Annotated in this window: 224 protein-coding genes, 3 tRNA genes and 1 pseudogene (2 of these 228 only partly in view); 150 read left to right on the top strand and 78 right to left on the bottom strand. The window is 70.8% G+C overall.

Annotated features, from left to right (window positions below):
* The 10 genes from uvrA to N8K70_RS10145 all read left to right on the top strand — a co-directional run.
* A protein-coding gene (gene uvrA / locus N8K70_RS10190) for an excinuclease ABC subunit UvrA (protein WP_317138234.1) crosses the window boundary here: on the top strand, positions 1-102 show its final stretch. Its footprint begins 2787 nt before the window's first position; only the last 102 of its 2889 coding nucleotides appear in the window; its start codon lies beyond the left edge, outside the window; its stop codon occupies positions 100-102.
* Position 103: 1 nt separating this feature from the next.
* Positions 104-2062, top strand: a complete 1959-nt coding sequence (uvrC, locus tag N8K70_RS10185) for an excinuclease ABC subunit UvrC (RefSeq protein ID WP_317138233.1) — start codon at positions 104-106, stop codon at positions 2060-2062.
* A gap of 10 nt (positions 2063-2072) precedes the next feature.
* On the top strand, positions 2073-2942 hold the full coding sequence (rapZ, locus tag N8K70_RS10180; protein ID WP_317138232.1) for an RNase adapter RapZ: 870 nt from the start codon (positions 2073-2075) through the stop codon (positions 2940-2942).
* 129 nt (positions 2943-3071) lie between these two features.
* A complete protein-coding gene (whiA, locus tag N8K70_RS10175) occupies positions 3072-4046 on the top strand; it encodes a DNA-binding protein WhiA (RefSeq protein ID WP_317138231.1) in 975 nt (324 codons plus the stop codon).
* 178 nt (positions 4047-4224) lie between these two features.
* Entirely contained in the window at positions 4225-4851 is a 627-nt protein-coding gene (locus N8K70_RS10170; protein ID WP_317138230.1) for a superoxide dismutase, read from the top strand.
* 99 nt (positions 4852-4950) lie between these two features.
* The gene (gene gap, locus N8K70_RS10165) at positions 4951-5955 is read left to right on the top strand and encodes a type I glyceraldehyde-3-phosphate dehydrogenase (RefSeq protein ID WP_317138229.1); all 1005 of its coding nucleotides are present in this window, start codon (positions 4951-4953) and stop codon (positions 5953-5955) included.
* Between the two features lie 85 nt (positions 5956-6040).
* Positions 6041-7255 (top strand): phosphoglycerate kinase, encoded by a 1215-nt coding sequence (locus N8K70_RS10160; protein WP_317138228.1) that lies wholly within the window; start codon positions 6041-6043, stop codon positions 7253-7255.
* Positions 7246-8037 (top strand): triose-phosphate isomerase, encoded by a 792-nt coding sequence (gene tpiA / locus N8K70_RS10155; RefSeq protein WP_317138227.1) that lies wholly within the window; start codon positions 7246-7248, stop codon positions 8035-8037. The genes N8K70_RS10160 and tpiA overlap by 10 nt, the downstream gene beginning before the upstream one ends.
* 103 nt (positions 8038-8140) lie before the next feature.
* The gene (secG, locus tag N8K70_RS10150) at positions 8141-8389 is read left to right on the top strand and encodes a preprotein translocase subunit SecG (protein WP_317138226.1); all 249 of its coding nucleotides are present in this window, start codon (positions 8141-8143) and stop codon (positions 8387-8389) included.
* Positions 8389-8742 (top strand): RNA polymerase-binding protein RbpA, encoded by a 354-nt coding sequence (locus tag N8K70_RS10145; RefSeq protein WP_317138225.1) that lies wholly within the window; start codon positions 8389-8391, stop codon positions 8740-8742. Before secG ends, N8K70_RS10145 begins: the two co-directional genes overlap by 1 nt.
* A 62-nt stretch (positions 8743-8804) precedes the next feature.
* On the opposite strand, the gene pgl is transcribed toward N8K70_RS10145, so the two are convergent.
* The 6 genes from pgl to tkt are packed head-to-tail and all read right to left on the bottom strand — an operon-like array spanning position 8805 to position 16881.
* A complete protein-coding gene (pgl, locus tag N8K70_RS10140; RefSeq protein WP_317138224.1) occupies positions 8805-9578 on the bottom strand; it encodes a 6-phosphogluconolactonase in 774 nt (257 codons plus the stop codon).
* Entirely contained in the window at positions 9575-10519 is a 945-nt protein-coding gene (locus N8K70_RS10135) for a glucose-6-phosphate dehydrogenase assembly protein OpcA (RefSeq protein WP_317138223.1), read from the bottom strand. Before N8K70_RS10135 ends, pgl begins: the two co-directional genes overlap by 4 nt.
* Positions 10516-12063 (bottom strand): glucose-6-phosphate dehydrogenase, encoded by a 1548-nt coding sequence (gene zwf / locus N8K70_RS10130; RefSeq protein ID WP_317138222.1) that lies wholly within the window; start codon positions 12061-12063, stop codon positions 10516-10518. Before zwf ends, N8K70_RS10135 begins: the two co-directional genes overlap by 4 nt.
* Positions 12064-12086: 23 nt before the next feature.
* Complete coding sequence (locus tag N8K70_RS10125) at positions 12087-13685, bottom strand: glucose-6-phosphate isomerase (protein ID WP_317138221.1); 1599 nt, start codon at positions 13683-13685, stop codon at positions 12087-12089.
* The gene (gene tal, locus N8K70_RS10120; RefSeq protein ID WP_317138220.1) at positions 13682-14788 is read right to left on the bottom strand and encodes a transaldolase; all 1107 of its coding nucleotides are present in this window, start codon (positions 14786-14788) and stop codon (positions 13682-13684) included. Before tal ends, N8K70_RS10125 begins: the two co-directional genes overlap by 4 nt.
* A complete protein-coding gene (gene tkt, locus N8K70_RS10115; RefSeq protein WP_317138219.1) occupies positions 14785-16881 on the bottom strand; it encodes a transketolase in 2097 nt (698 codons plus the stop codon). The genes tal and tkt overlap by 4 nt, the downstream gene beginning before the upstream one ends.
* Before the next feature lie 220 nt (positions 16882-17101).
* Here tkt and N8K70_RS10110 point away from each other — a divergent pair, with 220 nt between their 5' ends.
* Both N8K70_RS10110 and N8K70_RS10105 read left to right on the top strand, forming a co-directional pair.
* Complete coding sequence (locus N8K70_RS10110) at positions 17102-18034, top strand: heme o synthase (protein ID WP_317138218.1); 933 nt, start codon at positions 17102-17104, stop codon at positions 18032-18034.
* Between the two features lie 38 nt (positions 18035-18072).
* Positions 18073-19578 (top strand): MFS transporter, encoded by a 1506-nt coding sequence (locus N8K70_RS10105; protein WP_317138217.1) that lies wholly within the window; start codon positions 18073-18075, stop codon positions 19576-19578.
* Positions 19579-19684: 106 nt separating this feature from the next.
* Here the strand turns inward: N8K70_RS10105 and N8K70_RS10100 are convergent, their stop codons facing one another.
* Positions 19685-20125 (bottom strand): hypothetical protein, encoded by a 441-nt coding sequence (locus N8K70_RS10100; RefSeq protein ID WP_317138216.1) that lies wholly within the window; start codon positions 20123-20125, stop codon positions 19685-19687.
* Positions 20126-20269: 144 nt separating this feature from the next.
* On the opposite strand from N8K70_RS10100, the gene N8K70_RS10095 reads away from it, so the two are divergent.
* Complete coding sequence (locus tag N8K70_RS10095) at positions 20270-20788, top strand: YbhB/YbcL family Raf kinase inhibitor-like protein (protein ID WP_317138215.1); 519 nt, start codon at positions 20270-20272, stop codon at positions 20786-20788.
* A 6-nt stretch (positions 20789-20794) separates the two neighbouring features.
* Here the strand turns inward: N8K70_RS10095 and N8K70_RS10090 are convergent, their stop codons facing one another.
* Positions 20795-21769 (bottom strand): COX15/CtaA family protein, encoded by a 975-nt coding sequence (locus N8K70_RS10090; RefSeq protein ID WP_394357777.1) that lies wholly within the window; start codon positions 21767-21769, stop codon positions 20795-20797.
* Positions 21770-22002: 233 nt separating this feature from the next.
* On the opposite strand from N8K70_RS10090, the gene sufB reads away from it, so the two are divergent.
* The 7 genes from sufB (at position 22003) to N8K70_RS10055 (ending at position 28730) form a co-directional block, all read left to right on the top strand.
* On the top strand, positions 22003-23421 hold the full coding sequence (sufB, locus tag N8K70_RS10085) for a Fe-S cluster assembly protein SufB (protein ID WP_317138214.1): 1419 nt from the start codon (positions 22003-22005) through the stop codon (positions 23419-23421).
* Positions 23422-24633, top strand: coding sequence for a Fe-S cluster assembly protein SufD (sufD, locus tag N8K70_RS10080; protein WP_317138213.1), 1212 nt, complete (start codon positions 23422-23424; stop codon positions 24631-24633).
* Positions 24630-24956 carry a non-heme iron oxygenase ferredoxin subunit gene (locus tag N8K70_RS10075; RefSeq protein ID WP_317138212.1) on the top strand — a complete coding sequence of 109 codons (327 nt, stop codon included), beginning with the start codon at positions 24630-24632 and terminating at the stop codon, positions 24954-24956. Before sufD ends, N8K70_RS10075 begins: the two co-directional genes overlap by 4 nt.
* A 1-nt stretch (position 24957) precedes the next feature.
* Positions 24958-25728 carry a Fe-S cluster assembly ATPase SufC gene (sufC, locus tag N8K70_RS10070; protein ID WP_317138211.1) on the top strand — a complete coding sequence of 257 codons (771 nt, stop codon included), beginning with the start codon at positions 24958-24960 and terminating at the stop codon, positions 25726-25728.
* Between the two features lie 9 nt (positions 25729-25737).
* Positions 25738-26067: a metal-sulfur cluster assembly factor gene (locus N8K70_RS10065; protein ID WP_317138210.1), complete on the top strand. Its 330-nt coding sequence runs from the start codon at positions 25738-25740 to the stop codon at positions 26065-26067.
* A 99-nt stretch (positions 26068-26166) separates the two neighbouring features.
* A complete protein-coding gene (locus tag N8K70_RS10060) occupies positions 26167-27321 on the top strand; it encodes a MalY/PatB family protein (protein WP_317138209.1) in 1155 nt (384 codons plus the stop codon).
* On the top strand, positions 27318-28730 hold the full coding sequence (locus tag N8K70_RS10055; RefSeq protein WP_317138208.1) for an MFS transporter: 1413 nt from the start codon (positions 27318-27320) through the stop codon (positions 28728-28730). The genes N8K70_RS10060 and N8K70_RS10055 overlap by 4 nt, the downstream gene beginning before the upstream one ends.
* Here N8K70_RS10055 and N8K70_RS10050 read toward each other — a convergent pair.
* On the bottom strand, positions 28727-29296 hold the full coding sequence (locus N8K70_RS10050; RefSeq protein ID WP_317138207.1) for a TetR family transcriptional regulator: 570 nt from the start codon (positions 29294-29296) through the stop codon (positions 28727-28729). The two genes, N8K70_RS10055 and N8K70_RS10050, sit on opposite strands and share 4 nt — an antisense overlap.
* Positions 29297-29368: 72 nt before the next feature.
* Between N8K70_RS10050 and N8K70_RS10045 the strand changes: the two genes are divergently transcribed.
* The 6 genes from N8K70_RS10045 to N8K70_RS10020 all read left to right on the top strand — a co-directional run bounded on the left by N8K70_RS10045 (position 29369) and on the right by N8K70_RS10020 (position 33971).
* On the top strand, positions 29369-29989 hold the full coding sequence (locus N8K70_RS10045; protein ID WP_317138206.1) for a biotin transporter BioY: 621 nt from the start codon (positions 29369-29371) through the stop codon (positions 29987-29989).
* A complete protein-coding gene (locus N8K70_RS10040) occupies positions 29982-30686 on the top strand; it encodes an energy-coupling factor ABC transporter ATP-binding protein (protein ID WP_317138205.1) in 705 nt (234 codons plus the stop codon). The genes N8K70_RS10045 and N8K70_RS10040 overlap by 8 nt, the downstream gene beginning before the upstream one ends.
* Positions 30687-30699: 13 nt before the next feature.
* Positions 30700-31293 carry an energy-coupling factor transporter transmembrane component T family protein gene (locus N8K70_RS10035; protein WP_317138204.1) on the top strand — a complete coding sequence of 198 codons (594 nt, stop codon included), beginning with the start codon at positions 30700-30702 and terminating at the stop codon, positions 31291-31293.
* Positions 31290-31628, top strand: coding sequence for a CHY zinc finger protein (locus N8K70_RS10030; protein ID WP_317138203.1), 339 nt, complete (start codon positions 31290-31292; stop codon positions 31626-31628). Before N8K70_RS10035 ends, N8K70_RS10030 begins: the two co-directional genes overlap by 4 nt.
* A gap of 92 nt (positions 31629-31720) precedes the next feature.
* Complete coding sequence (abc-f, locus tag N8K70_RS10025) at positions 31721-33319, top strand: ribosomal protection-like ABC-F family protein (RefSeq protein ID WP_317138202.1); 1599 nt, start codon at positions 31721-31723, stop codon at positions 33317-33319.
* A 118-nt stretch (positions 33320-33437) separates the two neighbouring features.
* A complete protein-coding gene (locus N8K70_RS10020) occupies positions 33438-33971 on the top strand; it encodes a type 1 glutamine amidotransferase domain-containing protein (RefSeq protein ID WP_317138201.1) in 534 nt (177 codons plus the stop codon).
* Positions 33972-33981: 10 nt separating this feature from the next.
* On the opposite strand, the gene N8K70_RS10015 is transcribed toward N8K70_RS10020, so the two are convergent.
* From N8K70_RS10015 to N8K70_RS10005, 3 genes are read right to left on the bottom strand one after another with little or no spacing between them, the layout of a single operon-like run.
* Positions 33982-34851 (bottom strand): SURF1 family cytochrome oxidase biogenesis protein, encoded by an 870-nt coding sequence (locus N8K70_RS10015; RefSeq protein WP_317141212.1) that lies wholly within the window; start codon positions 34849-34851, stop codon positions 33982-33984.
* The gene (locus N8K70_RS10010; RefSeq protein WP_394357776.1) at positions 34851-35108 is read right to left on the bottom strand and encodes a hypothetical protein; all 258 of its coding nucleotides are present in this window, start codon (positions 35106-35108) and stop codon (positions 34851-34853) included. The genes N8K70_RS10015 and N8K70_RS10010 overlap by 1 nt, the downstream gene beginning before the upstream one ends.
* On the bottom strand, positions 35105-35473 hold the full coding sequence (locus tag N8K70_RS10005; protein ID WP_317138200.1) for a DUF3099 domain-containing protein: 369 nt from the start codon (positions 35471-35473) through the stop codon (positions 35105-35107). The genes N8K70_RS10010 and N8K70_RS10005 overlap by 4 nt, the downstream gene beginning before the upstream one ends.
* Before the next feature lie 127 nt (positions 35474-35600).
* On the opposite strand from N8K70_RS10005, the gene fabG reads away from it, so the two are divergent.
* Positions 35601-36311, top strand: a complete 711-nt coding sequence (gene fabG, locus N8K70_RS10000) for a 3-oxoacyl-ACP reductase FabG (protein WP_317138199.1) — start codon at positions 35601-35603, stop codon at positions 36309-36311.
* Between the two features lie 6 nt (positions 36312-36317).
* Here the strand turns inward: fabG and serB are convergent, their stop codons facing one another.
* Complete coding sequence (gene serB, locus N8K70_RS09995) at positions 36318-36953, bottom strand: phosphoserine phosphatase SerB (RefSeq protein ID WP_317141210.1); 636 nt, start codon at positions 36951-36953, stop codon at positions 36318-36320.
* Between the two features lie 58 nt (positions 36954-37011).
* On the opposite strand from serB, the gene N8K70_RS09990 reads away from it, so the two are divergent.
* The gene (locus tag N8K70_RS09990) at positions 37012-37803 is read left to right on the top strand and encodes an ABC transporter ATP-binding protein (RefSeq protein ID WP_317138198.1); all 792 of its coding nucleotides are present in this window, start codon (positions 37012-37014) and stop codon (positions 37801-37803) included.
* 78 nt (positions 37804-37881) lie between these two features.
* Positions 37882-38136 carry a type B 50S ribosomal protein L31 gene (locus N8K70_RS09985; RefSeq protein ID WP_317138197.1) on the top strand — a complete coding sequence of 85 codons (255 nt, stop codon included), beginning with the start codon at positions 37882-37884 and terminating at the stop codon, positions 38134-38136.
* A 110-nt stretch (positions 38137-38246) separates the two neighbouring features.
* Here the strand turns inward: N8K70_RS09985 and N8K70_RS09980 are convergent, their stop codons facing one another.
* The gene (locus N8K70_RS09980) at positions 38247-38462 is read right to left on the bottom strand and encodes an SCO4848 family membrane protein (protein ID WP_317138196.1); all 216 of its coding nucleotides are present in this window, start codon (positions 38460-38462) and stop codon (positions 38247-38249) included.
* 114 nt (positions 38463-38576) lie between these two features.
* Between N8K70_RS09980 and N8K70_RS09975 the strand changes: the two genes are divergently transcribed.
* A complete protein-coding gene (locus N8K70_RS09975) occupies positions 38577-38888 on the top strand; it encodes a helix-turn-helix domain-containing protein (protein ID WP_317138195.1) in 312 nt (103 codons plus the stop codon).
* A gap of 5 nt (positions 38889-38893) precedes the next feature.
* On the opposite strand, the gene N8K70_RS09970 is transcribed toward N8K70_RS09975, so the two are convergent.
* From N8K70_RS09970 to N8K70_RS09960, 3 genes are all read right to left on the bottom strand, one after another.
* Positions 38894-39193, bottom strand: a complete 300-nt coding sequence (locus N8K70_RS09970; protein ID WP_317138194.1) for a hypothetical protein — start codon at positions 39191-39193, stop codon at positions 38894-38896.
* A 134-nt stretch (positions 39194-39327) separates the two neighbouring features.
* Complete coding sequence (locus N8K70_RS09965) at positions 39328-40341, bottom strand: hypothetical protein (protein ID WP_317138193.1); 1014 nt, start codon at positions 40339-40341, stop codon at positions 39328-39330.
* Between the two features lie 34 nt (positions 40342-40375).
* Positions 40376-41071 carry a phosphocholine cytidylyltransferase family protein gene (locus N8K70_RS09960; RefSeq protein ID WP_317138192.1) on the bottom strand — a complete coding sequence of 232 codons (696 nt, stop codon included), beginning with the start codon at positions 41069-41071 and terminating at the stop codon, positions 40376-40378.
* 198 nt (positions 41072-41269) lie between these two features.
* Here N8K70_RS09960 and N8K70_RS09955 point away from each other — a divergent pair, with 198 nt between their 5' ends.
* From N8K70_RS09955 to N8K70_RS09945, 3 genes are read left to right on the top strand one after another with little or no spacing between them, the layout of a single operon-like run.
* Positions 41270-42064, top strand: a complete 795-nt coding sequence (locus N8K70_RS09955) for an ABC transporter ATP-binding protein (protein ID WP_317138191.1) — start codon at positions 41270-41272, stop codon at positions 42062-42064.
* A complete protein-coding gene (locus N8K70_RS09950; protein ID WP_317138190.1) occupies positions 42040-43611 on the top strand; it encodes a hypothetical protein in 1572 nt (523 codons plus the stop codon). The genes N8K70_RS09955 and N8K70_RS09950 overlap by 25 nt, the downstream gene beginning before the upstream one ends.
* Positions 43612-43659: 48 nt before the next feature.
* Positions 43660-43926 carry a DUF3039 domain-containing protein gene (locus N8K70_RS09945; protein WP_317138189.1) on the top strand — a complete coding sequence of 89 codons (267 nt, stop codon included), beginning with the start codon at positions 43660-43662 and terminating at the stop codon, positions 43924-43926.
* A gap of 33 nt (positions 43927-43959) precedes the next feature.
* On the opposite strand, the gene N8K70_RS09940 is transcribed toward N8K70_RS09945, so the two are convergent.
* Entirely contained in the window at positions 43960-45291 is a 1332-nt protein-coding gene (locus N8K70_RS09940) for a nicotinate phosphoribosyltransferase (protein ID WP_317138188.1), read from the bottom strand.
* A 59-nt stretch (positions 45292-45350) separates the two neighbouring features.
* Between N8K70_RS09940 and murI the strand changes: the two genes are divergently transcribed.
* Genes murI through rdgB form a run of 3 tightly spaced genes read left to right on the top strand, consistent with a single transcriptional unit; the run spans position 45351 to position 47516 of the window.
* The gene (murI, locus tag N8K70_RS09935) at positions 45351-46169 is read left to right on the top strand and encodes a glutamate racemase (RefSeq protein WP_317138187.1); all 819 of its coding nucleotides are present in this window, start codon (positions 45351-45353) and stop codon (positions 46167-46169) included.
* Positions 46170-46182: 13 nt separating this feature from the next.
* A complete protein-coding gene (rph, locus tag N8K70_RS09930; protein ID WP_317138186.1) occupies positions 46183-46917 on the top strand; it encodes a ribonuclease PH in 735 nt (244 codons plus the stop codon).
* A 2-nt stretch (positions 46918-46919) separates the two neighbouring features.
* Entirely contained in the window at positions 46920-47516 is a 597-nt protein-coding gene (rdgB, locus tag N8K70_RS09925; protein ID WP_317138185.1) for an RdgB/HAM1 family non-canonical purine NTP pyrophosphatase, read from the top strand.
* A gap of 200 nt (positions 47517-47716) precedes the next feature.
* Here rdgB and N8K70_RS09920 read toward each other — a convergent pair whose 3' ends face one another.
* Positions 47717-50089 carry an ATP-dependent DNA ligase gene (locus N8K70_RS09920; protein ID WP_317138184.1) on the bottom strand — a complete coding sequence of 791 codons (2373 nt, stop codon included), beginning with the start codon at positions 50087-50089 and terminating at the stop codon, positions 47717-47719.
* A gap of 76 nt (positions 50090-50165) precedes the next feature.
* On the opposite strand from N8K70_RS09920, the gene ku reads away from it, so the two are divergent.
* A complete protein-coding gene (ku, locus tag N8K70_RS09915; protein WP_317138183.1) occupies positions 50166-51020 on the top strand; it encodes a non-homologous end joining protein Ku in 855 nt (284 codons plus the stop codon).
* 10 nt (positions 51021-51030) lie between these two features.
* Here ku and N8K70_RS09910 read toward each other — a convergent pair whose 3' ends face one another.
* From N8K70_RS09910 to N8K70_RS09900, 3 genes are all read right to left on the bottom strand, one after another.
* Positions 51031-51765, bottom strand: a complete 735-nt coding sequence (locus tag N8K70_RS09910; RefSeq protein WP_317138182.1) for a DedA family protein — start codon at positions 51763-51765, stop codon at positions 51031-51033.
* A gap of 107 nt (positions 51766-51872) precedes the next feature.
* Positions 51873-51954, bottom strand: a tRNA-Leu gene (locus N8K70_RS09905).
* A 48-nt stretch (positions 51955-52002) separates the two neighbouring features.
* A complete protein-coding gene (locus N8K70_RS09900; protein ID WP_317138181.1) occupies positions 52003-52380 on the bottom strand; it encodes a TIGR03618 family F420-dependent PPOX class oxidoreductase in 378 nt (125 codons plus the stop codon).
* A gap of 82 nt (positions 52381-52462) precedes the next feature.
* Here N8K70_RS09900 and N8K70_RS09895 point away from each other — a divergent pair, with 82 nt between their 5' ends.
* The 7 genes and pseudogenes from N8K70_RS09895 to N8K70_RS09865 form a co-directional block, all read left to right on the top strand.
* Positions 52463-53608: a CpaF family protein gene (locus N8K70_RS09895; RefSeq protein WP_317138180.1), complete on the top strand. Its 1146-nt coding sequence runs from the start codon at positions 52463-52465 to the stop codon at positions 53606-53608.
* Positions 53605-54459 carry a type II secretion system F family protein gene (locus N8K70_RS09890; protein WP_394357834.1) on the top strand — a complete coding sequence of 285 codons (855 nt, stop codon included), beginning with the start codon at positions 53605-53607 and terminating at the stop codon, positions 54457-54459. The genes N8K70_RS09895 and N8K70_RS09890 overlap by 4 nt, the downstream gene beginning before the upstream one ends.
* Positions 54456-55400 carry a type II secretion system F family protein gene (locus tag N8K70_RS09885; protein ID WP_317138178.1) on the top strand — a complete coding sequence of 315 codons (945 nt, stop codon included), beginning with the start codon at positions 54456-54458 and terminating at the stop codon, positions 55398-55400. The genes N8K70_RS09890 and N8K70_RS09885 overlap by 4 nt, the downstream gene beginning before the upstream one ends.
* Positions 55401-55440: 40 nt before the next feature.
* Positions 55441-55656 (top strand): hypothetical protein, encoded by a 216-nt coding sequence (locus N8K70_RS09880; RefSeq protein WP_317138177.1) that lies wholly within the window; start codon positions 55441-55443, stop codon positions 55654-55656.
* Between the two features lie 2 nt (positions 55657-55658).
* Positions 55659-56051 carry a TadE/TadG family type IV pilus assembly protein gene (locus N8K70_RS09875; RefSeq protein WP_317138176.1) on the top strand — a complete coding sequence of 131 codons (393 nt, stop codon included), beginning with the start codon at positions 55659-55661 and terminating at the stop codon, positions 56049-56051.
* A 19-nt stretch (positions 56052-56070) separates the two neighbouring features.
* The gene (locus N8K70_RS09870) at positions 56071-56508 is read left to right on the top strand and encodes a TadE family protein (RefSeq protein WP_317138175.1); all 438 of its coding nucleotides are present in this window, start codon (positions 56071-56073) and stop codon (positions 56506-56508) included.
* A pseudogene (locus N8K70_RS09865) lies at positions 56505-56654 on the top strand (pilus assembly protein TadG-related protein); the annotation flags it as partial. The gene N8K70_RS09870 and the pseudogene N8K70_RS09865, both read left to right, overlap by 4 nt.
* Positions 56655-56941: 287 nt before the next feature.
* Here the strand turns inward: N8K70_RS09865 and N8K70_RS09860 are convergent.
* The gene (locus N8K70_RS09860) at positions 56942-58237 is read right to left on the bottom strand and encodes an MFS transporter (RefSeq protein WP_317138174.1); all 1296 of its coding nucleotides are present in this window, start codon (positions 58235-58237) and stop codon (positions 56942-56944) included.
* Positions 58238-58320: 83 nt separating this feature from the next.
* Here N8K70_RS09860 and prfB point away from each other — a divergent pair, with 83 nt between their 5' ends.
* The 4 genes from prfB (at position 58321) to serA (ending at position 62056) form a co-directional block, all read left to right on the top strand.
* Positions 58321-59430, top strand: a complete 1110-nt coding sequence (prfB, locus tag N8K70_RS09855) for a peptide chain release factor 2 (protein WP_317138173.1) — start codon at positions 58321-58323, stop codon at positions 59428-59430.
* Between the two features lie 16 nt (positions 59431-59446).
* A complete protein-coding gene (locus N8K70_RS09850; protein ID WP_317138172.1) occupies positions 59447-59998 on the top strand; it encodes a DNA polymerase III subunit gamma/tau in 552 nt (183 codons plus the stop codon).
* A complete protein-coding gene (locus N8K70_RS09845; protein ID WP_317138171.1) occupies positions 59995-60336 on the top strand; it encodes a hypothetical protein in 342 nt (113 codons plus the stop codon). Before N8K70_RS09850 ends, N8K70_RS09845 begins: the two co-directional genes overlap by 4 nt.
* Positions 60337-60463: 127 nt before the next feature.
* Positions 60464-62056 carry a phosphoglycerate dehydrogenase gene (gene serA / locus N8K70_RS09840; protein ID WP_317138170.1) on the top strand — a complete coding sequence of 531 codons (1593 nt, stop codon included), beginning with the start codon at positions 60464-60466 and terminating at the stop codon, positions 62054-62056.
* 20 nt (positions 62057-62076) lie between these two features.
* Here the strand turns inward: serA and N8K70_RS09835 are convergent, their stop codons facing one another.
* Positions 62077-62619 carry a TetR/AcrR family transcriptional regulator gene (locus tag N8K70_RS09835; RefSeq protein WP_317138169.1) on the bottom strand — a complete coding sequence of 181 codons (543 nt, stop codon included), beginning with the start codon at positions 62617-62619 and terminating at the stop codon, positions 62077-62079.
* A gap of 113 nt (positions 62620-62732) precedes the next feature.
* Here N8K70_RS09835 and N8K70_RS09830 point away from each other — a divergent pair, with 113 nt between their 5' ends.
* The 8 genes from N8K70_RS09830 to N8K70_RS09795 all read left to right on the top strand — a co-directional run bounded on the left by N8K70_RS09830 (position 62733) and on the right by N8K70_RS09795 (position 70608).
* Complete coding sequence (locus N8K70_RS09830) at positions 62733-64259, top strand: MFS transporter (protein WP_317138168.1); 1527 nt, start codon at positions 62733-62735, stop codon at positions 64257-64259.
* Positions 64260-64299: 40 nt separating this feature from the next.
* The gene (locus tag N8K70_RS09825; protein WP_317138167.1) at positions 64300-65358 is read left to right on the top strand and encodes a 3-isopropylmalate dehydrogenase; all 1059 of its coding nucleotides are present in this window, start codon (positions 64300-64302) and stop codon (positions 65356-65358) included.
* Between the two features lie 31 nt (positions 65359-65389).
* The gene (locus N8K70_RS09820) at positions 65390-66484 is read left to right on the top strand and encodes a branched-chain amino acid aminotransferase (protein ID WP_317138166.1); all 1095 of its coding nucleotides are present in this window, start codon (positions 65390-65392) and stop codon (positions 66482-66484) included.
* Positions 66485-66507: 23 nt separating this feature from the next.
* Complete coding sequence (locus N8K70_RS09815) at positions 66508-67278, top strand: fumarylacetoacetate hydrolase family protein (protein WP_317138165.1); 771 nt, start codon at positions 66508-66510, stop codon at positions 67276-67278.
* Positions 67279-67340: 62 nt separating this feature from the next.
* A complete protein-coding gene (gene gltX, locus N8K70_RS09810; protein ID WP_317138164.1) occupies positions 67341-68849 on the top strand; it encodes a glutamate--tRNA ligase in 1509 nt (502 codons plus the stop codon).
* A 98-nt stretch (positions 68850-68947) separates the two neighbouring features.
* A tRNA-Gln gene (locus N8K70_RS09805) sits at positions 68948-69019 on the top strand.
* A 190-nt stretch (positions 69020-69209) separates the two neighbouring features.
* Positions 69210-69410, top strand: a complete 201-nt coding sequence (locus N8K70_RS09800; protein ID WP_016465007.1) for a helix-turn-helix domain-containing protein — start codon at positions 69210-69212, stop codon at positions 69408-69410.
* Entirely contained in the window at positions 69403-70608 is a 1206-nt protein-coding gene (locus N8K70_RS09795; RefSeq protein WP_317138163.1) for a tyrosine-type recombinase/integrase, read from the top strand. The genes N8K70_RS09800 and N8K70_RS09795 overlap by 8 nt, the downstream gene beginning before the upstream one ends.
* Positions 70609-71094: 486 nt before the next feature.
* Here N8K70_RS09795 and N8K70_RS09790 read toward each other — a convergent pair whose 3' ends face one another.
* From N8K70_RS09790 to N8K70_RS09770, 5 genes are read right to left on the bottom strand one after another with little or no spacing between them, the layout of a single operon-like run.
* The gene (locus N8K70_RS09790) at positions 71095-71550 is read right to left on the bottom strand and encodes a hypothetical protein (RefSeq protein ID WP_317138162.1); all 456 of its coding nucleotides are present in this window, start codon (positions 71548-71550) and stop codon (positions 71095-71097) included.
* Complete coding sequence (locus tag N8K70_RS09785) at positions 71540-71959, bottom strand: hypothetical protein (protein ID WP_317138161.1); 420 nt, start codon at positions 71957-71959, stop codon at positions 71540-71542. Before N8K70_RS09785 ends, N8K70_RS09790 begins: the two co-directional genes overlap by 11 nt.
* A gap of 45 nt (positions 71960-72004) precedes the next feature.
* Positions 72005-72934 (bottom strand): integrase core domain-containing protein, encoded by a 930-nt coding sequence (locus tag N8K70_RS09780; protein WP_317138160.1) that lies wholly within the window; start codon positions 72932-72934, stop codon positions 72005-72007.
* A 17-nt stretch (positions 72935-72951) separates the two neighbouring features.
* The gene (locus N8K70_RS09775; RefSeq protein ID WP_317138159.1) at positions 72952-73269 is read right to left on the bottom strand and encodes a transposase; all 318 of its coding nucleotides are present in this window, start codon (positions 73267-73269) and stop codon (positions 72952-72954) included.
* 22 nt (positions 73270-73291) lie between these two features.
* Entirely contained in the window at positions 73292-73870 is a 579-nt protein-coding gene (locus N8K70_RS09770) for a hypothetical protein (protein WP_317138158.1), read from the bottom strand.
* Between the two features lie 302 nt (positions 73871-74172).
* Here N8K70_RS09770 and mobF point away from each other — a divergent pair, with 302 nt between their 5' ends.
* A complete protein-coding gene (gene mobF, locus N8K70_RS09765) occupies positions 74173-77601 on the top strand; it encodes a MobF family relaxase (protein ID WP_317138157.1) in 3429 nt (1142 codons plus the stop codon).
* A 65-nt stretch (positions 77602-77666) separates the two neighbouring features.
* Here mobF and N8K70_RS09760 read toward each other — a convergent pair whose 3' ends face one another.
* From N8K70_RS09760 to N8K70_RS09750, 3 genes are read right to left on the bottom strand one after another with little or no spacing between them, the layout of a single operon-like run.
* Positions 77667-78824, bottom strand: coding sequence for a DUF4238 domain-containing protein (locus tag N8K70_RS09760; protein WP_317138156.1), 1158 nt, complete (start codon positions 78822-78824; stop codon positions 77667-77669).
* Entirely contained in the window at positions 78821-79975 is a 1155-nt protein-coding gene (locus N8K70_RS09755) for a hypothetical protein (RefSeq protein ID WP_317138155.1), read from the bottom strand. The genes N8K70_RS09760 and N8K70_RS09755 overlap by 4 nt, the downstream gene beginning before the upstream one ends.
* Positions 79976-79978: 3 nt before the next feature.
* Positions 79979-80503 (bottom strand): DUF4365 domain-containing protein, encoded by a 525-nt coding sequence (locus N8K70_RS09750; RefSeq protein ID WP_317138154.1) that lies wholly within the window; start codon positions 80501-80503, stop codon positions 79979-79981.
* Positions 80504-80640: 137 nt separating this feature from the next.
* On the opposite strand from N8K70_RS09750, the gene N8K70_RS09745 reads away from it, so the two are divergent.
* The 8 genes from N8K70_RS09745 to N8K70_RS09710 all read left to right on the top strand — a co-directional run bounded on the left by N8K70_RS09745 (position 80641) and on the right by N8K70_RS09710 (position 90364).
* Positions 80641-80829: a helix-turn-helix domain-containing protein gene (locus tag N8K70_RS09745; protein ID WP_317138153.1), complete on the top strand. Its 189-nt coding sequence runs from the start codon at positions 80641-80643 to the stop codon at positions 80827-80829.
* A 55-nt stretch (positions 80830-80884) separates the two neighbouring features.
* Complete coding sequence (locus N8K70_RS09740; RefSeq protein WP_317138152.1) at positions 80885-83563, top strand: class I SAM-dependent DNA methyltransferase; 2679 nt, start codon at positions 80885-80887, stop codon at positions 83561-83563.
* A complete protein-coding gene (locus N8K70_RS09735) occupies positions 83560-85533 on the top strand; it encodes a DEAD/DEAH box helicase (RefSeq protein WP_317138151.1) in 1974 nt (657 codons plus the stop codon). Before N8K70_RS09740 ends, N8K70_RS09735 begins: the two co-directional genes overlap by 4 nt.
* Positions 85530-86690, top strand: coding sequence for a GIY-YIG nuclease family protein (locus N8K70_RS09730; RefSeq protein WP_317138150.1), 1161 nt, complete (start codon positions 85530-85532; stop codon positions 86688-86690). The genes N8K70_RS09735 and N8K70_RS09730 overlap by 4 nt, the downstream gene beginning before the upstream one ends.
* Positions 86687-88174, top strand: a complete 1488-nt coding sequence (locus tag N8K70_RS09725; protein WP_317138149.1) for a reverse transcriptase domain-containing protein — start codon at positions 86687-86689, stop codon at positions 88172-88174. Before N8K70_RS09730 ends, N8K70_RS09725 begins: the two co-directional genes overlap by 4 nt.
* 4 nt (positions 88175-88178) lie before the next feature.
* Positions 88179-88709 carry a hypothetical protein gene (locus tag N8K70_RS09720; protein ID WP_317138148.1) on the top strand — a complete coding sequence of 177 codons (531 nt, stop codon included), beginning with the start codon at positions 88179-88181 and terminating at the stop codon, positions 88707-88709.
* Between the two features lie 183 nt (positions 88710-88892).
* Positions 88893-89426, top strand: coding sequence for a type IV toxin-antitoxin system AbiEi family antitoxin domain-containing protein (locus N8K70_RS09715; RefSeq protein WP_317141209.1), 534 nt, complete (start codon positions 88893-88895; stop codon positions 89424-89426).
* The gene (locus N8K70_RS09710) at positions 89423-90364 is read left to right on the top strand and encodes a nucleotidyl transferase AbiEii/AbiGii toxin family protein (protein ID WP_317138147.1); all 942 of its coding nucleotides are present in this window, start codon (positions 89423-89425) and stop codon (positions 90362-90364) included. Before N8K70_RS09715 ends, N8K70_RS09710 begins: the two co-directional genes overlap by 4 nt.
* Before the next feature lie 365 nt (positions 90365-90729).
* Here N8K70_RS09710 and N8K70_RS09705 read toward each other — a convergent pair whose 3' ends face one another.
* Complete coding sequence (locus N8K70_RS09705; protein WP_317138146.1) at positions 90730-92517, bottom strand: ABC transporter ATP-binding protein; 1788 nt, start codon at positions 92515-92517, stop codon at positions 90730-90732.
* A gap of 43 nt (positions 92518-92560) precedes the next feature.
* Between N8K70_RS09705 and N8K70_RS09700 the strand changes: the two genes are divergently transcribed.
* The 6 genes from N8K70_RS09700 to N8K70_RS09675 all read left to right on the top strand — a co-directional run bounded on the left by N8K70_RS09700 (position 92561) and on the right by N8K70_RS09675 (position 99337).
* A complete protein-coding gene (locus N8K70_RS09700; RefSeq protein ID WP_317138145.1) occupies positions 92561-93769 on the top strand; it encodes a dipeptidase in 1209 nt (402 codons plus the stop codon).
* Positions 93769-95388 carry an ABC transporter substrate-binding protein gene (locus N8K70_RS09695; RefSeq protein WP_317138144.1) on the top strand — a complete coding sequence of 540 codons (1620 nt, stop codon included), beginning with the start codon at positions 93769-93771 and terminating at the stop codon, positions 95386-95388. Before N8K70_RS09700 ends, N8K70_RS09695 begins: the two co-directional genes overlap by 1 nt.
* Positions 95389-95420: 32 nt before the next feature.
* The gene (locus N8K70_RS09690) at positions 95421-96383 is read left to right on the top strand and encodes an ABC transporter permease (protein WP_317138143.1); all 963 of its coding nucleotides are present in this window, start codon (positions 95421-95423) and stop codon (positions 96381-96383) included.
* A complete protein-coding gene (locus N8K70_RS09685; RefSeq protein WP_317138142.1) occupies positions 96380-97300 on the top strand; it encodes an ABC transporter permease in 921 nt (306 codons plus the stop codon). The genes N8K70_RS09690 and N8K70_RS09685 overlap by 4 nt, the downstream gene beginning before the upstream one ends.
* 91 nt (positions 97301-97391) lie before the next feature.
* Positions 97392-98291: an alpha/beta fold hydrolase gene (locus tag N8K70_RS09680; protein WP_317138141.1), complete on the top strand. Its 900-nt coding sequence runs from the start codon at positions 97392-97394 to the stop codon at positions 98289-98291.
* A complete protein-coding gene (locus N8K70_RS09675) occupies positions 98288-99337 on the top strand; it encodes an Lrp/AsnC family transcriptional regulator (protein ID WP_317138140.1) in 1050 nt (349 codons plus the stop codon). Before N8K70_RS09680 ends, N8K70_RS09675 begins: the two co-directional genes overlap by 4 nt.
* A gap of 48 nt (positions 99338-99385) precedes the next feature.
* Here the strand turns inward: N8K70_RS09675 and N8K70_RS09670 are convergent, their stop codons facing one another.
* The 3 genes from N8K70_RS09670 to N8K70_RS09660 form a co-directional block, all read right to left on the bottom strand.
* On the bottom strand, positions 99386-100012 hold the full coding sequence (locus N8K70_RS09670; RefSeq protein WP_317138139.1) for an Atu4866 domain-containing protein: 627 nt from the start codon (positions 100010-100012) through the stop codon (positions 99386-99388).
* Positions 100013-100335: 323 nt separating this feature from the next.
* Entirely contained in the window at positions 100336-101241 is a 906-nt protein-coding gene (locus tag N8K70_RS09665) for an SDR family oxidoreductase (RefSeq protein WP_317138138.1), read from the bottom strand.
* Positions 101238-102011 (bottom strand): SDR family oxidoreductase, encoded by a 774-nt coding sequence (locus N8K70_RS09660; protein ID WP_317138137.1) that lies wholly within the window; start codon positions 102009-102011, stop codon positions 101238-101240. Before N8K70_RS09660 ends, N8K70_RS09665 begins: the two co-directional genes overlap by 4 nt.
* A gap of 86 nt (positions 102012-102097) precedes the next feature.
* Here N8K70_RS09660 and N8K70_RS09655 point away from each other — a divergent pair, with 86 nt between their 5' ends.
* On the top strand, positions 102098-102958 hold the full coding sequence (locus N8K70_RS09655) for a helix-turn-helix transcriptional regulator (RefSeq protein WP_317138136.1): 861 nt from the start codon (positions 102098-102100) through the stop codon (positions 102956-102958).
* A gap of 71 nt (positions 102959-103029) precedes the next feature.
* On the opposite strand, the gene N8K70_RS09650 is transcribed toward N8K70_RS09655, so the two are convergent.
* Positions 103030-104427, bottom strand: coding sequence for an MFS transporter (locus N8K70_RS09650; protein ID WP_317138135.1), 1398 nt, complete (start codon positions 104425-104427; stop codon positions 103030-103032).
* Positions 104428-104553: 126 nt separating this feature from the next.
* A complete protein-coding gene (locus tag N8K70_RS09645) occupies positions 104554-105855 on the bottom strand; it encodes an MFS transporter (RefSeq protein WP_317138134.1) in 1302 nt (433 codons plus the stop codon).
* Positions 105856-105982: 127 nt separating this feature from the next.
* On the opposite strand from N8K70_RS09645, the gene N8K70_RS09640 reads away from it, so the two are divergent.
* The gene (locus N8K70_RS09640; RefSeq protein WP_317138133.1) at positions 105983-106675 is read left to right on the top strand and encodes an RraA family protein; all 693 of its coding nucleotides are present in this window, start codon (positions 105983-105985) and stop codon (positions 106673-106675) included.
* A 37-nt stretch (positions 106676-106712) separates the two neighbouring features.
* Here the strand turns inward: N8K70_RS09640 and N8K70_RS09635 are convergent, their stop codons facing one another.
* The gene (locus tag N8K70_RS09635; protein ID WP_317138132.1) at positions 106713-107378 is read right to left on the bottom strand and encodes a GntR family transcriptional regulator; all 666 of its coding nucleotides are present in this window, start codon (positions 107376-107378) and stop codon (positions 106713-106715) included.
* A 124-nt stretch (positions 107379-107502) separates the two neighbouring features.
* Here N8K70_RS09635 and N8K70_RS09630 point away from each other — a divergent pair, with 124 nt between their 5' ends.
* The 4 genes from N8K70_RS09630 (at position 107503) to N8K70_RS09615 (ending at position 112388) form a co-directional block, all read left to right on the top strand.
* Entirely contained in the window at positions 107503-108918 is a 1416-nt protein-coding gene (locus N8K70_RS09630; protein ID WP_317138131.1) for an acyclic terpene utilization AtuA family protein, read from the top strand.
* Positions 108911-109252, top strand: coding sequence for a DUF4387 domain-containing protein (locus tag N8K70_RS09625; RefSeq protein WP_317138130.1), 342 nt, complete (start codon positions 108911-108913; stop codon positions 109250-109252). The genes N8K70_RS09630 and N8K70_RS09625 overlap by 8 nt, the downstream gene beginning before the upstream one ends.
* A complete protein-coding gene (locus N8K70_RS09620; protein WP_317138129.1) occupies positions 109249-110916 on the top strand; it encodes an FAD-binding dehydrogenase in 1668 nt (555 codons plus the stop codon). The genes N8K70_RS09625 and N8K70_RS09620 overlap by 4 nt, the downstream gene beginning before the upstream one ends.
* Before the next feature lie 95 nt (positions 110917-111011).
* Positions 111012-112388 carry an MmgE/PrpD family protein gene (locus tag N8K70_RS09615; RefSeq protein WP_317138128.1) on the top strand — a complete coding sequence of 459 codons (1377 nt, stop codon included), beginning with the start codon at positions 111012-111014 and terminating at the stop codon, positions 112386-112388.
* Between the two features lie 71 nt (positions 112389-112459).
* Here N8K70_RS09615 and N8K70_RS09610 read toward each other — a convergent pair whose 3' ends face one another.
* A complete protein-coding gene (locus tag N8K70_RS09610; protein WP_317138127.1) occupies positions 112460-112870 on the bottom strand; it encodes a RidA family protein in 411 nt (136 codons plus the stop codon).
* 82 nt (positions 112871-112952) lie between these two features.
* Here N8K70_RS09610 and N8K70_RS09605 point away from each other — a divergent pair, with 82 nt between their 5' ends.
* The 3 genes from N8K70_RS09605 to N8K70_RS09595 all read left to right on the top strand — a co-directional run bounded on the left by N8K70_RS09605 (position 112953) and on the right by N8K70_RS09595 (position 115463).
* Positions 112953-113342 (top strand): winged helix-turn-helix transcriptional regulator, encoded by a 390-nt coding sequence (locus tag N8K70_RS09605; RefSeq protein WP_317138126.1) that lies wholly within the window; start codon positions 112953-112955, stop codon positions 113340-113342.
* A gap of 116 nt (positions 113343-113458) precedes the next feature.
* On the top strand, positions 113459-113947 hold the full coding sequence (locus tag N8K70_RS09600) for an MmyB family transcriptional regulator (RefSeq protein WP_317138125.1): 489 nt from the start codon (positions 113459-113461) through the stop codon (positions 113945-113947).
* Positions 113937-115463 carry a carboxylesterase/lipase family protein gene (locus N8K70_RS09595; protein WP_317138124.1) on the top strand — a complete coding sequence of 509 codons (1527 nt, stop codon included), beginning with the start codon at positions 113937-113939 and terminating at the stop codon, positions 115461-115463. Before N8K70_RS09600 ends, N8K70_RS09595 begins: the two co-directional genes overlap by 11 nt.
* 220 nt (positions 115464-115683) lie before the next feature.
* Here the strand turns inward: N8K70_RS09595 and N8K70_RS09590 are convergent, their stop codons facing one another.
* Positions 115684-116109 (bottom strand): SRPBCC family protein, encoded by a 426-nt coding sequence (locus N8K70_RS09590; protein ID WP_317138123.1) that lies wholly within the window; start codon positions 116107-116109, stop codon positions 115684-115686.
* A gap of 344 nt (positions 116110-116453) precedes the next feature.
* On the opposite strand from N8K70_RS09590, the gene adhE reads away from it, so the two are divergent.
* The gene (adhE, locus tag N8K70_RS09585) at positions 116454-119216 is read left to right on the top strand and encodes a bifunctional acetaldehyde-CoA/alcohol dehydrogenase (RefSeq protein WP_317138122.1); all 2763 of its coding nucleotides are present in this window, start codon (positions 116454-116456) and stop codon (positions 119214-119216) included.
* Between the two features lie 71 nt (positions 119217-119287).
* Here adhE and N8K70_RS09580 read toward each other — a convergent pair whose 3' ends face one another.
* Positions 119288-120241, bottom strand: a complete 954-nt coding sequence (locus N8K70_RS09580; RefSeq protein WP_317138121.1) for a DMT family transporter — start codon at positions 120239-120241, stop codon at positions 119288-119290.
* 82 nt (positions 120242-120323) lie between these two features.
* On the opposite strand from N8K70_RS09580, the gene N8K70_RS09575 reads away from it, so the two are divergent.
* On the top strand, positions 120324-121265 hold the full coding sequence (locus N8K70_RS09575) for a LysR substrate-binding domain-containing protein (RefSeq protein ID WP_317138120.1): 942 nt from the start codon (positions 120324-120326) through the stop codon (positions 121263-121265).
* A 25-nt stretch (positions 121266-121290) separates the two neighbouring features.
* Here the strand turns inward: N8K70_RS09575 and N8K70_RS09570 are convergent, their stop codons facing one another.
* From N8K70_RS09570 to N8K70_RS09560, 3 genes are all read right to left on the bottom strand, one after another.
* Positions 121291-121572 (bottom strand): DUF3072 domain-containing protein, encoded by a 282-nt coding sequence (locus N8K70_RS09570; RefSeq protein ID WP_317141208.1) that lies wholly within the window; start codon positions 121570-121572, stop codon positions 121291-121293.
* A 127-nt stretch (positions 121573-121699) separates the two neighbouring features.
* On the bottom strand, positions 121700-122671 hold the full coding sequence (locus N8K70_RS09565) for a TIGR03557 family F420-dependent LLM class oxidoreductase (protein WP_317138119.1): 972 nt from the start codon (positions 122669-122671) through the stop codon (positions 121700-121702).
* Positions 122668-123618, bottom strand: coding sequence for a manganese catalase family protein (locus tag N8K70_RS09560; RefSeq protein ID WP_317138118.1), 951 nt, complete (start codon positions 123616-123618; stop codon positions 122668-122670). The genes N8K70_RS09565 and N8K70_RS09560 overlap by 4 nt, the downstream gene beginning before the upstream one ends.
* 190 nt (positions 123619-123808) lie before the next feature.
* On the opposite strand from N8K70_RS09560, the gene N8K70_RS09555 reads away from it, so the two are divergent.
* The 3 genes from N8K70_RS09555 (at position 123809) to N8K70_RS09545 (ending at position 126793) form a co-directional block, all read left to right on the top strand.
* Positions 123809-124987, top strand: coding sequence for an alcohol dehydrogenase catalytic domain-containing protein (locus N8K70_RS09555; protein ID WP_317138117.1), 1179 nt, complete (start codon positions 123809-123811; stop codon positions 124985-124987).
* Between the two features lie 142 nt (positions 124988-125129).
* Entirely contained in the window at positions 125130-126194 is a 1065-nt protein-coding gene (locus N8K70_RS09550) for a YihY/virulence factor BrkB family protein (RefSeq protein WP_317138116.1), read from the top strand.
* 146 nt (positions 126195-126340) lie between these two features.
* Positions 126341-126793 carry an SRPBCC family protein gene (locus N8K70_RS09545; RefSeq protein WP_317138115.1) on the top strand — a complete coding sequence of 151 codons (453 nt, stop codon included), beginning with the start codon at positions 126341-126343 and terminating at the stop codon, positions 126791-126793.
* 33 nt (positions 126794-126826) lie between these two features.
* On the opposite strand, the gene N8K70_RS09540 is transcribed toward N8K70_RS09545, so the two are convergent.
* Entirely contained in the window at positions 126827-127144 is a 318-nt protein-coding gene (locus N8K70_RS09540) for a DUF7882 family protein (protein WP_317138114.1), read from the bottom strand.
* A 257-nt stretch (positions 127145-127401) separates the two neighbouring features.
* Here N8K70_RS09540 and N8K70_RS09535 point away from each other — a divergent pair, with 257 nt between their 5' ends.
* Positions 127402-128352 (top strand): helix-turn-helix domain-containing protein, encoded by a 951-nt coding sequence (locus N8K70_RS09535; RefSeq protein WP_317138113.1) that lies wholly within the window; start codon positions 127402-127404, stop codon positions 128350-128352.
* Here N8K70_RS09535 and N8K70_RS09530 read toward each other — a convergent pair.
* The 6 genes from N8K70_RS09530 to N8K70_RS09505 all read right to left on the bottom strand — a co-directional run bounded on the left by N8K70_RS09530 (position 128288) and on the right by N8K70_RS09505 (position 132364).
* Positions 128288-129046 (bottom strand): helix-turn-helix domain-containing protein, encoded by a 759-nt coding sequence (locus N8K70_RS09530; protein ID WP_317138112.1) that lies wholly within the window; start codon positions 129044-129046, stop codon positions 128288-128290. The two genes, N8K70_RS09535 and N8K70_RS09530, sit on opposite strands and share 65 nt — an antisense overlap.
* A gap of 152 nt (positions 129047-129198) precedes the next feature.
* Positions 129199-129774 (bottom strand): flavin reductase family protein, encoded by a 576-nt coding sequence (locus N8K70_RS09525; RefSeq protein ID WP_317138111.1) that lies wholly within the window; start codon positions 129772-129774, stop codon positions 129199-129201.
* Positions 129775-129859: 85 nt separating this feature from the next.
* Positions 129860-130498, bottom strand: a complete 639-nt coding sequence (locus N8K70_RS09520) for an MBL fold metallo-hydrolase (RefSeq protein ID WP_317138110.1) — start codon at positions 130496-130498, stop codon at positions 129860-129862.
* 65 nt (positions 130499-130563) lie between these two features.
* Positions 130564-130636, bottom strand: a tRNA-Glu gene (locus N8K70_RS09515).
* A gap of 124 nt (positions 130637-130760) precedes the next feature.
* Complete coding sequence (locus tag N8K70_RS09510) at positions 130761-131825, bottom strand: DUF4349 domain-containing protein (protein WP_317138109.1); 1065 nt, start codon at positions 131823-131825, stop codon at positions 130761-130763.
* Positions 131822-132364 (bottom strand): RNA polymerase sigma factor, encoded by a 543-nt coding sequence (locus tag N8K70_RS09505; RefSeq protein ID WP_317138108.1) that lies wholly within the window; start codon positions 132362-132364, stop codon positions 131822-131824. Before N8K70_RS09505 ends, N8K70_RS09510 begins: the two co-directional genes overlap by 4 nt.
* Positions 132365-132560: 196 nt before the next feature.
* On the opposite strand from N8K70_RS09505, the gene N8K70_RS09500 reads away from it, so the two are divergent.
* From N8K70_RS09500 to N8K70_RS09470, 7 genes are all read left to right on the top strand, one after another.
* Positions 132561-133571, top strand: coding sequence for a TerC family protein (locus tag N8K70_RS09500; protein ID WP_317138107.1), 1011 nt, complete (start codon positions 132561-132563; stop codon positions 133569-133571).
* Positions 133572-133800: 229 nt separating this feature from the next.
* A complete protein-coding gene (leuC, locus tag N8K70_RS09495; protein WP_317138106.1) occupies positions 133801-135270 on the top strand; it encodes a 3-isopropylmalate dehydratase large subunit in 1470 nt (489 codons plus the stop codon).
* A 10-nt stretch (positions 135271-135280) separates the two neighbouring features.
* Positions 135281-135877: a 3-isopropylmalate dehydratase small subunit gene (gene leuD / locus N8K70_RS09490; protein WP_317138105.1), complete on the top strand. Its 597-nt coding sequence runs from the start codon at positions 135281-135283 to the stop codon at positions 135875-135877.
* A gap of 67 nt (positions 135878-135944) precedes the next feature.
* On the top strand, positions 135945-137312 hold the full coding sequence (gene murA / locus N8K70_RS09485; protein ID WP_317138104.1) for a UDP-N-acetylglucosamine 1-carboxyvinyltransferase: 1368 nt from the start codon (positions 135945-135947) through the stop codon (positions 137310-137312).
* Positions 137309-138055 carry a lysophospholipid acyltransferase family protein gene (locus N8K70_RS09480; protein ID WP_317138103.1) on the top strand — a complete coding sequence of 249 codons (747 nt, stop codon included), beginning with the start codon at positions 137309-137311 and terminating at the stop codon, positions 138053-138055. The genes murA and N8K70_RS09480 overlap by 4 nt, the downstream gene beginning before the upstream one ends.
* Positions 138052-139170, top strand: a complete 1119-nt coding sequence (locus tag N8K70_RS09475; RefSeq protein WP_317138102.1) for an NAD(P)H-dependent glycerol-3-phosphate dehydrogenase — start codon at positions 138052-138054, stop codon at positions 139168-139170. The genes N8K70_RS09480 and N8K70_RS09475 overlap by 4 nt, the downstream gene beginning before the upstream one ends.
* Positions 139070-140164 carry a D-alanine--D-alanine ligase family protein gene (locus tag N8K70_RS09470; protein ID WP_317138101.1) on the top strand — a complete coding sequence of 365 codons (1095 nt, stop codon included), beginning with the start codon at positions 139070-139072 and terminating at the stop codon, positions 140162-140164. Before N8K70_RS09475 ends, N8K70_RS09470 begins: the two co-directional genes overlap by 101 nt.
* A gap of 9 nt (positions 140165-140173) precedes the next feature.
* On the opposite strand, the gene N8K70_RS09465 is transcribed toward N8K70_RS09470, so the two are convergent.
* Entirely contained in the window at positions 140174-140689 is a 516-nt protein-coding gene (locus N8K70_RS09465) for a DUF3515 family protein (RefSeq protein WP_317138100.1), read from the bottom strand.
* Between the two features lie 49 nt (positions 140690-140738).
* Here N8K70_RS09465 and thiL point away from each other — a divergent pair, with 49 nt between their 5' ends.
* Positions 140739-141725, top strand: a complete 987-nt coding sequence (thiL, locus tag N8K70_RS09460; protein ID WP_317138099.1) for a thiamine-phosphate kinase — start codon at positions 140739-140741, stop codon at positions 141723-141725.
* Between the two features lie 61 nt (positions 141726-141786).
* Here the strand turns inward: thiL and N8K70_RS09455 are convergent, their stop codons facing one another.
* Entirely contained in the window at positions 141787-142356 is a 570-nt protein-coding gene (locus N8K70_RS09455) for an RsmD family RNA methyltransferase (protein WP_317138098.1), read from the bottom strand.
* A gap of 50 nt (positions 142357-142406) precedes the next feature.
* Between N8K70_RS09455 and N8K70_RS09450 the strand changes: the two genes are divergently transcribed.
* The 7 genes from N8K70_RS09450 (at position 142407) to N8K70_RS09420 (ending at position 148356) form a co-directional block, all read left to right on the top strand.
* Positions 142407-144575: an ATP-dependent DNA helicase RecG gene (locus N8K70_RS09450; RefSeq protein WP_317138097.1), complete on the top strand. Its 2169-nt coding sequence runs from the start codon at positions 142407-142409 to the stop codon at positions 144573-144575.
* A gap of 71 nt (positions 144576-144646) precedes the next feature.
* A complete protein-coding gene (gene coaD / locus N8K70_RS09445) occupies positions 144647-145147 on the top strand; it encodes a pantetheine-phosphate adenylyltransferase (protein WP_317138096.1) in 501 nt (166 codons plus the stop codon).
* A 129-nt stretch (positions 145148-145276) separates the two neighbouring features.
* Positions 145277-145771 (top strand): YceD family protein, encoded by a 495-nt coding sequence (locus N8K70_RS09440; RefSeq protein WP_317141207.1) that lies wholly within the window; start codon positions 145277-145279, stop codon positions 145769-145771.
* Between the two features lie 2 nt (positions 145772-145773).
* Complete coding sequence (gene rpmF / locus N8K70_RS09435) at positions 145774-145983, top strand: 50S ribosomal protein L32 (RefSeq protein ID WP_127818873.1); 210 nt, start codon at positions 145774-145776, stop codon at positions 145981-145983.
* Between the two features lie 17 nt (positions 145984-146000).
* Positions 146001-146693 (top strand): ribonuclease III, encoded by a 693-nt coding sequence (gene rnc, locus N8K70_RS09430; RefSeq protein WP_317138095.1) that lies wholly within the window; start codon positions 146001-146003, stop codon positions 146691-146693.
* Entirely contained in the window at positions 146686-147618 is a 933-nt protein-coding gene (gene mutM / locus N8K70_RS09425) for a bifunctional DNA-formamidopyrimidine glycosylase/DNA-(apurinic or apyrimidinic site) lyase (RefSeq protein WP_317138094.1), read from the top strand. Before rnc ends, mutM begins: the two co-directional genes overlap by 8 nt.
* Positions 147619-147660: 42 nt before the next feature.
* Positions 147661-148356, top strand: coding sequence for a SatD family protein (locus tag N8K70_RS09420; protein WP_317138093.1), 696 nt, complete (start codon positions 147661-147663; stop codon positions 148354-148356).
* On the opposite strand, the gene cofD is transcribed toward N8K70_RS09420, so the two are convergent.
* From cofD to N8K70_RS09395, 5 genes are all read right to left on the bottom strand, one after another.
* The gene (gene cofD, locus N8K70_RS09415) at positions 148340-149329 is read right to left on the bottom strand and encodes a 2-phospho-L-lactate transferase (protein WP_317138092.1); all 990 of its coding nucleotides are present in this window, start codon (positions 149327-149329) and stop codon (positions 148340-148342) included. The genes N8K70_RS09420 and cofD overlap by 17 nt on opposite strands.
* Before the next feature lie 190 nt (positions 149330-149519).
* Positions 149520-150593, bottom strand: a complete 1074-nt coding sequence (locus N8K70_RS09410) for a GNAT family N-acetyltransferase (protein ID WP_317138091.1) — start codon at positions 150591-150593, stop codon at positions 149520-149522.
* Positions 150590-151663: a GNAT family N-acetyltransferase gene (locus N8K70_RS09405; RefSeq protein ID WP_317138090.1), complete on the bottom strand. Its 1074-nt coding sequence runs from the start codon at positions 151661-151663 to the stop codon at positions 150590-150592. The genes N8K70_RS09410 and N8K70_RS09405 overlap by 4 nt, the downstream gene beginning before the upstream one ends.
* Positions 151664-151743: 80 nt before the next feature.
* Positions 151744-152043 carry a hypothetical protein gene (locus N8K70_RS09400; RefSeq protein ID WP_317138089.1) on the bottom strand — a complete coding sequence of 100 codons (300 nt, stop codon included), beginning with the start codon at positions 152041-152043 and terminating at the stop codon, positions 151744-151746.
* A gap of 189 nt (positions 152044-152232) precedes the next feature.
* Entirely contained in the window at positions 152233-152361 is a 129-nt protein-coding gene (locus N8K70_RS09395) for a hypothetical protein (RefSeq protein ID WP_317138088.1), read from the bottom strand.
* A 223-nt stretch (positions 152362-152584) separates the two neighbouring features.
* Between N8K70_RS09395 and smc the strand changes: the two genes are divergently transcribed.
* The 4 genes from smc to N8K70_RS09375 are packed head-to-tail and all read left to right on the top strand — an operon-like array spanning position 152585 to position 158677.
* Positions 152585-156106 (top strand): chromosome segregation protein SMC, encoded by a 3522-nt coding sequence (smc, locus tag N8K70_RS09390; protein ID WP_317138087.1) that lies wholly within the window; start codon positions 152585-152587, stop codon positions 156104-156106.
* A gap of 8 nt (positions 156107-156114) precedes the next feature.
* Entirely contained in the window at positions 156115-157245 is a 1131-nt protein-coding gene (locus tag N8K70_RS09385) for a class I SAM-dependent methyltransferase (protein ID WP_317141206.1), read from the top strand.
* Between the two features lie 36 nt (positions 157246-157281).
* Entirely contained in the window at positions 157282-158151 is an 870-nt protein-coding gene (ftsY, locus tag N8K70_RS09380) for a signal recognition particle-docking protein FtsY (RefSeq protein ID WP_317138086.1), read from the top strand.
* 25 nt (positions 158152-158176) lie between these two features.
* The gene (locus N8K70_RS09375; protein ID WP_317138085.1) at positions 158177-158677 is read left to right on the top strand and encodes a DUF2004 domain-containing protein; all 501 of its coding nucleotides are present in this window, start codon (positions 158177-158179) and stop codon (positions 158675-158677) included.
* On the opposite strand, the gene N8K70_RS09370 is transcribed toward N8K70_RS09375, so the two are convergent.
* From N8K70_RS09370 to N8K70_RS09355, 4 genes are read right to left on the bottom strand one after another with little or no spacing between them, the layout of a single operon-like run.
* A complete protein-coding gene (locus N8K70_RS09370) occupies positions 158661-160181 on the bottom strand; it encodes an ABC transporter ATP-binding protein (RefSeq protein ID WP_317138084.1) in 1521 nt (506 codons plus the stop codon). The two genes, N8K70_RS09375 and N8K70_RS09370, sit on opposite strands and share 17 nt — an antisense overlap.
* On the bottom strand, positions 160178-161014 hold the full coding sequence (locus tag N8K70_RS09365) for an ABC transporter permease (RefSeq protein WP_317138083.1): 837 nt from the start codon (positions 161012-161014) through the stop codon (positions 160178-160180). Before N8K70_RS09365 ends, N8K70_RS09370 begins: the two co-directional genes overlap by 4 nt.
* Positions 161011-161997 (bottom strand): ABC transporter permease, encoded by a 987-nt coding sequence (locus N8K70_RS09360; RefSeq protein WP_317138082.1) that lies wholly within the window; start codon positions 161995-161997, stop codon positions 161011-161013. Before N8K70_RS09360 ends, N8K70_RS09365 begins: the two co-directional genes overlap by 4 nt.
* 7 nt (positions 161998-162004) lie before the next feature.
* On the bottom strand, positions 162005-163633 hold the full coding sequence (locus N8K70_RS09355; protein WP_317138081.1) for an ABC transporter substrate-binding protein: 1629 nt from the start codon (positions 163631-163633) through the stop codon (positions 162005-162007).
* A 114-nt stretch (positions 163634-163747) separates the two neighbouring features.
* Between N8K70_RS09355 and lipB the strand changes: the two genes are divergently transcribed.
* The 6 genes from lipB to N8K70_RS09325 all read left to right on the top strand — a co-directional run bounded on the left by lipB (position 163748) and on the right by N8K70_RS09325 (position 170583).
* Positions 163748-164386: a lipoyl(octanoyl) transferase LipB gene (lipB, locus tag N8K70_RS09350; RefSeq protein WP_394357833.1), complete on the top strand. Its 639-nt coding sequence runs from the start codon at positions 163748-163750 to the stop codon at positions 164384-164386.
* Positions 164383-165372 carry a lipoyl synthase gene (gene lipA / locus N8K70_RS09345; protein WP_317138079.1) on the top strand — a complete coding sequence of 330 codons (990 nt, stop codon included), beginning with the start codon at positions 164383-164385 and terminating at the stop codon, positions 165370-165372. The genes lipB and lipA overlap by 4 nt, the downstream gene beginning before the upstream one ends.
* 25 nt (positions 165373-165397) lie before the next feature.
* On the top strand, positions 165398-165982 hold the full coding sequence (locus N8K70_RS09340; protein WP_317138078.1) for a TetR/AcrR family transcriptional regulator: 585 nt from the start codon (positions 165398-165400) through the stop codon (positions 165980-165982).
* Between the two features lie 92 nt (positions 165983-166074).
* Positions 166075-167628 carry a signal recognition particle protein gene (ffh, locus tag N8K70_RS09335; protein WP_317138077.1) on the top strand — a complete coding sequence of 518 codons (1554 nt, stop codon included), beginning with the start codon at positions 166075-166077 and terminating at the stop codon, positions 167626-167628.
* Between the two features lie 121 nt (positions 167629-167749).
* A complete protein-coding gene (locus N8K70_RS09330) occupies positions 167750-168910 on the top strand; it encodes a hypothetical protein (RefSeq protein ID WP_317138076.1) in 1161 nt (386 codons plus the stop codon).
* Positions 168907-170583 carry a glycosyltransferase gene (locus N8K70_RS09325; protein ID WP_317138075.1) on the top strand — a complete coding sequence of 559 codons (1677 nt, stop codon included), beginning with the start codon at positions 168907-168909 and terminating at the stop codon, positions 170581-170583. The genes N8K70_RS09330 and N8K70_RS09325 overlap by 4 nt, the downstream gene beginning before the upstream one ends.
* 51 nt (positions 170584-170634) lie before the next feature.
* Here the strand turns inward: N8K70_RS09325 and glpK are convergent, their stop codons facing one another.
* The 3 genes from glpK to N8K70_RS09310 form a co-directional block, all read right to left on the bottom strand.
* On the bottom strand, positions 170635-172149 hold the full coding sequence (gene glpK, locus N8K70_RS09320) for a glycerol kinase GlpK (protein WP_317138074.1): 1515 nt from the start codon (positions 172147-172149) through the stop codon (positions 170635-170637).
* Between the two features lie 38 nt (positions 172150-172187).
* Positions 172188-172943 carry an MIP/aquaporin family protein gene (locus N8K70_RS09315; RefSeq protein WP_317138073.1) on the bottom strand — a complete coding sequence of 252 codons (756 nt, stop codon included), beginning with the start codon at positions 172941-172943 and terminating at the stop codon, positions 172188-172190.
* An 84-nt stretch (positions 172944-173027) separates the two neighbouring features.
* Complete coding sequence (locus N8K70_RS09310) at positions 173028-174734, bottom strand: glycerol-3-phosphate dehydrogenase/oxidase (RefSeq protein WP_317138072.1); 1707 nt, start codon at positions 174732-174734, stop codon at positions 173028-173030.
* Positions 174735-174838: 104 nt separating this feature from the next.
* On the opposite strand from N8K70_RS09310, the gene N8K70_RS09305 reads away from it, so the two are divergent.
* On the top strand, positions 174839-175813 hold the full coding sequence (locus tag N8K70_RS09305) for a sugar-binding transcriptional regulator (protein ID WP_317138071.1): 975 nt from the start codon (positions 174839-174841) through the stop codon (positions 175811-175813).
* 10 nt (positions 175814-175823) lie between these two features.
* Here the strand turns inward: N8K70_RS09305 and N8K70_RS09300 are convergent, their stop codons facing one another.
* The 6 genes from N8K70_RS09300 to N8K70_RS09275 form a co-directional block, all read right to left on the bottom strand.
* Positions 175824-176723, bottom strand: coding sequence for a siderophore-interacting protein (locus tag N8K70_RS09300; protein WP_317138070.1), 900 nt, complete (start codon positions 176721-176723; stop codon positions 175824-175826).
* 1 nt (position 176724) lies between these two features.
* Positions 176725-177576, bottom strand: coding sequence for an ABC transporter ATP-binding protein (locus N8K70_RS09295; protein ID WP_317138069.1), 852 nt, complete (start codon positions 177574-177576; stop codon positions 176725-176727).
* On the bottom strand, positions 177573-178637 hold the full coding sequence (locus N8K70_RS09290) for a FecCD family ABC transporter permease (RefSeq protein ID WP_317138068.1): 1065 nt from the start codon (positions 178635-178637) through the stop codon (positions 177573-177575). Before N8K70_RS09290 ends, N8K70_RS09295 begins: the two co-directional genes overlap by 4 nt.
* Positions 178634-179692: a FecCD family ABC transporter permease gene (locus N8K70_RS09285; RefSeq protein ID WP_317138067.1), complete on the bottom strand. Its 1059-nt coding sequence runs from the start codon at positions 179690-179692 to the stop codon at positions 178634-178636. The genes N8K70_RS09290 and N8K70_RS09285 overlap by 4 nt, the downstream gene beginning before the upstream one ends.
* A gap of 19 nt (positions 179693-179711) precedes the next feature.
* Positions 179712-180755: an iron-siderophore ABC transporter substrate-binding protein gene (locus tag N8K70_RS09280; protein WP_317138066.1), complete on the bottom strand. Its 1044-nt coding sequence runs from the start codon at positions 180753-180755 to the stop codon at positions 179712-179714.
* An 80-nt stretch (positions 180756-180835) separates the two neighbouring features.
* Positions 180836-181993 carry a glutamate--cysteine ligase gene (locus tag N8K70_RS09275; protein ID WP_317141205.1) on the bottom strand — a complete coding sequence of 386 codons (1158 nt, stop codon included), beginning with the start codon at positions 181991-181993 and terminating at the stop codon, positions 180836-180838.
* Between the two features lie 189 nt (positions 181994-182182).
* On the opposite strand from N8K70_RS09275, the gene rpsP reads away from it, so the two are divergent.
* Genes rpsP through trmD form a run of 4 tightly spaced genes read left to right on the top strand, consistent with a single transcriptional unit; the run spans position 182183 to position 184144 of the window.
* Positions 182183-182596, top strand: a complete 414-nt coding sequence (gene rpsP / locus N8K70_RS09270) for a 30S ribosomal protein S16 (RefSeq protein WP_317138065.1) — start codon at positions 182183-182185, stop codon at positions 182594-182596.
* A 5-nt stretch (positions 182597-182601) separates the two neighbouring features.
* On the top strand, positions 182602-182829 hold the full coding sequence (locus tag N8K70_RS09265; protein ID WP_317138064.1) for a KH domain-containing protein: 228 nt from the start codon (positions 182602-182604) through the stop codon (positions 182827-182829).
* On the top strand, positions 182829-183416 hold the full coding sequence (gene rimM / locus N8K70_RS09260) for a ribosome maturation factor RimM (RefSeq protein WP_317138063.1): 588 nt from the start codon (positions 182829-182831) through the stop codon (positions 183414-183416). Before N8K70_RS09265 ends, rimM begins: the two co-directional genes overlap by 1 nt.
* A 32-nt stretch (positions 183417-183448) precedes the next feature.
* Complete coding sequence (gene trmD / locus N8K70_RS09255) at positions 183449-184144, top strand: tRNA (guanosine(37)-N1)-methyltransferase TrmD (RefSeq protein WP_317138062.1); 696 nt, start codon at positions 183449-183451, stop codon at positions 184142-184144.
* 16 nt (positions 184145-184160) lie between these two features.
* Here the strand turns inward: trmD and map are convergent, their stop codons facing one another.
* The gene (gene map, locus N8K70_RS09250; RefSeq protein WP_317138061.1) at positions 184161-184937 is read right to left on the bottom strand and encodes a type I methionyl aminopeptidase; all 777 of its coding nucleotides are present in this window, start codon (positions 184935-184937) and stop codon (positions 184161-184163) included.
* A gap of 243 nt (positions 184938-185180) precedes the next feature.
* Here map and rplS point away from each other — a divergent pair, with 243 nt between their 5' ends.
* From rplS to N8K70_RS09210, 8 genes are all read left to right on the top strand, one after another.
* Positions 185181-185531, top strand: a complete 351-nt coding sequence (gene rplS, locus N8K70_RS09245; RefSeq protein WP_317138060.1) for a 50S ribosomal protein L19 — start codon at positions 185181-185183, stop codon at positions 185529-185531.
* A gap of 111 nt (positions 185532-185642) precedes the next feature.
* Positions 185643-186410 (top strand): signal peptidase I, encoded by a 768-nt coding sequence (gene lepB, locus N8K70_RS09240; protein WP_317138059.1) that lies wholly within the window; start codon positions 185643-185645, stop codon positions 186408-186410.
* Entirely contained in the window at positions 186407-187066 is a 660-nt protein-coding gene (locus tag N8K70_RS09235) for a ribonuclease HII (RefSeq protein WP_317138058.1), read from the top strand. The genes lepB and N8K70_RS09235 overlap by 4 nt, the downstream gene beginning before the upstream one ends.
* Positions 187067-187118: 52 nt before the next feature.
* A complete protein-coding gene (locus tag N8K70_RS09230; RefSeq protein WP_317138057.1) occupies positions 187119-187445 on the top strand; it encodes a DUF2469 family protein in 327 nt (108 codons plus the stop codon).
* A 109-nt stretch (positions 187446-187554) separates the two neighbouring features.
* Positions 187555-187917 (top strand): YraN family protein, encoded by a 363-nt coding sequence (locus N8K70_RS09225; protein ID WP_317138056.1) that lies wholly within the window; start codon positions 187555-187557, stop codon positions 187915-187917.
* Positions 187914-189446 (top strand): YifB family Mg chelatase-like AAA ATPase, encoded by a 1533-nt coding sequence (locus N8K70_RS09220; protein WP_317138055.1) that lies wholly within the window; start codon positions 187914-187916, stop codon positions 189444-189446. The genes N8K70_RS09225 and N8K70_RS09220 overlap by 4 nt, the downstream gene beginning before the upstream one ends.
* A complete protein-coding gene (gene dprA / locus N8K70_RS09215) occupies positions 189443-190621 on the top strand; it encodes a DNA-processing protein DprA (protein ID WP_317138054.1) in 1179 nt (392 codons plus the stop codon). Before N8K70_RS09220 ends, dprA begins: the two co-directional genes overlap by 4 nt.
* Before the next feature lie 72 nt (positions 190622-190693).
* Positions 190694-191596, top strand: a complete 903-nt coding sequence (locus N8K70_RS09210) for a tyrosine recombinase XerC (RefSeq protein ID WP_317138053.1) — start codon at positions 190694-190696, stop codon at positions 191594-191596.
* Between the two features lie 10 nt (positions 191597-191606).
* On the opposite strand, the gene N8K70_RS09205 is transcribed toward N8K70_RS09210, so the two are convergent.
* Complete coding sequence (locus N8K70_RS09205; protein ID WP_317138052.1) at positions 191607-192137, bottom strand: murein hydrolase activator EnvC family protein; 531 nt, start codon at positions 192135-192137, stop codon at positions 191607-191609.
* 371 nt (positions 192138-192508) lie between these two features.
* On the opposite strand from N8K70_RS09205, the gene rpsB reads away from it, so the two are divergent.
* From rpsB to N8K70_RS09160, 9 genes are all read left to right on the top strand, one after another.
* Positions 192509-193429: a 30S ribosomal protein S2 gene (gene rpsB, locus N8K70_RS09200; protein WP_317138051.1), complete on the top strand. Its 921-nt coding sequence runs from the start codon at positions 192509-192511 to the stop codon at positions 193427-193429.
* Positions 193430-193510: 81 nt separating this feature from the next.
* Positions 193511-194338, top strand: coding sequence for a translation elongation factor Ts (gene tsf / locus N8K70_RS09195; RefSeq protein ID WP_317138050.1), 828 nt, complete (start codon positions 193511-193513; stop codon positions 194336-194338).
* A 139-nt stretch (positions 194339-194477) separates the two neighbouring features.
* Entirely contained in the window at positions 194478-195191 is a 714-nt protein-coding gene (gene pyrH / locus N8K70_RS09190) for a UMP kinase (protein ID WP_317138049.1), read from the top strand.
* 66 nt (positions 195192-195257) lie between these two features.
* Complete coding sequence (gene frr / locus N8K70_RS09185; protein ID WP_317138048.1) at positions 195258-195812, top strand: ribosome recycling factor; 555 nt, start codon at positions 195258-195260, stop codon at positions 195810-195812.
* 10 nt (positions 195813-195822) lie between these two features.
* The gene (locus tag N8K70_RS09180) at positions 195823-196818 is read left to right on the top strand and encodes a phosphatidate cytidylyltransferase (RefSeq protein ID WP_317138047.1); all 996 of its coding nucleotides are present in this window, start codon (positions 195823-195825) and stop codon (positions 196816-196818) included.
* Positions 196815-197381, top strand: a complete 567-nt coding sequence (locus N8K70_RS09175) for a DivIVA domain-containing protein (RefSeq protein ID WP_317138046.1) — start codon at positions 196815-196817, stop codon at positions 197379-197381. The genes N8K70_RS09180 and N8K70_RS09175 overlap by 4 nt, the downstream gene beginning before the upstream one ends.
* A gap of 57 nt (positions 197382-197438) precedes the next feature.
* Positions 197439-198167: an aggregation-promoting factor C-terminal-like domain-containing protein gene (locus tag N8K70_RS09170; RefSeq protein WP_317138045.1), complete on the top strand. Its 729-nt coding sequence runs from the start codon at positions 197439-197441 to the stop codon at positions 198165-198167.
* 3 nt (positions 198168-198170) lie between these two features.
* A complete protein-coding gene (locus tag N8K70_RS09165; RefSeq protein ID WP_317138044.1) occupies positions 198171-198455 on the top strand; it encodes a hypothetical protein in 285 nt (94 codons plus the stop codon).
* An 11-nt stretch (positions 198456-198466) separates the two neighbouring features.
* On the top strand, positions 198467-199189 hold the full coding sequence (locus tag N8K70_RS09160) for an alpha/beta hydrolase (protein WP_317138043.1): 723 nt from the start codon (positions 198467-198469) through the stop codon (positions 199187-199189).
* Here the strand turns inward: N8K70_RS09160 and N8K70_RS09155 are convergent, their stop codons facing one another.
* The gene (locus tag N8K70_RS09155) at positions 199190-200239 is read right to left on the bottom strand and encodes an AI-2E family transporter (protein ID WP_317138042.1); all 1050 of its coding nucleotides are present in this window, start codon (positions 200237-200239) and stop codon (positions 199190-199192) included.
* A gap of 180 nt (positions 200240-200419) precedes the next feature.
* Here N8K70_RS09155 and N8K70_RS09150 point away from each other — a divergent pair, with 180 nt between their 5' ends.
* The 8 genes from N8K70_RS09150 (at position 200420) to N8K70_RS09115 (ending at position 212265) form a co-directional block, all read left to right on the top strand.
* On the top strand, positions 200420-202240 hold the full coding sequence (locus N8K70_RS09150) for a glycosyl transferase (RefSeq protein WP_317138041.1): 1821 nt from the start codon (positions 200420-200422) through the stop codon (positions 202238-202240).
* 45 nt (positions 202241-202285) lie between these two features.
* Positions 202286-203224 carry a tetratricopeptide repeat protein gene (locus tag N8K70_RS09145; RefSeq protein ID WP_317138040.1) on the top strand — a complete coding sequence of 313 codons (939 nt, stop codon included), beginning with the start codon at positions 202286-202288 and terminating at the stop codon, positions 203222-203224.
* A 3-nt stretch (positions 203225-203227) separates the two neighbouring features.
* The gene (locus tag N8K70_RS09140) at positions 203228-204436 is read left to right on the top strand and encodes a cysteine desulfurase family protein (RefSeq protein ID WP_317138039.1); all 1209 of its coding nucleotides are present in this window, start codon (positions 203228-203230) and stop codon (positions 204434-204436) included.
* 9 nt (positions 204437-204445) lie between these two features.
* A complete protein-coding gene (mnmA, locus tag N8K70_RS09135; RefSeq protein WP_317138038.1) occupies positions 204446-205549 on the top strand; it encodes a tRNA 2-thiouridine(34) synthase MnmA in 1104 nt (367 codons plus the stop codon).
* Between the two features lie 101 nt (positions 205550-205650).
* The gene (gene ligA / locus N8K70_RS09130) at positions 205651-208011 is read left to right on the top strand and encodes an NAD-dependent DNA ligase LigA (protein ID WP_317138037.1); all 2361 of its coding nucleotides are present in this window, start codon (positions 205651-205653) and stop codon (positions 208009-208011) included.
* A 65-nt stretch (positions 208012-208076) separates the two neighbouring features.
* A complete protein-coding gene (locus N8K70_RS09125) occupies positions 208077-209306 on the top strand; it encodes an ROK family transcriptional regulator (RefSeq protein WP_317138036.1) in 1230 nt (409 codons plus the stop codon).
* Positions 209307-209539: 233 nt separating this feature from the next.
* Entirely contained in the window at positions 209540-210733 is a 1194-nt protein-coding gene (locus N8K70_RS09120; protein WP_317138035.1) for an MFS transporter, read from the top strand.
* Positions 210734-210744: 11 nt separating this feature from the next.
* Positions 210745-212265 carry a carboxylesterase/lipase family protein gene (locus N8K70_RS09115; protein WP_317138034.1) on the top strand — a complete coding sequence of 507 codons (1521 nt, stop codon included), beginning with the start codon at positions 210745-210747 and terminating at the stop codon, positions 212263-212265.
* Between the two features lie 40 nt (positions 212266-212305).
* Here N8K70_RS09115 and N8K70_RS09110 read toward each other — a convergent pair whose 3' ends face one another.
* The gene (locus N8K70_RS09110; protein WP_317138033.1) at positions 212306-212950 is read right to left on the bottom strand and encodes a TetR/AcrR family transcriptional regulator; all 645 of its coding nucleotides are present in this window, start codon (positions 212948-212950) and stop codon (positions 212306-212308) included.
* 195 nt (positions 212951-213145) lie between these two features.
* Here N8K70_RS09110 and N8K70_RS09105 point away from each other — a divergent pair, with 195 nt between their 5' ends.
* Positions 213146-214435: an MFS transporter gene (locus tag N8K70_RS09105; RefSeq protein ID WP_317138032.1), complete on the top strand. Its 1290-nt coding sequence runs from the start codon at positions 213146-213148 to the stop codon at positions 214433-214435.
* A gap of 26 nt (positions 214436-214461) precedes the next feature.
* On the top strand, positions 214462-215805 hold the full coding sequence (locus N8K70_RS09100; RefSeq protein WP_317138031.1) for a glycoside hydrolase family 30 protein: 1344 nt from the start codon (positions 214462-214464) through the stop codon (positions 215803-215805).
* A gap of 61 nt (positions 215806-215866) precedes the next feature.
* Here the strand turns inward: N8K70_RS09100 and N8K70_RS09095 are convergent, their stop codons facing one another.
* Both N8K70_RS09095 and N8K70_RS09090 read right to left on the bottom strand, forming a co-directional pair.
* Positions 215867-217882 carry a beta-galactosidase gene (locus tag N8K70_RS09095; protein ID WP_317138030.1) on the bottom strand — a complete coding sequence of 672 codons (2016 nt, stop codon included), beginning with the start codon at positions 217880-217882 and terminating at the stop codon, positions 215867-215869.
* 35 nt (positions 217883-217917) lie between these two features.
* Positions 217918-219624, bottom strand: a complete 1707-nt coding sequence (locus N8K70_RS09090; RefSeq protein WP_317138029.1) for a long-chain-fatty-acid--CoA ligase — start codon at positions 219622-219624, stop codon at positions 217918-217920.
* A gap of 58 nt (positions 219625-219682) precedes the next feature.
* Between N8K70_RS09090 and gatC the strand changes: the two genes are divergently transcribed.
* The 7 genes from gatC to N8K70_RS09055 form a co-directional block, all read left to right on the top strand.
* Positions 219683-219982, top strand: coding sequence for an Asp-tRNA(Asn)/Glu-tRNA(Gln) amidotransferase subunit GatC (gene gatC, locus N8K70_RS09085; protein WP_317138028.1), 300 nt, complete (start codon positions 219683-219685; stop codon positions 219980-219982).
* The gene (gene gatA, locus N8K70_RS09080) at positions 219982-221496 is read left to right on the top strand and encodes an Asp-tRNA(Asn)/Glu-tRNA(Gln) amidotransferase subunit GatA (RefSeq protein ID WP_317138027.1); all 1515 of its coding nucleotides are present in this window, start codon (positions 219982-219984) and stop codon (positions 221494-221496) included. Before gatC ends, gatA begins: the two co-directional genes overlap by 1 nt.
* On the top strand, positions 221496-223007 hold the full coding sequence (gene gatB / locus N8K70_RS09075; RefSeq protein ID WP_317138026.1) for an Asp-tRNA(Asn)/Glu-tRNA(Gln) amidotransferase subunit GatB: 1512 nt from the start codon (positions 221496-221498) through the stop codon (positions 223005-223007). Before gatA ends, gatB begins: the two co-directional genes overlap by 1 nt.
* A gap of 96 nt (positions 223008-223103) precedes the next feature.
* On the top strand, positions 223104-223673 hold the full coding sequence (gene ruvC, locus N8K70_RS09070; protein ID WP_317138025.1) for a crossover junction endodeoxyribonuclease RuvC: 570 nt from the start codon (positions 223104-223106) through the stop codon (positions 223671-223673).
* 46 nt (positions 223674-223719) lie between these two features.
* Complete coding sequence (ruvA, locus tag N8K70_RS09065) at positions 223720-224340, top strand: Holliday junction branch migration protein RuvA (RefSeq protein ID WP_317138024.1); 621 nt, start codon at positions 223720-223722, stop codon at positions 224338-224340.
* The gene (gene ruvB, locus N8K70_RS09060) at positions 224333-225373 is read left to right on the top strand and encodes a Holliday junction branch migration DNA helicase RuvB (protein WP_317138023.1); all 1041 of its coding nucleotides are present in this window, start codon (positions 224333-224335) and stop codon (positions 225371-225373) included. The genes ruvA and ruvB overlap by 8 nt, the downstream gene beginning before the upstream one ends.
* An 85-nt stretch (positions 225374-225458) precedes the next feature.
* Positions 225459-225528: the 5' end (the start) of a preprotein translocase subunit YajC gene (locus N8K70_RS09055; RefSeq protein ID WP_317138022.1), read on the top strand. 368 nt of this gene lie beyond the right edge of the window; only the first 70 of its 438 coding nucleotides appear in the window; its start codon is at positions 225459-225461; the stop codon falls past the right edge of the window.

Here is a 225528-nt window from a genome sequence, read left to right as displayed (position 1 = left end):
GCGGGCACGCCCGAGCAGGTCGCGAAGGTCGAGGAGAGCCACACCGGCGCGTTCCTCGCCGAGGTCCTCGGGACGGCCGAACGGCGTCGCAAGGCCAGCTGAGATGGCCGACCAGCTTCCCTACAAGCCGAAGGCGGGGGAGATCCCCACCAATCCGGGGGTCTACCGTTTCCGCGACGCCCGAGGGCGGGTGCTCTACGTCGGCAAGGCGAAGAACCTCCGCCAGCGACTGTCGAACTACTTCGCTCCGCTGCACACGCTGCACGAGCGGACGAGGCGGATGGTGACGACGGCCTCGTCGGTCGAGTGGACGGTCGTGCCGACCGACGTCGACTCGCTGCAGCTCGAGTACCAGTGGATCAAGGAGTTCGATCCGCCGTTCAACGTCCGCTACAAGGACGACAAGTCGTACCCGTTCCTCGCGATCACGCTGGCGGACGAGGCGCCGCGCGTCATGGTGACGCGCAACCGCCGCATCCCGGGGGCGAAGTACTTCGGGCCGTACCCGAAGGTGTGGGCGGTGCGCGACACGATCGACCTCATGATCAAGGTGTTCCCCATCCGCACCTGCAGCGACGCCTCCTACAAGCGGGCCATGCAGACGGGCAGACCGTGCTTCCCCGGCCAGATCGGCAAATGCGGCGGGCCCTGCTCGCACCGGGTGACGATCGCCGAGCACCGCGCGATCGTCGACGACTTCATCGCGTTCATGAACGGCGGCGACGAGCGCTTCACGCGCGAGCTCACGGCGCGGATGAGGGAGGCGGCCGCGGCGATGGACTACGAGCAGGCCGCGCTCTACCGAGACCGGCTCGCGTCGATCGACGCCGTGCTGAGCAAGAGCGCGCTCGTGCTGCCGGACGACGTCGACGCCGACCTCTTCGGCGTCGCCGAGGACGAGCTCTCCGCCGCCGTGCACCAGTTCGTCATCCGCGGAGGACGGGTGCGCGGCGTGCACTCGACGACCATCGACAAGGAGCTCGACATCTCCGGGCCCGACCTCGTCGACCGGATCCTGCAACGCGCCTACGGCGACGCGACGGCCGCGGACGTGCCGCTCCGGGTGCTCGTGCCGGTCCTGCCTCCCGATGCGTCCCAGGTCGAGGAGTGGCTCGCCGCGAAGCGCGGAAGGCGCGTCGAGGTGCTCGTCGCGCAGCGCGGCCAGCGGGCGGAGCTCATGCGCAACGCCACGCTCAACGCGCAGCAGGCGCTCCTGCGGCACAAGACCCGCCGTACGAGCGATTACGCCGCCCGGTCGCAGGCGCTCGGCGACCTCCAGGAGGCGCTGGGGATGGAAGAGGCGCCGCTGCGGATCGAGTGCTACGACATCTCCCACCTGCAGGGCACGAACGTGGTCGCGTCGATGGTGGTCTTCGAGGACGGGCTCCCTCGCAAGGACCAGTATCGCTCGTTCTCGATCGCCGAGACGACGGACGACACCGACTCGATGCATCAGGTGCTGACGCGGCGCCTCGCGCACCTCGACCGGCCCGAGGAGACCGAGCCCGATGCGGCCGACGTCGCCACGAGCGACGCCGACGGCGTCGTGACGGCACCTGCCAGGCGGCGCCGCTTCGCCTACCCGCCTCAGCTGCTCGTCGTCGACGGCGGTCAGCCGCAGGTCGCCGCGGCCGCGCGCGCGCTGCGCGAGTCGGGACACGACGAGATCGCCCTGTGCGGCATCGCGAAGCGCCTCGAGGAGCTGTGGCTGCCGGGGGAGGACTATCCGGTCATCCTCCCGCGGGCGTCGGAGGCCCTCTATCTCGTGCAGCGGCTGCGCGACGAGGCGCATCGCTTCGCCATCACCCACCAGCGCCGCCGCCGGGGCCGCGACATCCGCACCGTGCTCAGCGAGGTCCCCGGCCTGGGCGACGCGCGCATCCGTGCCCTGCTGCGTCACTTCGGCTCCGTCGCCGCGCTCCGCGAGGGCACGATCGCGCAGATCGAGGAGCTCCCCGGCATCGGCCCCAAGCTCGCGGCGACGGTCTTCGAGCACCTGCACCGCGACGATCCGGTGTCACGGGAGCCCGCCGTCGGCACGGCGGGAGCGGATGATCGGTAGGCTGACCGCGATGGCTGACACAGCGGGCGAGGTCCTGATCGTCACGGGGATGAGCGGCGCCGGCCGCTCGACGGTCGCGAACGCCCTCGAGGACCTCGACTGGTACGTCGTCGACAACCTTCCGCCGCAGATGCTGCGGCCCCTGCTCGATCTGTCGTCCCGGCTCGGCGACCAGCTGCCGCGCGTCGCCGCCGTCGTCGACGTGCGCGGCCGCGACCTCTTCTCCGAGCTGCCGGCCGCGACGCGGGCGCTGCGCGAGCGCAACAACCTGCGGGTGATCTTCCTCGACGCCTCCGACGAGGTGCTCGTGAGGCGTTTCGAGGCGGTGCGGCGGCCCCACCCGCTCCAGGGCGACGGGACCCTCCTGGACGGCATCCGGCGCGAACGCGACGTCCTCGCTCCCGTGAAGGAGAACGCGGACATCATCATCGACACGTCCGTCTACAACATCCATCAGCTCGCGACGCACGTGAACGACCTGCTGCACGAGGAGGGCGCGCCGCGCCACCGCGTCACGGTCATGAGCTTCGGGTTCAAGTACGGGGTCCCTCCCGACGCCGATCTCGTCGCGGACATGCGGTTCCTGCCGAACCCCTACTGGAACGACGAGCTGCGCCACCTCACGGGGCAGGACGCCGCGGTGAGCGAGGAGGTCCTGGGGCAGGAGGGCGCGCAGGAGTTCCTCGACGCCTACGTCGCGGCGCTCGCACCCGTGCTGTCGGGCTACCAGCGCGAGAACAAGAGCCATTCGACCGTCGCCGTCGGGTGCACCGGGGGGAAGCACCGTTCGGTCGCCATGGCACTGGCGCTGGCCGATCGTCTGAAGGACGTCCCGGGGGTCGCGGTTCGCGTCCGCCACCGCGATCTCGGACGGGAGTGACCACCGTGCCGCCCGCGCCATAACCCGGCCTGCTGGGAGTTCGCACCCGGAGGAACGGGGAGTGCGGTCGCTAAGCTTGGTCCTCGCGCCAAAAGAGGCGAGTCGCCGTTTTCGAGAGTGGGGAAATCCGTGTCACTGACCGCCGATGTCAAGGCAGAGCTGATCACCGTCAGGGACCCTCGTCCTTCGGTTCGGATCGCCGAGACGACGGCGCTGCTGCGGTTCTCCGGCGGTCTGCACTCCATCGCGGGGCGGGTCGCCGTCGAGGCGGAGCTCGACTCGCCGCACCTCGCCCGTCGCGTCGCGCGCGACATCGCCGAGATCTACGGCGTGCGCCCCGAGATCGCGCACATCCAGGGCTCCGGGTCTCGCGACGGGGAGCACTTCGCCGTGCGCGTCGTGGACGGCGGCGAGACGCTGGCCCGTCAGACGGGCCTGCTCGACCAGCGCCGCCGGCCCGTGCGCGGGCTGCCGAACCGGCTCACCACCGGGACGCGCGACGATCTCGCGGCGATCTGGCGCGGCGCCTTCCTCGGAGCGGGCAGCCTCTCCGAGCCCGGCCGGTCCGCGTCGCTCGACATCGTGTGCCCCACGAACGAGGCGGGCATGGCCATCGTCGGCGCGGCGGGCCGCATCGGCATCTCCGCCAAGGCGCGCGACGTGCGCGGCGTCCCGCGCGTCGTCATCCGCGAGGCCGACGGCATCCGCGGCATGCTCCAGGCGATCGGCGCCGTGAGGGTCGCGGCCGACTGGGACCAGATGCGTCAGCGCCGCGAGGTGCGCGCGGGCGTCAACCGGCTCGTGAACTTCGACGACGCGAACCTCCGCCGGTCCGCCCAGGCGGCCGTGGCGGCCTGCGCGCGCGTCGAGCGCGCGCTGGAGATCCTCGGCGACGACGTCCCCGACCACCTTCGCGAAGCGGGCGACCTGCGCCTCGCCCATCGTGAGGCGAGCCTCGACGAGCTCGGCCACTACGCCGACCCGCCGCTGACCAAGGACGCCGTCGCCGGCCGCATCCGCCGGCTCCTCGCGATGGCCGACAAGCGCGCGGAGCAGGACGGCGTGCCGGGCACGCAGGCCGCGGTGCCCGCCGGCGCGGAATAGCGGCGGCCGCGGACGGCCGGCGGTCGCCGGGCCGGGTGTGTGTCGGCAGACGACGTCCCGCCCGCCCGCGGGCCGGCGTGCGTCGTTAGGATTGCGCCAGAGCTCCTCTCGCCGACGCGGGGGGACGACCCGCAACACGCGTCGCGTCGCGACGCACGACAGATGGGAAGAACGACGCATGGCGAAGTACACGCTCCCTGAGCTCCCGTACGACTACGCAGCCCTCGAGCCGCACATCAGTGCGACGATCACCGAGCTGCACCACGACAAGCATCACGCGACCTACGTCGCGGGTGCCAACACGGCGCTCGAGCAGCTCGCCGCTGCCCGCGAGTCGGGTGATTTCGGCACCATCAACAAGCTCGAGAAGGACCTCGCGTTCAACCTCGGCGGTCACACGAACCACTCCATCTGGTGGACGAACCTCTCGCCGGACGGCGGCGACAAGCCCACGGGCGAGCTCGAGTCGGCCGTGACCGACCACTTCGGCTCCTTCGACAAGTTCCAGGCGCAGTTCACCGCGGCGGCGCTCGGCGTCCAGGGCTCCGGCTGGGCCGGTCTGTTCTGGGACTCGATCGGCGAGAACCTCATCATCCAGCAGTTCTTCGACCAGCAGTCGCAGTTCGCGGCGGGCACGGTGCCGCTCCTGCTCCTCGACGTCTGGGAGCACGCGTACTACCTCGACTACAAGAACGTCCGCGCCGACTACGTCAAGGCGTTCTGGAACATCGTGAACTGGGCGAACGTGCAGGAGCGATTCTCCACCGCCCGCGAGAAGACCTCCGGTCTCCTGGTAGCGTCGTAGGTGACAGGATCGTCCGCGGCGGGGTGCGAGCCCGCTGCGGACGGTCGTCACCCGACAGCGCCTGTGCGGGCGCGCAATCGAATCTCAGGAGAAGACCAAGTGTCTGTTCGGATCGGAATCAACGGCTTCGGTCGCATCGGCCGCAACTACCTCCGCGCGGCTCTCGCGCAGGGCGCAGACCTCGAGATCGTGGCGGTCAACGACCTCACGGACAACAAGACCCTCGCCCACCTGCTGAAGTACGACTCGATCCTCGGCGTCCTCGACGAGGACGTCACGTACGACGAGTCGTCGATCACGGTCGGCGGTCGCAAGATCGCCGCGCTGGCGGAGCGCGACCCCGCCGCCCTCCCGTGGGGCGAGCTGGGCGTCGACATCGTCATCGAGTCGACCGGTCGCTTCACCAAGGCCGACGACGCCCGCAAGCACATCGAGGGCGGCGCGAAGAAGGTCCTCATCTCGGCTCCGGCCAAGGGCGAGGACGCGACCTTCGTCATCGGTGCCAACGAGCACCTGTACGACCCCGAGAACCACCACATCATCTCGAACGCCTCGTGCACCACGAACTGCCTCGCACCCCTGGCCAAGGTGTTCAACGACACCTTCGGCATCGTCCGCGGCCTCATGACGACGGTGCACGCGTACACCGCCGACCAGAACCTGCAGGACGGCCCGCACTCCGACCTGCGTCGCGCCCGAGCCGCCGCGCTGAACATCGTCCCGACCTCGACGGGCGCCGCGAAGGCCATCGGCCTCGTGCTGCCGGAGCTCAAGGGCAAGCTCGACGGGTTCGCGCTGCGCGTGCCCGTTCCCACCGGTTCGATCACCGACCTCACGGTGGAGACCGAGCGCGAGCTGACGATCGACGAGATCAACGCCGCCTACAAGGAGGCCGCAGAGGGTCCGCTCAAGGGCATCCTCAAGTACACCGAGGACGAGATCGTCTCGAGCGACATCACCCACGACCCGCACTCGTCGATCTTCGACTCGGGTCTGCTCCGCGTGAACGGCACCCAGGTCAAGCTGTCGGCCTGGTACGACAACGAGTGGGGCTACTCGAACCGCCTCGTGGACCTCACCGAGCTCGTCGCCTCGAAGCTCTGATCCGACGAAACGTTCCTTGGAAGCCCGTCGGCGTGTGGTGGTCTCCACCCGTGCCGGCGGGCTTCCGCCGGTAGATTGAGAAAAGATGTCTCTGCGAACACTTGATACCCTCGGCCCTCTGGCCGGGAAGCGCGTCATCATCCGATGCGACTTCAACGTCCCCCTGAAAGACGGCGTCATCACGGATGACGGCCGCCTCCGCGCGTCGCTTCCGACGCTGAACGCCCTGCTCGACGCGGGCGCACGCGTCGTCGCGGTGTCGCACCTGGGCCGCCCCAAGGGCGAGCCCGATCCCCAGTACAGCCTGAAGCCGGTCGCCGGCCGTCTCTCCGAGCTGCTCGGCAGGCCCGTCGCCTTCGCCTCCGACACCGTGGGTGACTCGGCGCACGAGACCGCCGACGCGCTCGAGGACGGGCAGCTCGCGGTGCTGGAGAACCTGCGCTTCAACGCGGGGGAGACCGCGAAGGACGACGCCGAGCGCCGGTCCTTCGCCGCCAGCCTGGCGGAGCTGGGCGACGTGCTCGTCTCCGACGGCTTCGGCGTCGTGCACCGCAAGCAGGCGAGCGTCTACGACCTCGCGAAGCTGCTTCCGAGCGCTGCCGGCCTCCTCATCGCGGCCGAGCTCGACGTGCTCGACACGCTGACGGAGAACCCCGTACGGCCCTACACGGTCGTGCTCGGCGGCTCGAAGGTCTCCGACAAGCTGGGCGTCATCGACCACCTCCTGCCGCGCGTCGACCGCATCCTGATCGGCGGCGGCATGCTCTTCACCTTCCTCGCCGCCCAGGGGCACAAGGTGGCCGCGAGCCTGCTCGAGGCGGATCAGATCGAGACGGCCAAGGGCTACATCGAGGCGGCGAAGGAGAAGGGCGTCGAGCTCATCCTGCCGACCGACGTCGTGGTGGCCTCGGCCTTCGGCGCCGACGCGGAGCATGTCGTGACGTCCGCCGACGCGATCGAGGAGACGCCGTTCGGCGCATCCGGGCTCGGTCTCGACATCGGGCCCGAGACGGCGGCCGCCTTCGCCGCCGCGATCCGTGCGTCCAAGACCGTCTTCTGGAACGGCCCCATGGGCGTGTTCGAGCTCGCGCCCTTCGCCGCGGGCACGAAGGCGATCGCGCAGGCGCTCACAGAGGTCGACGGGCTGAGCGTCGTCGGTGGCGGCGATTCGGCCGCCGCCGTTCGCCAGCTCGGCTTCGCCGACTCCGCCTTCGGTCACATCTCGACCGGCGGCGGCGCCAGCCTCGAGTTCCTCGAGGGCAAGAAACTCCCCGGCCTGGAGGTGCTCGGATGGGCGTGAACGCACGAACCCCGCTGATCGCGGGCAACTGGAAGCTGAACCTCGACCACCTGCAGGCGGTCGCGCTCGTGCAGAAGCTGCACTGGGCGCTCAAGGATGCGGGGCACGAGGAGGGCAGCGTGGACGTCGCGGTGTTCCCGCCGTTCACCGACCTGCGCAGCGTGCAGACGCTGCTCGACGCCGACAAGATCCCCTTCCTGCTCGGCGCGCAGGACCTCTCCACTCACGACGACGGCGCCTACACGGGCGAGATCTCCGGCGCGTTCCTCAAGAGGCTGAACGTGGCGCAGGTCATCATCGGGCACTCCGAGCGTCGTGAGTACCACGCCGAGACGGATGAGGTCGTCGCCGCGAAGGTGCAGGCGGCGCTGCGACACGGTCTCGTCCCGGTGATCTGCGTGGGCGAGACGAGCGAGGACCTCGAGAAGCACGGTGCGAGCGCCGTGCCCGTGGGGCAGCTCGAGAAGGCGCTGGCGGACGTGCCGGCCGGCGCCGACGTCGTCGTCGCCTACGAGCCCGTCTGGGCGATCGGCTCGGGCCAGGCCGCGACCCCGCAGCAGGCTCAGGAGGTCGCCGCGAAGCTCCGCGAGGTGGTCGCGGCGACGCTCGGCGCCGACACGGCGGCGAAGACGCGGGTGCTGTACGGCGGGTCGGTGAAGTCGTCGAACATCGCCAGCTTCATGCGCGAGCCCGATGTCGACGGCGCCCTCGTCGGAGGTGCGAGCCTCAAGGTCGACGAGTTCGCCGCGATCATCCGCTTCCAGAAGCACGTCGGCGTCTGACGCGTGACGGCCCGGACGCGCTCGCGTCCGGGCCGCATGCCGTCCGCCGTATAATGAACTCCTGTGCGGGGCCCTCCTCTCCCGCACTCACGAAAGGCTCTCCGTGGAAGTTCTCGAGTTCGTCCTCCAGGTGCTCCTGGGGATCACCAGCCTCCTGCTGACGCTGCTCATCCTGTTGCACAAGGGACGCGGCGGCGGCCTGTCCGACATGTTCGGCGGCGGGATGTCGCAGGCGGTCGGGTCGTCGGGCCTCGCCGAGCGCAATCTCAACTACCTCACGATCGTCCTCGCACTGGTCTGGTTCCTCGCGATCGTCGGCCTCGGCCTCATCACGAAGTTCCAGGTCATCTGATGGCCGTCGGAGGCAACGCGATCCGCGGAACCCGCGTCGGCTCCGGGCCCATGGGCGAGCAGGACCACGGGCATCAGGCCGACCGTCTCGCCGTCTCCTATTGGGATGCGCTCGGCAACGAGACGGTGCGCCACTACGCCGCCGATGTCGCCGAGGACGAGATCCCCGACATGATCGACCACCCCCATTCGGGGCTGCCCGCGGGGCGCGACAAGGACAACCCGCCGGAGATGTCCCGGAACGAGCCGTACAAGACGCACCTGGCCTACGTGAAGGAGCGCCGCACCGACGAGGAGGCGGAGGAGCTCCTCGGCGAGGCGCTGCAGAAGGTGCGCGAGCGCCGCGGTCAATAGCACGCGACAGACAGGAGGGCCCCGGGACATCGTGCCGGGGCCCTCCTGCGTCGCGACCCGGGTCAGTCGGGATCGATGAGGTCCTCTGGCACCTCGGCGGCTGCCGCCGCATCCGTGAAGACGAGCGTCTGCTCCGTGCCGTACGCGCCCGCGGCGGGCACGGACGAGTAGCTCGCCCCGGCCATGACGAGACCGAGCGCGGACGCCTTGTCGGCGCCGGCGAGCACCATCCACACCCGGGCGGAGCCGTTGATCACCGGCCGGGTGAAGGTCACGCGCTCCGGCGGCGGCTTCGGCGAGTCGCGGACCGCGAGCACCGTGCCGTCCGTCACGAGCACCTCGCCGCGATCGGGGAAGAGCGAGGCGACGTGACCGTCGGGCCCCACGCCCAGGAAGCAGACGTCGAAGGCCGGATAGGGCCTGTCGTCCGACTGCGCGAAGCGCGCGAGCTCCGCCGCGTACGCGGCGGCGGCGGCGTCGAGGGTGACCCCGTCATCCGACGCGGCGGGCTCATGGACGTTCTCCGCGGGCACGTCCAGCTGCGCGAGCAGCGCCGTCCGCGCCTGGCCCGCGTTGCGCTCGGGGTCCGCGCGCGGCACGAACCGCTCGTCGCTCCACCAGAAGTGCACGAGGGACCAGTCGATGTTGTCGCGCCAGGCGTGCCCGGCGGTCGCTCCGAGCACGGCGACGCCCATCGATCCGCCCGTGAGCGAGACGTGCACGGGGCGGCTCTGCTGCGTGAGCTGAGCGAGCAGGCCGACGAAGCGGTTGGCGACGTTCTCCCCGAGTGCCGCCTTGTCGGGCTGGACGACGACGCGGGTGTCTGCCGCGGTCATCGGGACTCGTCCTCCGAGGGCGGGCCGAGGCGTTCCCAGGCATCGGTGAGGATGCGGCCGTAGAGCAGGTCGGGGTCGAGGCGGCGGAGCTCCTCGGCGATGCACTCGCGCAGTGACCGTCGGGGGAGGAGGAGGATGTGGTCGGGCTGTCCCGGCTGGGTGAGCTTCGCGTGCGACTCGCTCGTGCGTTCCAGGACGATGTCGCCGGACGCCCTCCTGAGGACGACCGAGCGGATGCCGTGGTCCCAGGTCTCGGGCGTCTCGTAACGCCAGTCGACGGGGACGTCCAGTGCGAGTCCCAGCCACGCGGCGAGCAGCGCCGTGGAGGGCGATGTGGACGCGCCGCGCACCTCGACGGCCGTGACGGGCTCGTACGGGGGCTGGTCGAGGACGGCGGCGAGCTGCTCGCGCCAGCGGGTGAGGCGTGTCCAGGCGAGATCCGTGTCGCCGGGTGTGTAGACGAGCCCCAGCTGCGTGAAGCGGTCGGGGGCGTAGGGCGCCGTGGAGGTGTCGGTGATGCGGCGCTGGGCGATGCGGCCGAGGGGGTCTTTGCCGGGGCGCGACGGCGGCTCCTTCGGCCACCAGACCACGACGGGGGCATCCGGCAGGAGAAGGCCGGTGATGAGGGTCTCCTCGTTGCTCGCCGCGGGGCCGTGGGCCCGGAGGACGACGACCTCGCTCGCGCCGGCGTCGCCGCCCACGCGGATCTCGGCGTCGAGCCGCGCCGGGCCGGGTGAGTCGGTGACGAGCACGATGACGCGCATCGGGTGCTCGCGGGAGGCGTCGTTGGCGGCGTCGACGACGGCCTCGTCGAGGGTGTGCTTCGACTTGATCACGAGTGTCAGGACGCGGCCGAGGGCGACGGCGCCGCCCTCTTCGCGGACCGAGACGAGCTTGCGGGCGATCTCGCTGACGCTGGTGTCGGGCAGATCGATGATCACGGGCGCCTCCAGACGCGGCCGTCGCGGGCGAGGAGGGCGTCGGCGGATGCCGGCCCCCAGGAGCCGGAGTCGTACTGCTCGACGGGCTCGTCGAGCGTCGCCCAGTACTCCTCGACGGGGTCGAGGATGCGCCAGGACTGTTCGACCTCCTCCTGCCGGGGGAACAGCGGAGGGTCGCCGAGGAGGACGTCGAGGATGAGGCGCTCGTACGCCTCGGGGCTCGCCTCGGTGAAGGCGTGCCCGTAGCCGAAGTCCATCGTCACGTCGCGGACGTGGGTGCCGGTGCCGGGGACCTTCGATCCGAAGCGCAACGTCACGCCTTCGTCGGGCTGGACGCGGATGACGAGCGCGTTCTGTCCGAGCTCGCTCGTCTCGCCGCGGGAGAACAGGTGCTCCGGGGTGCGCTTGAACACGACCGCGATCTCCGTCACACGGCGTCCGAGGCGCTTGCCCGTCCGCACGTAGAAGGGCACGCCGGCCCAGCGGCGCGTGTTGATCTCGAGCTTGATGGCGGCGTACGTCTCGGTGCGCGAGTCGGGGCTCATCCCGTCCTCGTCGAGGAATCCCGTGACCTGCTTGCCGCCCTGCCAGCCGCCCGCGTACTGGCCGCGCGCGGTGGCGGTAGCGAGATCGTCGGGGAGGGTGACGGCGGCGAGCACCTTCTCCTTCTCGGCGCGCAGGTGCTCGGCCGACAGGCTGAGGGGCTCCTCCATCGCGGTGAGGGCGAGCAGCTGGAGGAGGTGGTTCTGGATGACGTCGCGCGCGGCGCCGACGCCGTCGTAGTATCCGGCGCGACCGCTCACGCCGATGTCCTCCGCCATCGTGATCTGCACGTGGTCGACGTAGTTGCGGTTCCAGATCGGCTCGTACAGCTCGTTGGCGAACCGCAGGGCGAGGATGTTCTGGACCGTCTCCTTGCCGAGGTAGTGGTCGATGCGGAAGATCGAGTCCGCGGGGAACGCCGCCTCCAGGGCGTCGTTCAGCTCCCGGGCCGACTCGAGGTCGTGGCCGAAGGGCTTCTCGATGACCACGCGCCGCCAGCGGGTGTCGTCCGGCTTGTCGTCGACGAGGCCCGACTCCAGCAGCTGCTGAGCGACGACGGGGAACGACTTCGGTGGGATCGACAGGTAGAACGCGTGGTTGCCCATCGTGCCGCGGTCCACGTCGAGGGCGTCGACCGTCTCGCGGAGCCGCCGGAACGCGGCGGGATCGTCGAACTGCCCCTGGACGAAACGGATCCCCTGGACGAGCTGCTCCCACGTCTCCTCGCGGAACTCGGTGCGCGCATGCTGCTTCACCGCGTCCCGCACGATGTTGGCGAAGTCCTCGTCGTCCCACTCGCGTCGCGCGAAGCCCACGAGCGCGAAGCCCGGAGGGAGCAGGCCGCGGTTGGCGAGGTCGTACACGGCGGGCATGAGCTTCTTGCGCGACAGGTCGCCCGTCACGCCGAAGATGACCAGGGCGCTGGGCCCGGCGATCCGGCTGAGGCGACGGTCATCGGGATCGCGCAACGGATTCACGCCGCGCGAGATGGTGACGGTCATGGAAAGGGGAACTCCTCTTCGCCCTACTGGGCAGCTTCGAACAGCGAGAGAACCTCGGTCTGCGGGTCGGTGAGGGTGAGCGTCACGACGGGCCGGCCGTGCTCGGCCAGCACGTTCGCGTCGCCGGCCGCCTGGGCCTCGATGAGCTGACCGAAGGTGAAGGGGCGTCCGGGGATCTCCAGGTCCACGGGCGTGCGCTCGGTGATCTGCAGGAAGACGCCGTGCGCGGGACCGCCCTTGTGGTACTGGCCTGTCGAGTGCAGGAACCGCGGCCCCCATCCGAACGTCGTCGGGCGACCCGAGTCGGCGGCGACCATCTCGCGGAGCCCGTCGAGCTGCGGCACCTGCAGCCGGTCGACGTACGCCTGGATCGACACGTAGCCGTCCTCCGGAACGCGCGCCCAGAGGGCGTCGAGGACTCCGGCGATCGTGCCGGACGCCGCGAGCGCGGGATCGGACACGCGGACCTCGACCCCGTCGAGGACGAACGCCGGGGCCGACGGCTCGGGGCGCTCGTCGAGCAGGCCGCGGGCCGCGGCCTTGGCCGACTCGACGTCGGGCTGATCGAACGGGTTGATGCCCAGCAGCCGGCCGGCCACGGCGACCGCGTACTCCCACACCACGAGCTGCGCGCCGAGCGTCCCGCTCACGAGCACCTCGCCGTCGCCGTGACGGGGAGGGTCGTCCACGTCCGCGACGAGGCGCACGAGCTGCAGATCGGCGGGAGCGCGTTCCGCCTCGGGGGACACGGGCAGGAGCACGACGGGGAGGATGCCCGTGCCGTCCTTGCCGGTGGACTCCGCGACGAGCTGCTCGATCCAGCCGGGCAGGCCCACGATGTGCGTGCCGTCGTCGACGAGGCCCAGCTTGTCCTTGCGGGGTGAGGTCGCCGCGATGGCCGCACCGAGGACGAGCGCGGGATTGGACGCCGAGTCGATGGCGACCTCGAGGAGGACGGCCTCCGCCTCGTCGAGCAGCTCGGCGATGTCCGCGCCGGCGAGTCCCGACGGCACGAGGCCGAAGGCGGTGAGCGCGGAATAGCGTCCCCCCACGCTCTCGTCGGCGCGGAAGACGCGGTATCCGGCGGCGCGAGCGGTCTCCTCGAGGGGCGAGCCGGGATCGGTGACCACGACGATGCGCTCGGCGGGGTCGATGCCGAGGTCGCGGAACGCCGCCTCGAAGGCACGACGCTGCGAGTCGGTCTCGATCGTCGAGCCGGACTTCGACGACACGACCAGGGCCGTGCGCTCGAGGCCGCCGTCGAGGGCCGCGAGCACCTCGCCGGGCGACGTGGAGTCGAGGATGGTCAGCTCGACTCCCGCGGTCCGGGCGATGACCTCGGGCGCGAGCGAGGAGCCGCCCATGCCCGCGAGCACGATGCGGTCCACCCCTCGTCCCGTGAGCTCTTCGCGCAGCGCGAGGATGTCGGGGACGAGGGGGCGCGAGATCGAGACCGCCTGCACCCATCCGAGCCGCTTCGCCGACTCCTCCTCCGCCGCCGGGCCCCAGAGCGTGGGGTCGGCGCCCGTGATGCCCGACGCGACGAGGTCCGCGACGAGACCGGGGACGGTCTCGTCGACGGCCGTCTTCGCCGCGCCGGACACGCGGATGGCGAATGTCACTGGGCGGACTCCAGGGCGGTCTGGACGGTCTCCTGCAGCTCGTGCCAGGACGCGACGAACTTCTCCACGCCCTCGTCCTCGAGCACCTGGGTGACGTCGGCGAAATCGACTCCGACGGCGGTCAGGGCGTCGAAGACGCCGTGCGCGTCGCCGTAGGCGCCGGTGACGGTGTCACCGGTGACGGCCCCGTGATCGAACGTCGCCTCGAGCGTCTTCTCGGGCATGGTGTTGACGGTGCCGGGGGCGACGAGCTCGGTGACGTACAGCGTGTCGGGGAGCGCCGGGTCCTTGACGCCCGTCGACGCCCACAGCGGGCGCTGCACGTGGGCGCCGGCGGCGACGAGCGCCTTCGCGCCCTCCTCGGCGAACTTCCGCTCGAACAGCTCGTAGGCCAGGCGCGCGTTGGCCACGCCCGCCCTCGCCGTGAGCGCGAGCGCCTCGTCGGTGCCGATCGCCTTCAGGCGCTTGTCGACCTCGGTGTCCACGCGCGACACGAAGAACGAGGCGACCGAGTGGATCCCCGCGAGGTCGTGCCCTGCGGCCTTCGCCTTCTCCAGGCCGGCGAGGTACGCGTCGATGACGTCGGCGTAGCGCTCGAGGCTGAAGATGAGCGTCACGTTGACGCTGATCCCGGCGCCGATCACCTCGGTGATGGCGGGCAGGCCCGCCTTCGTCGCGGGGATCTTGATGAGCGCGTTCGGGCGGTCCACGCGCGACCAGAGGTCCTTCGCCTGCGCGATCGTCGCCTCGGTGTCGTGCGCGAGGTCGGGGGAGACCTCGATCGACACCCGGCCGTCGACGCCGTCCGTCGCGTCGTACACGCCGCGGAAGACGTCGGCGGCGTCGCGCACGTCGTCGGTGGTGATCGCGAAGATCGCCTCGTCGACCGTGGCGCCCGCCTGCGCGAGCACGGCGACCTGCTCCGCGTACGACTCGCCGTTCGAGAGGGCGCCGGCGAAGATCGTGGGGTTCGTCGTGACGCCCACGACGTCGCGGTTCGCGATGAGGTCCTTCAGGTTGCCCGACGTGATGCGCGAGCGCGACAGGTCGTCGAGCCAGATGCTCACGCCCGCGGCGGACAGGGCAGAGGTGGGGGAGGTCATGCGTTCTCCTTGAGGGTCTCGCGCGCGGCCGCGACGACGGCTTCCGTCGTGATACCGAACTTCTCGAACAGGGTCTGGTAGTCCGCCGAGGCGCCGAAGTGCTCGATCGAGATCGACCGGCCCCTGTCGCCGACGATGCCGTGCCATGTGAGCGCGAGTCCGGCCTCGACCGAGACGCGCGCCGTGACGGCCGCGGGGAGCACGCTCTCGCGGTACTCCTCGCTCTGCTCCGCGAACCACTCGAGCGACGGAGCCGAGACGACCCGGGCGTTCACGCCCTCCTCGGCCAGCTTCTCGCGGGCCTCGACGGCCACCTGGACCTCGGAGCCCGTGGCGATGAGGATGATGTCCGGGGTGCCGCTCGGCGCCTCCGCGAGGACGTACGCGCCCTTCGCGGCGTTCGCGGCCGACGCGAGCACGTCGCCGGACGCCTCGCCGTCGCCGCGCTCGAACACCGGGATGTTCTGACGCGTGAGCGCGAGCCCGGCAGGGCCGCCCCGGCGCTTGAGGAGCTCCAGCCATGCGACGGCCGTCTCGTTCGCGTCGGCGGGACGCACGACGGTGAAGTTCGGGATGGCGCGCAGCGTCGCGAGCTGCTCGATCGGCTGGTGCGTCGGCCCGTCCTCGCCGAGCGCGACGGAGTCGTGCGTCCACACGAAGATCGACGGGATCTCCTGCAGCGCGGCGAGACGCAGCGAGGGGCGCTGGTAGTCGCTGAAGATGAGGAACGTGCCGGCGAACGCGCGCGTCGGCCCGTGCAACACGATGCCGTTGACGATCGCCGCCGCCGCGTGCTCGCGGATGCCGAAGTGCAGCACCCGACCGTAGGGATTGCCGGACCACTCGTCGGTCGACCACTGGGCGGGGATGAACGACGCCGCGTCCGTGATGGTCGTGAGGTTCGACTCGGCGAGGTCGGCCGATCCGCCCCACAGCTCGGGGAGCTTCGCGGCGAGGGCGTTGATGACCTGGCCCGAGGCGGCGCGGGTCGAGACCTCCTTGCCCGGCTCGAAGACGGGGAGGGCGTCGGCGATGCCCTCGGGCAGCTCGCCGGTCTGCAGCCGGTCCCACAGCGCCTTGCGCTCGGGGTTCGCCGCGGCCCACGCGTCGAACGACCTCTGCCACTCGGCATGCGCGGCGGCGGCGCGCTCCCCGAGGGCGCGGGTGTGCGCGATCACGTCGTCGGCGACGGCGAAGTGCTCCTCCGGGTCGAAGCCGAGGGCCTTCTTCGTGGCGGCGAGCTCGTCGCCGCCGAGCTTGGAGCCGTGGATCTTGCCCGTGTTCTGCTTGCCCGGCGCGGGGTAGCCGATGATCGTCCTGAGGACGATGAGCGAGGGCTTCGAGGTCTCCGCCTGCGCGGCCTCGATCGCGGCGAAGAGCTCCGCGACGTCCTCGACGTACTCGCCGGTCTTCTTCCAGTCGACGACCTGGACCTGCCATCCGTAGGCCTCGTAGCGCGCGGCGACGTCCTCGGTGAAGGCGACGTTCGTGTCGTCCTCGATCGAGATCTGGTTGGAGTCGTAGATCGCGATGAGGTTGCCGAGCTGCTGGTGGCCGGCGAGCGACCCCGCCTCGCTCGTGACGCCCTCCTGCAGGTCGCCGTCGCTGGCGATCACGTACACGAAGTGGTCGAAGGGGCTCTCTCCCGCAGGCGCCTCGGGGTCGAACAGACCGCGCTCGTAGCGGGCCGCGTAGGCGAATCCCACGGACGACGCCAGACCCTGACCGAGCGGGCCGGTCGTCATCTCCACGCCCTTCGTGTGACCGTACTCCGGGTGGCCGGGGGTGAGCGAGCCCCACGTGCGCAGCTTCTGGAGGTCGTCGAGCTCGAGCCCGAAGCCGCCCAGGTACAGCTGCACGTACTGCGTCAGCGACGAGTGGCCGGCGGAGAGGATGAACCGGTCGCGACCGGGCCACAGGGTGTCGGACGGATCGTGGCGCAGCACCCGCTGGTAGAGGAGGTAAGCCGCGGGCGCGAGGCTCATCGCGGTGCCCGGATGGCCGTTGCCGACCTTCTCCACGGCATCCGCGGCCAGCAGGCGGGCCGTGTCCACAGCGCGCCGATCGATCTCATCCCAACGCAGTTCCGACACGGGACCGCCTTTCGTGGTGGGGCTTGTGCGCCCGGCGATCTTCCGCGGCACCCGCGGTGGCGGGCGGGCGGGCGGTGCTCGGGAACGCGTATCGGAACCAGCATAGTCGCGTGGCCGGCGCACCGCTCCGGCGGGGGAGGCGCCGCGGCGGTGCGCGGCCGCGACGATCGATGTCCTAGAATCACAGATGTCCGTGCCAGCCGAGGGGAGACGTGCGCGCATGTCCACGACGATCGTCGAAGCCGATCGGACCGGCCGTCGGCGGCTCGGTCGGAAGATCAAGGCGTACGTCGCGCTGACCAAGCCCCGCGTCCTCGAGCTCCTGCTCGTGTCGACCGTGCCGGTCATGATCCTCGCCGCGAACGGCATTCCCGATCCGCTGCTCATCCTCGCGACGGTGATCGGGGGATCGCTCAGCGCCGGGTCCGCGGCGGCGTTCAACATGTACATCGACCGCGACATCGACGCCCACATGGCACGCACGGCGAAGCGGCCCATCGTGACCGGCGAGATCTCTCCGCGCAACGCGCTGATCTTCGCCTGGATGCTCGCGATCGTCTCGACGGCGTGGTTCCTCGTGACGACGAACCCGCTCACGGCGTTCCTGTCGGCGTTCGCCATCTTCTTCTACGTCGTCATCTACACGATCGTCCTGAAGCGCCGCACCGAGCAGAACATCGTGTGGGGGGGCATCGCCGGGTGCTTCCCCGTGCTCATCGGATGGGCCGCCGTGACGGACTCCCTCTCCTGGCCGGCCTTCATCCTCTTCGCCCTCGTCTTCCTGTGGACGCCGCCGCACTACTGGCCGCTGTCGATCAAGTACGCGGACGACTACGAGAACACCGACGTGCCGATGCTCGGCGCGACGCGCCCCGGCTCGCAAGTGGGCCTCCAGATCATCCTCTACGCGTGGGCGACCGTGGCCTGCTCCCTGCTGCTCATCCCCGTCGCGGGCATGGGCCTCGTCTACTCCGTCTCCGCCGTGGTGTTCGGGGGATGGTTCGTCTACGAGTCGCATCGTCTCTACAACAAGACGGTGCTCGAGCAGGGCGGCGACCGCAGCACGCGCCCGATGCGCGTCTTCCACGCGTCGATCACGTACCTCACGCTCGTCTTCCTCGCCGTCGCCGTCGACCCGCTCCTGCCGTTCTGAGCGGAGGAAGGGGTCGCGGGGGGCTAGCGTAGGCCTCGATGTCGAACTCCTCCGCACCGCAGCCCGCGACCAGGTCCATCCCGATCACCGATCGGCGCAAGTGGCAGGCCTTCTGGGTCTGCGTGAGCGTCTCGGGCCTCACGATCCTCGACATCACGAAGGTCAACGTCGCGCTGCCGTCGATCGAGGCGGCCTTCGGGGCGGGGTCGACGGAGCTCCAGCTCGTCGTCTCGGGATACATCCTGGCGTTCGGGCTCGTGCTCGTCCCGCTCGGGCGCCTGGGCGATCAGCGTTCGCGGCGCACCCTGCTCGTCATCGGCCTCGCGCTCTTCATCGTGGCGAGCGCGGCGTGCGCTCTCGCGGGGAACGTCTGGGTCCTCCTCGCCGGGCGTCTTCTCCAGGGCGTCGCGGCCGGCACGCTCATGCCGCAGGTGATGGGCACGATCCAGCAGCTGTTCCCCGGCGAGGAGCGCGGCAAGGCCTTCGGGCTGTTCGGCGCCATGATCGGGCTGTCGACCGCCTTCGGCCCGACCATCGGCGGGCTGCTCATCGCCGTCGGCGGCGAGACGGACGGATGGCGCTGGATCTTCTGGATGAACGTGCCGCTCTTCGCCGTCGCGATCGGCCTCGTGCTCTGGCTGCTGCCGGATCTGAGCCGTCCGACGGGTGAGCGCCTGTCTCTCGATCCGGTCGGGGTGCTGCTGTTCGCGGGCGCGATCGTCGGCCTCATGACGCCGTTCCTGTTCACGACGGGCTCCGCGGACGATCCGCCGGAACGGTGGTGGACGCTTCTGGCCTTCGTGCTCTTCGGCGCGGCGTTCGTCCTGTGGGAGCGACGCTATGAGCGCCGGGGAGCGGCCCCGCTCGTGACCCTCCGTCTCTTCCGCGTCCCGTCCTTCCGCAACGGCACGCTTCTCGTGGCGGCGTACTTCGCCGCCTTCCCCGCCCTCTTCCTGCTGACGACCCTCTTCCTGCAGACGGGGCTGGGCATCTCGGCATTGCACGCCGGGATGGTGTCGATCGGCTTCGCGCTCGCGAGCGCCGTGTCGTCGTGGTACGGCGGCCGGCTCGTGGGCCGGTTCGGGCGCCCCGTCGTGGTGCTCGGCCTGGTCCTCGTGCTCGTCACCGTGATCGCCCTCGCGGCGACCGCGGTCCTCGTGCCGGCGGAGGCCACGCCCTGGGCGATGGCGGGGGTCATGGTCGTCGGCGGGCTGGGCGGCGGGATGGTCATCTCGCCCAACCAGACGCTCACGCTCGCAGACGTCCCGCCGTCGCAGGGCGGCGTCGCGGGCGCGATCGGCCAGCTCGGCCAGCGCATCGGCACGGCGATCGGCACAGCCGTGGGACTGTCGTTGTTCTACGCCACGATCTTCCGCGAGGAGGGGGAGAAGCCGGCGCTCGAGGTCTATCACGACGCCTATGCGACGGGCCTGATCGCCGTCGCGCTCTTCGGCGCCGCCGCGCTCGCGCTCGCGCTCCTCGACCTCGGCGGCCGTCGTCGGGCTCCCCGCCGCGACGCGGCGAAAGCTGCGCGCACGCGGTGAACCGGGAGCGAGCGCCCCGAGGCGCCGCCCGGTCGACGAACGGCTGCCGGATCGCGTGCGATCCGGCAGCCGTTCGGCCTCTCATGCGCTCTCGCGAGCGCCGCGGTCAGCGGGACGCGGGCGGGGCCACGCGGGGCTCGGCCTCGGCGTCCTCGCGCTGCGGGACGCTCGCCGGCTCGGCCTCCACGACGGGCTCCGGCTCCGTCTCGACGACGGGGTCGGACGGATCGGCGTCCTCCTCGCCCTCCGCCTCCCAGTCGATCGTCTCGACGATCGCGGGGCGCACGGGAACGAGCGCCTTCGCCGCGGCGAGGGCGAGGGCGAGGAGGACGCCGACGGCTCCCGCGCCCACGAGGCCGGCGGCGAGCGTGATCCACGCCTGGCCGACGTACACCTCCACGCCCGTGGCGGTTCCGGCGAGCAGCATCTCCTCCATCGTCCCGATGCGCGGCACCGCGAGGGCGACGCCGCCCGCGAGCGTGAGCACGGACACGATGACGAGCGCCCAGTACGGGACGCTGCGGGTGAGACGGTTCTGGCTGGACATGTTCCTCCTCAGGCGCGCCGGATCTCGGCGCCCGTCCACCCTCGTCGGCCTCTCCCGGCGCAGGCGATGCGTCTGCTGTGCGTGGCCTGTGAACATGGCGCACCGCGCGCTAGGCTGACGACGTCTCCGACCGGAAGGATCCCCGTGTTCGCATACGATCCGTACGCCGAGCTCGCGACGCTGCGCGGCTTCGCACCGCTCACGCTGACGAGCGCCGACATCGCGGATGGACGTCCGCTGCCGCGCGCGCAGTGGGGAGCCGGCGGCGGCGGCTCCGACACCTCTCCGCAGCTGAGCTGGTCGGGCGTCCCGGACGACACGAGATCGTTCGCGGTGTCGTGCTTCGACCCGGACGCCCCCACGGCGTCGGGCTACTGGCACTGGGCCGTCCACGACATCCCCGTCGACGTGACGTCGCTCGCGGCGGGAGCGGCGGAGGCGGCTCCCGGAACCACCCTCCGGAACGACGCGGGCCTGCGCGGCTACGTCGGAGCGGCACCGCCTCCCGGCACGGGCGTGCACCGCTACTTCTTCGTCGTCGACGCGCTGGACGTGGATCACCTGGACATCGCGCCCGACGCGACGCCGGCCGTCCTCGGCTTCCAGCGGCACTTCCACGCGCTCGCTCGCGGCGTCCTCGTCGCCACGGCCACGAACGACTGACCACTCTCAGACGGCCGCTTCGGCCGCCGGCCGCTTCAGGTGGAGGACGACGGCGACGGCTGCCGCGACGAGCACCACCGCGAGCACCATGTGCACGTTCACCATCCAGATGTGCTCGACGTGCGTGCGCGCCTGCCAGATGCCGATGACGATCTGCACGGCCTCGACGAGCAGGAGCAGCAGCGCCCACATCCGGGTGCGGAGTCTCCAGCCGCCGATCACGAGGACGAGCGTGAGCGCGAACAGCGCGTAGGCGGGCCACGAGTGCAGGTGCTGCATGAGCTCGGGATCGAGGCCGTTGCGCGCGGCTCCGGAGTCGCCCGCGTGCGGGCCGGCTCCCGTCGTGAGGATCCCGGCCACCACCGTCACGAGCATGGCGAGGGTCATGAGGTGCGCCACGCCAGCGTACCATCCGGGCACGGCCCGCACCCGGGGCCCGGGCGTCGCGTAGACGCGGTACACGAGCGCCGCCGCGAGCCCGACGAGCGGGACCGAGGCCAGGTAGTGCAGCCCGACGACATAGGGGTTGAGGTGGGTGAGAACCGTGATCCCGCCGAGGACCGCCTGCACGGGCACGTACATCGCCACGGAGAAGGACAGCCAGAAGAGGTCGCGGCGCTCCCGGCGCATCCTGAGGACGGCGAGGAACATCAGGACGGCGACGGCGACGAGCACGAAGGTCAGCATCCGGTTGCCGAACTCGATGACGCCGTGGATGCCCATCTCGGGCACGGCGACGAAGGAGTCGTCCGTGCAGCGCGGCCAGGTGGGGCAGCCGAGCCCCGAGCCCGTGAGACGGACGAGACCTCCCGTCCCGACGATCCCGATCTGCACGGCGAGGCTGATCCAGGCCATGGCACGCACATAACCCGTGACGCGCACGGGAAGCCGGTCGTGGACGGGGCGCCAGGCGCGTCGGGCGAGCCTCCGCACCGAATCGAGGGGTCTCGGGGGAGCGGCGACGTCGGTATCGGCGGGCATGAAGGGGCGCCTCCTGCGGTTCGCCTGTACGTCCTGCGCAAACGGCGCCGGACGGGGCGGAACCTGTAGAATCGGGATGACTGAGGATGCGGGCGCACGCGCTCATCACATCCACTAACAGTGTAGGCGCGCGAATACGCGCCGGAAGCCGGGTCCCCACGACGGCAGCTCCGCTCCGAGCAGCCGGGGCGGACGACACCGCAGAGCGACCCCCGAGGAGAGTGTGAAGCGTCATGTCTGATGTGCTGATCGACCGCCCGGAACTCGAAGGGCTGGGGGTGTACGAGTTCGGATGGCACGACGCCGACGCCGCCGGCACGAGCGCGCGCCGCGGCCTCAACGAGGCCGTCGTCCGCGACATCTCGGCTCTCAAGGACGAGCCTGAATGGATGCTCAAGAACCGCCTCAAGGGCCTTCAGCTCTTCGGGCGGAAGCCGATGCCGACCTGGGGTGCGGATCTCAGCGACATCGACTTCGACAACATCAAGTACTTCGTCCGCTCGACGGAGAAGCAGGCGCAGACCTGGGAAGACCTCCCCGAGGACATCAAGAACACCTACGAGCGGCTCGGCATCCCCGAGGCCGAGCGGCAGCGTCTCGTGGCGGGCGTGGCCGCCCAGTACGAGTCGGAGGTGGTGTACCACCAGATCCGCGAGGACCTGGAGGCGCAGGGCGTCATCTTCATGGACACCGACACGGCGCTGCGCGAGCACCCGGAGTTCTTCGAGGAGTACTTCGGCACCGTGATCCCCGCGGGCGACAACAAGTTCGCGGCGCTCAACACCGCCGTGTGGTCGGGCGGGTCGTTCGTCTACGTGCCGAAGGGCGTGCACGTGGAGATCCCGCTGCAGGCCTACTTCCGCATCAACACCGAGAACATGGGGCAGTTCGAGCGCACCCTGATCATCGCGGACGAGGACTCGTACGTCCACTACATCGAGGGCTGCACGGCGCCGATCTACAAGAGCGACTCCCTGCACTCGGCGGTCGTCGAGATCATCGTCAAGAAGAACGCGCGCGTGCGCTACACGACGATCCAGAACTGGTCGAACAACGTCTACAACCTCGTCACCAAGCGCGCGATCGCGCACGAGGGGGCGACGATGGAGTGGATCGACGGCAACATCGGCTCCAAGGTGACGATGAAGTACCCGTCGATCTTCCTCATGGGAGAGCACGCCAAGGGCGAGACCCTCTCCGTCGCGTTCGCGGGCCCCGGCCAGCACCAGGACGCCGGCGCGAAGATGATCCACATGGCGCCGTACACGCAATCGTCGATCGTGTCGAAGTCGATCGCCCGCGGCGGCGGCCGTGCCGGCTACCGCGGCGAGGTCCGCGTGGACGCGAACGCGCACCACTCCGCCAACACGGTGCGTTGCGACGCGCTCCTCGTCGACACCATCTCGCGCAGCGACACGTACCCCGCGATCGACATCCGCGTCGACGACGTGCAGCTCGGCCACGAGGCGACCGTGTCGAAGGTCAGCGAGGAGCAGCTCTTCTACCTCATGAGCCGCGGCCTTCCGGAGGACGAGGCGATGGCCATGATCGTGCGCGGCTTCATCGAGCCGATCGCGCGGGAGCTGCCGATGGAGTACGCGCTCGAGCTCAACAAGCTCATCGAGATGGGCATGGAAGGATCGGTCGGCTAGATGACGACCTCGACGCAGGCGCCGGACGTCCCGGCGCGGGATTCGCACGCTCACGTCGACCCTGCCGCAGCGCTCCGCGACGGTGCGGTCGTCCCCGTGCAGACGCGGTCGGAGCGCCAGCGCTCCTACGAGCCCGGCGACTTCGGCGCGCCCACGGGCCGCGAGGTGAACTGGAAGCACACGCCCCTCGACCGCATCGCGCCGCTGTTCGCGGTCGCGGGGAGCGGCGACGGCGCGACGTACGCCTTCGCGTCGGGCGAGCGGTACGCCGCCGCGCCTCTGGTCGCCGGCACCGCCCCGCGCGGGGAGTTCTTCGAGCCCGAGGACCTTCCCGCGGCGGTGGCATGGCAGGGCTCCGCCGAGGCGCTCCACATCCGCGTGCCGCGCGGGGAGGAGGTGGCGGAGCCGATCGTGCTGACGATCGAGGGCCAGGGCCCCGACCGCCGTGCAGACGCCCACATCGTCGTCGAGGCGCTCGAACAGTCGAAGGCGACGGTCGTCCTGCGGCACACGGGCGCCGTCCAGTACGCCCAGAACGTCGAGATCCTCGTCCGCGACGGCGCGCACCTCACCGTCGTGACCGTTCAGCAGTGGGACGACACGGCCGTGCACGCCGCGGCGCACCAGGCACGCGTCGACCGGGACGCGACGCTCCGCCACGTCGTCGTGAGCTTCGGCGGCGGCGTCGTGCGCGTCAACCCGAACGTCGAGCTCTCGGGAGCTGGCGCCACCGGTGAGGTCTACGGCCTCGCGTTCGCCGACGACGGCCAGCACCTCGAGAGCCAGGTCTACCTCTTCCACAAGGGACCCGAGACGACCGGCGACGTCCTCTACAAGACCGCGCTGCAGGGCGTCACCGCACGGGCCGTGTGGGTCGGCGACGTGCTCATCGGCTCCGGCGCGACGGGCACCGACTCGTACGAGGCGAACCGCAACCTCGTCCTCACGAGCGGCGCACGCGCCGACTCGATCCCGAACCTCGAGATCCAGACGGGTGACATCAAGGGCGCCGGCCATGCGTCGGCGACGGGTCGTTTCGACGACGAGCAGCTCTTCTACCTCCAGGCGCGCGGCATCAGCGAGGCTCAGGCCCGCCGGCTCGTCGTCCTCGGCTTCCTCAACGAGATCGCGCAGAAGATCGACGTCCAGGAGCTGCAGGACGAGCTCGTCGCGGCGATCGAGGAGGAGCTCGCCGCCGGAGCCGCGGCATGACCGCCTCCCGCGTGTGCGCGCTGAGCGAGCTCGAGCAGGACGCCGCTCTGCGCGTCGTCGTGGACGGCGTGCCGATCGCGGTCGTCCGCGACGCGAACGACGAGGTGCACGCGATCGGCGACGTCTGCACGCACGGCGACATCTCGCTGTCGGAGGGCTTCGTGGAAGGCGACACCCTCGAGTGCTGGGCTCACGGCTCGGCCTTCTCGCTGCGCACCGGCGAGCCCCTCAACCTCCCCGCTTACGAGCCCGTCCCGGTATACGTCGTCGAGATCGACGGCGACGACGTGCTCATCGACCCGAATGTGAAGAAGGAAATCTGAAATGGCAGTCCTCGAGATCCGCGACCTCCATGTGAAGGTCGAGACCGATGAGGGTACGACGCCCATCCTCAACGGCGTCAACCTCACCGTTCGCACAGGCGAGACCCACGCCATCATGGGCCCGAACGGCTCGGGCAAGTCGACCCTCGCGTCGACCATCGCGGGCCACCCCAAGTACGACGTCACGAGCGGCACCATCACGCTCGACGGCGAGGACGTCCTCGCGATGTCTGTCGACGAGCGCGCCCGCGCCGGGCTCTTCCTCGCGATGCAGTACCCCGTCGAGATCCCCGGCGTGACGGTGACGAACTTCCTGCGCACGGCCAAGACCGCGATCGACGGCGAGGCCCCGGCCATCCGCACCTGGACCAAGGAGGTCAAGGCGGGGATGAAGAACCTGCGCATGGACGATCGGTTCGCCCAGCGCAATGTCAACGAGGGGTTCTCGGGCGGCGAGAAGAAGCGCCACGAGATCCTCCAGCTCGAGCTGCTCAAGCCGAAGCTCGCCATCCTCGACGAGACCGACTCGGGCCTCGACGTCGACGCGCTCAAGATCGTGTCGGAGGGCGTCAACCGGGCGAAGGAGAACACGGGCCTGGGCGTGCTGCTCATCACGCACTACACGCGCATCCTCCGCTACATCAGGCCCGACCACGTGCACGTCATGGTCAAGGGACAGATCGCGGAGGAGGGCGGCCCCGAGCTCGCCGAGCGCCTCGAGAACGAGGGCTACGACCGGTTCCTCGCCCCTGGCGACCCGATCGAGGCGTAGGCTCACGGCATGACCGCGACTCTCACCCCCGAGAAGTACGACGACGTCACCGAGGCGCTCAAAGACGTCATGGACCCCGAGCTCGGGGTCAACGTCGTCGATCTCGGCCTCATCTACGATCTCGCCTGGGACGACGAGAACGACGCGCTCGTCATCCACATGACGCTCACGAGCGCCGGCTGCCCGCTCACCGACGTGCTGGAGGAGCAGACCGCGCAGGCGCTCGACGGCGTCGTCGACCGCTTCCGGATCAACTGGGTGTGGATGCCGCCGTGGGGACCCGAGAGGATCACCGACGACGGGCGCGACATGATGCGCGCGCTCGGCTTCGCGATCTGACCGACCGGGACGGCCCGGGGCTCCGGCCCCGGGCCGTCTGTGTTTCCGTCCGCGTCGTCGGAGCGGCGGGTCGAAGCGGCGCGTGGCTAGGCTCGAAGGGTGACGACGCCCCTCGATGCGCTCCCGCTCGACCAGCTCCGGACCCGGACGAGCACGAAGTGGGCGAAGTACCCCGAAGACGTCCTGCCGATGTTCGTCGCGGAGACGGACTTCGCGCCGGCGCCCGCGATCACGCGGGCGCTGCGGGCGGCCGTGGACCGCGGCGACACGGGATATGTCCCGCCGCGGACCCCGTACCCCGAGGCGTTCGCCTCCTTCGCCCGGCGCCGTTTCGGCTGGGACGTCGACCCCGCTCGCGTCCGCACGACGTGCGACGTCATGATGGGCATGGCGGAGCTCATCCGCGCCGTCGCGCAGCCCGGGGAGGGGGTGATCGTCACGCCTCCCGTCTACCCGCCGTTCTTCGACGTGCACGACGAGTCCCACACCGACGCCGTCCGGGTTCCCCTGGCGCGCACCGATGGGGGATGGGAGCTCGACCTCGACGGCATCGACGCCGCGTTCGCGGCGGGGGCCAGGGCTATCCTGCTCTGCAACCCCCACAATCCGACCGGCACGGTGCACAGTCGGGAGAGCCTCGCGGCGCTCGCCGAGATCGCCCGGCGCCACGGCGTATGGGTCATCAGCGACGAGATCCATGCACCGCTGACGATGCCGGGGGTCGTCTTCACCCCGTTCCTCGACGCGAGCCCGGCAGCCGCCGATGTCGGTGTCGTCGTGACGAGTGCGAGCAAGTCCTTCAACCTCGCGGGCCTCAAGTGCGCCCATTTCGTGACGGCGTCCCCCGAGACGACGCGCGTCGTCCGCCGCATCCCGATGGAGGTCGAGTGGCGCACGGGCCTGTTCGGCATCATCGCCGGCATCGAGGCGTACGAGCGCAGCGACGAGTGGCTCGACTCCCTCGTCGCGCGGCTCGACCTCAACCGCCGCCTCCTCGTCGAGCTGCTCGAGGAGCACGTGCCGGGCGCCCGTTACGTGCCCGGGGACGCCGGGTTCCTCGGATGGATCGACTTCTCGGCGCTCGGCTGGGGCGACGACCCGGCGCGCCGCATCCTCAAGGAGGCGAAGGTCGCGCTCAATCCCGGTCGGTCGTTCGGGGAGGAGGGACTCGGCTTCGCGCGCATCAACTACGGCACGGGGCCGGAGATCCTGGAGCTCGCGGTGAGCCGCATCGGCGCGCTCGTCGGCCGATGACCGGCACCGATCCGCGCGGGCTCTCCGGATCCGTCCCGATCCCGCACTCCCCGGCGGAGGCGACGACGATCTGGCGTCGTCCGTATCTCCTCACGACCGTCGGCGCCGTCGCGCTGATCTTCCTGGCCGCTCTCCAGTCCCTCGCCGTGACGACGGTCATGCCCGTCGTCGCCGCCGATCTGGACGGGCAGGCGCTCTACGCGGTCGCGTTCTCCGGCACCTTCGCCACGTCCGTCATCGGGATGGTCGCGGCCGGAGCGTGGAGCGACAGGACGGGTCCGACGGGACCGCTGTACACGGCCGCGGCGTTCTTCGTGGCGGGGCTCGCCGTCGACGCGCTCGCCGTCGACATGCCGATGCTCGTCGCGGGTCGTCTCGTCATGGGGCTCGGATCGGGCGGCCAGGTGGTGGCGCTCTACGTCGTCGTGGCCCGCGTGTTCCCCGCGCATCTGCAGGGACGCGTCATGGCGGCGTTCTCGGCCGCGTGGATCGTCCCGTCGCTCGTGGGTCCGGTGCTCGCGGGCGCCGTCGCCGAGCATCTGCACTGGCGCTGGGTGTTCGCCGGCGTCGCGTTCCTCACGCTCGTCGCGTTCGCGATGATCGCGCCGCGGCTGAGGGGACTCGGCCGCTCGTCGCGTGAGCCTCGCGTCGGAGGCGTCGGGAGACGCCTGATCCTGGCGGTGGTCGTCGCGGCCGCGGCGCTCGGACTGAGCCTCGCGGGAGAGCTGGACGGCGCGCTCGGCTGGATCGTCGCCGTCGGCGCCCTCGTCGTCGTCGCCGCGGCGATCCTGCCGCTCCTGCCCGTGCGGACGCTGCGTCTCGGACGGGGCCTCCCCAGCGTCGTGGCGATGCGCGGGCTCGTCGCGGGCGCCCTGTTCGGCGCCGAGATCTACGTGCCGTACCTCCTCATCGCGCGGTTCGGGTTCTCCCCGACGCTCGCGGGCGCGGGCCTCACGCTCGCGGCGCTCACCTGGGCGGTGAGCGCCGACGTCTCCGGGCGCCTCGGGGATCGCATCGGCAACCGCCGCATCGCGCTGACCGGCGCGTCGCTGCTCTCGGTCGCGCTCGTCGCGTGCCTGCTCACGGCGGCGCTCGGCCTGCCGGCGTGGGTCCCCATCGTGTTCTGGGGATTCGCCGGGCTCGGGATGGGGATCGTGTACCCGCGGCTCACCGTGCTCACGATCGCGTACTCGTCGGCGCGCGACCAGGGGTTCAACTCGTCCGCGCTCCAGATCAGCGATTCGATCGGCGCCTCGGCGGCGATGGCCGTGATGGGGCTCGCGTTCACCGCACTGGAGGGATCGGACGCCCGGTTCGCGGTCGTCTTCGGCATCGGCCTGCTGCTCGCGCTGCTGGCGATCGTGCCGGGGCTGCGGCTCGGGCACGCGCGCGAGACGGAGAGCCGCTAGGCGGAGGCCGGGCCCGGGAGCCCGGCGAGGATGATGCGGATCCCGCGCCGGAAGTCGGCGTCGGCGTCGGCCGTCGCCGTGGCCGGATCCTGCTCGATCACCCCCAGGGACGCCGCCTGGATGCGCTGCTGGACGAGCGACGCGTGGCCGAGGACGAACTGCAGGACGATCGTCGCGGCCTGCTCGGCATCGTCCGGGTCGAGCGCGGCGACGAGGGACGCGGCGATACGCCGTCGGGGCGCGTCCTCTCCGAGAGCGAGCGCCTGCGTGCTGAGCACGACTTCCGCGCCGTCGCGATGGGCGAGGAGCGCGTCGCGCAGGGCGGTGGCGACGACCACGGGCTCGGCGTCGTCTGCGGCGGCGGCCTCGGCGACGATCCGGTCCGCCACGGCGGCGAGCAGGACCTGCTTGCTCTCGAAATGCCAGTACAGCGCGCTCGCGCGCACGTCGAGCTCGGTCGCGAGACGCCGCATCGTCAGGTCGGCCAGTCCGTGCGCGTCGAGGATGCGCAGCGCGACGTCGACGATCCCGGCGCGATCGTGACGCCCCGCGGAGATCTCGGCCATGGACACGACTATACTGAACGCCGTTCAGGTGAACATCGTTCAGGAAGCCATCCGATCTCGAGGAGCCGCGGTATGAGTCAGACGAGTCGATTCGAGGGGCGCGACATCGCCCGCATCGCGGTGTTCGCCGCGATCATCATCGCCCTCGGCCTCATGGGGCCGATCCCCGGGCCCATCGGCGTCCCGATCACGGCGCAGACGCTCGGCGTCATGCTCGCCGGCGCCGTCCTCGGCTGGCGCGGCGCCGCCGCATCCGTGCTCGTCGTGCTCGTGCTCGCGGCGATCGGCCTGCCCGTCCTCTCCGGCGGGAAGGGCGGGCTCGGCGTCTTCGTCGGCCCCACCGCGGGCTACCTCGTCGGCTGGGTCGCGGGCGCGGCCGTCGTGGGCCTCATCGCGCACGCCGGCGGGCGCCGCCTCGAGTGGTGGCGGGTCGCCCTCGCGAACGTCGTCGGCGGCATCCTCGTGATCTACGCGTTCGGCATCCCCGTGCAGGCGATCGTCCTCGCTCTCCCGCTCGGCGAGACCGTCGTCGCGAGCGCCGTGTTCCTCCCCGGCGACCTCGTCAAGGTCGTGCTCGCGACCGTCCTCACGGTCGCGGTCCACCGCGCGTACCCGGTGGGGTTCGGCGCGGCGCGGCCGCGCGTCCGCACGCAGGAGCCCGCGACGGAGGAACCCGCGACGGTCGATGAGTGAGCGCGACGCCGCCGCACGGGAGATCCGTCTCGACGGCGTCTCCGTGACGGCGGGCGAGACGCGCATCCTCTCGGACGTGACGGTGCGCCTCGATCAGCGACGGATCGCGGTGATCGGCGCGAACGGCTCGGGGAAGTCGACCTTCGCACGGCTGCTCGACGGTCTCGTCGCACCGTCCGCGGGGCGGGTGCGCGTGCACGGCCTCGACGTCGCCCGCGAACGGCGAGCCCTGCGCGCACGCGTCGGCTTCGTCTTCACCAACCCCGACGCGCAGATCCTCATGCCGACCGTGGCGGAGGACGTGGCCCTCTCGCTCAAGGGCGCGGGTCTGTCGAGGACGCAGATCGCGGAGCGGGTTCGCGAGGAGCTCGATCGCCACGGCCTCGCCGCACACGCCGACCAGCCGGCGTACAGCCTCTCGGGCGGGCAGAAGCAGCTGCTCGCACTCGTCTCCGTCCTGATCCGGCGCCCGGCGCTCGTCGTGGCCGACGAGCCGACGACGCTGCTCGACCTCGGCAACTCCCGGAGGATGGCCGACCTCCTCGTCGACGAGGTGGAGTCGCAGACGGTCATCGTGACGCACGACCTCGACCTCGCCGCCCGCTGCGACGTCGTCCTGCGCTTCGCGGACGGACGGCTCGCCGAGACCGGGGCGCCGGACGACGTCATCGCCGGGTATCGCGCGGAGTTCGCATGAACGGGGGAGAGGGATGATCTCGCTCTACCGGCCGGGGGACAGCCTCGTGCACCGGATGCCGGCGGCGGCGAAGCTGGGGGCCGTCGCGGCGATCGCTCTCCTCGTGTCGCTGTGGCCGCACACTCCCGTGACGGCGGGCGCTGCGCTGGCGGTCGTCCTCGCGCTCTTCGCGATCGCCGGGTTCGGGCCGGTCGTCTGGGCCGGCCAGCTCTGGTCGCTGCGGTGGATCGTCCTTCTCATGGCCCTCACGCAGCTCGTGTTCTCCGGCCCCCTCGCGGCCGCGGTGAACACGACGCGCGTGGTGTCGGTGGTGCTGCTCGCGGGGCTCCTCACGCTCACGACGCGCAGCGAGGACATGCTCGACACCGTCGAACGCGGACTGCGTCCGCTGCGGCGCCTCGGGGTCGACCCCTGGCGCGTCGCGTTCACCCTGTCGCTCGCGATCGCCCTCGTGCCCGTCGTCGCCGACTTCGCGCGGCGCGTCCGCGAGGCGCAGGCCGCGCGGGGCGTCCGCTCGGGCATCCGCGCGGTCGTGCCGCTGCTCGTGATGTCGCTGCGGCACGCAGACGACGTCGCGGACGCGCTGAGCGCCCGAGGGATCGCATGACGGCGCGGCCGATCCGCGTCGGCGGCGTGCTCGTGCACGGCGCGGTCGTCGACGGGCAGACGCGATGCGCGCACTGGCACGGAGCAGACGACGTCCTCGCGATCCTCTTCCCCTGCTGCCGGCGGTGGTATCCGTGCCACACGTGTCACGAGGAGGACGCCGACCATCCCGCCGCACGCTGGGGACGGGACGAGCACGAGGCGCAGGCGCTCCTGTGCGGCGTGTGCGGCGCGACGTCGTCGATCGACGCCTACCTCGCGACGTCCGCGTGCGCGAAGTGCGGCGGCGCGTTCAACGAGAACTGCCGACTGCATCACCCTCTGTACTTCGCGTGAAAGGCTCCCAGACGACCGTCCTCGGCGCGGACCTATAATGGGAGGCTGGCCGTTCGGCCGCTGACCCCTCCCCGGAAAGAGAAGGTGCCGCTGTGCTCGCCGTGCAGGACCTCGAGATCCGCGTCGGTGCGCGACTGCTCATGTCGGGAGTCGACTTCCGCGTCGGCCCGGGGGACAAGGTCGGGCTCGTCGGCCGGAACGGCGCGGGCAAGACCACCCTCACCAAGGTGCTGGCGGGGGACCTGATCCCCTCCGACGGCAAGATCACCAAGAGCGGCGACATCGGGTACCTTCCCCAGGACCCGCGTTCGGGAGACCCGGAGGAGACCGCGCGCACGCGCATCCTCAACGCGCGCGACCTCGGCGACCTGGCGGCGGGCATCCGCGAGTCGTCCGAGCAGATGGCGTCGGACGACCCGGCTGCGGCGGAGAAGGCCATGAAGCGCTACGGGCGCCTCATGGAGCGGTTCGAGGCGCTGGGGGGCTACGGCGCCGAGTCGGAGGCCGCGTCCATCGCCCACAACCTCTCGCTGCCCGACCGCATCCTCGACCAGCCGCTCAAGACGCTCTCCGGCGGTCAGCGCCGGCGCATCGAGCTCGCGCGCATCCTGTTCTCCGACGCCGAGACGATGATCCTCGACGAGCCGACGAACCACCTCGACGCCGACAGCGTCATCTGGCTGCGCGAGTTCCTGAAGACCTACAGGGGCGGGCTCATCGTCATCAGCCACGACGTCGAGCTCGTGGGCGAGACGGTGAACCGCGTGTTCTACCTCGACGCCAACCGTCAGGCGATCGACGTCTACAACATGGGCTGGAAGCACTATCAGCGCCAGCGCGTGGCGGACGAGGAGCGACGCAAGAAGGAGCGCGCGAACGCGGAGAAGAAGGCCTCGGTGCTGCAGCAGCAGGCCGCCCGCTTCGGCGCGAAGGCGACGAAGGCCGCCGCCGCGCACCAGATGGTGGCGCGCGCGGAGAAGCTGCTCTCCGGGCTCGAGGAGGTGCGTCAGGACGACCGCGTCGCGAAGCTCCGCTTCCCGAAGCCCGCCCCGTGCGGCAAGACGCCGCTCATGGCGTCGAGCCTCTCGAAGTCGTACGGCGCGCTGGAGATCTTCGCGGGCGTCGACCTCGCGATCGACCGCGGATCGAAGGTCGTCGTCCTCGGCCTCAACGGCGCGGGCAAGACGACGCTGCTGCGCATCCTCGCGGGCGTGGACGAGAGCGACACGGGCCGGATCGAGCCCGGCCACGGCCTCAAGATCGGCTACTACGCGCAGGAGCACGAGAACCTCGACGTCGCGCGCTCCGTGCTCGAGAACATGGTGTCGGCGGCGCCGGATCTGACCGAGACGGAGGCCAGGAAGGTGCTGGGCTCGTTCCTCTTCACGGGCGACGACGTGCACAAGCCCGCAGGGGTGCTGTCCGGCGGGGAGAAGACGCGGCTCTCGCTGGCGACGCTCGTCGTCTCCTCCGCGAACGTGCTGCTCCTCGACGAGCCGACGAACAACCTCGATCCCGCGTCGCGAGACGAGATCCTCGGCGCGCTGTCGCACTACGAGGGCTCCGTCGTGCTGGTCTCGCATGACGAGGGGGCCGTGGAGGCGCTGAACCCCGAGCGGGTGCTCCTGCTGCCGGACGGGGTCGAGGACATCTGGAACAAGAGCTATCTCGACCTCATCACGCTCGCGTAGGAGCCCGGGCCCGGCCGGAGTGTAACGGCGTCGACCGCTCGGCGCGAGCCGTTGCGGGGGAGACGGCATCCGGCGTCGGATGGAGGGCGAACGTCATCCGTCCGAGAGGAGTCCTCCCATGCCCGCATCCGGAAAGAACGTCGCCTTCCTGCTGACGAAGGGCGTCGAGCAGATCGAGCTCACGAGCCCCCGCGACGCCCTCGACGACGCGGGCGCGACGACCGTGGTCGTCTCGCCCTCGACCCCGACGCTGCAGGCGCTCGAGAACGACTGGGACCACGCCGACACGTTCGCCGTGGACGTCGCCGTGGCCGAGGCGAAGCCGGAGGACTACGACCTGCTCGTGCTCCCCGGCGGGACGCTCAACGCCGACAGCCTGCGTCTCGACGACGCCGCCGTCGCCTTCGTCCGGGACTTCCTCGCCACGGGGAAGCCCGTCGCCGCGATCTGCCATGCGCCGTGGATCCTCGTCCAGGCGGGGGCGGCGTCGGGCAGGCGCCTCACCTCGTACCCCTCGCTCGAGCACGACCTGCGCAACGCGGGGGCCGACTGGGTCGACGAAGAGGTCGTCGTCGACGGGAACCTCATCACCTCGAGGGACCCCGGCGATCTCGACGCGTTCAACCGCGCGATCGCCGACGCGCTCGGCTGACGCGCCCTCCTCAGCGGCCCCCGGCGTCGATGAGGGCGTCCTCCTCGTCGGCGTCGCGGTCGCGACGCCGCGGTCGGCGCGTCACCGGGGGCGTCCGCCTCCTGGGCGCATCCTCGAGCTCGTCGTCGTCGTCGTCCTCGTCGTCGGGCTCGGCCTCCTCGCGGCGCGCCGTGATCTCCGTGCGGATCATGTACCCGATGAAGATGAAGCCCATGACGGCGAAGAGGATCCACTGGATCGCGTACGACAGGTGGGGACCGGGCTCGACCTCGGGAGCGGCGAGGGGCTGGGGCCGTTCGGCGGGCGCGGGGTCCTCGGACACCATGAGGCCGTACGCGGCGGTGATGGTGTCGCCGCCCGTGAGCGCGGCGACCGAGGGCAGATGGATGGTCGGCAGCTGGCCCTCCGGCGCGCTGCGGCCGGAGGCCGGCAGCTGTTCGCCCGGTCGCAGCCGCGCGAGGACGGTCACATCGCCCTCGGGCGCAGACGGGACCGCGTCCGGGGCGTCGCCCTCGCCGGGCTGCACCCAGCCGCGGTCCACGACGATGATCCGCCCGTCGTCGAGCCGGAACGGGACGAGCACCTCGAACGCGCTCGTCCCTCCCTGCGCGCGGTTGCGCACGAGCAGCTGATCCTCGGTCAGGTACGTGCCCGTGAGGACGACGGGCTGCCATTCGTCCTGCGCGTCGAAGTCGTCGGTCCCGGACAGGACCTCGCCGATGGGCACGGCGTCGGCGTCGTAGTTCTGCTCGATGAGGGCGTTGCCCGCGGCGCGCTGCTCGTTGCGCGCGAACTGCCAGTTGGACAGGAAGGCGCACGCGACCGCGAAGAGGATGGCGACGACGACGTACAGGGACCATCTGGCCGCGCGGGAGCGCATCATGCGGCGCCTCCCGTGCCGTCGTCGCCGATCGCGGCCGGCGCCTCGACGACGCCGGAGACGACCTCGAGCGGGAAGTCCCTGCTCGCGAGGAAATCCCGCAGGAAGTCCACATGGGCGTCGCATGCGAGCCAGGCCTTGCGCCGTCCGGCCGTGTGGATCCGGGGATTGCGCCACAGGATGCTCCACGACGCCGGCTCCCCGCAGCCCGCGCGGGAGCAGACGGGCTCGTCGAAGGCGCCTCCGAAGCCGATCACGGCTTCCGCTCCTCGTCGGGCCCGGCGGACGGGCGCGTCTCGGACATGCGGATGACCGTGCCCGGCGCCTCCTGCGACGTGTCCGGGGCGCCCGGCAGGGAGCGCTGCCGGGGCGGCTGCGCGCGCGAGACCTGGCCCGCCTGCGCGGCGTTGGCGACGACGACCGCGATGTACGGGAGGAAGACGGCCCCGGCCGCGAAGACGAACGAATACCAGCCGTACGGCGTGACGACCACCATGAGGACGAGGCACAGCGTGCGCACGGCCATGGTCAGGATGTACCTGCGCATGCGATGGGACTCGTCGTCGCGAGGCGATCGCTCGATCGAGGTCGCCGACTGGGGCTTCTGCTTGCGGATCTTCACGGTGAGCACAGCCTACTTCGCGACGCCGCGCGCCGGCCGACAGCGACGCAGCGCCCGTCCCCGCATGAGCGCGGCCGTCGCCGCATAAGCTGGTGCGGTCCCATCCGCCCAGAAACGGGAGTGTGCCGTGTCCACAGAACGCGTCGTCCTTGTCACAGGAGGCAACCGCGGCATCGGCCGCGCCATCGCCGAGCGATTCGTCGCGGAGGGACATCGCGTCGCCGTCACGGCGCGCAGCGGCGAGGGTCCGGAGGGCACGCTCACCGTGCGCGCCGACGTGACAGACTCCGCGGCTCTCGACGCTGCTTTCGCCGAGGTGGAGCAGGCGCTCGGGCCCGTGACGATCGTCGTCGCGAACGCGGGCATCACGAAGGACACCCTCATGCTGCGCATGAGCGACGACGACTTCGATGCGGTCGTCGACACGAACCTCGGCGGAGCGTTCCGCGTCGTCAAGCGCGCGCTGAAGGGCATGATCCGCGCGCGCTTCGGACGCGTCATCCTCATCTCGAGCGTCGTGGGCCTCTACGGGTCGGCCGGCCAGGTGAACTACTCGTCGTCGAAGAGCGCGCTCGTCGGGTTCGCCCGGTCGCTCACGCGCGAGCTCGGCGCGCGCGGCATCACGTCGAACGTCGTGGCCCCCGGGTTCATCGAGACGGACATGACGGCGCAGCTGCCGGAGGAGACCCAGGCGGAGTACCGCAAGTCGATCCCCGCGGGACGCTACGGCAGCGCGTCCGAGGTCGCCGGCGTCGTGACGTGGCTGGCATCGGACGACGCCGCGTACATCTCCGGCGCCGTCATCCCCGTCGACGGCGGCATCGGGATGGGGCACTGAGAGCCCTCACGGCAGCAGGCGGAGGACCTCGCGCAGGTCGACCGGGCCGATGACGATCGGCGCCGCGTCGCGCACCGCGGGCTTCGCGTTGAAGGCGATGCCGAGGCCGGCGGCCGCGATCATCTCCAGATCGTTCGCGCCGTCGCCGATCGCGACCGTGCGGTGGAGCGGCACGCCGTTCGCGACGGCCCACTCGGCCAGCGCCGCCGCCTTCGCCGCGGCATCGACGACGGGTCCGTCGACCTCGCCCGTCAGCGCGCCGTCCGAGGCCTTCAGCCGGTTCGCGCGCCACACATCCGCGCCGAGGACCGGCGCGACCGCGTCGAGCACCTCGTGGAACCCGCCCGAGACGACGCCGACCATCCCGCCGCGCTCGTGCACGGCGGCCGTCAGCTCGCGCACCCCCGGAGTCGGCTCGATGCGTGCCACGACGCGATCGAAGGCCGTGACGGCCACGCCCGCGAGGGCTCTCACGCGTGACCGCAGACTCTCCGTGAAGTCGACCTCGCCGCGCATCGCCGCCTCTGTCGCCGCCGCGACCTCCGCGCCGCGGCCGGCCTCGTCGGCGATGAGCTCGATCACCTCGTTGCGGATGAGGGTGGAGTCGGCGTCGAGCACGACGAGAAAGCGGGTCACGTTCACCGAGGGTACCGGGCGTGCCACGGCGGATCCCAGTCCGGCACCTCGCTAGGCTGGACGCATGCCTCCCGTGCTCGAGTTCGACGGCGTCGTGGTGCGCCGCAACGGCCGCAATATCGTCGACGGCGTCAGCTGGACGGTGAACGACGACGAACGCTGGGTCATCCTCGGCCCGAACGGCGCCGGCAAGACCACCGTCCTGCAACTGGCCGACACGTACCTGTACCCCACCACGGGCACGGTCGACATCCTCGACGAGCGGCTCGGACGCACGGACGTCTTCGAGCTCCGTCCGCGCATCGGCTTCGCCTCGAGCGCGCTCGCGAAGCGCATCCCCGCGGACGAGACCGTCCTCGACACGGTGCTCACGGCCGCGTACTCGATCACGGGCCGCTGGAACGAGCAGTACGAGAACATCGACGAGCGCCGTGCGCTGCGGGTCCTCGCCGAATGGCAGCTCGACCACCTGTCCGATCGCGCCTTCGGGACGCTCAGCGACGGCGAGCAGAAGCGCGTGCAGATCGCGCGCGCGATCATGACCGACCCCGAGCTGCTGCTGCTCGACGAGCCGACGGCGAGCCTCGATCTGGGTGCGCGCGAAGTGCTCCTGCAGCTCCTCAGCGGGTACGCGCAGGCTCCGGGCACGCCCGCGATGGTGATGGTCACGCATCACGTCGAGGAGATCCCCGTCGGCTTCACCCACGTGCTGCTTCTGCGCGACGGCAAGCCCGTGGCGGCGGGCCCGCTCGCCGAGGCGCTCACGGCCGACAACCTCACCGCCGCCTTCGGCCTGCCCGTCACGCTCACCGAGCAGGCCGGCCGGTACGCGGCGAGGGCCGTCACCGGCAATTAGCGTCTGGTAAGATGGACCTTTGGCGCCTCGTGCCCGCAGACTTTCTCATCCGATCGACTCGATCCCGCAAGGACAACCATGAAGACTGACATCCACCCGACGTACCGGCCCGTCGTTTTCCGCGACCTCGGCTCGGGCGAGACCTTCCTCACGCGTTCGACCACGACGAGCGACAAGACGATCGAGCTCGACGGCGTCGAGTACCCGGTCATCGACGTCGAGATCTCGTCCGCGTCGCACCCGTTCTACACGGGCAAGCAGCGCATCATGGACTCGGCCGGTCGCGTCGAGAAGTTCAACCAGCGCTTCAAGGGCTTCGGCGGCTCCAAGTAGTCCGTCCCTGTCCACGCAGAAGGCCCCGCTTCGGCGGGGCCTTCTGCGTGGACAGCGACGCGCGCCTCCACGGGCCCCGCGCACGATCCGCTCGGACGGAGCGCTCTCGATCAGGCGACGAGGGCCCAGATGCCGGCCACCGCGGAGGCGGCGGCGATCGCGAGGGCGATGCCGATGAGCACGGCGTGGACGGTGTAGAACGACGTCTTCCGCCCGTCGGCGTCCCGAGCCCTCGGATCGGCCGCGACGCGCTTCCCGAAGCGGGGCCACACCACGACGTTGAAGACGGCGTTGACGAGCAGCAGGACACCCAGGAGGACGGTCATGCGTCGAGTCTACGAGCCGGGGATCGGATGATCGTCGCCGGCATATATGCCGTAGACTGAAAACGAGTGCAGGCATACTTAGGCATCGCACGCGACCGTCGTGAAGCTTGAAGGATGCCGAAGCCCCAGTCAGCCGTGTCGGTGAAAGTAGGGCAGCGCATCGCCGAACTCCGTCATCGAGCCAGCCTCAGCGCTCGCTCGCTTGCGGAATGCGCCGATCTCGACCTGACGCACCTCCAGCGGATCGAGAAGGGCGCGGGCAACCCCACCGTGTACACGCTCCTGCAGATCGCGATCGCCCTCGAAGTCGAGGTGGGCGATCTGCTTCAGGACCTCGACGCGTCCGATCTGCCGCAGGGGCGGCGCCCGTACGGCTACACCGAGCGCGAGCGGCACCGCCGTCAGCCGCGCACCCTGGGCGACTGAGCTGCTCACAGGGAGAACCGCCACAGATACTCCGCGTCCTCGCCCGGACGGAACCACGCGAGGCTGACGATGACGGAGGCGAGCTCGCGATCGCAGAGGCAGAGCTCGCAGACCTCGCCGGGGAGCACGAGGCCCCAGCGCTCGCTCATCGGCGGCGACGTGTCGTCCATGATGAACGCGCGGACGACGTCGACCGGCTCCGACGCGATGTTCGACACGCGGGGATGCGGAGCGTCCGAGCGGTCGACATGCCACGGAACGCGATAGGCCGGGGGAGTGCGCGCGCCGTCGAGGATCGTGAGCATGCGGCGACGCTACGAGCGGCCGCCGACGCGCGGGGGCTCGGACTCCCTCCTCGAGCGCGGATCTGTGGAGAAGTCATCCGCATCGGCGCCTGTGCACGGGACGTCGCGCCTCGTCGAGGCCCCGCCGAAGAGGATCAGCGTCGTTCGCCGGCGTCGTCGTCCCGCTCGGGATCCGCTGACTCGGCGCGGTCGTCCGTCCGCCGGGAGAGCGCACGACGCACGGAGCCCGCCGCGCCCCGGCCCGCCCTGCCCGCGCCGTCTCCCGCAGCGGCGATGCCGCGCCGCGCCGCGCCCAGACCGGCGCCCACGGAGCCGGCGGCCGCCCACATCGCGGATCGCGCCTGCTCCAGGCCGTGCAGGGCGACGTGTTCGATCCGCTCCGCGCCCGGTCGCGGCTCGATCGCGGACGGCAGCCGTTCCGGGACCTCGCCGAACGCCCGCCGCGACGCCTGCACGACACGGCGCCCCAGGAGGTGGTTCCCGGCGCCGCCGACGGCGGCGCCGACGCCGAACGGAAGGGCCTTCCCGACGAAGCTCGCCCCGCCCCGTGCCGCGAACTGATGGATGAAGGTCTTCTTGAGCCGATCGACCAGCGGACCGACAGCGGCCTTGGGGAGCGACTTCGCGATGAGATCGCCCCAATGCGTCGAGAGCGAGGCCCCCTTGCCCAGGGCCTGCCCCGCAAGCTGACGGACGAGGGCGACGCCCTCACCGCCGAGCATGAGCGTCAGCACGAGGGCGCGCGAGCGATCGGGGCTCTCGACGGCGAAGCCGTGCACCTCCGCGAGCGACTGCGCGAACAGCGTCGTCGCCTCCAGGAACCCCGCCGTCTCGACCCCCGACAGCGCGAGCGTCACGCCCGTCCCGATGCCCGGCACGACCGCCGTCGCACCCACGGCGGCGCCCCCTGCGGTCACGCCGGCGAGATAGCGCCGCTCGAGCATGCGCACGATCTGGGCGGGCGTCGCCTCCGGGTGACGCAGGCGCATCGATCGCAGGTGGGCCAGCACGACCGGACGCTGGACGGCGAGCACCCCGTCGAGGGCGCGGATCGCGATCGGGTGCTCGGCGGAGCCCACGGGCGGCAGGCCGCTCTGCCACGGCGCATCCTCGGGCAGCGAATGGATGCGATGGACGTCCTCGGGCATCAGCCGATGGTCGGCACGGGTCGAGGGGGGATGCTCAGACGAGGGCCGCGTTCGCTCGCTCGAGGTCCTCGGCGAAGTCGACCTCGACGGCGTACAGGTCCGAGATGTCCATCGGCGCGATGCGCAGCCCGTCCTCGGCGATCGCGAGCTCGAGACCGCGCTCGAAGTAGTCCTGATCGTTCACGCGGCCCAGCTGCCGCATGAAGGCCCGCTTGTCGCGCTGCGAGACGTAGTTGATGCCCACGGCCTCGCCGATCCCGCCGACGACCGTCTTCGAGAGCTCGTCGATGTGGCCGTCGGGGGCGACGGTGTACTTGACCTCCTCGTCGCTCACCTTGGAGGTGTTCACGGTGACGAAGGACTGCTCGCGCTCGATGAGGGAGACCGCCCGGCCGAGGATCCGAGGGTCGAAGACGACGTCGCCGTTCATCCACAGCACGCCGCCGCGGCCGGTCGCGGAGAGCGCGCGCAGCAGGCTCTTCGAGGTGTTCGTCTGGTCGTAGCGCTCGTTGTAGACGTAGTTCGCGTCGGGGAAACGCTCGACGATGTCCTCCGCGCGGTAGCCCACGACGGTGGTGATGCGCGCGTCGTCGCCGAAGGCGGCGCGGACGTTCTCGTGCTGCTGCTGCATGATGGAGCGTCCGTCGCTCAGCACGGTCAGGGACTTCGGAAGCACCCGGCCGAGGCGCGATCCCATGCCTGCGGCGAGGATGACGGTCTGGATGGTCATGCTGATCTCCTGGTGCTCGGTTCACGGCCGATTCATCGAAGATTCACGATGAGGTGCCTCGCCCATGGTAGCCGCCCGCGCCGCGATGTGTCAGAATGCCCGCTCTGGCCGGGAGGATTTCCAGCACATGCCAGGCGACTCGTGATCCGATCGTGACCGCTCAGCGGGGATCGGGCGCTCCCTTGGTACGTTGGGTCGGTGACCGACGCCGAGATTCCCGACCCCGATCCGGGGATCCCCGTGCTGACGCTCCGGGGCGTCTCGAAGTCGTACGGCGGAACACATGCCGTCGCAGGCATCGACCTGACGGTGCCTGCGGGGATGTACTACGGGCTCCTCGGGCCGAACGGCGCGGGGAAGACGACGACGCTCTCGATGATCGCGGGGCTGCTGCGTCCCGACCGCGGCGAGATCCGGGTGGGAGACGTCGACCTGAGAGCCGAGCCGCGTGCGGCCAAGAAGCGCATGGGCGTGCTGCCCGACAGGCTGCGCACCTTCGATCGCCTGACGGGACGACAGCTGCTCCACTACACGGGCATGCTCCGCGGGATGAGGCCGGACGTCGTGGCCGATCGCACGGCGGACCTCGCGGGGGCGCTGGGCCTCGACGACGCGCTCGGCCGCGTCGTGTCGGACTACTCGGCCGGCATGACGAAGAAGGTCATGCTCGCGGCGGCCATGATCCACTCGCCGCAGCTGCTCGTCCTCGACGAGCCCTTCGAGGCCGTCGACCCCGCTTCCGCCGCGAAGGTCCTGGAGATCCTCGACGCCTATGTCGCCGGCGGCGGGGCCGTCCTGCTCTCGAGCCACGGGATGGACCTCATCGAGCAGGTCTGCACCCGCGTCGCCGTGCTCGTCGCCGGGCAGGTCCTGGAGGAGGGGACCGTCCACGAGGTGAAGGGCGATCTCACCCTCGAGCAGAGGTTCGTGGAGCTGTCCGGAGGCCTCGGCGAGGTGGAGGGGCTCGAGTGGTTGCAGACGTTCTCCGACTGAGGGCGGCGCTCCTTCTGGGGGCGTTCCGAGCGACGGCGGGCAGGGCCGCCGCGCGCATCGCCGGCGCCGTGGCGCTGGCGGCGGCCTGCGCCTTCCTCTTCGCGCGCACGGCGGCGCTGTCGTCGCTGCCCCGGGAGACGGCCGCCACGGCGCTCGTGCTCGCCGGAGCGGGCATCACGATCGCCTTCATGGTCGTCCCGCTCCTGACGGCGGCGACCGATCCGCTCGATCCGCGGCGGTTCCGGACGGCGGGGCTCGAGCCGCGTCCGCTCGCCGCGACGCTGCTGCTGTCGGGCCTCATCAGCGTTCCCACGTGGCTGGTGGTCGCCTTCGACGTCGCCGCGGCCGTCGCGTGGACGGCGCTGGACGTGCCCGTCGCCGTCGCCGTGGCCGCAGCGGCCGCCCACGCGGCCACCTGCGTCGTCCTCGCGCGGGTCGCGATGGCGCTGCGGGCGCTGCTCGCCGCCGGAGACGGCCGCGGGATCGAGCTCGCCGGAGGATTCGTCGTCGCCGTCGTCCTCGCGGGCATCGCCGCGGCCATCCTGCTCGCCGGCTCGTGGGGCGAGAGCACGGCGCAGGCGTTCGGGCGCGTCGCGCGGGCTCTCGTCTTCACCCCGTTCGGGGCGTGGTCCGGGATCCCGGCGGCGGTCGGGACGGGAGACGGGTCCGCAGCGTGGCTCGGAGCCGTCGTGGGCGTCGCGACGCTCGCCCTGACCGTCGCGGCATGGGCGGTCGCGGTGCGCCGGCTCGTCACGACCGTCGAGCATCCGGTGGCCGTTCGCAGCGGGACGGGCCTGGGATGGTTCGCCGTGCTCCCCGGCACCGCGACCGGCGCGATCGCCGCGCGCAGCCTCGTCTACTGGCTCCGCGACAGCCGCTATCTGGCCAACGTCGTCGTCATCCCCGTGGCGGGGGTGCTCACCGTGGTCCCCCTGCTCGTCGCCGGTGTGCCGCTCGAGGTCGCCGCGCTCCTCCCGGTCCCGCTCATCGCGCTCTTCTACGGATGGCTTCCGCACAACGACCTCGCCTACGACTCCTCCGCCCTGTGGCTGCACATCGCGAGCGGCGTGCGCGGGGTCGCCGACCGCGCCGGCCGGCTTGCTCCGGTCGTGCTCGTGTCGGTGCCGATCCTCGTGATCGCGGTGCCGATCGCGCTTCTTCTCCACGGCAGGGCGGACACCCTGCCCGTCCTGATCGGCGTCGCCGCCGCCCTGCTGCTCTCGGGGTTCGGACTCTCGAGCATCGCGTCGGTGGTCTCCCCCTACTCGGTCGCGCGACCCGGCGACGGTCCCTTCCGGCAGCCGCAGCGCAGCGGTTCGGCGGGCATCTGGTCGCAGGCGCTCGTGCTGCTGGGGGCGCTCCTCCTGAGCGCGCCGACGCTGTGGCTGGGCGTGCTCGCCATCGGCGAGGGGCATCACGACGCGATGCCCGCGCTGTGGACGGGGCTCGGGACGGGCGCCGGGGTGCTGATCGCGGGGATCGCCGTGGGCGCGGCGGTGTTCGACGCGCGCGGCACGCGACTCATGGAGTTCGCGGGCGCGACGTGACTCCTCCGACCCGCGACGCCCCCGCGGAGCGCGGCTAGACTTCACGGCATGAGCACCCCGCTTGACAGCCCCGACGAGGGCGGCACCGCGCTCCTCGACCGCGAGCTCGAAGAGCTCATCCGCGAGGAGACGATCGAGCCCGGAGACCACGAGCGCTTCTCGCACTACGTCAAGAAGGAGAAGATCCTCGAGTCGGCGATCACCGGCAAGCCGGTGCGTGCGCTGTGCGGGAAGAAGTGGACCCCGGGGCGCGACCCCGAGAAGTTCCCCGTGTGCCCCACCTGCAAGGAGATCTACGAGTCGCTGCAGAAGTGAGGCAGGGGGCGCCGACGCCCCCGCTTCCTTCCGTCAGCGCCTTCCCGCATCGGAGAAGACGGTGGGGATCGCCGGATCGGACTTGCTGAGCGCCAGCGCGCGCACGGGAAGCTCCTCGCGCACGCGGAGATGATGCGCGCGCGCCGTCCGGACGCCCTGCGGGCCCTCGTGCGCGGCGTCGATGGCGCCGTGGTCGACGAGCGTGACCTGCAGCGGGCGGGAATCCGCGATGTCGCCCGGATCGGCGGAGATCTCGAAGCCGTCCGCGATCTCGACGAGCTCCTCGCGCGCGACGCCGCGCACGAGACGGCGGAACGCGCTCTTGCGGCCGCCCTGAGAGTTCTTGCCCTCGGCCTTCTTCGAGACCGCCACCCATCCGCCGTCCGCGCCCTGGCGCGCGACGAGCTTGTACACCATGCCGGCCGTCGGATAGCCGGATCCCGTGACGACCGACGTCCCCACGCCGTAGGCGTCGACGGGCGACGCGGCGAGGGCGGCGATCGCGTACTCGTCGAGATCGCTCGTGACGGTGATCCTCGTCCCGGTCGCGCCGAGCGCGTCGAGCTGCGAGCGCACGTCGGCCGCCACGATCGGCAGGTCCCCCGAGTCGATGCGCACGCCGCCCAGCCCGGTGCCGGCGACCCGGACGGCCAGCTCCACCCCGCGGGCGATGTCGTACGTGTCGACGAGGAGCGTCGTGCCGGTGCCGAGCGCGTCGATCTGCGATCGGAAGGCGCCCTCTTCCGTGTCGTGGAGGAGCGTCCAGGCGTGGGCCGCCGTGCCCATCGTGGGGATCCCCCACAGGCGTCCCGCCTCGAGGTTGCTCGTCGCGCCGAAGCCCGCGATGAACGCCGCTCGCGCCGCGGCCACGGCGGAGTGCTCGGCGGCCCGCCGCGACCCCATCTCGGCCAGCGGCCGGTCGCCCGCCGCGATGCTCATGCGGGACGCCGCCGTGGCGACGGCCGAGTCGTGGTTCATCACGCTCAGCGCGAGCGTCTCGAGGATCACGGCGTCCGCGAAGGAGCCTTCGACCGTGAGCACGGGAGAGCCGGGGAAGTAGAGCTCGCCCTCCCGGTAGCCCGTGATGGTGCCGGAGAAGCGGTAGTCCTCGAGATGTCGGACGGCTGCGGGGCTCACGACCCGCTCGTCGCGGAGGAAGCGCAGCTCGTCGTCGCCGAAGCGGAAATCGCGCAGCAGGCTCAGCAGCCTTCCGGTGCCCGCGACGACGCCGAACCGCCGTCCGCCGGAGAGCCGGCGGGCAAAGAGCTCGAAGACGCAGTTCCGGCCGGCCGTCCCGTCGCGCAGCGCGGCGTCGAGCATGGTCAGTTCGTATCGGTCGGTCATCAGGGCCGTGGAGGCGCGCATGGCGGTCAGCCTACCGGCGCGGGGATGCCTCCCGGCGACGGCGGGTAGGCTGGGTCATCGTGGACAACGCGCCGATCGGGATCTTCGACTCGGGAGTCGGCGGCCTCACGGTGGCCCGTGCGATCGGCGACCAGCTCCCCCGGGAGTCGATGGTCTACATCGGCGACACGCTGCACTCGCCGTACGGCCCCAAGCCCATCGCCGACGTCCGGCGCTATTCGCTCGAGGTCCTCGACACGCTCGTGGAGCAGGGCGTGAAGATGCTCGTGATCGCGTGCAACACCGCCTCGGCGGCGATGCTGCGCGACGCGCGCGAGCGCTACGACGTGCCCGTGGTGGAGGTCATCGGCCCCGCCGTGCGGAAGGCGATGGCCGCCACGCGCAGCGGGCGCATCGGTGTGATCGGCACGGAGGGCACGATCGGATCGGGCGCCTATCAGGACATGCTCGGCGTGAACCCCGGCATCGAGGTGTTCGCCGCCGCCTGCCCGCGGTTCGTGGAGTTCGTCGAGGCCGGCGTCACGGACTCGCCCGAGCTGCTCCGGGCCGCCGAGGAGTACCTCTCGCCGTTGCGCGATGCCGGCGTCGACACGCTCGTCCTCGGGTGCACGCACTACCCGTTCCTGAAGGGGGCCATCGGATACCTCATGGGCGACGGCGTGTCGCTCGTGTCGAGCGACACCGAGACGGCCAAGGACGTCTACCGCCAGCTCGTCTCGGGAGATCTGCTGGCCGACCGCGATGCGACGCCCGCTCACACCTACGAGGCCACGGGGGCCGACACGGCGACCTTCACGAGCCTCGCGAACCGGCTGCTCGGGCGCGAGGTGCGCGACGTGCGCCTCGTGCGCACGGGCGCCATCGACCTTCCACGATAGAGACGAGGAACCCATGACGCAGCGCGCGGACGGCCGCACCCCCGACCAGCTCCGGCCCATCGCGATCGAGCGCGGCTGGAGCGGCCAGGCGGAGGGCTCCGCCCTCATCAGCTTCGGCGAGACGAAGGTGCTCTGCACCGCGTCCTTCACGAACGGCGTGCCGCGCTGGCTCACGGGGAAGGGCAGGGGCTGGGTCACGGCGGAGTACGCGATGCTCCCGCGCGCGACGAACGAGCGCAACCAGCGCGAGAGCGTGAAGGGGAGGATCGGCGGACGCACGCACGAGATCTCGCGTCTGATCGGTCGTGCCCTGCGCGCGGTGGTCGACACCCGGGCGCTGGGCGAGAACACGATCGTCATCGACTGCGACGTCCTGCAGGCCGACGGCGGCACCCGCACCGCCGCGATCACGGGGGCGTACGTCGCGCTCGCCGACGCGATCGAGTGGGGCCGCGAGAAGAAGTTCGTCGCGCAGAGGTCGCAGGTGCTGACGGACTCCGTGGCCGCGGTGTCGGCCGGCATCATCGACGGCGTGCCCATGCTCGACCTGCCCTACGTCGAGGACTCGCGCGCCGAGACCGACATGAACATCGTGGTCACGGGCCGCGGGCTCTTCGTCGAGGTGCAGGGGACCGCCGAGGGCGCCCCGTTCGACAAGCGCGAGCTCGACGCGCTCCTGGAGCTCGGCGTCGACGGCTGCGCCCAGCTGCGCTCGCACCAGCTCGCGGCGCTCGGCCAGGAGGGCTGAGGATGGCGCAGATCGTCCTCGCGACGCACAACGCCCACAAGGTGGCGGAGTTCCAGGCGATCGTCGCGCTGACGCGCCCCGACCTCGAGGTGGTCTCCTACGGCGGCCCCGAACCCGTCGAGGACGGCACGACGTTCGCCGAGAACGCGCTCGTCAAGGCGCGTGCGGCCGCCGCCCACACGGGCCTGCCCGCGCTCGCCGACGACTCCGGCGTGTGCGTCGACGTCCTGGGAGGGTCTCCCGGGGTGTTCTCCGCCTACTGGGCGGGACACGCGAAGGACGACGCCGCGAACGTCGCCCTGCTGCTGGACCAGATCGCCGACATCACCGACCCGCATCGTTCGGCGCACTACGCCTCGACCATCGCGCTCGTCACCCCCGAGGGCGACGAGCACACGGTGGAGGGCGTCTGGCCGGGACGCATCGCGCTCGAGCCCCGCGGCGACGGCGGCTTCGGGTACGACCCCGTCTTCGTCCCGGAGGGCCAGGATCCCGCGGACGAGCGGACGGTCGGGGAGTGGACGGCCGAGGAGAAGAACGCCGTCTCGCATCGCGCACGCGCGTTCGAGCGGCTCGGGCCGCTGCTGACGGCGCTGTGACGAGAACCGGACCCGTTCCCGGCCGGCGGCGCCCCATCCCCTGTCGCGGCCGTCGTCATCCTCGCGCGACGAGGCGCGGGCCGGGGCGATCCCGAACGGCCTGCGGGAGTGCCTCGCCGAACACTTCGACGTCGCGCTCGACGTTCCCGATCGAGCCGGCGGGACACGCCGACCGCGACGTCGCACATCGCTGACGCGGATCACGACTCGCGGCGGACCTCCGGCGGGGACTTGTCCGGACGCAGGCCGCGCCAGCGTGCGTGCCGCAGCCTGCCGCCGGGCGTCCACGCGGCGAACTCCACCTCGCCGACGAGCTCCGGGCGCACCCAGGTCGCGTCGTGGGCGTCCTCCGGCGGCACGCCGACGAGGGCGGGCTCGCCGGTCTCGCGCGTCCGGAGGGTCTCCCGCAGATGCCGCAGCTCGCGGTCGTCGAGCCCCGTGCCCACGCGTCCGACGTAGGCGAGCCCGTCCGGGCCGGGAACGCCCAGCAGCAGAGACCCGAACGTGGACGTCCGCCAGCCGTTCCCTCGGCGGAATCCTCCGATCACGACCTCCTGCGTCCGGACGAGCGTGACCTTCAGCCAGTCCTCGCTCCGTTCGCCGCCGCGATAGGGGGAGTCGGCGCGCTTCGCGACGATCCCCTCGAGACCGTGCTCCTCCGCGGCGCCGAGCGCGGCGTCCACGTCGTCGGAGACGGGAGGGACGACGACCGCTCGACCCGCGTCGGCCGTCGCCTGCTCGAGCAGACGGCGGCGCTCGCGCAGGGGGAGCGGCGTGAGGTCGCGGCCGTCGAGCCGCAGCAGGTCGAAGAGGTAGAGCAGGACGGGCACGCGGCTCCGCTCGCGGGCGATGTCCTCCGGCCGCTCCAGGTGCATCCTCCGCTGGAGGAGGGAGAAGCTCGGGCGGCCCCGGTCGTCGAGCGCGACGATCTCGCCGTCGACGACCGCGTCCCAGGCGTCGAGATGCGCGCGCGCCGGTTCCGAGAGCTCCGGATAGCGGACCGTGATCTCCGACCCGGAACGCGCGAAGAGCCGGAGGGCCCCGCCGCGCCACTCGCCGAGCGCGCGCACGCCGTCCCACTTGAACTCGACCCAGGGCGGCGTCGAGAGGGCGCGGGCGAGACCCGGCGTGCCGTGCGTCGCGAGCATCGGGGCGGGTCGCGGCGGCCGTCCACGCTGTCCGTCGTGCGTCGCCGGCTGCCGCTTCGTGCGGTGCAGCAGCCACGACGACCTCTCGCCGGCGCCGTCCGTGCGGATGAGCGCGATGCGCGCGTCGCGGATCGGTCCCCCCGGTCGCCCGCGCAACGTGACGATGACCTCCGCATCGCGCCATTTCTCCGCCTCGTAGGTGCCGGCGTCCCAGATCGTCATCGTGCCGGCGCCGTACTCGCCCTGCGGGATGGTGCCGTGGAAGTCGGCGTAGGCGAGCGGATGGTTCTCGGTCTGCACCGCGAGATGGTTGCGCTCGACGGTCTCGGGGATCCCCTTCGGGACGGCCCAGCTCACGAGGACGCCGTCGTGCTCGAGTCGCAGGTCCCAGTGCAGCCGCGATGCATGGTGCTCGTGGATCACGAAGCGGGGGAGTCCATCCGACGTCGTGCCGGGCCGATCGGGCTCCGGCACGGGTTCCGGGGTCCGCGCCGCCGCGCGCCTGGCGCGATACGAGCCGAGCGGGTCGACGTCGGACGGCGCGTCGACGGGGGCGAGGGGATCGCCGAGGGCCTCTGTGCGCCCGAGCACCTCGTCGAGCTCGAGCTGGCGGAGCCCCGGATCGTCGAGCTCCTCCCACGTGCGGGGGACGGCTGCCCACGGCCTCGCGCGGCCGCGGAGGGAGTAGGGCGCGATCGTCGTCTTCTTGCCGTTGTTCTGGCTCCAGTCCACGAGCACCCGCCCGGCGCGCGCGTCCTTCCTCATCGCGCTGACGACGAGGTCGGGATGGTCGGCCTCGAGCGCGCGGGCGAGCTCATGCGCGAGGGCCGACGCGCGGTCGCTCGGGAGCGGCTGAGGCAGCGCGGCGTACAGGTGGATGCCCTTGCTGCCGCTCGTCACGGGGAACGGCTCGAGCCCCATCCCGGCGAGGATCGGGCGCACGAGCCGGGCCACCTCCGCGCACTCCGCGAGACCGACGCCCGCGCCGGGGTCGAGGTCGAGCACGAGCCGGTCGGCGGGGCCCTGCGCGCCGTCAGCGTCGAACCGCCACTGCGGCACGTGCAGCTCGAGGCTCGCGACCTGGGCGAGGTAGACGAGGGCGGCGACCTCGTCGACGAGCGGATACTCCTTCGGTCCCGTGCCATGGACGATGCGGCCCCTCGGGATCCAGCTCGGCGCTCCGGCCTCGAGCGCCTTCGCGAAGAACGCCTCCGCGGGAGCGCCCGCCGTGCCGACGCCGTCCACCCACCGCTTCCGCGTGACGGGGCGACCTGCGACATGGGGGAGCAGGAGCGGCGCGACGCGGGTGTAGTAGCCGATCACGTCGGCCTTCGTCGTGCCCGACTCGGGATAGAGCACGCGGTCGAGGCGGGACACGCGCAGGCGGCGTCCCGACACCTCCACCGTCTGCTGCCCCGTGGCCATGCGCCCAGGGTATGCGGGTGCCGTCGCGCGCCGTCAACCCCTGGTCGCGGCGCCGGTCACGCGCTTCACTGGTCGCATGAGATCGATCTGGAAGGGCGCGCTGAGCTTCGGCCTCGTCAACGTGCCGGTCAAGGTCTACGCCGCGACCGAGGATCACGACGTGCCGCTGCATCAGGTGCACGCCGCGGACGGCGGACGCATCCGCTACCAGCGCCGGTGCGAGGTGTGCGGCGAGGTGGTCGCCTACCGCGACATCGAGCGCGCCTACGACGACGGCGAGCAGACCGTCGTCCTCACCGGCGAGGACCTGAGGTCGCTGCCGTCCGAGCGCAGCCGCGAGATCGAGGTGGTCGAGTTCGTGCCGAGCGAGCAGGTCGACCCCATCACGTTCGACCGTGCGTACTTCCTCGAGCCCGACTCCGCCTCGCCCAAGTCGTACGCGCTGCTGCGTGAGACCCTCGAGCGCACGGAGCGCACGGCCATCGTGCGGTTCTCACTGCGGCAGAAGACGCGTCTGGCCGCGCTGCGCGTGCGGGGCGACGTCCTCATGCTGCAGACGCTGCTGTGGGCCGACGAGGTGCGGCAGGTCTCGTTCCCCGCGCTCGAGGGGCCGGTGAAGATCAGCAAGAAGGAGCTCGAGCTGTCGGCGAGCCTCGTGGAGAGCTATTCGAGCGACTTCGACCCGGAGTCGTTCGTGGACGAGTATCAGAAGGAGCTGCGCACGCTCATCGAGGCCAAGCTCGACCAGGGCGACGCGGTCGACATCGAGGCGACCTTCGGGGCGGAGCCCGAGACGGACGGCGAGGTCATCGACCTCATGGAGGCGCTGCGGGCGAGCATCGAGCGCTCGCGGGCGGAGCGGGGCGGCGGAGAGGGCGAGACTCCGGCGGCCGCGAAGCCCCGGGGGAAGGCGTCGAAGAAGGCGTCCTGAGCCTCCGGCGTCAGAGGCCCGGCCGGCCGTCGCCGTCGGGAGCGCGCTCGAAGACCTCGGGATCGAGAGCCACGCTCGCGCTCTCGGGGCGTGCGGCGCTCTCCCGGGCCTTGCGGCGCTCGGAGAGGAAGTGCCAGAGCACGATGAGCGCGGTGCCGGCGACGGCGGCCAGCAGGATGAGGTCGATGTAGTCCGTGACGAAGCGGCTCACGAAGGGGATGTACGCGATGACGTAGCCGAGCATCGTCAGCCCGAAGCCCCAGAGCACGGCGCCGATGAGGTTGTAGATCGAGTACCGGCGCCACGACATGTGGCCGATGCCCGCGGCGACGGGCGCGAACGTGCGGACGATCGGCACGAAGCGGGCGAGCACGATCGTGAGGCCGCCGAAGCGCTCGAAGAACGCGTTGGTGCGCTCGACGTTGTGCCTGCTGAAGATGCCGGAGTCCTTGCGCTCGAAGATCGCCGGACCGCCCTTGTGCCCGATGAAGTAGCCGACCTCGCCGCCCACGAACGCGGCGAGCGCGATGAGCGCGCTCACGACCCAGATGTTGAGGCCGAACACGTCGTTGGTGTGCGTCAGCAGCCCCGAGATGACCAGCAGCGTGTCGCCGGGCAGCAGGAACCCGACGAGGAGCCCCGTCTCCGAGAACACGATGAGGCACACGACGAGCAGCGCCCAGGGGCCTGCCGCGTCGATGATGGCCTGCGGGTCGAGCCACGGCAGGAGAGCGATGTGACGCACGATGCTCCGAGTATCAGCTGAGGGGGAGGACGTCTGACCGGACGCTGTGGACAGTCTATGTCGCGCGTCTGAGCGTGGTCTCGGGAGGGCCCGCGGGGCTCACTGCGTGCGGAAGGTGGGACTCGAACCCACATGCCCGGAGGCACAGGAACCTAAATCCTGCGTGTCTGCCAGTTTCACCACTCCCGCGAGACCGCCCAGTCTACGGGGCAGCGCTTCGCGTCCCGAGGCGGGCGCTCATGCCCGCAGGCCCGCGGAGGCGAGCACGTGCTCGACCGCGATCTCGAGCGCGACCCGCCGCGGGTTCGCGCGCGGGGCGCCGTACCGTTCCGTGTAGAGCTCGACCGCGAGGGCGACCGCCTCGGGCTCCTCGCGCACGACGGCGGGGCCTTCGAGGCTGATCCAGCGCCGTCCGTCGACCGTGCTGACGCTCGCGCGTCCGGATCTCCGCGCGTTGACGAACTTCTGCGTGCCGCGCGATCCGATGACGCGGACGATGCCGTCGCGGTAGGTGATCCCGACGGGGACGGCGTGGATGCGGCCGTCCCTGCCGAAGGTGGAGAGGGTCGCGAGGTGGCGCTCGGTGAGGAGAGCGAGTCCGGCGTCGGTGATCACGGGTCCAGCGTGCCAGACGGCGCGCTCGCCGCCCTGTGGATAACTTTCGAGGCGGTGTCGCCGTTTCGGCCAGGATGGCGGCGTGGGTTCTGTTGTGAGTGCTGTCGCGGAGCGGGTGCGCGATCGCCTGCGCGCGGAGCGGACGGATCCGTCGCGTGCGCCGGAGGCGGTGCGGCGGGTCGTGCAGGCGGAGGTGCGGCGTCACAACGACTTCGCGCTCGCGCGGGGGCTCGCGACGGTGGACGACGAGCCGGGTGCCGTGCGGGAGGTCCTCGCTGCGGTGACGGGGTACGGGGCGTTGCAGGAGTTCCTGGACGACCCGGAGGTCGAGGAGCTGTGGATCAACGCCCCGGACCGCGTGTTCATCGCGCGAGGCGGCGTGTCGGAGCGGCTTCCGCTGGTGCTGACGGAGGAGGCCGTGCGCGATCTCGTCGAGCGGATGCTGCATGCGACGGGGCGCCGGATCGATCTGTCGCAGCCGTTCGTGGACGCGTCCCTTCCCGACGGGTCGCGTCTGCACGTCGTCCTGGGCGGGATCGCGCGCAGGCACTGGGCGGTGAACATCCGGAAGTTCCTGCCCGCGGTGCGCACGCTCGATCAGCTCGTCGAGATCGGCTCCCTCGCGCCCGGGGCGGAGGCCATCCTGCGCGAGGCGATGCGGCACGGCCGCAGCATTCTGGTGTCTGGCGCGACGCACGCCGGGAAGACCACCCTCCTCGGCGCCCTCATCGCCGCGTGCCCCGACAGCCATCGCGTCGTCACGGTCGAGGAGACGTTCGAGCTCGGCGTCGACGCCCCCGACCTCGTCGCCCTGCAGGGACGTCAGCCGAGCCTCGAGGGCACGGGGGAGATCACGCCGCGGCGGCTCGTGAAGGAGGCGCTCCGCATGCGCCCCGACCGGCTCGTCGTCGGCGAGGTGCGCGACGCCGAGGCGCTCGACCTCCTGCTCGCGCTCAACACCGGGATCCCCGGCGCGGCGACCATCCATGCGAACTCGGCTGTCGACGCCCTCGCCAAGCTCGCAGCGCTCCCGCTACTGGCCGGCCGCAACATCGACAGGGGATTCGTCGTCCCGGCCATCGCCTCCAGCGTCGACCTCGTCGTCCACTGCCAGCGCGCGGACGACGGGCGCCGGCGCGTCCAGCAGATCATCGCCCCCACGGGGCGCGTGATCGAGGGCGTGCCCGAGACGCGCACCCTCTTCCGGATGGGGGAGAGATGGCGGTGATCCTCCTGCTCGGCGCCGTGCTCGCCGGGGGTCTGCTGCTCGCCGCGGCGCCGTGGCTCTGGCCGGTGCGGGAGAAGCGCGTGCACGACGGGCCGGCGCCGCTGTCGTCGCTGTTGGAGGCCGCGGGCTTCGCGCATGTCGCGCCGCGCGTGTTCGTGGCCCTGTGCGCGGCCGCCGCGCTCGCGGCGGCGGCCGTCGCCTGGCTCCTCACGACCGTGGCCGTGCTCGCGGCCCTCGCCGCCCTCGCCGCGGGGCTCGGGCCGATCGTCTGGCTGCGCGGGCGGGCGCAGGGCCTCGTGCGACTCCGCCGGGGCCTGTGGCCGGACGTGTGCGACCTGCTCGTCGCGTCCGTGCGGGCCGGCATGTCGCTCCCGGACGCGGTCTCGAGCCTCGCGCACGCGGCCCCGGCTCCGCTCCGCGCGGCGTTCGAGGGGTTCGCGCGCGACATGGCGGCGTCGGGACACTTCGACTCCAGCGCCGACCGGCTCAAGACGGCGCTGTCCGACCCGATGGGCGATCGGATCATCGAGACGCTGCGGATGGCCAGACAGGTCGGGGGCACAGAGCTCACGCCCGTGCTGCGGGCGCTGTCGGCGTCGGTGAGGGTCGACGTCGCCGTGCGTGCGGAGGTGGAGTCGCGGCAGTCGTGGACGCGCGGCGCGGCGATCCTGGGCGCCGTCGCGCCCTGGGTGATCGTGGCTCTGCTGGCGATGCGGCCGGAAGGCGCCGAGGCCTACTCGAGCCCGGAGGGCGTCGGCCTCCTGCTGGTCGGCGCCGCCGTGTCGTTCGTCGCGTTCCGCGTCATGCTGCGCATCGGCAGGCTCCCGGAGGCGCGGAGGTGGTTCGCATGAGCTCCGCCACCGACGTCGCGATCGCGCTGCTGCTGGGAGGCGCGTTCGGCACGGGCGCGTGGGCGCTGCTGATGGTCCTGCCCCGGTGGGCTGCGCCGAGCCTCGCGCGGCGCGTCGCGCCGTACGTGCGAGATGTCACCGACCCCGCGGGGACCACGGTTTGGACGGCCGTCGCGGATCCCGGAGCGGCGATCGCCGGCGGCGCGAGCGCCGTGTGGAGGGCGGCGCAGCGGCGTGCGACCGCCCTCCTGGGAGGCGCGGACGGCATCGCCCGGCGTCTCACACAGGCCGGGAAGCCCGCCGACGTCACGGCGTTCCGGGGGTCGCAGCTCGCGTGGGCGCTCGCCGGGTTCGCCGCCGGCGTCGTCGTCGTGATCGGCTTCGCGCTCACCGGGGCGCTCACGGGGCAGTCGCTCGTCGTGCCGGTGCTCGGCGCCGTGGCGGGAGCCGTCGGGACCGATCTGCTGCTGACGTCGAGAGCACGTGTGCGGATGGACCGGATCGGGGACGAGCTTCCGACGGTGCTCGAGTTCCTCGCGCTGTGCCTCGCCGCCGGCGAGGGGATCTTCGACAGCGTTGCGCGCGTGGCCGAGCTCGGCAGCGGCGAGCTGACGGGCGAGCTGCGTCGCGTCGTGCTCGACGTGCGCACGGGCGACACCCTGCCCGACGCCCTGCTCGCGATGTCCCGGCGGCTCCAGGCGCCGGCGCTGGGTCGTGCCGTCGAGCACGTCGTCGCGGCGATCGACCGCGGCTCGCCGCTGGCGGGGGCGCTCCAGGCGCAGGCGGTGGACGCGCGGGAGGACGCCAAGCGCCGCCTCATCGAGCAGGCGGGCCGCAAGGAGATCCTCATGCTGCTGCCGCTCGTCTTCGGCCTCCTGCCGCTCAGCGTCCTGTTCGCCGTCTTCCCCGGCATCGTCATGCTGCGCCTCGGCATCGGCTGACGCCTCCGACCCCATCCCTCACGACGCGAAGGAGAACCGCATGAACACATCGAGAGCCCGCCGCACGGCCGTCCGCGTCCGCACGGCGTGGGGCGACGTCTGGAACGACCTGCGTGACGACGAGACAGGCGACGTGCCCGGATGGGTGCTCATCACGCTGATGTCCGCGGGCCTCGTCGTGCTGATCTGGGCGCTCGCGGGCCCCGCACTGACGGGGCTGTTCGAGCGGGCGATCAGCAGCGTCAACGGGATCTGAGGATGCGCGGGCACGGCGTCGCGGACGAGCGCGGGTCGAGCACGGTCGAGTTCGTCCTCGTCGGCAGCCTCCTCACCGCGCTCACGCTCGCCGTGCTGCAACTGGGTCTGGCGGTCTACGTGCGCAACGTCGTCCACGACGCCGCGGTGGAGGGCGCCTACCACGCGGCCCTCGCCGATGTGGGGCCGGCGGCGGGAGCGGAGCGCACGCGGCTCGTGATCGATCGCGCCGTGGGGCCCTCGTACGCTCAGGACGTCACGGCGGCCTACGCGGACGGGCCCGGTGCCCCCTCGATCGCCGTGACGGTCCGCACGGGACTGCCGGTCTTCGGTCTCATCGGCCTTCCCGGCGGCTGGGAGGTGACGGCGCATGCGCCGGTCGAGCCGAGGGGCTAGGCGCGGTCCACCCACGCGCGTGCTCGGGGACGATGCCGGGTCCGCGGCCATCGAGTTCCTCCTCGCGGGCATCGTGATGCTCGTCCCCCTCGCGTATCTCGTCGTCGTGCTCGGGGAGGTGCAGGAGCAGACGCTCGGAGTCGAGGCGACGGCACGCCATGCGGCTCACACCCTGGCCCGGACGGGCGGTCTCGACGAGACCTTCTCCCGGCTGCCCGCCGTGATCGGATCGGTCTCCGCCGAGTACGGCATCGATCCCGACGAGATGGACCTGTCGATCGTCTGCACGCCCGCGCGGACGACCTGCCCCGAGGCCGGCGCGTCCGTCTCCGTCACGATCGGCGCGGACGTGCGGCTGCCCTTCGTGCCGCCGCTCCTCGGCCTCGACCGCTTCCTCGCGATCCCCGTCGAGGCGACGTCCGTGCAGAAGGTCTCGCGCTTCTGGGGCGGCTCATGACGAAGGACTCCGAACGCGGGAGCATCCTGCCGCTCACCATCGGCTCCGCGATCCTCGCGATCGCGCTGATCCTCGTGTGCGTCAATGCGACGTCGCTCCATCTCGCCCAGAAGCGGCTCGACGCGCTCGCCGACGCCGCGGCGCTCGCCGCGGCCGACGGCTTCACGATCGCCCTCGACGGCGACACCGTGCACGCGCGTCTCCACGACGCGTCTGTGCGGGAGCAGGCACAGGTCGTCGTCGCGGCGACGCCGGTCGATGCCGCGCTCGTGTCCGCGTCGACGCCGGACGGCCTGTCGGCCCGCGTGACCGTCGCCACGACGTGGCGTCCGTTCGCCTTCGGCGTCCTCGTGCCCGAGGGCGTCGCGTTGGAGTCCACGGCGACGAGCCGGACGACGCTGAGGCGACGGGACCGGCCGCCGCGAGGTCGTGCTCAGCGCTGCCGGGGTGCGAACCGGGGCACGTACCGGACGAACGCGCCGGCGCCGACGAGGCCGATCACCCCGACGAGGCCCGTGGCGACCGAGAGGGAGGAGATCGCCGTGACGCCCGAGATCATCAAGGGCGTGAGCGCGGCGCCGCCGTCGGTGAGCGTGCGCCACGCGCCGAGGAACGACGCGGGATCCGCCTTCGGGGCGACATCGGCTCCGAGCGTCATGAGGGTGCCCGACGAGAGCCCGTTCCCGACGCCGATGACGAGGGCGAGCACGCCGAACCACAGCACCGACGTGTCGAGGTCGTGGGTGAAGGCGAGGGCGCCGAACCCCGCGCCCATGAGCAGCAGCGCCGGCACCGCGGCCCAGAGCCGGCCGAAGCGGTCCATCACCTGGCCGCTCACGTAGAACAGGGAGAACTCGACGGCCCCCGCGACGCCGATGACGAGCGCGAGGGTCTGCGAGTCGAGGCCGATCGACACGCCCCACAGGGGCAGCACGGCCTGACGCGCCGACCGGACGGCGGAGAGCGATGCCGCCGCGGATCCGAGGCGGGCGAGGAGGCCCCGGTACCGCCAGATCGTCCCGGCGACGCCGAGTCTCTCCCCGGCCGGGACCGAGCCCGTGACCGGCTCGCCCGTGTCCTCCGCCGCCTCGGACGGCGAGGGATCCCTCGCGGCCAGGCGCTCAGCGGCGATGGCCTTCTCCTCGGGGTCCGGTCCGAAGGCGACGAGCAGCGCCACACCCAGGAGGCACGCCCCGAAGAACCAGACGGACGCGTGCTCGTCGCCGAACAGGGCGAGCAGGCCCGCCGTGACGAACGGTCCGGTGAAACCGCCCAGCCGGAACGATCCGCCGACGAGCGAGAGCGCCCTGGCCCGGTAGCGGAACGGCACGCGCGTGGTCATGAAGGTGTGCCGGGCGACGGCGAACGACGAGGCGCAGAAGCCGAGCACGAACACCGAGATCCCCAGCACCCCGATCTGCCGGGCGAGCAGCACGCCGGCGATCCCGGCGAGCGAGGCGACCGCGGCGATGAGCATCGTGGAGCGTTCTCCGACCCTCGACACGAGCCATCCCGCGGGGATGTTCCCGCACAGCTGGCCGACGACGATCGCGGCGGCGATGAGGGCGGCCGAGGCGATGCTGGCGCCGAGGTCGGCGGCGAGGGCCGGGAGGAGGGGGAGGATGGCGCCCTGCCCGAGCGAGTAGAGGGCCGTCGGCCCGTACACCATCGGCGCGTATCGGCGGAGCGCGTCGAAGGCGGCGTCGCCTGGCTCGGGCATCGTGGTCATCGCCTTCGACAGTACGCCCCCGCACGGCGGCGCCGCGGGGGACCGCATCGGGCGCGCACCCGCCCGCGATAGGCTGAGGGGAAATGTTAGAACTCGATCTCTCCGCCGACATCCAGGCCCTGCGCACCACGTTCACGAACATCCGCGAGGTGGTCGACGTCGACGCGCTGCGCGCCGAGGTCGCGGGGCTCGAGGACCGGGCGGCGGATCCCGGTCTCTGGAACGACACCGACAACGCGCAGAAGGTCACGAGCGCGCTGAGCCACCGCAAGTCGACGCTCGCGAAGGTCGAGCGGATCGACCAGCGCCTCGACGACCTGGAGGTGATGGTCGAGCTCGCCAACGAGATGGACGACGAGGACGCCGCCGAGGAGTCGCGCAGGGAGCTGCGCGATCTCGAGAAGATCATCGGCGAGCTCGAGGTGCAGACCCTCCTCGACGGCGAGTACGACGCCAGGCCCGCCGTCATCACCATCCGCGCGGGAGCGGGTGGCGTCGACGCCGCCGACTTCGCCGAGATGCTCCTGCGCATGTACCTGCGCTGGGCCGAGCAGCACGGCTACAAGGCGACCGTCATGGACACCTCCTACGCGGAGGAGGCCGGCATCAAGTCGGCGACGTTCGAGATCGACGCCCCGTACGCGTTCGGCACCCTGAGCGTCGAGGCCGGAACGCATCGCCTCGTGCGCATGAGCCCCTTCGGCGCAGCCGGGAAGCGACAGACGAGCTTCGCGGCCGTCGAGGTCATCCCGCTCATGGAGGAGGCGCAGGAGGTCGACGTCCCGGAGAACGACATCCGCGTCGACGTCTTCCGCTCGTCGGGCCCCGGAGGCCAGTCGGTGAACACCACCGACTCCGCCGTGCGCATCACGCACCTCCCGACGGGCATCGTCGTGTCGATGCAGAACGAGAAGTCGCAGATCCAGAACCGCGCGGCGGCCATGCGGGTGCTGCAGTCGCGCCTGCTCCTGCTGCAGAAGGAAGAGGAGGCGGCGAAGAAGAAGGAGCTCGCCGGCACCATCACCGCGAGCTGGGGCGATCAGATGCGCTCCTACGTGCTCGCGCCCTATCAGATGGTGAAGGACCTCCGCACCGAGCACGAGGTGGGCACGCCGTCGGCCGTGTTCGACGGCGACATCGACGGCTTCATCAACGCGGGCATCCGCTGGCGCAAGCGCAAGACCGAGGACTGATCGGTACGCTGGCCGTATGCCGTCGCGTGAAGATGAGGCCCTGACCTGGGAGGGCGACGACGACCCCACGCTCCAGCCGGGAGGCGATGCGCTCGCCGACGGCGGGGCACCCGACGCGGAACCGCAGGCATCGCCCGATGCGGAGTCGCCGTCGCCCGACGGCCGGCACGCCGTCGGCGGGGGCGGCGGGGGCGGCGATGCGGTCCCCGAGGGCTCCGAGCCCGCGGACGCGGACCGTCGCGCCGACGCCGAGGAGCGCGCGCCGCTGGGCAACGTCGCGCTCGTGTCGCTGGGCCTGCTCGGCGGCGTCTACCTCCTCTGGAGCGTCGGCTGGTTCCTCGGCGCGACGCGCCTGCGCGACCGGATCGAGACGAGCACGGACGCCGTCGCCGACTTCATGTACCTGGGGAGCATGTGGCTGGCGGTCGCGTCGCCGCTCATCTGGTTCGCCGTTGTCTGGCTCGGCACCCGGAGGGCGCCGCTCTGGCAGCGCTTCCTCTGGCTCGTGGCGGGTGCCGTGCTGCTCGTGCCGTGGCCGTTCGTCATGGTGGGGGTGATCGGGCAGTGAGCGGGACGGCGACGCGCACCGCGCCCGGCTGGGCCGTCGGCGTGGTGACCGGAATCTTCGCGCTGTTCTACGCGTACGCGGTGTGGAGCGCCGTGATCTATCTCGTGACGCTCTCGCAGACCACGGCGGCGCAGGGGATCGCCCTCTCGGTCACGGCATGGATCGTCCTCGTCCTCGCCGTGCTCGTCCCGATCGCCGCGTTCGCGATCGCCTTCGCGATCGGGCGCGGGCGCGGGATCGGATGGCTCGCGGCCGCGCTGTTCACGGGGCTCGCCCTCACGGCCGTGTTCTGGCTCGACATGCAGGCGTTCACGTCCAACCCCTCCAATCTGTTCTGACCGCGCGGCTGGCGGGGGACAAGCGCGGCCTCCGATAGAGTGGTTCGCGATCGCGCCCCCACGGCGTGTGGCGCGTCGAACCCCCTCCGTGCGCGCCCCGCGCACACACGCATCGAAGGATCCACCCGTGCCGAAGCCCGTCGTCCTCATCGCCGAAGAACTCTCCCCCGCAACGATCGAGGCGCTCGGCCCCGACTTCGACGTCCGCAGCGTCGACGGGACCGATCGTCCCGCCCTGTTCGACGCCCTCGCGGACGCCGACGCGGTCCTCATCCGGTCGGCGACGAAGATGGACGAGGAGGCGATCGGCCACGCGAAGGGCCTCAAGGTCATCGCCCGCGCCGGCGTCGGCCTCGACAACGTCGACATCAAGGCCGCCACGACGGCGGGCGTCATGGTCGTGAACGCGCCGACCTCGAACATCGTCTCCGCGGCGGAGCTGACCTGCGGCCACATCCTGAGCCTGGCCCGGCACATCCCCGCCGCTCGCGCGTCGCTGGGCGCGGGGGAGTGGAAGCGGAGCGCCTACACGGGCATCGAGCTCTTCGAGAAGACGCTCGGCGTTGTGGGCCTCGGCCGCATCGGCGCGCTCGTCGCCGCCCGCATGCAGGGCTTCGGGATGCGCGTGGTCGCGTACGACCCGTATGTCACGAGCGCGCGCGCGCAGCAGCTCGGGGTCGAGCTGCTGACCCTGGACGAGCTCGTCGCGCAGGCCGACTTCCTCACGATCCACATGCCGAGGACGCCGGAGACGACGGGCATGATCTCGACGGAGCAGCTGAAGGCCATGAAGCCGACGGCGTTCGTGGTGAACGTCGCGCGCGGCGGGCTCATCGACGAGAGCGCCCTGTACGAGGCGCTGACGACCGGCGAGATCGCCGGGGCGGGGCTGGACGTCTTCACGAGCGAGCCGCCGGCCGACACGCGGCTCACGGCTCTTGCGAACGTCGTCGCCACGCCGCACCTGGGCGCGTCGACGGACGAGGCGCAGGAGAAGGCCGGCGTCTCGGTCGCCCGGTCGGTCAAGCTCGCCCTCGAAGGCGACCTCGTGCCGGATGCGGTCAACGTCGCCGGCGGCGTCATCGATCCCTTCGTCCGCCCCGGGATCGCGCTCGTCGAGAAGCTCGGGCAGGTCTTCAGCGGCCTCGCGACCTCTGCGCTCACGAGCCTCGACGTCGAGGTCCGCGGCGAGCTCGCGGACTACGACGTGAGCGTCTACCGCCTCGCGGCGCTCAAGGGCATCCTCTCCAACGTCGTGAGCGAGAGCGTCTCCTACGTCAACGCCCCCGTCTTCGCCGAGCAGCGCGGGATCGAGACGCGCCTCATCGTCGAGAAGGAGAGCCCCGAGTACCGCAACCTCACGACCCTTCGCGGCGCGCTCGCCGACGGCACCGTGCTGACGGTCGCCGGCACGCTCGCCGGCACGCGCATGGTGCAGAAGATCGTCGGCGTCAACGGCTACGAGGTCGAGGTTCCGCTGGGCCGGCACCACATCGTCATGCTCTACACCGACCGCCCCGGCATCGTCGCGGTCTACGGTCAGAGCTTCGGCGAGGCGGGCATCAACATCGCGGGCATGCAGATCGCGCGCCGCGAGGCGGGCGGGCAGGCCCTGTCGGTGCTCACGGTCGATTCGCGCGTGCCCGACGAGCTGCTCGCCGAGGTGGGAGCCGCGATCGACGCGTCGGTCATCCGTCAGATCGAGATCGTCGAGGCATGAGAGTCCTCTGACGCGGGCCGTCAGGTCCGGGTGGCGCTCTCGACGAGGCGGATGAGCGCGTCCAGGGCGTCGCCGGTCGGCACCGGGCCCGGGACGTCGTTGAGCAGCGCGGAGTTGATGTAGAGCCCGTCGCTCAGGAGCAGGACGAGGTCGAGCGACGCGTCGTCGCGCACATGGGGCCGGATGGCGTCCGCCCAGGCGCGGCGCAGCTCCGTGAGCGCCGCGGTCGCCGTGGCGTTGCCGCCGTTGGCGAGGCGGCTGACCGAGACGATGGTCCGGTCGAAGGGGCTGCCGACGTGCGCGGATGTGGCGAGGAAGTAGCCCACGGGTCCTTCGGGCGCTCCCTGCGTGGCCGCGACGTCGTCGGCTGCGAGCAGGCGAAGGCGTTCGACGAGGCCGGCGTCCAGTGCGTCCCGTGAGCCGAAATGGTACAGGAGACCGCCCTTGGACACGCCCGCGCGCCGGGCGACGGCGTCGAGGGTCGCGGCACGCTCTCCGTCCTCGATGAGGATGCTCTCGAAGGCGTCGAGGACCTTGTCGCGGGCGCGGGGCGGGCGGCTCATGGTGACGAGCCTCTCATGCGGATCGGCCTGCCCAGGACGTGCACAGCCATGTGAATTACTGTACCATCTGGACGGTACAGAAACATCGGCGAGCACATTCGGAGGGAAGTGACATGGCGACCGGGATGATCGAGGCTCCGACGACGCAGCGCGCGGGGTGGCGGGCATGGGCGGCGCTGGCCGTCCTCATGCTGCCCGTGCTGCTCGTCTCGATCGACAACACGATCCTCAACTTCGCGCTTCCGGCGATTGCGCAGGAGCTCGAGCCGACGAGCGCGCAGCAGCTGTGGATCATCGACGCCTACTCGCTCGTGCTGGCGGGGCTGCTCGTCACGATGGGATCCCTCGGCGACCGGTTCGGGCGGCGCCGCCTGCTGCTCACGGGAGCGATCGGCTTCACCGTCGTATCGGTGCTCGCGGCCTTCGCCCCGACCGCGGGATGGCTCATCGCCGCCCGCGCGGCCATGGGCTTCTTCGGCGCGACGCTGATGCCGTCGACCATGTCGCTGCTGCGCTCGATCTTCCCCGAGCGTGATCAGCGCCGCATCGCGGTCGCCGTCTGGGCGGGGATGTTCTCCGCGGGCGGCGCGCTCGGCCCCATCGTCGGCGGCTTCCTCATCGAGCACTTCCCGTGGCAGAGCGTGTTCCTCCTGGCCGTCCCGATGCTCGTCCTCATGCTCGCGCTCGCGCCGGTCTTCGTGACGGAGAGCCGCGACCCGGATCCCGGCCGCATCGACCCTGCGAGCATCGTCCTGTCGATGCTCACCCTCGCGCCCGTCGCGTACGGCATCAAGGAGATCGCGGTGCAGGGCGCCGCGGGTGCCGTGCCGGTCGCGATCGGCGGGCTGTTCGGATGGCTGTTCGTGCGACGCCAGCTCCGGATGGATCGGCCCATGCTCGACATGTCGCTCTTCCGCCGCGCCGGCTTCAGCGGATCGCTGCTCGTCAACCTGTTCAGCGTCATCGCCCTCGTGGGCTTCCTGTACTTCGTCTCGCAGCACCTGCAGATGATCGTCGGGCTCAGTCCCATGATGGCCGGCCTGGCACTGCTGCCGGGAGCCGTCACGTCGATCGCGGGCGGCTTCGTCGTCACCCCGATCGCACGGCGCGTGCGCGCGTCCGTCGTGATCCCGAGCGCGCTCGCGCTCGCGGTGGCGGCCTACCTCATCGTCGCGTTCGTCGGCGCGCACGACGTCGGGATGCTCGTCCTCGGGTTCGCCCTGCTGGGCGCGGGGGTCGGCGCGGCGGAGACCGTGTCGGGCGAGCTCATCCTGGCGAACGCCCCCGCGGCGAAGGCGGGCGCCGCCAGCGCGGTCTCGGAGACGGCTTACGAGCTGGGCGCCGTGCTGGGCACGTCGATCCTGGGCGGCATCCTGACCGCGTGGTACAGGGCGACCCTCGTCGTCCCTCCGGGTGTTCCCGCAGGCCTCGCGGGGCCGGCCGCCGAGACGCTCGCGGGTGCGATGAACGTCGCCGATCAGGTCGGCGGCACGGCGGGGGAGGCCCTGCGAGCCGCGGCGGCGGAGGCCTTCGACGGGGGCGTGACGGTCACATCGCTCATCGGCGCCGCGCTGGTCGTGCTCGCGGCCGTCGTCGCGGCGACTACCCTGGGAGGACGCCGGAGGAGCACGTCGGAGTGACGCGCGCTTCCGGCGGACGCAGAACGTCTGAAGGAGAGCAATGCCGCGCGTCGTGAAACTGGCCGTCATCCCGGGCGACGGGATCGGCCCCGAGGTCGTCGCAGAAGCCGAGAAGGTGCTCGACGCCGTCACGGCCTCGAGCGACGTGTCGTTCGAGAAGACCCGTTTCTCGCTGGGCGCCGGACGGTTCCTCGAGACCGGCGACACGCTCACCGACGACGACCTCGACGCGGTCAAGGCGCACGACGCGATCCTCCTGGGCGCCGTCGGCGGCGTGCCGGGAGACCCGCGCCTGAAGGACGCCAACATCGAGCGCGGGCTCCTCCTGAAGCTGCGCTTCGCGCTCGACCACTACGTCAACCTCCGTCCGTCGAAGCTGTATCCGGGTCAGGCGGGCCCGCTCGCGGAGCCGGGCGACATCGACTTCGTCGTCGTGCGCGAGGGGACCGAGGGCCCGTACGTCGGCAACGGCGGCGCGATCCGCCAGGGCACGCGGCACGAGATCGCCAACGAGACGAGCGTCAACACGGCGTATGGCGTCGAGCGGGTCGTCCGCTACGCGTTCGAGCTCGCGAAGCGCCGGCGCAAGCGGCTCACCCTCGTGCACAAGACGAACGTGCTCGTGAACGCGGGGCGCCTGTGGCAGCGCATCGTGGACGTCGTCGCGCAGGAGCACCCCGATGTGGTCGTAGACTATCTTCACGTCGACGCCGCGACGATCTTCCTGGTCACGAACCCGGGTCGGTTCGACGTCGTGGTCACCGACAACCTCTTCGGCGACATCCTCACGGACCTGGCCGGCGCCGTCACCGGCGGCATCGGCCTCGCCGCCTCGGGCAACATCAATCCCGACGGCGCCTTCCCCTCGATGTTCGAGCCCGTCCACGGTTCGGCGCCCGACATCGCGGGAACCCAGCAAGCCGACCCGACCGCCGCGATCGGGTCCGTCGCCCTCCTGCTCGACCATCTGGGACTGCGGGACGAGGCGGATCGCGTGTCGCGCGCGATCGAGGACGACATCGCCGCCCGCGCGGGCGCATCCCGCACGACCTCGGAGATCGGCGACGCGATCGCGGCCCGCGCGCAGGCCGTACGTTGACCGGCGCCCCCGGCGCAGACAGGATTCACCCATGACCACCGCAGACACCACGTTCGCTCCGCTCGAGTTCGCCGTGACGAAGAACCTCGCCGCCCTCTCGCCCGCCCAGCGTGCCGAGAAGCTCGAGGACCCCGGCTTCGGCACGGTCTTCACGGACCACATGGTCGACATCTGCTGGTCCGCCCGGGGCGGCTGGCACCGACCGCGCGTGCAGCCCTACGGACCCCTCAGCCTTTCCCCGGCGGCCGCGGTGCTGCACTACGCGCAGGAGATCTTCGAGGGACTGAAGGCGTACCGTCACGTGGACGGAGGCATCTACACCTTCCGGCCCGAGCAGAACGCGCTCCGCCTGCAGCGCAGCGCGCGACGCCTGGCCATGCCGGAGCTCCCCGTGGAGCACTTCCTGCAGTCGCTGCGCGAGCTCATCGCGGTCGACGGCGCGTGGGTGCCGGAGGGTGAGGACCAGACCCTCTACCTGCGGCCCTTCATGTTCGCCAAGGAGGCGTTCCTCGGGGTGCGCCCGGCGAACAAGTACGCGTACTACGTCATCGCGAGCCCGGCCGGGTCGTACTTCACCGGAGGAGTCAAGCCCGTCTCGATCTGGCTGAGCGAGAACTACGCCCGCGCGGCGCGCGGCGGCACGGGCGCGGCCAAGACGGGCGGGAACTACGCGTCGAGCCTGCTGCCGCAGGCCGAGGCGTACGAGCGGGGATGCGACCAGGTCGTCTTCCTCGACGACGACGGCAACGTCGAGGAGCTCGGCGGCATGAACATCGTCTTCGTGAAGAAGGACGGCACGCTCGTCACGCCGGCCTCGGACAGCATCCTCGACGGCGTCACGCGCAACTCGATCCTCGAGCTCGCCCGGACCCGCGGCCTCGCCGTGGAGAAGCGCCCCGTCTCCCTCGGGGAGTGGCGCGAGGGCGTCGCCTCGGGCGACATCACGGAGGTGTTCGCGTGCGGCACCGCCGCCGTGGTCACCCCCATCGGCTCGCTCAAGGCCGAGGGGTTCGAGGACGCGCAGCCGCTGGGCGAGCTGGGCCTGTCGCTTCGCGAGGAGCTGACGGACATCCAGTACGGTCGCCGCGAGGACACGCGCGGCTGGCTGTACCGCCTCGACGGCTGAGCCGCGGTCGCTAGGCTGAACGGGTGAAGATCGCCCGGTTCAGCCACAACGACGCCATCACCTTCGGAATCCTCGACGGCACGGAGCTCGTCGTGCTCGCGGGGGATCCGATGTTCGCGGGCTTCGAGCCCACGGGGGAGCGCGTGCGCCTCGGCGACGTCGCGCTCCTGGCGCCCGTCATCCCGCGCTCGAAGATCGTGGCGGTCGGGCGCAACTACCGCGACCACGTGTCGGAGCTCGGCAACGAGGTGCCGAAGCAGCCCCTGCTGTTCTTCAAGCCGAACACGTCGGTGATCGGCCCCGGCGATGCGATCGTGCGCCCGCGGCAGAGCGACGACACCCACTTCGAGGGCGAGCTCGCGGCCGTCGTCGGGCGCATCGCGAAGAACGTGACGGCCGAGGACGCGCTCGACTACGTCTTCGGCTACACGATCGCGAACGACGTGACCGCGCGCGACCTGCAGAAGCCCGACGGCCAGTGGGCGCGCGCGAAGGGCTTCGACACGTTCTGCCCCGTGGGGCCCGCCATCGAGACGGACTTCGACATCGCGCAGAGCGGCGTCACGACGCGCCTCAACGGCGAGGTCGTGCAGCAGGCCCCCTTCACGGACATGATCTTCGACCTGCCGACCGTCATCGAATACGCGTCGGCGGCCTTCACACTGCTTCCCGGCGATCTCATCCTCACCGGCACACCGGCGGGAGTGGGCGCGTTCACGGCGGGGGACACCATCGAGATCGAGATCCCCGGCATCGGCGTGCTGCGCAACACGGCGCGGGATGCGGCCGCATGAGGTGAGGCGCGCCGCCCGCGCCGCGGGATCGCCGCCGACGCGCGCGAACTAGACTGGACGGGATGTCTGCTCCCGATCCCCGCACCACCACGGCCACCGGCTCCGATGTGCGCGTCCGCTTCTGCCCGTCGCCCACAGGACTGCCGCACGTCGGCCTCATCCGCACCGCGCTGTTCAACTGGGGCTACGCCCGTCATCACGGCGGCAAGCTGGTCTTCCGCATCGAGGACACCGACGCCTCGCGCGACAGCGAGGAGAGCTACCGGCAGCTGCTCGACGCGCTCCGGTGGCTGCGCATCGACTGGGACGAGGGCGTCGAGGTCGGCGGCCCGTACGCGCCGTATCGTCAGTCGGAGCGTCACGACCTGCACCGCGAGGTGCTCCGGAAGCTCGTCGACGCGGGCCTCGTCTACGAGAGCTTCTCGACCGCCGAGGAGATCGACGCGCGCAACGAGGCCAACGGACGCGCCACGCAGCTCGGCTACGACAACTTCGACCGGGACCTCACCGAGGAGCAGAAAGCGGCGTTCCGCGCAGAGGGACGTCAGCCCGCGCTGCGCATCAAGGTGCCCGACGAGGACATCACCTACGACGACCTGGTGCGCGGCGAGGTGACATTCCCGGCCGGGTCGTTCCCCGACTACGTGGTGGTCCGCCCCAACGGCATCCCGCTCTACACCTTCGTGAACCCCGTGGACGACGCCCTCATGGGCATCACCCACGTGCTGCGCGGCGAGGACCTCATGCCGTCGACCGGTCGTCAGCTCGTGCTGTACCGCGCGCTCATCGACGCCGGCGTGACGTCGTTCATCCCGCGTTTCGGGCACCTGCCCCTCGTCCTCGGCGACGGGAACAAGAAGCTGTCGAAGCGCGACCCGCGTGCCGACCTGTTCCTGCAGCGCGACAAGGGCTTCATCCACGAGGGTCTGCTCAACTACCTGTCGCTGCTGGGATGGTCCATCGGCCCCGACCGAGACGTCTTCTCGCTCGACGAGTTCGTCGCCGCCTTCGACGTCGCCGACGTCAACCCGAACCCGGCCCGCTTCGACCAGAAGAAGGCCGAGTCGATCAACGGCGACCACATCCGCCTGCTCGAGCCCGCCGACTTCGCCGAGCGTCTCGTCCCGTACCTCGTGAAGGCGGGCGTCGTGGGGGAGCAGCCGACGGACGCGCAGCGTGCGCTCATCGCGGAGGCGGCTCCGCTCGTCCAGGAGCGTCTGACGCTGCTCGGCGATGCGCCCGGCATGATCGGGTTCCTCTTCACGGACGAGATCTCGTACGACGAGGACGCCCTGTCCGGTCTGCCGGAGAACGCGGCGGTCGTGCTGAACGCGTGCGTGGCGGCCCTCGAGGTCGTCCCCGAGGCCGACTTCCACGCGCAGGCCGTCCAGGATGCCCTGAGCGGCGCACTCGTGGAGGGGCTCGGTCTCAAGCCGCGCGTCGCCTACGGCCCGCCGCGCGTCGCGATCACGGGGCGACGGGTCTCCCCGCCGCTGTTCGAGTCGATCGAGCTCCTCGGCAAGGCGGAGTCGATCCGCCGGCTCGGCGCACTCGTCCAGGCCCTGGGTTGAGGCTCCGCGACGACACGCCATGTGTCGGGGGCAGATTTGTCGGCCCTCTGAGCATCGGGTAACGTAGACCCTCGGTACGGCTCAGGTCGTCACCGCCTTGGGGTATGGTGTAATTGGCAACACGGCTGATTCTGGTTCAGTTGTTCTTGGTTCGAGTCCAGGTACCCCAGCAACGAATCGCTAGAGTTCTCTAGGAAGTCCGGCTCCCTTCTCACTCCATCGAGTGGCCCGATTTGGCGTCTGGTGACCAGATTGGTGACCAGAAACCCCCACGGGGCGCGTCTCGCCCTCGTCTCTGCCGATGAGGTACGCACTCGTCCCCGATGGTTCGCTTGGGTACGCGCTCCGCACCTGTCTGGCATGGAAGCTCATGTACGCATCGAGGTCGAGCCCGCGTTCCTGACCCAGGCCGAGGTCGCCGTGCTGCTGGGCGTGCCCGAGCGCACGCTCGAAGGCTGGCGGCTCACGAAGTCCGGGCCGCCGTGGCTGAAGCTCGGCCGGCACGTGAAGTACGACCGCGACGACGTGCTCGCCTGGGCGCGTGAGCAGCGTCATGGCTAGGCCGAAGATCGCCGCGGGCGGGGTCGGCCAGGTGCAGGTGACACAGCTCACGAACGGCAAATGGCGGGCACGCGCCCGGATGCGCAACGACTCCGGCGAGCTGGTGCAACTCCGCGCCGAAGGCGCCACCGAGGATGCAGCCCGCGAAGAACTGCTTTCACGAGCGAAGACGATGACGACTCACACGAAGGCCATCGTCACTGCCGGATCGACCATCGCGGAGGCGGCGGAGGCGTGGCTGCCGACGGTGAAGGTGCGCGCTGAGAACGGCACGCTGTCGTGGTCGACGTACGAGAATTACGAGACCACCGTCCGTCTCACGCTCGTCCCCGTCTGTGGTGGCGTCACGTTGGAGGCGCTCACGGTCGGCCGCTGCGACCGGATCATTCAGAACCTTCTCGCCGACCGGGGCGTGTCGTCGGCGCGGAAGGCGCGTTCGGTGCTGTCGCTCATCTGCGGGTTCGCCGTGCGCGACGACGCGATCCCGACGAACCCGGTGCGCGACGTCACCCGGCTGCCGACGCCGGAGAAGAAGACCGCGATGCTCCTCCCGCAGCAGATCGAGGCGATCCGCGATCTCATGACGCACTGGCGCGAGACGGAGGGCATGGGGCCGCGCCCGAACTGGCGGGCGCTCGTGGACGGCATGGACATCATGCTCGGCACCTCCGCCCGTGTGGGGGAGTGCATCGGCCTGCGTCGCTGTGACGTGGATATGACCACCGCCCCGCCGACAATCCTGATCGACGGCACCGTGATCCAGAACAAGGTGCAGGGCGTCCAGCGCAAGAACGCACCCAAACGCACTCGACAGCGTCGCCGCGTCGCGCTGCCAGCTCTCGCAGCCGACGCGGTGCGACGCCGACTCGCACTCGCAGAGCGTGGGCCCGAGGCGTTGCTGTTCCCGACGAAGACCGGTAAGCCGATGAGCGTGTCGAACTATGAGCGGCTGCTGCGCTCGTTCATCGACGACAACCGTGATGAGCTCGTGCGTCTCGGCGTCGAGGTCGACGAGTACTCGACGCACATCTACCGGCGCACCACTGCGACGCTCGTGGAGCGCGCGGCGGGGCTCACGATCGCGTCGAGGTTGCTTGGGCACGCGAACGAGATGGTCACTCGCAACAGCTACGTCATCACCGCTGAGCAAGTTGATGTCGTCACCGCCGACATCCTCGACACGATCCTTGGCACGTGAGTCATGCGGCTCGCTGGTCGCGTGGGACGGGCCGCGTACCTTCCTCACTGAAGCCTTGCGCCTCTGCGAGAGGAGAGGTAGCGTACCTGCACCACAAGTCCATGAGCGTGCGGTGGCGGTGTGGAATCTCAACCACCGTAGGTTGGGCGGAGACGGCTGCACCGCGGTGCCGGGTCGAGGCTCGGCGACGGGGGTGTCGATTCGGCACCCCCAGTGAAAGTCCTCCGGTTGTGCCGAATCGACACCACCGTGGTGGCGCAAATCTTCCACCCCCACGAAGCCCGAGCCCCGGGATTGCAGGCGGTGTCAACTTGCCACCACCGTACGAGGACTCGGCCATCTGAACTTTGGGAGGCCGGACGGTTCCGTCAATTTGGCGGCACCGTGGACGACGCGGATGGATGATTTGCGACAGCTTCTTGGACGTCCTCAATCACGGTGCCGGAAAATGTCCGGGACCGTCGTGCTTGAGTCGTCCTACGAAGCTCAGAACTCGAAGACGGCGTCCGGGTCGTCCATCGCTGCGCGCAACTCCGCGAGATTACCGAGGTTCGCGAGCGGAGAGGTTCGGGCGACTTCCACGATGCCGCCGATGACAGCCTGCATGGCGGCGACGTCTCCGGACTTGAGCGCCAGGTCGAGGCCGGCGAAGAGCTGTCGGTGAGTCTCTTTGCGTTCCTCGAAGATGCGGTCGAAATAGTTCTTCAGGACACGTTCGGACGCCTGGATGCGGGCAACCTCAGTCTCCCTGTAAGTCCTGAGCTTCTCGCGCTTGGTGCTCTCTACCTCGTGAATCTTGATCGTCTCACGGGTCGCATTGACCAACTGCGTCAGAGCGCCAAGTGCATCAGTCGCGCTGATCTTGCTCACGGCGGCGAAGATGACGTCACCCGCCTTGGACGGCACGATGCTGCCCTTGTCCGCTCCAGATTCAGTAGCCATCGGCCGTCTCCTTGCTCGTGTTGCGGTACTTGAGGACGAGTTCCTCAGTTTGTTGGTCGAGGTTGCCCTGCTCATCGGCGACTGGCGCAGTCGCCACATCTCGGACGGCCTTCACGAGGATGAGCGCCCTCTGAAGGCGCTCTGCGTGCCGCTCCATATCGAACGGCTCCGACTCCAGAGTGTCCATCGACACGGTCGCGTCATCGGTGAGACGAATGAGGATGTGGTCCAATTCGTTGGCCCTGGCATTGACGGCGCGGAGTAGTTCGTTCTGCGCGTCCAACTTGACGATCTCGATCTCAACATCCGTGCGGTGTTTCTCAGCTTCAGTCTTCGCCTTCGTGCCGCGGTTCTTGACTGTCATCCCCGCGACCAGTGCGCTGGGGCCAATGACTGCGACGTTGAGCATCACAGCCCCAAGCGCCATGCCCCCGCCGCCCGCCGCTGTCCCGCGTCAAGTAGTTGGCAGGGTTTCTTCTCTTTCGAAGTTGGGGATGGTGGGGTCGGCGTGGCCGAGGTGGACCTCGGCTGGCCGGTTCCAGGCGATCGCCTCGTGAGGGCGGATCGTGTTGTACTCGATCCGGTAGTCCTCGGCGCGCTCGACGAGAGTGAGGGCGTCGGGGATCTCGTCGAGGAACAGCCGCTCATACTTCAGCGTCCCGAACCCGCGTTCGCGTGACCCGTTCTGCCCCGGCGACTTCACTCGGGTGCGGACGTGCGTGAGCTCGGGGTGGCGGGTGATGAACAGCTCGAAGTTCAGCGACCGGAACGGGCCGCCGTTGTCCGTCACGATCGTCACCGCGGGTGTCACCTCGCCGGTGTCGGGGTCGACCTCGCAGGCATCGATGAGCGGATGCCCGAACATCGCCTCGTAGTCTTCGAGGGCGAGTTCGACGGCGGCGATCGCGTCGTACTGATTCGCCGTCGGCGACGTGTGAAACCGGTGCTCGTACTTCGAATACCAGTCTCGGCATCCGGCCAGCCGCCAGGTGCCGCCGCTGGTGGTCTCGAACTCGCTGAAGTCCAGCTGCCACACCTGGTTCGGGCCCGTCGGGGTCCTCGCGAACGCGTCCTTGCGCGCCCGGGCGAGGTCGCGGCGCTGCTTCTGGTACTCCGACGGGAGGATCAGCCCGTCGTCGCGGAGGAGCCGCAGCACGGTCGCCTGCGAGACCCGGTGCCCGTCGTGACGGGTCATCGCCCAGATCTTCCGGTGCCCCCACTCCGGCTTCGCCAGCGCATGCTTCGTCACCAGCGGCCGGGCGGCGTCCCGCGCGGGCTGCGGCCACGGGCCCTTCGGCGGGCGGTCCTGCCGCGCTTTGGCCTGCCAGCGCCGCCAGGTCCGCTCGGGCACGCCGAACCTCTCGCACCACCTCGAAGTCGGCATGCCCGCCTCGACGCGGATCACCTCGAGGTCCTCGAAGGGCCCAAGCGGCCCTCGGCGGACTTCTTCCAGACGCGGACTTCGAGATGCGCTTCCCCGAGCGCCTGGGTCAGCTCCGCGACCTCGGCTTCGAGCTGCTGCTCCCGCGTCGACGGACCGGACCTGCCCGCCGCCAGGCCCGTCTTCCCCGCCTCGAGGAAGTCAGACTTCCAGCGGCCGATCGACTGCTCGGACACCTTCTCACGCCTCGCGGCCTCGGCGATCGTGACCTCGCCAGCGAGGACGCTCAGCACGATCCTCGTCTTCTGCTCCACCGGGATCACAGGTGGTCTTCCCATGTCAGAACTGCTCCTTCAGAACTCAACCAACAGTCCTGCCAACAAGTCTGACGCGCGACACCGCCAACGCGCCACCACCGAGCCAGGCCAACGTCGCACTTGTCGTCGCCGCGCCGCTCAGTCCGGCAATGGCCGTGCCAGTGCTCGCTGTCGCGAGCTGAATTACCCCGGCGCGGATCACCGTGGGGGTCGCTACACCGACGATGGTTGAGCCCACGACGCCGCGGACCCAACCAGCGACATCGGCCTCAAGCTTTGTGAGGCCAACAACGTGCTGACTTGACCCGTCGACTCCGTCGAGGATCAAGTGCTCGTGCGCCTTCACCTGCTTGGCGTTTCGCTCCAGGAAGTCCTTCATTCGGTAGATGACTTCATGCTGCGCGCGCTCCTGCGAACGGCCAAGAGCCTGAAAGATGAGGTTCGTTTCCTCGGTCTTCCCGAGATGCGCAGCATAGCGATTTTCATACAGCTCAGCCTGCGTCTTCATGTCCTTCTTGGCGCGAGCGATCTGTGCGCCGCCCCAGACTCCCGTGCCCACGCCCGCTGTGCCGGTAGCTGCGGTGACCACGACGATTATCAGAGGAACGAGCGGCAAGACCATCGGCGCACCTTCCTCAGCTCATCTCCATCTGCACGTCGTGAGGGTCTTGGGCATATCACGTCGTGAACCCAGGGTAGTGCTCGTGGCTGACATTCAGGCCATGAGAAGGCGTCGCCGCCTGCGAGCACGCCCCAGGCTCTGAAGCCATAGCCGATGGCCTGACACAGCTGCGGCTCCAGCGAACCTCACCACCGCGAGCTCTACAGATTGCGGCTCTCCTCTCAGATTCATTCATGGACGTATGCCACCGCTGGTGGGGCGTGCGCACCTCCCTCATGAGACGAGTCGTGAGGAGGCCCGGGGTGAAAGGCGGTGTGATCCTGTTTCGCGGTACCGGCGCGGCCGCACGCCGATACCTGGAGGCGGACAGGTCCACTGCCGACGAGTACTACTTGGAGGGCGGCACCGCGCTCGCGGAGTTCACCGTCACCGATTCCGCGGGCGAGGTCATCGAGGGACGGACGCTCGACCCGGAGCAGTACGCCGCATGGGTGGACTGGACGGACCCGATCAGCGGCACCTCGATGGGAGCCCCGCGCGGCGCGGGCGAGGGCATGCGGGGTTCGCCGCGGTTCGCGGAGATGGTGATCAACGCCCCGAAGTCCCTCTCCATCGCCGCCGCCCTGCACCCGGAGGTCTCCGACGCGCTCGACGCCGCGCAACAGGATGCGGCGGCGGAGATCCGCCGGTGGCTCGCTCAGCACTCGGTCACCCGGGTCGGGCCTCGGCACGCGCGAGAAGTTGTGCCGGTGCAGCAGTTGCAGACCGTCGCCGTCGCGCACAAGACCAGCCGTGCGGGTGACCCGCACCGGCACATCCACTTCCAGATCGGCACTCGCGTCTACGCCACGGGAAAGTGGCGCGGTCTGGACACCGCAGCCTTGTTCAAGCAGCAGGGAGCCATCCGTGCTCTCGGCACCGCCATCATCGCCGCGCACCCGCAACTCGCCGCCGTACTCGACAAGCACGGTCTCACGCTCGACCCGGCGACCGGAGAGGTCGCGGAGCTGGAGCCATACAACGCGGCGCTGTCGAAGCGCGGCGCGCAGGTCGAACGCAACCTCGCCAACTTCGGGGCCGAGTGGGAAGCTGCGCATCCTGGTGAGGAACCCGGGCCGGTCGTGCGGGCGCGGCTGAAAGCGAAGGCGTGGGAGCACCAACGCCCAGGGAAGAAGCCCACGGTGCTTGGCAGCGAGGCCGGTTGGCGTGCGGAGATTGAAGACGCCGGCTATAGCCCGGATGCACCTCGGGTGCGCAGGCCTGCACCGGTTGCACTCGACGAACTGCGCATCGAGGAAGTCGCATCGCGTGCGCTTGACCGTGCGGCGGCGGGTGCATCGGCGTGGACGGTGCACACGCTGCGCGAGCACGTCACCCGCATCACCACCGAGCACGGTGTGCAAGCCACCCCCGAGGAGCTGCGAGTGTTCGGGCAACTGGCGACGCAGCTCGCGGCATCGGATTGCCTCTCCGTCCTCCCACCCGGTGCGCCGACGCCGGAACACGTCGCGCATCTGACATCGCTGCGCGTCGTCGCTGCCGAGACGGAACTGCGCGACTTGCTCACCGCTCGCGCGGAGAAGTCCAACCAGCACATTCCGGACGTACACGAGTTTGCGGTGCTGGCGGGACTGGATGATGCCCAGGAACATGCAGCCGCAGTCGTCGCATCCCGCAACCCGCTCGTCGTGGTCGAAGGCGCGGCCGGGTCGGGCAAGACCACGATGCTCAAGACTGCGATTGCCGCCGCAGCCGCGGAGGGCCGTGGAATGCGGGTCGTCACGCCGACGAAGAAGGCTGCCGACGTTGCTGCCCAGGAACTCGGCATCCCCGCTGACTCCGTGGCCACGCTCATCTACGCGCATGGGTTCCGGTGGAACAGCGACGGCGTGTGGACACGCCTGCGACCCGGGGACGCCGATCCCGAAACCGGAGGCATCTATCGGGGGCCGGTGCAGGAGGCGCGTCTCGCGCGAGGTGAGCGGATCGTCGTCGACGAGGCAGGGATGCTCGACCAAGACTCCGCCCTCGCCCTGTTGCAAGTCGCGGACGAAGCCGGGGTGACTGTCGCGCTCGTCGGAGACCGGGCGCAACTCCCCGCGGTCGGACGCGGAGGCGTTCTCGACATCGCCACCAAACTCAGCCCAGCAGTCGTCGATATGACGAGCCTGCACCGCTTCACCGACCCTGCGTATGCGGCGCTCACGCTCGAGCTGCGGCATGCCCGCAACCCCGCCGCGATCTTCGATCGGCTGAACGAGCACGGACTGATCGTCCTGCACGACACCGACCACGACGTGCGGGAGAACATTGCCAGGACGACGCGCCCGGCCGATGCGATCACCGCGGCGACGAACGACGAGGCCCGGGGGCTGAACGAACGCGTCCGTGCCGAGCGGGTCGACCGCGGCGAAGTCGACGACGCGCGGACGGTGCTCGGCAGCGACGGGCTCCCCATCGGCACCGGGGACGTGATCCAGACCCGCCGCAACGAGTCCACGCTCGGCGTTGCCAACCGGCAGACCTGGACGGTGCAGCACGTCGGCGAAGACGGCGCGCTGAACATCGTCGAGACCGGCAACGGCCGTAAGCAGCAGCGCACCATGACCTTGCCTGCGGAGTACGTGACCGAAGATGCGCATTTGGCCTACGCGGTCACCGCGTACGGCGTCCAGGGCTCGACCGTGAACGCGGCACACACGTTGCTCTCCGACGCGCTTGATGCGGCAGGCATCTATGTCGGCATGACCCGCGGGCGCGAGACGAACAGGCTGCACATCGTCGCCAGCGATCTCGCAGACGCGAAGCAGCAGTTCGTCGATGCGCTCGCCCGAGACCGCGCCGACCGCGGCCTGGAAGACGCCGCCGAACGCGCCCGTGAGGCCGTCGCGGACCTCGTTGCGGACGGGCCTATGTCCATCGTCGGCGCGGAGCGCGACCGGATTGTCGAGCGGATCTCGAAGGCTGACGCGGAGCGAGAGCACTGGGTGGCGGCAGCCGCCAGATTGCACGACCAGTCCGAACGACACAAGGCCGAGTACGAGCCGCAGCGCGAGCTCGCGGAAGCCGCAGATGCGAAGGCAGCTGCGGTACTCGCGGACGTTGTGGAGTCGCTGACACAGGAAGCAGTCGCGGATGGCGCCGCGTTCCTGGCTGCGCAGCAGGACGCTATCGCGGCACGCCGGGCCAAGGAGAGAGCATCTCGGTTCCGCAAGCGCTTTGCCACCCGAACCGCGGACGGCGCAGACGCCCGTCGCGAGGCGGCAGAGAGGGTCGTGCGTGACCGGTGGCAGAGCGTCCCCCGCAGCGAGAGCAATCTGCCCGCGTGGTCCGAGTCAGTCGCCCAGCACGAAGCCGGCCATGTGCCCGCCGTCGTCGAAGCACGCGCGGAAGCCACGCAGGTCAGCGAGATCGCCGCGAGGCAGTCGCGGGAGCACATAGCGCCGTACGAGCGCGTCCTCGGGAACCGGCGTCCGAGCGCGATTGCCGCGCGGGTGAAGGCCCTGAGCGAGCAGGCGGCGCAGGATCGCCGCTACCTCGCCCAACTTGATGCGCTTTCGCCAGATGAAGCGGTCAAGCTCGTCCACCAGCGCGCTGCCAAGGTCGAGGTTCAGCGCCTCGCCGCTGCACGGGCGCGGAAGGCAGCAGAAGTGCGCGCGAAGCGGCTCGACATCCTCGGGCATGAACAGAGCCGAGGTTCCTCCGCATACCGTGACGGGCCATCGTTGTAGGGCCCGAGTGTTCGCGCTGCAAGTCTCCAGCAGGCGGTTTCGTCTTCGTGGCCGCGGAGCTATTGCTACGCCCAGCCGTCGATGATCTTCTGCTCTTCATCGGTGGGCGGCGATGCGGGCGGAACGTACGGCGGCCACCAACGTGACACCACGCGAGTAGGTGCGTCCGATCGACCTTCCCAGCGCGACGGCGCCCAGAGCCGGAAGAGCATGGCTTTCGTCTCGGGGTTGGTATGGCGACTGGATCGGTAGCTTCGTGGCGCATCGGGAAGGAAGAGCCGTTCCGCTATTCGGTCCCCGGGCCGTGCGATCGCGAAGCTGTGGGCGTTGGCCAGCAGGGCAGCGTTCAGATCCAGCGTCTCCTCGATGCTCAACCTGGAGCCCGCCTGACGAGGCTCGATGTCTCGACGGTAGAACGCGGCCACTCGGTACGGGCCGATCGGGAACGCGAAGATCGGTGCGCCCCAGACGCCTCCCCAGAGCGCAGGGGCTGCCATGTCCTCGTGCAGTTCGACCATCGGCTCGTCGGAGGTGATCAGGGCGCGCGGCGTCGTATAGATCGCGAAGTGGCGCATCGTCAGGAGGCCGGCGACGTGTGCTGCCGTGCGCGCGAACACTTCCAGGTCCTGCTCGCGGGTGAGCGGGAGCTGTGACGGGTCGGCGCGGAATCGCTCGACATCGGCCATGATCGTCTCGAGTGAGTCGTCGGCGCCATAGGCGAACAGGTCGCCCTGCCTGAGCTCGTCGGCAAGGTTCTCTGGGCCGTATGCGTCAAGAACCTGCGTGAGCTCCTCTGCGAGCATCGCACGCCGCTTCTCACGCGCCTTCCGGCCCCGCGTCATCTGCGTCGCGAGGAACAGCGTCAGCCATTGGTGCTGCTCCTCGTCTAGGTCTCCGGGGCGATCCGTGTCGAGCACCTGAAACGCAGACGCCGCGTGGCCCTCGACTTGCGAGAGCCACGCCTCCCAATAGACGGGAGAGACGCCGTCCGCATCGGGCAGACGATAGAAGTCCGTCTCAACCGCTGCCTGTTCGGGTGCCGGTTCGTAGGCGTTGCGGTTGCGCTCGAGGTCGATGACGCGCACGCGATCCTCGACAGCCCATCGCTGCAGGTAGAAGCGCGGCAGCAGATGATGGCGACGTGGCTCCTGCCCAGCAGCGGTCATCGCCTCGGCGTTTCGCCAGGCGACTTCCCAGATGCTGTCGGAGGTGGTGCCGCTCATGACTTCGAGTCGTCGAGATCGCTGAACAGCACCACCTCGTCGAGGGGCGCGAACTGCCTCGCATCCTCGACCCACGAGGTTTTACCCGGTGCGCTCTTCACGATGCCCGCGACGACAACATGGCGATGCTCGCTGAACCATGAATGTGCTTCGTCGGTCTGTGCTTGGGTCAGTGGGATATCGATGCGTACTTGCCGTCCGCGCCGGAAGGTGCGGATCGTAGCTCGTCCGCCAGGTGCTTGGGGGTCGTCCTCGAGATCGATGATCTGGCCGGAGAGCGTCTCATACGGGTTACGTGGGCTGGGGACGAACTTGTCGGCGGCAAGCCGCAGGATCTCGGCGCTGTCGTGCGGGAACGAGATCTGGCGGAGGTCACCCGGCGGCGGTGTGAAGGCCCCTGCCCAGTCGAAATTGACCTCGAAGACGGCGACACCCTCGGAACCGACGATCTTCTCGACCGCAACCACCATTTCGCGGCTGACGCCAGTGGCCACCAAGTCATTCACGACGGAGCCGCGCGGCTCCCGGGCTGGTTCGACGATGCCATGCTGAATCGCAGCAAGCGCCTGCGCAAGCATGCGTGTCGTGCGTCGTTCTTCCGGTTCCACCAGCGGGTGCGCGACGCCCTGGCCCTCGAACTCGAGCGGGGTGTCCGACGTGGGTTCCTGGGGGCGATCGAGCGGCATCAGGAGCGGCACGATGTACGAGCCATGGATGGTGTGGCCGAAGCGAGCCTTCTCCGCAATCCGAAGCGCTGCCGGGCCGTAGTTGCCGCCGATACGGGCTTTATGGGAGCGTGCCGTCGCAGCCGCCGCGCGGATCATGGCGCGAGCTGATGAGAACAGCGTGAAGCCCGCCTCGACGGGGATCGAGCCCTTGATGTAGATGTCGTCGGCCGCTCGGAACTCCTGAACGTCGAAGTACATGCGCCCAATTGCTTCGTCGACCTCGCGTGGCGAGGTTTCGACGGCACTGGCGATCCGCTCGACGGTCGACGTCCATTCGTAGTCTTCGCGACTCAGGTCGTCGAGCACGGGCAGCGGCTTGTCCCAGCCCTCCCGTCGCCAGACGGAGCCCGACTGTCCGCTGGAATCGCGGCGCCAACCCGTGAGGGTGAGGTAGTCGATGAGATCGGTGAATGAGGCGGTCATGGGTTACGCCGCCTTTCCGTTGACTGCAAGCTGTCGTTCGAGTGCCCAATCCCGTAGCGTCTCCACCGTGAGCTGCTGATTGCGGTGAACCACCAGACTCTTCGGCGTCGTCGACGGATCCATCGCTGCCCAGTACGCGGTCGCGGCCACCAGCGTGTGGGATGCCGGGTAGTCGATCCACTTCGCCTGCTCGGGCACCTGAACGACCACAAGATAAACCGGACCTCGAACACGCAACTTCTGCCAGGACGCGACCCACTCTTCCTCGACCGGGATGCGGATGGTCTGGCGCTTCGGGCTGAACGTCTTCGTCGTGCATTTCACCTGCACGTGGGCGTCACCGTACTCGAAGCCGATCGTCGCGTCGATCGCGCGAACGTCCTCGCCCGGGCGAGGCTCGCTGCAGCCGAACCCGGCGTGGCTACAGGCGAGCTGCAGGTAGTCGACGCCGAAGCGGCCCTGTGCTGCGGAGAGCGACATGGTGGGCGCAGGCGATGGCATCGCGTCGTCTCCGATGATGCCTGCCATGTCCCGATCCTAGAGGGCGGCATAGATCGGGCAGAAGAGGCATGCGACCCAACTCGCCCTACCTACGCCCAAGTGCAGCCCGGTAGGATCAAGGGAACCGGGTCAAACCCGGTCTGATTCGGCGTAGGAGGTCGCTTGTGACTGAGCCTTGGCTCTCGGCCGACGACATCGCGGCCCACCTCGGTGTGACGAAGGACACCGTCTACGCCTGGATCGCGGAGAAGGACATGCCCGCCCACAAGGTTGGTCGCCTCTGGAAGTTCCAGACGAGCGAAATCGACGAGTGGGTGCGGAGCGGCCGCGCCGGAACGGCGGACGTAGAGTGAGCGGCGCAACTGCCCACCGTGGGCTCAGGGCACGACACGGGGGAGGCCCGATCCGATGAGGCTCAACCTCAAGTCCGTCCAGGAGCGTGTCAGGCCGCTCGGCGGACGCAGCCACTACGACCGGGAGTTCATCTTCGAGCTGCTGGCCGCGTACGGGCGCTCGTCGAGCAACATCACGCGCCTGCGCAACGGCTCGCTCAACGTCGCCGATGATCCGTCGACCGAGGTCGCTCAGAAGAACGTCATCTACTTCAAGGAGACGACGGACGACCTTCTGGGGGTGATCGATGAGCTCCGCAGCGCACCGACCGTGGTTCGCTACAACACTCGCTTCGTCGTCGTCACCGACTACGAAGAGCTGCTGGCCGTCGACACGAAGACGAACGACTCGCTCGCCATCCCGATCTCGGACATCGACAAGCACTTCACATTCTTCCTGCCGTGGGCAGGCATGGAGAAAGCCCAGTACGTTGCTGAGGCCCATGCTGATGTCAAGGCTGCCGAGCGCATGGCGAAGCTGTTCGATGAGCTGCTGGCGCTCAACCCCGAGCTCAACACCATGACGCTCGGGCGTCACGCCCTGAACGTCTTCTTTACACGGCTGCTCTTCTGCTTCTTTGCAGAGGACACCGGCATCTTCAAGGAGGGGCAGTTCACCGGGGCCGTCGGCACGCTCACACAAGCCGATGGCTCGGACGTCAGCCAGTTCCTGACTGATCTCTTCACCGCGCTGGACACTGCCGACCCTGCCAACAAGCCGACACATCTTGCAGGGTTCCCTTACGTCAACGGGCGCCTATTCACGGTCGAGGAGCACCACACGGTGCCGACCTTCAACAAGAAGGCTCGCGACCTGCTGCTGGAGAGCGGTCGGCTGCTCTGGAACGAGATCAACCCCGACATCTTCGGCTCGATGTTCCAGGCAGTCGTCACGCCCGGTCAGCGCTCCGATCTCGGGCAGCACTACACTTCGGTGCCGAACATCCTCAAGACCATCGAGCCGCTGTTCCTCGACGGACTCAAGGAGCAGTTCGATGTTGCCTTCGACAGCGCGCCCAAGCTAGAAGCACTGCTGCGGCGCATCGCGCGGATTAAGGTGTTCGACCCCGCCTGTGGTTCTGGCAACTTCCTCGTCATCGTTTACAAGGAATTGCGCAAGCTCGAGCATGCCATCCTGGAGCGGCTTCAGGGGCTCCAGGGCGACAAGTTCACCTTCAACCTGCTCGGCTCCCGGATCAATGTCGAGCACTTCTACGGACTCGAAATTGACGACTTCGCGGTGGAGGTCGCGATCTTGTCGCTCTGGATCGCGAAGCATCAGATGAACGTTGAGTTCCGTGAGAAATTCGGCATCGACCTGCCACTGATCCCGCTGAAGGAATCTGGAAGCATCCATCAGGGGAACGCGATCACGCGCGACTGGAATGAGGTGTGCCCGAACACGGGTGCCGAAGAGATCTATGTGATTGGCAATCCGCCGTACCTCGGAAGCCGCAACCAGACGTCTGAGCATAAGCGCGATCTGCAGTCGGTCACGCCACGGTACAAGAGTCTCGACTACGTCAGCGCTTGGTTCATCAAGGGCGGCGAGTACATCCGGGGAACCAAAGCTGAGTTGGCGCTCGTCTCGACCAACTCCGTTACACAGGGTGAACAGGTAGGGCTTCTCTGGCCGGACGTACTCGAGGACGACCTAGAGATCGGGTACGCCTACACGTCGTTCAGGTGGTCGAACCAGGCGAAGAACGCAGCTGGCGTTACGTGCGTCGTTGTCGGGGTTCGGAACAAAGGGGAGGCGCCGAAGTTCATCTTCTCGGATGAGCTTCGGCATGAAGTGAATCGGATCAACGCATACCTGGCGGACGGCCCAGACATCTGGATTGGTCGTAGGAGCGCGCCTCTGAGCCCAGTGCTCCCTCGACTTGGCTTCGGATCGATGCCGAACGACGGAGGCAATCTCTTGCTCACCGATGACCAGCGCGACACGCTCCTCGAGCGCTGGCCGGAAGCGTCTCGGTTCGTTCGGGGCTTCAGCGGTTCCGACGAGTTCATCAAAGGTAAGAGCCGGTGGTGCCTCGTTATCAGCGACGACGATCTCGAAGCCGCGCTCGGTATCGATGAGATCGCAGTACGGCTGGATAAGGTTCGGGACCACCGTGCCAAGAGCACCGAGAAGTCAACTCGTGCTCTTGCTGAAACCCCGCATCGGTTCTATTTCTTCGCTCACCGGGAGAGCGACTCGGTGATCGTACCGGCTACCACCTCCGAGCGCCGCGAGTACATCCCGATTGGCTATCTCGACCGGAACACGGTCATTTCGAACTCAGCCAATGCCGCCTATGAAGTGGAACCGTGGACGTTCGCCCTTCTCACCTCCCGTACACACATGACCTGGGTTCGAGCGGTCGCAGGCCGAATGAAGACTGACTACCGCTACTCCGGCACCATCGTCTACAACAACTTCCCGGTGCCGTCACTGTCCGCCGCAGCCAAGGAACAGCTCACCGATGCCGCCCTCCGCGTGCTCGACGTACGCGAGTATCACTCCGAGAAGACGCTGGCGGAGCTGTACGACCCTGACCTGATGCCCGACGACCTTCGCCTGGCACACCAGGAGCTGGACGAGCTCGTGGACGCGGTCTACCGCAAGCGCGGCTTCGACAGCGACGAAGAGCGCCTGTCATACCTCTTCGGTATGTATGAACAGATGACTGCCGAGGAGAAGCGCAAGTGACCGAGATCAAGAAGCCGACGAACATCGTCAATGTGACGTATGCGCAGACTGGCAACAGCGTCCACACCAACGAGCTCGGCATGCGTGAGATGCAGCAGCGTGTCTGGGAGCAGCGTGGTGCGCAGTACCTGCTCGTCAAGGCGCCGCCGGCCTCGGGCAAGTCTCGAGCCCTCATGTTCGTCGCGCTCGACAAGCTCTACAACCAGGGCCGCAAGAAGGTCATCGTTGCTGTGCCCGAGCGCTCCATCGGTGGATCGTTCTCGACGACGACTCTGAGCCGGTTCGGCTTTTTTGCGGACTGGGAGATCAAGGACAAGAACAACCTCTGTATGCCCGGCTCATCGTCGGGCAAGGTGCAGCAGTTCATCGACTTCCTGGAAGGGCCGGACGCCACCCTTGTCTGCACCCACGCCACGCTGCGCTTCGCCTACGAGAAGCTGCCCGCCTCTACGTTCGACGGCACGGTGCTCGCCATCGACGAGTTCCACCACGTTTCGGCGGACACCGCAAGCAATCGCCTCGGCGATCTCCTCAAGGGCGTGATGGCCGGGTCGGATGCGCACATCGTCGCGATGACCGGCTCGTACTTCCGGGGTGACTCGGTGCCGGTGTTGCTGCCGGAGGATGAGGCGAGGTTCACGCCGGTCACGTTCAACTACTACGACCAGCTCAACGGCTACGAGTATCTCAAATCGCTCGGCATCGGGCACCACTTCTACCAGGGCCGCTACACGAGCGCGATCCACGAGATCCTCGATCTCGACAAGAAGACGATCATCCACATCCCGAACGTCAACAGCGGCGAGTCCACCAAGGACAAGATCGAGGAGGTCGGCTTCATCCTCGATGCCATCGGTGAGGTCATTTCGACCGAGACCGAGGAATCCAACGTCATGCGGATTCGTCGCCGCGACAACGGCGAGATCGTGCGTGTGGCGGATCTCGTTGACGACACCGACCAGATCGCCCGTGCTGAGACCCTGCACTACCTGACCTCGGTCGCCTCGAAGGAGCGCGACGCGGTGGACATTATCATCGCACTCGGCATGGCCAAGGAGGGCTTCGACTGGCCCTTCGCGGAGCACGCCCTGACTGTCGGTTACCGGGCGTCGCTGACCGAGGTCATCCAGATCATCGGGCGGGTTACCCGCGACAGCCCTGGCAAGGAGCACGCGCAGTTCACCAACCTCATCGCCCAGCCCGACGCGACCACCGATGAGGTGAAGCTTTCGGTCAACAACATGCTCAAGGCGATCACCGCCTCCCTGCTCATGGAGCAGGTGCTGGCACCGAACTTCACATTCAAGACGAAGACCGGAAACGACGATGCGCCGCAGCCGGGGGAGCTTCGGATCAAGGGCTTCAAGGAGCCGTCTACTGATCGCGTGAAGCAGATCGTCGCCACTGACCTGAACGACCTCAAGGCGACGATCCTGCAGGACGACACCTTCGTCAAGGCCGCGGCGGGCAACCTCGACGCCGAGGTGGCCAACAAGGTGCTGATCCCGAAGATCATCCGGGAGCGCTATCCCGATCTCAACGAGGCCCAGGTCGAGGAGCTGCGCCAGCAGGTTGTCGTCGACTCCGTGATCAAGAACGGCGAGGCACGTGAAGTTGGCGGGAGCAAGAAGTTCATCTTGAACAATCGCTTCTTTGATGTCGACGATCTCGACATCAACCTAATCGACAAGGTCAACCCGTTCCAGCGCGCCTTCGAGGTGCTCTCGAAGTCGGTGACGCCACAGGTGCTGCGCATCATCCAGGACACGATCACGGCGACCCGTATCGAGATCACCGAGGAAGAGGCGCGGCTGCTCTGGCCGAAGATCCAGCAGTTCGCCAAGGTCAACCGACGCCAGCCCGACGTGCGCAGCGATGACCCGACCGAGAAGCGTTACGCCGAAGCGCTGCTGTTCCTGCGCAAGAAGAAGCGCGAGCACGAAGCCCAGCAGAGGTTGCAGGAGTCATGAGCGATACCGACTTCCAGAGCATCTTCGACTCGGACGAAGACGGCCTCCTCGACACCCCGGAGAAGGCTCCCAAGCTCACCAGCTCCGACCGGCTCGAGCGGTCGTTCCTCGAGATCGTCGAGTTCTACCTCGAGCATGAGCGGCCACCGCGCTCGGACACCAGAGAGATCGCGGAGCGCAAGCTCGGTGCACGTCTCGATGGCATCCTGGCCAGCGACGACAAGATCGCGGCGCTCAAGCACCTGGACGAGTTCGGCTTGCTCGTCGAGCCGGAAGCGCCGGCCTCCCTCGATGATCTCCTCGAAGGTGACGATCTCGGGCTGCTCGATGACGACAGTGGGCTTCTCGACACCTCCGATCTGCCGCAGCGTAAGAGCCCGGAAGCATCGGTCGATGCGGCCCAGCGTGTGCGCGCAGAGGACTTCGAGCAGTTCGAGCCGCTGTTCCAGCAACAGCATGCAGAGCTCGCGAACGGCGCATCGAAGCTGGTGGCGTTCCCGGGGATGCAACACATCGTCGAGGGCGCGTTCTTCGTCCTCAACGGTGTGATGCTCTTCATCGCTGATGTTGGCGAGACCGAGTACAAGACCACCACCGTTCGCGTGAACCGCCGGGAACGGCTGCGCGTCATCTTCGAGAACGGCACTGAGTCCTCGATGTACCGGCAGTCGCTCGGCATCCGCATGGGCGAGGGGCACGGCCAGGCTGTCGTTCCGGCAGAGTTCGAGTCAATCCTGGCCGATGACGTCGCAACCGGCTACGTATACGTCCTGCGCTCGCTCAGCGACGACCCGCAGATCGCAGGCATCGCGGATCTCCACAAGATCGGCTTTTCTCGCGGACCCGCCGAGGATCGGATCGCCCATGCTGAGAAGCAGCCCACCTACCTCATGGCACCAGTGGAAATCGTGGCGTCATACCGCACGTACAATATGCGGACATCGGCGCTCGAGAACCTGCTGCACCGTGTGTTCGCTGAGGTACGTCTCGACGTTAGCCAGGTCGGCAAAGACGGGCGCCGCTATGAGCCGTCAGAATGGTACATCGTGCCGATCGAGGTCATTGACCAGGCTGTTTCATTGATCGCGTCGGGCGGCATCATCGACTTCGTCTACGATTCATCCGCGCGCAAACTGACTGGACGGGCCGAACTATGAGACTCTCTCCGGAGTTTGCGAAGAGTCTGCGCTTCGAGGAGTCGGCGAAGGAAGTGGTGTCTCGGCCGCTCTTGGAGCTGCCGCTGTTGATCTCCGAGCGGGCTCTGGTTGACGGGGTTGACGTGCTGGCAGGATCCGCTGAAGCGATGTCTATTGCGGGTCACACTCCCACTATGGACGTGATTGCGATGCCGAAACGGGGGTACGGTCCGAGGCCGATCGGGATCCTTTCCCCAGTTGCACGGACGATCTATGAGTCAATTGTCGGCCGACTCCAGCCGCACCTTCCTAAGCCGTCTCGTGAGCAGGGAATCCACGCTCATCGTGCGTTCGGCGTCGATCCGGGACGACCATCCGAAGTGAGGATTGTCGACGTGGATATCGCGGCCTGCTACGAGTATGTCGATCACCGCATCCTCGCCGACGAGATCTTGATGCAGAGCCTGGATCATGAAGCGTCGCGCTCACTGTCGGACCTTCTTGGAGATTTGTTTCCGCGAGCGGTCGGAATCCCGCAGGCTATGTCGGCAAGTCATTTGCTCGCCGATGTGTATCTCGATCGTGTCGAACGCGGTATCCGTCGGGGAGGCTACGAGGTCAATCGCTTTGCCGATGACTTCCGAGTCATCTCGCAGGACTGGGCATCCGCGCACCATGCTATTGAGCTTGTCGTAGAGGAAGCTCGGTCTCTTGGGCTCACTCTCGCCGATGGCAAGACACGAATCCACTCGGTGAAGCAGCTACAGGAGGCGGAGGAGGAGCGTGAGGCGCTACTCGACGGCTATCGCTCACGTGCGGCAGACAATCTTCGCTCGATGGAGTTTGTCCAGGTTGGCTACGAAGACTTTGAGCTCGAAGAGATCGACGCGCCCGACGATGAAGTCGACTTCGCAGCACTCAAGGGGATTGTAGAGGACTGGGTACAGGGCGACCCTGAGCAGCGCACTCTGCACGCCACATTCGGCTCCCGCGCACTGCGCGTTCTTCGGGCGGCACCGGAGCGGCTTCCGGACGACTGGCTGTTGGAAATCGTCGCAAGGGAGCCTCCTCATCTTCGCAATGTGCTCGTCTACCTACGAGCGAGGCCAGAGCACCGCGAGAACTGGGCGACGGTAGCTCGTCTGGTAGCCCTACCCAGGACGTCATCGTGGGCGCGAATATGGCTGCTCAGGATGGCCGAGACGCTCACGGTACCAAAGGCCGCCGATCGTGTTCCCTTCGATGATTGGGCGCAGCTATGCCTAAAAGACAGGTCTGAAGTAGTTCGTGCAGAAGCGGCCTGGGCACTATCTCATTCACATGCCATCACTGCTGAGCAACTTGCCGACCTGTTCGTGGAGTCGACGAGCATCACACGGTGCGGCGTTTCTGCAGTCGTGGGAAAGCTTGACGGCGAGGCTCCCTCGAAACTTGGTAAAGCAATGCAGGCAGATTCGCAGCTAGTTCGAGCCGCGTACGAGTGGGGGAGTGTGAATGCTGGTTAGCGGCATGGTCGGCGCAGAAGCGGAGGTGACAGCTCGCAGACTGGCACGAGTACTCATAGAGCGAACCCCACCTTCATCCGCCCTCACAGTCGCGGTTGCGACGACGGAAGCCCACGTCGATGAAACTATCCAGCAGCTCTTCGACCTGTCGCCCGCGCGGCGATCCAGGCTTGGTGAGTTCTTGATCGGGCGTTCTACACCGGCGTTCAAGCAGAACTGGTCGGCCCGTCAGGAGGTCTTGCGGGATGGGTTCGGCATTGTCATCGAACCTCAGACTCTTGTTCAGCACTTGATGCTCATCGTCGATGCCCGTAATGCTCTCGCACATGGTGACGGAGCACTGACTACCATGCAGACCACGAATTGGTCTCGGGCGAACGAGTTGCGCCGAAACCTGGAGCGGAAGTTGCATGTCTCGGTGGTGGGTCGCAGCATCATCATTACTCGAGAGTCGGTCGAGGAGGCGATCAGAATGCTGATCGATTACGTTGTCGCGTTGGATGCGGCGGTGGCGGTGGCGGGTATCGGCGACTAGGGAGTCGGCCCCAGGCCCGTATTACTCCCCGTCGAGTAACCGGGCTCGAGCCGGACGTGCGGAGCTCATCACGGCCGATGAGGCGAACCTGCCGTGCAACTGACGTTTGGGTACTCATGCGAGTGCTGCAGGCCTGTCATAACCGTACCGTTAATGGTACTATTTTGGCGAAGGGTGGAAGCGATGGGATACCGGATAGATCTCTGGGAGCTCGCTGCATCCCGCAACGGCGTGGTGACTGTCGCCGAGGCGGAGGACGCGGGCGTGCCTGCCGTCGAGGTGCGGAAGCTCGCTGCTCGCGGTGCGCTCCGCGGATACGGGCAGGGTGTATACACGCACCGCGACGTGCCGACGTCCCCGTTCACCGAACCGCTGGTTGCCGTGGCTCTTGCCGGGGAAGGCGCGTTCCTACACCGCGAATCCGTGCTCGATCTGCTCGGGCTCGGGCAATTCAATCCGCCGAAGGTGCGTGTGGGCACGCGCCGCCGCGTACGGCGCACGTTGCCAGAGTGGATGGAACTGGAGAACCGGCCTGACGTACCCGAAGAGGATCTCACTCACTACGAGGGCATCCCGGCGACGACTGTTCAGCGGGCACTGGAGGACATGCGCGATCGGATGCCGCCGGATCGATGGGAGGACATGGTCGATGAGGCGCTCAGACGAGACTTGATCGGCGAGCAGGACGCGGCTGCAGGGAAGGCGGTGTCGGCGTGACTGAAGTGGCCCCGCCGCTGAACGTGACGCAACTCAATGCCCGGCTCGCGCAGGTCGCCGCCGAACTCCGTATCCCGATTGCGCGTGCTCGAGTGATGCTCTGCACGCTGATCGTGTCACAGATGCTTCCCGATGCTGTCGCCGTCAAGGGCGGCATGGGTGTGAAGCTGCGCTTCGGCGAGCGCGGTACACGCGCTACCTCCGACCTCGATGTCTCCACCCGCGTCCGCGGCGAGGAGTTCGAGCAGGCGTTCCGTGCGCGTTTGGCCGAGGGATGGGGAACAGTGCCGGCGTCGAAGGGCGAGCTGCGTCGCGATCCGGATGCGCCCGAACGCGTCGCGTTCACCGCGACCGTCCGAACGGTGAAGCTCCATGACCCGGGGCTCGCTCGACCGGAGTATGTGATGCACCCGTACCGGGTGTCGATCGCGTTCCTCGGCGCAGCCTGGGGTGCGCTTGATGTTGAGGTCTCGGATCCCGAGATCGATCCCTACGCGCATGCGCGAAAGGAGATCGACGGCGAGCTTGTGCAGTTCGGTGCCTACTTCGGATTCGGGGATCTGCAACCCGTTGAGCTCGTCGATCTGGAGTACCAGATCGCGCAGAAGCTCCACGCTGTCACCGATCCTGCCTACGTGAGAGCACATGACCTGGTCGACCTGCAACTCCTCTGGAATGCCGGCCCTGATCTGCCAGTCTTGTGGGGGTTGTGCGTGCGCACGTTCGACTGGCGACGGCAGCAGGCATGGCCGCCGCTCCCGTTGCGCCCGATGGGCGGGTGGGAACTCGCCTACGCCGACGCGCGCGCCGAGACGGAGGTCGACGGCCAGACGCCCGTACTGCCGGACATCGCCGCTGCGCGTGAGTGGCTTAATCAGGTCATCGACGCTATCGCCTCGTCGTCTGTCCCGAGCGACAGTCTCCCGGAGGGCACTTGATCTGGTGACCAGATTGGTGACCAGAAATCCTCCTGAGAGGCGCGAATCAGCACGAATCACTGCGTAGCTGTCGGTAGACTCGACCCCATGAGATCCCTGAAATTACGGGGAACTCCACCGATTCGGGGCTTCGCTCGGACGGGCCAGGTGGCTCTCAGTTGTTCTTGGTTCGAGTCCAGGTACCCCAGCCACTCTGCCGTCGACATCTTCGCAGACGCGCGGATCGTTCGACGTGATCCAGGAGCTCCGCTGAGCGGCGTTTCACGTCTCGGCGCGCGTGGCTCTCATCGCTGCCCGAAACGGCCGCGTGGCCGGCCGGTGCGCGTTGACGACAGACGCTCCGGCCGATCGTGAGGCGGCGACGCTCAGACGGCGAGCGGCGTCCGACGGCCGAGCATGCCGCGTGCCTCCCGCGTCTGAGGCGGGATCGCCGACAGCAGCGAGCGGGTGTAGGGATGCGAGGGATGCGCGTAGACCTCTTCCGTCTCGCCGATCTCCACGATGTCGCCGAGGTACATCACCGCAACGCGGTCCGCGATGTGCCGGACGAGCGAGAGGTCGTGCGCGATGAAGACGATCGACATGCCGAGGCGCTCGCGCAGCTCGCAGAGCAGATCGATGATCTGCGCGCGGATCGAGACGTCCAGCGCCGAGACGGGCTCGTCGCACACGAGCACGTCGGGATCGAGTGCGAGGGCTCGCGCGATCCCGATGCGCTGTCGCTGACCTCCCGAGAACTGATGCGGGAAACGGGTGGCCATCTCCGGGGAGAGGCCGACGAGCTCGAGCAGTTCTCCGACACGTGCACGACGGGATGCCGGAGTCCCCGTCCTCGTCGCCGCCAGCGGCTCCGCGATGATCTGCTGCACCGTCATCCGGGGGTTCAGGGACGTGTACGGATCCTGGAACACCATCTGCACGCCTCGACGCAGGATCTTCCGGTCGCGAAGGCGACCACAGGTCACGTCCTGCTCCCGGTAGGTCAGAGTCCCTTCGTCGGGGGAGTCGAGGCCCACCAGCATCCTGGCGAGCGTGGATTTGCCGCTTCCGGACTCCCCGACGATGGCGAGGATCTCGCCGCTGTGCAGGCTCAGGTCGACGCCGGCGACAGCGACCACCCGATGCGCGCGTGGTCCGCTGCCCGCCCGGAAGGTCCGCCGCAGCCCGACGCCCGACAGGATCGGAGTGGCGTCCTCCTCCGCGGTGGGGATGGCGGAGACCTCGTTCGGCATCGAGTTCAGCAGTTGGAGCGTGTACGGATGCCGCGGCGCCGTCAGCAGCGTGTCGGCGTCGCCGGCCTCGACGATGCGACCGGAGCGCATGATCGCGACCTCGTCGGCGACCTCCATGACGACGCCCAGGTCGTGGGTGATGAGCAGGATGCCCATGCCGAGGCGATCGCGCAGCGAGAGCAGCAGCTCGAGGATCTGCGCCTGCACCGTGACGTCGAGCGCTGTGGTCGGCTCATCGGCGATGATGAGGTCGGGTTCGAGGGCGATCGCCATCGCGATCAGGATCCGCTGCCGTTGGCCGCCGGAGAACTGATGCGGATGGTCGTGCACGCGCGTGGCGGGCGACGGGATGCCGACGAGCGTCAGCAGCTCGACGGCGCGCTCGAGCGCGGCGCGACGGCTCACCGCGCGGTGCGCGCGGATGAGGTCGACGATCTGGTCGCCGATGCTGAGGACGGGGTTCAGCGCTGAGAGGGCGTCCTGGAGGACAAGGCTGACCCGAACCCCGCGCAGGCGGCGGTGTTGCTCGGGCGTGAGGCGGAGCAGATCCGTCCCGCCCAGCGTCATCGAGGTCGCCTCGATCTCGCCCTGGTCGATGAGCCCCATGATCGCCCGTGCCGTCATCGACTTGCCGGAGCCGGACTCGCCCAGCAGCGCGAACACCTCGCCTCGGCGCACCGTGATGTCCACGCCGTCCACGACGCGGGCGGGCCGCGCGTCGTTCCCGAGCGTGACCGTGAGGTTCTGGACGTCGAGCACGATGTCGTGCACGGGTGCGGGCGCGTTCTCCATGGAGCCCATCATGACAGCCGCATGAATCTGTTTTGTTTCGAGTAAGAAACATAACAGCCGAAATTCACCAGAACAGTTGACATCTACGCCGAAATCCCCGAAGTTCGAGACGTTCTCTCCGTCCGTCACGCGGAGAGAGGCCCGCGCATCATCGAACCGAAGGAGCGCCTCCGTGCTCGAACCCGCAGCCCGGTACACCGGCTACACCGCCTACGACTATCTCGAAGCGGGCAAGGACTACCGCGCGTTCCGCTACGCCCAGCAGATCGGCCGCGTGCCCGCCTACGCCGGGCTTGAGCTCGGCGACGCGCAGAAGGAGCGCGCTCAGCGCCTGCTGCGCGAAGAGACCGTGATCTCCCTGCACGAGCACGTCCAGGTGTTCCCCGAGGACATGGGGGAGCTCCGCGACCACATCCGTCAGGGCCGCGAGCCCACCGGGTACGAGGGCCTCTCACGTTCCGGGCTGACCGCCGTGTTCGACAACGGCATGGACGGCACGTGCTGCATCTCCAGCGACGCAGGGTGGAAGTACCAGGACGTGCTGTTCGACCTGGGCGTGCGCATGGCGGACCTCGCCCACCAGGACTTCGTCATCAAGGCCGAGACCGTCAAGGACATCCAGCGCGCGGCGGAGACCGGCCGGGTCGCTCACGTCTTCGCGCTCGAGGCCGCCACCATGATCGAGAACGAGGTCGACCGTCTCGACGTGCTCTACGGGTTCGGCGTGCGCCAGATGGGCATCGCCTACTCCGAGGCGAACATGCTGGGCTCCGGTCTCAAGGAGCGGGCCGACGGCGGACTGACCTACTTGGGCGAGCGCGCCGTCGAGCGGATGAACAAGCTCGGCATCGCGATCGACATCTCGCACTCGGGCGACCGCACCTGTGTCGACGTCATCACGCACTCCAAGGTGCCGGTGTTCATCACCCACGCCGGCGCCCGCGGCCTCTGGCCCACCAACCGGATGAAGACCGACGAGACGATCATCGAGTGCGCCAAGCGCGGTGGCGTGATCGGCATCGAGGCGGCTCCGCACACGACGATCTCGCCCCAGCATCCGAAGCACTCTCTGGAGTCGGTGATGGACCATTTCCAGTACTGCGTCGACCTCGTCGGCCTGGACCACGTCAGCTTCGGACCCGACACGCTGTTCGGCGATCATGTGGGCCTGCACGACGCGTTCTCGTCGAACCTGTCCCTCGGCCAGGCGCACGCCGACGTCGAGTACGAGAAGCAGCCGTATGTGGACGGTGTCGAGAACCCCGCCGAGGCCTTCTCCAACATCATCGGCTGGCTCGTCAAGCACGACTACTCCGACGACGAGATCCGCGCCGTCGTCGGCGGCAACACCATGCGCGTCCTCGAGGAGGTCTGGGTCTGATGAAACACCGCAGAGTGCTCGCCCTCGGCGCGGCCGCGGCTCTCGCCGTCGGCCTCGCCGCGTGCGCCCCTTCGGCGCCGGAGCCGGGGGAGTCCGGCAGGAGCCCGGGCCCCCGCGATGCGACCCTCGGCATCGGCACGACCACGGACGTGGTGAACTTCAATCCGGTGCTCGGCAACAGTCGCACCGACTCGTGGATCACCAACCTGATGTACCCGCACCTGCTGAGCATCAGCGACGACGGCACGAAGGAAGCGCACGTCGCCACCGACTGGGGCTACGTGGACGAGACGACCGGCTACTACGAGATCCGCGACGACCTCACGTGGAGCGACGGAGAGCCGCTCACCGCGGAGGACGTGGCCTGGACCCTGAACGCGGTCAAACGCGATCAGGCGGCGGGCACCTTCTACGGCCAGCTGGGCAACCTCGACACGGCCACCGCGGTGTCGGACACGCGCGTCGAGCTCGCGCTCACGCAGCCGGACTCCTCGATCGTCGACGAGATCGGCTTCTGGGGCGTCGTCGTGCCGAAGCACGTGTTCGAGCCGCAGGGATCGATCGCGGAGTTCGCCAACGACGGCAGCGACGGCGGATGGGTCGGCATGGGGCCGTTCGTCCTGACCGACTTCCAGGTCGGGCAGCACTACACGCTCGAGCGCGTCGAGGACTACCCCCTCGTCGAGGGCGGCGTCCCCGGACCCGCCGAGGTCGTCTACCGCGTGTACCCCGACGTGAACACCGAGATCCTGGCGCTGCAGAGCGGCGAGATCGACGTCATCGCGAACGCGCTTCCGCCCGCACAGGTCGAGCAGCTGAGCAGCGCCGACGGCCTGCAGGTCATCGAGGCGGCGGGGCTGGGCTACGCCCACCTCGTCTACAACATGGCCAAGCCCGAGCTGGAGGACGTCCTCGTCCGGCAGGCGCTCGCGCACGCGGTCGACTACGAGGCGATCCGCACGGTGGTGCTCCAGGGGCAGGCGGTGTCCACGGGCTCCAGCGCGCTCATGCCGGTGTTGGCGAGCTACTACGACGACACGGTCACCGAATACGCGTTCGATCCCGAGCTGTCGCGCTCCCTCATGGAGGAGGCCGGCCACACCGCGAACGCCGACGGGACCTTCCCGGTCTCGTTCCGGCTGATCTACTCGCTGCAGGACAGCGTGACCAGCCAGTGGGCGCAGATGGTCAAGGACAGCGCCGCAGAGGCCGGCATCGCCATCGAGCTTCAGGGCACCGAGCGGAACACCTACCTGTCGATGACGAGCGAGGGCGACTACGACATCTACGCCGGGAACTTCGCGATCATGGACGACCCGGTGACGAACTTCGCGCTGTCGTACCTGCCCGGCGGGGCGATCAACTACACCGATGTCGACGATCCGGAGCTGAACGCCCTGATCGAGCAGGGCATGGTCACCTTCGACGAGGAGGAGAAGATCTCGATCATGCGCGAGGCGAACCGGATCGTGCACGAGCAGGTCTACGACAACATCATATACACGCAGAACCTGTTCTTCGCCGCCAGCGACGAATGGGCCGGATTCATCTCGAAGCCGAGCGAGCTCCTCTCGATCGTGAACCCGCTCTCCCTCGCCAGCGCGTACCCGGTCGAATAATCCACCGTCGAATCTCGAGGAAGGTCGCCCGGGTGTCCCGAGCATCGTTCGTTCTCCGTCGTGCGGGGCGAGGCCTGCTCACGATCTGGTTCGCCGTGACCGTGACGTTCCTGCTCCTGCGTCTGCTGCCCGGCGACCCCGCTCTGGCGCTGGCGAGCCCGAACATGACGGATGCCATCCGGGCGACCATCCTCGAGCAGTACGGCCTGGACCGGCCCCTCGTGGTGCAGTACGCGCTGTACATGTGGCAGCTGCTGCAGGGGAACCTGGGGATCTCGTTCACCCAGTCGATCCCCGTGTCGGACGTTCTCCTGCAGCGGCTGCCGTGGACGCTTCTGCTCACCCTCTCCGCGCTGGCGCTGACGATCGTCATCGGCATCCCGCTCGGCGTGGCCGCGGCTTCGCACGAGGGCCGCTTCGTCGACAGGTCCGTGCAGGTCCTCGGCGTGACCGGCCAGTCGCTCTTCGTGCCGAGCGTCGCGATCCTGCTCCTGTTCGCGTTCGGCCTGAACCTGGGCTGGCTGCCCATCGGCGGCGCGTACGCGAACGGCGCCTACGGGCTCGAGTGGTACACGAGCGTGGCCAGGCACCTGGTGCTGCCGGCCGTCTCCCTCATGCTCGTCCAGGTCGGCTCGTACGTGCTGACGATGCGCTCGACGCTCATCGAGACCCTGGGGGAGGACTACATCCTCCTCGCCAAGGCCAACGGCGTGCACGGCCGCCGCATCCTCTGGAAGCACGCGCTGCGCAACGCGCTGCTGCCCACCACGACGCTCATCGGACTGCAACTCGGCTTCCTGGTCGGCGGCGCGGTGCTCACCGAGACCGTGTTCGCCTACCCCGGGATCGGGCGCGGCATCTTCGAGGCGGTCACCCAGCTCGACTTCCCCGTCCTGCAGGGCGCCTTCCTGATGCTCGCCGTCACCGTCGTGGTCGCGAACACGATCACCGACATCGTCTACGGCTACCTCGACCCGAGAGTGAAGACGTCATGACCGCTCCCTTCCTCGCCGGAGCGGCCCCGCTGCCGGTCTCCGACACCGCGCCGTTCGCCGAGCCGGTCGCCTCCGGCAGGGAGCGCGCCGGCGCGCACACCTGGCGGGCGTTCCGCCGAGACCCGCTCGGGATCGTCTCGCTCGGCCTGCTGCTCCTGCTGGTCGCCATCGCGCTGGCCGCACCTCTCATCGCGCCGTACCCGGCTAGCTACGGCCCCGATGTGCTCCGTCCGCCGGGCGGGCAGCACTGGCTCGGCACGGACGCGCTCGGACGCGACGTGTTCTCCGAGGTGATCTGGGGAACCCGGCAGAGCGTTCTCGTGGCCGTCGCCGCCTCCGTGATCGCCATCGTCTTCGGCACGATCATCGCCGTGATCGGCGCCTACTTCCGGCGTCTGGACGGCGTCATCAGCGTCGTCGTCGACATGACGCTCTCGCTGCCCGTCCTGCCGCTGATGATCCTGGTGGCGGCGCTGGTCGGTCCGAGCACCACGACGATCATCCTCGTGGTCGCGGCCTTCTCCTGGCCGGAGGTGACTCGTCTGGTCCGGTCGCAGGCGCTCACCGTCGTCGGGCTCCCGTACGTGGACGCGTCCCGGCTGATGACGACGTCGCCCTGGTGGATCATCACCCGGCACCTCCTGCCCGCCGTCACTCCGGTGCTCGTCGTCTCCGTCGTCGTCACGGCGTCTCGGGCCGTCCTGTCCGCCGCGGGGCTGGCGTTCCTCGGTCTCGGCGATCCCACGACCTGGTCGTGGGGCCGGATCCTGTTCGAGGCGCAGCAGGCCGGGGCGATGGTCAGCGCCTGGTGGCTCACGCTCTTCCCCTCGATCGCGATCCTGATCCTGGTCCTGTCCGCGACGCTCCTCTCCATCGCCTACAACGACGCGCGCAATCCGCGCCGCCTCGCCCGGTGAGGGAACGGGAGCCCCCCCACCGGGTCCGACCAGCGTCCGAGACCGGATCGCGCTCCGGGCGCGCGGCACCGATTTCGAGAAAGAGGACATCATGGCAGCAGATCAGACCGTCTCCCCGGAGTTCGCTGCGGCGACCGGAGAGCACCAGCGGGTCGAGATCAACGGCAACCACCTGGCGGTCGAGGTGCTCGGCCCGGAGGGCGCCCCGGTGATCATCGCCCATCACGGCGCTCCCGGGCTGGGGTCGCGCGCCGAGCCGCGAGCGAGCTTCGGGCGACTCGCCGACGAGTACCGCGTCGTGGTGTTCGACGCGCGGGGGAGCGGCCAGAGCGAGGGGAAAGGCAGCTACAGCCATGAGCAGTGGGCGGCCGACATCGACGGCCTGCGCGCATGGATCGGCGCCGAGAGGATCGTGATGGCCGGTGGCTCGTACGGCGGCTTCATGACGCTGGAGTACGCGCTGCGGTATCCGGACCGTGTGGAGGCCATCGTGCTGCGCGACACGTCGCCGGACAACTCCCACGCGCACCTCGCCCGCGAGAACGTGCTCGCCTCGGACCGGGTGACGATCGACATGGACAAGTTCGACCGGATCGATGCCGGGCGGGTCCGCGACGACGAGGACCTCAAGGACTGCTGGCGGGAGATCCTGCCGCTGTACGACTTCGTCTACGATCCGGAAGCGGTCGAGCGCAAGGCGGAGGCGACGCCGTACCGGTACCGGGCGCACAACGACGCGTTCTCGCTGAACCTGCCGGGCTACGACCTGAAACCCCGCCTGCACGAGATCGTTGTGCCGACACTCATCACCGTGGGGCGGACGGACTGGATCACGCCAGTATCGTGTAGCGAGGCGATCGCCGATCTCGTGCCGGACTCCGAGATGGTGGTGTTCGAGAGATCCGGGCATTCCCCGCAGATCGAGGAGGCAGAGGCGTGGACGAGGACGGTGCGCGGATTCCTCCATCGGGTCTGTCCGCCGACCCGATGAGCGGCATCCGGCTCGGCCGGGAGGTCAGCGATCTCGACCGTCGCATCGTCGTGGCGCTTCAGCAGGACGGACGGGCGAGCTGGACCTCGATCGCGGAGTTCGCCGGGGCGTCCGTCTCGACCGTCACCCGGCGCGGGCAGCGTCTGCTCGCAGAGGGCATCGTCCGAGTGGGCATCGTGCCGACGCTGGGCAGCGAGGGCCACGTCGAGACGTTCTTCGTGCGGATCAACTGCAGCCCCGGCTCGCAGCTCGCCGTCGCCGAGGCGCTGATCGAGTCTCCGTACGTGCGCTTCGTGACACTGGTCACGGGCAAGTTCGACGTGTTCGCCGAGGTCGTCATCCCGGGGGACTCCGCCACGTACGCTCATGTGCTCACCGATCTCCAGGGGATCCCCGGTGTGGAGCGCTGGCGCAGCGACCTGGTCGTGCACACCTACAAGGTGAGCTTCGACTGGGGTCGTCAGCTCTACGACGCGCACGCCGAAGCGACCACCGATCCACTCTCGTACATGCCGGCGCCGAACACGTGCGATCCCACGCACTTCGATGACGCCGATCGGGCGATCGTCGAGGAGCTGCGCGACGACGGCCGTGCGTCGTTCCTCTCGATCGGCGCGAAGCTCGACATGAACGAGAGCAGCGTGCGCCGCCGGTACGAGCGGATGCGCGCCGCGGGCTGCCTCACGACCGTGACGATGGTGCCGGCATCCGCTCTCGGGATGAGCGCCGAGACGCTGCTGATGCTGAGGGTGGAGCCGTCCCGGATCGCCTCGGTCGCGCAGACCCTCGCGCAGCACGTGTCGGTGCGCTTCCTCGCGGCCGCGCTGGAGGAGAACTCGCTGTACTGCGAGATCATCCTGCCGAGCACGGAGACGCTGCACGACTTCATGACCGGCACCATCGCGCACCTCAAGGGAGTCCGGGGCTGGAGCGCCTCGATGGAGCTCGTCTTCATGAAGCGCGGCTTCATCGAGACGCCGTGGTGGCGCGCTCAGGTCGCGTCCGGGGTGACGCGCGCGGCGGTGGACGCGGCGCCCGGCGGCTGACGTGTCCGAGGCGCGGCGGGCGCCGGGGCGCCGTCGCTGCGCGGGACGTCATGCGCGTCGCAGCACGAACCCGCCGTGGTGGAGGATCCCGTCCACCTGCTCGCCGAACGCCCAGAACCCGGTGTCGTCGAGGTACGCGATCCGGTCCCGGTGCGCCCAGAAGCGACCCGTGTAGGCGTCGGCGCGACCGCCGCGCGTCTCGGAGTAGCGACCGTGCGCGGTGAGGAACTGCGTCATTCCGCGGCGGCCGTCCGTCCAGGCGCCGGTCCAGGCGGGACCGGGATCGTCCGAGTCGGCCACGGCGCCATCCCAGGCCACCAGGCGGTCCTCCAGGACGACGGCGAGCATGTCCCTCGGATCGACCATGAGCATCTCGCCGATGCGGGATGCGCGCACGGCGCCGCGGATCACGGCGAAGATCGCCGGGCGACCCGGCGCCAGCTCGTCGCGGTCGCGGGCGTCGTCACCTCGTGCGCGGATCGCGCCGTCGACCAGGAGCGGGACCACGGAGGCTCCCGGAGCGTCGAGCACGAGGGCGCCCGGCGGGTCGGGCCGCTGCGCCGGCCCGACCCGTGACAGCATTCCGTCCGTCGTCACGACGTCGCCGCGCACCGTTCGTGACGACGTCACGTGCACGACGGCGTCGCGGACGACGATGGTGTGCGATTCGGGCACGGGCATCGATCCCTCACCTCCTGGTCAGACTGAACGAGGTGTTCTGTCATACGGTCCAGCCTCCCCGACGGCTCCTGCATCCTGCGACCGCCGTGCCACCGCGCGTGCGGGGGTCCGCAGCTATCCGCCCGCCGGCATGCAGACGGACGGAGCGGGCCCGGCCGGTTCCGTCCGAGCACGTCCTCGTCGAGGATGGTGCCGCCGAGGCTCCCGCCGCCGTCGTGGACCTCTTCGAGGATCACGAGTCGGGGCGAGGGGGCAGGCGGACGCCTCGAGGTTCGCGAACGGCACGGGAACGGTCCTTTCCTCGCAGGTGCGGCCTGTCAGAGTGCGGCGTGCGTGGGGAGCAGGTCGGTGATCCCGATGCGGCGGTAGAACTCGACGCGTATCCGGTCGGCGACGGCGGACACGACCTCGCTGCCGTCCTTCGACGGATCGACATGGGAGCGGAAGGGGCGCCGCCCGGCGGGAAGGCCGACGATGCGGACGATCTCGTCTGCGACGGCCCGCACATCGGCGCCCTCCGGTTCGAGGTCGGCGAGGCGTCCGTCGATCTCGGATCGCAGCTGCCCGTATTCGACATCGTATGCGGCCTCGGTGTCGGTGTCGGCTGGGGTTCCGGCGTGGGCGAAGTGGTTGGTGCCGGAGGTGAAGGCGCCGGGGACGAGGATGGTCGTGTCGATGCCGAAGCGGATCAGCTCGGCCGCGTAGCTCTCCGCAAGAGCGTCCATTCCGGCCTTGGCGGCGAAGTACGGCGCGAGGAAGGGCGGATGGCCGCCGCGTGTGGAGGAGCTGCCGACCCACAGCAGCAGCCCGGAGCGCCGCGCCCGCAGGTGCGGGAGCACCGCCCGGTTGACGCGCTGGGTGCCGATCACGTTGACGTCGTACAACTCTGCGAGCTGCTCAGGCGTGAACGCCTCGGCAGGGCCGAGGACCATGTGGCCGGCGTTGTGGACGACCACGTCGATCCGACCGTGGCGGGCGAGCACCTCGGCGATCGCGGCGTCCGCCGATTCCCCGGACTGCACGTCCAGCTCCACGGCACCGAGCTCGATGCCGTCCGCCGCCGCGAGGCCGGCCAGGGCTGCGGCGTTGGGGGCGTTGCGGCCCTCGATGTCCCGCATGCCCGCGACCACGGTGTGTCCGGCGCGGGCGAGGGACTCCGCCGCCAGTCTGCCGAACCCGCTGGAGGCGCCGGTGACGACGATGACCTGGTCTCGTCCCGTCATCGGGCCATGCCGCCGTTCGCGCGCAGCACCTGGCCGTTGACCCAGTGCCCGTCGGGGCCGGCGAGGAAGGCGACGACGTTCGAGATGTCCTCGGGGGTGCCGAGCCGTTCCAGGGGCGGGTTCTTGGCGAGGGCGTCGATCTGCTCCGGGGTCTTGCCGTCGAGGAACAGCGCGGTCGCGGTCGGGCCGGGCGCCACGGCGTTGACCGTGATGTCTCGCCCGCGCAGCTCCCGGGCGAGGATGAGGATCATCGTCTCGACCGCGCCCTTGCTGGCCGCGTAGGCGCCGTAGTCGGGGAACTGGGTGGAGACGACGGTGGTGGAGAAGCCGACGAAGGATCCGCCGTCGTGCAGGCGGCGTGCGGCCTGCTGGGCGACCACGAAGGCGCCGCGGATGTTCGTGCGGTGCAGCTCGTCGAGCACCTGCAGGTCGAGGTCGGCGATCGGCGAGAGCGCCATGCGTCCGGCGGAGTTGACCACGACGTCGACGCCGCCGAACTCCTCCTCCGTCCGGTCGAACAGCGCGGCGACCTGGTGCTCGTCGGCGACGTCCGCCTGGACCGCGATGGCCGTGCCGCCCTCGGCGGAGATCGACGCGACGGTCTCGTCCGCGGCCGCGGCGTTGCCCGCAAAGTTCACGACGACGGCGAACCCGTCGGCGGCGAGCCGTTTCGAGACGGCGCGGCCGATGCCGCGCGAGCCTCCTGTGACGATGGCGATCCGCGAGGCGGCCGAACCGGCGGGGGCGGTGGTGATGTCGTTGTCTGTCATGTCTGCCACGATGCCCCTGTTCGCGCATCGCAACCAGGGGATGTCGTCCCCTGTATCGGCGGCCCGCCCAGGAGCACACTGGATGCATGAGTCCTGCAAAGCACGGTGAGCTGGGTGTGTTCCTGCGATCCCGACGCGAGCGCATCCGCCCCGGAGACGTCGGGCTCGTGTCCGGGCCCCGCCGACGGGTTCCGGGGCTTCGTCGCGACGAGGTGGCGCAGCTGGCCGGCGCGTCCGTCGACTACTACAACGAGCTCGAGCGGGGCGCGGGGTCGCAGCCGTCGGAGCAGATGCTCTCCGCGCTCGCCCGCGCCCTCAGACTGACCCGCGACGAGCGCGACTATCTCTTCCATCTCGCCGACCGTCCCGTGCCCGCCGAGACCGGTCCTGGCGCCCACGTGCATCCCGGCATGCTCGACCTGCTCAGCCGTCTGCCGTCCACACCCGCCCAGGTCATCACCGACCTGCACGTCATCCTCGTCCAGAACCCGCTCGCCGTCGCCCTGCTCGGCGCTCAGCCCGGGTTCCCGGGCAATCGCGCCAGCTTCCTCTACCGCTGGTTCACCGACGACGACGCGCGGCGTCTCTACCCCGAAGAAGACCACGAGACGCAGTCGCGTGCCTTCGTCGCCGATCTGCGTGCCGCGGCCGCGGCACGCGGACCGCGCGACACCGAAGCCGCGGTGATGATCGCGGAGCTGCTCGCGACCTCGGCCGAGTTCTCCGCGCTGTGGGCCGAGCACGACGTCGCCTTCCGCCGCAACGACCGCAAGCGGATCGTCCACCCCGTCCTGGGCCTGCTCGAGGTGAACTGCCTCAACCTCTTCAGCGAGGACGGACGCCAGCGGCTGCTCTGGTTCACCCCCGCCCTCGGCACCGACAGCGCCGACGCCCTCGACATGCTCTCCGTCATCGGCACCCAGAGCCTCACCGCCGATCCGGCCTGACGTCCGGGCCCGGACGCGGAGTCGCCCCTGCCGCCCCGGCGGACATCATGCAGCGCCGGACCGCCCGCTCCTCAGTCGCCGCGCTGCCGTCTCGGAGCGGTGCGCGGGATGCCGCGATCGAGGGCGAGGAGGAACAGCACCACGCCGAGCCCTGCGACCACCCATCCCTGCAGGCGCAGACCGGCGTCGGACGGCTGCGCGCCGAAGGTGACCGAGATGACGCTGGCCGAGAAGATCGCGCCGATGTGACCGAAGCTGCGCAGCAGACCCGCCGCCGTGCCGATCCGATCCGCGGGAGCCTGCAGGTAGAGCGCCGTCTGGGTCGCGACGCTCGTCAGACCGTTGGCGGCGCCGTAGACGATCGCGACCCCGAGGAGCAGGGGCACGAGACCCGGCATCCCCGACCGGAGGAGCGATAGCATCCCTCCGGCCGCGATGACCGCGAGCGCGCCGCCGACGAGGGAGCCGCGCACCCAGCCGCGCACGGAGACGATCCGGGCGAGCAGGATGCTGACCACGGACAGCGGCAGGAGGATGACGCCGATGGCGGCCGCGTCGAGGCCGGCGGCATCCTCCCTCCATTGGCTGAGCCCGTAGAGCGCGGTGGAGACGGCGAGGCCGACCAGGAGCTGACGCAGGTAGGTGCGGGCGAGCGCGGGCTCGGATGCGAGCAGGCGCACGTCGAGGAGCGGATCGGGCGCTCGTCGCTCCCAGGCGATCAAGAGGGTCAGGACCGCGACGATCACCGCGAGCAGCCACCAGCGCGGATGCGTGAGATCGCCCAGGAAGACGAGCAGCCCCGTGGTCGCAGCGGTGAACAGGACGACGCCCGTCGCGTCGAGCGCCGTGAGCATCTCCCGCACGGTGTGCCGCCCGATGGCGGGGTCGCGTTCGACCCCGCGCGCCACCGCGACGAGGGCGATCAGCGCGAGCGGGAGGTTCATGGCGAGGAGCGACCGCCAGCCGAGAGCGCTGGTCAGCAGACCGCCGAGGGGAAGCCCGGCCACGAGCGCGACCTGGGCGGCGATGGACAGGAGTCCGATCACCCGGGTCGGCGCGGCGAGCCCGGCCCGATCGGCACGTGCCCGCACGAGTGCCATGGACGTCGGGAACGCCGCGGACGTGCCGATCCCGATCAGCGCGCGCGAGGCGAGCAGCCATGGGAACGAGCCCGCGAGCGCGCCGACGAGCCCGCCGATCATCACCACCACCAGCCCGCCGAGGAAGACGCGCCGCGGGCCGAGCACCGTGCCCAGTTTGCCGACGGCCGGCTGCGCTGTCGCGCTGCACAGGTACAGCACCGAGACGAGGGTCACCGCCGCGCCGGGGGCGAGGGTGAACTCGCGGGCGATGTCGGTGAGCCCCGTCGCGAGCATCGAGCTGTTGATCGGATTGAGCGCGGAGGCGAGCAGCAGGGGCGCCGTGAAGCGCCATCCGAACAGCCGCCTCTCGTCTCCTGCCGTGGTCATGGGGCGACCGGGAACGGAGACGCGAGTCGCGCGCCCGTCTCAGGGAGCCGCCGCGCCGGGTGGGTCATCGTGCGCTGCGCGGCTCGAGCCGGTGCCGCGTCTCCTCCGCCGGCAGGACGATGGAGATCACTCGCCGCGCTCCGCTTCCACGTACTTCTCCTGCTCGGCGAGCTGCGACGGCGCGTACTCGCGGCGGACGCCGAAGGTGAGCAGGAGGCCTACGAGCGAGAGCCCCGTGAGGAACAGCATGAGGAAGCTCCAGTCGGTGGCGTCGACGAGAGCGCCCAGCGCCGCCGGCGCCACGGACGAGCCGACGGCCTGCGCGACTGCGAAGATGCCGGTGTACACGCCGATGAGCCGCTGCGAGGGAGCGAGGTTCCACAGCATCACCGTCGCGTTGACGGCGAAGCCGGAGAAGCCGGCGGCCGCGATGAGGACGCCGGAGAGCGTCGCGACCGTCGACGTGTTGAAGACGAAGGCGATGAGGGCGCCCACGGCGAACACGACGATCCCGATGCGCATCATGCGACGCCGACCGTACCGGTCGGAGAGGATCGCGACCGGGATGATCACCACGAGGAAGGCCACGCTCGCCGGCAGCGTCAATCCGCCTGCCTCACCGCGCGACAGTCCGAGCTGCTCCACCCCGTAGAGCGTCAGCAGGGCGCGGATGGCCGCCCATGCGCCCCATGTGACGATGACGGCGGCGATCATGAACAGACGGCTGCGGTCGCGATCGGCGAAGATGTCCGTGAACACCGCGAAGAAGCCGGTCCCCTCCCGGCCCAGCTCCCGGTCCTCGTCGACGACCGCGCGATAGGCGGCCGTCCGCGACTCGCGCAGCGAGACCAGCAGGATGGCGAAGCAGGCCACCATCACGACGGCCGAGATCACGTAGGCGAGCTCGACGCTCTCGTCGACGACGAACAGGCTCAGCAGCGCCGACACGATGATCGTCAGACCCGACGCGAACCGGCCGACCGCGTTCGCCTTGCTCCGGTGCTCGGGCAGCTGATTGTCGGCGATGAGCGCCTCGGTGAGCGGCTTGAACGAGTTCGCCGTCAGCGAGAACAGCACGATGATCGCGATGAGGACGGGGAACGTCGGGGCGAGCGGGACGAGCACGAACAGCAGCGCGGCGACCGGCACGCCGATGACGATGAACGGCGTGCGCCGACCCCATCGGCTGCGGGTGCGATCGCTCATGTAGCCCATCAGCGGCTGTACGAAGATGCCGATGATGTTGTCCAGCCCCATGATCAGGCCGATGAGCGCGACGCTCGTCGTGTACTCCGACAGGGTCACCGGCGTCTGCGCGTCGTGGAAGTTCCAGACCGACTCCTGTGCGAAGACCCCCAACGCGACGAGCATGGCGAGGCGGAGCTGGAAGCGCCTGCGAGGGGACCGGTCGGTGCGCGCACTGTTCACGGGTGACTCCATCGTCGGGTAGCGCGGCGTGCGACGGTGCACGCAGCGTGTGCGGAGCACGTTACCATTTGATATTGCAAATAGTAAACCGGGTGAACGCGCCCGCCTCACGGAGAAGTGCAGGGACATGACCTCATCGCCATCGCCGGCCGAGTCCGACCTCCTCTATCTGCGCGGGATCGACAGCCCGACCGTCGCCAACGCGCTCGAACGACTGGAGCTGCGTGATCGCAGCGAGGGATACATCGGAGGTTCCGTCCAGTGCGCGTTCCCCGAACTGGGAACGATGGTCGGGACCGCGCTCACCGCGACCGTCGACAACGCGGTCGGCCGGTCCGTCCGTCAGCACGGCTACTGGGATCTGTGGACGACGCTCGAGCGGATGGAGGGCCCCGTGGTCATCGTCATGAAGGACGCCAGCGGGACCCCCACCCGCGTCGCGTACGCGGGCGAGATCATGGTCGCCCTCGCGAGCCGCCTCGGCGCGGTCGGCATCGTCACCGACGGCGCGCTGCGCGATGTGGCGGAGGTGCGGGCGAAGGGCTTCCACTACTTCATGCGGCAGCCCGTCGTCTCCCACGCGAACTTCGAGCTCTCGAAGATCGGTGACCCGGTCTTCATCGACGGGCAGCTCGTCCGCACCGGCGACATCCTCCACGGCGACGCGAACGGCATCGTCGTCGTCCCGGGGGAGAGCCTCCCGTCTCTCCGCGACGCCGTCGAGGCGATCCGGGCCGCCGAGCGGCGGGACCTCGACTTCATCGACAGCCCGGAGTTCACCCTGGACGGGTACAAGGAGATGCGCGGCTACGGCGCGTAGGGGCGCATCATCCCGCGGGCTGCGCGTGCCGTGCGGCCTAGAGGTTCCTGATCGCCGAACGCGCGTGCCCGCGCATCGTGAGCTCGGCGGCGTCCTCGTCGCCGGCGGCGAGCGCCTCCACGATCGCCCGGTGGTCGGCGATCCTCGTCTCGATCCAGTCGGGATCCTTCGCATCCTCCGCGGCTCGCGTGAGGCGGTGGTCGGCACCGTAGATCGCGTAGCTCTCGATGAGGGTGCGCAGGGCCGGGTTCGCGGCGGCGCGCGCGATCTCCGCGTCGAATCGCTGCGCCATCTCGAACTGCTCCGCCAGTGTGAGCGATTCGCGGGCCTCGACGAGCTCTTCGATGTACCCGCGCATCCGCGAGATCGTCTCGGGGGCGATCTTGCGCGCGGCGAAGCGGGCCTCGGCCCCGCGGAGCATGATCTCCACCTCCATCAGCTCTCGGAGAGTCTCGGCGGGGTGATCCGCCACCTGCAGCCGCCGGGAGCCGACGCGCTCGACGAGGCCCTCGTGCTCGAGCTTGCCGAGCGCCTCGCGCACGGGGGTGGGGCTGACGTCGAGGGCCGTGGCGAGCTGACGTTCGGTGATCCGGCTGCCCGGCGCGAGGCGCCCGTCTGCGATGCTCTCGCGCAGCGAGCGATACACCTGTTCCGACAGGGAGCCGGTACGCGCGACCTGCGGAAGAATCCCGTGCAGGCTCACGTGGTCTCGTTCCCGATCGACATCCCCTCACGCTACCCGGCACCGGCGTCCCCGGCGAGCAGTGACGCGCTTGACACCATTTGCTATAGCAAATAGGTTGCTCGAAAGAAAGGTGAACACCCCCATGACCTCACACGATGACGTGACGAACGATCCGCAGCCGCGGGATGGCGACTCGGTCCGGGTGATCTTCCCCATCGGCATGCTGGGCGGCGGGATCAGCGAGGAGACCGTGGCGCGCGGGATCTCGCTCGGCGCCGACGCGATCGCGGTCGACGGCGGGTCCACCGACTCCGGGCCGCACTATCTGGGCGCGGGCATCGCCAAGACCTCCCGCGGCTCGCTCAAGAGCGATCTGCGGACGATCCTCGTCGCCGGACGGCGTGCGGGCATCCCCGTCGTCGTCACCACCTGCGGCACCTCCGGCACCGACTCCGGGGTCGAATGGGTCGCCGGCATCGCGCAGGAGATCGCCGACGAGGAGGCTCTGACCTTCACGCTGGCGAAGATCTACAGCGAGCTCACCCGCGAGTCGGTCCTCGCGGCGCTCGCGGACGGGCGGATCGCCTCGCTCGAGCCGGCCGGGCCGCTGACGGCCGAGACCGTCGGCCGGTGTGAGCACATCGTCGGCCTCATGGGGCATGTGCCCATCGCCGAGGCCCTCGCCGCCGGGGCGGACCTGGTGCTCACCGGACGCGCCTCCGACACCGCATCCGTGGCGGGCATCGCTCTCGAGCGCGGAATCGCGGCCGGCCCGACCTGGCACGCGGCGAAGACCGTCGAGTGCGGCAGCCAATGCACGACGGACCCGCTCGGCGGCGGCGTCCTCGTGGAGATCGACGACGCCGGCTTCAGCATCCATCCGCTGGACGACACGTCCGCGGCCACCCCGATGACGGTCGCCGCGCACATGCTGTACGAGAACGCCGACCCCTTCCGGCTGCGCGAGCCCAGCGGCACGCTCGACACCAGCGCAGCCGTCTACACCGCCGTGGACGAACGCGTCACCCGTGTCGAGGGCTCGGTCTTCGAGGAGGCGGCGCAGCCGACCATCAAGCTGGAAGGGGCCGCGATCGGCGGGTACGAGACGGTCTCGCTCGTCGGGATCCGCGATCCGCACATCCTCGCCCACATGGATGCCTGGCTGGAGCGTTTCGCCGGAGAGCTCGCGCGCCGCGTCCGGACGCATCTCGGCCTCGAGGAGGGCCAGTACGACGCCGAGCTCCGTGCCTACGGCCACAACGCCGTGCTCGGCGCCCTCGAACCGGACGGCGAGCCGCCGCGCGAAGCGGGCGTGCTGTTCCGGTCGCGCGCGGCGGACCAGGCGACGGCGACCGCGATCGCGAAGATCGCCAACCCGCTCATGCTCCATCTGCCGCTGGAGGGCATGACCCATCTGCCGAGCTTCGCGTTCGCGACCTCGCCCGCCGAGATCGATCGCGGCGCGAGCTACGAGTTCGTCCTGCAGCACACGATCGACGTCGACGACGAGGGCGAGCTGTTCCGTGCCGAGTACCAGGAGGTGGCACCCCGTGCCTAGTCAGACCCTCGACGAGATCGCCGACCTCGTCCGCGCCAAGAACGCCGGTCCCTTCTGGCTCACCCTCGACGTCTTCCTCCCGACCGACGAGGCGTACGAGCGAGTGTGCGCATCCGACGTCGTCGACCCCGACGCGATCGCCGCCCTGTATCGCACGAGCGCCGAGGGGGTGCGGATCTTCCCGATGGCGGCGCTGCGGGCGATCAAGATCTCGTTCCCCCGGCCGGTCACCCAGGGCAGCTTCCCCGACCGCGACATGCACTCCGGTCAGCAGCACGTGCCGCTCGCCGCGATCGAGGTCCCCGAGCTGGTCGGCGCCGGGCCGGAACGATGAGCGCGGCGGCACCGGGCGCCGGAGAGGCGGACGCGATCGTCGTGGGCGCGGGCCTGGCCGGCCTGGTCGCCGCCTCCGAGCTGGTGGACGCCGGCAAGAGGGTGCTGATCGTCGAGCAGGAGCCGGAGACGGGCTTCGGCGGCCAGGCATGGTGGTCGTTCGGGGGGATCTTCCTCGTCGATTCGCCCGAGCAGCGCCGCATGGGCGTGCGCGACTCGCTGGAACTGGCCCGCCAGGACTGGCTCGGCTCGGCCGGGTTCGACCGCGACGAGGACCGCTGGCCGCGGCAGTGGGCGCAGGCCTATCTGGAGTTCGCCGCCGGCGAGAAGCGCGCCTGGCTGCGCGAACGCGGCATCGGCTTCTTCCCGATCGTCGGCTGGGCCGAGCGCGGCGGCGACCGCGCCTCGAGCCACGGCAACTCCGTGCCGCGCTTCCACGTGACCTGGGGCACGGGACCGGGCGTTCTCGAGCCGTTCGTGCGACGCGTGCGCGAGGGCGTCGAGCGGGGCCTCGTCCGCGTCCTGTTCCGTCACCGCGTCGACCGCATCGACGTCGAAGCCGGCACTGTCGTGGGCGTGAGCGGAGCCGTGCTCGCCGCCGACCCGGCCGAGCGCGGCGCGCCGAGCAACCGCGACGTCGTCGGCGACTTCTCCCTCCGCGCGAGCGCCGTGCTCGTCGCCAGCGGCGGCATCGGCGGCAACCACGACCTCGTCCGCGAGCAATGGCCGACGCGGATGGGGGAGCCTCCCGCGTCGATGCTGTCCGGCGTGCCGGCGCACGTCGACGGGCGGATGCTGGGCATCGCGCGCGGAGCCGGCGCGCACCTCATCAACGGGGACCGCATGTGGCACTACGTCGAAGGGATCCGGAACCACAGCCCTGTCTGGCCGATGCACGGGATCCGGATCCTCCCTGGGCCTTCGTCGCTGTGGTTGGACGCGCAAGGGAACCGGCTGCCGACGCCGCTGTTCCCGGGATTCGACACGCTCGCCACGCTCGAGCACATCGTCGCGACCGGGCATGACCACAGCTGGTTCGTCACGAACCAGAAGATCCTCGAGAAGGAGGTCGCGCTCTCCGGCAGCGAGCAGAACCCCGACTTCACCGACAAGGACCTCACGCTGCTCGCCCGGCGGCTCGGCCCGGGAGCACCCGGCCCGGTGGAGACGTTCAAGGAGCGCGGCGCCGATTTCCTCGTCGCCGACACCGTCGACGAGCTTCTCTCGAAGATGGGGCAGGCGTCGCCGGACCTGCTGGACCTCGACCGCGTCCGCGTGGAGATCGCCGCCCGCGACCTGGAGATGACGAACGACTTCGGCAAGGACGCTCAGCTCAACGCCATCCACCAGGCGCGGAGGCACCGCGGCGACAGGCTGCTGCGCGTGGCCGCCCCGCGCCCGCTCACCCACGCCAGGTCGGGTCCGCTGATCGCGGTGAAGCTCCACATCATCACCCGCAAGAGCCTCGGCGGCATCGAGACCGACCTGTCGGCCCGGGCGCTGCGGCGATCGGGCGAACCGCTGCCCGGCCTCTACGCGGCCGGCGAGGCGAGCGGCTTCGGCGGCGGCGGCCTCCACGGATACCGAGCGCTCGAGGGCACGTTCCTCGGAGGATGCATCTTCTCCGGACGCGTGGCCGGACGCGCGATGGCAGCGGCCGTCTGATGAGGCTCACGAGCCCTGACAGCAGGAAGGGCGCCGCCTCCGGACCGTCCCGACGCCGACTATCGGGCGAGACGGCCGTTCACATCGGAGGAGCGATGCCTCAGGAGTCGATCGCGGCGCGAATCGCGCGGTACGCCATCGACCTGCCGGCGGAGGACCTGCCTGCGGACGTGGTCGCATGCGTCAGACGGAGGGTCGTCGACAGCCTGGCGTGCGTCCTGGGCGCGTACGACGCGCCGCCCGTGGAGGCCGCCGTCGCCGTGTGCCGCACCGTCCCCGTGCCCGCGTCCACGGTCCTCGGCACCCGGCTGCAGACCACCCCCGATCTCGCGGCGTTCGCGAACGGGGTGATGGTCCGCTTCCTCGACTACAACGACGGCTACATGGCCAGGGAGCCAGGGCATCCGAGCGACAGCATCCCGGCCTGCCTGGCGTTGGCAGAGGCGCGCTCCCTGCCGGGATCGGAGCTCATCGCCGCCGTCGTCGTCGCCTACGAGGTGCAGATGCGCCTCCAGGACGCCGCCAATCTGAACAGGCGCGGCTGGGACCACGTCAACTACGTCAACGTCGCCGTGGCCGCCGCCGCCGCGCGTCTGCTCGGACTCGACCGGACGCAGGCGGAGCATGCCATCAACCTCGCCCTCAGCGGGCACGTGTCGATGCGCCAGGTGCGCTCCGGGACGCTCTCGGACTGGAAGGGCTGCTCGGCCGCGAACGCGGCGCGCAACGCCGTCTTCGCCGCCCAGCTCGCGTCCCACGGCATGACCGGCCCGTCTCCCGTCTTCGAGGGCGACGCAGGATTCTTCGCGCAGATCTCCGGGCCGTTCGAGCTCGACGTCGACTCCTTCGGCAAGAGCGGCGAACGCGACTTCGCGATCACGAGGTCGCTGACCAAGACCTTCCCCACGAACGGCGAGCTGCACACCGCCGTCTGGGCCTCGATCCGCCTGAAGCCCAGGATCCCGAGCCCCGAGAGCATCGAGAGCATCCTGATCGAGACGTCGGAGTTCAACCGCCGCGTTCTCGCGGATCCGCGGAAATGGCGTCCGACCACGCGCGAGACGGCCGACCACAGCCTGCCGTACAACGTCGTGCGCGCATTGATCGACGGCGACATCGACCTCGACACGTACTCGGCCGAGAAGATCGGCGACACGCGGGCGCTGGCGCTGATGGACAGGACGACGGTCGAAGAGGACCCGGACCTGACGGCCCTCTTCCCCCGGCATCTCGCCAATCGCGTCACGGTGACACTCGCATCCGGCGACCGCATCGCGGAGCAGGTCATCAGCGGTCCCGGCTCGGTGGAGACGCCCATGTCGGACTCCGACTTCGAGCGGAAGTTCCGCCGTATGGCGGCACCGCACATCTCCGCCGGGGCTCAGGACACGGTCTTGGAGTTCGTCGAGAACCTCGACGAGCAGTCGCGCTACGACGATCTCTTCCGAGCGATGGAACGCCCCGCCCGCTGACGAGCCGAGTCGGCCGCCGACATGCGCCGCGCGGTCCGCTCGGCGTCCTCGAACACGTTCTCGCCTCGGGCTCAGTCGAGCACGGCCGTCGCCTCGACCTCGATGAGGACGTCGGGCTCGAAGAGGTAGTCCACGCCGATGAGCGATGCCGGGGGCAGGGGAGCGGGCAGGCCGATCTCGTCGGCGACCTCGTCGACACCCGCCATGAACGCATCGATCAGGTCGGGGTGCCAGGCGGTGACGTAGAAGGTGAGTCGAACGACGTCCGCGAAGCCGGCGCCGGCGCTCGCGAGGCCTGTGGCGGTGTTGCGGAGCGCCTGGGCGACCTGGCCGGCGAGATCCCCGGCCGACACGGCGGCGCCGGCGGCATCTCGCGAGATCTGTCCCGCGACGTGCACGTGGCGGGCACCCGTGGCGACGGCGACATGATGGTAGGGCACGGATGGCATCATGCCCTCGGGGGACGACAGGCGAACGGGCATCGGACACTCCATATCTCTGTGAGGAAGGTTGTGTCTCATTGATACGTGGTACCCGGTGGAAACTTCAACGAGACTAGGTCTCATGCCGGATACCATCGCCGCCTCCCACCGCCTCGACATCAGCGCCCCTCACCGTGAGCTGCTCGATCAGGTTCTCGACAAATGGTCGCTGCAGGTGTTGAACGAGCTGTGCGAGGCGCCCGCGCGCTTCAGCGAGCTGCGCCGCGCGATCCCCGCGGTGACGCAGAAGTCGCTCACCGCGACCCTGCGGCGGCTCGAACGGAACGGCATCGTCGACCGCATCGTGCTCCGCACGAGGCCGCTCGCGATCGAGTACCGCATCACACCGCTCGGCAAGACGCTACGGCCGCCGATCGATGAGCTCCTCGCGTGGGCGGACACGCACATGCCCGCCATCGAACGGGCACGCGTCCGATTCGACGAAGAGGCCGAGGGCGAGGACGTCACCTGACGCGGGCGTGGCGCGCTCCGGTCACCGCTGCCCGGCGGGTCGGGCGCCGACCGCCGTCATGAGCCCGGGAGAGCTGCACCCTGCCTGCCCGCCGAAACGGTCCATAGAATCAGGGCATGTCCGACAACCGGCCTGGCGAGCACCTGCGCGCTCGCCGAGGGCAGCTCCACCCGGAGGCGATCGGCTTCTCCGCGCACGGCCGACGGCGCGTGCCCGGGCTGCGCCGCGACGAGATCGCCACGATGGCCGGCCTCAGCGTCGACGACCACACCCGCTTGGAGCAGGGTCGCGAGCGTCACCCCTCCGTGCAGGTCGTCAAGACGCTCCGCAGGGCTCCGCGTCTCGACCACGAGGCGCGGCTGCATCTGTTCCACGTCGCCCGGATGATCCCCGGCCCCGATCGCGGCGCCGCGCCGGATCATCGGCGCGTCAACGAGGTGCTGCGGACGCTGCTGGCACGCAGCCCCGAGTCCGCGAGGCTGTGGGAGCGCCACGATGCGCGTGGCAAGCGGCTCGAGAGCGCGGGGTTCCATCTCACCCTGCTCGGCACGCTCGCCGCCACCCCGGCGGGCCGATACGCGAAAGGCGCGCGCGATGAGCCCTGACGACCCCGCTGACGTCACCGAAACGGCCCGGCAGGCGTCTGCGCGCGGAGGACCCGTCACCGTCTCCGTCGATGCCGGCGTCCTCAGGGGCCGGACCGTCGAGGGCGGCGTGCGCCGGTTCCTGGGCGTGCCCTATGCGGAGCCCCCGGTCGGTGAGCGGCGGTTCCGCCTGCCGGTTCGTCGGCGGCGCTTCGAGGGCACGTTCGACGCGGGCGAGTACGGCCCCACGGCACCGCATCTCGTCGGACAGGGCCCGACGCTGCTCCCGGATCGCACCGCGCCGGGAGACGACTACCTCAATCTGAACGTCTGGGCGCCGCCCGGCGGAGGGGACCACCCGGTCATCGTCTTCATCCACGGGGGAGGATGGTGGAGCGGATCAGGATCCGTCGGTGGCTATGACGGCTCGCGCTTCGCGCGGGACGGCGTCGTGCTCGTCACGATCAACTACCGTCTCGGGGCCGAGGGCCTGATCTGGTTCGGCTCGGGTCCGGCGAATCTGTCGCTGCGTGATCAGATCTGCGCCCTCGAGTGGGTCCAAGACAACATCGCCGCCTTCGGCGGGGACCCCGGCAACGTGACGGTGTGCGGCGAGTCCTCGGGCGCGATGAGCATCGGCGCGCTCATCACCATGCCCGCTTCGCAGGGGCTGATCCGCCGGGCGATCATGGAGTCCGGGAGCACGTTCCACTCGATCAGCGCGGACTCCGCGCGCAAGACCGCCGTCCAGCTCGCCCGCCTCCTGCACGTCGAACCGACGCTCGAGGCGTTGTCGGCCGTCCCCCAGGACGAGCTCGTCGCCGCCCAGGACCGGCTCCGAGAAGTGGTGCAGAAGTCGCCGCGGCGCTCCACATGGGGTGACGTCGCCGTGAACGGCCTGCCGTTCGAGCCCGTCGTCGACGGCGAGTCGTTGCCGGCACCGCCGATCGAGAGCCTGCGCGCCGGCGTCGCCGCCGACATCGACCTGCTCGTCGGCTGGAACGCCGAGGAGGCCCAGATCGTCCTCGCGCCGATGGGCGCGGACAGGGTGCGGTCGTGGATGCTCCCCCTGTACGCGCTCCAGAAGGGGCTGCCTCCCCTCCGGGCCGTGCGCACCTACCGGCGGGCGTTCCCCGGGGCGTCCGCCGCGCCGGCGCTCGGGGCCCTCCTGACCGACTGGATCTACCGCGTGCCCGCGATCCGCACCGCCGAGGCGCACGAGAACACCCGCGTCTACGAGTTCGCCTGGCGCTCACCCGCACTCGACGGGACCCTCGGGGCAGCCCACGCCGCGGAGCTCCCCTTCGTGTTCGACAACCTCGACCACCCCGACTGGCAGCCGCTCCTCGCCGGCGGCGGCGACCAGCGCATCGCCGACGAGGTGCACCGCGCCTGGGCGGATTTCGCCCGGACGGGCGATCCCGGATGGCCGCGCTACAGCGTCCACGACCGGCAGGTCCACCGGTTCGACGCCCCGAGCGCGACACTGCTCGACCCGGACCCCGCACGTCGCGTCATCTGGGACGGGCGCAGATGAGTCCGCGCGCGTTCCGCGACGGCCTCGTCGCCGTGCCGCGGGGCTCGACGCATTCGGCGGCGCCCGGCGCGTTTTCATCGCGCTCCGGAGCGCGATCGGCGTCCGGAGCCGATCATGACTCGATTCGGAGTCGGTGACGTCGTAGCGGAACGGGAACGACCGATCGGCGACGGCATCGAGGCCGGACCGCTGGAGCACCCGACGGTGACGATCTCGGCTGCTAGTCGGGAATCCGATTCGGATTCCGGAGCGCCTGCACGAGGCGATCGAGGTGGAATCGCCAGCCTGCCACGTGTTCTGCGAGCAGCGTCGAAGGAGCGTCGATGCTCGTGAAGCCTTGCTCGATGACGGTGACCTCGGTTCCACTTCCGACGGACGCGAGTCGGATGCTCACGGCAAGCGTTCCGTGCCAATGGGGCTCGCTCCACACGAAGTCCAGGCGACGCAGCGCATCGGACCCGACGACAGTCCCTGTCGCCCGCAACGTCTCGCCGTCCTCCTCCCATGTTTCCGTCAGGCATGCACCGACTTCCGGCTCGAACAGCATGCCTGGCCACCAGGCTGATCTGCCGTCGGTGAGGACGCGCCAGACGGCGGCCGGCGTCGCCTCGACGACCGTGGAGACGGAGAGAAGATCCTCTGCCATACAGCAAACGCTACCGGCACCGTGCAATCGGGCGGCGGCACCTCGCCTCGTCACGAGTCGACATCGGGCTCGTTGACGTCGGAGGGCCAGCCCGTCTCGGCGTCGAAGACGCGCTCGACAGCGACGCCGAGCCCGCCGCGCCCGGAGAGAAGCCACCCGACACGCAGACGCCGGACTCGCGCCCGAGCAGGTCGTCGTGACGTTCCTGCGCGCGTCGGTCTGAGGGTCCGCCCTCTGCGGGACCTTCGACCCGGGTCGGGGGTGCGCGCCAGAGCTACCGTGGGCTCGGCGAAGCCGGTTCGGCGAAGACACGCCCCGGCACCATCCGAGCCCTGCGAGGAGTCATGACCATCACCGAAAGCACCATTTCGCACCCCACCGTCGACCCGGGCACCGCGGCGGCGGTCGACACGCTCGTCGTCACGGCGAACGACGCGCTCCGAGCGTTCATGGACCTCTCCCAGGACGAGGTCGACCACATCGTCCGCAAGGCGTCGGTCGCGGCCCTCAGCCAGCACGGGCCGCTCGCCGAGCAGGCCGTCCGGGAGACCGGACGCGGGGTCTTCGAGGACAAGGCGGTGAAGAACATGTTCGCCTGCGAGCATGTGACCAACGCGATGTCCGAGCTCAAGACGGTCGGGGTCATCGGTCACGACGAGCTCACCGGCATCACCGAGATCGCGGAGCCCGTCGGCGTCGTCTGCGGCATCACGCCCGTGACGAATCCCACCTCGACCACCATCTTCAAGGCGCTCATCGCCCTCAAGACCCGCAACCCCATCGTCTTCGGCTTCCACCCGTCCGCTCAGGCCTGCTCGGTCGCGGCGGCGCGCGTCGTCCGCGACGCCGCGGTCGCCGCGGGAGCGCCCGCCGGCTGCATCCAGTGGATCGAGCAGCCCTCCCTCGAGGCCTCCAACCTCCTCATGCACCACCCGGACGTCGCCCTCATCCTCGCGACCGGCGGCAACGCCATGGTGCGGGCCGCCTACTCCTGCGGCAAGCCCGCTCTCGGCGTCGGGGCGGGCAATGTGCCGGCCTTCGTCGAGCGCACCGCGAAGCTCAAGCGGGCCGTCAACGACATCGTGCTCTCGAAGGCCTTCGACAACGGCATGATCTGCGCGTCCGAGCAGGCCGTGATCCTCGACGAGCCCGTCTACGAGGCCGCGATCGCCGAGTTCGAGACGCTCCACGCCTACCGGGCCACGGCCGCCGAGAAGCGGATGCTGGAGGAGTTCATCTTCGGCGTCGCCGCCGACTCGGCCAACTGCGCCGAGGCCAGGCTCAACGCGGCCGTCGTCGGCCAGTCGCCGGTCTGGATCGCGCAGCAGGCCGGCTTCACGGTGCCCGAGGACACGTCGATCATCCTCGCCGAGGTCGGGTCAGTGGGGCCCGCCGAGCCGCTGACGCGGGAGAAGCTCGCGCCCGTGCTCGCCGTCCTGCGGGCCCGCGACGCCGAGGAAGGCATCTCGCTCTCGGCGCAGATGGTCGAGTTCGACGGGCTGGGCCATTCGGGTGCCGTCCACAGCGAGGACGCCGCGGTCGTCGAGGCGTTCGGCTCGCGCGTGAAGGCGGTGCGCATCATCGCGAACGCCCCGAGCTCGCTCGGCGGGATCGGAGACATCTACAACGCCTTCATCCCCTCGCTCACGCTCGGCTGCGGCTCCTACGGCCACAACTCGGTCTCGAACAACGTCTCGGCCGTCAACCTCCTCAACATCAAGCGCATCGGTCGCAGGAACAACAACATGCAGTGGTTCAAGGTGCCCGCGAAGACCTACTTCGAGCCCAACGCGATCCGCTACCTCGCCGACATGCGCGGGGTGAGCCGCGTGACGATCGTCACCGACGCCACGATGACCCGCCTCGGCTTCGTCGACCGCGTCCTCGACGTGCTCGCCCGCCGCGGGGAGCGTGTCGCGCTGCAGATCATCGACGACGTGCTCCCCGAGCCGACCGTCGACGCCGTGCAGCGGGGCGCCGCCGAGATGCGCGTCTTCAAGCCGGACACGATCGTCGCGCTCGGAGGCGGCTCCCCCATGGACGCCGCGAAGGTCATGTGGCTGCTCTACGAGCACCCGGAGATCGAGTTCTCGGACATGAAGGAGAAGTTCTTCGACGTCCGCAAGCGCGCCTTCAAGTTCCCGGAGCTGGGGGCGCAGGCCAAGCTCGTGTGCATCCCGACGACCTCCGGCACGGGCTCGGAGATGACGCCGTTCGCCGTGATCAGCGACCCGGAGCGGGGCAAGAAGTATCCGCTCGCCGACTACGCGCTGACCCCGACGGTGGCCATCATCGACCCGGAGCTGACCGCCCAGATGCCGTCCTTCCTCATCGCGGACTCGGGGTTCGACGCGCTCACGCACGCGACGGAGGCCTACGTCTCCGTCTACGCGAACGACTACACCGACGGCCTGTGCCTGCACGCCATCAGGCTCATCTTCGAGAACATCGAGACCTCCGCGAAGGGCGGCGTCGACCCGACGTCCGCCGAGGTGCTCACGGCGAGGGAGAAGATGCACAACGCGTCCTCGATCGCCGGAATGGCCTTCGGCAACGCCTTCCTCGGGATCGTGCACGCGATGGCGCACGTCACCGGGGCGACGTTCCACCTCGTGCACGGCCGCACCAATGCGACGTACCTGCCGCACGTGATCCGCTACAACGGCTCCGTGCCGACCAAGCTCACGAGCTGGCCGAAGTACGAGCGCTACGTGGCGCCCGAACGGTTCCAGGAGATCGCGAAGCACCTGGGGCTGCCCGCGGCCACTCCCGCGGAGGGCGTCGAGTCGTACGCGAGGGCCGTCGAGGACCTGCGCGACCGATGCGGCATCGCTCCGTCCTTCCAGGCCCAGGGGGTGCCGGAGGAGGCCTTCATCGGGGCGCTCGACGCGCTCGCCATGGGCGCCTATGAGGACCAGTGCGCGCCCGCCAACCCGCGCCTGCCGATGCTCGCCGACATGAAGACGATCATGGAGGCCGCCTACTACGGCACCTCGTTCGCCGACGTGCGGGCGAGCCGGGCGAAGATCGCCGGCGTCGCCGACGACACGATGCCGCCCCGCCCCGCCAGGGCCTCGAAGCCGCGGTCGAAGAAGGCCACCGCCTGAGGGCGGCGGCATCGGCCTCCTCGTCTCCGCCCACGGGCCGGAGCGGGACGGGGAGGCCGTCTCGAGGGGCGTCAGCCCGCGCGGGCCGCCGAGCCCCTGGTGCCGGGGCGCAGGCGTCGACGACTGCTCAGCGTCGCGATCGCCACGCCGCCCAGGCACAGTGCGCCCCCGAACAGCGCGAGCGCTGCCGGGACCTCCGCGAGCAGCAGCCACGACAGCACGACGACGAGGGGAGGTATGACATAGGTGGATGCGGCGAGCCGCCCGGCGGTGCTGCGCGACAGCGCGTATCCCCAGGTGAGGAAGGCGATCGCCGTGGGGAAGACGCCGAGATACACCATGCCCAGCGTGGAGGACGCCGGTGCGCTCGTCGCGTCGCGCACCAAGCTCGGCGCGAAGGGGAGGCACACGACGGTCCCGGCCAGGCAGCCGAGCCAGGTCACGGTCAGCGCGTCGACATGCGTCAGCAGCCGTTTCTGCACGGTCGCGCTGGAGGCGTACAGGATCGCGGCGCCGAGGCCGAGGAGCACGCCGACGACGTCGGCCCGTCCGGCCCAGCTCGTCGCGGCGATGAGGGCCACGCCCCCGAACGACACGAACAGTCCGTGCACCAGACGACGAGGGAACCCCTCCCCGAGGAACAGGCCGGCGAGCACTCCGATGAGGACGGGGGCGAGGTTGACCAGCAGGGCGGTCGTGCCGGCGTCGAGATGCCGCTCCGCATCGTTCAAGGCGAGGTTGTAGAGGCCGAACCATGCGGCTCCCCACGTGAGCACGGCGATGAGGAGGCGCCCGCGCGGCAGTCGCGGGAGCCGTCCGCGTCGGACCGCGTCGACGAGCACGATCGCGGTGAGCGCGACGGAGCCGCTGAGCTGGCGGCCCAGTGCGAGGGCGCCGGGGGAGTAGTCGGCGCCCGCTGCCCGCACCCCGACGAACGCCGACGCCCACAACACCACCGTGACCGAGGCGGCGGCGACCGGCAGGGGGCTTCGAGGCGCAGGAGTCGAAGGAGACGGGCTCGTCATCGGTCCATCGTCACGCCGGCGACGGATTCAGCACCAGTGCGGATGTCTTCCGTTCGGTTCAGTCGAACTGTATGGTGCGGGGATGCTCGATGTCCATCGCCTCCGCGTCTTCCGCTCGGTGGTCGCCAGCGCCTCGGTCCAGGCCGCTGCCGTCAGCCTCGGCTACACGCCGTCAGCGGTGAACCAGCACATCACCGCCCTCCAGCGGGAGACGGGGCTGACGCTGTTCACCCGCTCGGGGCGCGGGCTCCGCGCGACGCCCGCAGGCATCGCGCTCGCCGCGGAGGTGGACGAGGTGCTCGCCCGGCTCGGGAGGGTCGAGGCGCTTGTCACGGATCTCCGCGCCGGCCGCACGGGGACGATCTCCATCGCCTACTTCGCCTCCGTGAGAGCCGCGTGGCTGCCGTCTCTCGTGCGCCGGCTCGGTCACGATTTCCCCGGCGTGCGGTTGGACCTGCGCCTCAGCGAGAGCCCGCCGGATGATCCGGCCGAGAGGGCGGACGTCCACCTCGTCGTCGCACGAGGCGATTTCTCGCCCGAACCGGGCTTCGTCTCCCGTCACCTCCTCGACGACCCGTATGTGGCCGTGGTTCCGGACGGCCACGAGCTCGCGAGGAGGGAGGAGGTCGAGCTCGCCGAACTGGCGAACGAGCAGTGGATCGACAACGACTTCGCTCGAGGATGGTGCAGGCGAGTGCTCCTCGACGCGTGTGCCGCTGTCGGCTACCGTCCCGCGTTCCGCGTCGAGGCGCACGACTACCCGGCGGCGCTCGCCTTCGTCGCCGCCGGGATCGGGATAACGGTCCTGCCCGGGCTCGGGGCCGCTCGGACGCCGACAGGGGTCTCCGTCATCACGGTGGTCAGGCCGACGCCGATGCGCTCGATCCATGCGGTCGTACGCGAAGAGGCCGCGCATCTCCCGCCGGTCGAGGCCGCTCTCGAGCTGTTGAGCGCGGCGGCCGATCCGACCGGCGGGACCGATCGCGAGGACGAAGGCCCGAGCGGGACGTCCCGCGGTCGATAGCACCGCGGGATCGTCGGGGCCGGCGTCAGCCCGCGCGGCCGGTCTTCGACTGCAGGCGGTCGATCTCGGTCGAGGCCTCCGCCTTCGTCAGGCGGGCGGGCAGCTCCTCGCCGGCCTCGCGCGCCAGCGTGTCGAGGTAGCTGCGCTGCGCCGCCGTCATCGGCTCGTCTCCCGTCACCCAGTCCGCCGGCTCCTTGCTCGCGGCGTCGTCGGCGTCGGTCCCGCGAGCGCCGAGCGTCTCGCCCGGGTCGTCGTGGGCCGGCCGCCCGGTCGCGGCGGATGCGCCGCCGTCGTCATGGCGGTCGATCGGGTCGTCGTGGGTGGCGTTCTGATCGCTCATGTCGCGAGACTACGAGCGAACCGCCGGGAACGGGAGGGGGTTGCGGGCCCCGCGGCGTTCTGCTTGCACACGACGGATCGGGGCGGAGTCGCGATCAGAGCGCGCGCAGCCTCTCCAGGAGCGGCTCGGCCACGTCCGCCACGAAGCGCTCCTGCTGCTCGTCGCCGACCTGCACGATCGCGACATCGGTGAAGCCGGCGTCCACGAACGGCCGTACGCTCTCGGCGAGGGCGTCGAGGTCGGGGCCGCACGCGATCGACTCGGCCACGTCCTCCGGGCGGACGAACTGACTCGCGCCGGAGAAGCCCGCGGGCGTCGGAAGGTCCGCGTTGACGGCCCAGCCTCCCGCGAACCAGCGGAACTGGTCGTGGGCACGGGCGATCGCCGTTCCCTCGTCCGGATCCCAGCTGATCGGGACCTGTCCGATCTTGCGCGAGGCGGCCGCGCCGCCCTGCGCGTCGTCCCACGCCTTGACCAGCTGCGCGTCCGGCTCGGTCGTGATGAGGTGGTCGCCGAGCGGGGCGAACCGGGCGATCGAGCTCTCGCCGGAGACGGCGACTCCGATCGGCACCCCGGCGTCCGGCGCATCCCACACCCGGGCGGAGTCGACGCGGAAGTACTCGCCGTCGTAGGTCACGAGATCGCCCTCGTGGAGAGTGCGGATGATCTCGATCGCCTCGACGAGCATGTCCTGGCGGGCGTGCACGGCGGGCCAGCCTTCGCCGACGACGTGCTCGTTCAGGTTCTCGCCGGAGCCGAGGCCGAGCGTGAACCGGTTGTCGGAGAGGATCTGCAGCGTCGCCGCCTTCTGCGCGACGACCGCGGGGTGGTAGCGGATCGTGGGGCAGGTGACATATGTCATGAGCTCGACGCTCGATGTCGCCTGCGCGACCGCGCCGAGGACCGTCCACGCGTAGGGGGCGTGGCCCTGGCTCACGAGCCACGGCGAGTAGTGGTCGCTGGAGGCGAGGAAGTCGAATCCCGCCGACTCCGCGCCGGCCGCGTAGCCGACGAGCTCCCGCGGCCCGCTCTGCTCCGTCATCAGCGTGTAGCCGAACCGCGTCACTTCAGCGCTCCGAACGTCATGTCGATGTCCGCCAGCTCCAGCGCGGCCGCCGCTTCGATCAGCTTGCGCAGCTCGGCGTCGGCGCCGGGGGAGAACTCCTCCGGGCGCTCGGGCGCGATCTCCGACGGCACGCCGTCCGGCGCCTGCTCCGAGGCGTCGAGATCGGTCCCGTCGTTCGAGGGGGAGGCGCCCTGGAAGATCCGGCCGGCCTCCGACTCGGCGGTCAGATCGAACGTGTACTGCTTGCTCTGGAGACCGAGATCGACGAGGCGCTTGACCTCGGGGAACCGCTCCGCGTTCGTCTTCGGGATCGGCAGGGCGGTCCGCCAGTTCACTCCGAGCGTCTCCAGGGCCTTCGCGTATCCGTTCTCGTGCGCCTGATCGCGCACGATCAGATAGGAGATGGTCGACCGGGCCGTCTTGTTGGCGGTCATCTCGTACAGACGGCACTTCTGCAGGCGGCCCGTGGACTCCAGCATCAGGTTGTAGAGAAGGTCCAGGACGAGGTTTCCGGAGTTGTAGACGTAGCTGCCGCTCCAGGGATTGCCCGCGGCGTCGACGGGCAGCGCGCCCTGTGCCCCGACGAGGTAGTGGTGGATGTTGCCCTCGTCGAGCGCGATCTGAAGCGGGACCGCGCCGCCTGCTCCCGGCTCGTCGACCGGGTCGCCCTTCTTGCCGCTGTAGCTCGGCGACCCGTCGAGCAGCCGGGCGATGGTCGTGCCGATCAGCTCGACGTGGCTGATCTCCTCCGTGCCGATCCCCTGGATGAGGTCCCGGTAGGGCTTGGCCGACGCTCCGCGGAAGTTGATGCTCTGGAAGAGGTACTGGATCATCGTCCGCATCTCGCCGAACTGTCCGCCCAGGCCCTCCTGCAGGGCGTTGGCGGCCGCGGGATCGGGCTCGTCCTGCACGATCGGGTTGATGAGCTGCTGCACGTGGAAGTACATGTGATCCTCCGGAGGCGAAAGCGAGTGTTCTCGACGTCAGCCTGCGGTCGCCCATCGCCGATGTGATCCCCCTCGACGGGGACGGGAGCACGGCGTACACTCGCCCTCTCGTCCGAGGGACGGCCCTGTCAAGCCCCCTGCGCCGCCGTGCGCCCGCCGTCGAGGATGGTCAGCGACGAAAGGACGGACGATGCGAGCTCTCACCTGGCAGGGACGACGGAGGATCGAGGCGTCGACGGTCCCGGATCCGCGGATCGAACGGGCGACGGACGCGATCGTGCGGATCACGTCCACGGCGATCTGCGGATCGGATCTCCACCTCTACGAGGTGATGGGCCCGTTCCTCGACCGCGGCGACATCCTGGGACACGAAGCCATGGGCGTCGTCGTGGAGGTGGGAGAGGACGTCCGAGGGATCTCTCCCGGACAACGGGTGGTCGTGCCGTTCAACATCGCGTGCGGGGAGTGCTTCATGTGCCTGCGCGGCCTGCAGTCGCAGTGCGAGACGACGCAGGTGCGGGAGCACGGATCCGGCGCCGCGCTCTTCGGGTACACGAAGCTCTACGGACAGGTGCCGGGAGGACAGGCGGAGCTCCTGCGCGTGCCGCTCGCCGACCACAACACGATCCGCGTGGCCGACGAGCTTCCCGACGAGCGGTATCTCTTCCTCAGCGACATCCTGCCCACGGCGTGGCAGGCCGTCCGGTACGCCGACGTCCCGGCAGGAGGCACCCTCGTCGTCCTCGGACTGGGGCCGGTGGGACAGTTCGCCGCACGTGTGGGCGTGCACCTCGGCCATCAGGTGATCGGCGTGGACACGGTGCCCGAGCGGCAGGAGCTCGCGCGCCGATACGGCGTGCATGTGCTCGAGGACGACGCCGAGCTGCGGGATCGCGTGCTCGACGAGACGGACGGCCGCGGCGCGGACTCGGTGGTGGACGCCGTCGGCATGGAGGCGCACGGGACGCCCCTCGTCCATGGGCTGCATTCGGCGATCGGCAAGCTCCCCTCGTCGGTCGCGCGGCCGCTCATGGAGCATGCGGGCCTGGATCGTCTCGGCGCGCTTCACAGTGCGATCGATCTCGCGCGACGTGGCGGGACGGTATCGCTCGCCGGCGTCTACGCGGGCGACGCCGACCCCATGCCCATGAAGACGATGTTCGACAAGCAGATCGCGCTTCGCATGGGGCAGTGCAACGTGAAGCGGTGGACGGACACCCTGATCCCGCTCGTCGAGGCGGACGGCGACGTCCTCGGAACGGAGGACCTCGTGACCCACCGTGGAGGCATCGACGACGGGCCGCAGCTGTACGAGACGTTCCAGAAGAAGACGGACGGATGCGTCAAAGTCGTGCTGAGGCCGGCGTGATCGCCGGCCTGCGGGCGGCGGCTCTCGCATCCTCCTGCCACGACGGCGTCACCGCCGTCAACCCGCGGACGGATGGCCGTCCGAGCGCGTTACATCGTGAGCGGGCACGGAGCACGTCCCGCCCGGCCGAAGGGAGAAGCGCATGAGAGGGATCTTCGGGGCGCGGAAGCGGTCCAAGGCGGACGCGCCGGAGCCCGAGCATGACGCGAAGCCGGATTCGCCGACCGAGATCGAGGCGCCGTCGTGGCGGTACGTGCTGAAGAAGTCGGTGCGCGAGTTCTCGTCGGACCAGTGCACCGACATCGCGGCGAGCCTGACCTACTACAGCGTGCTGTCGCTGTTCCCCGCGCTCATCGCGATCTTCTCGCTGCTGGGCGTCGTCGGGCAGGGACAGCAGGTCGCCGACGCCGTGCTCGAGATCGCGGGGGCGGTGGCGCCAGGGGACGCCGTGGACCTGCTCCGAGGACCCATCGAGGAGATCGCGAGCTCCCCGGCGGCGGGGTTCGCGCTCGTGAGCGGACTCGTCCTGGCCGTGTGGTCCGCGTCGGGATACGTGGGCGCGTTCGGCCGCGCGATGAACCGGATCTACGAGATCGAGGAGGGGCGCCCGTTCTGGAAGCTGAAGCCGACGCAGCTCCTCGTCACCGTCGTGTCGATCGCGCTGATCGCCGTCGCGGCGATCCTGCTGGTGATCTCGGGGCCCATCGCCCAGGCCGTCGGCGAGATGCTCGGCGTCGGCGAGACCGGGCTCCTGGTCTGGCAGATCGCGAAGTGGCCGGTCCTGGCGTTCATCGTCGTCCTCGTCCTCGCGATCCTCTACTACTTCACCCCCAACGCCCGGCAGCCGAAGTTCCGCTGGATCAGCCTGGGAGCGCTTCTCGCGATCGTGCTGCTCGTCTGCGCGACGCTCGGGTTCGCGTTCTACGTGTCCAACTTCTCGAACTACGACAGGACCTACGGATCCCTCGCCGGGGTGATCGTGTTCCTCCTCTGGCTCTGGATCGCCAACATCGCCCTCCTCTTCGGAGCGGAGTTCGACGCCGAGCTCGAGCGCGGACGCGAGCTGCAGGCCGGGATCGTCGCCGAGGAGACCATCCAGCTGCCGCCGCGCGACACCAAGCGGATCGACAAGGCGCGGGAGGCCGAGGAGAAGGACCTCGCCGAAGGACGCCGCATCCGGGGGCGACGAGATCGCGACGACTCCTGACTGCGACGACGGAGGCTCGGCGCCCGGGCGGTCCGGATACTCGAGGCCATGCCGGTCCGCAACCCCCTTCAGGCGACGCGGGCCGTGTGCGCACGATGGACGGGCACGTGAACAGATGCAACGCACCGATCAGTGAAGGAGACCTCATGGCTCGCATCATCGAGACGATCGACGTCGACGTGGACGTGACGACGGCGTACAACCAGTGGACCCAGTTCGAGGAGTTCCCGCAGTTCCTCGACTTCGTCGAGTCGATCCGTCAGATCGACGATGAGACGCTCGCATGGAAGGTCACCATCGGCGGCGCCGAGCGGGCGTTCACCGCGAAGATCACCGAACAGCACCCGGACGAGCGCGTCGCATGGACGAGCGTGTCCGGAGACGCCGACCATGCGGGCGTCGTGACCTTCCACAAGCTCTCCGACGCCACGACGCGGGTCACCGTGCAGCTCGACTGGGAGCCGACCGGCGCCGTGGAGACGGTGGGCGCCGCGCTCGGGTTCGACGATCGGGCCGTGAAGAAGGACCTGGCGAAGTTCAAGGAGTTCATCGAGTCCCGCGGCTCGGAGACGGGGGCCTGGCGCGGAGACGTCGGCTGAGGTGCTGCGGCCCCGGATCCGCCGGGCGCGACGTCAGCCGTTCCTGCCCGGCGCGATGTGCTCCTCGACGAGCTGGATCCCCCCGAGGGCGTTGGCCGAGACGGCGAGCTCCTCGAGCCACTCCCGGTTGAGGGGCGGGGCCTCCGGCTCGTCGAAGGCGAACCGGATGGGGATGGCGGGATGCATCCAGAGGGTGCTCCGTCCGGAGCCGTCCTCCTCGGGATGGGACCATGAGACGGCGAAGCTCTCGTTGCGGCGGAGCTTGCTGACGATGACGACCTTCAGGTGCGCGAGCGCGCGATCGTCGATGTGGAGCGCGGAGGCCTCCGCGCCGTAGTAGAAGACGCCCATGCCGCCACGGTAGGTCGTTCTCGCACCGCGACGCGGTGCGCTCGTTCGGCGCCGGGGGATCGTCGGGCGTCTCCTCCCGCATGATCCCGGGCCTGCACGGCGTGACCGGCCTGCGCGGCTGGCGGCCGGTTTCCGATGATTGTCGAAAAGCCGCGCACGCCCGCGAGGCCGCGCTGTGGGTGGGTGCGGCAGGGGCACGCCCCCGGCGCCCGGACCGCATAGCTTCAGAGGGATCAGACACGCGCCTGCGGAGGCGCGTGCTCGGGAACAGGGGCGGCATGGCGGAGACGGGCGTGATCTCGGACCCGGGGCGCCCGCGGGCTCCCGGGCGCACCAGGGCCCCCGGGCGCGCACCGTCTCGTGCGGGCCTCGTCGGAGGGAGCCCTGCGGGCGTTCCCCGGGCGAGGACCTCGGTCTTCCGCCGTCTTCTCGACGAGGAGCCGGCCCTCCGGGAACGCGCGCTCGAGGAGGCGCGCGGCCGCCGCTGGCTCGCCCCGTCGGAGGAGCTCACCGTCTCCGTGCTCGGCGGAGCCCGGACGGATGTCCTGCGGGCCCTCGGCATCGCCCTGCAGACGGACGGCAGAGGGGCGCTCTGGCGCGTCGGAGAGCTCGCAGGCTCTCCCGTGCTGGTCTGTTCGTCGAGCAGAGCCGACGACGCGATCCGCGCGGGGGCGCGTCGACGAGGTCATCCGGAGGTCCTCGTCGGGACCGCGACCCTCCGGCCGGACGATGACGACCTCCTCCCCGCCGCCGAGGAGGCCCTTCTCGGCATCCGGCCCGCGCACGGGGTCGATGGGCGCGGTCGGGGGATCGATCCTCTCCCCGCGGGCGTTCAGCTGCTCCTCTCTCGGAACGACGACGTGCCGCTGGGCGTGCTGCGCCGTGCCTCACCGGGGGCGTTCGCCCTCTGGATCGCCGACGACGCCCCGCAGCTCGAGACGGTGGAGGTCTATCTCGACGCGGGCGCGCGCGTCTCGGAGGCGTGCGGTCGGCTGCACGTGCATCGCACGACGCTGTACTACCGGCTGGAGAACCTCCCGCCGGTCGTGCGCGAGGAGCTCGAGGACGGTCTTCGTCGGAGCACGCTGCACCTCGTCCTGAAGCTGCTCCGGCGACGCGATCCCGCGGAGAGCGCGCGTGCGCTCAGACGTGGATCACCGTCATCAGCGAGTCGGGATGATCCGGCACGATCAGCGTCTGCCAGGTGAGCCGCTCCCATCCGCGGCTCGTGTCGTGGAAGAGGCTCGTCCCGTCCGTGAGCTTCCGCGCACGTTGACGGGCCCACATCTCGCGGAACGTCGGATAGCGCTCGTGGAGGGTCCGCAGGACGCTCTGGAACCGCTCGTCCTCGGGGACGGTGTGGAAGCGCATGGAGTCGACCAGCCGGTTCGCCGTCTCGCGCCACTCGTTGCCGAACGGCGCATCGCGCTCGCGCTCGAACACCTCCACGAGGAGGTTCCTGCCCTCTTCGAGGAAGCCGTTCGCCGTCTGCGCGCAGGACGCGTTGACGACGAGGACGTCGTGGACGCCGTTCGTGATGTAGGCGGGGTTCGGTTCGAGGAGGCGCAGGATCTCGAAGGCGCCCTGGGGGAGGCCCTCTCGCCGCGACAGCGCTCTCGTCGCGTTCGGCTGGGCGAGCCGTTGGAAGTACTCCAGGGTGTCCACGTCGAGCTGCAGCGCCCGGCCAAGGGCGCCGACCACCTGCGCCGAGGGAAGATGGCCGTGCGCCTGCTCGAGCCTGATGTAGTAGTCGCGGTTGATCCCCGCCAGCGCGGAGACCTCCTCTCGGCGCAGTCCCGGCACCCTGCGGTTGTCGTCGCGATGGAGCCCCGCGTCCTCCGGCTGGAGCTCGGCGCGGCGCCCGCGCAGGAGATCGGCGATGAGGGTCTGGCGAAGGGTCACACCCCTATCCTCGCCGGTCGGAGCGGGGAGGGCGCCTCACGCCCACGCGAGAGATCCTGCGCGGCAGCCCCCGACGTCGCGGGCCGACGCTCATGGGCCCGGCGTGCGGCGGAGCAGGGCGTCCCGCCGGTTCGCGTGCGGCCGCCGAGCGGTCAGCCCAGGCGAGAGCCCTCGTCGAGACGGTGCCAGGTGCGGTTGTGGTAGACGAGGGCGTTGCCGTGCTCGCCGGCCTCGACGTCGCGCGAGATGGACGACTGCAGGGCCTGGGCGATGACGACGGTCGACCCGGCGGCGTCCGTGCGGTCGACGACGGCACAGCGCACCCATGCGCGCACGCCGTTGTAGACGGGCTCCCCGGTCACGAGCCGCGACCATGTCGACGTGTCGGCGAAGCGGTCGACTCCGCTCGTGGAGCCCAGGCGCGCGACGTCGATGTCGTCGGCGTCGAGCAGGTGCACCACGACGGTCTTCGCGGCGGAGATGACCGGCGCGGACGACGACTGCGACGAGATCGAGAAGAGGAGGAGCGGCGGGTCGGCGTTCACGGAGGCGACGGAGGTCGCCGTGAGCGCGACGGGACGTGTGCCGTCGTCGGCCGTGATGACGGCGACGCCGCCGGGATGACCGCGGAAGAGCGCCTTGAAGTCGTCGGCGGGGAGCGACGCGCCGATAGGGCGAGGCGCGCTCGAGTCCGCGCGCTGCGAGGGGGAGGAGTCGGCTTCGGTCATGACGTCGACGCTATCGCCATCGGAGCGAGGCGGGAGCCGCGGGCGTCGCATGACGTCACAGACGTCGTCGCGCCGCCCGGCGTCCTCAGCCGACCTCGATCGCCTCCCCGGCGTCGAGATCGTGGAAGACTCCGCCGCCCTGCTCCGTCGCCCAGCGCAGGCGTGCCCGGTGCATCCCGAGACCTTCCCGCGACAGCGGGACGTCGTGCGTCCCGAACGCCTCGCGCGGGCCCACGGCGAGCACGAAGTCCATCGCCTCCCCGATCTTCAGCCACGGCGCGCCGACGGGAGCAGCGAGGAGCGGGACGTCGCGACCCTCCGGCACGGCGTAGGAGTCGCCGGGGTAGTAGAGCGTGTCGTCGACGAACACGCCCACATTGTCGACGAGCGGGATGGACGAGTGGATCTCGTTGTGGGTGCCGCCGAAGAACTCCAGGCGGAAGGGCCCCGCCGTGGCGGTGTCGCCCGGCCTCACGACGATCACGGACGCGTCCGTGGCATCGGCGACGGCCTGCGTGGCGAGGATGACGATGCCGGGGAACCGGTCGCGCAGGTCGGCGACGTGCTCGGGCGTCCAGTGGTCGGGATGCTCGTGCGTGAGGACGAGTCCCACGACGTTCTCGAGACCGGCCAGCGGGGGAGTGAAACCTCCCGGATCGATCACGAGCGTCGCCCCCTCCCTCTCGATCCGGAGGGTCGCATGTTCGTGTTTCGTGACGCGCATGCCCATAGTCAAGCACCAAAAGGTCAAGCCCGGATCTTCGCAGATCCGGGCTTGAGAGAAAGGCGTGACCCCAGCGGGATTCGAACCCGCGTTACCGCCGTGAGAGGGCGGCGTACTAGGCCGCTATACGATGGGGCCGCACGTCTGGATGTTCAGTTCTCTTCTCGTTCCCCGTTCCGGGCAACGAGAAGAGTATGGCACGCGGAGCCGGAGGCCGCCAAATCACGGGGCCTCCGGCCCGCCGCCGCGCGTGTCTCGCCGTTCATCCGGCGTCCTCCGTCGGCACGGTCCGATCCGGGCCCGGCGGTGCCGCGCGCGCCCGGCGCCGCCGGGCCCGCAGCGAGAGCCAGAGGACGAGGACGACGACACCGACGACCGCGAGCCAGGGAAGGAGGAAACCCAGCGCGACGACGATCCCGTTGAGCGTCGCGAGCAGCCCGTTCCAGCCGGCGAGGAGGCCGTCGCCGAAGCCGGTGGGATCGGGGGCCGCCGCCGTGTCGGCCGTCGTCAGGGCGATCGTGAGGCTCGACATCTCGACCTGGCCCTCCAGCGACTCGAGCTCCTGCTGATAGGACTCGAGCTGACCCTGGCGCTCCGACAGCGCCTGCTCGGCCGCGAGGAGGTCCGGCACCGAGCCCGCCTGCGACATGAGCTCGGTCAGGCGGCTCACGGACTCCTGCGCGGCGTCGATGCGGGCCCGCAGGTCGACGGCCTGAGAGGTGACGTCCTGCGTCGACAGCTGCGACTCGACGACGTCTCCCACGTCCGCGAGCTCCTCGACGACGGTCGTCAGATCGGACGAGGGGACACGCACGGATATCCAGCTCGACGCGGTGGAGACGTCGCTCATGTCGGCCGTGTCGCCGTCGGCGGCGATCCGCAGCCCGTCGACGCGCCCGCCGCGCTCCTCGACGAGTGCGGTGATCGCGTCGGCGGCTGTCCGCACGTCTCCGACCTCGAGGGTCGCGTCGCCCGTCAGGATCACCTCCCTCTCGCCCGTCGTCGCGTCGGGGTCGGAGGCCGAGCCGGCGCTCTCGCCCACCGCGGACTCGGGCTCGGTCAGGGCGTCGTCGGCTGCCACGGTGGACTCGGAGCCGGAGATGCTCGAGACGACGGACGGCGAGATCGCCGCGGCGAGCACGACGGCGACGGCAGCCGCGGCGATCCCCGGCCAGACCCTCCTCCGGCGCCTCGCAGGCGTCGACGTCGCACGGTCCTGTGCGCGATCGTCGCGGATGTCCGAGAACACGCGCTCCTCGATGCGGCGGACGGCCTCCTCCGGCAGATCCGGCAGCAGGTCGGCCTCGCTGTCGTGGTGGTTCATCATGACTCCTCTCCGACGACGGCACGCAGGCGCGTGCGGATGCGGGAGAGACGATTGCGGACGACGCCGTGGCCCACGCCGAGCTCCTCGGCGGCGGCGGCGTAGGCGTAGCCGTCGACGGCGCACAGGCGGAAGATCCGCTGATCCAGCTCGCTCAGCTCGCCGACCTCCCGCAGGATGCGCTCCGCGAGCCGCGCGTCGAGCACCTGCTGCTCGACGCTCACGAGGCTCGGCAGCGTGTCGTCGACCTCGGAGGCCTCCGCCCGGCGGCGGGCCCGCAGGCGGTTGGCCGCCTGGAACCGGCAGATGGTCGCGAGCCACGGCAGCAGCGACGTCCCGGCGAGCTCGAGCCCGCCGATCTTCCGCCACGCCGTGACGAACGTCTCCTGCGTCACGTCCTCGGCGTCGGCGTCGGAGCCGACGAGGCGATGCGCGATCCAGTAGACCGGACGCACGTGGCGGCGGTAGAGCGCGCGGAAAGCCGCATCGCTCCCGTCGGCCGCGGCCGCCGTGAGCTCGGCGTCGGTGCGCGCCTCGTCCATCCCGCCTCCTCGTGTGCCGACGATGCCTCCTGCCGCCGGGGCGGAGTCGTCTCTCGTGAAGAAGGTGTCGCCCGGCGGCCGATCGTCTCCATGGAACCATCCGCGCCCCCGTGTTCGGTATCCTGAGCATCCGAGAGGGAGCATCCCGTCCTCGCCGTTCGGACACTTCCCGTCGCCCCTCTGAAAGGTCTCGCGCTTGGACATCCCCGTCTGGTTCCAGGTCGGATCGCTCGTCGTCCTGACCCTCATCCTGATCGCCGACCTGCTCCTGATCCTGAAGCGGCCGCACATCCCCTCCACGAGGGAGTCGACCCTGTGGGTCGTCTTCTACGTCGCGCTCGCGCTCGTCTTCGCGGGCGTCCTGTCGGTGATCGGCGGCGGGCAGAACGCGGGCGAGTTCATCGCCGGATGGCTGACGGAGTACAGCCTGTCCGTCGACAACCTCTTCGTCTTCGTGCTGATCATGGGCCAGTTCGCCGTGCCCCGCCGCTATCAGCAGGAGGTGCTGATGGTGGGGATCATCATCGCGCTCGTGCTGCGGGCGGCGTTCATCCTCCTGGGCGCGGCCCTCATCGAGAACCTCAGCTGGATCTTCTACATCTTCGGCGCGTTCCTCATCGTCACGGCCGTGCGCCAGGCGCTGCCGGAGAAGGACGAGGCCGACGCCCAGACCGAGAGCTTCATCGTGCGGTCGCTGCGCCGCTTCATCGACGTGAGCGACGAGTACGACGGCGCGAAGATCCGCACCGTGGTGAACGGCAGGAAGATGCTCACGCCGATGCTCATCGTCTTCGTCTCGATCGGCGTGACCGACCTGATGTTCGCGATAGACTCCATCCCCGCGATCTACGGCATCACGCAGGAGCCCTTCCTCGTGTTCGCGGCGAACCTCTTCGCCCTCATGGGCCTCCGCCAGCTCTACTTCCTGCTCGGCGACCTGCTCGAGAAGCTCAAGTACCTGCACTACGGGGTCGCCTTCATCCTCGCGTTCATCGGCGTGAAGCTCGTGTTCCACGCCCTGCACGTGAACGAGCTGCCGTTCATCAACGGCGGCCGGCCCGTCGAGTGGGCGCCCGACATCGGCAATGTGGTCTCGCTGGGCGTGATCGTCGGCTCGATGACGGTCGCGACGATCGCGAGCCTCGTCTCCTCCTCGCGTGAGGCACGCGCGCGGACGTCCGTCGCCGGCCGGGGCGAGGACGCCTGACGGGCCGAGCGGTCCGCCGCGGCTTTCTGCTCATCGGACGGCGGCCGTGCCGACTCGACCTGTGCACTTCTTCGATGAGAGCCGGGGGTGCGGAGCATCCTGCTAGGATCATGGCGTGCGGTGCGCCCGGCTTCTCCTTATCCGCCGCGACGGGGTCATCCTCTAGGCCTCTCCCGTCGCGGAGTTCGTCGTAGGCCGACACCGACGAGCATGAGGAGCAGGAACCGCAATGAGCACGAACGACGTCCGGATCCCGGACCGCCCCCGGACCCTGGCCGAGAAGGTCTGGGACGATCATCTGGTCGTGAAGGGCGAGGACGGGCAGCCCGACCTCATCTACATCGATCTGCACCTGGTGCACGAGGTGACGAGTCCGCAGGCGTTCGACGGACTGCGTGCCGAGGGGCGTCCGTTGCGTCGCGTGGATCTGACGATCGCGACGGAGGACCACAACACCCCGACGCTCGCGATCGACAAGCCGATCGCGGATCTGACGAGTCGCACGCAGATCGAGACGCTGCGGCGCAACGCCGCGGAGTTCGGCGTGCGCCTGCACTCGCTCGGGGACGCCGAGCAGGGCATCGTGCACGTCGTCGGGCCGCAGCTGGGTCTGACGATGCCGGGCGTCACGGTCGTCTGCGGTGACAGCCACACGTCCACGCACGGCGCGTTCGGGGCGATGGCGTTCGGCATCGGCACGAGCGAGGTCGAGCACGTCATGGCCACGCAGACGCTGCCGCTGAAGCCGTTCAAGACCATGGCCATCACGGTCGAGGGCGAGCTGAGGCCCGGCGTCACGGCGAAGGACATCATCCTGGCGGTCATCGCGAAGATCGGCACGGGCGGCGGACAGGGATACGTCCTGGAGTACCGCGGCAGCGCCATCCGATCGCTCTCCATGGAGGGGCGCATGACGATCTGCAACATGTCGATCGAGGCGGGCGCGCGCGCCGGGATGGTCGCGCCCGACGAGACCACGTTCGCGTACCTGGAGGGTCGTCCCCACGCGCCGAAGGGGCGGGACTGGGAGGACGCGGTCGCCTACTGGCGCACGCTGCCGACGGACGAGGGCGCCGCCTTCGACGCGGAGGTCTTCCTCGACGCGAACGAGCTGGAGCCGTTCGTCACATGGGGCACGAACCCGGGTCAGGGCGTGTCGTTGAGCGACACGGTGCCCGTTCCCGACGTCTTCGAGGACCCGAACGAGCGTGCCGCGGCGGAGCGCGCGCTCGCGTACATGGACCTCGCGCCCGGCACCCGTCTGAAGGACGTGCACGTCGACGCGGTCTTCATGGGCTCCTGCACGAACAGCCGCATCGAGGACCTCCGCGCTTTCGCCTCGATCATCGAGGGCCGCACGAAGGCGGAGGGCGTGCGCGTCATGGTCGTCCCCGGATCGGCTCGGGTGCGCCTGCAGGCGGAGGCCGAGGGCATCGACAGGATCGTGACGGATTTCGGGGCGGAGTGGCGGTTCGCCGGCTGCTCGATGTGCCTGGGGATGAACCCCGATCAGCTGGCGCCGGGGGAGCGGTGCGCGTCGACGTCCAACCGGAACTTCGAGGGCCGTCAGGGCAAGGGAGGGCGCACGCACCTCGTCTCGCCGCTCGTCGCCGCGGCCACCGCCATCCGCGGCACCCTGTCGAGCCCGTCCGACCTGGAGCCCGCAGACGAGCCCGCGCTGTCGGGCGCCGAGGCGTAAGGAGCCGCTCATGGAGAAGTTCATCACCCACACGGGCGTCGCCGCTCCCCTCAAGCGGTCGAACGTCGACACCGATCAGATCATCCCCGCCGTGTTCCTCAAGCGGGTCACGAAGACCGGGTTCGAGGACGCCCTGTTCCACGGATGGCGCCAGGATCCCGGGTTCGTCCTGAACCAGGACCCGTACCGGGCCGCGTCGGTCCTCGTCGCGGGCGCCGACTTCGGGACGGGCTCGAGCCGGGAGCATGCGGTGTGGGCTCTGCGCGACTACGGCTTCAAAGTGGTCCTGAGCCCGCGGTTCGCGGACATCTTCCGCGGCAACTCCGGCAAGCAGGGCCTTCTCACAGGCATCATCTCGGAGGCCGACCTGGAGCGGTTCTGGGCCGCCATCGAGGCGCAGCCCGGGGTCGAGATGACCGTGGACCTCGCGGAGCGAACCGCCGTACTCGGCGACTTCACCGCCCCGTTCGAGATCGACGATTACACTAGGTGGCGGCTCCTCGAGGGGCTCGACGACATCGGCCTCACCCTCCGCAGCGAAGAGAAGATCGCGGAGTTCGAGGCCCGCCGCGAGGCGTGGCGGCCACGGACGATCCCCGTACCGTGAGCCCGGGGCTCGCGGCCCCGAAAAGCCGGCGGAGAACCCGCCTGAACGGTAGTGAGGCCACAAGCACATGACTCTCCTGGGCGACACGACGGTCGCAGGCGCCTCGGCGTCGCGGGCCGGCGAAGTGATCGAGATCCGCGGCGGGCGTCCGCTGCGCGGGCAGGTCGACGTGCGAGGCGCGAAGAACCTGGCGACCAAGGCGATGGTCGCGTCCCTCCTCGGCGAGACGCCGAGCACGCTGCGCGACGTGCCGGACATCCGCGACGTCGAGGTCGTCCGCTCGCTGCTCGAGGTGCACGGCGTGACCGTCACCGAGGGCGAGGAGGCCGGATCCCTCGTCCTCGACCCGAGCGCGGCGAAGTCCGCGAACTTCGAGGAGATCGACGCGCACGCCGGGTCCTCCCGCATCCCGATCCTCTTCTGCGGCCCGCTGCTGCACCTCCTCGGCCAGGCGTTCATCCCCGACCTCGGCGGATGCCGCATCGGCGACCGCCCGATCGACTTCCACCTCGACGCGCTGCGATCCTTCGGCGCGATCGTGGACAAGCAGCCCAGCGGCATCCGGCTGTCGGCCCCGAAGGGCCTCCACGGCGCCGACATCGAGCTGCCGTACCCGAGCGTGGGGGCGACCGAGCAGGTCCTGCTCACGGCCGTGCGCGCCGACGGCGTCACCGAGCTGCGCAACGCGGCGATCGAGCCCGAGATCATGGACCTCATCGGCGTGCTGCAGAAGATGGGCGCCATCATCTCCTACGAGCCGAACCGCGTCATCTTCATCGAGGGCGTCAAGGAGCTGCGGGGGTACGACCACCGTTCGCTGTTCGACCGGAACGAGGCGGCCTCCTGGGCGTCGGCGGCTCTCGCGACGGACGGCGACATCTTCGTCAAGGGCGCGCGCCAGTACGAGATGCTCACGTTCCTCAACGTCTTCCGCAAGGTCGGAGGCGACTTCGACATCACGGACGACGGCATCCGCTTCCACCGCGGGACCGCGCCGCTGAAGCCCGTGACCGTCGAGACAGACGTGCATCCCGGGTTCATGACCGACTGGCAGCAGCCGCTCATCGTCGCCCTCACGCAGGCGCACGGCACGTCGGTCGTGCACGAGACCGTGTACGAGAACCGCTTCGGCTTCACCGACGCGCTCAACCAGATGGGCGCGAACATCGTCGTCCACCCCCGCGGCCTCGACGGCGCGTACCGTCGCGTCCCGCGGCGCGCGCTCGAGCAGGCCGCCGTGATCACCGGCCCGACCCCGCTGCACGGCGCCGACATCGTCGTGCCAGATCTGCGCGGCGGCTACAGCCACGTGATCGCGGCGCTGACGGCCGAGGGCACGTCGCGCGTGTCGGGCGTCGGCATCATCCGACGCGGCTACGAGCGGTTCTTCGAGAAGCTCACCGCTCTCGGCGCCGACTTCGACGTCGTGGGATGACGGTGGGTCCCTCCTCCCCGGAGAGATCCCGGCCGAGCATCTTCTGGCCGCTGGCCGCGATCGTGCTGCCCGTCGTCGGCGTGCTCACGAGGATCGAGGTGCGCGGCGCCGAGAAGCTGCCCCGGACGGGGGCGTTCGTGCTCTCCCCGAACCACCACAGCGAGATCGATCCCGTGCTCGTCGCCGTGGCGACGTGGCGCATGGGCAGGGTGCCGCGCTTCCTGGCCAAGGAGAGCCTCTTCCGCGTTCCCGTCCTGGGCTGGATCCTGCGCAGGGCCGGGATGGTCCCCGTCGCGCGCTCGCGCGGAGCGGCGGCGCAGGCGCTCGCGCAGGGCAGGGAGCTCGTGGCGAACGAGCGCGGCGTCATCGTGTACCCCGAGGGGACTCTCACACGCGATCCGGATCTGTGGCCCATGCGCGGCAAGTCGGGCGCCGTGCGTCTCGCGATCGCCGGCGACATCCCGCTCATCCCGGTCGCGCACTGGGGCGCGCAGGCCGTCATGCCCCGTTACGGCAGGTTCTCGGTCCTCCCGCTGCGCAAGCCGATCACGGTGGCCGTCGGCGACCCCGTCGACCTCTCCGACCTGCGAGGGCATCCGAACGACCAGGCCGCGATCACGGCGGGCACCGGCCGGCTGATGGACGCGATCACCGCCCTCCTCGAGGATCTGCGCGGAGAGAAGGCGCCGCCGGAGCGCTGGGACCCGTCGAGGAGCGGCCAGCCGGAGACGGGGAAGCTGTGACGTCCGAGCGCGTCGTCGTCGTGGGCGCCGGCAGCTGGGGCACGACCTTCGGCAAGATCCTCGCCGACGGCGGCGCCCACGTGACCATGTGGGCCCGTCGTCCGGAGCTGGCGCACGAGATCGACGAGGGGAAGCGGAACTCCCAGTACCTCTCGGGCGTCAACCTGCCGCGCGGCATCCGCGCCACGCACGTGCTGCGCAAGGCCGTGGAGGGCGCCACGCAGGTGTACCTGTCGGTGCCGAGCACCTCGGCACGCGACACGCTCGCGCAGCTGCGGCCGATCATCGGGGACTCCGACGTGCCCGTCGTGAGCCTCATGAAGGGCGTCGAGAAGCGGACGGGACTGCGCATGAGCCAGGTCGTCGAGCAGGCGCTCGACTGCGACCCCGCCCGCATCGCCGTCGCCAGCGGACCGAACCTCGCCCTCGAGATCGCCCGCGAGCAGCCCACGGCCGCCGTCATCTCCTCGTCGAGCCAGGAGACGGCCGAGCGCATCGCCCGGACCGCGCGCAACCCCTACTTCCGCAGCTTCGTGAACACCGACGTCATCGGCACCGAGTTCGGGGGCGTGCTGAAGAACCTCATCGCGGTCGCGATCGGGATCGTCGACGGCGTGGGCTACGGCGAGAACACGAAGGCGTCGATCATCACGCGCGGCCTCGTCGAGATGACGGACTTCGCCGTCGCCTACGGCGCGAAGGCCGAGACGATGCAGGGTCTGGCGGGGCTCGGCGACCTCATCGCGACGTGCCAGTCGCCGCTCAGCCGCAACAACACGGCGGGACGCCTGCTCGGCCAGGGCTACACGCTGCAGGACGTCGTGACGCAGATGGAGCAGACGGCCGAGGGGCTCGGGTCCGTCGCCCCCATCCTCAAGCTCGCGCGGGCGAAGGACGTCGAGATGCCCATCGTCGAGCAGGTGAGGATGGTGCTCGACGGCACGCTCGATCCGCGCGACATCGCGCCGCATCTGACCACGGACGACGACACCCCCCGGGGCGAGAGGACGACGAATGACGACGGCGACAGTGGCGGTGCTCTTCGGCGGGCGCTCCAGCGAGCACTCCATCTCGGCCGCGACGGCAGGCGGGGTGCTGGGCGCGATCGACCGTGACCGCTTCCGGGTGATCCCGATCGGGATCACCCGCGACGGCGTCTTCGTCCTCGAGGAGGACGATCCGGGGAGGTTCCGCCTCGACGCCGAGCGGCTGCCCGAGGTCGTCGACAACGGGACCCGCGTCATCTGGCCGGCGGGCGGTGGTGACCGCCTGCTGCGCGTGCGCAGGGAGGACGGCGCGGAGGAGGCTCTGGGAGCGGTGGACGCCGTGCTCCCCATCCTCCACGGCCTCCACGGCGAGGACGGCACCATCCAGGGCTTCCTCGACATCCTCGAGCTGCCCTACGCCGGCGGCGGGGTGCTCGACTCCGCCCTGTGCATGGACAAGCACTTCATGAAGATCGCGCTGGAGGCGGCCGGGGTGCCCGTCGCGCCGGCCCTGACCGTCCGCCGGGCTCGCTGGGACCGTGCGGCGGAGGACGTGCGCGGCGAGGCGGAGGGGCTCGGCTACCCGCTGTTCGTGAAGCCGGCCCGCGCGGGCTCGAGCGTCGGCGTGTCGAAGGCCCACGACGTCTCCGAGCTCGACGAGGCGATGCGCATCGCCTTCGCCGAGGACGACAAGGTGCTCGTGGAGAAGGGCATCGCGGGTCGCGAGATCGAGGTCGCGATGCTCGAGGGTCGCGACGGGGGAGAGGCGAGGGCGTCGCTTCCCGGCGAGATCGTGCTGACGACGCGCGACTTCTACGACTTCGAGGGCAAGTACCTCGGCGGCGACGGCGTCGACGTCGTCTGTCCCGCCGACCTCACCGACGAGGAGACGGAGGCCATCCGCCGTGTCGGGGTGCGCGCGTTCGAGGCGGTGGACGGACGCGGCCTCGCACGCGTGGACGTGTTCCTCACCGACGACGGCGAGATCGTCGTCAACGAGCTGAACACGATGCCGGGCTTCACGCCGATCTCGATGTTCCCCAAATGCTGGATCGCGTCCGGGCTGACCTACTCGGAGCTCATCACCGAGCTCATCGAGCTCGGGATGGCGCGGGCCGCCTGAGCCGGCCCGTCACTCGGAGTCGTCGTCCGACTGCCCGCCCGTCGTGGGGGCGTCCTCGTCCTCCGGCGCGGCGGTATCGGGGTCGGTGCACTCGGCCGTCTTCGGCAGCTGCGTGACGGCCCCCGCCAGCGCGGAGAGCGCGGCGTCCGCCGTGACGTCCGTGGTGACGACGTACACCTGCACGGCGGGCTCGCGCCCGTACGTCGTCATGCGTAGGTCGGGGTAGTCGGTCTCGTCGACGATCCAGTCGACGCCGTCGATCGACACGCACTGCTGCGTCGTCGGAGCCGGCGCCTCGAATCCGCACGACAGGATGACCGTCGTCGGGTCGCCCCACGCGCCCGTCGCCTGCGCGTCGGTCCAGCGTCGGTCGAGGCCCGCGACCGAGTCGGGCAGCCGCACGGAGACCTCCGCGCAGAGGGGATCGTTCGCATTGTCGGCGGGCTCGAGATGCACCGTCGTCGCGCAGCCCGTCAGGACGAGGACGGACGCGAGGCCGGCGGCGGCGAGGAGGCGGCGGAACACTCCACCAGCCTACGTTCGACGCCGCTGGACGTTCGCCTACGCTGGACGGATGCATGAGGACCCCACCGTCGGCGAGCTGAGCGAGGGCGAGATCCTCCGGCGCATCCTGGAGCGCACCGGCCGCGCGTCGGCGGGCCTGCTCGGACCCGGCGACGACGCCGCCGTCGTCGCCGTGTCGTCCGGGGCGGTCGTCGCGACGACCGACACCCTCGTCCACGGGCCGGACTTCCGCCTCGCCTGGTCGAGCGGCTACGACCTCGGCTGGAAGTCCGCCGCCGTGAACCTCGCCGACGTCGCGGCGATGGGCGCCCGGCCGACGGCGCTGCTCGTCGCGCTCGCGATGCCGAACGACACGCGCGTCTCCTTCGTCGAAGCCCTCGCGGACGGCCTCCGTGACGCCTGCGACGCCCTCGCACCGGGCTGCGCGGTCGTCGGGGGCGACCTCACGGCGAGCGACACGCTCACGATCGCGGTGACCGCGCTCGGCGACCTGGACGGCCGCGCGCCCGTCACGCGGTCCGGCGCGCGTGCCGGAGACGTCGTCGCGATCGCGGGAGAGCTCGGCCGGGCCGCGTCGGGACTTGCGGTACTGTTCGACCGCTTCCGCGATCCGGACGGCGTCCCCGTGCCCGTCGACCCCGCACGGCTCCGCCCGGGCGACGTCGGCGCGCTCGAGGCCCAGCTGCGGCCCGTGCCCCCGATCGGGCTCGGGCCGTTCGCCGCGCTGGCGGGGGCGACGGCCATGATGGACGTCTCGGACGGGCTGGCGCTCGACGCCCGGCGGATGGCCGACGCGTCCGCCGTGTCGATCGACATCGATCCGCTCGCCCTCGGCGATGACCCGGCGTCGGCGCTGGAGGGAGGAGAGGACCACGCTCTCCTCGCGACGTTCCGGAAGGAGCCCCTTCCGTCGGGGTTCCGCGTGATCGGACGGGCGGTGGAGCGCGGGGACGCCCCCGTGCTCGTGGGCGGACGCCCGTACGGCGGGCCCGGGGGCTGGGACCCCTATCGCGATTGGGATGCCTCGGGCGGCTGAGGAGGAGGACGCCCGCGCCTCGGCGGGACGCCTCCTCTGGCCGCTTTCGCTCCTGCCGGCGTCAGGCGACCGGCTCGCCCCACCACAGGGCCGTGTCGCCGTAGACGCGGTCGCGCCACGGCGCGAGGCCGGCGGCGGCCCAGTCCGGCGACGGCGACCGGGAGGAGCGCTCCACGATGACGAGGGAGCCCTCGGTCATGAGGGGGGCGAGCAGGGCGAGATCCTCCGCGAGGGCGTCGTCGGCGAGCTCGTAGGGCGGGTCGAGGAACGCGATGTCGACGCCGGGCGCCGTGCCGCGGAGGAACGAGCGCACGGCGACGGGATGGACGCGGATCGTCGCCGACCCCGTGCCGATCGCGCGGCGCACGCCGTCGGCGTTGCGTCGCGCGAGGGCGGCAGCCGTCGGTGCGCGCTCGACGAGGTCGACCACGGCGGCGCCGCGGCTCGCGCACTCGAGCCCGAGCGCTCCGGATCCCGCGTAGAGGTCGACGACCTGGGCGCCCTCGATCAGGCCCGTCCCCTCGAGGGAGGCGAACAGCGACTCGCGCACCCGATCGCTGGTCGGCCGCGTGCCCGACCGCGGCACCTCCAGGCGGACGCCGCCCGCCCGTCCCGCGATGATCCTCGTCACCCCGCCACGATAGCGGCCGCACGTCGGGGCTCCCTCCTAGACTCGTGGTCATGCCGCTGACCCTGGACTCCCCGCTCGAACAGGCGCTGGGGGGGAAGACCGCGGCGGCCCTCCAGCGCGCGTTCGGCATGCGCACGGTGGGCGACGCCCTGTCGCACTATCCGCGCCGCTACGTCAGCCGCGGCGAACTGACGCCGATCCTCGGTCTCCCGCTCGGCGAGACGGTGACGATCGTCGCCGAGGTGCGGCGCGTGCAGTCGCGCCCGATGCGCAGCCGGGGCGGGCGCATCCTCGAGGTGGTCATCGGCGACGGCCGGGGCGAGATGACCCTGACCTTCTTCAACCAGGAGTGGCGGCAGGGCGAGCTCCGGCAGGGCCGGCGCGGGGTGTTCTCGGGCAAGGTCGGGGAGTACCGCGGCGAGCGGCAGTTCTCCCATCCGAACTACGAGCTGTTCGACGACGAGGGCGATGCGCTCGAGCGGGCTCAGGACTTCGCGAACCGGCTCATCCCCATCTACCCCGCCACGTCGGCCGTCACGAGCTGGCAGTTCGAGAAGCTCGCGGCACAGTGCCTCGACCAGCTCGGCGAGGTGCCGGAGCCGTTGCCGGCGGAGCTGCGCGCGCGCGAGTCGCTCATGGGGGCGCGGGACGCGCTCGAGGGCGTGCACCGCCCGGCGAACGAGGGGCACGCCTACGGCGCGCGCAAGACGCTGCGCATGCACGAGGCGCTCGTGCTGCAGACCGCGCTCGTGCAGCAGCGCCTCCTCGTCCGCTCCCTGTCGGCGACCCGGCGCCCCGCGTCCGACGGCGGGCTGCTGTCGCGATTCGACGCGGGACTGCCGTTCGCGCTCACGCCCGATCAGCAGTCGGTCGGAGCGAAGATCGCCTCCGAGCTCGTCGCCGACTGGCCGATGAACCGCCTCGTGCAGGGGGAGGTGGGCTCGGGGAAGACGCTCGTGGCGCTGCGGGCGATGCTCCAGGTGGCGGAGTCGGGCGGGCAGTCCGCGCTCATCGCGCCGACCGAGGTGCTCGCGGCGCAGCATCTGCGCTCCATCACGAGGATGCTCGGACCCGACCTCGCGCCGCTCGTGATGCCGACGCTCCTCACGGGCCAGATGTCCGCGGCGATGCGCCGCAAGGCGGCGCTGCGCGTCGCGTCGGGCCAGGCGCTCGTCGTCGTCGGCACGCATGCGCTGCTGAGCGAGGGGACGACCTTCGCCGACCTCGGTCTCGTCGTCGTGGACGAGCAGCACCGGTTCGGCGTGGAGCAGCGCGAGACGTTGCGCGCCAAGGGGACGAGCCCGCACGCGCTCGTGCTCACCGCGACGCCGATCCCCCGCACCGTGGCGATGACGGTGTTCGGCGACCTGGACGTGTCGACGATCCGCACCCTGCCGACAGGGCGCGCGGGCATCCAGACGTTCGTCACGCCGCTCGCCGAGAGGCCGGGATGGTTCGGCCGGGTGTGGGAGCGCGCGGCGGAGGAGGTCGAGAAGGGCCATCAGGTCTTCGTCGTGTGCTCGGCGATCGACGTCGAGAAGAAGGGCAAGGAGGCGCGGGACGACGAGGAGGTCGCTCCTCCCGTGGACGGGGAGGCGTCCGGTCCGCGGTGGGGCGTCGTGCAGGTCGCCGAGATGCTCGGCCGCCACGAGCGCGTGGGCCGTCTGAGGCTCGCCGTGCTCCACGGCCGGATGCCGGGAGACGAGAAGGACCGCATCATGCAGGACTTCGCCCGGGGCGACCTCGACGTCCTCGTCGCCACGACGGTCATCGAGGTCGGCGTCGACGTGCCGAACGCGTCGACGATGGTGATCCTCGACGCCGACCGGTTTGGGGTCTCCCAGCTGCACCAGCTGCGCGGACGCGTCGGGCGCGGCGGCGTGCCGGGCCTGTGCCTGCTCGTCACGGAGGCTCCCGAGGCCACGCCCGCCCGCGAGCGCGTCGAGGCCGTCGCGCGCACGCTCGACGGGTTCGAGCTCGCCGAGGTCGATCTCGAGCTGCGGGGCGAGGGCGACGTGCTCGGCGACGCGCAATCGGGGTCGCGCTCGTCGCTGCGCCTGCTGCGCGTCGTCAAGGACGCCGATCTCATCGCCCGCGCGCGGGAGGAGGCCGACCGCATCCTGGCGGACGATCCGGACCTCACGCGGCACGAGGGCCTCGCGGACGCCCTCGCGCGCCGCGTCACCCAGGAGGAACGTGCGGCACTGGGCAAGAGCTGAGGCACGTCGTCGGTCCGCCGACGGCGCGCCGACCGCGGGGAGGGGCCGCCCCCGGTCGGTAGGCTGACCGCATGAGCAACCGGATCGCCGTCGTCCCGGGTTCCTTCGACCCGCCCACCCTCGGCCATCTCGACGTCATCAGGAGGGCCGCGTCGCTCTACGACGAGCTGCACGTGCTCGTGGTGCACAATCCCGATAAGGAGGGGATGCTGCCGATCGCCCTGCGCCTGCAGCTCCTCGAGCAGTCCGTCGCCGAGTCGGGCATCGAGGGCAGGGTGATCGTCGGATCGTGGAGCGTCGGGCTCCTCGTCGACTATGCGCAGGAGGTCGGCGCCGGCGTGCTCGTCAAGGGCATCCGCTCGCAGGGCGACGTGTCCTACGAGACGCCCATGGCCGTCGTGAACAACCATCTCGCCGGCGTCGAGACCGTGTTCCTGCTGGCCGACCCCGCGCACTCCGTGGTGTCGAGCTCGCTCGTGCGCCAGGTCGCGGCGCTGGGCGGCGACGTGTCGCCCTATGTCCCGTCGGCCGTGGCACGCTACCTGCGCAGCGCGACCGCGAAGGACTTCTGAGACCTCGCCGGCCTCCGCGTCGCGCGGCCCGGGCGGTCGGCGGCACGGGTAGCATTGACCCCCGTGAGAACGCGACACTCCGGGCCCTTCGTGCTGCCCGTCCGCGACATCGTCCGCAAGCCCGGCGAGATGCGCGAGCACACGCTGACCATCCCCGCTCCCGACCGTTGGGGCGAGGGCATCGTCTCCGTCCCGCAGGGCAAGGAGCTCGATCTCGACGTGCGACTCGAGTCCGTCCACGAGGGCATCCTCGTGTCCGGCGACCTGGACACCGAGTACGAGGGCGTGTGCGGACGCTGCCTGCGCGACATCGCCCAGCCCGTCGAAGTCGAGTTCCAGGAGCTTTTCGAGTATCCTGGTGAGGAAACTGCTGACTTCGAGGTTCAAGACGACCACGTGGATCTTGAAACTCTGGTCAGGGATGCGGTCGTCTTGTCGCTTCCGTTTCAGCCGGTGTGTCAGCCGGATTGCCCCGGCCTCGATCCGGCCACGGGCGAGCGACTGACGGAAAGCGCCGGAACCCCGCAGCAGGTGCCCGTCGATCCTCGGTGGGCCGCGCTCAGAGGACTCACCGACCAGAATGGATTGGCGGCAGGCGCCGCCCCCGATACAGAAGAGAGCTAGCCATGGCAGGCAACCCCCCGAAGCGGAAGGTCTCCCGCTCCAACACCCGCTCGCGTCGCGCGCAGTGGAAGGCCGAGGCTCCCACGCTCGTCAAGACGGTGGAGAACGGCAAGGTCGTCTACAGCCGGCCTCACCAGGCGAAGGTCGTCACCGACTCGCAGGGCACCGAGCTGTTCCTCGAGTACAAGGGCCGCAAGGTCGCCGACGTCTGATCGTCGGACACGACCTCGTGGCGCACACGCGGCCACTCACCGAGAAGCTCGGCGTCGAGATCGACGCCGAGCTTCTCGGTTTGGCCATGACTCATCGGTCGTACGCGTACGAGCACGGCGGCCTTCCTCACAACGAGCGGCTCGAGTTCCTCGGGGACTCCGTCCTCGGCCTGGCCGTGACGACGATGCTCTACTCGCGGTATCCCGACCTCGACGAGGGCGCGCTCGCGAAGCGGCGTGCGAGCGTCGTCTCCACGATCGCGCTCGCGGAGGTCGCCCGCGCCATCGGCCTGGGGGAGCACCTGCTGCTCGGAAGAGGCGAGGAGCGCACGGGCGGACGCGACAAGGACTCGATCCTCGCCGACGCGACGGAGGCGGTGTTCGGCGCGGCCTATCTGTCGGTCGGCGCGGAGCAGGCCTCGGCCCTCGTGCTGCGTCTCATCGAGCCGCTGCTCGCGGACCCCGAGCGCTACGACGGCGTCACGGTGGACCCGAAGACGAGTCTGCAGGAGCTCGCCGCGCGTCTCGGCGAGGGGGCGCCCGTCTACTCGGTCGCCTCGCGCGGCCCGGACCACGACCGGCGGTTCACGGCGACCGTCCAGGTGGGCGACCATTCGTCGACGGGCGAGGGGACGAGCAAGAAGCAGGCAGAGATGGCGGCGGCCCTCACCGCGTGGCGGGCGCTGAGCGCGCTGCAGGCGGATGCCTGAGCTCCCCGAGGTCGAGGTCGTCCGCGCGGGACTCGCTCCGGCGGTGGCGGGGGCGACGGTCTCGGTGGTGGAGGTCCTCGATCCGCGTGCGCTCACGCGCCATCGCGGCTCCTCCGACGACTTCGAGGCGCGTCTGACCGGTCGCACGTTCCGCGCCGTCGTCCGCAGGGGCAAGTTCCTCTGGCTGCCGCTGGACGGCGGGTCGGGCGAGGGGGAGGCGGTGGTCGGTCATCTCGGGATGAGCGGACAGCTGCTGCTGCGCGGGATCGAGGCGCCGCGAGAGCGCCATGAACGCGTGCGGATCGTCGTCGAGCATCCGCGCCACGGCGAGCTCGCCGTCGTGTTCGCCGACCAGCGCACGTTCGGATCGCTCGCCGTGGACGCCCTCGTGGCCACGGCGGATGGAGCGGCGGGCGGATGGGGCGACGACACGGCGCTGGTCGCCTCGCAGGCGGCGCACATCGCGCGAGATCCCCTCGACGCGGCGTTCGTCGACGCGGCCTTCGGGCAGACGCTCGCCCGCAAGGCGGTGGCCGTGAAGCGCGTGCTGCTCGATCAGACCGTCGTGAGCGGGATCGGCAACATCTACGCCGACGAGGCGCTCTGGGCGGCGAGGATCCATCCGGAGACCCCCGCATCGGCGCTGTCGCGGCGCGGCGCGATGCGCCTGCTGGCAGAGGTGCGGACGGTGCTGCGGAAGGCGCTCGCGGAGGGCGGCACGAGCTTCGATGCGCAGTACGTCAACGTCAACGGCCAGGCGGGCTACTTCGCCCACAGCCTCAACGCCTATGGGCGCCACGGCAGCCCGTGCCCTCGGTGCGGCCGGCCGATCGTGCGTCTGGCGTTCACGAACCGGAGCAGCCATCTCTGCCCCGCGTGCCAGCGTCGAAAAGCGATCCGCTTACCTGCCGTCATAGTTAAGTGATTTTGCTTAACTGAAGTAAGAGTACAGTGATAAGCTTCATTCATGCCTGTCGCAGTGATCGCGGACATCGTGTCCTCCCGCGCCTCGACGTCGCGCGACGACGTCCAGCGTGAGATCGAGACGTCGGCCGTCGAGGTCGATCGCACCTATCCGCGCGCGGTGCTGCCGTGGTACCCGACCGTCGGCGACGAGTTCCAGGCGACGTTCCGCACGATCGAGGACGCGCTCGTCTCGACCCTGTACCTCCAGCTCGCGCTGCCGGAGAACGTCGGATGCCGCTTCGGGCTCGGCGTCGGCGGCGTCGTCACCGTCGCGTCGCAGCTCGCGGACCGCATCCAGGACGGCCCCGGGTGGTGGGCGGCGAGGGCGGCCGTCGAGCATGCGCACGCGCTCGAGGACGGCAAGCTGCACGGCGCGAGATCGTGGCTCGTCGTCGACGAGGACGCCTCGGCGCACGAGCGGGGGATGGCGGGGGTCGTGAACGCCTATCTCCTCGCGCGGGATCAGTCGATCGCCGACATGGGGCCCCGCGCGCGCCGTGCGGCCTTCGACCTCTGGCGCGGCCTGCCGCAGAAGGAGATCGCGGCGAGCGAGGGGATCTCGCCGTCGGCCGTCTCGCAGGCCCTCGGCAAGCCCATCGTGCGCGTACTGCGGCTCGGCGCCGAGGAGATCGGCCGCAGTGCCCGCGCGCGCGTCGGCACCGACGAGATCGAGCGCGTGATCAGCGCCCGTCCCTGACCTCGCCGCGGAGATCCGCGGCGAGCGCGAGCGTGTCGGCCGCGAGCTGCGCGGACGTGCCGGGGTCGCGCAGCCACAGGGGGACGGCCCGGGCGCGGATCCCGGCCGCGTCGAGCGGCTCGACCGCCGAGGCATCCGACTCGTCCACGAGCCATCCGTCGAGGAGCCCTCCCCGCGAGCGCGCCCCGTAGTGCAGCGCCACGGCCTCCGCCGAGGTCGCGACGCCGATCGCCGCGAGGCATGCGTCGGCCATGCCGCGCACGACGGCGCCCGAGATGATCCCCGAGACCCCCACGATCGGCGCGTCGGCGGCGAGGAGCGCCTCGCGCATCCCCGGCACGGCGAGCACGGGGCCGACCGACACGACGGGGTTCGACGGCGCGAGCAGGATGGCATCGGCCGCCGCGATCGTCTCCGCGGCGCCCGGCGACGGGCGGGCATCGGCGATCGCGCGCTGCGCGAAGCTGACGGCGGCGACCTGAGCCCGGTGGCGCACCCACCACTCCTGGAAGTGCATGCTGCCGCCATCCGCGGTCTGCACGTGCGTGTCGATCTCGGCATCGGTCGCCGGGTGGAGCGTGACGCCGAGGTCCCAGCGGCTGCCGAGGCGCCGGAACACCTCCGACGGGGTCGCGCCCTCTCTGAGCCAGGTGGTGCGCGCGATGTGCGTGCCGAGATCGAGGTCGCCCAGCGTGAACCAGTCGGGCGCCGCGCCCCACGCGGCGAGCTCGGACGACACGCGCTCGGTCTCGTCCGCACGCCCCCACCCTCGTCCGTCGTCGTTCACGCCGGCGAGCGCGTAGAGCAGGCTGTCGTGATCGGGGGAGATGCGCAGCCCCGAGACCCACCAGTCGTCCGCGGTGTTCACGATGACGTCGATGCGGTCCTCCGCGCCCGTCCGCCGCACGTGCTCGCGCAGCCCCTTCACGAAGCGGGCGCAGCCGACGCCTCCGCCGATCACGGTGTATCTCATCCGTCCACGCTACCGAGGCGGAGGGAAGGGATGCGCCGGAAGCGAAATCGGACGGCCCGCTCAGGCGAGAGGAGTAGACCGGAGGGCGAGAAGGTATTCACGTGAATGAAAAAAGACGCACGGGCGCGGGCTTCTACGACTACGCCTGAACGGCGGGCGGGGCCGAAGACGATCCGGCCCCGCCGCAGGCTCAGCCCAGCGTCTTCTCCCAGGCCGCCGCATAGCTGACCGGCCGGAAGCCGACGGCCTCGTTGACGTCGAGCATGTAGCGGTTCTCCTCGGCGTTGAACGTGGAGACGCACGGCGACTCCGGCACCGCCTCGTGCCAGTTGCGCAGACCGACGCACTTGACGATCGCGCCGAGGCGGCGCCCGCGGTGCTCGGGCATGACGAGCGTGCCGTACTGTGCGGTGGGGCGCGTGTGGTCCGACCCGATCTGCAGGTCGTTGAACGCGGCGACCTCGCCCGTCGGCTCGTGCACGACGAGCGTCACGCCCATGAGCGATCCCGCCCTCGCGAGCCGCGCGTCGCGTTCGCGGAGGCGCGCGGCATCCCAGTGCCGCTGCTCCGTCACCATGTCGCCCGCGGGGACGTCCGTGCTCATCCGGGAGACCGCACGCGCGTAGCCGTCCGCGTACCGGTCGGGTACGGGGCCCGACCACCACACGACGCGGTAGTCGGGGCCCGCCTTCGCGACGGCGCTCTCGAGCAGACGGTCGACGGCGTCGTACGAGCCGTGCAGGTCGAACACGCTGTTGCGCTCGACCTGGCGGAGCGCGTACCCCGCCCGGACCATGCGCTCGGTCGGCGGGTCGTGCGCGGGGATGGCCCCGGCTCCGGTGGGCGGCACGAGCCGCTCCGCTCCGGCGTCCGGTCGGTGGCCGGTCCACGTCTGGAGGACGGAGCGACCGTGCTCGCGCGCGAGGCCCTCGACGGCGGCGAGCAGGGCGTCGGCGACGCCGGTGCGCTCATGGCCCGCGGCCACGCTGACGTCGATCTCGGCCGTCCGCGCGACGGTCTTCTCGATCTCGAGCGATCCGGCGGCGATGACGCGCCCGCCTTCGCGTGCGACGAGCCCCGCGTGCGTGCGATACGTCTCCTCACGCCAGCGCTCGAGGACGTCGGCCGCGTCGTCGTCGTTGACGTCCGTGCCCGTGTCGCGCCGCCACGCCTCGTTGCCGATCCGCCAGAACTCCCGGAAGTCCTGCGCATCGGCGTCGTCCAGCGCCGCGGGAACGCGAAGGGGGTCGATGGTCCAGGTCATGACAGCTCCTTTCGCCACTCGCCCGAGTACGCGGCGGGTCGGAACCCCACGGCCTCGTTGACGTCGAGCATGTAGCGGTTCTCCTCCGCGTTGAAGGTCTCGACGACGGGCGACTCGGGGACGAGCTCCCGCCAGTGGCGCAGTCCGAGGCACTTCACGATCGTGCCCAGCCGGCGCCCCCTGTGCTCGGGCATGACGAGCGTGTCGTGGTTCTCCGTCGGGCGCGCGCGGTCGGCGCCGATCACGAGCTCGTTGAACGCGGCGATCGTGCCGGTCGGCTCGTGGACGACGGCCGTCACCGCCTTCGTCTGGCCGCCGCGGAGCATGAGGTCCTCGCGGGCGCGGACGCGCCGTGCCGTCCAGACGTCCTGCTCGGGCTCGAGGTCGCCGCTCGGCGGATCGGTGTCCATGCGTGCGACGGCGGCGACGTAGCCGTCGATGTGCTCCTCGGGCGTCGGGATGCGCCACCACACCGGGGTGTAGTCGGGCCCGGCCTTGGCGAGGGCGGCGTCGAGGAGCGCATCGGTCTCGTCGAACGACCCGTCGAGGTCGAACGTGCTCGCACGCTCGACCTGGCCCAGCGCGAAGCCGTTCCGCTGGAAGAATCGCGTCTGCCACGCGTCGAGCGGCACGGAGCCGAACCCGGTGGGCGACGGCAGGCGTCGGCCACCGTCGTCGACGGTCGTGAAGCCGAAGGACAGCAGGGCGGAACGTCCGCGCGCCCGCGCGATCCGCTCGAGCTCCGCGAGGATCGCATCCTCCACGGCACGGTCGCGGTGCTCGGGGGCGACGACGACGTCGGCGTTCGCATTGCGGCGCGTCGTGCGCGAGTAGGCGAGGAGGCCGAAGCCGACGGGCCGGTCGCCGCGTCGCGCGACGACGCCGATCTTCTCGACGTACGTGGTGTCCCGCAGGCCGACGAGCCGCTCCGCCGCGTCCTCGCGGAACAGGTCGGTGCCGGAGTCGTGCTGCCAGAGGGCGTTCGAGGCGCGCACGAACGCGACGTAGTCGCCGGCGTCGCCGGCGTCGACGGTCTCGGGCAGGTGAAGGGGTTCGACGGTGAGGGGCATGGCGTCGTCTCCGGAGCCGGCGGAAAGGGCGGGTGCGCGCCCCGCAGAGTCGGAGGCTCCGCGGGGCGCGGACGGCGCGGTCATCGGATGAACCTGTGCGCGCCGTAGAGGGACTGCGCCCGGGCGACCGCGACGTCGTGCTCGGCGCGGGTCGCGTCCGCGACCAGCCTCGCGGCGTGTGCGCGTTCTGCGCTCTCGCGATCGTCGGAGGGACGCGTGCTCCACAGCAGCAGCCACAGGCCGATGCGCATCGCAAGCCGGTCGGCGGTCGACGTCCGCGGCGTGCGCGCGGGGATCGCGGCGATCGCGTCCTCGACGCGCGCCGGGGACGGCCCGGCTTGAGGAGGGTGGGCGGTGGGGGACAGATCGGTCGTGTTCACGATGGTTCCTTCGGAAGGGATGCTCCCGTGCGGGAACGGGAGGTCGGCCCCGTGGATCCGGGGACGGCGAGGAGAGCGCGGGCGGAGCGGGCATGGCCCGGAGCGCTCGGGCAGGGGATGCGTCAGAGGGACGCAGGAGGCCGGGCGTCGTGCCCGGTCGCTCGGCGGAGATCCGGCAGTGCCGGGGCCCTACGCCAGGGGTCGGGCGAAGCCGGCTCCGCCGGCGAGGCACCCTCCGGCCAGGAGACGTCGCGCTGCGCGGTCGGGGACGGAGGCCGGGAACGCGAACGTCGCGACGAATGCGGTGTGCGTATCCATGTCGGCTTCCTCCTCTCGTTCCCGGTGCGGGCGGATCATCCTGAGCCGGTGACGCCCGGGATCGGACGTCGCGATCAGATACGTTACGCAGATGCGCCGCCGCCGTCAAGCGGATTCTCAGGTTTCCGCACGCCGAGCCGCCGTCGTGCGCCCGCCGCGGCGTGTGCGTCGGGTACCGTGAGACCTGATTTTCCCAGGCGACGAGAGGGAGGGAGGCGCGCGGATGCACTTGAAGAGCCTCACGCTCAAGGGCTTCAAATCCTTCGCGCAGCCGACGTCGTTCGCCCTCGAGCCCGGGGTCACCGCGATCGTCGGCCCGAACGGATCCGGCAAGTCGAACGTCGTCGACGCCCTCGCATGGGTCATGGGGGAGCAGGGGGCGAAGACCCTTCGCGGAGGCAAGATGGAGGACGTCATCTTCGCCGGCACCGCGACGCGCGGGCCCCTCGGGCGCGCCGAGGTGCAGCTGACGATCGACAACGCCGACGGCGCGCTGCCGATCGAGTACAGCGAGGTGACGATCAGCCGCACGCTGTTCCGCAACGGACAGAGCGAGTATGCGATCAACGGCGAGTCATGCCGTCTCCTCGACGTGCAGGAGCTGCTGAGCGACTCGGGCCTCGGGCGGGAGATGCACGTCATCGTCGGGCAGGGACGCCTGGACACGGTGCTGCAGGCCTCGCCGGAGGAGCGGCGCGGCTTCGTCGAGGAGGCGGCCGGCATCCTCAAGCACCGCCGCCGCAAGGAGAAGACGGTTCGCAAGCTCGAGGCGATGGAGCAGAACCTCACGCGTCTGAGCGATCTCGCCGGCGAGATCCGGCGCCAGCTGAAGCCGCTGGGGCGTCAGGCCGAGATCGCGCGCGAGGCGCAGACGATCGCCGCCGTCGTGCGCGACGCGAAGGCGAGGCTGTTCGCCGACGACGTGGTGCAGCTGCGGCGCGTGCTGTCGGATCACGCACGCGACGAGCAGGAGCGGCACACCGAGCGCCTCGTCCTGCAGGAGCAGGCGGACGGAGTGAAGGCGCGCATCGCGGCGCTCGAGCGGGAGCAGAACGCGGAGGCCGTCGACGACGCCCGGCGCGTGCTCTTCGGGCTCGAGCAGGTGCAGGAGCGCCTGCGCGGGCTGTACACGCTCGCGAACCAGCGCCTCGCCCTGCTCGGAGCGGACGACGACGGCACCGGTCCGCAGGTCACGGTCACCCAGAGCGTCATCGACGAGGCGCGCGCGGAGATCGTCGAGATCGGCGACGGCGCCGGCGCGGCGCAGGACGTCGTCCAGGCGGCCTCGCGCGAGGTCGTCGCCGCCCGCGCCGAGCTCGACGCCCTCGACGCCGACATCGCGGAGCAGAGCGCCCTCGTGTCGGCGCACGACATGCGGCTGACGACGCTCCGCGGCGCGGCGGAGGCCGCGCAGCAGACGCTCGCGGCGGTGCGCGGAGCGGTGCTGCGCCAGCAGAACGCCCTCGACGCTGCGAACGAGCGCCGTGTGCGGGCGACCGAGGCCTTCGAGTCGCTCGAGGACGTCGCCGTCTCGGCGGGCGTGGCCGCCGAGCTGCAGGCCGCCTACGAGGAGGCGCAGCGGCAGGCCGCCGACGCCGAGGCCGCGCTCGAGGGGCTTCGCGAGGGCCACCGGGCCGCCGAACGCGAGGCGGACGCCCTCGCGGCGAAGGTCTCGGCGCTCGGCAGCGCGCTCGACGTCAGGAACGGGGCGGCCGAGCTCATCGCGCGGGGCGGGAGGGGCATCCGCGGCCTCGTCGGGGAGAGCGTGCAGGTCGAGCCCGGTTTCGAGGCGGCCGTCGCCGCGGTGCTCGGGCCCCTCGCCGAAGGGCTGCTCGTCGAGGACGCCGATGCGGCATACGCCGCAGCGCGCGAGGCGGACGACGTCGGCGTCGTCGACGTCGTCATCGCGGACGCCCCCGTCCCGTCCGCGGCGCCGGTCGCGCGGCCGGGCCTCACGGCGGCGGGAGACGTCGTCACGGCTCCGGACGGCGTGATCGGCCTGCTCGCGCGCGTCGTCGTCGTCGACGACCTCGACGCCGCGCGCGACGCGTTCGCCTCCGCGGACGAGGATCTGCTCTCGCTCACCGTCGTGACGCGCGCCGGAGAGGTCGGCACGGCGCAAACCCTCCGTGCCGGCTCGGGCGGCGAACGGTCGCGCCTCGAGCTCCAGGCCGAGCGAGATGCCGCTGCCGCGCGTCTCGCGGAGGTGCAGGCGACGGTGGAGGATCTCGGCGGGCAGCGGCAGGACGCGAACGAGCGGCTGCAGAGCGCGCGACGCGCGACGAAGGAGCGCCTGCAGGAGCTGCGCGCCCACGACGCGCAGCTGGCGCAGCACGCCGAGCACGTGAACAAGGTCACGGTCCGCCACGAGGCGGCCATCGCGGAGTGCGAGCGCCTGGAGACCGGACTGGCGCAGGCGACGGCCGCGGTGACCGACGCCGAGACGAAGGCGACCTCCGCCCGGGCGGAGCTCGACCGCGCGCTCGTGCAGCCGCGCCCGATCCTGGACGCGTCCGCGCGCGACGGACTGCTCGCCGCGCTCGAGTCGGCGCGGGAGGGCGAGATGGCTGCACGCCTGGAGGTCGAGACGCTCCGCGAGCGGGTCCGGGCGGCGCAGGCGCGGGTCGCGGGACTGGAACGTCAGCGCGAGCGCGAGCAGACCGCGGCGGAGCAGGCCGCGCGGCGCGCGGTCGTGCGCCGCGCGCAGCGGGAGATCGCCGAGGGCGTCGCGGACGAGCTCCCCGCCCTCCTGGACTCCGTGGACCGCTCGGTCACGCAGGCCAGGGTCGCGCTGGCCGAGGCGGAGAGCGCGCGCTCGGCCGTGTCGGCCGAGCTGCGCGAGCTGCGTCAGCAGGAGGGGCGCCTCCGCGAGCGCCTCACGGGTCTCACCGAGAGCGTGCACGGGATCGAGCTCCAGATCCACGAGAAGAAGCTCCACCTCACGAGCCTGCTGGAGCGCGTCTCGAGCGAGCTCGGCCTCGCCGAGGACATCCTCGTCGCCGAGTACGGTCCCGATCAGCCGGTGCCGGGCGACGCCCCCGACGCCGAGGCGTCCGACGACGAACCGGCCGCCGTGCCGTACGACCGGAGGGCGCAGGAGCGCCGGCTGCGCGACGCGGAGCGCAAGCTGTCGCAGCTCGGCCGTGTCAATCCGCTCGCGCTCGAGGAGTTCGCCGCGCTCGAGCAGCGGCACAGGTTCCTCACCGAGCAGCTCGACGACCTCGTCCAGACCCGCAAGGACCTGATGACGATCATCGCCGATCTCGACGAGCGCATGCAGACGATCTTCGCCGCCGCGTTCGAGGACACGAAGACGGCGTTCCACGAGGTGTTCCCGATCCTCTTCCCCGGCGGCACCGGCAGCATCGCCCTGACGAATCCCGACGACATGCTCACGACCGGCATCGAGGTCGCCGTCCGCCCCGTCGGCAAGAAGATCGAGCGCCTCTCGCTGCTGTCGGGCGGAGAGCGCTCGCTCGCCGCGGTCGCGCTCCTCACCGCGATCTTCAAGGCGCGGCCGAGCCCGTTCTACATCCTCGACGAGGTCGAGGCCGCCCTCGACGACGCCAACCTCGGCCGCCTGCTCGGCGTCTTCGAGCAGCTGCGGGAGTCGAGTCAGCTCATCGTCATCACGCATCAGAAGCGCACGATGGAGATCGCCGACGCGCTCTACGGCGTCTCGATGCGCCAGGACGGCGTCTCCGCGGTCGTGGGCCAGCGGATCAACGAGCGCGCCGCGTCGTGACCGACGGCATGCACCGCGATGCGGTCGCGGCGTTCGACGCGATCGCCGGACGCCTCCGTCGGCGCCCGGACGTCGAGGCCCACGATCTCGTCGCCGCGGACGCGAGCGACCGGCTCGTCCTCGCCGAGTCGGCGCCGCACGCGGGGGAGCTCGTCGTGATCGGCGACCGTTACGGCGGGCTGACGCTTCCCCTGGTCGCGGCCGATCCCACGAGACGCATCCGGCTCCATCAGGATGCGATCACGGGCGAGCGCGCCCTCGAGCGCAACGCGGATGCGGTCGGAGTCGACGTCGCCCGCGTGGCGCGTCACGGGCTCGACGCCGACCTCGTCCGGGACGCACGGCTCGTGCTGCTGCAGCTGCCGCGCGCGCTCGACGCCCTCGACGAGATCGCGGGCCTCGTGGCCGCGCACGCGGCCGCCGACGTGCGCCTCGTGGCGGGCGGACGCGTCAAGCACATGACGCTCGGGATGAACGACGTGCTCGCGCGGCACTTCGCCGACGTGCGCGCCAGCAGAGCGGCGAGCAAGTCGCGTGTGCTGCACGCGACGCGGCCCCGGCGCGCGGGGCGACGAGGATGGCCGCGCAGCGAGCGACACGAGGACCTCGGGATCACGGTGTGCGCCCACGGCGCGGCGTTCGCCGGCTCCTCCGTCGACCTCGGCACGCGGTTCCTCCTCGGGTTCCTGCCCGACATGCCGGTGGTCGAGCGCGCCGTCGACCTCGGCTGCGGCACGGGCGCCATCGCCGCGTCGTACGCCCTGGCGCATCCCGGCGCCTCCGTCATCGCGTCCGACCAGTCGGCCGCCGCCGTGGCCTCCGCGACGGCGACGGCGGAGGCGAACGGCCTCTCGGGGCGCGTGGTCGTCGCGCGGGACGACGGGCTCGGCGCCCGTCCGGATGCGTCGGCCGATCTGGTCCTCCTCAACCCGCCGTTCCACTCCGGAGCCGCCGTCGTCGACCGCATCGCCCCGCGGCTCTTCGGCGAGGCCGCGCGCGTGCTGCGCCCCGGGGGCGAGCTGTGGTGCGTGTGGAACTCGCACCTCGCCTATCGTCCGGCGCTCGAGCGCCTCGTCGGGCCGACGCGCCAGGTCGGCCGCAACAGCAGGTTCACCGTGACGGCGTCGACGCGGCGCTGAGCCGGCCGGCCGCGCCGCGCGAACTAGGCTGGAGTCATGGCGGAGAAATGGTCACTCGGGCGCGCGCTGCGCGGGATGTTCGTCAAGCCGACGATCGACGAGAGCACCTGGGACGACCTCGAGACGGCCCTGCTGACGGCGGACTTCGGCCCCGACATCACCGAGCGCATCGTCGACGAGCTGCGCGAGAAGGTCGAGCGCTTCCGCACGACGGACCCGAGGGACCTCCAGCGGATGCTGCAGGAGACGCTCGAGGAGCACTTCGCGAAGTTCGACACGACGCTGAAGCTCACCGAGCGTCCTGCCGTCGTGCTCGTCGTCGGCGTCAACGGCGTCGGCAAGACGACGACGATCGGCAAGTTCGCGAACTTCCTCCGCCGTCACGGCCGTTCCGTCGTCGTCGGCGCCGCCGACACGTTCCGTGCGGCGGCGGTCGAGCAGCTCGCCACCTGGGCCGAGCGGGGAGGGGCGGCCATCGTGCGGCCCGAGCGCGAGGGACAGGACCCCGCATCGGTGGCGTTCCAGACGATCGACCACGCCAAGCGGAACGGCACGGAGATCGTCCTCGTGGACACCGCGGGGCGGCTGCACACGAAGGGCGGCCTCATGGACGAGCTGACGAAGATCCGCCGCGTCGTCGAGAAGCAGGCGCCCATCAGCGAGGTGCTGCTCGTGCTCGACGCCACGACCGGCCAGAACGGCGTGATGCAGGCGGAGGCCTTCCTCGAGCACGCCGGAGTGACGGGGCTCGTCATCACCAAGCTCGACGGATCGGCGAAGGGCGGCTTCGTCCTCGCCGTGCAGGAACGCACGGGGATCCCCGTCAAACTGCTGGGTCAGGGCGAGGGCGTGGGCGATCTGACGGGCTTCACCCCGCACGTGTTCGCCGCGTCGCTTGTCGAGTGACGCCGCGGATGGTTGAGTAAGCGACATGGCGATCGAACACGACTTCTTCGGACTGCTGGAGTCCGGCCCCGACGGCTCGATCTTCTGGTCGGAGAACGTCGAGCTCGGCGATCAGACGGTCTCGGTCGATCTGACGGCCCCCGACCAGGAGGACGTCTCGCAGGAGGCGCTCGACGCCGCCGCCGCGATCGTGTCGTCGTTGGAGGAGGTCGACCGGCGCAGCCGCGTCGCGATGCTGGGCGAGGTCGACAACCGCGCCAGCGAGGTCACCGAATACATCCTCATGCAGCAGGAGAGCCTCGGCGATGCGCTCGACGAGCTGCTCGTGGACATCTCCGGGGACGCGGCGGTCGACATCATCCGCTCGCTCAACCTCATGAGCATGACGATCCTGGCGGACGAGCACGGCGGCGCGGACCCCTTCGCGGTGCTCGAGTACGCGCTCGACCCCGACGCCACCGACGACGTCCTCCTCGTCAACCTCACGAGCGACGGCGGCATCCACTCCGTCACGAGCGCGGAGTAGCCGTCCTTCCGCCGCCGGCGGCGATGAGCTCGCGCGTGAAGGGATGCTCCGGGGCTGCGTAGACCGCCTCGGTCGGACCCTCCTCGACGACGCGTCCGTGCCGCATCACCGCGACGCGATCGCTGACGACGCGGACGACGGCGAGGTCGTGGGAGATGAAGACGACGCCGAGCCCGTCCTCGCGCTGCAGACCGGCGAGAAGCCGGAGGACCTCCGCCTGCGTCGTCACGTCGAGCGCCGACACCGGCTCGTCGCACACGAGGACGTCGGGTCGCCCCGCCAGTGCCCGCGCGATCGCGACGCGCTGGCGCTGACCGCCGGAGAGCGTCGCCGGGCGGCGGTCGAGGATCGCCGGGGCGAGTCCGACGCGCGCGAGCAGCTCCGCGGGCGACGGCGCGCCGTCGCGGAGCGCGTGCCGGAGGATGCGCTCGACCGTGAGCCGGGGGTCGAAGGACGCGAGAGGATCCTGCGGCACGAGGCGGAGGCGCGGCGGGGGAGAGCCCGGCTCGAGGGCGCCGGAGTCGGGCCGCTCGGCGCCCACGAGGAGGCGGGCGAGCGTCGACTTGCCCGAGCCCGACTCGCCGACGACGCCGAGGGTCTCCCCGGCGCGGACGGTGACGTCGACGCCGTCGACGGCGGCCGTCGTCCCGCCGCCGGGGGAGCGGTAGCGCCGGACGAGGGCTCTCCCGCGCAGGAGCACGCGTCCGGCGTCGACGACCGGAGCGGGTTTCGGCCCTCGGGGAGCCGCGGCGATGAGCGCCCGCGTCACGGGGTGAGCGGGCGCGCCGAGCATCGTGGACGCGACGCCGGTCTCGACGATCCCGCCCGCGTCGATCACCGCGATCCGATCGGCGACCCGGGCCACGGCGGACAGGTCGTGGCTGATGAGGATGAGCCCCGCCCCCTCGTCGCGCAGCCGTGCGAGCAGGTCGAGGACATGGACGGCCGTGGTGGCGTCGAGGGCGGTCGTCGGCTCGTCCGCGACGATGAGGCGCGCACCGCCGACGACGGCGGAGGCGATGAGCACGCGTTGACGCATGCCGCCCGAGAGCTCCCCCGGTCGCTGTCGCAGACGCCGGGACGCGTCGGGGAGCCCCGCGGCCTCGAGCGCCGACACGACGCGCCGCCGCCGCTCCGCGGGGCCGACGCGCCGGACGGCGAGCGTCTCGCCGACCTCCGCCTCGACGGTGCGGAGCGGATCGAGCGACTGCAGCGCGTCCTGCAGCACGAGCGAGACCTCGCGTCCGCGCAGTCGCCGCCATCCGCGCCTCCCGACCCCGCGCACGTCCCGCTCGCCGAGCGAGAAGACGTCGGCGTGCACGCGTGCTCCGGGCTCGCCCTGCGTGAGCCCGAGCAGCGTGCGGGCGAGCACGGACTTGCCGGCGCCGGACTCGCCGACGATCGCGAGGCATTCGCGGGCGCCGACGCGCAGATCGACGCCGCGCAGCACGTCACCCGTTCCGGCGAGGCTCACCCGGAGTCCCGTCACCTCGAGCAGCGTCATCTCGCACCTCCGCCGAGACGGCGTCCGAGCACGGTGAGGACGGTCGCCGTGACGACGATCGCGAGCCCCGGGAAGACCGTGAGCCACCACGCGTACGAGATGTACACGCGCCCGGCGTCGAGCATCGCACCCCATTCGGGGGACGGCGGCGGGGTGCCGAGCCCGAGGAAGCTCAGCGCGGACACCCACACGATCGCCTGGCCGATGCCGAGGGTCGCGGTGGCGACGAGCGGCCACAGGGTGTTCGGCGCGATGTGGCGGAGGAACACCGTCATGCCGCCCGACCCTTCCAGCCGCGCGTGCGCGACGTAGTCGCTGCGGGCGACGCCGCGGACGCGGGCGCGGAGGATTCGCGCATAGCCCGGCGCCGTGGCGAGCCCGATGGCGAGCACCGAGCTCTGCGTGCCCGGGCCGATGATCGCGACGAGGAGCAGCGCCATGACGAGCGTGGGAAGAGCGAACAGCACCTCGATGACGCGTCCGAGGACCGCGTCGAGCCATCGCGGCCCCAGCCCCGCGGCGAATCCGATGACGAGGCCCGTCCCGATGCCGAGGGCCGTGGCGGCGAGGCCGATGCCGGCGGACGCCGCCGTGCCGTGCACGATGCGCGTGAGCACGTCGCGGCCGGACTCGTCCGTGCCGAGCGGATGGGACGGCCCCGGCGGGAGGAAGGCCCGGGAGGGGTCGATCGCGAGCGGGTCGCCGGGAGCGAGCAGCCCCGGCGCGACGACGGCGGTGAGGATCGCCACGAGGCCGACGAGCGCGAGCGTCCCCGACGGCCCGAGCCGTCGCCGTCCGGCGAGGGGCCGACGGGCCGTGCCCACCGTGCTCACGAGCCCACCGCCACGTCGGGCGCCCGCAGCACGCGCGGGCGCGGACCCCGCAGGCGCGGGTCGACGAGGAGCTCGACGGCGTCGGTCAGGACGACGACGGCCACGTACAGCACCGCGACGATCGCCACGGCGCCGATCACGAGCGGCACGTCGCGGGCCATGGCGGCCTCCTGCAGCAGCCGCCCGATCCCCGGCCGGGCGAACAGCACCTCGACCACCACCGCGCCGCTCAGCAGGTTGCCGAACGCCCATCCCGACAGCGCGAGGGCGGGAAGGCTCGCATGCCGCAGGGTGTGCCGCAGCAGCACCCTGTGCTCGGCGGCGCCCCGTGCGCGCGCCGTCGTGGCGAAGGGGGCGGCATCGGCCTCGAGAAGCGCATCCCGCGAGACCTGCGCGAGGAAGCCCGCGATCGGGACGGCCAGGGTCACGACGGGCAGGACGAGACTCGCGGGGTCGTTGCCCGCGCTCGTGGCGGGGAGCAGGCCGAGCGACGATGCGAAGACCAGGATGAGCACGGTGCCGAGCCAGAACTGCGGCATGACGGTGGAGACGACCTCGACGCCGCGCAGCAGCGCGTCGACCACGCGGCCGGCGATCCCGCGCGACGAGGTGGCGATCACGGCGCCGACGACGGCGAGCAGCCACGCGAGGACGAGGGCGAGGGCGGCGAGCAGCAGGGTCGACGGCAGCTGCTGCCCGATGAGGCCGACGACGCTCTCGCGGCGTGCGTACGAGTCGCCCAGCTGGAACGTCGACACGCGCCAGAGCTGCAGGAGGTACTGCACGACGAGCGGCCGATCGAGACCGTACTCGCGGCGGGCGGCCTCCACCGCCTCGGGGCTCGCCTGCGACCCCGGCCCGCCGAGGATCGCCTCCAGCGGATCGCCGGATGCCCGCAGGGCGAAGAACACCGTCGTGGCGACGATCCACACCACGAGCAGCGCGCCGCCGATGCGCGCAGCGATCCACCGCAGGGCGGGCATCGCGCGGTCAGTCGGTCAGCCGTGCGTTGACGAACGTCGGCGTCGCGACCGTGCCGAGGGTCGTCACCCCCGTGGCGCCGTTCACGAGGAAGTGGTTCTGCTGGTCGTAGAGGGGGAGGACGGCGTAGCTGTCGAGCACGACGCGCTGGGCGTCGGCGTAGAGGGCGGCCCGCTCGTCCGGGTCGAGCGCCGAGGCCGCGGCGTCGAGCGTCGCGTCGAGCTCGGGGTCGCGCAGCATCGCGTGGTTGGCGAAGTACCCGGACGGCGCGGGCACGGTGCCGTCGGAGTGGTACAGGATGCGCAGCACGTCGGGTCCGACCGTCGTGTAGGGCGCGCTCACGGCCTCGTACTCGTGCGCGCTCAGCGCGCCGTACCAGGCGGAGAGGTCCACGGGCGTGAGCACGACGTCGAAGCCGGCGTCCGCGGCGTTCGCCTGGATCTGCTCGAAGAGCGACTGCTCCGCCGCGGTCGACTGATTGGTCGACACGGGGAACCGCACCGTGAGACGCTCGCCGTCCTTGACGCGCGTGCCGTCGTCGTCGCGCTCGGTCCATCCCGCCTCGTCGAGCAGGTCGTCAGCGGCGTCGGGATCCGTGACGAAGAGCGACTCGTCCGAGTAGGCGAGGGGCTCCACGCTCGACAGCGGCGAGTACGACCGCGTCGCGGCTCCGAGGAACAGGGACTCGATGCCGGGCGACGGGTCCGCCGCGCGCACGAACGCCTCCCGCACGAGGACGTCGTCGAACGGCGCCTGCGCGGTGTTGAGCTCGATGCGGTTCGACGCCCCGGGACGCGGCGCGTCGATGTGCGTGAAGCCGAGTCCCTCCGCCGCGGCGATGTCGGACGGCAGGGGGTTGTCGACGACGTCGACCTCCCCGGAGGCGAGCGCGGCCTGCCGCGTCGCCGCATCCGGGATGAAACGCCACTCGATGCCGTCCAGGTAGGCGGGGCCCTCGTGGTCGGCCTCGGGGCCGGGAGAGTCGTAGTCCTCGTTGCGCACGAGCGTGACGCGCTGCTGCGGCACCCACTCCTCCACGATGAAGGGCCCTGTGCCGATGGGCGCCCGGCAGTTCTCCTCCTGCCCCCGCGCGATGCCCGCGGGGGACTGGATGGCCGTCCACTGCTGGCTGAGCGCCTCGAGGAGCGCAGACTTGGGCGTGGACAGGTGCAGGCGCACGTGGGCGTCGTCGACGACCTCGACCTCGCTGACCTGCTCCACGGCGAGGTATCCGGTCGAGGAGGCCGTGTCGGGGTCCTGCAGGTGCTCGATGTTCGCCTTGACGGCCGCCGCGTCGAACGGCGTGCCGTCGGTGAACGAGACGTCGTCGCGCAGCGTGAAGTCCCAGGTGAGGCCGTCCTCGGAGGTCTCCCACTCCGTCGCGAGCCACGGCGTGATCGTGCCGTCGGCGTCGCGGCCGACGAGCGGCTCGAGGTACTGCGTGCTGATGAGCGCCTGCGGATAGTTCCCGCCGACGTGGGGGTCGAGGCAGGTCGGCTCGGCGTCGCCCGTCGCGTAGACGAGCGTTCCGCCGTCGACGGGCTCGGAGGTCTCGTCGGCCTCGGGCGAGGCTGAGCAGCCCGCGAGGAGGACGAGCGCGGAGAGGGAGGCTGCTGCGGTGAGGGTGCGGGACGACATGGCTGCCTTCGGTGAGGAAAGTGGATGGCGTCCAACTTTACCGGGGTGGCGGGCGGAGGGATCGAACAGGGGTATTCTTGGACGGCATCCAAGAAATGATCGAGGAGGATGTCCGTGTTCGACGTCGTGCAAGCGGGGCTCGCGCCCCATCTCGTCCCCTACGGGGAGGGCTGGGCGCTCCAGCGCCGCATCCATGCCGACGTCGTGGCGGGGGAGCGGCCGGACACCCTCGTCCTCCTCGAGCACGAGGCCGTGTACACGGCCGGGAAGCGCACAGAGGCCCACGAGCGGCCCCGGGACGGGACGCCGGTGATCGACGTCGACCGAGGGGGCAGGATCACCTGGCACGGCCCGGGGCAGCTCGTGGGATATCCGATCTTCCGGCTTCCCGAGCCCCTCGCCGTCGTGGACCACGTGCGCCGTCTCGAGCGCGTGCTCATCGAGGTGCTCGCGGCGCACGGCATGGACGGTTATCAGGTGGAAGGACGCAGCGGCGTGTGGGTGCGGGGCGTGCGCCACGAGGAGAAGGTCGCCGCGATCGGCGTGCGCGTCGCCCAGGGGGTCACGATGCACGGCTTCGCGATCAACTGCGACAACGTCCTCGACGGGTTCGGGGGCATCATCCCCTGCGGCATCGCCGATGCGGGGGTGACGACGATCAGCGCGCACACGGGGCGCATCGTCTCGCCGGCGGACGTGGCCGGGACGGTGGAGCGCGTCTTCGCGGACGAGTACGCGGAGGTGTCGGCATGACCGCGGCGCCGGACGGTCGCAGGCTGCTGCGGCTGGAGGTGCGCAACGCGCAGACGCCGATCGAGAAGAAGCCGCCGTGGATCAAGACGACGGCGAGGCTCGGGCCGGAGTATCAGGCGCTCCACTCGCTCGTGAAGAGCGAGGACCTGCACACCGTCTGCCAGGAGGCGGGCTGCCCCAACATCTTCGAGTGCTGGGAGGACCGCGAGGCGACGTTCCTCATCGGCGGCTCGCAGTGCACGAGACGCTGCGACTTCTGTCAGATCGACACGGGGAAGCCGGCGGAGTACGACACGGACGAGCCGAGGCGGGTCGCGGAGAGCGTCCGCCGCATGGGCCTGCGGTACGCGACGGTCACGAGCGTCGCGCGCGACGACCTGCCCGACACCGGCGCGTGGCTCAACGCCGAGACGGTGCGGCAGATCCACGCGCTGAACCCCCGGACCGGGGTCGAGCTGCTCGCGAACGAGCACGACGGCGACCCCTCCCTGCTGGGCGAGATCTTCGACGCGCGTCCCGAGGTCTTCGCGCACAACGTCGAGACGGTTCCGCGCATCTTCAAGCGCATCCGCCCCGCGTTCCGCTACGAGCGCTCGCTCGGCGTCCTGACCCAGGCGCACGAGGCGGGCCTCATCACGAAGTCCAACCTCATCCTCGGCATGGGCGAGACGCCCGAGGAGGTCGTCAGCGCCCTGCACGACCTGCACGACGCGGGATGCGACATCATCACGATCACGCAGTACCTCCGTCCCTCACCCCGGCATCTCCCGGTGCACCGCTGGGTGAAGCCGCAGGAGTTCGTCGGGTTCAAGGAGGAGGCCGAGCGCATCGGGTTCCTCGGCGTGCTCGCCGGTCCGCTCGTGCGCTCGTCGTACCGTGCGGGACGCCTCTGGGCGCAGTCGATGGTGTCGAAGGGGCGTGAGATCCCGGGGCACCTCGCCCACATCGCCGCATCCGCGGACCTCGGGTTCGCCCAGGCGGTGTGAGGGCCGGGGCGGCTAGCCTGGAGGGATGGCGAACGCGCGGGCGGGGCGACCGCGGGCATCCTCGCGCGAGGTGCTCGCCGAGGCCGCGTGCGAGCTGTTCCTCGAGAAGGGGTTCGACGCGACCTCGATCGCGGACATCGCGAACCGCGCCGGTGTGAGCCGCTCGAGCTTCTTCAACTACGCGTCCTCGAAGTCCGGTCTCCTGTGGGCGGGGTTCGACGAGCGCGCGGCCGGGCTGTCCGCGATCGCCGGGGCGTCGGACGCGTCGCCCGCTCGGCCCGGGCCGGCCATCCGCTCGGCCCTCCTCGCCTTCGCCGACGGGTTCCGGCCCGATGCGCTGGCCCTCGTCTTCGCGAACGCCGAGGCGATGGGGATGGCTGAGGAGCTCGAGCGCGAGGCCGCCGTCCGCCTGGCGAGGCTCGCCTCGACCCTCGCGGCCCTGGCGCGGCGCGGCGGCGCCGATCATGTGCTGGCCGACGTCACCGGGGTCGCGTATGCGGGAGCGCTGCTGACGTCGCTGCGCTCCTGGGCGCTGGCCGGGCCGGGTACGCGAGCGCTCTCCGCGCACCTCGAGACGACGCTCGCCGCGCTCGCCCGGCTGCCCGTCTGAGACGCCGTAGCCGGTTCCTCTCGCGAGAGACGCTCGCCCTGCCGGGCGGGCACGGTCGTCACACGGCCGGCGCCGGGTAAAATCGACCCATCATGGCTACTTTCGGCACGCTCTCCGAGCGCCTCACCGACACCTTCCGCAACCTCCGCACCAAGGGCAAGCTGTCGCCCGCGGACGTCGACGGGACGGTGCGGGAGATCCGCCGCGCCCTGCTCGACGCGGACGTCGCGCTCCAGGTCGTGAAGGAGTTCACGGCGAAGGTGCGCGAGCGCGCGCTGGGCGACGACGTGAACAAGGCGCTCAACCCGGCGCAGCAGGTCGTGCAGATCGTCAACGAGGAGCTCGTCGGCATCCTCGGCGGCGAGCAGCGCCGCCTTGAGCTCGCCAAGACGCCGCCGACCGTCATCATGCTCGCCGGTCTCCAGGGCTCGGGCAAGACGACTTTCGCGGGGAAGCTCGCCAAGCGGCTGGAGAAGGACGGGCACACGCCGCTCCTCGTCGCCGCCGACCTGCAGCGCCCCAACGCCGTGAACCAGCTGCAGGTCGTCGCCGAGCGCGCGGGGGCCGCGATCTACGCGCCCGAGCCGGGCAACGGCGTCGGAGATCCCGTCAAGGTCTCGCGCGACGGCGTGGAGCACGCCCGTCGCCAGCAGCACGACGTCGTCATCATCGACACCGCCGGGCGACTGGGCGTCGACGAGGAGCTCATGAAGCAGGCCTCCGACATCCGCGGCGCGACGCGGCCGGACGAGGTGCTCTTCGTCATCGACGCCATGATCGGACAGGACGCGGTGAACACCGCGAAGGCCTTCCAGGAGGGCGTCGACGTCACGGGCATCGTGCTGTCGAAGCTCGACGGCGACGCGCGGGGCGGCGCCGCGCTGTCGGTCGCGTCGGTCACCGGCCGGCCGATCATCTTCGCCTCGACGGGCGAGGGGCTCGACGACCTCGAGGACTTCCACCCCGACCGCATGGCGAGCCGCATCCTCGACCTCGGCGACGTGCTCACCCTCATCGAGCAGGCCCAGGAGGCCTTCGACGAGGAGGAGGCGCAGAAGGTCGCCGAGAAGCTCGCGACGGAGCAGTTCACCCTCGAGGACTTCCTCGAGCAGATGCAGCAGCTCAAGAAGATGGGCTCCATGAAGAAGATGCTCGGGATGCTCCCGGGCATGGGGCAGATGAAGCAGCAGCTCGACGACTTCGACGAGCGCGAGATCGATCGCACGGAGGCGATCATCCGCTCGATGACGCCCGTCGAGCGGACGAACACGAAGATCCTCAACGGCTCGCGCCGCCTGCGCATCGCGCGGGGATCGGGCGTGACCGTCACGGACGTGAACCAGCTCGTGAACCGCTTCGAGCAGGCCGCGAAGATGATGAAGACGGTCGCCCGCGGCGGGACGCCGAACATCCCCGGCATGGGCGCGATGCCCGGCATGGGCAGGCCCGGCGCATCGGCCAAGCGCGGCAAGAAGGGCAAGAAGGCGCAGGGATCGCGTTCGGGCAACCCGGCCAGGCGCGCCGCGGAGAACGCGGGGGCTCCGGCCTCGGAGCCCACCGGCTCGGGCTTCGGCCTGGGCGGCGGCGCGACGCAGCCGAGCGAGACGGACCTCGCGGAGATCCAGAAGCTCTTCGGCAAGAGCTGACCCTCCTTCCCTTCCGGAAGAGCGTCTCCGGGGGCGTTCCGGGATACCGGTTATTCTTGAAGCCGGGGGATCGTCGCGCGGCACGCGCGCGGGCGTCGCCTCTGCCACGGAGGGAGACGTCGTGTCCGCGAGCGCGCTGTTCGAACGGGACGTGCCTCTCGACGTCGAGAGCGAGACGGGGTGGATCGACAAGTACCCGAGGAAGCGGTGGCAGCGCTGGCTCCTCCGGCTCGGCCTGGCGCTCCCGTTCGTCGCCCTGACGATCTGGTATCACGTCGCGTCCGGCGGGGACTGGTCCGCGACGCCCAACGGCGAGCTGGCCGAGCGTGTCGGCGCGCTCGACTGGTCGGTGAGCAGCGTGACCGGGATCACGCATCTGTACCCGCCGATCACCAGCGTCACGGCGATGCTCATCCCCGGCGGGGCGCTCGGTCTCGGCCTCGCGGGCTCGCTCGTCGCCGGCGTCCTGCTCCAGCTGATGCTGAAGGCCCTGTATCGGCGTCGGATCCCCGTGGCGACGCGCATCCTGCTCTTCCTCGCCGTCGCCGCGACGCCCGTCTTCGGGTTCATCGCGACCACGAACATCCAGGCCATGCTCGGGCTCGCGCTGTTCGCCAACGGCATGTTCGACCTCGCCCGGTTCGTGTCGCTCGCGAACACCCAGGCCGGCTTCCGAGCGGGCGTCCTGTTCGCCGCATCCGCGCTGGCCGACTCGACGGGGCTGCTCGCCGCGCCGGCGGCCGCTCTCGCCGGGGTGCTCCTGCTCCAGGCCCGCAGGAAGGCCCGCGGCGCCAACGCCACGGTGGTCCTGTTCCCCACGGTCGCGATGATGGGCTCGCTCATGGTGCTGGGCGTCGCGTTCGGCGTCGGGCCTCTCGTCATGTTCGGAGACGACGTGGGGTGGCAGCCATCGCTCGTGGACGCGTTCCTCGCGAGCTTCGCGACGCTGGCCGGCTGGACGTTCCTCGCTCCGGCGATCCTGCTCTCCGCGTCGGCCCTTCTCCTCGGGTTCGGGTGGGCGGCGCTCACGAGCGTGATCACGACCGCGCTCGTCCTCCTCGCCTACCTCCTCGGACTGATGCCGGACGGGGCATCGGGAAACGGCTTCGTCATGGTGCAGATCGTCGCGATCGCCATCACGCCCGCCGTGGGCGGGGGCTGGAGGCGCGGTGTCGTGACCGCCACGACGCTGCTGATGCTGGTCATCGGGTGGGCGAGCGCCTACACGAGGACGGCGGTCGTCGCCTGGGTCACCGTCCTCGTCGGAGGAGGGGCGGGATGAGCGTGGCGGACGCCGCCGACACGTCGCTGCTCGACGTCGGCCTGTGGCGCAGATACGCCGCGGAGGGATGGATTCCTCTGCGGCGCGAAGGGGGCCGCATGGTGGTGGGCGTCTCGGCGCCGGCCGGGCGGTCGCTGCGCGCGGAGATCGAGCGGGCGCTCGGAGAGCCGGTGTCGATCGTCGACGTGCCGCAGTCCTTCATCGTCGACGCGGTCATGGACGCCTTCCGCGACGAGGCGGTCTCGTACGCGGCGGACGGTCTGTACCACGCGGATCCCGAGCTCTCCGCGCGGGTCGTCCTGACCCGGCCGCAGCGGACCGGACTCGTCATCGGCCTCCTCCTCGCGCTCGCAGTCGCGGTCGTGTGGCCGTTCGAGGCGATCATGACGTTCGTCGCCGCCGCGAGCGTGGTGTTCCTCGCCAGCACACTGTTCAAGTTCGCGGTGTCGATCCGCGGTGCGCGCTTCGACCTGGTCATGCCGGTGCGGCGCTCGGAGATCGAGGCGGTGAGGGACGATGAGCTCCCCGTGTACACCGTGCTCGTCCCGGTCTTCCGCGAGGCGCGCGTCGTCGGGCGGCTCGTGGAGAACCTGGGACGTCTCGACTACCCCTCGGACAGGCTCGAGGTCCTCGTCCTCGTCGAGGAGGAGGACGCCGAGACGCGGGAGGCGATCGCGCGGTCGGACCCTCCTGCGAACTTCATCGTCGTCACCGTGCCGAAGGGCCATCCGCAGACGAAGCCGCGGGCCTGCAACGTCGGACTCGCGGTGGCCCGGGGGGAGTACCTCGTCATCTACGACGCGGAGGACGCGCCCGAGCCCGATCAGCTGAAGAAGACCGTGATCGCCTTCGAGCGCGCCAGCTCGTCGACGGTCGCCATGCAGGCGGCGCTCAACTACTTCAACGCGAGCGAGAACGTCCTGACGCGGATGTTCTCGCTCGAGTACAGCTACTGGTTCGACTACATGCTCGCCGGCCTCGACAAGGGACGGCTGCCCATCCCGCTCGGAGGCACGTCGAACCACTTCCGCACGGCGGCGCTGCACGAGCTCGGCGGGTGGGACCCCTACAACGTGACGGAGGACGCCGACCTCGGGATCCGCGCGAGCGCGCTGGGCTACCGCGTCGGGGTCGTCGACTCGACGACGATGGAGGAGGCGACCTCGCGCATGGGCATCTTCATCGGCCAGCGCAGCAGATGGATCAAGGGATACATGCAGACGGCCCTCGTGCACGCGCGGCATCCGATCCGCCTCACCCGGGAGGTGGGACTCCGCGCGTTCTGGGCGCTCGCCCTCCTCATCGGGGGCACGCCTCTGACCTTCCTGGGCGTGCTGCCCTTCACGATCCTCCTGATCGGGTCCTTCTTCGTCCCGTGGCCGGCGCTCGCGCTGGAGTTCCCCTCCGTCGTCGTGTGGCTCTGCCTGCTGAACTTCCTCGTCGGCAACGTGCTGATGGTCTACCTGAACATGATGGGCCCGTACAAGCGCGGCTCGTTCTGGCTCGTCCCGTGGTCGATCCTGAACCCCGCGTACTGGATCCTCCATTCGATCGCGTCGTACAAGGCGCTGTGGCAGCTCGTCGTGAAGCCGCACTACTGGGAGAAGACGGAGCACGGGCTCTCCGCTCAGGAAGGGTCGCTGCCGGAGCGCGACGCGGAGGACGTCGCCTGACGCGCGGGCGGGCCGGGGACGTCGGTCCCCGGCCCGCCCGCGTCGACGAGATCAGCTCACGTCGTCGTCGACCCAGTCCATGGACTTGGCGACGGCCTTGCGCCAGAGGCGCAGCTGACGGTCGCGCTCCGCCTCCTCGAGCGTCGGCTCCCAGCGCTCATCCTCCTGCCAGTTCGCGGCGAGCTCGTCCAGGTTCGACCAGAAGCCGACCGCGAGCCCGGCGGCGTAGGCGGCGCCGAGCGCCGTGGTCTCCGCCACCACCGGACGGACGACGGGGACGCCGAGGACGTCGGCCTGGAACTGCATGAGCGTGTCGTTGGCCACCATGCCGCCGTCGACCTTCAGCTCGGCGAGGTCGACGCCGGCGTCGGCGTTGACGGCGTCGAGCACGTCGCGCGTCTGGAAGGCGACGGCCTCGAGCGCGGCACGGGCGATGTGCCCCTTGTTGACGAAGCGGGTCAGGCCCACGATCGCGCCGCGTGCGTCCGGGCGCCAGTAGGGCGCGAACAGGCCCGAGAAGGCGGGAACGAAGTAGACCCCGCCGTTGTCGTCGACGCGGGCGGCGAGCTCCTCGACCTCGGGGGCGGAACGGATGATGCCGAGCTGGTCGCGCAGCCACTGGATGAGCGATCCGGTCACGGCGATCGATCCCTCCAGCGCGTAGTGCGTCGGGCCCTCGCCGAGCTTGTAGCCCACGGTCGTGAGCAGCCCGTTCTTCGAGCGGATGATCTCCTCGCCCGTCTGGAAGATGAGGAAGTTGCCCGTGCCGTAGGTGTTCTTGCTCTCGCCGGCGTGGAACGCGGCCTGCCCGAAGGTGGCTGCCTGCTGGTCGCCGAGGATGCCGGCGATGGGCGTCTCGCGCAGCAGCGAGGAGTCCTCCGCCGTGCCGTACACCTCCGACGACGAGCGGATCTCCGGCAGCAGCGAGCGCGGCACGTCGAACGCGGCGAGGATGTCGTCGCGCCATTCGAGCGTCTCGAGATCCATGAAGAGCGTGCGGGAGGCGTTCGTGACGTCCGTGACGTGCACGCCGCCGTCGATGCCGCCCGTGAGGTTCCAGAGCACCCACGTGTCGGTCGTGCCGAAGGCGAGCTCGCCCGCCTCCGCCTTCTCGCGCGCGCCGTCGACGTTCTCGAGGATCCAGGCGACCTTGGTGCCCGAGAAATAGGTCGCCAGCGGCAGGCCCACGACGGGCTTGAAGCGGTCGACGCCTCCGTCGGCCGCGAGCCTGTCGACGATCGACTGGGTGCGCGTGTCCTGCCACACGATGGCGTTGTAGACGGGCCGGCCGGTGGCGCGGTCCCACACGACGGCGGTCTCGCGCTGGTTGGTGATGCCGATCGCGGCGATGTCATGCCGGGTCAGGTCCGCGCGGCTGAGCGCGAGGCCGATGACCTCTTGCACGTTGCGCCAGATCTCGTTCGGATCGTGCTCGACCCACCCGGGTCGGGGGAAGATCTGCTCGTGCTCCTTCTGCCCGGTCGCGACGATGGCGCCCTTCCTGTCGAAGATGATCGCGCGGCTCGAGGTCGTGCCCTGATCGATGGCGATGATGTGGTCGGCCATGGTGTTTCTCCTTTGAAAGCGGATGTGGACGAAGCGGGTCAGCCGGCGAGGCCGAGCAGGACGGGGGCCGCGAGCGCGGCGAGCGCGCCGCCGACGAGCGGCCCGACGACGGGCACCCACGAGTATGCCCAGTCGCTCGATCCCTTGCCCTTGATGGGGAGGATGGCGTGGGCGATGCGCGGGCCGAGGTCGCGGGCGGGGTTGATGGCGTAGCCCGTGGGCCCGCCGAGGGAGGCGCCGATGCCGACGACGAGCAGGGCGACCGGCAGCGCGGCGAGCGGGCCGAGGCCGCCGGGCACGCCCACGTTGACGTCGCCGTAGTCGGCGAACGCGAAGATGCCGAAGACGAGCACGAAGGTCGCGATGACCTCCGTGACGAGGTTGTGGGCGTACGAGCGGATGGCGGGGCCCGTCGAGAAGACGGCGAGCTTGTTCGCCGGATCCTCCTCCGCGTCGAAGTGCTGACGGTAGGACGCCCAGCACAACGCGGCGCCGAGGACGCCGCCGACGATCTCCGCGGCCGTGGCGACGAGGAACATCGGCAGGCTGATCGTGCCGGCGAGGAGGAGCCCGAGCCCGACGGCGGGGTTCAGGACCGCGCCGGAGTAGGCCGAGACGAGCACGGCGGCGAACACCGCCAGGCCCCATCCCCAGTTGATCATGAGGGTGCCGCCGCCGGCCCCCTTCGTCTTCGCGAGCACGACGTTCGCGACCACGCCGCATCCGAGCAGCACGAGCAGCGCCGTGCCCACCAGCTCGGACACGAAGTACAGTCCGAGGTCCACTTCGTTCATGTCTTCATCGACCTTTCCTGGGCGCGGCGGCACCGCCGTGCCCTCGTGGGGGTGTTCTCCGCGAGGAGAGAGGGGGTCTGCCGATCAGTGTCGGGAGCGGTCGGGGATGGCGAGTCCGTGACGCTCGTTGAGGAGCGTCCGGGCGGCCTCGACCTCGGCGTCGCGCCGAGCGCGATCCCAGTCGAGGAGGGGGGCGAGCGCGTCGGCGAGCTCCTCGAGCACCTCCGCGTCGGCCGCGCCCGTGAAGGCGATGCTCGTGCGGCGGAGGACGACGTCGTCGAGGTGCACGACGAACTCCTCGCGCGCCATCCATTCGAGCTCCCTCGTCGACACGTCGCCGCCGGCGAGCGGGGCGTCCTCGCCCTGCCGGATGAAGTCCCACACGTCCGCCGCGCGGGTGCCGTAGCGGGTGAGGAGCCGCTCGGCGCGTGCGTTCGCGCCGGGCAGGTTCGCGTCGATCCAGGCCTTCCGGTCGGACGGCGTGCGCGGGAAGTCGCGGCCGCCCCCGATCGGCACGCCCGACGTGGACACCGTGCGGCTGCGTCCGATCAGGCCGAGGACGGCGTCGGAGAGGGACGCGCCGAGTGCGCGGAACGTCGTCCACTTGCCGCCGACCAGGCTCACGAGCGGCGCGCGCGCGGTGCGGTCCACCTCGATGCGGTAGTCGCGCGAGACGAAGCCGGGGGCGGTGTCCTCGTGACGCGGCAGGGGGCGGATGCCGGAGAAGCGGTACACGATCTGCGCACGCTCGACGGCGATGTCGGGGAACACGTGGTGGATGAGCTCGAAGAAGTAGTCGATCTCCTCCTCCGTGCACAGCGCCGGCTCGCGCGGATCGGCATCGATGTCGGTCGTGCCGACGAGCACGCGGCCCTTCAGGGGGTAGATGAGGACGATTCGACCGTCGGAGTGCTCGAAGAAGATCTCGCGGCCCTTCGTCGCCTCGAGGAGCTCGGGGTGGTCGAGCACGATGTGGGAGCCCTTCGTGCCTCCCATGAAGCGGGTCTTCTCTCCGAGGGCCTCGTTGGTGAGGTCGGTCCAGGGGCCGGACGCGTTCACGACGACGTCGGCGGCGATCGTGAAGGCCTCGCCGGTCTCGAGGTCGCGCACGGTCACGCCGTCGTCGTCGCGTGCGACGGCCTCGACGTAGTTCAGCGCGCGGGCTCCGGGATGGGCGGAGAGGCCGTCGAGGAGGACGTCGAGGGCGAGGCGTTCGGGGTCGTGCATGGAGGCGTCGTAGTAGGTCGCCGTGTACTTCACGTCCGGGTCGAGCGCCGGCAGCTCGGCGAGGGAGCGGCGGCGACCGAGGAAGCGGTGGCGGGGGACCGACCCGCCGTCGCGCGAGAAGGTGTCGTAGAGCGTCAGGCCGATCTTGATGAGCGCCGCTCCGCGCTCACGCGGCTTGCCGCTCCTGTGGGAGAGGAAGCGCAGCGGGGCCGAGAGGATTCCCGAGAGCGTGGAGTAGATCGGGATGGTCGTCTCGAGCGGCTTGACGTAGTGGGGGGCGATCCGGAGAAGGCCGTTGCGCTCCTGGACCGACTCCCGCACGAGGCGGAACTCGCCGTTCTCGAGATATCGGATCCCGCCGTGGATCATGTGGCTGGAGGCGGCGGATGCGCCGGAGGCGAAGTCGCCGCGCTCGACGAGGACGACGTCGACGCCCTGGAGCGCGAGATCCCGGAAGGCGGAGATGCCGTTGATCCCGCCTCCGATCACGAGCACCGTGGTTCGGCCGGCTTCGCGGACGGCGGCGACGTCCCGGCGCGGGGCGGGATGAGGCGAATCGATCATCGGCGACCTCTCTTCTCTGGGATTCGGGTATAGCCTCGATGAGCGAACACAACTGCGCAACTCGGATGCACATATGTGCACCTGCCGAGGGAGACGAGGACCGGATGGTGTGGGAGGAGACGTCGGGTCCCGACGCGAAGCTCGTCCAGGCGCTCAAGGCCGCCCAGCTCTACTACATGCAGGACAGGACGATGGAGGCGATCGCCCGCGAGCTCGGCACATCGCGCTCCACGGTCTCGCGCCTGCTCAGCCACGCGCGCGACACGGGCCTCGTCGACATCCGCGTCAACTCCCCGTTCGAGCGCGGGGGGCTCCTCGAGCAGCGCATCAGGACCCGCTACCGGGTGGCGGCCCACGTCGTCCCGATGCCCGCCACCGTGCGGGACCTCGACCGGCTGGACCGCGTGTCCCTGACGGCCGCGCGGCTGCTCACGCAGTTCGTGGACTCGCAGATGGTCGTGGGCGTGGCCTGGGGCTCGACGCTCAGCGCCGTCAGCCGCCATCTCCCGCAGAAGGAGACGCACAACACGACGTTCGTGCAGCTCAACGGCGCGGGCAACACGCAGACGACGGGCGTGGAGTACTCCAGCGAGATCCTGCAGCGCTTCGGACAGGCCTTCGGCGCGAACGTGCAGCAGTTCCCCGTGCCGGCGTTCTTCGACGATCCGGCCACGCGCGAGGCCATGTGGCGGGAGCGGAGCACGCGCCGCGTCCTCGACCTGCAGACGCGGATGGACCTCGCGCTCTTCAGCCTGGGGTCGCCGTCGGCGGAGGTGCCGAGCCGCGTGTACGTCGGCGGCTATCTCGACGACGCCGACTACCGCAGTCTCGCGGAGGACCGGGTCATCGGCGACGTGGCGACCGTCTTCTTCCGCGCGGACGGCAGCTGGCGCGACGTGCGCCTCAACGCGCGGGCGACCGGTCCCGCGCTCGACCGGCTGCGTCGCGTGCCGCGCCGCATCTGCGTGGTCGCGGGCGCGCACAAGCTCGCGAGCCTCCACGCCGCCATGAGCATGGGGCTCGTCACCGACGTCGTCCTGGACGAGACGCTCGCCACCCGGCTGCTCGAGGCCCGCTGAGCGGGGACGGTCACTCGCCTTCCGCGCGGCCGAGACGCCAGTAGCCCATGAACGCGACGGCTCGGCGGTCGACGCCGTGCTCGCTCACGAGATGGCGGCGGAGCGCCTTGATGGCGCCCGCCTCCCCGGCGAGCCAGGCGTAGAGCGGCGCGCTCTTGAGCGCCGCTCCGCCCTTCTTCGTGCGCGGCACCTCCCAGAGCAGGCCCCTGTCGATGTCGACCTCCTCGACGTCCGCTCCGCGTCCCGGAGGGCACAGGATCGGCGCGACCTGCCGGACGTCGCGCAGGAGGTGCTCATGACGGAGGCCGTCTCCGCGTCCGGTGACGCGGACCTCGAAGCCGGGGTGATCCGGCAGATACGCCGCGTCGCGCTCATCGGGCACCTCGAGCACGACGACGCCCTTTGCCTCGCGCGGCAGCTGCTCGAGGATCACCGCGATCGCCGGCGCCGCCGTCTCATCGCCGGCGAGGAGGAAGCGGTCGACCTCGGCGGGCGGCACGAAGTCGATGCCCAGGCTGACGCCCGTCCGCTCCGTCGTCGGCGCGAGGATGAGGAGCTCGTCGCCGACCCGCGCGTCGGCGATCCATGCGGACGCGGGCCCCGAGACGTCGTGCGCGACCATGTCGACGTCGACCTCGCGCTCCTCGGCGCGCACGGCCCGTGTCGTATAGGTGCGGAACGGCAGGCGGCGATCGGCCGGCAGCTCCCGCCACTCGGTGTACCAGCCGTCGCCCGTGGGCATGTCGTCGAGCGACAGCCCGTCGGCGGGGAAGACGACCTTGATGCGCTGGTCGTATCCCGGGTCTCCGTAGCGGTGGAGCTCGTCGCCCGTGAAGGTGAAGCGGCGGAAGGTCGGGGTGAGGTCGACGACGCGGCTCACCGTGACGCGGAAGAAGTCGAGTTCGGGCATGTCAGGCTCCTGATGCGGTGGCGGGGAGGTGGTCCGGGTGCTCCCCGGACGGCGCGAGCACGTGATGGCGTCCGCGCGGGAGGACGAGCGGCGTGCCGGAGACGGGATCGGGGATGACGAGCGCGTCGAGCTCGAACACCTCGGCGACGAGCTCGCTCGTGACGACCGCGCGGGGCGCGCCGTCGGCGACGAGGCGCCCCTCGCGCAGGGCGAAGAGGTGGTCCGCGTAGCGCGCGGCGAGGTTGATGTCGTGCAGCACCATGACGATCGTCGTCCCGCGCCGGCGGTTGAGATCGGTCAGCAGATCGAGGACCTCGATCTGATGGGTGACGTCGAGGAAGGTCGTCGGCTCGTCGAGCAGAAGCACCCCGGTCTCCTGCGCGAGCGCCATGGCGATCCACACCCGCTGACGCTGGCCTCCGGACAGCTCGTCGACCGAACGGTCGGCGAGGTCCGCGACGCCGGTGACCTCGAGGGCCTCGGCGACCGCGCGCTCGTCGTCCGCGCCCCAGGACCGGAAGAGCCTCTGATGAGGGTGCCGCCCGCGGCCGACGAGGTCGGCGACGGCGATGCCCTCGGGGGCGATCGGCTGCTGCGGCAGGAGCCCGAGCGTGCGGGCGAGCTCCTTCGTGGGCAGCTCGTCGATGCGGCGGCCGTCGAGGACGACGGTGCCCTCCTTCGCCGGCAGAAGGCGCGAGAGCGTCTTGAGGAGCGTCGACTTGCCGCAGGCGTTCGCGCCGACGATGACGCTGATGCGGCCCGACGGCACGGCGAGGTCGATGCCGTCGACGATCGTGGTCGAGCCGTAGCCCGACACGAGGTCGCGGGCCTCGAGACTGTGCTGGACGGTCATGAGGAGCCTCCCACGCGGTTCGTTCGGATGAGGAGATAGATGAGGTAGGGCGCGCCGAGGATGCCCGTGATGACGCCGACGGGGAACTTGGTGTCGAACGCGAACTGGCCGAGGAGATCGGCGCCCAGCACGAGGCAGCCGCCCGTGAGGGCCGCGGGCAGCGCCACGGAGCCCCCGGGCCCGACGAGGCGGAGGGCGATGGGACCGGCCAGGAACGCCACGAAGGCGATGGGGCCCGTCGTCGCCGTCGCGAACGTCGCGAGGCCCACCGCCGAGAGCACGAGCAGGACGCGCGCGCGATCGACGCGGACGCCCAGGGAGGTGGCGGCCGCGTCGCCGAGCTCGAGCGCGCGCAGGTCCCGCCCGAGGAGCAGGACCAGGGGTCCGAGCACGAGCACGACGACGCCGAGGGCGGGCAGATCCTGCCAGCGCACGTTGTTGAGGCTGCCGGCGAGCCAGCGCATCGCGACGGAGACGTCCGACTCGTCCGCCCGCAGAAGGAGGTACGAGACGAGGGCGTCGAACATCGCCCCGGCGCCGATCCCGATGAGGATCAGACGTCCTCCCGTCGACTCGCCGCCGCGTGCGGACAGGTAGACGACGAGCGCCGTGGCCACGCCGACCGCGAGAGCGAGCGCGGACGTGGCGGCGCTGCTCCATCCGAGGAGAAGGATCGAAAAGACGGCTGCGGCGCTGGCGCCGGAGGTGATCCCGATGATGTCCGGACTCGCGAGGGGGTTCCGCAGCATGGTCTGGAACGTCGATCCCGCGAGCCCGAAGGCGATGCCGGCGAGGGCGCCGATGAGCGCACGCGGGATGCGCAGCGTGCCCACCGTGAAGCTGGCGCCCTGGACCTGCTCTCCCAGGAGGACGCGGAGGACGTCGGAGGGCGGGTAGAAGGTGTTGCCGGTCATCAGCACCGTCGCGACGAGGGCGACGAGGAGGAGGGCGAGAGCGGTCGTCACGACGACGCGCCTCCGCCAGCGCCTGAGGCGTCCTTCCCTGAGCGGCGGGGGGACGGGGCTCGCGACGGCGGGCGCGGAGGGGGCCGTGACGGTCACAGGGCGACCATCCGGGTCCTGCGCGCGATGAGGATGAGGACGGGCGCGCCGACGAAGGCGGTGATGATGCCCGCGTCGACCTCGCCGGGGCGCCCGATGACGCGGCCGATCGTGTCGGCCAGGACGAGGAGCACGGCGCCGCCGGCCGCGGACAGCGGGAGGATCCATCGCTGGTCCGGGCCGACGGCGAGCCGCACGGCGTGCGGCACCATGAGGCCGACGAAGGCGATCGGCCCCGCGACCGCCGTCGTCGTGGCGCACAGGAGGACGCCGGCGATCGCGGCGAGCAGCCGGGTGCGGGCCACGCGCGCGCCGAGGCCGACCGCGACGTCGTCGCCGAGCGCGAGCGCGTCAAGGGCGGGCGCGCACAGGAACCCGAGGAGGGCCGCAGCGGCGAGGACGGGCGCGACGACGGCCATGGTGCTCCAGTCCGCGCCGCCGACCCCTCCGACCTGCCAGAAGCGGAAGTCGTCCAAGAGGGCGACGCGGGGGAGGAGGACGGCGCTCACGAGCGAGGACAGCGCGGCGGTCGTGGCGGCGCCCGCGAGCGCGAGCTTGATGGGCGTGGCCCCTCCGGGCCCGTACGAGCCGATGGCGTAGACGAAGACCGCGGTCACGACGCCGCCGAGGATGGCCAGGCCGAGGATGCTCCAGATCGAGCTGGCCCCCAGGAACGCCATGCCGCTCACCACGGCGAGGGCGGCGCCGGTGTTGACCCCGAGGATCCCGGGGTCGGCGAGCGGGTTTCGGGTGAGCGCCTGCATGAGGGCGCCGGAGAGGCCGAGGGCGGCGCCCGCGAGGATCGCGAGCAGCGTGCGCGGGACGCGCTCGGTGACGGCGATCGCGCCGATCGAGCCGCTCGTGCCGCCGAGGACCCAGGACGACAGGCCGTCGAGGATCTCCCGGAGGTCGACGACGCGCGCGCCGAACGCGAGGGACAGCGCGCAGGCGATGACGAGCGCGACGAGCGCGCCCGAGACGACGATCGGACGACGCGCACGTGCGCCCGCTGCGGGAGCGGGCGCACGTGTCACGGTGCCGCGGACGGCGGTCACGATCGTGCTGCGGAGAAGGTCACTGGACCTTCGAGGCAGCGTCTTCCAGAGCGGCCACGTAGTCGTCGATGCTCCACGGGATGGACAGCGCGGTCTGGGTCGCCGCGGCCGACAGCCCCTCGCCGATGCCGAGCGTCACGACGGCGCCGTTCTGCACGGACGGCAGCGTGGACAGGAGCGCGTCGGCCTGGAGCGCGTCGGTCAGGCTGTCGTCGCCGTAGCTCACGAGCACGTCGACGTCCGAGAGCAGGTCGATGTTCTCCGCGCTGACGACGCCGTAGAACTGCCCCTCGTTCTCCTCGCCGAGCGTGGCCACGCTCTCGGGCACCTCGAGCCCGAGGTCGGTGAGGAAGCCCACACGCGGGTCGATGGGGGTGTAGACGTAGATGCTCGACAGATCGCTGGCCGTGGCGGAGATGAACGCGAAGCTCTTCCCCTCCAGGTCCGGCGCCGCCGCGACGGCCTCCGCGAGCTGCGCGTCGAGATCGGCGACGAGGTCCTCCCCCTCGGCGGCGAGCCCGAGCGCCTGCGAGTCCAGCTCGATCGCCTCGCGCCAGGTCGTGCCCCACGGGATGCCGGGGTACGCGACGGTCGGCGCGATCTCGCTGAGCGTCGCGTACTCGTCCTCGGTCAGGCCCGAGTAGGCCGCGAGGATGACATCGGGAGCCGTGTCAGCGATGGCCTCGAAGTCGAGGCCGTCGGTCTCGTCGAAGACGGTCGGCTCCGCAGCGCCGAGCTCCTCATAGGCCTGCGTCGTCCACTCGTAGAGGCCCGCGCCCTCCGTGGCGTCGAACGACCACGTCTGGTCGGAGACGCCCACGGGGGCGACGCCGAGCGCGAGGGCCACGTCCTGATTGCCCCATCCGATGGTGGTGACGTTCTCCGGCGCGCTGTCGATCGTGGTCTCGCCGAGGGCGTGCTGGACGGTGACGGGGAAGGCCGCATCGTCCGCGGAGCCGCCGTCAGCGGTGGCGGCCGGCTCCTCGGCGGACGGGGAGCAGGCGGTGAGTGCCGCCGCGGCGGCGATGGTCGCGGCGAACGCGAGCACACGCTTGGAGTGCACGGGGGTGCCTTTCTTCGTGAGGCCAGGCCTCGATGACGGGTGTTGAGCTTAGGCTACCCTAAAGCACCCGCCGTCCCCGTTCACGCCCGAGCGCGCTCGCCCGGCAGCGACGGACCCTCCGCGAACTCCCCGATGAGATGCGCGACGACCGCCCTCAGGTCGCCTCCGGCGGCGTCGGCGACGGCGATCTGGCGCGCGTAGCTCGCCCCTCGGCGGACGATGTCGCCGACGCCGGCGAACTCGCGCGCGCAGCCGAGGTCCGCCGCGACCGGGGCGAGGCGGTCCAGCGTCTCCCGCAGATGCTCCGCGACAGGGCGCTGGCCGCCCGCGGCGTCGACGATCACCTGGGCGTCGAGTCCGTAGCGCGCGGCGCGCCACTTGTTCTCCCTGACGTACCACGGGGGCAGCACGGGCAGCGGGATGCCGGCGTCGACGTCGCGGGAGAAGCTCTCCACGAGGGTCTGGGCCAGGGCCGCGATCGCCGACAGCTCCGCCGCGGTCGACATCCCGTCGCACACGCGCAGCTCGATCGTCCCCCACTTCGGGGCGGGACGGATGTCCCACCGGGCCTCCGTCTCGTCGGCCATGACCCCCGCGCGGACCATGTCGTCGACGTACTCCTCGAATCCGCTCCAGGTCTTCAGCGGCCACGGGAGCCCCGCCGTGGGGAGCTGCTGGAACACGAGCGCCCGGTTCGAGGCGTAGCCGGTGCTCTCGCCCGCCCAGAACGGGCTCGAGGCCGACAGCGCCTGGAAGTGCGGGAGGTACGTCGTCAGCGCGCCGAGGATCGGCATCACCTTGGCGACGTCCTCGACGCCCACGTGCACGTGCACGCCCCAGATCATCATGTTCCGGCCCCACCACTGGGTGCGCTCGATGAGCGAGTGGTACCGCGTCTTGTCCGTCACGGCCTGGTCGAACCACTGGGCGAAGGGATGGCTTCCCGCCGACAGCAGGGCGATCCCGAGGGGATCGGCGTGCTCGCGCACGACGTCGACGGCCGCCGTGATGTCGTCGAGCGCCTCGGCGACGGAGGAGCCGACGCCGCTGGTCACCTCGATCGTGTTGGTGAGGAGCTCGCCCGTCACCGTGTACCGCTCGTCCGCCGTCCGCTCCGCGAGGGCGTCGACGATCTCGGGACCTCGCCCCACGAGCTCGCCGCTGGAGCGGTCCGCGAGCATCAGCTCCCACTCGACGCCGACCGACGAGCGTGCGGAGGGGGCGAAGCGCAGCGACATGCGCTCAGCCTGGCACACGCCGCTCGCGCGTCGGGCGGTTCGCGCCATGGCGTGTCATCTGGCAGAATGGAGGGTCGGATCACCTGCTCGACCCTCTATCCAGCAGCTGGTCCGCCTTCAGAGCTTCCGCCGGCGTGCACCCCACGCGCAGGGCGACTGGTTCACTCGCCTTCACCACACAGGAGAATCGTGGCTGTCAAGATCCGTCTCAAGCGCCTGGGCAAGATCCGTGCGCCCTACTACCGCATCGTCGTCGCCGACTCGCGCACCAAGCGCGACGGTCGTGTGATCGAGGAGATCGGCAAGTACCACCCCACCGAGGAGCCCTCGTTCATCGAGGTCGACTCCGAGCGCGCGCAGTACTGGCTCTCGGTCGGCGCGCAGCCGACGGAGCAGGTGCAGGCCATCCTCAAGATCACGGGCGACTGGGGCGTCTTCACGGGCGACAAGGACGCCAAGAGCACCCTGAGGACCGCCGAGGCGAAGCCTTCGTACGAGGCCGACGCGGCGAAGAAGTCCGTCGTCAAGCCGCAGGCCGAGAAGAAGGCGGAGGCGCCGGCAGCGGCTCCCGCCGAGGCCGACGCCGCAGAGCCGGCGGAGTAGTCGTCGTGCTGGCCGCCGCGCTCGAGCACGTCGTCAAGGGGATCGTCGATCACCCGGACGACGTGCGCATCCTCGCCTCGTCGTCGCGGGGGGACGTGCTGGAAGTGCATGTCCACGCGGACGACCGCGGGCGCGTGATCGGGCGCGGCGGCCGGACGGCCAAGGCCCTCCGCACGCTCATCTCGGCCCTCGCCGACGGACGTCGTGTCCGCGTCGACGTGGCCGACGACTGATGGGCGAGAAGGTCGGGTCTGCGAAGAACCAGCTGCGCGTGGGCCGGGTGCTCAAGGCGCATGGGCTCAAGGGCGCGCTGAAGCTGGAGCTGTACACCGACGACCCCGACGGCCGCTTCGTGCCGGGGGCCTCGTTCACGCTCCAGGTCCCCGAGGAGTCGAAGTGGCACGGCAGATCCATCGCCGTCCGCGAGTTCCGCTGGATGAACGCCGCCCCCGTCGTCTTCTTCGACGGGGTCGACGGCCGCGACGAGGCGGAGACCCTCGTGCGCGCCATCCTCTGGGTCGATCAGGACGACGACGCCGATGAGGGCGAGCCGGACGCCTGGTACGACCATCAGCTGGTCGGGCTCGACGTCGTGCGCGACGGCGACGTCGTCGGCCGCGTCGCGCGCGTCGACCACCTGCCCGCACAGGACCTCCTCATCGTCGCGTCGGGCGAGTCGGAGATCATGGTGCCGTTCGTCGCCGCGATCGTCCCCGAGGTCGACCTCGCGGCCGGGCGCGTGGTGATCACTCCGCCGCCCGGGCTGTTCGAGGACCTCGACGCGGAGCCCGAGTCGCCGGAGCCGTCCGCCTCCGCGTGATCCGGGCGGAGGCGCGCTCCTAGACTGGGGTGATGCGCATCGACATCGTCACGATCTTCCCCGCGTTCTTCGATGTGCTCGACGTGTCGCTCATCGGGCGGGCGCGCGGCAGGGGACTGCTCGATGTGCGCGTGCACGACCTGCGCGACTGGACGAGCGACCGTCACCGGACTGTGGACGACACCCCGTACGGCGGCGGCGCGGGGATGGTCATGAAGCCCGAGCCCTGGGGGGAGGCGCTCGACGCCGTCCTCGGGGACGACGCCGTGCTGATCGTCCCGTCGCCGGCGGGGGAGCTCTTCACGCAGCGCGTGGCGCGCGAGCTCTCCGCGGAGGGTGCGCTGGTCTTCGCGTGCGGGCGCTACGAGGGCATCGACCAGCGCGTGATCGACCACTACGCGCAGCGCGGTCGCCTGCGCCTCGTGAGTCTCGGGGACTACGTGCTCAATGGCGGCGAGGTCGCCGCCATGGCCATGATCGAGGCCGTGGGGCGCCTCGTCCCCGGCGTCGTCGGGAACCCCGAGAGCCTCGTCGAGGAATCGCACGAGCTCGGGCTGCTCGAGTACCCGGTCTACACGAAGCCCGCCGTGTGGCGGGGCCGAGAGGTGCCGCCCGTGCTGCTGAGCGGCGACCACGGCGCCGTGGACGCATGGCGCCGCGCGCAGAGCGTGGAGCGCACGCGTCGCGTGCGTCCCGACCTGCTGCCCGACGAGGCCGCATCGGCCTGAGGGCGCCGGGCGGCGGCTATGCGATGTGCGCGCCGTCCGTGAGGACGATCGGGCCGTCCTCGGCGATCGCGATGGTGTGCTCGCTGTGGGCGCCGCGCGAGCCGTCGGCGCTGCGCAGCGTCCAGCCGTCCGGATCCGTGACGAGCTCGTCGGTCGTCTGGAGGAACCACGGCTCGATGGCGATCACGAGGCCGGGCTTCAGCGGATAGCCGCGGCCGCCGCGGCCGTCGTTGGGGACGTGGGGGTCGCCGTGCATGACCCGGCCGACGCCGTGGCCGCCGAAGTCGGTGTTGATCGTGAGGCCCTCCGCGTGCGCCACGGCCGCGATGGCCGCCGAGATGTCGCCGATGCGGTTGCCGACGGTCGCGGCCGCGATGGCCGCGTCGAGGGCGCGCTCGGTGGTGCCGATGAGGGCGAGGTCCTCGTCGCGCGGGTTCCCCACGACGAACGACACGGCCGCGTCGGCGACCCATCCGTCGATCGACACGGCGAGGTCGAGGGTGACGAGATCGCCGTCGCGCACCGCGTAGTCGTGGGGGAGGCCGTGGAGCACCGCGTCGTTGACCGACGTGCAGATCACTTTGCCGAAGGGGCTCGCCCCGAACGAGGGGTGGTAGTCGATGTAGCAGGACTCCGCGCCCGCCGCCCGGATGAGCTCGTGCGCACGGCGGTCGATCGCGAGGAGGTTCGTGCCGACCGCGGTCTCCGCCCGCAGGGTCGCGAGGGTCTCGGCGACGAACCGGCCCGCCGGCCGCATCCGCTCGATCTCGGCCGGGGTGCGCAGTTCGATCATGGTGAGGTGTCCTCTCGCTCGGACCTCCATTGTCGCGGATCGCGCCTGTGGGCGCGTGGTTCGCGGAACCGCCGCGGACATGACAGAATGGTCGTCTGTGCCGTGACGGCCGCGCCTGTCGGCGCGATGCGTTTCGTGCTCTGCCTCAGGGGAGCCGAGGATCCGGTCCGGATCTCACAGCACACGCGATTTCCCATTTTTGCGATGCGGTCGACCTGCGGCGGCCGCAGGAAGAGAACAGCCATGAACATTCTCGACGCCGTCGATGCGGCCTCGCTCCGCTCCGACATCCCCGTGTTCGGGCCCGGCGACACCGTGAAGGTGCACGTGAACATCGTCGAGGGCAGCCGTTCGCGTGTCCAGGTGTTCCAGGGCGTCGTCATCGGCCGTCAGGGCTCGGGCGTCCGCGAGACCTTCACGGTCCGCAAGATCAGCTTCCAGGTCGGCGTGGAGCGCACCTTCCCCGTGCACTCCCCGGTGATCGACCACATCGAGGTCGTCACCCGCGGCGACGTCCGCCGCGCGAAGCTGTACTACCTGCGCCAGCTGCGCGGCAAGAAGGCGAAGATCAAGGAGAAGCGCGAGAACTCCTGATCCTCGCGCGCTTCTCGAGGACACCCCGCGCCGGCAGGCGCGGGGTGTCCTCTTTCGTGTGAGAACCTTGTTCGGCGCCCCTGACTCGGCGGCGCGGACGCGAAGGACCCCATGACGAGCGACGACCCCACCGCCGAGCAGGCCCGGACCCGAGGACGGGGGCTCCTGATGTTCCTGCGGGACATCGCGGTCATCGTGGTCGTCGCGCTGGTCGTGTCGTTCCTCATCAAGACGTTCATCGTGCGGTCGTTCTTCATCCCGTCCGGCTCGATGGAGGACACGCTGCAGATCGACGATCGCATCCTCGTGGACGAGCTCACGCCGCTGTGGACGGACTACGCGCGCGGCGACGTCGTCGTCTTCGAGGACCCGGGCGGCTGGCTCGACCCGCAGCCGGCGGGCGAGGACGTCCCGCCCGTCCTGGAGGCCGTCGACGGCCTCCTCACCCTCGTGGGCCTGTCGGCGGGGGATTCCGACGATCATCTCGTCAAGCGCATCATCGGCCTTCCCGGCGACCACGTCGTGTGCTGCAACGCGATGGGCCAGATCGCGGTGAACGGCGTGCCGATCGACGAGCTCGGCTACCTGAAGCTGCCGGAGGGCGACACGGCCGCCTCGAACGATCCGTTCGACGTGGTCGTGCCCGAGGACGCGCTGTGGGTCCTCGGCGACAACCGCGATCGCTCCTGGGACGCGCGCTATCACCAGGACGAGCCCGGCGGCGGCTTCGTGCCGATCGAGAACGTCGTCGGGCGGGTGTTCCTGCTCACCTGGCCGCTCGACCGCTTCGGGCTCGTCGACGGGCATCACGAGGTGTTCCGCGGAGTCCCCGACCCGGAGGACGCGGCCGAGGACGAGACGGCGGTCACGGGAGGATGACGGCGGCCGTCCCCACGCTGACGCACGAGCGTGCGCTCCTCGAGGAGACCCCGCTCGTGTTCGCCCTGGACGAGGTGGGCCGGGGCGCCCTCGCCGGACCCGTGACGATCGGGGCGTCCGTGCTCGATGCGCGGGCCGCCGACGAGCCGGTTCCCGACGGTCTCCGCGACTCGAAGCTCGTGCCGGCGCGACGTCGTCCCCAGGTCGCCGGGCGCGCAGCGGCATGGGTCCGCGCGAGCGGGCTGGGATGGGCGACGGCCGGCGAGGTCGACGAGGTCGGCATCGTCCGCGCCCTCGGGCTCGCGGCGCTGCGTGCTCTCGCGTCCGTCGAGGCGCAGGGCTTCGCCCCGGCGGGGGGCGTCGTGCTGCTCGACGGCAACCACGACTACATCACTCCCGCGGGCGCCGCCGCGCTCGACGTCCGCACCGTCGTCAAGGGCGACAGGGACTGCGCCTCGCTCGCCGCCGCGTCCGTCATCGCGAAGGTGGCGCGGGACGCGCTCATGGCGGAGCTCGACGCCGACTTCCCCGTCTACGGCTGGGCGAGCAACAAGGGGTATGCGAGCGCATCGCACCGATCCGCGATCCGCGAGCACGGGCTGAGCGCTCACCATCGCCGCTCGTGGGCCATCGCGGACGCGCCGGCGCTGTTCTGAGACCGCCGCGAGGGCGTGCCGGGATCGGCCGAGCGCCTAGGATGAGAGCACCATGGATGACGATGTCTTCGAGGACTACGACCGCGAACTGGAACTGGCGCTCTTCCGCGAGTATCGCGACGTGGTCTCCCAGTTCCAGTATGTGATCGAGACCGAGCGCCGCTTCTATCTCGCGAACGACGTCAACGTCGTCCGCCACGACACCGAGACCGATTTCTACTTCGAGCTCACGATGAACGACGTCTGGGTGTGGGACATCTACCGCTCGGACCGCTTCGTCAAATCCGTGCGGGTGCTGACGTTCAAGGACGTGAACATCGAGGAGCTGTCGCGCCGCGACTTCGAGCTGCCGGACGAGCTCTCGCTCGACGGGAAGTAGCCGGCGCGCGGACCCCACACCGCGTCCCCACCCGCGTGTCGCGGGACGAGTTGTCCCCAGTCGGCGGATGTCGTCCCGCCGAGCCCGCCGATCGCGGCAGGCTTCCCTCATGGCACGCAAGGACGACCTCGGGCGAGCGGGCGAGGAGCGCGCCGCCCGGTATCTCGCATCGGCCGGGTACGACATCCTCGCCCGCAACTGGCGCTGTCCGGAGGGCGAGATCGACATCGTCGCCCGCCGGGGCGCGCGGCTGGCCGTCGTCGAGGTGAAGACGCGCAGCGGCACGGCGTACGGGCACCCGCTCGAGGCCGTCGACGCCCGCAAGCTCCGCAGGCTCTGGCGGCTCGCCGCGGCGTGGGTGCGCGCCCATCCCGCCGCGGCGGCGGGGAGGTCTCTGCGCGTCGACGCCATCGCCCTCACGGGCCGCGACCCCGAGACGGCGCGGCTGGAGCACCTCGAGGACCTGCGATGAGCGTCGCGCGCACGTGGGCCGTCGCCCTGTCGGGGCTCCGCGGCGACCTCGTCGAGGTCGAGGCCGACGTCACCTCCCACCAGCCGGACTTCAAGATCATCGGCCTCGCCGACAAGGCGCTCGGCGAGGCCGTGCGCCGCGTGAGCAATGCCTGCGAGAACAGCGGTCTCGCCCTGCCGTACCGGCGTCTCACGGTGAATCTCTCGCCGGCGGGCCTCCCCAAGCAGGGGGCGTCCTTCGACGTCGGCATCGCCGTGGCCGCGCTCGCCACCGACGCACGGCTCGATCCCGCGTCGGTCGGCGGCACCGTGCACATCGGCGAGCTCGGGCTGGACGGACGTCTGCGGCCCGTGCCGGGGATCCTGCCCGCCGTGCGGGCGGCCGTCGCGCACGGGCACACGCGCGTCGTCGTCCCCTGGGCGAACCGCGACGAGGCCGCGCTCGTGGCGGGTGCCGACGTGCGCGGGGCGGTGTCGCTCGCGCAGGTCGCCGCGTGGCACGGCGCCGATCTCGAGGCGCCGGACGTCCCGCCCGTGGCCGGCCCGGCCGCGGCGGTCGCCCCCCGGGCGGAGGAGTCGCTCGACCTCGCCGAGATCGTGGGCCAGCGGGAGGCGGTCGACGCGCTCGTGGTCGCCGCCGCAGGCGGACACCACATGCTCATGTCGGGACCGCCGGGTGCGGGCAAGACGATGCTCGCCCGCCGCCTCCCCGGGATCCTCCCTCCCCTCGACGACGAGGCGGCGCTCGAGGTGGCCTCCCTGCGGTCGCTGGCGGGCGAGAGGGTCGTACGCCTGGACCGCCGCCCGCCGTTCGAGGCTCCCCACCACTCCGCCTCGACGGCGGCGCTCGTCGGCGGCGGGTCGAAGGCCGTGAGGCCCGGGGCGATCGCGAGGGCGAGCAGGGGAGTGCTGTTCGTCGACGAGGCCACCGAAGCGGCCTCGTCGACCCTCGACGCCCTGCGTCAGCCGCTCGAGCAGGGGAGGATCGACATCCACAGGGCCGGCTTCAGCGCGCGGTTCCCCGCACGCTTCCAGCTCGTCCTCGCGATGAACCCGTGTCCGTGCGGGGAATACGGCGTGCGGGGCGGCGCGTGCACCTGCTCGGCGCACGTCGTCCGCCGGTACGCGCAGCGGCTGTCGGGACCGCTCCTGGACCGGATCGACATCGACGTCCGGCTGGAGCGCATCGCGAGCATCGCGGCGGCGGAGACGGGGGAGCGCACGACCTCCGCCGAGGCGCGCGTGGCCGTGCTCGCCGCTCGGGAGCGGGCGAGAAGCCGTCTCGAGGGGACGCCCTGGCGGATCAACGCCGAGGTCACGGGGACGTGGCTGCGACAGGGGGCGCAGGCGCCCGACCCCGCTGCGCGCCGGTCCCTCGACGCCGCCCTGCAGCGCGGCCTCCTCACCCTGCGCGGCTACGACCGCGTGCTGCGCGTCGCGTGGACGATCGCCGACCTCGCCGGCCGCGAACGGCCGGACGCGGTCGACGTGGGTCGGGCCCTGTTCTTGAAGAAGGGAGTCTCGGCATGACGCTCGTCGACGTCGCCGACGTCGGCGGGGCGGCTCGGCGGATGTGGCCGCTCGCGAGCGATGCGGAGCGCCGCGCGCTCACCGCGCGTGCGGCGTGGACGGTTCTCGCCGAACCGGGAGACGGCGTGGCCGGCGCGCTCGTCGCGGCGTTCGGCGCGCAGGACGCGCTGCGGATGGTCGAGGAGGGCCTCCGTCCCGACGACGTGCGCGCGGCGGGGCTCCCCGGCCGGAGCCTCGCCCCCGCGCAGGCGCGGTGGCGTCCGCGCCTCGACGGCCGGCTGCTCGGGAAGGCGCTCGGAGACGCGACCCGCGCGGGGCTCTCGCTCCTCACGCCGGACGACCCCGCATGGCCGTCGCAGCTCGACGATCTCGGCGCCCACGCGCCGACGGCGCTGTGGGTGCGCGGCGACGGGAGCGCCCTCGCGCGGCTCGCGCGGTCCGTCGCCATCGTGGGCGCTCGCGCGGCGACGCCGTACGGCGAGCACGTCGCGGCCGAGCTGGCCGCCGAGCTCGCCGACCGGGGCGTCGCCGTCGTCTCGGGTGCGGCCTACGGGATCGACGGCGCGGCGCACCGGGCGGTCCTCGGCAGCGGGGGCCTCACGGTCGCGATGGTCGCCGGCGGCGCGAACGTCGTCTATCCGGCGGGCCACGCGCGTCTGCTCGCCGAGCTGTCCCGCTCGGGAGCGGTGGCCAGCGAGACGGCGCCGGGCGCGACGCCGACGAAATGGCGCTTTCTCCAGCGCAACCGCCTGATCGCCGCGCTCAGCGCAGCGACGGTCGTGGTGGAGGCCGGCGCCCGCAGCGGCACGCTCAACACGGCGGGCCATGCCGCCGCGCTCGGGCGCCCGCTCGGCGCCGTCCCGGGTCCGGTCACGAGCGCCACCTCGGCGGGGTGCCATCGGCTGCTGCGCGAGTACGACGCGCAGTGCGTCACGGGCACCGCGGACGTCCTCGAGCTCATCGGGGAGGCGTCCGCCGACGCCCCCGCGCCCGTCGGCGGCCCGTCGGCGGAGGAGACCCGCGCACGCGACGCGCTGTCGTCGCGCACCCCGCGCACCCTCGACGAGATCTCCCGACGCAGCGGCATGGCGGCGGGCGACGTCCAGGCCGCGCTGGGTCTGCTCGAGCTCTCCGGATCCGTCCGCCGCGTCGCGGACGGCTGGCTGCTGGGCTGACCCGGAGGCGCCCCGACGGGTTCGGCGGCGCGGCGACATGCGTCGAAGCCCGTGAGGATGCACGATCGGAGGATGGAGCTCAGCCGGGCGATCGTATCGTTCACGACGCATCTCGAGGGGGTGCGCCGGCTGTCTCCGGCGACTGTGCGCGCGTACCGGGGCGACCTGGCCGACCTGGCCGCCTCCGTGGGGGACGTCCCGATCGCGCACGTCGATCTCGAGCACCTGCGCGCCTGGCTCTGGCACGCCACGCAGCGCGGAGACGCGCGCTCGACCGTCGCACGCCGCACGTCGACGGTCAGGGCGTTCTTCCGGTGGGCGCGCGACGAGGGACTCGTCGCGCACGATCCCAGCCTGCGCCTCGTCACGCCGAAACGCGGACGTGCGCTTCCTCACGTCGCCACGGCGCCCGCGATCGGCACGCTGCTCGACCGGCTGGCGTCGGCCGCGTCGGAGGGCGACCCGCTCGCCCTGCGCGACCACGCCGCGATCGAGCTGCTGTACGGCGCCGGGATCCGCGTGTCGGAGCTCTGCGGTCTCGACGTCGACGACGTCGATCTCGACCGCGGCACCGTGCGCGTCGTCGGAAAGGGCACGAAGGAGCGCGTCGTCCCGTTCGGCGCCCCCGCGGTCCGCGCCGTCGGCGCATACGCGACACGGGGGCGTCCGTCCCTCGCCGCCCGCTCGGCGGACGCGGGACGCGCGCTCCTCCTCGGCGCACGCGGCCGGCGCCTGGGCGTGCGCTCGGTGTACGACCTCGTCGCGCGGACCGTCGGGCCCGCCATGGGGGTGGAGACCGTGGGCCCGCACGCCCTGCGGCACTCGGCGGCGACGCACCTGCTCGACGGCGGCGCGGATCTGCGCGCGGTGCAGGAGATCCTCGGCCACGCGAGTCTCGGGACCACGCAGATCTACACGCACGTCTCGTCCGAGCGGCTCGCGGCGGCGTACCGGCTCGCGCACCCGCGCGCCTGACGCCGCCCGCCTACCCGCAGCAGGGGAGGAGCACGGCGCGCGGGACGCCGCCGAGCAGGAGCAGCGGGTTGACGTACTCGCCGTCGAGGCGTACGCCGAAGTGCACGGCGCCCCGAGCCGCGTGGCCGCCGGATCCGAGGGCCCCCACCTCCTGCCCCCGGGAGACGGCGTCTCCCGGGGAGAGCTCCGTGACGACCGGCTCGAGCGTCGTGACCAGGCCGTCGCCGTGATCGATCGTGACGAGCGGCCGATCGACGACGACGCCGGCAAAGGCGATCACCCCCGTCGCGGGTGCTCTCAACGGACCGGCGTCGGCGGCGAGGTCGACGCCGCGGTGACCCGCTCCGTAGCGGTGCGGCGGCGCGTCGAACGGCCGGACGATGCGCACGTCCTGCGCCACGGGCCACACCCACGCCTCGGCGGTCTCGATGCGGGCGACGTCGCCGCGGGCGGGCGTGCCGCCCGACGGCGCCGTCGAGGCGCTCGAGACGCAGCAGGCGGCGAGGGCGAGGAGGGCGAGGATCCGTGCGAACCGAGGCATGCGGCCAGCCTGCGCCGACGGACCGCCGCCGTGCGCGGGCGCTCGCGATCCGTGGACCCCGTTCCGCGTGTCGCGGGCCTGTGCACGGAGCGTTCGCTCCGCGGCGGCGGAGGGCCTCCGATCCGCTGTCGCGAGGGGCCGCACGACGAGGAGGTGCGGGCGTTTCCCCTGGTATGCTGATCCTGCGTCCCGTTCACCGGGATGACTACGCGTGCCCGCAGCGACGACGTCCTCGAGACGAAAGTCGTGGCCGCATTCCCCACGGTCCCTCGCCAGAGGGTGGGAGTGCGCCGGTCACCAGGCTCGCCGATCGAGGTGATCGGCGGAAACAACCGCAATGCGCTCCGGCGCCCAGAACAGGAGAGACGACCATGGCCGTCGTTACCATCCGCCAGCTGCTCGACAGCGGCGTGCACTTCGGACACCAGACCCGCCGGTGGAACCCGAAGGTGAAGCGCTTCATCCTCACGGAGCGCAGCGGGATCCACATCATCGACCTGCAGCAGTCGCTCGGCTACATCGACAAGGCCTACGACTTCGTCAAGGAGACGGTCGCCCGCGGCGGCACCGTGCTCTTCGTCGGCACGAAGAAGCAGGCCCAGGAGGTCCTCGCCGAGCAGGCCACGCGCGTCGGCCAGCCCTACGTGAACGAGCGCTGGCTCGGTGGCCTCCTCACCAACTTCGCGACGGTCTCCAAGCGTCTCGCGCGCATGAAGGAGCTCGAGGAGCTCGACTTCGACGACCCCGCCGGCACGGGCTTCACCAAGAAGGAGCTCCTCCTCAAGCGCCGCGAGCTCGACAAGCTCCACAAGTCGCTCGGCGGCATCCGGAACCTCGCCAAGACCCCCTCGGCGCTCTGGGTCGTCGACGCGAAGCGCGAGCACCTGGCGATCGACGAGGCGAAGAAGCTGGGCATCCCCGTCATCGGCATCCTCGACACGAACGTCGACCCCGACGACCTCCAGTACCCGATCCCGGGCAACGACGACGCCATCCGCTCGGTGTCGCTGCTGACGCGCATCATCGCGGACGCCGCGGCCGAGGGCCTGATCCAGCGGCACCAGCCGGCGGACGAGTCGGCGCAGGCCGAGCCGCTCGCCGAGTGGGAGCGCGAGCTGCTCGAGCAGAGCACGACCGACGAGGCCCCCGCGGCCGACGAGGCGCCGGCCGCTGCCGAGACGGCTGAGGCCCCCGCCGAGACTCCTGAGGCTGAGGCCCCCGCCGAGACGGCTGAGGCGGAGGCCACGGCCGAGCCGGCGGAGACGCCTGCCGAGGCCACAGCCGCCGAGTAAGCCCCGGGAGGCGGGCCCTGCCACAGGGCCCGCCTCCGCTCAGATCCACTCGTTCCCACGAACCAAGGAGAGCCAGCACTCATGGCCAACTTCACCATCGCCGACATCAAGGCGCTGCGCGAGCAGCTCGGCACGGGCATGGTCGACACCAAGAAGGCGCTCGAAGAGGCCGACGGCGACGTCGAGAAGGCCGTCGAGATCCTCCGCCTCAAGGGCGCCAAGGGCAACGCGAAGCGGGCCGACCGCGCCGCGAGCGAAGGCCTCGTCGTCGCCCGCGAGAGCGACGGCGCCGCGACGCTTCTCGAGCTCGCCTGCGAGACGGACTTCGTCGCGAAGAACGAGCGCTTCATCGCGCTGGCCGACAGGGTCACCGACGCGGCGGCCGCCGTCGGGGCCGACTCGGTCGAGGCGGCCCTGGCCGCGCAGGCCGGAGACCAGACGGTCGACCGGCTCATCTCCGACGAGGCCGCGATCATCGGCGAGAAGGTCGAGCTGCGTCGCGTGCGCACGCTCGTCGGCGACGCGTTCCAGATCTACCTGCACCGCACGAGCAAGGACCTGCCGCCGCAGGTCGGCGTCGTCGTCGCCTACACGGGCGACGACGCCGAGACGGCGCGCAGCATCGCGCAGCACATCTCGTTCGCGAACCCCTCCTATCTCACGCGCGACGAGGTCCCCGCCGACGTGGTCGAGAAGGAGCGCGAGATCGTCACCGAGATCTCGCGCAACGAGGGCAAGCCCGAGGCCGCTCTGCCGAAGATTGTCGAGGGCCGCCTGGGCGCGTTCTTCAAGCAGGTCGCTCTGCTCGACCAGGACTACGCGAAGGACAACAAGCAGTCGGTCGCGAAGGTCGCGCAGGACGCGGGCATCACGATCACCGGCTTCGCGCGCTTCAAGGTCGGCGCGTAGCGATATGACGAAGGGGGCTCGGATCCGAGGGATCCGGGCCCCCTTTCCCTGCGCGCGGGGCGCGATCGACGTCTCCGCGCCGCCCCAGGGAGCTGCCGCCCTCACCCGGTAGCGTGGATCGGCGACGAGAGGATTGACTGTGAGCGAAGTGACCAAGCGCCGCGTGCTGCTGAAGCTGTCGGGAGAGGCGTTCGGCGGGGGACAGCTGGGCGTGAACCCGGACGTCGTCGGCCAGATCGCGCGGGAGATCGCCGCGGCATCCGACGACGTCGAGGTCGCGGTCGTCGTCGGAGGCGGCAACTTCTTCCGCGGGGCCGAGCTCGCCACGAGCGGGATGGACCGCGCGCGCGCCGACTACATGGGCATGCTGGGCACCGTCATGAACGCGCTCGCGCTGCAGGACTTCCTGGAGCAGGCGGGAGCGGCGACGCGCGTGCAGTCCGCCATCGAGATGCGCCAGGTCGCCGAGCCCTACATCCCGCTGCGCGCCGAGCGCCACCTCGAGAAGGGCCGCGTCGTGATCTTCGGGGCGGGCGCGGGCCTGCCGTACTTCTCCACCGACACCGTCGCGGCCCAGCGCGCCCTGGAGATCCGCGCGACCGAGGTCCTCGTGGCGAAGAACGGCGTCGACGGCGTCTACACCGCGGACCCGCGCGTCGACCCCGACGCGACGCGACTCGACCACGTCACGTACTCCGACGCGCTCGTCAGGGGGCTCAAGGTCGTCGACGCGACGGCGTTCAGCCTCTGCATGGACAACGGCATGAACATGAGGGTGTTCGGCATGGAGCCGTCCGGCAACGTCACGGCCGCCCTCCGCGGAGAGATCATCGGGACGCTCGTGACGTCGTGACGTCGTCGGGAGCGCGGCGCCGCTCCCAGTAGACTTCTCTGAGCACCACCGACGAATGGAGTCACCGTGATCGCGGACGTTCTGGCCGATGCCACTTCCCGGATGGACCGGGCCGTCGAGGCGGCGAAGGAGGACTTCGCCACCGTGCGCACGGGACGCGCGAACCCGCAGCTCTTCCAGCGCATCCTCGTCGACTACTACGGCACGCCCACGCCGCTGCAGCAGCTCGCGTCGCTGGCGAACCCCGAGGCGCGCACGCTCATCGTCACCCCGTACGACAAGTCGGCGCTGAAGGCCATCGAGGACGCGATCCGCGAGATGCCGAACCTCGGAGCCAACCCCACGAACGACGGCAACCTCGTGCGCATCACCCTGCCCGAGCTCACGCAGGAGCGGCGCAAGGAGTACGTCAAGATTGTCCGCACCAAGGGCGAGGACGCCAAGGTCCGCCTGCGCGGCATCCGCCGTCAGGTCAAGGACGACCTCGAGGCGCTGCGCGAGGAGATCGGCGAGGACGACATCGTCCGCGGCGAGAAGGAGCTCGACGCGCTCACCAAGGCGCATGTCGAGAAGATCGACGAGGCGCTGAAGCACAAAGAGGCCGAGCTCCTCGAGGTCTGAGAGATCCTCTATGACGGACGTTCCCGAAGGGGAGGACGCGGCCCCGAAGACTCCCCGGCCCGACGAGGGCTCGTTCCAGGGGCGGATGAACGCGGCGCGCGGTGAGCTCGAGAGCCAGGTCGCGCACGCCCGGGTGCAGTTCGACGAGACGAACGAGCGCCTCAAACAGCGCACGGGACGCGACCTGATCGCGGCGATCGCCGTCGGCGTGGGCGCCGGGGCGATCGCGCTCGTGTCCCTCCTGTTCGTGAAGTCGCTCTTCACCGTCATCGCGCTGCTCGTGTCGGTGTTCGGCGTCCACGAGCTCTGGCGTGCGCTGCGCGGAGGCGGGCGCAGGGTCGACCTCGTCCCGCAGCTCGTCGCGGTCGTCCTCATCCTCTCGGCCGGCTACGTCGCCGATCTGGCGTTGCACTGGGTGGCCGTCTTCGCCTCGATCGCCCTCATCGTCGTCTGGCGGCTTCTCGCGCAGATGGCGGCGCAGGACGCGCGCGCGCACCGCGAGGTGTTCGCGGACGCCGTCGTCGGCGCCTTCGTCCCGCTCTACGTGCCCTTCCTCGCGAGCCTCGCCCTCGTGCTGCTGCGCCAGGACGGCGGCCAGTGGTGGATCCTCGCCTTCCTCATCGTCGTCGTGGTGTCCGACACGGCCGCCTACGCGTCGGGTCTCGCCTTCGGGAGGCACCCGATGGCCCCGAGGATCAGTCCCAAGAAGACCTGGGAGGGCTTCGCGGGAGCGGCGGCCGCCGCCCTCGCCGCCGGTGCCCTGCTCGCGCAGTTCATGCTCGGCCTGCCGTGGTGGTCGGGCCTGATCTTCGGCGCGGTCATCCTCCTCACGGCGACGGTGGGCGACCTCGGCGAGTCGATGATCAAACGCGACCTCGGCATCAAGGACATGTCGTCGGCGCTTCCCGGCCACGGCGGGGTGCTCGACCGCCTGGACAGCATGCTGCCGTCCGCGGTCGCCGCCCTCGCCCTGTACTTCCTCCTCTCACCTCTGGCGGTACCGTGACAGACACCCGGACGACCCCCCTTCCGTTCCCGCTCGCGACAGGTCGCGAGAAGGGCTACGAGCGCGAGGCGGTCGACCGTCTCCTCGCGGAGGCGCGCTCCGCCTTCGAGCAGCAGGACGAGGGCGCGTCGTTCGACGCGGACCGCGTGCGTGCGGCGTCGTTCGCGTTGACGCGCGGCGGATACCGCATCGATGCGGTCGACGCCGCGCTCGCGCGCGTGGAGGACGCCTTCGCGGCGCGCGAGCGTGAGCAGGCCATCGCGGCGACCGGGCCGGAGGCCTGGGTCTCCCGCGCGCGCGCCGACGCCCAGACCCTGCTCGACCGGCTCACCCGGCCGGAGGGGCAGCGCTTCGATCGCGTCGGGTTCCTCCGCTTCGGATACGCCCGCGTGGAGGTCGAAATCGTCGCCGACCGGCTGGTCGGCTTCCTCGCGAGGGGCGAGGCGCTGTCGGTCGAGCAGATCCGACAGAGCGCCTTCCGGATGACGCGGAACGGCTACCGCGAGGAGCAGGTCGACGCCGTGCTCGACGCCGCGGTCGACGTGCTGCTGGCCGTGCGCTGAGGGCGCGGTGCGCCGAAGATGTCACATTCGCATAACACACGCTAGGCTGATCCCACTGTGACTTCCGGACCCGACGAGACCCGAGCCCTCACGCGCCGCGAGGCGCGCGCCATCGCCGCCCAGCACGCCGCGCTCACGCAGGCGACAGCGCCGAGGCCGACGCGTCGTCGGCGTGTCATGTCGCTGTTCGCCGGCCTCGCGGCGTTCGGCCTGCTGGGCGGAACGCTCGTGACGACGGGCGCCTCGGTCGCGCAGGCGGAGCAGGACCAGGCGGTGTCGTCCTTCGCCAGCGCCGCCGACGAGGCGCAGGTGTACATCGCGGCCGCCGACCTCGCGCACGCCGGGACCCTCGAGTTCGGCTCGTACGAGGCGTACGTGAAGCCGACGCCGACCCCCACGCCCACCCCGGCGCCGGCGGAGGTGCCGGAGGAAGGCACCGAGACGGAGACCGAGACCTGGACGCCTCAGTTCGTGGCGCCCGACCCCGGCACCGCGCAGGCGGTGGCGTACGAGATGGTCGCCGCTCGAGGCTGGGGCGAGAGCGAGTTCTCCTGCCTCGTGGCGCTGTGGAACCGCGAGTCGGGCTGGAACGTCAACGCCTACAACGCCTCGAGCGGCGCGTACGGTATCCCCCAGTCGCTGCCGGGAAGCAAGATGGCGAGCCACGGCGCGGACTGGCAGACGAACCCGGCGACCCAGATCGCGTGGGGGCTCGACTACATCGCGGGCCGCTATGCCACGCCGTGCGGCGCGTGGGGGCATTCCGAGTCGGTCGGCTGGTATTGAGCCGTGCCGCGGTCGAACCGACGGCGGCGCGACGACCCCGGTGACGCGTCTCTCGACCGCCTCATCTCCGGATGGCGGCGCATCGAGGTCAGGCGCGGCCGCGATTGGTCTGTCCAGCCGATGGCCGCCGGGCGCTCGGAGAAGACCTACACGTGCCCCGGATGCGGCGCTCCGATCGAGGCCGGCGCGGCGCACGTCGTCGTCTGGCGCGAGGACGGGGTGCTCGGTCCGCAGGCCGACCTCGCCGCACGCCGTCATTGGCACGCCCACTGCTGGAATCTCGCCTGAGGAGGCCGCCCGTGCCGGAGATCCGTGGAGCCGTCGAACTGCCGGCACGCCGTGAGGACATCGAGCTGCGGACGGAGGACGGCCTGACGCTCGTCGGCGAGCTCGCGCTGCCGCTCGAGCACGAACCCGTCGCGACGCTCGTGACCCTGCACCCGCTGCCGACGGCGGGAGGGTTCATGGACTCCCACATCATCCGCAAGGCGGCGGCGCGACTGCCCGCTCTCGCCGATCTCGCCGTGCTGCGCTTCAACACGCGCGGCACGTCCTCCCCGCGCGGGACGAGCGAGGGCGTCTTCGGCGACGGCGTGGCCGAGGCCGCCGACGTCGCCGCCGCGATGGCCCTCGTCGAGGAGCGCTCCCTTCCACATCCGTGGCTCCTCGGATGGTCGTTCGGGACCGAGCTCGTCCTGAAGCACGGCCGGCGCTTCCCCGTCGACGGCGCCATCCTGCTCTCGCCGCCGTTGCGAAGGGCGACGGACGACGATCTGCGGGCGTGGGCCGGCGATCCCCGTCCGCTCGTCGCGCTCGTCCCGGAGTTCGACGACTACCTGCGTCCCGCCGAGGCCGCGGAGCGGTTCTCGCTCATCCCGCATCTGCGTCAGATCGACGTCGAGGACGGCAAGCACCTCTGGGTGGGGGAGAAGCAGACCTCGCGCGTGCTGGACGAGATCGTCGGGATCGTCAACCCCGCTGCGACGCCGCTGCCGACGCGATGGCCCGACGCGGACTCCTGATCACCGCGCGTTCATGCGCGGGATGAGCACCTGCCGGTAGATGATGAGGATGCTCGCGGCGACCGGGATCGCGATGAGCGCCCCCAGGAGCCCCAGCAGCGCGCCCCCGGCGAGGGCCGCCACGACGACGACCCCTCCCGGGATCGACACGGCGCGGCTCATGATGCGCGGCGACAGCACGTACGCCTCGATCTGCATGTACACGAGGTAGTAGATCGCGGCGATGATCGCCGTGGTGGGGGAGCCGAGGCCCGGGATGAGGCACACGAGCGCGATGATCGTGGAGCCCGAGACGGTGCCCACGAGCGGGATCATCGAGCCGAGGAAGGCCACGACCGCGAGCACGGCGGGGAAGGGGGCGTCGATGATCGTGAGGAACACGGCGCTCAGCACGCCGTTGATCGCGGCGAGGGTGACCTGCCCCATGACGTAGTGGCCCACGGACTCCGAGATCTGCTCGGCGATGTGCGTGAAGCGCTCGCGCTTCGACGCCGGCACCATGCGGTAGAGCGCCGACTTGAGGGTGGGCGTGGACGCCGTGAGGTAGATCGTGAGGATGAGGACGATGAACGCGCCGAAGAGGCCCTGGACGACGCCGAACGCGCTGCCGAGGACGCCCTGGCCGATCGTGTCGAAGTTGGACGAGACCCAATCGTTCGCGAAGTCGAGGACGGCGTCGATCTCGAGGGTGGGGAACGTCGCCAGCGACCACTCCCGCAGGTCGTCGAAGAACGTGCCGCCGTTGACGAGCACGGTGATCTGGCGGACCAGCTCGCTGATCTGGTCCACGAGGACGGGGAGGATGATCAGCACGATGCCCGCGAAGAGGCTCAGCACGGCGAGGATGGCCACGGTCACGGCGAGCCAGCGGGGGAGGCGACGACGCTCGAGCCACGACACCACGGGATCGAGGCCGAGGGAGATGAACAGGGCCGTGCCCACGTAGAGGAGGATCGTCGAGATCGACTGCAGCCCCTCCAGGATCAGGATGCCCAGTCCGACGCCCAGCGTCGCCACGAGAGCGAGCCGGAACGGGTTGTGAATCTTCATCTGCGTCCTTCGCCTGCCGGGCCGCCGTGCGGCGCGTGCCCTCTCGCCACAGGATAGGGGGCGTGCGCGGCCCCGGCCGTGAGCGACCTGCTCCTGGCCGCCTTTCAGTTCGGTTCGGTACTCTGAGCAGTCGGATGTCGAGACCCGCTGTCCTCCCGCGGGTCGGCGAGGAGTCAATTCGTGCGTTTCGTGTGGGCAGTACTGGCCTTTGTGCTGGCGGCGGCGTCTTTCGGGGCCGGTCTCGCTCAGCGCACCGTCTTCCTGGGGCCGGACTCCGAACAGGAGACGGTCGCCGTCGACGAGGACCTGCCGTACACGGTGATCGACGCCGACGCGTTGTCGCTGCATCCGGGGACCCAGACGCTGCGGATCGCGGGAGACGGCGCGCTGTACACGGCGTACGGCCGGACGGCCGACGTCGAGGCGTGGCTCTCGGACCAGTCGTACAACAGGGTGAGCGCCGGAGAGGACGGCGCGCTCGACACCACGGTGGTGGAGCCCACCGCCGAGGCCACGGACGGCACGGACGGCCGCGACCCGGCCGGATCGGATCTGTGGATCGAGGAGCAGACGGCCGAGGACGAGCTCGTGCGCCAGGAGCAGCTGCCCGAGGGGATGAGCATGCTCGTGGCCGTCGACGGATCGGCTCCCGCGCCGTCCGACATCTCGCTCGTGTGGCCGCTCGACCAGAAGACGCCCTGGTTCGGGCCGCTCATGGTGCTCGGCGGCGTCTTCCTCGCCGCGGGCATCGTGCTGTACATCCTCGCCGTCCGGCACACGCGCCGCAGGCGCGGTCCGCTGCGCAAGGGGCCGGCGCTCCCCCCGGCCGATCCCGCGGGCGACGACCCCGCCGAGGACGCCTCGGAGAAGGGCGTCATCTCCGCCTCGCGTCGCAGCAGAGGGAGACGCGCGCTCGTCGCCGTGCCCGCCGTCGTGCTGTCCGCCGGGCTGCTCGCCGGCTGCACGGCCGATTCGTGGCCCGAGCTCGGCGCCCAGCAGACCGAGACGCCCACGCCGACGCCGACGGCCACCGCCGCGCCCGATCAGAAGCCCTCCTCGCTCACCGAGGCTCAGGCCGACCGCATCATCGCCGAGATCTCGGAGACCGTCGGGGCCGCCGACGAGGCTCTCGACGCGGACCTCGCGGCCCAGCGCCTGACGGGGCTGGCGCTCCGGACGCGCGAGGTGAACTACCAGCTGCGCGCGGAGATCGAGTACCCGGCCCCCGCCGCCATCCCCTCCGCCCCGGCCACGATCGTGCTGCCGCAGGCCGTGGAGGGATGGCCGCGCACGGCCCTGCTCATCGTCGCCGACGAGGAGGACTCGACGGTCGCCCCCACGGTCATGGCCATGACGCAGGACGACCCGTGGTCGGCGTACCGCGTGAGCTACCTCGCGAGCCTGGAGGCCGCGGCCGAGACGCCGCAGCTCGCGCCGGTCTGGCTCGGCGCCGCTCTCGTCGCGCCCGACTCGCCGTTCCTCGCGCTCGCCCCGGACGACGTGCCGGCCGCCTACGCCGACCTGATGGGCAACGGCGACGCGAGCGAGTACGCCGACCTCTTCGACACGTCCAACGACGGCTTCCTGTCCGCCGTGGCCGAGAACCGGCAGGCGACGATCGACGCGTTCAACGAGACCGGCGCGGAGACCGGAACGATCGAGTACGCTCAGGGCCCCGGCGACACCGCGCCCGTCGCGCTCGCCACGCTCGACAGCGGGGCGATCATCGCCGTCGGCATCGAGGAGACCGTCACCGTCCGCCCGACGGACGAGGACGCGGTCATCAGGTTCGGCGACAGCGCCGACCTCGCGTTCCTCACGGGCGAGACGGAGTCGGCCACCGGCGTGCAGACCACGTACACCGACCAGCTCTTCTTCTTCGTCCCCGCGCAGGGGTCGGCCGAGAAGATCCGTCTGCTCGGCTACTCGTCGGCCATCCAGGCCGCCGAGCTGCTCCCGGAGCCGGAGGACGCCGGCGACGCGGAGCCGGAAGGCGAATAGGCTCGACCACATCCCCCAACGTCCCGTCTTCCCGGAAGGTGATCCATGAGTGACGTCGCCCCCGGTGCCGTGCTGCGCGGCGCCGTCGACCTGTCAGCGCTGAAGAACCGGCCCGCCGCCCCGGCGCCCGCATCCGACGGGGACGCCCCCGTCTCGGGAGCGCCGAGCCTCGTGTTCGACGTGACGGACGCGAGCTTCGGCCAGGTGCTGGAGCTCTCGAAGCAGGTGCCCGTGGTCGTGGACCTCTGGGCAGAGTGGTGCGGTCCGTGCAAGCAGCTGAGCCCGATCCTCGAGAAGGTGGTCGTCGAGCTCGGCGGCCGTCTCGTCCTCGCGAAGGTCGACGTCGACGCCAACCCGCAGCTGTCACAGGCGTTCCGCGCGCAGTCGATCCCGATGGTCGTCGCGCTCGTGGCGGGCCAGCCCGTCCCGCTGTTCACGGGAGCCGTGCCCGAGGAGCAGGTGCGCCAGGTCTTCGCGCAGCTGCTCGAGCTGGCCGCCCAGAACGGCGTGACGGGGCGCGTCCCCGTCGAGGGCGAGGACGAGCCGGCCGACGCGCCGGAGGAGCCGCCGCTGCCGCCGCTGCACCAGGAGGCGTTCGACGCGATCGAGTCCGGCGACTACGCCCGGGCGATCGTCGCGTACGAGAAGGCGCTCAAGGAGAACCCGCGCGACGAGGAGGCCCAGGCCGGGCTCGCGCAGGTGCGGCTGCTGGACCGCGTGCAGGGCGTCGACCTCGCCGCCGCGCGGGCGACGGCCGCCGACGCGCCCGCGGACGTCGCGGCGCAGCTCGTGGTGGCCGACCTCGACGTCGTCGGAGGACACGTGGACGACGCGTTCGACCGCCTTCTCGACCTCTTCCAGCGCCTGCCGTCCGATGCCCGCGGACCGGTGCAGGAGCGTCTCGTGGAGCTCTTCGGCGTCGTCGGCGTGACCGACGCGCGCGTCGTCCGCGCGAGGGGCCGTCTGACCTCCCTGCTGTTCTGACCCGTGGCCGTCTACCTCGACCACGCCGCGACGACGCCGCTGCGCCCGGAGGCGCGCGACGCCTGGCTGGCGGCGAGCGAGGTGGTGGGCAATGCGTCGTCCGTGCACGGCGCGGGGCAGCAGGCCAGGCGCCTCCTGGAGGACGCGAGGGAGCGGTTTGCCGCCGTCATCGGCTGTCAGCCCGTCGAGGTCGTCTTCACGTCGGGCGGAACGGAGTCGATCAACCTCGCCCTCAAGGGACTGTGGTGGGGGCGCGAGCCGTCGTCGGACGTGGTCGTCCTGCCGGACGGGGAGCATCATGCGACGCTCGAGGCCGTCCAGTGGCTCCAGGAGCGTGACGCGGCACGCATCCGGCCGGTGCGCCTCGACCCCTTCGCGCGCATCCCGCCGGACGGCTTCGCCTCGGCCGTGGCGGGTCCGGGCGTCGCGCTGGCGACGGCGCTCGTGGCGAGCAACGAGGCCGGCACCGTGCAGGACGTCGCGGGCCTCGCCGCGGCCGCGGCCGCGGCGGGCGTGCCGCTGCACCTCGACGCCGTCTCGGCGTTCGGCCAACTCCCTGTCCGCTTCCGCGGCTGGCGCGGCGACGCGGCGGGGGCGACGGGTCTCGTCGCGCTCAGCGTGTCCGGGCACAAGGTGGGCGCGCCCGTCGGCACCGGCGCCCTCGTTGTCTCGCGCGACGCGCGGATGACTCCGCTGCTCCACGGCGGCGGGCAGCAGCGGTCGCTGCGCGCGGGCACCCAGGACATCGCCGGAGCCGCCGCGCTCTCCGTCGCGGCCGAGCAGGCGGAGCGGGAGCGGGACGCCGAGTCGGCTCGGCTGGGCGAGCTGCGGCAGCGGATCGTGGACGGGATCCGGGCGCGTGTCCCCGAGGCCGTCCTGCTGGGGCATCCGGAGGACCGCCTGGCGGGCAACGTCCATCTCCTCCTGCCGGGCGCCGAGGGCGAGTCGCTGCTCTTCCTCCTCGACGTCGCGGGGATCTCGGTCTCGACCGGCTCCGCCTGCCAGGCCGGGGTCTCCGAGCCCTCCCACGTCGTGATGGCGATGGGATACGACGAGCGGGCCGCTCGTCAGGTGCTGCGCATCACGCTCGGCCGCACGTCCTCCGAGGCGGACGTCGCCGCGCTCCTCGACGTGCTTCCCGCGGCCTATCGCCAGGTCGCCCGGCCCGGCGGCGACGCGTCGCCCGGCGCCCGATCGCACGAGCGCTCGTAGACTGACCACATGCGTGTTCTGGCGGCGATGAGCGGCGGGGTCGACTCCGCGGTGGCGGCGGCGCGCGCCGTCGAGGCGGGCCACGACGTCGTCGGCGTGCATCTCGCGCTCTCGCGCGCGGGCGGCACGCTGCGCACGGGCAGCCGCGGCTGCTGCACGATCGAGGACGCGATGGACGCCCGGCGGGTCGCCGACCGGCTCGGGATCCCGTTCTACGTGTGGGACTTCTCCGAGCGGTTCCGCGACGACGTCATCGACGACTTCCTGAACGAGTACCGGGCCGGTCGCACCCCCAACCCGTGCATGCGGTGCAACGAGAGGATCAAGTTCGCCGCGCTGCTCGACCGCGCGATCGAGCTGGGCTTCGACGCCGTCTGCACCGGGCACTACGCGCTCCTGCGGGAGGGACCCCGCGGGAGGGAGCTCCACCGCTCGAGCGAGGAGGCGAAGGACCAGTCGTACGTGCTCGGCGTCCTGACGGCCGAGCAGCTCGCGCACACGTACTTCCCGCTCGGCGAGACGCCGTCCAAGTCCCTCGTGCGGGCGGAGGCGGAGGCGCGCGGCTTCACGGTCGCGTCCAAGCCGGACAGCTACGACATCTGCTTCATCCCCGACGGCGACACGCGCGGCTATCTGGCCGAGAAGGTGGGCGCCGCCGCGGGAGACGTCGTCGACCGGTCGGGCGCCGTCGTGGGCTCTCACGACGGCGCACACGCCTTCACGGTCGGACAGCGCCGCGGACTGCGGCTCGGCGTCCCCGCCGCCGACGGGAAGCCGAGGTTCGTGCTGGAGGTCCGGCCCGTCACGAACACCGTCGTCGTGGGCCCCAAGGAGGCGCTCGCCGTCGCCGAGGTCGCGGGGGCGCGGTTCACATGGGCCGGCGCCGCGCCGGCGTCGCCCGAGGAGCCGTTCGCATGCGACGTGCAGATCCGCGCGCACGCCGACCCGGTTCCCGCGACCGCCGTGGTGCGCGGCGGCGACCTCGTCGTGACGCCCGACGAGCCGCTCGACGGCGTCGCGCCGGGGCAGACGGCCGTCATCTACGACGGCACGCGCGTGATCGGCCAGTGCACGATCGACCGCACCGCGAGCGCCGTGCCCGTCTCCGTCTGACCCGGGCCGCGGCTCCCTCACGCACGTCCCGTCCGCGGCGCACGAGGGCACAGCGCTCTGACGCGCCCGGGAATGTCGGCCGCGGTTTCTAGACTGAGGGCGTGACAGACCGCGAACCGGATCTTCCCGACCTGACGCTCGACGAGGCGCGCACCGAGGCCTCCGCGCTGACGGAGCGGATCCTGAGCGCGCGCGACGCCTACTACGGCGAGGACGCGGTGCTCGTCGACGACGCCACCTACGACGGCTGGCTGCAGCGGCTCGAGGCGATCGAACGGCGTCACCCGGAGCTGCAGGGACAGGACTCGCCGACTCTCACGGTCGGGGCCGCGGCGGCGACGATGCTCGCGCCCGTCGCGCACGCCGAGCGCATGCTCAGCCTCGACAACGTGTTCTCCCTCGAAGAGCTCTCCGAGTGGTGCGCGAAGACGGAGGCCTCGGCCGGACGTCCCGTCCGCTGGCTCACGGAGCTCAAGATCGACGGTCTCGCCATCGCCCTGCGCTACGAGGACGGCGTGCTCACCTCGGCCGCGACGCGCGGCGACGGCCGCGTCGGCGAGGACGTCACGGTCAACGCGCTGCAGGTCGCCGGCATCCCGGAGCGTCTCAGCGGCACGGGGCATCCCGCCCTGTTCGAGGTCCGCGGCGAGGTCTTCATCCCGGTCGCCGCGTTCGAGGCGCTCAACGCGCTGCAGTCCCGGCTGCGGGAGAGGATCGTCGCGGACGCCGCGGCGAAGCCGGGCTTCGACGAGGAGCGGGTGCGCAAGAGCGCCGACCGTCGCTTCCCGGCCTTCGCGAACCCGCGCAACGCCGCGAGCGGCGGGCTCCGTCAGCAGCTCGAGAAGAAGAACGGCCTCGAGCTCGAGGCCGGGCTCGCGAGGCTCGACGCGCTGCGCCTCTACGTGCACGGGGTCGGCGCGTGGCCCGATCCTCCCGTCTCCGCGCAGAGCGAGATCTACGGGCTCCTGGCGGAGTGGGGCCTGCCGACGAGCCCGTATCTGCGGACCTTCGACGACGCGGACGGCGCCCTGTCCTTCGTGGAGGACTACGGCGAGAACCGTCACTCCGTCGAGCACGAGATCGACGGCATCGTCATCAAGGTCGACGAGCTCGCACTGCACGACGAGCTGGGCGCGACCAGCCGCGCGCCGCGCTGGGCGATCGCGTACAAGTACCCGCCCGAGCAGGTCAACACGACGCTCGTGGACATCGTCGTCTCGGTGGGGCGGACCGGGCGTGCGACGCCGTACGCCATCATGGCGCCCGTGCTCGTGGCCGGCAGCGTCGTCCGCCAGGCGACGCTCCACAACCAGGACGTGGTGAAGGCCAAGGGGGTGCTCATCGGCGACACCGTGGTGCTGCGCAAGGCCGGAGACGTGATCCCGGAGGTGCTCGGGCCCGTGGTCGACCTGCGCGACGGCACGGAGCGGGCCTTCGCGATGCCGGACGCCTGCCCGGAGTGCGGCACGCCGTTGCGCCCCATGAAGGAGGGCGACATCGATCTGCGCTGCCCGAACGCGAAGGACTGCCCCGCGCAGGTGAGGGGGCGCGTGGAGCACATCGGCTCGCGGGGAGCCCTCGACATCGAGGCGCTCGGCGAGGTGACCGCCGCCGCCCTGACGCAGCCGGAGGTGCCCGCCGACCCGCCCCTGCACACGGAGGCCGGCCTGTTCGATCTCACGATCGACGAGCTCGTGCCGATCGAGGTCGTCGTCCGCGACGCGGAGACGGGGGAGAGGCGCGTCGACGAGACGACGGGGGAGTTCGTGCGACGGTCCCCGTTCCAGCGCCGCGAGCTCGCCTACCCGCCGGGGTGGGAGAACGCGACGCCGTCCGAGCGGCGGGCGGCTGGCGTCCGCAAGGACCACCTCGTCCTGCATCCGTCGGCGCAGGCGGAGAAGCTGCTGGAGGAGCTCGAGAAGGCGAAGACGAAGGAGCTGTGGCGTCTGCTCGTCGCGCTCAACATCCGGCATGTCGGCCCCGTCGCCGCTCGGGCCCTCGCCGGGTGGTTCGGGTCGCTCGAGGCGATCCGCTCGGCCACGCGCGAGGAGCTCGCCGCCGTGGACGGCGTGGGCGGCATCATCGCGGATGCGGTCCTGGACTGGTTCGAGGTCGACTGGCACCGCGACATCGTCGAGCAGTGGACCGCGGCGGGAGTGCGCTTCCACACCCCCGGACATCCCGGTCCCGGCGCGGCGGCGGCCGAGGGGGGCGTGCTCTCGGGCATCACGGTGGTCGCGACGGGGACGCTGGAGGGCTACACGCGGGAGGGAGCGCAGGAGGCGATCATCCGGGCGGGCGGCAAGGCGGCATCGAGCGTGAGCAAGAAGACCGACTTCGTCGCCGCGGGGCCCGGCGCCGGATCGAAGCTCGCGAAGGCGGAGCAGCTGGGGGTGCGGATCCTCGACGCCGCCCAGTTCCATGCGCTCGTGACGGAGGGGCCGGAGTCCCTGGAAGCGTGACGCGCCGGGACGCGTCCGCCGTCTCGTGCCATGATCGACGGATGGTTCGCGCGGGGTCGGGGGGATTGTCGAGCAACGACGTCCGGGAGCACAACCTCGGTCTCGTGCTCTCGCATCTGGACCGCGCGGGGGCGGCTGCGCGCAGCGAGCTCGCCGAGGCGACCGGCCTCACCTCCGGTGCGATCACGCTGCTCGTCTCGGAGCTGATCGCCGCGGGGCTGGTCAGGTCCGTGCCCGTCTCCGACGCCCGGACCGGCGGAAAGGGCGTCGGTCGCCCGCGCGAGCGGCTCGAGATCGACGGGCGGGCCTTCGCGCTCGTGGGCGTGCAGTTCGTCGTCGACGAGGTGCTCGTCTCGGCGGTGGACCTCGCCGGGCGCCCGCTGCGGCGCGAGGCGCACGCGGTGCGGACCCCCTACGGGGACCCGGAGGCTCTCGTCGCCCAGCTGGACGCCCTGATCGACGGGGTCGTGACGGGGCTGCGGGCGGAGGACGTGCTGCCCATGCGGCTCGTGGTGGTCGTGCCGGCACCCGTCGTCCGCGGCTCGGAGATGATCCCCGTCGCGATCGACCTGGGGTGGACCGACGTCGATCTCGGCGGCCTGCTGCGGCGACGGGGGCGGACGTTTCCCCTGGGCGTCCACGTCGTGAACGACGCGAACTCCGCGGCGTACGCCGAGTTCGCCGAGCTGCAGGCGCGCGGCGGCGTGTCCGACATGCTCTACCTGAAGTCCGACACGGGGATCGGAGGCGGTGCGATCGTGGCGGGGGAGATCCTCTCGGGCTCCGACGGCGTCGCGTTCGAGCCGGGGCACATGGTCGTCGTGCCCGACGGAGCCCCCTGCGCCTGCGGGAAGCGAGGATGCCTCGTCACCGTCGCCGGCCCGGACGTCGTGCTCGTCCGGGCCGGCCTCGAGGCCTATCGGCTGGAGCACGGCCTGCCGCGCGCTCTTGCAGAGCTCACCCGCCGGTACCGGCGGGGCGACGGCGCGGCGGTCGTCGCGCTCGACGCTGCTCTGTCCTGGATCCGGCTGGCGCTCGTGAACTGCATCGTCGTGCTGCAGCCGCGGTTCGTCGTCGTCGGCGGGTACCTGTCGGACCTCGTCGAGGAGCTGCGCCCCCTGCCGCTGTCGCCGCCGTCCACAGGGGGCGCCGCCTCCGACGACGCCGAGGCCGGGGTCCTGTCCGCCGCGCACGGGCTGTACTCGGGCGTGGACGGCGCTCTGCTCCACGATCGCCGGGAGCTTCTCCGCGCTCCCGGCTCCCTCTCCGTCGAGGGAATCGCACCGACGGCGTGATTGGAATACTTCAACCCTTGAGATAAAAGCCCTGACGCGATTATCCTGGGGCTCGACGGCGAGGCGCCGCCCCAGATGCTCAAGGAGGAGCGATTTCACAGACCCGGGACGAATCGGATCGCGGCGAGCACGAGGACGCACGGACCCGTCCGTCGCCCGCGGCCGGGGACGCGATCGACCCCGCCACCCTCACCAGCACGGTCCCCGTCGCAGGCGGGGCACGACGACGGCTGGTGGTGTCGCTGCTGTTCTCGAACGTGTTCCTCTTCGCGACGTACGCCGCCGTGATCGCGATCCTCCTGCCGCAGCAGATGGCGGAGCTCGACGAGGCGAACAAGGTGACCAACCTCGCGATCGTCACGGGGACGTCGTCGTTCTTCACGCTCTTCGCCCAGCCGATCGTCGGCGCGCTCTCCGACCGCACCCGCTCGCGCTGGGGGCGGCGCACTCCCTGGCTCGTCGTCGGCGGTGCCGGGGGAGGAGTGCTCACGGTCGTCCTGCAGTTCGCCCCCAGCGTGCTCTGGGTGACGGTCGTGTGGGTCACGGCGCAGGTCCTGCTCAACGCCTTCCAGGGGCCGCTGTCGGCGGTCATCGCCGACCGGGTCGACCGCGGAGGCCGTGCGACGGCCTCCGCCTTCGCCGGCGCCGGAACCGCCGTCGGCGGCACGGTCGGCGTCGTCGTGGCCGGGCAGCTGCTGAGCCGGCTGGGGCTCGCCTACGGGATCTTCGGCGCGGGCATCGTCGTGGCCTCTCTCCTGTTCGTGCTCGTCAACCGCGACGGCGACTCCCGGTCGCTCCCCGTCGGCCGCTTCAGCTGGGTCTCCTTCGCCAAGGGGTTCTGGGTGAGTCCTCGTAGGCACCCCGACTACGCGTGGGCGTTCGCGGGCCGCTTCGTGATGGTGCTCGGCTACCAGGGCGTGCAGGCGTATCAGTTCTACATCCTCACGGACCACCTGGCGCTCGACCCGGTGGAGGCGGGCGGCGTCGCGGGCCTGCTCGCACTGTGCTCCATGGTGACGCTCGTGATCGGCACGCTGGTCTTCGGCCGGCTGTCGGACAAGCTCGGTCGTCGCAAGGTCTTCGTGTTCACGGCGAGCGTCGTGATGGCCCTGGGCATCGCCATCCCCCTCTTCGTCCCCACCGTGCCGGCCATGGTCGCGTACTCGCTCGTCGTCGGCCTCGGATACGGCGCCTACTCGGCCGTCGACGTCGCGCTCATGATCGACGTGCTGCCGTCGCAGGGTGACGCGGGCAAGGATCTCGGCGTGCTGAACGTGGCGACGAACATCCCGCAGGCGCTCACGCCCGTCGTGGCCGCGATCCTGCTGTCCGTGTTCGCGGGCAACTACGCGTCGATCTTCGGCTTCGCGGCGCTCATGGTCGTGCTGTCGTCGCTGCTCGTCTTCCCCATCAGATCCGTGCGTTGAGAGGTACCGTCATGACCCCTGCCGAGCATTCGTTTTCCACAGCCGACCCCACGGCCGCGCCTCCGGAGGCCGCGACGGCGTCCGGACGCGTCGGCGGCCTGTCGAGGGGGGCGACGGCGGCCTTCCTCGGCATCCCGTTCGCCGCCGCACCCACCGGCCGGCGCCGCTTCCTCGCGCCGCAGCGTCCCGCGCCCTGGGACGGCACCCGGATCTGCGACCGTTTCGGTCCGACGCCGCAACGCCGCCCGTTCGGGCCCGTCACGACGATTCCCGAGCCGTCCATCCCGGGTGACGACACCCTGAGCGTCAACGTCTTCACCCCGGCGCCGGGGGACGTCCGCGCGGGCCTGCCCGTCTTCGTCTGGGTGCACGGCGGGGGCTACTTCGCCGGATCGCCGGCCAGTCCCTGGTACGACGGCTCGGCGTTCGCCCGCGACGGCGTCGTGGTCGTGACGCTGTCGTACCGTCTCGGCTTCGACGGGTTCGGGTGGATCGAGGGGGCTCCGCTCAACCGCGGCGTCCTGGACCAGATCGCGGCGCTGGAGTGGGTGCAGGAGAACATCCGCTCCTTCGGCGGCGACCCCGCGCGGGTCACGATCGGCGGGCAGTCGGCGGGCGGCGGGAGCGTGCTGGCCCTCCTCGCCTCGCCGAAGGCGGAGGGCCTGTTCGCGGGCGCGATCTCCCACTCGGGTGCCCCGGGACGCACGACCGTCCCCGAGGCGGAGGCCGTCGGCCGCGGCTTCGCCCGCGCACTCGGCATCGCCCCGACCCTGGAGGCGTGGCGGAGCGTCGACGAGGACACCGTGCTCGACCACGAGCGCAAGCACAACCGCCTCGACGACGGTACCGGCGACGGGTCCCCCGCAGCGGTGCTGGCCGGCATCGTGCGAGAGCCGCTGTCGACCGGGCTCGCGTTCGCACCCGTGGCGGATGGCGAGATCGTGGTGGCGGTCGACGAGGCGATCACGGCCGGCGCGGGCTCCGAGGTGAGCCTGCTGCTCGGCGCCACGCGCAACGAGTTCGCGTTCCCGCAGGACGTGTCGGCTGACGACGTCGTCGCGGCGGCTCGCGCGGCCGGGGTGGGCGAGGCGGGGGTCGATCGATTCCGCGCCGAGACCGCGACCGTCGGCGAACAGTACGCGGGCAGCCAGCTGCGCGTCGCGCGGATGTTCCGCGGACCCGCCGTCCACGTCGCGCGCACGCGCGCGGCGGCCGGTGCCGGATCGATCACCTGGCTGTACGACTTCGCCCGCCATTCCCCGGTCGACGGCCTGTCCGCGCACTGCCACGACCTGCCGTTCGCATGGGATCTGCTCGCGGCCGACGGCGTGTCGCGCGTGCTCGGCGACGAGCCGCCGCAGGCGCTCGCCGACGCGATGCACGCCGACTGGGTCGCCTTCGTCGCGACCGGACGCGCGGACTGGACGCCTGCGGCGGACGCGCCGCGCGGGGCACGCGTGTACGACCGCGATCCCGTCTTCGATCCCGAGGCGTACGCCTTCGAGGCGGATCTCCTCGAGGAGCGGCGGTGACGCGGAGCGGCGGCGCGCGCGGGGCGGGCCGGAGGCGGCCCTACCGGTAGCCGTCCCACACGGGGGACGGGAAGAGCAGCTTCTCGAAGCGCGCCCATTCCTCGACCATGTCGATGCGGGGGCTCCGGAAGGCGCGCACCTGGACGCCGTCCATCGCCTCGATGACATGCTCGACGAGGCCTCGGAGGCCCGTCCAGGGGCCGGCCTCGGGAGGAAGACGCCACGGGGTGCGGGAGTAGAGCTCCCAGACGGCGTCGGGACGCGTGTCGAAGTACGCGTGAGCGGGATGTCCGGGCGAGCTCGCCTCCGCGCCGAGAACCATGTAGAGACGGACGAGCTCCGGCTCGCGCGCATTGCTGGCGACGAGATAGCGGCAGTATGCGGGGAAGGACGGGCCGCCCGGGTCTCGCGACCCGGGCGCGCCCGCGGCGACGAAGTCCTCCGGATCGAAGCGCCTGTCGTACCGCTGCTCGACGATGAGCCGGAGCAGTCCCTCCTTGCTGCCCACGTAGTGCAGCAGGCCGGGCTGGGTGACGCCGACGGCGTCGGCGACGTCCTGCAGCGAGAGGCCGAAGTAGCCGCGTCGCGCCACGAGGCGGGTCGACGCCTCGAGGATCTGCTCGAAACGGTCTTCGCGCGACATGCGCACGCGCCTGCGCGGCGCGGGGATGCGCGGATCGTCCATCGGCCCACGCTACCGCACCGCCCGCGGCGGCCCGGCGGACGGGGAGGTGGGACCAATGTCCCTACCTACTACCTTGTAAGTAGTAGGTAGACTGCGAGCACCGAGGCGACGCCGCCTTGGGACCATCCACGAGATGCCTGGCACCGGAGCCATCCGCCAGGTCAACGACGACGAGAACGACCCGAGAAGGTAAAGATGCCATCGACCGACATCACCGCGGCACCGCAGCCGGCGCCCGACGACATCGCCCCGGACACGGGGCTGGTCTTCACCCCCCGACAATCCCTCCGATTCGGCGCGGGGTTCCTCGTCCTCGGACTGCTGTGGATCGTCGGGCTCCAGATCATCGCCGCGGTGCTCCTGCCGCAGCGACTGCGCGACATCGGAGTCGACTCGCCCGAGTCCCTCCTCGGCACGATCAGCGCCGTCACCGCCGTCGTGTCCCTCGTCTCGAACCTCGTCTTCGGCAACCTCTCCGACCGCTCGCGCAGCAGGCTCGGTCGTCGGGCTCCCTGGATCCTGTTCGGCGCGATCATCGCGGGCGTCTCGCTCGCGGCCATCGGCTTCATCGGCAGCGCCGCCCTCATCACGGTCGTGTACTGCATCACGATGGTGGGGCTCAACATGATGCTCGCCCCCGCCGTCGCGATCCTCGCCGACCGCGTCCCGCCGCGCCTGCGCGGCACGATGTCCGCCTTCTACGGCGGAGGGCTCGCCGCCGGGGCGCCGCTCGGGAGCCTCGTCGGATCGGCCTTCCTCACGAACGCGGTCCCCGGCTTCCTCCTCGGGGGCGTGCTGATGGCCGTGGGCGGAGCCCTCGCCCTGATCATCTGGCCCCGTGAGCGTTCGGCGGCGGACCTGCCGCCGGTCGCGGGCGGTCTGACGGAGCTCCTGCGCTCGTTCCGTCCGCCTCGCAATGCGCCGGACTTCTACTTCGCGTTCACGGGACGCCTCTTCATGCTGGTCAGCTACCAGATGGTCATGGCCTACCAGCTCTACATCGTGCAGGACCACATCGGGCTGTCCACGTCGGAGACCGCCGCCACGATCGCGACGATGTCGGTCATCCTCCTCGTGGTGTCGCTCGTCGGCTCCGTGGTGTCGGGCCCGCTCTCCGACCTCATCGGCCGCCGCAAGCTCCCCGTCGTGATCGCGAGCGTGCTCTTCGCGGTCGGCGTCGCGATGCCCTGGATCTGGCCGACGCCCATGGGGATGTTCCTCTACGCGGGGATCGCGGGCTTCGGCTACGGCGTGTACACGTCGGTCGACCAGGCGCTGAACGTCGACGTCCTCCCGAACGAGGCGGAGTTCGGCAAGGATCTGGGCATCCTCAACCTCTCGACGACCGCGGGCCAGACGATCGGCCCGCTCATCACCTCGGCGATCGTCGTGGCGACGGGGAGCTACTCCCTCGTCTTCGTCGTGTCGATCGTCGCGGCGCTGCTCGGATCGGTGTTCATCCTCTTCATCAAGTCCGTCAAGTGACCGGCCCGGCACGAAGGAGCGCAGACGTGACGTTCGCCTGGAAACAGTCCACCCCCGACGCGCGATGGACGGACGGCGGCGCCGTCACGGCGGGCGCCGCCCACGACCGCGGCCTCACGCTCACCGGGGGCAGGGGTCAGGCGATCCGCGGATTCGGCGGGACGTTCAACGAGCTCGGCCACCTCGCGATCTCCGCCCTGCGGGAGGAGGACCGCGCGACGGTCTTCCGCGAGCTGTTCCATCCCGACGAGCTGAACCTCTGCGTCAACCGCTCCGCAATCGGCGCCAACGACTTCGCGGCGTCCTGGTACAGCTACGACGAGGTGCCGGGCGACCTCGCGCTCGAGCACTTCAGCGTCGCGCGCGACGAGGAGGCGGTGATCCCGTACATCCGTGAGGCGCAGCGGTATCAGCCGGACATGCTGCTCCACAGCTCTCCCTGGAGCCCTCCCACGTGGATGAAGGACCCGCCCGTGTACAACTCGGGGCGGATCGTGATGACCGCGGAGAACCTCGATGCGTACGCACGCTATTTCGTCCGCTTCGTGGAGGAGTACGCCGCGCGCGGCATACGCGTCGACCAGATCCACGTGCAGAACGAGGTGTTCGCGGATCAGAAGTTCCCCTCGTGCGTGTGGAGCGCCGAAGAGCTGCGCGTCTTCATCCGCGACCACCTCGGGCCCGCGGTGGAGGAGGCGGGCCTCGACGTCCGCGTGTTCCTCGGGACGCTCAACGGACCCGAGGACATGGCGTTCACGGCGACGGGGCAGAAGCTCACGAACTACGCGCGCTTCGTGGATCACATCCTGTTCGACGACGACGCCCGGAAGCACATCGCGGGCATCGGCTATCAGTGGGCGGGGCAGCACGCGATCGCCCGCACCCGCGACGCGTGGCCCGAGCTCGAGATCATCCAGACCGAGTCGGAGTGCGGATTCGGATCGAACGCGTGGGAGGACGCCGAGTACGTCTTCCACCTCGTACGGCACTATCTGCACCACGGAGCGACGGGCTACACGTACTGGAACATGGCGCTGAGGCCCGGCGGCCTGAGCACGTGGGGCTGGCCGCAGAACTCCCTGTTCACGATCGATGCGGACGGCGGCTCCTTCACCCGCAATCCGGAGTACTACGTCCTCAAGCACTACTCCTCGGTCGTGCGGCCCGGCGCCGTGCGGCTCGACGTCACGGGGCGCTACTGCGCGCAGGGCTCGGCCTACGAGAACACCGACGGATCGCTCGCCGTGGTCGTGCAGAACGCGCTCGAGCGCGCAGAGGACTTCCGCTTCGAGGATCCTGCGGGGCGCTTCCCGACGTTCACCGCGACCCTGGAGCCGCGCTCGCTGAACTCCTTCACGCTGACGGCCTGAGCCGCGGTCTCCCGCGAGGGGGCCGGGCCTCTCGCCCGACCCCCTTCGCGTGCGTCGCCCCTCAGCCCTCCAGGACGACCAGATCCCAGGGGCGGATGCCGAGCTCGTCGCCCGCCGAGACGGCGCGTCCGTCGAGCACGGACGTCCCGTCGAGGGGAGCGGCCACGACGACGTCGTCCGGGGAGTAGTTGAGCAGGTACACGAGCGGGCGGCCTCGCCCGTTGGTCCCCTGGCGCACCGTCACGGTCCCGGCGAGCTCCTGCGGCCACGACCACGCGCCCGCGCGGCGGAGCGCGTCGGTCAGGACGCTCCTCGTGGCCTCGTCCGACAGCTTCGTCCCGAGGTAGGTCGCCTCGCCCTTCCCGAAGGGGTTCCGTGTGACGGCCGCATACCGGTCCCAGGCGGGGTGGTCGTAGGAGGCGAGCGTCTCGGCGTCGAGCGGGGTGAGCAGCTCCAGCACGATCTCGGCGGGAGTGGTCGAGCCGTCGTGCGTCACGCCCGCGCCGTCGGGGGTCGAGAACTGGTTGTACGTCGCTCCGAAGACGTCCGTGAGGAGGTGGGGCGCCCGATCGTGCCAGACCTCGAGGTGCTCGTTCGCCACAGCCGTCCGGAACGTCGAGACGAGGTGGCCGCCGTCCGCGACGTACTCGCGCAGCCGCTCGAGCGTGCTCTCGGGCGCGCTGTAGAGCGCGGGCGTGAAGATCAGGTCGTAGTCGTCGAGCCGGCCGCCCTCGGCGTGGACGAAGTCGACTTCGACGTTCAGGGCGAAGAGCGCGTCGTACAGCCAGCGCACGACGTCGTTGTAGCCGCGGGACGAGCCGAAGGCCCCGTCGATGAAGCCGGTCTCGAGCGTGAACCAGGTGAGCGCCGTGAGCGCCTCGTTCGACACCATGATCGCGACGCGGTTGCGCTTGCGCAGGTGGAGGAGGGCGTCGGAGTGCTTCTCCCACTCCCGGCCCACGACCGCCGACTCCTCGTACACGGGGTTCGGCTCGAGGTCGTGCGAGAGCACGCCCTTCCAGTACGTCTCGAAGGAATGGTGGATCGAGTGCCAGTGCCAGTACATGACGCCGTCGGCGCCGCTTGCGAGATGGCTGTACGCCTGCAGCCGGAGCTGCCCGGGGTAGGGGAGCCATCCGAGCTGCCCCTGCGCCTGCGTCTCGAGGACGAGGTAGTTCGCCCCGTCCTTCACCGAGCGCATCATGTCGCCGCCGAAGGCGATCTCCGCGCCGGTCAGCCGCGACTGCGTGGGGTGGTAGATGTCGACGCCGGCGATGTCGACCGTGCGGGCGGCGGAGAAGTGATCGACGGCCGGCTGCACGCCGTACGACCAGCCCGGACCCCAGTCGAAGTCGAAGTTCTGGGTCACGAACTGGTCGTCCCGCGCGTACTCGCGCACGATCCCCGCCTGCCACGCGAGGAAGTCCTCCACGAGCCCGCGGCGGAAGCGGTCGAAGGCGGCGCCCAGCGAGCCGTTGATCGTGGCGCGGACGTCCGGGAAGTCCTCCCACGCGTCGACGCGGTTCGACCAGTAGTCGAGCCCGAAGGCCCTGTTCAGGGCGTCGAGGTCGTCGTCGAACTCCTCGCGGAGGTGCCTGACGAATGCCCGCTGGACAGGGGCGGACACGGTCCCGTGGTGCTTCGTCTCGTTGTCGATCTGGAATCCGATGACGCCCTTGCGCTGCGCGGTGTGCTTCATCAGCTCGCGGATGACGCGCTCGGCGTGGAAGCGGTACGCCGGGTGCGCGATGTCCATGATCTGCCGCGCGCCGTAGTGCGGGGTGCCGGCCCTCGTCTCCGCGAGCACGTCGGGGTGGGAGGCGACGAGCCACGTCGGCACCGCGTAGGTGGGCGTCCCCACGATGACCGATATCCCCGCCGCCTCCATGGCGTCGATCGCGCGGTCGACGTGGGAGAAGTCGAAGACGCCGGGCTGCGGCTCCAGGGTGCTCCAGGTCGACTCGGCGATGCGCACCACGTTGTGTCCGGCGGAGCGCATCATCTCCGTGTCGGTCGTGATCCTGTCCGTCGGCATGTACTCGTCGTAGTAGGCCGACCCGTACAGCAGCTTGTCCACGGGGACTCCTTCGTCGTTCGGGAGCCCCAGCTTACCTACTGGTCACTAGATAGGCGAGCGAGGAGTCTCTCCCTCACCTGACGGCGCAGGACCTTGCCGATCATCGACCGGGGGAGGTCGTCGACGACGAAGACGCGTCGGGGCACCTTGTAGGGGGTGAGGATGCGGCGGGCGAAGGCGCGCAGCTCCTGCTCGTCGAAGGCCGGGTCGCCGTCGACGACCACGGCCGCGACGACCTCCTCGCCGCTGCGTTCGCTGGGAAGGCCGACGACGGCCGCGTCGACGACGGCGGGATGCTGCCGGAGCGCGATCTCGACCTCGGTCGGCGACACGTTGAAGCCGCCCGTGATGATGAGCTCCTTGATGCGGTCGACGATCGTGACGAAGCCGTCCGCGTCGATCGTGACGATGTCGCCCGTGCGGAACCAGTCCTCGTGGAAGACGGCGGCCGTCGCCTCCGGCTTGCCGTAGTAGCCGCCGAACACCTGAGGCCCGCGGACGAGCAGCTCGCCGGGCTCTCCCGGCGCCGCGTCGTGTGCGGGATCGTCCGGGTCGGCCACGCGCACCTCGGTGCCCGGCAGCGGCAGGCCGATCGTGCCGGCCTTCCGGTTCTCGGCCACGGGATTGACGATGAGCACGGGCGAGCACTCCGACAGGCCGTAGCCCTCGACGAGGTAGCCGCCCGTCTCCTGCTCCCACGGGACGACGAGGGTCTCGTCGAGGGCCATGGCCCCCGACACGCCGATGCGCGTCCCGGAGAGCGAGACGCCCTTCTCGCGGGCGCGCGCCAGGAGCCTGTCCGCGATCGGCGGCACGAGGGGCAGCACCGTCGCGGGGAGCCTCCGCGTCACGGCGAGCACCATGTCCGCGTCGAACTTCGGGAAGAGCACGAGGCGCGCCGCCTGCGACATCGCGAAGGTGAGGCAGAGCGTGAGCCCGTACGCGTGGAACATCGGCAGCACCGCGTAGACCACCGTCCCCTCGCCGCGCGAGACCTCCGGCGTCCACGCCCGGGCCTGCGCGGCGTTGGCGAGGAGGTTCCCATGCGTGAGGGCGGCGCCCTTCGGATCGCCCGTCGTGCCGCTCGTGTACTGGATGATGGCGAGGTCGTCGGCTCCGGGGCGCGGATGGGAGGAGGGGAGCGGCTCGTGGCGGACGATGCGCTCCCACTCGACCGCCCCGCGCACCCTCTCCGTGAGCTGGGCGCGGCTCTCGCGGAGCTTCGGGACGGGCAGGCGCAGGGCGAGCTGCATGGCGAGGGGCATGCCGGTGGTGACGTCGACCGACACGAGGGTCGAGACGGCGAGGTCGGCGGGGAAGGCGCGCACGGTGGCGACGACCTTGCTCCACACGATGGCGTGCTTCGCGCCGTGGTCCTCGAACTGCTTGCGCAGCTCCCGAGCGGTGTACAGCGGGTTGTGCTCGACGACGACGGCGCCGATGCGCAGCACGGCGTAGAAGGCGACGATGTGCTGCGTGCAGTTGGGCAGGACGATGGCGACGGGGTCGCCCTTCCTCACGCCCCGGGCGAGCAGGCCGGCCGCCGCGCGATCGATGTCGGCGCGCAGCGTCGCGTAGTCGGTCACCCGTCCGAAGAACTGCAGCGCCGGCGCGTGGGGGAAATCCCTCGCGGAGGCGTCGACGAGATCGAGCAGCGAGCCTTCGACGGGGGCGAGGTCCTCGGGCACGCCGGGAGCGTACGAGGTCACCCAGGGGCGAGGCGGATCAAACGGCGTCGTCACCCGTCCACCCTATGCGGCGCGCGCTCGGGGGGCGGGAGCCACCGCCTAGACTTGACGGGTGTCTGAAATCACCCCCGATCTCGTGCGCCATCTCGGTGTGCTCGCCAGGATCCAGCTGGACGACGAGGAGGTGACGCGCCTCACCGGAGAACTCGACGCCATCGTCGACGGCATCGCCAAGGTGAGCGAGGTCGCCACCGACGACGTGAGCGCGACGAGCCATCCGATCCCGCTGCAGAACGTCTTCCGCGCCGACGAGGTCGGCGAGATGCTCACCATCGAGCAGACGCTGCAGAACGCGCCGGACGCCGACGACGGCCGGTTCCGCGTGACCGCGATCCTGGGCGAGGAGCAGTGATGGGCGAGATCATCCGGCTCAGCGCGGCGGATCTGGCGGAGAAGCTCGCCTCGGGCGAGGTGTCGAGCGTCGAGGCGACGCAGGCGCACCTGGACCGGATCGCGGCCGTCGACGCCGATGTGCACGCCTTCCTGCACGTCAGCGACCGCGCGCTCGACGTGGCGGCCGGCATCGACCGCCGCCGCGCGGCGGGGGAGCGGCTGGGCCCTCTCGCCGGGGTCCCGCTCGCGATCAAGGACGTGCTCGTCACGACGGACATGCCGTCGACGGCCGGCTCGAGGATCCTCGAGGGGTATCGCTCGCCCTATGACGCGACCGTCGTCGCCCGCTCGCGGGAGGCCGGCCTCGTGCCGCTCGGCAAGACGAACATGGACGAGTTCGCGATGGGCTCCTCCACCGAGCACTCGGCGTACGGCCCGACACGGAACCCGTGGGATCTCGACCGGGTCCCCGGCGGGTCGGGCGGCGGGTCGGCCGCGGCCGTCGCCGCGTTCGAGGCGCCGCTCGCGCTCGGGTCCGACACGGGCGGCTCCATCCGCCAGCCCGCGCACGTCACGGGCACCGTGGGCGTGAAGCCGACCTACGGCGGCGTCAGCCGCTACGGCGCGATCGCCCTGGCGTCGTCGCTCGACCAGGTCGGCCCGGTGACCCGCACGGTGCTCGACGCCGGGCTGCTGCACGACGTCGTCGGCGGGCACGACCCGCACGACTCGACGTCGCTCTCCGATGCCTGGCCCTCCTTCGCCGAGGCGGCCCGAGAGGGCGCGCGCGGCGACGTCCTCGCGGGGCTGCGGGTGGGCGTCGTGACCGAGCTGCCCGACGAGGGCTTCCAGCCGGGCGTCGCGGAGTCGTTCCGCGCCTCGCTCGCGAGGCTCGAGGCGCAGGGCGCGGAGCTCGTCGAGATCAGTGCCCCGCACTTCGAGTACGCCGTCGCCGCGTACTACCTGATCCTCCCCGCCGAGGCGTCGAGCAATCTCGCGAAGTTCGACTCCGTCCGTTTCGGCCTGCGCGTCGACGTGCCCGGCGGCACGGTCGAGGACGTCATGTCGGCCACGCGCGACGCGGGGTTCGGGCCGGAGGTCAAACGGCGCATCATCCTCGGGACCTATGCGCTGTCGGCCGGCTACTACGACGCGTACTACGGCAGCGCGCAGAAGGTCCGCACGCTCATCCAGCAGGACTTCGCGAACGCGTTCGCCCGCGTCGACGTCATCGCGACCCCCACGGCGCCGACGACGGCGTTCCGTCTGGGCGAGCGGATCGACGATCCGCTGTCCATGTACCTCAACGACCTCACGACGATCCCGGCGAACCTCGCCGGCGTGCCCGGCATCTCCATCCCGTCGGGTCTCGCCTCCGACGACGGGCTTCCCGTGGGCGTCCAGTTCCTCGCTCCGGCTCGGGAGGACGCCAGGCTCTACCGCGTCGGCGCCGCGCTCGAGGCGCTGCTCCTCGACGAGTGGGGCGGCGGACTGCTGGACCGGGCTCCGGTCCTCGAGGGAGGGGTGCGCTGATGGCCGCGGCCAAGCTGATGGACTTCGACGAGGCGCTCGAGCTGTTCGAGCCGGTGATCGGCCTCGAGGTGCACGTCGAGCTCAACACGAGGACGAAGATGTTCTCCGAGGCGGGGAACCCCGCCAACGAGGCCTTCCACGATGCGGCGCCCAACACGCTCATCGCCCCCGTGGACCTGGGGCTTCCCGGCTCCATGCCGACCGTGAACGCGGAGGCGATCCGCTCGTCGATCAGCCTGGGGCTCGCCCTGGGCTGCTCGATCGCGCCGTCGAGCCGGTTCGCGCGGAAGAACTACTTCTACCCCGACCTCGGGAAGAACTACCAGATCAGCCAGTACGACGAGCCCATCGCGTTCGAGGGCGAGGTGGAGGTCGAGCTGGAGGGCGGGGAGATCTTCCGCATCCCGATCGAGCGCGCCCACATGGAGGAGGACGCGGGCAAGCTCACCCACGTGGGCGGCGCCGCCGGCCGCATCCAGGGTGCCGAGCACTCCCTCGTCGACTACAACCGGGCGGGCGTCCCGCTCGTCGAGATCGTCACGAAGCCGATCTTCGGCGCGGAGCACCGCGCCCCCCAGCTCGCCAAGGCGTATCTGGCGACCATCCGGGAGATCGCCCGGGGTCTCGGCATCTCCGAGGCGCGGATGGAGCGCGGCAACATCCGCTGCGACGCGAACGTGTCGCTGCGCCCGCGCGGGGCGGAGAGGCTCGGCACGCGCACCGAGACGAAGAACGTCAACTCGATGCGCTCGGTGGAGCGCGCCGTGCGCCACGAGATCCAGCGCCAGGCGGCGATCCTCGACGCCGGCGGGACGATCACGCAGGAGACGCGTCACTGGCACGAGGACACGGGCACGACGTCGCCGGGCCGTCCGAAGTCGGACGCCGACGACTACCGGTACTTCCCCGAGCCCGACCTCCTTCCGGTGGAGCCGTCGGCCGAGCTGATCGAGGAGCTGCGTGCGGCCCTGCCCGAGCCCCCGGCGACGCGTCGCCGCCGGCTCAGGGCCGACTGGGGGTTCACCGAGCTCGAGTTCCAGGACGTCGCCAACGGCGGTCTGGTCGCGGAGGTGGAGGCCACCGTCGCCGCAGGCGCGTCGCCGGCGTCCGCCCGCAAGTGGTGGACGGGCGAGATCTCCCGCATCGCGAACGCAGAGGGCAGGGAGCCGGCCGACCTCGTCGACCCCGCCGACGTCGCCGCCCTCCAGGGGCTCGTCGACGCCGGCACGCTCACCGACAAGCTCGCCCGCCAGGTGCTGGAGGGCGTCATCGCCGGCGAGGGCGCACCGCAGCAGGTCGTGGACGCCCGCGGCCTCGCCGTCGTGTCGGACGACGGGGCGCTCATCGCGGCGATCGACGAGGCGCTCGCGGCGCAGCCGGACGTGCTGGCGAAGATCAAGGACGGCAAGGTGCAGGCGGCCGGCGCCATCATCGGCGCCGTGATGAAGGCCATGCGGGGGCAGGCCGACGCCGCCCGCGTGCGCGAGCTCATCCTCGAGCGCGTGCAGTAGGCGAGGCGTCGTCGGGTCCCGCGATCGTCCGTTCGCGGGACCCGACCCGTCTGTCGCACCGGTGCCCGCAGCTCCCGCGACGGTAGGGTGGCACGCATGCGCGTCCTCGGCATCGACCCCGGCCTCACCCGTTGCGGCGTCGGCGTCGTCGACGTCCGTCCGGACCGCTCGGCGACGCTCGTGCACCTGGGCGTGGTGCGCTCGCCCGTGGACGCGCCCGTCGCCGAGCGGCTCGTCGTGATCGCGCGGGGCATCCGGGCCGTGCTCGCCGAGCACGCTCCCGACGTCGTCGCCGTGGAACGCGTCTTCGCGCAGCAGAACCGGTCGACGGTGATGGGCACGGCCCAGGCGGCCGGCATCGCGCTGCTCGTCGCGGCCGAGGCGGGGCTCCCCACCGCGACTCACACGCCCAGCGAGGTGAAGGCCGCCATCACGGGCTACGGCTCGGCGGAGAAGCTGCAGGTGCAGACCATGGTCGCCCGCGTGCTGCGTCTCGACGAGCTGCCGAAGCCCGCCGACGCGGCCGACGCCCTCGCGCTCGCGCTGTGCCATGCGTGGCGCGGCGCTCCGTCCGTCCCCGCCCGGGGAGAGGCCCTGACGCCCGCGCAGCGGGCGTGGGCCGAGGCGGAGAAGCGCGCCGGCAGCCGCGGGGCCGTCGCCCGATGAGCGTGTCGCTCGAACATACGTACGACTCGCCCCGTAGACTCCCCCTATGATCTCGTCGTTGCGCGGTACCGTTCTGGCCTCCGGAGCCGACGGCGTCGTCGTCGAGGTCGGCGGAGTCGGCCTCTCCGTCTCCGTCCCCGTTGACGTCGCGCGCACGGCGCGGACGGGGCAGGAGCTGCGGCTGCACACCCACCTCGTCGTGCGCGAGGACCTGCTGGCGCTCTTCGGGTTCGCCGAGCGCGAGGAGCTCGAGGTCTTCGGCCTCCTCCTCGGCGTGACCGGCGTGGGCCCGAAGTCGGCTCTCGGGGTCCTGTCGAGCCTCACGATCGACCAGATCGCCGAGGCGGTCGCGGGCGAGGACGACAGGCCCTTCCGCAAGGTCTCGGGCATCGGCCCGAAGACCGCGAAGCTCATCGCGCTGCAGCTGCAGGGGAAGCTCGTGGCGTCGTCTCCCTCCGCCGCGCGTCCGCCCGCCGCGTCTCACGACGTGGCGGGTCAGGTCGTGGATGCGGTGACGGGGCTCGGATGGCCGGAGCGGGTCGCGTCGGACGCGGTCGCGCAGGCGGCCGAGGCCGCATCGGACGCCGACCGTGCGTCGGTGCAGGCGCTGCTGCGCCTCACTCTCGCCGCGCTCGGCCCCGCCCAGGCGGGGGCGGCCCGTGGCTGAGCGCGACATCGCCTCGCCCGAGCCGGTCGACGAGACCGAGCTCGCGATCGAGGGCGCGCTGCGCCCGGCGAGCCTGGGGGAGTTCGTCGGCCAGCAGAAGGTCCGCGGCCAGCTGCAGCTGCTCCTGGACGCCGCACGCATCCAGGCCCGGCCGGCCGACCACATCCTGCTGGCCGGCCCGCCGGGCCTGGGCAAGACGACCCTCGCGATGATCGTCGCCCACGAGAGCGACAGGCCCCTGCGGATGTCGAGCGGTCCGGCCATCCAGCACGCGGGCGACCTCGCCGCGCTGCTGTCGAGCCTCACGCCGGGCGAGGTCCTCTTCATCGACGAGATCCACCGGATGGCGCGCACGGCGGAGGAGATGCTCTACCTCGCGATGGAGGACTTCCGCATCGACATCATGGTCGGCAAGGGCGCCGGCGCGACGAGCATCCCCCTCGACCTCGCGCCGTTCACGCTCGTCGGAGCGACGACGCGGTCCGGGCTGCTCCCCAACCCCCTTCGCGACCGCTTCGGGTTCACGGCCCATCTGGAGTACTACGAGCCGGAGGAGCTCGAACGCGTCATCGCCCGATCCGCGCGGGTCATCGGCATGGACCTCGCCGGTCCGCAGCGCGCGGAGATCGCCCGGCGATCGCGCGGGACGCCGCGGATCGCCAACCGGCTGCTGCGCCGTGTGCGCGACTACGCGCTCGTGAACGCCGGAGGGGCGGCCGCGACGATCGACGACGTGCACGCGGCGCTGGAGCTGTACGACGTCGACGCGATCGGCCTCGACCGCCTCGACCGCGCGGTCCTGGACGCCCTCGTGCGTCGTTTCCGCGGCGGGCCCGTGGGGCTGGGGACGCTCTCGGTGTCGGTCGGCGAGGAGGCCGACACGGTCGAGAGCGTCGTCGAGCCGTATCTCGTGCGCATCGGCTTCATGGGGCGCACACCGCGCGGCCGCGTCGCGATGCCGGAGGCCTACGAGCATCTCGGCGTCGCGCACACCGGGCAGGGGCAGACCGCGCTGAAGCTCGATGACCTATAATCACTGAAGACTTCGCGCCGGGCTCTCCGGCGTCGTCCCCCCAGGGCCGATGACGGCTCGTGCTCGTCTGAAAGGCGCCTCCTCTATGGACTATCTGCTCCTCGTCGTCCTGGCCGCACTCCTGGTCTTCATGTTCGTCAGCTCCCGGCGGCGGA

The organism is Microbacterium sp. AB (assembly GCF_032878875.1).
Classification (GTDB): Bacteria; Actinomycetota; Actinomycetes; order Actinomycetales; family Microbacteriaceae; genus Microbacterium; species Microbacterium betulae.
The sequence above is the reverse complement of the archived record's forward strand: the minus strand, read 5'-3'. Positions and strand labels throughout refer to the sequence as shown.

Excerpts from the sequence above, each read along its gene's own strand:
- N8K70_RS10110 (WP_317138218.1), top strand. The coding sequence starts at position 17,102 with ATGTCCACGACGATCGTCGAAGCCGATCGGACCGGCCGTCGGCGGCTC.
- N8K70_RS10105 (WP_317138217.1), top strand. The coding sequence starts at position 18,073 with ATGTCGAACTCCTCCGCACCGCAGCCCGCGACCAGGTCCATCCCGATC.
- N8K70_RS10065 (WP_317138210.1), top strand. The coding sequence starts at position 25,738 with ATGACCGCGACTCTCACCCCCGAGAAGTACGACGACGTCACCGAGGCG.
- prfB (WP_317138173.1), top strand. The coding sequence starts at position 58,321 with ATGTTAGAACTCGATCTCTCCGCCGACATCCAGGCCCTGCGCACCACG.
- N8K70_RS09385 (WP_317141206.1), top strand. The coding sequence starts at position 156,115 with ATGCACCGCGATGCGGTCGCGGCGTTCGACGCGATCGCCGGACGCCTC.
- N8K70_RS09965 (WP_317138193.1), bottom strand. The coding sequence starts at position 40,341 with ATGCCCGAGGACGTCCATCGCATCCATTCGCTGCCCGAGGATGCGCCG.
- mnmA (WP_317138038.1), top strand. The coding sequence starts at position 204,446 with ATGCGTGTTCTGGCGGCGATGAGCGGCGGGGTCGACTCCGCGGTGGCG.
- N8K70_RS09760 (WP_317138156.1), bottom strand. The coding sequence starts at position 78,824 with ATGAGCGGCACCACCTCCGACAGCATCTGGGAAGTCGCCTGGCGAAAC.
- adhE (WP_317138122.1), top strand. The coding sequence starts at position 116,454 with ATGACCATCACCGAAAGCACCATTTCGCACCCCACCGTCGACCCGGGC.
- N8K70_RS09720 (WP_317138148.1), top strand. The coding sequence starts at position 88,179 with ATGGTCGGCGCAGAAGCGGAGGTGACAGCTCGCAGACTGGCACGAGTA.
- N8K70_RS09820 (WP_317138166.1), top strand. The coding sequence starts at position 65,390 with ATGACCACCGCAGACACCACGTTCGCTCCGCTCGAGTTCGCCGTGACG.
- N8K70_RS09960 (WP_317138192.1), bottom strand. The coding sequence starts at position 41,071 with ATGACCATCCAGACCGTCATCCTCGCCGCAGGCATGGGATCGCGCCTC.
- N8K70_RS09755 (WP_317138155.1), bottom strand. The coding sequence starts at position 79,975 with ATGACCGCCTCATTCACCGATCTCATCGACTACCTCACCCTCACGGGT.
- N8K70_RS09875 (WP_317138176.1), top strand. The coding sequence starts at position 55,659 with ATGCGCGGGCACGGCGTCGCGGACGAGCGCGGGTCGAGCACGGTCGAG.
- N8K70_RS09155 (WP_317138042.1), bottom strand. The coding sequence starts at position 200,239 with ATGAAGATTCACAACCCGTTCCGGCTCGCTCTCGTGGCGACGCTGGGC.
- N8K70_RS09945 (WP_317138189.1), top strand. The coding sequence starts at position 43,660 with ATGAGCACCCCGCTTGACAGCCCCGACGAGGGCGGCACCGCGCTCCTC.
- rplS (WP_317138060.1), top strand. The coding sequence starts at position 185,181 with ATGAACATTCTCGACGCCGTCGATGCGGCCTCGCTCCGCTCCGACATC.
- N8K70_RS09315 (WP_317138073.1), bottom strand. The coding sequence starts at position 172,943 with ATGAACGAAGTGGACCTCGGACTGTACTTCGTGTCCGAGCTGGTGGGC.
- N8K70_RS09505 (WP_317138108.1), bottom strand. The coding sequence starts at position 132,364 with ATGGACGAGGCGCGCACCGACGCCGAGCTCACGGCGGCCGCGGCCGAC.
- N8K70_RS09355 (WP_317138081.1), bottom strand. The coding sequence starts at position 163,633 with ATGTCGTCCCGCACCCTCACCGCAGCAGCCTCCCTCTCCGCGCTCGTC.
- N8K70_RS09205 (WP_317138052.1), bottom strand. The coding sequence starts at position 192,137 with ATGCCTCGGTTCGCACGGATCCTCGCCCTCCTCGCCCTCGCCGCCTGC.
- N8K70_RS10040 (WP_317138205.1), top strand. The coding sequence starts at position 29,982 with ATGAGTGAGCGCGACGCCGCCGCACGGGAGATCCGTCTCGACGGCGTC.
- coaD (WP_317138096.1), top strand. The coding sequence starts at position 144,647 with ATGAGCAACCGGATCGCCGTCGTCCCGGGTTCCTTCGACCCGCCCACC.
- gltX (WP_317138164.1), top strand. The coding sequence starts at position 67,341 with ATGTCTGCTCCCGATCCCCGCACCACCACGGCCACCGGCTCCGATGTG.
- N8K70_RS09830 (WP_317138168.1), top strand. The coding sequence starts at position 62,733 with ATGGCGACCGGGATGATCGAGGCTCCGACGACGCAGCGCGCGGGGTGG.
- N8K70_RS09975 (WP_317138195.1), top strand. The coding sequence starts at position 38,577 with ATGCCGAAGCCCCAGTCAGCCGTGTCGGTGAAAGTAGGGCAGCGCATC.
- N8K70_RS10015 (WP_317141212.1), bottom strand. The coding sequence starts at position 34,851 with ATGCGCTCCCGCGCGGCCAGATGGTCCCTGTACGTCGTCGTCGCCATC.
- N8K70_RS09370 (WP_317138084.1), bottom strand. The coding sequence starts at position 160,181 with ATGACGCTGCTCGAGGTGACGGGACTCCGGGTGAGCCTCGCCGGAACG.
- N8K70_RS09410 (WP_317138091.1), bottom strand. The coding sequence starts at position 150,593 with ATGACCTGGACCATCGACCCCCTTCGCGTTCCCGCGGCGCTGGACGAC.
- N8K70_RS09590 (WP_317138123.1), bottom strand. The coding sequence starts at position 116,109 with ATGGCAGAGGATCTTCTCTCCGTCTCCACGGTCGTCGAGGCGACGCCG.
- N8K70_RS09275 (WP_317141205.1), bottom strand. The coding sequence starts at position 181,993 with ATGTCGCTGCGCTTCGCCCCCTCCGCACGCTCGTCGGTCGGCGTCGAG.
- N8K70_RS10090 (WP_394357777.1), bottom strand. The coding sequence starts at position 21,769 with ATGCCCGCCGATACCGACGTCGCCGCTCCCCCGAGACCCCTCGATTCG.
- trmD (WP_317138062.1), top strand. The coding sequence starts at position 183,449 with ATGCGCATCGACATCGTCACGATCTTCCCCGCGTTCTTCGATGTGCTC.
- N8K70_RS09230 (WP_317138057.1), top strand. The coding sequence starts at position 187,119 with ATGGATGACGATGTCTTCGAGGACTACGACCGCGAACTGGAACTGGCG.
- N8K70_RS09325 (WP_317138075.1), top strand. The coding sequence starts at position 168,907 with ATGAGCGTGGCGGACGCCGCCGACACGTCGCTGCTCGACGTCGGCCTG.
- N8K70_RS09655 (WP_317138136.1), top strand. The coding sequence starts at position 102,098 with ATGAGTCCTGCAAAGCACGGTGAGCTGGGTGTGTTCCTGCGATCCCGA.
- N8K70_RS10035 (WP_317138204.1), top strand. The coding sequence starts at position 30,700 with ATGATCTCGCTCTACCGGCCGGGGGACAGCCTCGTGCACCGGATGCCG.
- pgl (WP_317138224.1), bottom strand. The coding sequence starts at position 9,578 with ATGACCGCGGCAGACACCCGCGTCGTCGTCCAGCCCGACAAGGCGGCA.
- sufB (WP_317138214.1), top strand. The coding sequence starts at position 22,003 with ATGTCTGATGTGCTGATCGACCGCCCGGAACTCGAAGGGCTGGGGGTG.
- N8K70_RS09920 (WP_317138184.1), bottom strand. The coding sequence starts at position 50,089 with ATGGCCACGGGGCAGCAGACGGTGGAGGTGTCGGGACGCCGCCTGCGC.
- leuC (WP_317138106.1), top strand. The coding sequence starts at position 133,801 with ATGAGCACGAACGACGTCCGGATCCCGGACCGCCCCCGGACCCTGGCC.
- N8K70_RS09510 (WP_317138109.1), bottom strand. The coding sequence starts at position 131,825 with ATGATGAACCACCACGACAGCGAGGCCGACCTGCTGCCGGATCTGCCG.
- N8K70_RS10055 (WP_317138208.1), top strand. The coding sequence starts at position 27,318 with ATGACCGGCACCGATCCGCGCGGGCTCTCCGGATCCGTCCCGATCCCG.
- N8K70_RS10160 (WP_317138228.1), top strand. The coding sequence starts at position 6,041 with ATGTCTCTGCGAACACTTGATACCCTCGGCCCTCTGGCCGGGAAGCGC.
- N8K70_RS09940 (WP_317138188.1), bottom strand. The coding sequence starts at position 45,291 with ATGCGCGCCTCCACGGCCCTGATGACCGACCGATACGAACTGACCATG.
- N8K70_RS09650 (WP_317138135.1), bottom strand. The coding sequence starts at position 104,427 with ATGACCACGGCAGGAGACGAGAGGCGGCTGTTCGGATGGCGCTTCACG.
- rimM (WP_317138063.1), top strand. The coding sequence starts at position 182,829 with ATGGGCGAGAAGGTCGGGTCTGCGAAGAACCAGCTGCGCGTGGGCCGG.
- rdgB (WP_317138185.1), top strand. The coding sequence starts at position 46,920 with ATGGCGCAGATCGTCCTCGCGACGCACAACGCCCACAAGGTGGCGGAG.
- N8K70_RS09990 (WP_317138198.1), top strand. The coding sequence starts at position 37,012 with ATGCCTCCCGTGCTCGAGTTCGACGGCGTCGTGGTGCGCCGCAACGGC.
- N8K70_RS09730 (WP_317138150.1), top strand. The coding sequence starts at position 85,530 with ATGAGCGATACCGACTTCCAGAGCATCTTCGACTCGGACGAAGACGGC.
- N8K70_RS09770 (WP_317138158.1), bottom strand. The coding sequence starts at position 73,870 with ATGGTCTTGCCGCTCGTTCCTCTGATAATCGTCGTGGTCACCGCAGCT.
- N8K70_RS09550 (WP_317138116.1), top strand. The coding sequence starts at position 125,130 with ATGAGAGGGATCTTCGGGGCGCGGAAGCGGTCCAAGGCGGACGCGCCG.
- N8K70_RS09970 (WP_317138194.1), bottom strand. The coding sequence starts at position 39,193 with ATGCTCACGATCCTCGACGGCGCGCGCACTCCCCCGGCCTATCGCGTT.
- smc (WP_317138087.1), top strand. The coding sequence starts at position 152,585 with ATGCACTTGAAGAGCCTCACGCTCAAGGGCTTCAAATCCTTCGCGCAG.
- N8K70_RS09580 (WP_317138121.1), bottom strand. The coding sequence starts at position 120,241 with ATGACGAGCCCGTCTCCTTCGACTCCTGCGCCTCGAAGCCCCCTGCCG.
- N8K70_RS09620 (WP_317138129.1), top strand. The coding sequence starts at position 109,249 with ATGAGCGCGGCGGCACCGGGCGCCGGAGAGGCGGACGCGATCGTCGTG.
- N8K70_RS10075 (WP_317138212.1), top strand. The coding sequence starts at position 24,630 with ATGACCGCCTCCCGCGTGTGCGCGCTGAGCGAGCTCGAGCAGGACGCC.
- tal (WP_317138220.1), bottom strand. The coding sequence starts at position 14,788 with ATGACCTCCCCCACCTCTGCCCTGTCCGCCGCGGGCGTGAGCATCTGG.
- N8K70_RS09375 (WP_317138085.1), top strand. The coding sequence starts at position 158,177 with ATGGCGATCGAACACGACTTCTTCGGACTGCTGGAGTCCGGCCCCGAC.
- N8K70_RS09310 (WP_317138072.1), bottom strand. The coding sequence starts at position 174,734 with ATGATCGATTCGCCTCATCCCGCCCCGCGCCGGGACGTCGCCGCCGTC.
- N8K70_RS09785 (WP_317138161.1), bottom strand. The coding sequence starts at position 71,959 with ATGCTCAACGTCGCAGTCATTGGCCCCAGCGCACTGGTCGCGGGGATG.
- uvrC (WP_317138233.1), top strand. The coding sequence starts at position 104 with ATGGCCGACCAGCTTCCCTACAAGCCGAAGGCGGGGGAGATCCCCACC.
- N8K70_RS09545 (WP_317138115.1), top strand. The coding sequence starts at position 126,341 with ATGGCTCGCATCATCGAGACGATCGACGTCGACGTGGACGTGACGACG.
- gatB (WP_317138026.1), top strand. The coding sequence starts at position 221,496 with ATGGCCGCGGCCAAGCTGATGGACTTCGACGAGGCGCTCGAGCTGTTC.
- N8K70_RS09395 (WP_317138088.1), bottom strand. The coding sequence starts at position 152,361 with ATGGATACGCACACCGCATTCGTCGCGACGTTCGCGTTCCCGGCCTCC.
- N8K70_RS09880 (WP_317138177.1), top strand. The coding sequence starts at position 55,441 with ATGAACACATCGAGAGCCCGCCGCACGGCCGTCCGCGTCCGCACGGCG.
- N8K70_RS09420 (WP_317138093.1), top strand. The coding sequence starts at position 147,661 with ATGCCTGTCGCAGTGATCGCGGACATCGTGTCCTCCCGCGCCTCGACG.
- N8K70_RS09615 (WP_317138128.1), top strand. The coding sequence starts at position 111,012 with ATGCCTCAGGAGTCGATCGCGGCGCGAATCGCGCGGTACGCCATCGAC.
- N8K70_RS10020 (WP_317138201.1), top strand. The coding sequence starts at position 33,438 with ATGCCCGCATCCGGAAAGAACGTCGCCTTCCTGCTGACGAAGGGCGTC.
- leuD (WP_317138105.1), top strand. The coding sequence starts at position 135,281 with ATGGAGAAGTTCATCACCCACACGGGCGTCGCCGCTCCCCTCAAGCGG.
- N8K70_RS09145 (WP_317138040.1), top strand. The coding sequence starts at position 202,286 with ATGAGTGACGTCGCCCCCGGTGCCGTGCTGCGCGGCGCCGTCGACCTG.
- N8K70_RS09985 (WP_317138197.1), top strand. The coding sequence starts at position 37,882 with ATGAAGACTGACATCCACCCGACGTACCGGCCCGTCGTTTTCCGCGAC.
- N8K70_RS10100 (WP_317138216.1), bottom strand. The coding sequence starts at position 20,125 with ATGTCCAGCCAGAACCGTCTCACCCGCAGCGTCCCGTACTGGGCGCTC.
- N8K70_RS09450 (WP_317138097.1), top strand. The coding sequence starts at position 142,407 with ATGCCGCTGACCCTGGACTCCCCGCTCGAACAGGCGCTGGGGGGGAAG.
- glpK (WP_317138074.1), bottom strand. The coding sequence starts at position 172,149 with ATGGCCGACCACATCATCGCCATCGATCAGGGCACGACCTCGAGCCGC.
- zwf (WP_317138222.1), bottom strand. The coding sequence starts at position 12,063 with ATGACCGTCACCATCTCGCGCGGCGTGAATCCGTTGCGCGATCCCGAT.
- N8K70_RS09740 (WP_317138152.1), top strand. The coding sequence starts at position 80,885 with ATGAGGCTCAACCTCAAGTCCGTCCAGGAGCGTGTCAGGCCGCTCGGC.
- N8K70_RS09860 (WP_317138174.1), bottom strand. The coding sequence starts at position 58,237 with ATGACCACGATGCCCGAGCCAGGCGACGCCGCCTTCGACGCGCTCCGC.
- N8K70_RS09675 (WP_317138140.1), top strand. The coding sequence starts at position 98,288 with ATGAGCGGCATCCGGCTCGGCCGGGAGGTCAGCGATCTCGACCGTCGC.
- N8K70_RS09665 (WP_317138138.1), bottom strand. The coding sequence starts at position 101,241 with ATGACGGGACGAGACCAGGTCATCGTCGTCACCGGCGCCTCCAGCGGG.
- N8K70_RS09295 (WP_317138069.1), bottom strand. The coding sequence starts at position 177,576 with ATGACCGTCCAGCACAGTCTCGAGGCCCGCGACCTCGTGTCGGGCTAC.
- N8K70_RS10145 (WP_317138225.1), top strand. The coding sequence starts at position 8,389 with ATGGCCGTCGGAGGCAACGCGATCCGCGGAACCCGCGTCGGCTCCGGG.
- cofD (WP_317138092.1), bottom strand. The coding sequence starts at position 149,329 with ATGAGATACACCGTGATCGGCGGAGGCGTCGGCTGCGCCCGCTTCGTG.
- N8K70_RS09775 (WP_317138159.1), bottom strand. The coding sequence starts at position 73,269 with ATGGGAAGACCACCTGTGATCCCGGTGGAGCAGAAGACGAGGATCGTG.
- N8K70_RS09610 (WP_317138127.1), bottom strand. The coding sequence starts at position 112,870 with ATGCCCGTTCGCCTGTCGTCCCCCGAGGGCATGATGCCATCCGTGCCC.
- N8K70_RS09115 (WP_317138034.1), top strand. The coding sequence starts at position 210,745 with ATGACCCCTGCCGAGCATTCGTTTTCCACAGCCGACCCCACGGCCGCG.
- N8K70_RS09790 (WP_317138162.1), bottom strand. The coding sequence starts at position 71,550 with ATGGCTACTGAATCTGGAGCGGACAAGGGCAGCATCGTGCCGTCCAAG.
- N8K70_RS09525 (WP_317138111.1), bottom strand. The coding sequence starts at position 129,774 with ATGACCGAAGCCGACTCCTCCCCCTCGCAGCGCGCGGACTCGAGCGCG.
- N8K70_RS09520 (WP_317138110.1), bottom strand. The coding sequence starts at position 130,498 with ATGCGCGTCACGAAACACGAACATGCGACCCTCCGGATCGAGAGGGAG.
- N8K70_RS09695 (WP_317138144.1), top strand. The coding sequence starts at position 93,769 with ATGAAACACCGCAGAGTGCTCGCCCTCGGCGCGGCCGCGGCTCTCGCC.
- sufC (WP_317138211.1), top strand. The coding sequence starts at position 24,958 with ATGGCAGTCCTCGAGATCCGCGACCTCCATGTGAAGGTCGAGACCGAT.
- rapZ (WP_317138232.1), top strand. The coding sequence starts at position 2,073 with ATGGCTGACACAGCGGGCGAGGTCCTGATCGTCACGGGGATGAGCGGC.
- N8K70_RS09360 (WP_317138082.1), bottom strand. The coding sequence starts at position 161,997 with ATGCCCGCCCTGCGGTGGATCGCTGCGCGCATCGGCGGCGCGCTGCTC.
- N8K70_RS09180 (WP_317138047.1), top strand. The coding sequence starts at position 195,823 with ATGACGGACGTTCCCGAAGGGGAGGACGCGGCCCCGAAGACTCCCCGG.
- map (WP_317138061.1), bottom strand. The coding sequence starts at position 184,937 with ATGATCGAACTGCGCACCCCGGCCGAGATCGAGCGGATGCGGCCGGCG.
- tpiA (WP_317138227.1), top strand. The coding sequence starts at position 7,246 with ATGGGCGTGAACGCACGAACCCCGCTGATCGCGGGCAACTGGAAGCTG.
- tsf (WP_317138050.1), top strand. The coding sequence starts at position 193,511 with ATGGCCAACTTCACCATCGCCGACATCAAGGCGCTGCGCGAGCAGCTC.
- mutM (WP_317138094.1), top strand. The coding sequence starts at position 146,686 with ATGCCTGAGCTCCCCGAGGTCGAGGTCGTCCGCGCGGGACTCGCTCCG.
- N8K70_RS09850 (WP_317138172.1), top strand. The coding sequence starts at position 59,447 with ATGCCGTCGCGTGAAGATGAGGCCCTGACCTGGGAGGGCGACGACGAC.
- murA (WP_317138104.1), top strand. The coding sequence starts at position 135,945 with ATGACTCTCCTGGGCGACACGACGGTCGCAGGCGCCTCGGCGTCGCGG.
- N8K70_RS09555 (WP_317138117.1), top strand. The coding sequence starts at position 123,809 with ATGCGAGCTCTCACCTGGCAGGGACGACGGAGGATCGAGGCGTCGACG.
- ruvA (WP_317138024.1), top strand. The coding sequence starts at position 223,720 with ATGATCTCGTCGTTGCGCGGTACCGTTCTGGCCTCCGGAGCCGACGGC.
- N8K70_RS09750 (WP_317138154.1), bottom strand. The coding sequence starts at position 80,503 with ATGGCAGGCATCATCGGAGACGACGCGATGCCATCGCCTGCGCCCACC.
- N8K70_RS09440 (WP_317141207.1), top strand. The coding sequence starts at position 145,277 with ATGCGCGAGCACACGCTGACCATCCCCGCTCCCGACCGTTGGGGCGAG.
- N8K70_RS09980 (WP_317138196.1), bottom strand. The coding sequence starts at position 38,462 with ATGACCGTCCTCCTGGGTGTCCTGCTGCTCGTCAACGCCGTCTTCAAC.
- dprA (WP_317138054.1), top strand. The coding sequence starts at position 189,443 with ATGACGCTCGTCGACGTCGCCGACGTCGGCGGGGCGGCTCGGCGGATG.
- lepB (WP_317138059.1), top strand. The coding sequence starts at position 185,643 with ATGACGAGCGACGACCCCACCGCCGAGCAGGCCCGGACCCGAGGACGG.
- N8K70_RS09300 (WP_317138070.1), bottom strand. The coding sequence starts at position 176,723 with ATGCCCGAACTCGACTTCTTCCGCGTCACGGTGAGCCGCGTCGTCGAC.
- N8K70_RS09210 (WP_317138053.1), top strand. The coding sequence starts at position 190,694 with ATGGAGCTCAGCCGGGCGATCGTATCGTTCACGACGCATCTCGAGGGG.
- lipA (WP_317138079.1), top strand. The coding sequence starts at position 164,383 with ATGACCGCGGCGCCGGACGGTCGCAGGCTGCTGCGGCTGGAGGTGCGC.
- N8K70_RS10030 (WP_317138203.1), top strand. The coding sequence starts at position 31,290 with ATGACGGCGCGGCCGATCCGCGTCGGCGGCGTGCTCGTGCACGGCGCG.
- N8K70_RS09685 (WP_317138142.1), top strand. The coding sequence starts at position 96,380 with ATGACCGCTCCCTTCCTCGCCGGAGCGGCCCCGCTGCCGGTCTCCGAC.
- N8K70_RS09105 (WP_317138032.1), top strand. The coding sequence starts at position 213,146 with ATGCCATCGACCGACATCACCGCGGCACCGCAGCCGGCGCCCGACGAC.
- N8K70_RS09800 (WP_016465007.1), top strand. The coding sequence starts at position 69,210 with ATGGAAGCTCATGTACGCATCGAGGTCGAGCCCGCGTTCCTGACCCAG.
- N8K70_RS09825 (WP_317138167.1), top strand. The coding sequence starts at position 64,300 with ATGCCGCGCGTCGTGAAACTGGCCGTCATCCCGGGCGACGGGATCGGC.
- N8K70_RS09780 (WP_317138160.1), bottom strand. The coding sequence starts at position 72,934 with ATGCCGACTTCGAGGTGGTGCGAGAGGTTCGGCGTGCCCGAGCGGACC.
- N8K70_RS10045 (WP_317138206.1), top strand. The coding sequence starts at position 29,369 with ATGAGTCAGACGAGTCGATTCGAGGGGCGCGACATCGCCCGCATCGCG.
- N8K70_RS09600 (WP_317138125.1), top strand. The coding sequence starts at position 113,459 with ATGTCCGACAACCGGCCTGGCGAGCACCTGCGCGCTCGCCGAGGGCAG.
- N8K70_RS10050 (WP_317138207.1), bottom strand. The coding sequence starts at position 29,296 with ATGGCCGAGATCTCCGCGGGGCGTCACGATCGCGCCGGGATCGTCGAC.
- N8K70_RS09225 (WP_317138056.1), top strand. The coding sequence starts at position 187,555 with ATGGCACGCAAGGACGACCTCGGGCGAGCGGGCGAGGAGCGCGCCGCC.
- N8K70_RS09715 (WP_317141209.1), top strand. The coding sequence starts at position 88,893 with ATGGGATACCGGATAGATCTCTGGGAGCTCGCTGCATCCCGCAACGGC.
- gatA (WP_317138027.1), top strand. The coding sequence starts at position 219,982 with ATGGGCGAGATCATCCGGCTCAGCGCGGCGGATCTGGCGGAGAAGCTC.
- N8K70_RS09540 (WP_317138114.1), bottom strand. The coding sequence starts at position 127,144 with ATGGGCGTCTTCTACTACGGCGCGGAGGCCTCCGCGCTCCACATCGAC.
- N8K70_RS09560 (WP_317138118.1), bottom strand. The coding sequence starts at position 123,618 with ATGTACTTCCACGTGCAGCAGCTCATCAACCCGATCGTGCAGGACGAG.
- ruvC (WP_317138025.1), top strand. The coding sequence starts at position 223,104 with ATGCGCGTCCTCGGCATCGACCCCGGCCTCACCCGTTGCGGCGTCGGC.
- N8K70_RS09725 (WP_317138149.1), top strand. The coding sequence starts at position 86,687 with ATGAGACTCTCTCCGGAGTTTGCGAAGAGTCTGCGCTTCGAGGAGTCG.
- N8K70_RS09835 (WP_317138169.1), bottom strand. The coding sequence starts at position 62,619 with ATGAGCCGCCCGCCCCGCGCCCGCGACAAGGTCCTCGACGCCTTCGAG.
- N8K70_RS09235 (WP_317138058.1), top strand. The coding sequence starts at position 186,407 with ATGACGGCGGCCGTCCCCACGCTGACGCACGAGCGTGCGCTCCTCGAG.
- sufD (WP_317138213.1), top strand. The coding sequence starts at position 23,422 with ATGACGACCTCGACGCAGGCGCCGGACGTCCCGGCGCGGGATTCGCAC.
- rpsB (WP_317138051.1), top strand. The coding sequence starts at position 192,509 with ATGGCCGTCGTTACCATCCGCCAGCTGCTCGACAGCGGCGTGCACTTC.
- N8K70_RS09885 (WP_317138178.1), top strand. The coding sequence starts at position 54,456 with ATGAGCTCCGCCACCGACGTCGCGATCGCGCTGCTGCTGGGAGGCGCG.
- N8K70_RS09405 (WP_317138090.1), bottom strand. The coding sequence starts at position 151,663 with ATGCCCCTCACCGTCGAACCCCTTCACCTGCCCGAGACCGTCGACGCC.
- N8K70_RS09110 (WP_317138033.1), bottom strand. The coding sequence starts at position 212,950 with ATGGACGATCCGCGCATCCCCGCGCCGCGCAGGCGCGTGCGCATGTCG.
- N8K70_RS09595 (WP_317138124.1), top strand. The coding sequence starts at position 113,937 with ATGAGCCCTGACGACCCCGCTGACGTCACCGAAACGGCCCGGCAGGCG.
- N8K70_RS09605 (WP_317138126.1), top strand. The coding sequence starts at position 112,953 with ATGCCGGATACCATCGCCGCCTCCCACCGCCTCGACATCAGCGCCCCT.
- N8K70_RS09640 (WP_317138133.1), top strand. The coding sequence starts at position 105,983 with ATGACCTCATCGCCATCGCCGGCCGAGTCCGACCTCCTCTATCTGCGC.
- N8K70_RS09680 (WP_317138141.1), top strand. The coding sequence starts at position 97,392 with ATGGCAGCAGATCAGACCGTCTCCCCGGAGTTCGCTGCGGCGACCGGA.
- thiL (WP_317138099.1), top strand. The coding sequence starts at position 140,739 with ATGCATGAGGACCCCACCGTCGGCGAGCTGAGCGAGGGCGAGATCCTC.
- ftsY (WP_317138086.1), top strand. The coding sequence starts at position 157,282 with ATGGCGGAGAAATGGTCACTCGGGCGCGCGCTGCGCGGGATGTTCGTC.
- N8K70_RS09575 (WP_317138120.1), top strand. The coding sequence starts at position 120,324 with ATGCTCGATGTCCATCGCCTCCGCGTCTTCCGCTCGGTGGTCGCCAGC.
- N8K70_RS09660 (WP_317138137.1), bottom strand. The coding sequence starts at position 102,011 with ATGACAGACAACGACATCACCACCGCCCCCGCCGGTTCGGCCGCCTCG.
- N8K70_RS09305 (WP_317138071.1), top strand. The coding sequence starts at position 174,839 with ATGGTGTGGGAGGAGACGTCGGGTCCCGACGCGAAGCTCGTCCAGGCG.
- N8K70_RS09470 (WP_317138101.1), top strand. The coding sequence starts at position 139,070 with ATGACGACGGCGACAGTGGCGGTGCTCTTCGGCGGGCGCTCCAGCGAG.
- N8K70_RS10170 (WP_317138230.1), top strand. The coding sequence starts at position 4,225 with ATGGCGAAGTACACGCTCCCTGAGCTCCCGTACGACTACGCAGCCCTC.
- N8K70_RS09220 (WP_317138055.1), top strand. The coding sequence starts at position 187,914 with ATGAGCGTCGCGCGCACGTGGGCCGTCGCCCTGTCGGGGCTCCGCGGC.
- rph (WP_317138186.1), top strand. The coding sequence starts at position 46,183 with ATGACGCAGCGCGCGGACGGCCGCACCCCCGACCAGCTCCGGCCCATC.
- ffh (WP_317138077.1), top strand. The coding sequence starts at position 166,075 with ATGGCTACTTTCGGCACGCTCTCCGAGCGCCTCACCGACACCTTCCGC.
- rpmF (WP_127818873.1), top strand. The coding sequence starts at position 145,774 with ATGGCAGGCAACCCCCCGAAGCGGAAGGTCTCCCGCTCCAACACCCGC.
- N8K70_RS09480 (WP_317138103.1), top strand. The coding sequence starts at position 137,309 with ATGACGGTGGGTCCCTCCTCCCCGGAGAGATCCCGGCCGAGCATCTTC.
- ku (WP_317138183.1), top strand. The coding sequence starts at position 50,166 with ATGAGATCGATCTGGAAGGGCGCGCTGAGCTTCGGCCTCGTCAACGTG.
- N8K70_RS09795 (WP_317138163.1), top strand. The coding sequence starts at position 69,403 with ATGGCTAGGCCGAAGATCGCCGCGGGCGGGGTCGGCCAGGTGCAGGTG.
- N8K70_RS09340 (WP_317138078.1), top strand. The coding sequence starts at position 165,398 with ATGGCGAACGCGCGGGCGGGGCGACCGCGGGCATCCTCGCGCGAGGTG.
- N8K70_RS09630 (WP_317138131.1), top strand. The coding sequence starts at position 107,503 with ATGACCTCACACGATGACGTGACGAACGATCCGCAGCCGCGGGATGGC.